The organism is Brevibacillus laterosporus DSM 25, from assembly GCF_002706795.1.
In the GTDB taxonomy this organism is placed as follows: Bacteria; Bacillota; Bacilli; order Brevibacillales; family Brevibacillaceae; genus Brevibacillus_B; species Brevibacillus_B laterosporus.
The window spans coordinates 1740001-1970686 of record NZ_CP017705.1 but is presented as its reverse complement, the minus strand read 5'-3'; the positions used below and the strand labels follow the sequence as shown (position 1 = coordinate 1970686).

201 protein-coding genes, 2 tRNA genes and 1 riboswitch (2 of these 204 running past the window's edge) are annotated in these 230686 nt (G+C 41.0%); of the genes, 179 read left to right on the top strand and 24 right to left on the bottom strand.

The features are described 5' to 3' along the window. Positions 1-1031: the 5' portion of an alanine/glycine:cation symporter family protein gene (locus BrL25_RS09390; RefSeq protein ID WP_018669646.1), read on the bottom strand. The gene continues 400 nt to the left of window position 1, outside the view; only the first 1031 of its 1431 coding nucleotides appear in the window; its start codon is at positions 1029-1031; its stop codon lies off the left edge, out of view. 240 nt (positions 1032-1271) lie between these two features. On the opposite strand from BrL25_RS09390, the gene BrL25_RS09385 reads away from it, so the two are divergent. Both BrL25_RS09385 and BrL25_RS09380 read left to right on the top strand, forming a co-directional pair. After that, positions 1272-2072 carry a TatD family hydrolase gene (locus BrL25_RS09385; RefSeq protein WP_018669647.1) on the top strand — a complete coding sequence of 267 codons (801 nt, stop codon included), beginning with the start codon at positions 1272-1274 and terminating at the stop codon, positions 2070-2072. 178 nt (positions 2073-2250) lie between these two features. Then, complete coding sequence (locus BrL25_RS09380) at positions 2251-3921, top strand: glutamine--tRNA ligase/YqeY domain fusion protein (RefSeq protein WP_018669648.1); 1671 nt, start codon at positions 2251-2253, stop codon at positions 3919-3921. An 85-nt stretch (positions 3922-4006) separates the two neighbouring features. On the opposite strand, the gene BrL25_RS09375 is transcribed toward BrL25_RS09380, so the two are convergent. The 4 genes from BrL25_RS09375 to BrL25_RS09355 form a co-directional block, all read right to left on the bottom strand. Further along, the gene (locus tag BrL25_RS09375; protein WP_018669649.1) at positions 4007-4786 is read right to left on the bottom strand and encodes a DUF2705 family protein; all 780 of its coding nucleotides are present in this window, start codon (positions 4784-4786) and stop codon (positions 4007-4009) included. A gap of 2 nt (positions 4787-4788) precedes the next feature. Further along, on the bottom strand, positions 4789-5703 hold the full coding sequence (locus BrL25_RS09370) for an ABC transporter ATP-binding protein (RefSeq protein WP_018669650.1): 915 nt from the start codon (positions 5701-5703) through the stop codon (positions 4789-4791). Between the two features lie 592 nt (positions 5704-6295). Further along, complete coding sequence (locus tag BrL25_RS09360) at positions 6296-6904, bottom strand: acetate uptake transporter (protein WP_018669652.1); 609 nt, start codon at positions 6902-6904, stop codon at positions 6296-6298. 185 nt (positions 6905-7089) lie between these two features. Further along, positions 7090-8019, bottom strand: coding sequence for an Ig-like domain-containing protein (locus tag BrL25_RS09355; RefSeq protein WP_081621564.1), 930 nt, complete (start codon positions 8017-8019; stop codon positions 7090-7092). 644 nt (positions 8020-8663) lie between these two features. Between BrL25_RS09355 and BrL25_RS09350 the strand changes: the two genes are divergently transcribed. From BrL25_RS09350 to BrL25_RS09310, 9 genes are all read left to right on the top strand, one after another. Then, positions 8664-9953: an exosporium glycoprotein BclB-related protein gene (locus BrL25_RS09350; protein ID WP_018669653.1), complete on the top strand. Its 1290-nt coding sequence runs from the start codon at positions 8664-8666 to the stop codon at positions 9951-9953. Between the two features lie 456 nt (positions 9954-10409). Next, the gene (locus BrL25_RS09345; protein ID WP_018669654.1) at positions 10410-11663 is read left to right on the top strand and encodes a cation:dicarboxylate symporter family transporter; all 1254 of its coding nucleotides are present in this window, start codon (positions 10410-10412) and stop codon (positions 11661-11663) included. A 182-nt stretch (positions 11664-11845) separates the two neighbouring features. Then, positions 11846-12523 (top strand): uracil-DNA glycosylase, encoded by a 678-nt coding sequence (locus tag BrL25_RS09340; RefSeq protein WP_018669655.1) that lies wholly within the window; start codon positions 11846-11848, stop codon positions 12521-12523. A gap of 129 nt (positions 12524-12652) precedes the next feature. Then, positions 12653-13018: a Na-translocating system protein MpsC family protein gene (locus BrL25_RS09335; RefSeq protein ID WP_003334154.1), complete on the top strand. Its 366-nt coding sequence runs from the start codon at positions 12653-12655 to the stop codon at positions 13016-13018. Positions 13019-13174: 156 nt separating this feature from the next. Next, the gene (gene fdhD, locus BrL25_RS09330) at positions 13175-13975 is read left to right on the top strand and encodes a formate dehydrogenase accessory sulfurtransferase FdhD (RefSeq protein ID WP_018669656.1); all 801 of its coding nucleotides are present in this window, start codon (positions 13175-13177) and stop codon (positions 13973-13975) included. A 92-nt stretch (positions 13976-14067) separates the two neighbouring features. Then, entirely contained in the window at positions 14068-15330 is a 1263-nt protein-coding gene (locus tag BrL25_RS09325; protein ID WP_018669657.1) for a molybdopterin molybdotransferase MoeA, read from the top strand. 18 nt (positions 15331-15348) lie between these two features. Continuing rightward, entirely contained in the window at positions 15349-16380 is a 1032-nt protein-coding gene (moaA, locus tag BrL25_RS09320; protein ID WP_026314973.1) for a GTP 3',8-cyclase MoaA, read from the top strand. A gap of 290 nt (positions 16381-16670) precedes the next feature. After that, positions 16671-18563 carry an OPT family oligopeptide transporter gene (locus BrL25_RS09315; RefSeq protein ID WP_018669660.1) on the top strand — a complete coding sequence of 631 codons (1893 nt, stop codon included), beginning with the start codon at positions 16671-16673 and terminating at the stop codon, positions 18561-18563. A 66-nt stretch (positions 18564-18629) separates the two neighbouring features. Further along, positions 18630-18989: a PqqD family protein gene (locus BrL25_RS09310; protein ID WP_018669661.1), complete on the top strand. Its 360-nt coding sequence runs from the start codon at positions 18630-18632 to the stop codon at positions 18987-18989. A gap of 52 nt (positions 18990-19041) precedes the next feature. On the opposite strand, the gene BrL25_RS09305 is transcribed toward BrL25_RS09310, so the two are convergent. Then, the gene (locus BrL25_RS09305) at positions 19042-20409 is read right to left on the bottom strand and encodes an aldehyde dehydrogenase (protein WP_018669662.1); all 1368 of its coding nucleotides are present in this window, start codon (positions 20407-20409) and stop codon (positions 19042-19044) included. 109 nt (positions 20410-20518) lie between these two features. Here BrL25_RS09305 and BrL25_RS09300 point away from each other — a divergent pair, with 109 nt between their 5' ends. From BrL25_RS09300 to BrL25_RS09280, 5 genes are all read left to right on the top strand, one after another. Further along, the gene (locus BrL25_RS09300; RefSeq protein WP_018669663.1) at positions 20519-22030 is read left to right on the top strand and encodes a DUF4153 domain-containing protein; all 1512 of its coding nucleotides are present in this window, start codon (positions 20519-20521) and stop codon (positions 22028-22030) included. Between the two features lie 334 nt (positions 22031-22364). Then, positions 22365-24116, top strand: coding sequence for an ABC transporter ATP-binding protein (locus BrL25_RS09295; protein WP_018669664.1), 1752 nt, complete (start codon positions 22365-22367; stop codon positions 24114-24116). 5 nt (positions 24117-24121) lie between these two features. Further along, positions 24122-26149: an ABC transporter ATP-binding protein gene (locus tag BrL25_RS09290; RefSeq protein WP_018669665.1), complete on the top strand. Its 2028-nt coding sequence runs from the start codon at positions 24122-24124 to the stop codon at positions 26147-26149. A 16-nt stretch (positions 26150-26165) separates the two neighbouring features. Then, a complete protein-coding gene (locus tag BrL25_RS09285) occupies positions 26166-27188 on the top strand; it encodes a DUF2804 domain-containing protein (protein WP_018669666.1) in 1023 nt (340 codons plus the stop codon). 53 nt (positions 27189-27241) lie between these two features. Then, a complete protein-coding gene (locus BrL25_RS09280; protein ID WP_099327241.1) occupies positions 27242-27862 on the top strand; it encodes a sterol desaturase family protein in 621 nt (206 codons plus the stop codon). Between the two features lie 58 nt (positions 27863-27920). On the opposite strand, the gene BrL25_RS09275 is transcribed toward BrL25_RS09280, so the two are convergent. Further along, a complete protein-coding gene (locus tag BrL25_RS09275; RefSeq protein WP_018669668.1) occupies positions 27921-29375 on the bottom strand; it encodes a catalase in 1455 nt (484 codons plus the stop codon). A gap of 309 nt (positions 29376-29684) precedes the next feature. Here BrL25_RS09275 and cls (BrL25_RS09270) point away from each other — a divergent pair, with 309 nt between their 5' ends. The 4 genes from cls (BrL25_RS09270) (at position 29685) to BrL25_RS09255 (ending at position 34227) form a co-directional block, all read left to right on the top strand. Further along, positions 29685-31202, top strand: a complete 1518-nt coding sequence (gene cls / locus BrL25_RS09270) for a cardiolipin synthase (RefSeq protein ID WP_018669669.1) — start codon at positions 29685-29687, stop codon at positions 31200-31202. A 276-nt stretch (positions 31203-31478) separates the two neighbouring features. Continuing rightward, positions 31479-32855, top strand: coding sequence for an aspartate kinase (locus tag BrL25_RS09265; RefSeq protein WP_018669670.1), 1377 nt, complete (start codon positions 31479-31481; stop codon positions 32853-32855). Between the two features lie 181 nt (positions 32856-33036). After that, positions 33037-33309, top strand: a complete 273-nt coding sequence (locus tag BrL25_RS09260) for a hypothetical protein (RefSeq protein WP_018669671.1) — start codon at positions 33037-33039, stop codon at positions 33307-33309. Positions 33310-33414: 105 nt separating this feature from the next. Further along, a complete protein-coding gene (locus BrL25_RS09255; protein WP_018669672.1) occupies positions 33415-34227 on the top strand; it encodes a class I SAM-dependent methyltransferase in 813 nt (270 codons plus the stop codon). Between the two features lie 112 nt (positions 34228-34339). Here the strand turns inward: BrL25_RS09255 and BrL25_RS09250 are convergent, their stop codons facing one another. The 7 genes from BrL25_RS09250 to BrL25_RS09220 all read right to left on the bottom strand — a co-directional run bounded on the left by BrL25_RS09250 (position 34340) and on the right by BrL25_RS09220 (position 41337). Next, the gene (locus BrL25_RS09250) at positions 34340-35389 is read right to left on the bottom strand and encodes a polyamine ABC transporter substrate-binding protein (protein WP_018669673.1); all 1050 of its coding nucleotides are present in this window, start codon (positions 35387-35389) and stop codon (positions 34340-34342) included. 30 nt (positions 35390-35419) lie between these two features. After that, positions 35420-36208, bottom strand: coding sequence for an ABC transporter permease (locus tag BrL25_RS09245; RefSeq protein WP_376786050.1), 789 nt, complete (start codon positions 36206-36208; stop codon positions 35420-35422). A 10-nt stretch (positions 36209-36218) separates the two neighbouring features. Further along, positions 36219-37067 (bottom strand): ABC transporter permease, encoded by an 849-nt coding sequence (locus BrL25_RS09240; protein ID WP_018669675.1) that lies wholly within the window; start codon positions 37065-37067, stop codon positions 36219-36221. Continuing rightward, complete coding sequence (locus tag BrL25_RS09235; protein ID WP_018669676.1) at positions 37064-38038, bottom strand: ABC transporter ATP-binding protein; 975 nt, start codon at positions 38036-38038, stop codon at positions 37064-37066. The genes BrL25_RS09240 and BrL25_RS09235 overlap by 4 nt, the downstream gene beginning before the upstream one ends. Positions 38039-38435: 397 nt before the next feature. Further along, positions 38436-39275: an ABC transporter ATP-binding protein gene (locus tag BrL25_RS09230; RefSeq protein WP_018669677.1), complete on the bottom strand. Its 840-nt coding sequence runs from the start codon at positions 39273-39275 to the stop codon at positions 38436-38438. 14 nt (positions 39276-39289) lie between these two features. Further along, a complete protein-coding gene (locus BrL25_RS09225) occupies positions 39290-40327 on the bottom strand; it encodes a FecCD family ABC transporter permease (protein ID WP_018669678.1) in 1038 nt (345 codons plus the stop codon). Beyond that, positions 40324-41337 (bottom strand): FecCD family ABC transporter permease, encoded by a 1014-nt coding sequence (locus BrL25_RS09220; protein WP_018669679.1) that lies wholly within the window; start codon positions 41335-41337, stop codon positions 40324-40326. Before BrL25_RS09220 ends, BrL25_RS09225 begins: the two co-directional genes overlap by 4 nt. A 186-nt stretch (positions 41338-41523) precedes the next feature. Between BrL25_RS09220 and BrL25_RS09215 the strand changes: the two genes are divergently transcribed. Then, positions 41524-42528: an ABC transporter substrate-binding protein gene (locus BrL25_RS09215; RefSeq protein WP_018669680.1), complete on the top strand. Its 1005-nt coding sequence runs from the start codon at positions 41524-41526 to the stop codon at positions 42526-42528. Positions 42529-42591: 63 nt separating this feature from the next. Here the strand turns inward: BrL25_RS09215 and mutM are convergent, their stop codons facing one another. Further along, the gene (gene mutM, locus BrL25_RS09210) at positions 42592-43404 is read right to left on the bottom strand and encodes a bifunctional DNA-formamidopyrimidine glycosylase/DNA-(apurinic or apyrimidinic site) lyase (RefSeq protein ID WP_018669681.1); all 813 of its coding nucleotides are present in this window, start codon (positions 43402-43404) and stop codon (positions 42592-42594) included. A gap of 227 nt (positions 43405-43631) precedes the next feature. Between mutM and BrL25_RS09205 the strand changes: the two genes are divergently transcribed. Both BrL25_RS09205 and BrL25_RS09200 read left to right on the top strand, forming a co-directional pair. Further along, positions 43632-44807 carry a THUMP domain-containing class I SAM-dependent RNA methyltransferase gene (locus BrL25_RS09205; protein WP_018669682.1) on the top strand — a complete coding sequence of 392 codons (1176 nt, stop codon included), beginning with the start codon at positions 43632-43634 and terminating at the stop codon, positions 44805-44807. Between the two features lie 66 nt (positions 44808-44873). Continuing rightward, positions 44874-47729, top strand: coding sequence for a DUF4855 domain-containing protein (locus tag BrL25_RS09200; RefSeq protein ID WP_018669683.1), 2856 nt, complete (start codon positions 44874-44876; stop codon positions 47727-47729). A 100-nt stretch (positions 47730-47829) separates the two neighbouring features. Here BrL25_RS09200 and BrL25_RS09195 read toward each other — a convergent pair whose 3' ends face one another. Next, positions 47830-49080, bottom strand: coding sequence for an MDR family MFS transporter (locus BrL25_RS09195; RefSeq protein ID WP_018669684.1), 1251 nt, complete (start codon positions 49078-49080; stop codon positions 47830-47832). Positions 49081-49483: 403 nt separating this feature from the next. Next, positions 49484-49966 carry a TspO/MBR family protein gene (locus tag BrL25_RS09190; protein ID WP_018669685.1) on the bottom strand — a complete coding sequence of 161 codons (483 nt, stop codon included), beginning with the start codon at positions 49964-49966 and terminating at the stop codon, positions 49484-49486. Between the two features lie 208 nt (positions 49967-50174). Here BrL25_RS09190 and BrL25_RS09185 point away from each other — a divergent pair, with 208 nt between their 5' ends. From BrL25_RS09185 to BrL25_RS09145, 9 genes are all read left to right on the top strand, one after another. Further along, complete coding sequence (locus BrL25_RS09185; RefSeq protein ID WP_018669686.1) at positions 50175-51287, top strand: aminopeptidase; 1113 nt, start codon at positions 50175-50177, stop codon at positions 51285-51287. A gap of 233 nt (positions 51288-51520) precedes the next feature. Continuing rightward, positions 51521-52459 (top strand): RluA family pseudouridine synthase, encoded by a 939-nt coding sequence (locus BrL25_RS09180; protein WP_018669687.1) that lies wholly within the window; start codon positions 51521-51523, stop codon positions 52457-52459. Between the two features lie 54 nt (positions 52460-52513). After that, on the top strand, positions 52514-53812 hold the full coding sequence (locus BrL25_RS09175; RefSeq protein ID WP_018669688.1) for an HD domain-containing protein: 1299 nt from the start codon (positions 52514-52516) through the stop codon (positions 53810-53812). Further along, the gene (locus BrL25_RS09170) at positions 53805-54314 is read left to right on the top strand and encodes a YwgA family protein (protein WP_018669689.1); all 510 of its coding nucleotides are present in this window, start codon (positions 53805-53807) and stop codon (positions 54312-54314) included. The genes BrL25_RS09175 and BrL25_RS09170 overlap by 8 nt, the downstream gene beginning before the upstream one ends. 133 nt (positions 54315-54447) lie before the next feature. Continuing rightward, on the top strand, positions 54448-55044 hold the full coding sequence (locus BrL25_RS09165) for a hypothetical protein (protein WP_018669690.1): 597 nt from the start codon (positions 54448-54450) through the stop codon (positions 55042-55044). Between the two features lie 18 nt (positions 55045-55062). Next, entirely contained in the window at positions 55063-56094 is a 1032-nt protein-coding gene (locus BrL25_RS09160) for an S-layer homology domain-containing protein (RefSeq protein ID WP_018669691.1), read from the top strand. Continuing rightward, positions 56091-60524: a hypothetical protein gene (locus BrL25_RS09155; RefSeq protein WP_018669692.1), complete on the top strand. Its 4434-nt coding sequence runs from the start codon at positions 56091-56093 to the stop codon at positions 60522-60524. Before BrL25_RS09160 ends, BrL25_RS09155 begins: the two co-directional genes overlap by 4 nt. 203 nt (positions 60525-60727) lie before the next feature. Beyond that, positions 60728-61243, top strand: a complete 516-nt coding sequence (locus BrL25_RS09150) for a YwhD family protein (RefSeq protein ID WP_018669693.1) — start codon at positions 60728-60730, stop codon at positions 61241-61243. Positions 61244-61502: 259 nt separating this feature from the next. Further along, positions 61503-61724: a hypothetical protein gene (locus tag BrL25_RS09145; protein WP_018669694.1), complete on the top strand. Its 222-nt coding sequence runs from the start codon at positions 61503-61505 to the stop codon at positions 61722-61724. A gap of 149 nt (positions 61725-61873) precedes the next feature. Here the strand turns inward: BrL25_RS09145 and BrL25_RS09140 are convergent, their stop codons facing one another. Next, positions 61874-63916 carry a transglycosylase domain-containing protein gene (locus BrL25_RS09140; protein ID WP_018669695.1) on the bottom strand — a complete coding sequence of 681 codons (2043 nt, stop codon included), beginning with the start codon at positions 63914-63916 and terminating at the stop codon, positions 61874-61876. 341 nt (positions 63917-64257) lie between these two features. Here BrL25_RS09140 and speE point away from each other — a divergent pair, with 341 nt between their 5' ends. The 80 genes from speE to BrL25_RS08740 all read left to right on the top strand — a co-directional run bounded on the left by speE (position 64258) and on the right by BrL25_RS08740 (position 146019). Continuing rightward, positions 64258-65091 carry a polyamine aminopropyltransferase gene (speE, locus tag BrL25_RS09135; protein ID WP_026314975.1) on the top strand — a complete coding sequence of 278 codons (834 nt, stop codon included), beginning with the start codon at positions 64258-64260 and terminating at the stop codon, positions 65089-65091. An 11-nt stretch (positions 65092-65102) separates the two neighbouring features. Continuing rightward, positions 65103-65972, top strand: coding sequence for an agmatinase (speB, locus tag BrL25_RS09130; RefSeq protein WP_018669697.1), 870 nt, complete (start codon positions 65103-65105; stop codon positions 65970-65972). 196 nt (positions 65973-66168) lie between these two features. Then, positions 66169-66585 (top strand): YwiB family protein, encoded by a 417-nt coding sequence (locus tag BrL25_RS09125; protein ID WP_018669698.1) that lies wholly within the window; start codon positions 66169-66171, stop codon positions 66583-66585. Positions 66586-66600: 15 nt separating this feature from the next. Further along, a complete protein-coding gene (locus BrL25_RS09120) occupies positions 66601-66990 on the top strand; it encodes a hypothetical protein (RefSeq protein ID WP_018669699.1) in 390 nt (129 codons plus the stop codon). 110 nt (positions 66991-67100) lie between these two features. Next, positions 67101-68516, top strand: coding sequence for a sigma-54 interaction domain-containing protein (locus tag BrL25_RS09115; RefSeq protein ID WP_035311781.1), 1416 nt, complete (start codon positions 67101-67103; stop codon positions 68514-68516). A 251-nt stretch (positions 68517-68767) separates the two neighbouring features. Next, a complete protein-coding gene (gene kamA / locus BrL25_RS09110) occupies positions 68768-70135 on the top strand; it encodes a lysine 2,3-aminomutase (protein ID WP_018669701.1) in 1368 nt (455 codons plus the stop codon). 339 nt (positions 70136-70474) lie between these two features. Then, the gene (locus tag BrL25_RS09105) at positions 70475-72559 is read left to right on the top strand and encodes a (Fe-S)-binding protein (protein ID WP_018669702.1); all 2085 of its coding nucleotides are present in this window, start codon (positions 70475-70477) and stop codon (positions 72557-72559) included. 158 nt (positions 72560-72717) lie between these two features. Further along, positions 72718-73905, top strand: a complete 1188-nt coding sequence (locus BrL25_RS09100; protein WP_018669703.1) for an acetyl-CoA C-acetyltransferase — start codon at positions 72718-72720, stop codon at positions 73903-73905. 87 nt (positions 73906-73992) lie between these two features. Continuing rightward, complete coding sequence (locus BrL25_RS09095) at positions 73993-74844, top strand: 3-hydroxybutyryl-CoA dehydrogenase (RefSeq protein WP_018669704.1); 852 nt, start codon at positions 73993-73995, stop codon at positions 74842-74844. Between the two features lie 69 nt (positions 74845-74913). After that, the gene (locus BrL25_RS09090; RefSeq protein ID WP_018669705.1) at positions 74914-76056 is read left to right on the top strand and encodes an acyl-CoA dehydrogenase; all 1143 of its coding nucleotides are present in this window, start codon (positions 74914-74916) and stop codon (positions 76054-76056) included. 29 nt (positions 76057-76085) lie between these two features. After that, the gene (locus tag BrL25_RS09085; protein WP_018669706.1) at positions 76086-77228 is read left to right on the top strand and encodes an acyl-CoA dehydrogenase; all 1143 of its coding nucleotides are present in this window, start codon (positions 76086-76088) and stop codon (positions 77226-77228) included. Positions 77229-77240: 12 nt separating this feature from the next. After that, positions 77241-78182, top strand: a complete 942-nt coding sequence (meaB, locus tag BrL25_RS09080; protein WP_018669707.1) for a methylmalonyl Co-A mutase-associated GTPase MeaB — start codon at positions 77241-77243, stop codon at positions 78180-78182. A 131-nt stretch (positions 78183-78313) separates the two neighbouring features. Then, positions 78314-78946 carry a TetR/AcrR family transcriptional regulator gene (locus tag BrL25_RS09075; RefSeq protein WP_003334210.1) on the top strand — a complete coding sequence of 211 codons (633 nt, stop codon included), beginning with the start codon at positions 78314-78316 and terminating at the stop codon, positions 78944-78946. 32 nt (positions 78947-78978) lie between these two features. Further along, complete coding sequence (gene icmF, locus BrL25_RS09070) at positions 78979-82224, top strand: fused isobutyryl-CoA mutase/GTPase IcmF (protein WP_018669708.1); 3246 nt, start codon at positions 78979-78981, stop codon at positions 82222-82224. 154 nt (positions 82225-82378) lie between these two features. Beyond that, positions 82379-83008 (top strand): DsbA family oxidoreductase, encoded by a 630-nt coding sequence (locus tag BrL25_RS09065; RefSeq protein ID WP_018669709.1) that lies wholly within the window; start codon positions 82379-82381, stop codon positions 83006-83008. A 153-nt stretch (positions 83009-83161) separates the two neighbouring features. Beyond that, positions 83162-83731: a DNA-directed RNA polymerase subunit delta gene (rpoE, locus tag BrL25_RS09060; protein ID WP_018669710.1), complete on the top strand. Its 570-nt coding sequence runs from the start codon at positions 83162-83164 to the stop codon at positions 83729-83731. Positions 83732-83966: 235 nt separating this feature from the next. Beyond that, positions 83967-85568 carry a CTP synthase gene (locus BrL25_RS09055; RefSeq protein WP_018669711.1) on the top strand — a complete coding sequence of 534 codons (1602 nt, stop codon included), beginning with the start codon at positions 83967-83969 and terminating at the stop codon, positions 85566-85568. A 279-nt stretch (positions 85569-85847) separates the two neighbouring features. Then, entirely contained in the window at positions 85848-86213 is a 366-nt protein-coding gene (locus BrL25_RS09050; RefSeq protein ID WP_018669712.1) for a response regulator, read from the top strand. 98 nt (positions 86214-86311) lie between these two features. Beyond that, complete coding sequence (fba, locus tag BrL25_RS09045; RefSeq protein WP_018669713.1) at positions 86312-87166, top strand: class II fructose-1,6-bisphosphate aldolase; 855 nt, start codon at positions 86312-86314, stop codon at positions 87164-87166. A 15-nt stretch (positions 87167-87181) separates the two neighbouring features. Continuing rightward, complete coding sequence (gene fsa, locus BrL25_RS09040) at positions 87182-87826, top strand: fructose-6-phosphate aldolase (RefSeq protein ID WP_018669714.1); 645 nt, start codon at positions 87182-87184, stop codon at positions 87824-87826. Positions 87827-88032: 206 nt separating this feature from the next. Further along, on the top strand, positions 88033-89304 hold the full coding sequence (locus BrL25_RS09035; protein WP_018669715.1) for a UDP-N-acetylglucosamine 1-carboxyvinyltransferase: 1272 nt from the start codon (positions 88033-88035) through the stop codon (positions 89302-89304). A gap of 14 nt (positions 89305-89318) precedes the next feature. Then, positions 89319-90281 carry a class II fructose-bisphosphatase gene (glpX, locus tag BrL25_RS09030; RefSeq protein WP_018669716.1) on the top strand — a complete coding sequence of 321 codons (963 nt, stop codon included), beginning with the start codon at positions 89319-89321 and terminating at the stop codon, positions 90279-90281. Between the two features lie 54 nt (positions 90282-90335). Then, the gene (gene rho / locus BrL25_RS09025; protein WP_018669717.1) at positions 90336-91628 is read left to right on the top strand and encodes a transcription termination factor Rho; all 1293 of its coding nucleotides are present in this window, start codon (positions 90336-90338) and stop codon (positions 91626-91628) included. 66 nt (positions 91629-91694) lie between these two features. After that, positions 91695-92597, top strand: a complete 903-nt coding sequence (locus tag BrL25_RS09020; protein ID WP_018669718.1) for a M23 family metallopeptidase — start codon at positions 91695-91697, stop codon at positions 92595-92597. A 70-nt stretch (positions 92598-92667) separates the two neighbouring features. Further along, positions 92668-93933, top strand: coding sequence for a radical SAM family protein (locus BrL25_RS09015; protein WP_018669719.1), 1266 nt, complete (start codon positions 92668-92670; stop codon positions 93931-93933). A 122-nt stretch (positions 93934-94055) separates the two neighbouring features. Then, complete coding sequence (rpmE, locus tag BrL25_RS09010) at positions 94056-94256, top strand: 50S ribosomal protein L31 (protein WP_018669720.1); 201 nt, start codon at positions 94056-94058, stop codon at positions 94254-94256. 190 nt (positions 94257-94446) lie between these two features. Next, positions 94447-95055 (top strand): thymidine kinase, encoded by a 609-nt coding sequence (locus BrL25_RS09005; RefSeq protein ID WP_026314978.1) that lies wholly within the window; start codon positions 94447-94449, stop codon positions 95053-95055. Between the two features lie 83 nt (positions 95056-95138). Further along, on the top strand, positions 95139-95594 hold the full coding sequence (locus BrL25_RS09000; RefSeq protein ID WP_018669722.1) for an ATP-binding cassette domain-containing protein: 456 nt from the start codon (positions 95139-95141) through the stop codon (positions 95592-95594). A gap of 177 nt (positions 95595-95771) precedes the next feature. Continuing rightward, positions 95772-96845 (top strand): peptide chain release factor 1, encoded by a 1074-nt coding sequence (prfA, locus tag BrL25_RS08995; RefSeq protein WP_018669723.1) that lies wholly within the window; start codon positions 95772-95774, stop codon positions 96843-96845. Continuing rightward, complete coding sequence (gene prmC / locus BrL25_RS08990) at positions 96832-97731, top strand: peptide chain release factor N(5)-glutamine methyltransferase (protein WP_018669724.1); 900 nt, start codon at positions 96832-96834, stop codon at positions 97729-97731. Before prfA ends, prmC begins: the two co-directional genes overlap by 14 nt. Positions 97732-97817: 86 nt before the next feature. Further along, positions 97818-98585 carry a stage II sporulation protein R gene (gene spoIIR / locus BrL25_RS08985; RefSeq protein ID WP_018669725.1) on the top strand — a complete coding sequence of 256 codons (768 nt, stop codon included), beginning with the start codon at positions 97818-97820 and terminating at the stop codon, positions 98583-98585. 197 nt (positions 98586-98782) lie between these two features. Then, positions 98783-99850, top strand: a complete 1068-nt coding sequence (locus tag BrL25_RS08980) for an L-threonylcarbamoyladenylate synthase (RefSeq protein ID WP_459553757.1) — start codon at positions 98783-98785, stop codon at positions 99848-99850. 81 nt (positions 99851-99931) lie between these two features. Then, positions 99932-100492 carry a manganese efflux pump MntP gene (locus BrL25_RS08975; protein WP_018669727.1) on the top strand — a complete coding sequence of 187 codons (561 nt, stop codon included), beginning with the start codon at positions 99932-99934 and terminating at the stop codon, positions 100490-100492. Positions 100493-100523: 31 nt separating this feature from the next. Beyond that, the gene (locus tag BrL25_RS08970) at positions 100524-101003 is read left to right on the top strand and encodes a low molecular weight protein arginine phosphatase (RefSeq protein WP_018669728.1); all 480 of its coding nucleotides are present in this window, start codon (positions 100524-100526) and stop codon (positions 101001-101003) included. A 183-nt stretch (positions 101004-101186) separates the two neighbouring features. Further along, on the top strand, positions 101187-101642 hold the full coding sequence (gene rpiB / locus BrL25_RS08965; protein WP_018669729.1) for a ribose 5-phosphate isomerase B: 456 nt from the start codon (positions 101187-101189) through the stop codon (positions 101640-101642). A gap of 1 nt (position 101643) precedes the next feature. After that, positions 101644-102210 (top strand): TIGR01440 family protein, encoded by a 567-nt coding sequence (locus BrL25_RS08960; protein WP_018669730.1) that lies wholly within the window; start codon positions 101644-101646, stop codon positions 102208-102210. 73 nt (positions 102211-102283) lie between these two features. After that, the gene (locus tag BrL25_RS08955; RefSeq protein WP_018669731.1) at positions 102284-103534 is read left to right on the top strand and encodes a serine hydroxymethyltransferase; all 1251 of its coding nucleotides are present in this window, start codon (positions 102284-102286) and stop codon (positions 103532-103534) included. 292 nt (positions 103535-103826) lie between these two features. Continuing rightward, complete coding sequence (gene upp, locus BrL25_RS08950) at positions 103827-104456, top strand: uracil phosphoribosyltransferase (protein WP_018669732.1); 630 nt, start codon at positions 103827-103829, stop codon at positions 104454-104456. A 15-nt stretch (positions 104457-104471) separates the two neighbouring features. Further along, positions 104472-105638: a non-hydrolyzing UDP-N-acetylglucosamine 2-epimerase gene (gene wecB / locus BrL25_RS08945; RefSeq protein ID WP_018669733.1), complete on the top strand. Its 1167-nt coding sequence runs from the start codon at positions 104472-104474 to the stop codon at positions 105636-105638. Positions 105639-105799: 161 nt separating this feature from the next. Next, positions 105800-108532 carry a phosphodiester glycosidase family protein gene (locus BrL25_RS08940; protein ID WP_018669734.1) on the top strand — a complete coding sequence of 911 codons (2733 nt, stop codon included), beginning with the start codon at positions 105800-105802 and terminating at the stop codon, positions 108530-108532. A 284-nt stretch (positions 108533-108816) separates the two neighbouring features. After that, positions 108817-110007: an acetyl-CoA C-acetyltransferase gene (locus tag BrL25_RS08935; protein ID WP_018669735.1), complete on the top strand. Its 1191-nt coding sequence runs from the start codon at positions 108817-108819 to the stop codon at positions 110005-110007. Positions 110008-110128: 121 nt separating this feature from the next. Beyond that, on the top strand, positions 110129-110341 hold the full coding sequence (locus BrL25_RS08930) for an AtpZ/AtpI family protein (RefSeq protein WP_018669736.1): 213 nt from the start codon (positions 110129-110131) through the stop codon (positions 110339-110341). Positions 110342-110352: 11 nt separating this feature from the next. After that, a complete protein-coding gene (locus BrL25_RS08925; protein ID WP_018669737.1) occupies positions 110353-110715 on the top strand; it encodes an ATP synthase subunit I in 363 nt (120 codons plus the stop codon). An 88-nt stretch (positions 110716-110803) separates the two neighbouring features. Continuing rightward, complete coding sequence (atpB, locus tag BrL25_RS08920) at positions 110804-111646, top strand: F0F1 ATP synthase subunit A (protein ID WP_018669738.1); 843 nt, start codon at positions 110804-110806, stop codon at positions 111644-111646. Between the two features lie 35 nt (positions 111647-111681). Beyond that, positions 111682-111903, top strand: a complete 222-nt coding sequence (gene atpE / locus BrL25_RS08915) for a F0F1 ATP synthase subunit C (protein WP_003334246.1) — start codon at positions 111682-111684, stop codon at positions 111901-111903. Positions 111904-112019: 116 nt separating this feature from the next. Next, entirely contained in the window at positions 112020-112523 is a 504-nt protein-coding gene (gene atpF / locus BrL25_RS08910; RefSeq protein WP_018669739.1) for a F0F1 ATP synthase subunit B, read from the top strand. Further along, positions 112520-113047 (top strand): F0F1 ATP synthase subunit delta, encoded by a 528-nt coding sequence (locus tag BrL25_RS08905; protein ID WP_018669740.1) that lies wholly within the window; start codon positions 112520-112522, stop codon positions 113045-113047. Before atpF ends, BrL25_RS08905 begins: the two co-directional genes overlap by 4 nt. 29 nt (positions 113048-113076) lie before the next feature. Then, complete coding sequence (gene atpA / locus BrL25_RS08900; protein WP_018669741.1) at positions 113077-114588, top strand: F0F1 ATP synthase subunit alpha; 1512 nt, start codon at positions 113077-113079, stop codon at positions 114586-114588. A gap of 76 nt (positions 114589-114664) precedes the next feature. After that, positions 114665-115531, top strand: coding sequence for an ATP synthase F1 subunit gamma (gene atpG / locus BrL25_RS08895; RefSeq protein WP_018669742.1), 867 nt, complete (start codon positions 114665-114667; stop codon positions 115529-115531). A 51-nt stretch (positions 115532-115582) separates the two neighbouring features. Continuing rightward, entirely contained in the window at positions 115583-116992 is a 1410-nt protein-coding gene (atpD, locus tag BrL25_RS08890) for a F0F1 ATP synthase subunit beta (protein WP_018669743.1), read from the top strand. Between the two features lie 25 nt (positions 116993-117017). Further along, the gene (locus tag BrL25_RS08885) at positions 117018-117422 is read left to right on the top strand and encodes a F0F1 ATP synthase subunit epsilon (RefSeq protein WP_018669744.1); all 405 of its coding nucleotides are present in this window, start codon (positions 117018-117020) and stop codon (positions 117420-117422) included. A gap of 150 nt (positions 117423-117572) precedes the next feature. Further along, complete coding sequence (locus BrL25_RS08880; protein WP_018669745.1) at positions 117573-118319, top strand: DUF6042 family protein; 747 nt, start codon at positions 117573-117575, stop codon at positions 118317-118319. Positions 118320-118542: 223 nt separating this feature from the next. Then, complete coding sequence (locus tag BrL25_RS08875) at positions 118543-121839, top strand: S8 family serine peptidase (RefSeq protein ID WP_018669746.1); 3297 nt, start codon at positions 118543-118545, stop codon at positions 121837-121839. Positions 121840-122102: 263 nt separating this feature from the next. Beyond that, positions 122103-122474, top strand: a complete 372-nt coding sequence (locus BrL25_RS08870) for an NADH-quinone oxidoreductase subunit A (RefSeq protein ID WP_018669747.1) — start codon at positions 122103-122105, stop codon at positions 122472-122474. Then, complete coding sequence (locus tag BrL25_RS08865) at positions 122465-122983, top strand: NuoB/complex I 20 kDa subunit family protein (protein ID WP_018669748.1); 519 nt, start codon at positions 122465-122467, stop codon at positions 122981-122983. Before BrL25_RS08870 ends, BrL25_RS08865 begins: the two co-directional genes overlap by 10 nt. Continuing rightward, entirely contained in the window at positions 122980-124116 is a 1137-nt protein-coding gene (locus BrL25_RS26300) for an NADH-quinone oxidoreductase subunit C (protein ID WP_018669749.1), read from the top strand. Before BrL25_RS08865 ends, BrL25_RS26300 begins: the two co-directional genes overlap by 4 nt. A gap of 14 nt (positions 124117-124130) precedes the next feature. Further along, the gene (locus BrL25_RS08855) at positions 124131-125240 is read left to right on the top strand and encodes an NADH-quinone oxidoreductase subunit D (protein ID WP_035311783.1); all 1110 of its coding nucleotides are present in this window, start codon (positions 124131-124133) and stop codon (positions 125238-125240) included. Continuing rightward, positions 125241-126248 carry an NADH-quinone oxidoreductase subunit NuoH gene (nuoH, locus tag BrL25_RS08850; RefSeq protein WP_018669751.1) on the top strand — a complete coding sequence of 336 codons (1008 nt, stop codon included), beginning with the start codon at positions 125241-125243 and terminating at the stop codon, positions 126246-126248. Between the two features lie 46 nt (positions 126249-126294). After that, positions 126295-126708, top strand: a complete 414-nt coding sequence (nuoI, locus tag BrL25_RS08845) for an NADH-quinone oxidoreductase subunit NuoI (RefSeq protein ID WP_003334261.1) — start codon at positions 126295-126297, stop codon at positions 126706-126708. 3 nt (positions 126709-126711) lie between these two features. Continuing rightward, on the top strand, positions 126712-127218 hold the full coding sequence (locus BrL25_RS08840; protein WP_026314984.1) for an NADH-quinone oxidoreductase subunit J: 507 nt from the start codon (positions 126712-126714) through the stop codon (positions 127216-127218). 5 nt (positions 127219-127223) lie between these two features. Then, positions 127224-127535 (top strand): NADH-quinone oxidoreductase subunit NuoK, encoded by a 312-nt coding sequence (gene nuoK, locus BrL25_RS08835; protein ID WP_003334264.1) that lies wholly within the window; start codon positions 127224-127226, stop codon positions 127533-127535. A 24-nt stretch (positions 127536-127559) separates the two neighbouring features. Next, on the top strand, positions 127560-129476 hold the full coding sequence (gene nuoL, locus BrL25_RS08830) for an NADH-quinone oxidoreductase subunit L (RefSeq protein ID WP_018669753.1): 1917 nt from the start codon (positions 127560-127562) through the stop codon (positions 129474-129476). Beyond that, positions 129466-131019 carry a complex I subunit 4 family protein gene (locus BrL25_RS08825; protein ID WP_018669754.1) on the top strand — a complete coding sequence of 518 codons (1554 nt, stop codon included), beginning with the start codon at positions 129466-129468 and terminating at the stop codon, positions 131017-131019. The genes nuoL and BrL25_RS08825 overlap by 11 nt, the downstream gene beginning before the upstream one ends. A gap of 3 nt (positions 131020-131022) precedes the next feature. Next, entirely contained in the window at positions 131023-132543 is a 1521-nt protein-coding gene (gene nuoN, locus BrL25_RS08820) for an NADH-quinone oxidoreductase subunit NuoN (protein ID WP_018669755.1), read from the top strand. 291 nt (positions 132544-132834) lie between these two features. Beyond that, the gene (locus tag BrL25_RS08815) at positions 132835-133074 is read left to right on the top strand and encodes a DUF1146 family protein (RefSeq protein ID WP_003342326.1); all 240 of its coding nucleotides are present in this window, start codon (positions 132835-132837) and stop codon (positions 133072-133074) included. A gap of 75 nt (positions 133075-133149) precedes the next feature. Further along, a complete protein-coding gene (locus tag BrL25_RS08810; protein WP_018669756.1) occupies positions 133150-133899 on the top strand; it encodes a YwmB family TATA-box binding protein in 750 nt (249 codons plus the stop codon). A 20-nt stretch (positions 133900-133919) separates the two neighbouring features. Then, a complete protein-coding gene (gene murA / locus BrL25_RS08805; protein ID WP_018669757.1) occupies positions 133920-135254 on the top strand; it encodes a UDP-N-acetylglucosamine 1-carboxyvinyltransferase in 1335 nt (444 codons plus the stop codon). 157 nt (positions 135255-135411) lie between these two features. Beyond that, positions 135412-135912, top strand: a complete 501-nt coding sequence (locus tag BrL25_RS08800) for an Lrp/AsnC family transcriptional regulator (RefSeq protein ID WP_026314985.1) — start codon at positions 135412-135414, stop codon at positions 135910-135912. Next, positions 135909-137084 (top strand): aminotransferase, encoded by a 1176-nt coding sequence (locus BrL25_RS08795; protein ID WP_018669759.1) that lies wholly within the window; start codon positions 135909-135911, stop codon positions 137082-137084. The genes BrL25_RS08800 and BrL25_RS08795 overlap by 4 nt, the downstream gene beginning before the upstream one ends. A 100-nt stretch (positions 137085-137184) precedes the next feature. After that, entirely contained in the window at positions 137185-138183 is a 999-nt protein-coding gene (gene spoIID, locus BrL25_RS08790) for a stage II sporulation protein D (RefSeq protein ID WP_018669760.1), read from the top strand. Positions 138184-138269: 86 nt separating this feature from the next. Next, positions 138270-138989, top strand: a complete 720-nt coding sequence (locus tag BrL25_RS08785; RefSeq protein WP_018669761.1) for a M23 family metallopeptidase — start codon at positions 138270-138272, stop codon at positions 138987-138989. 263 nt (positions 138990-139252) lie between these two features. Next, positions 139253-139537 (top strand): sporulation transcriptional regulator SpoIIID, encoded by a 285-nt coding sequence (gene spoIIID / locus BrL25_RS08780; RefSeq protein WP_003334276.1) that lies wholly within the window; start codon positions 139253-139255, stop codon positions 139535-139537. 95 nt (positions 139538-139632) lie between these two features. Further along, a complete protein-coding gene (gene mreB, locus BrL25_RS08775) occupies positions 139633-140640 on the top strand; it encodes a rod shape-determining protein (protein WP_018669762.1) in 1008 nt (335 codons plus the stop codon). Between the two features lie 12 nt (positions 140641-140652). Continuing rightward, positions 140653-141555 carry a flagellar hook-basal body protein gene (locus tag BrL25_RS08770; RefSeq protein WP_018669763.1) on the top strand — a complete coding sequence of 301 codons (903 nt, stop codon included), beginning with the start codon at positions 140653-140655 and terminating at the stop codon, positions 141553-141555. 19 nt (positions 141556-141574) lie between these two features. Next, the gene (locus BrL25_RS08765; protein WP_018669764.1) at positions 141575-142429 is read left to right on the top strand and encodes a flagellar hook-basal body protein; all 855 of its coding nucleotides are present in this window, start codon (positions 141575-141577) and stop codon (positions 142427-142429) included. A gap of 27 nt (positions 142430-142456) precedes the next feature. After that, positions 142457-142699, top strand: a complete 243-nt coding sequence (locus BrL25_RS08760) for a DNA-directed RNA polymerase subunit beta (protein ID WP_018669765.1) — start codon at positions 142457-142459, stop codon at positions 142697-142699. A 214-nt stretch (positions 142700-142913) separates the two neighbouring features. Continuing rightward, complete coding sequence (locus tag BrL25_RS08755; protein WP_018669766.1) at positions 142914-143441, top strand: CDP-alcohol phosphatidyltransferase family protein; 528 nt, start codon at positions 142914-142916, stop codon at positions 143439-143441. 145 nt (positions 143442-143586) lie between these two features. Continuing rightward, complete coding sequence (fabZ, locus tag BrL25_RS08750) at positions 143587-144015, top strand: 3-hydroxyacyl-ACP dehydratase FabZ (protein ID WP_026314986.1); 429 nt, start codon at positions 143587-143589, stop codon at positions 144013-144015. Between the two features lie 133 nt (positions 144016-144148). After that, entirely contained in the window at positions 144149-144889 is a 741-nt protein-coding gene (locus tag BrL25_RS08745) for a WecB/TagA/CpsF family glycosyltransferase (RefSeq protein WP_018669768.1), read from the top strand. Between the two features lie 14 nt (positions 144890-144903). Further along, positions 144904-146019 (top strand): glycosyltransferase family 4 protein, encoded by a 1116-nt coding sequence (locus tag BrL25_RS08740; protein ID WP_018669769.1) that lies wholly within the window; start codon positions 144904-144906, stop codon positions 146017-146019. Between the two features lie 476 nt (positions 146020-146495). On the opposite strand, the gene BrL25_RS08735 is transcribed toward BrL25_RS08740, so the two are convergent. Continuing rightward, positions 146496-147152 carry a YigZ family protein gene (locus BrL25_RS08735; protein ID WP_018669770.1) on the bottom strand — a complete coding sequence of 219 codons (657 nt, stop codon included), beginning with the start codon at positions 147150-147152 and terminating at the stop codon, positions 146496-146498. Positions 147153-147465: 313 nt separating this feature from the next. Here BrL25_RS08735 and BrL25_RS08730 point away from each other — a divergent pair, with 313 nt between their 5' ends. From BrL25_RS08730 to BrL25_RS08650, 17 genes are all read left to right on the top strand, one after another. Continuing rightward, positions 147466-148635, top strand: coding sequence for a TolC family protein (locus BrL25_RS08730; protein WP_018669771.1), 1170 nt, complete (start codon positions 147466-147468; stop codon positions 148633-148635). A gap of 520 nt (positions 148636-149155) precedes the next feature. Then, positions 149156-152296: an S-layer homology domain-containing protein gene (locus tag BrL25_RS08725; RefSeq protein ID WP_099327318.1), complete on the top strand. Its 3141-nt coding sequence runs from the start codon at positions 149156-149158 to the stop codon at positions 152294-152296. A gap of 133 nt (positions 152297-152429) precedes the next feature. Continuing rightward, positions 152430-155144, top strand: a complete 2715-nt coding sequence (locus tag BrL25_RS25585; RefSeq protein ID WP_018669773.1) for an immunoglobulin-like domain-containing protein — start codon at positions 152430-152432, stop codon at positions 155142-155144. 787 nt (positions 155145-155931) lie between these two features. After that, positions 155932-157302, top strand: coding sequence for an MATE family efflux transporter (locus BrL25_RS08715; RefSeq protein ID WP_018669774.1), 1371 nt, complete (start codon positions 155932-155934; stop codon positions 157300-157302). A gap of 270 nt (positions 157303-157572) precedes the next feature. Beyond that, complete coding sequence (locus tag BrL25_RS08710; RefSeq protein ID WP_018669775.1) at positions 157573-158169, top strand: TetR/AcrR family transcriptional regulator; 597 nt, start codon at positions 157573-157575, stop codon at positions 158167-158169. 174 nt (positions 158170-158343) lie between these two features. Continuing rightward, positions 158344-159309, top strand: coding sequence for an NAD-dependent epimerase/dehydratase family protein (locus BrL25_RS08705; RefSeq protein ID WP_018669776.1), 966 nt, complete (start codon positions 158344-158346; stop codon positions 159307-159309). Positions 159310-159407: 98 nt separating this feature from the next. Further along, positions 159408-160382, top strand: coding sequence for an accessory Sec system S-layer assembly protein (locus tag BrL25_RS08700; RefSeq protein WP_018669777.1), 975 nt, complete (start codon positions 159408-159410; stop codon positions 160380-160382). 105 nt (positions 160383-160487) lie between these two features. Beyond that, positions 160488-161420 carry an SLAP domain-containing protein gene (locus BrL25_RS08695; RefSeq protein WP_018669778.1) on the top strand — a complete coding sequence of 311 codons (933 nt, stop codon included), beginning with the start codon at positions 160488-160490 and terminating at the stop codon, positions 161418-161420. A gap of 64 nt (positions 161421-161484) precedes the next feature. Further along, positions 161485-162489, top strand: coding sequence for an SLAP domain-containing protein (locus BrL25_RS08690; protein WP_018669779.1), 1005 nt, complete (start codon positions 161485-161487; stop codon positions 162487-162489). A 188-nt stretch (positions 162490-162677) separates the two neighbouring features. Beyond that, complete coding sequence (locus tag BrL25_RS08685; protein WP_018669780.1) at positions 162678-165230, top strand: S8 family peptidase; 2553 nt, start codon at positions 162678-162680, stop codon at positions 165228-165230. Between the two features lie 73 nt (positions 165231-165303). Beyond that, a riboswitch (SAM riboswitch) is annotated at positions 165304-165424 on the top strand. Positions 165425-165553: 129 nt separating this feature from the next. Further along, positions 165554-166759 (top strand): methionine adenosyltransferase, encoded by a 1206-nt coding sequence (metK, locus tag BrL25_RS08680; RefSeq protein WP_018669781.1) that lies wholly within the window; start codon positions 165554-165556, stop codon positions 166757-166759. 161 nt (positions 166760-166920) lie between these two features. After that, positions 166921-167931 (top strand): polysaccharide deacetylase family protein, encoded by a 1011-nt coding sequence (locus BrL25_RS08675; protein ID WP_018669782.1) that lies wholly within the window; start codon positions 166921-166923, stop codon positions 167929-167931. Positions 167932-167942: 11 nt separating this feature from the next. Then, positions 167943-169121 carry a sensor histidine kinase gene (locus tag BrL25_RS08670; protein WP_018669783.1) on the top strand — a complete coding sequence of 393 codons (1179 nt, stop codon included), beginning with the start codon at positions 167943-167945 and terminating at the stop codon, positions 169119-169121. Between the two features lie 5 nt (positions 169122-169126). Continuing rightward, on the top strand, positions 169127-169834 hold the full coding sequence (locus BrL25_RS08665) for a response regulator (RefSeq protein ID WP_018669784.1): 708 nt from the start codon (positions 169127-169129) through the stop codon (positions 169832-169834). 92 nt (positions 169835-169926) lie between these two features. Beyond that, complete coding sequence (locus BrL25_RS08660) at positions 169927-170307, top strand: hypothetical protein (RefSeq protein WP_206765409.1); 381 nt, start codon at positions 169927-169929, stop codon at positions 170305-170307. 75 nt (positions 170308-170382) lie between these two features. Then, the gene (locus BrL25_RS08655) at positions 170383-172329 is read left to right on the top strand and encodes an ATP-dependent helicase ComFA (RefSeq protein WP_018669786.1); all 1947 of its coding nucleotides are present in this window, start codon (positions 170383-170385) and stop codon (positions 172327-172329) included. Between the two features lie 12 nt (positions 172330-172341). Next, on the top strand, positions 172342-173148 hold the full coding sequence (locus BrL25_RS08650) for a ComF family protein (protein WP_206765410.1): 807 nt from the start codon (positions 172342-172344) through the stop codon (positions 173146-173148). 88 nt (positions 173149-173236) lie between these two features. Here BrL25_RS08650 and map read toward each other — a convergent pair whose 3' ends face one another. Then, on the bottom strand, positions 173237-173986 hold the full coding sequence (gene map, locus BrL25_RS08645; protein WP_018669788.1) for a type I methionyl aminopeptidase: 750 nt from the start codon (positions 173984-173986) through the stop codon (positions 173237-173239). A gap of 158 nt (positions 173987-174144) precedes the next feature. On the opposite strand from map, the gene BrL25_RS08640 reads away from it, so the two are divergent. From BrL25_RS08640 to fliT, 14 genes are all read left to right on the top strand, one after another. Beyond that, the gene (locus tag BrL25_RS08640) at positions 174145-174558 is read left to right on the top strand and encodes a TIGR03826 family flagellar region protein (RefSeq protein ID WP_018669789.1); all 414 of its coding nucleotides are present in this window, start codon (positions 174145-174147) and stop codon (positions 174556-174558) included. Positions 174559-174748: 190 nt separating this feature from the next. Then, positions 174749-175027 carry a flagellar biosynthesis anti-sigma factor FlgM gene (flgM, locus tag BrL25_RS08635; protein ID WP_018669790.1) on the top strand — a complete coding sequence of 93 codons (279 nt, stop codon included), beginning with the start codon at positions 174749-174751 and terminating at the stop codon, positions 175025-175027. A gap of 18 nt (positions 175028-175045) precedes the next feature. Next, complete coding sequence (locus BrL25_RS08630) at positions 175046-175549, top strand: flagellar protein FlgN (RefSeq protein WP_018669791.1); 504 nt, start codon at positions 175046-175048, stop codon at positions 175547-175549. A 14-nt stretch (positions 175550-175563) separates the two neighbouring features. Continuing rightward, a complete protein-coding gene (gene flgK, locus BrL25_RS08625) occupies positions 175564-177045 on the top strand; it encodes a flagellar hook-associated protein FlgK (protein ID WP_018669792.1) in 1482 nt (493 codons plus the stop codon). A 143-nt stretch (positions 177046-177188) separates the two neighbouring features. Further along, positions 177189-178091 (top strand): flagellar hook-associated protein FlgL, encoded by a 903-nt coding sequence (flgL, locus tag BrL25_RS08620; RefSeq protein WP_018669793.1) that lies wholly within the window; start codon positions 177189-177191, stop codon positions 178089-178091. Positions 178092-178112: 21 nt separating this feature from the next. Next, positions 178113-178691 carry a DUF6470 family protein gene (locus BrL25_RS08615; protein ID WP_018669794.1) on the top strand — a complete coding sequence of 193 codons (579 nt, stop codon included), beginning with the start codon at positions 178113-178115 and terminating at the stop codon, positions 178689-178691. A gap of 13 nt (positions 178692-178704) precedes the next feature. After that, entirely contained in the window at positions 178705-179124 is a 420-nt protein-coding gene (locus BrL25_RS08610; RefSeq protein ID WP_018669795.1) for a flagellar assembly protein FliW, read from the top strand. Between the two features lie 9 nt (positions 179125-179133). After that, the gene (gene csrA, locus BrL25_RS08605) at positions 179134-179379 is read left to right on the top strand and encodes a carbon storage regulator CsrA (RefSeq protein WP_018669796.1); all 246 of its coding nucleotides are present in this window, start codon (positions 179134-179136) and stop codon (positions 179377-179379) included. Positions 179380-179567: 188 nt separating this feature from the next. Next, a complete protein-coding gene (locus tag BrL25_RS08600) occupies positions 179568-179939 on the top strand; it encodes a DUF8042 domain-containing protein (protein WP_018669797.1) in 372 nt (123 codons plus the stop codon). A gap of 52 nt (positions 179940-179991) precedes the next feature. After that, positions 179992-181236: a flagellin lysine-N-methylase gene (fliB, locus tag BrL25_RS08595; RefSeq protein WP_018669798.1), complete on the top strand. Its 1245-nt coding sequence runs from the start codon at positions 179992-179994 to the stop codon at positions 181234-181236. A 221-nt stretch (positions 181237-181457) separates the two neighbouring features. Further along, positions 181458-181814, top strand: coding sequence for a flagellar protein FlaG (flaG, locus tag BrL25_RS08590; protein WP_018669799.1), 357 nt, complete (start codon positions 181458-181460; stop codon positions 181812-181814). Between the two features lie 12 nt (positions 181815-181826). Next, a complete protein-coding gene (gene fliD, locus BrL25_RS08585) occupies positions 181827-183458 on the top strand; it encodes a flagellar filament capping protein FliD (protein ID WP_018669800.1) in 1632 nt (543 codons plus the stop codon). 28 nt (positions 183459-183486) lie between these two features. Next, positions 183487-183879 (top strand): flagellar export chaperone FliS, encoded by a 393-nt coding sequence (gene fliS / locus BrL25_RS08580; RefSeq protein WP_018669801.1) that lies wholly within the window; start codon positions 183487-183489, stop codon positions 183877-183879. Continuing rightward, positions 183879-184247, top strand: a complete 369-nt coding sequence (gene fliT / locus BrL25_RS08575; RefSeq protein ID WP_018669802.1) for a flagellar protein FliT — start codon at positions 183879-183881, stop codon at positions 184245-184247. Before fliS ends, fliT begins: the two co-directional genes overlap by 1 nt. A 92-nt stretch (positions 184248-184339) precedes the next feature. Here fliT and BrL25_RS08570 read toward each other — a convergent pair whose 3' ends face one another. Continuing rightward, positions 184340-184891 (bottom strand): acyltransferase, encoded by a 552-nt coding sequence (locus BrL25_RS08570; RefSeq protein ID WP_026314988.1) that lies wholly within the window; start codon positions 184889-184891, stop codon positions 184340-184342. A 137-nt stretch (positions 184892-185028) separates the two neighbouring features. On the opposite strand from BrL25_RS08570, the gene BrL25_RS08560 reads away from it, so the two are divergent. From BrL25_RS08560 to cls (BrL25_RS08530), 7 genes are all read left to right on the top strand, one after another. Beyond that, on the top strand, positions 185029-186147 hold the full coding sequence (locus BrL25_RS08560) for a DegT/DnrJ/EryC1/StrS family aminotransferase (RefSeq protein WP_026314989.1): 1119 nt from the start codon (positions 185029-185031) through the stop codon (positions 186145-186147). A 161-nt stretch (positions 186148-186308) separates the two neighbouring features. Continuing rightward, the gene (locus tag BrL25_RS08555) at positions 186309-187139 is read left to right on the top strand and encodes a motility protein A (RefSeq protein ID WP_018669805.1); all 831 of its coding nucleotides are present in this window, start codon (positions 186309-186311) and stop codon (positions 187137-187139) included. Next, positions 187129-187887, top strand: coding sequence for an OmpA/MotB family protein (locus BrL25_RS08550; protein WP_018669806.1), 759 nt, complete (start codon positions 187129-187131; stop codon positions 187885-187887). Before BrL25_RS08555 ends, BrL25_RS08550 begins: the two co-directional genes overlap by 11 nt. Positions 187888-188724: 837 nt before the next feature. Continuing rightward, positions 188725-188922, top strand: a complete 198-nt coding sequence (locus tag BrL25_RS08545; RefSeq protein ID WP_003334330.1) for a cold shock domain-containing protein — start codon at positions 188725-188727, stop codon at positions 188920-188922. Between the two features lie 267 nt (positions 188923-189189). After that, on the top strand, positions 189190-189741 hold the full coding sequence (hpf, locus tag BrL25_RS08540; RefSeq protein ID WP_018669807.1) for a ribosome hibernation-promoting factor, HPF/YfiA family: 552 nt from the start codon (positions 189190-189192) through the stop codon (positions 189739-189741). A gap of 153 nt (positions 189742-189894) precedes the next feature. After that, the gene (gene secA2, locus BrL25_RS08535; protein WP_018669808.1) at positions 189895-192369 is read left to right on the top strand and encodes an accessory Sec system translocase SecA2; all 2475 of its coding nucleotides are present in this window, start codon (positions 189895-189897) and stop codon (positions 192367-192369) included. An 87-nt stretch (positions 192370-192456) separates the two neighbouring features. Next, on the top strand, positions 192457-193911 hold the full coding sequence (gene cls / locus BrL25_RS08530) for a cardiolipin synthase (RefSeq protein WP_018669809.1): 1455 nt from the start codon (positions 192457-192459) through the stop codon (positions 193909-193911). A gap of 11 nt (positions 193912-193922) precedes the next feature. Here the strand turns inward: cls (BrL25_RS08530) and BrL25_RS08525 are convergent, their stop codons facing one another. Together BrL25_RS08525 and BrL25_RS08520 are read right to left on the bottom strand one after the other, a co-directional pair. Then, a complete protein-coding gene (locus BrL25_RS08525) occupies positions 193923-195341 on the bottom strand; it encodes a HAMP domain-containing sensor histidine kinase (protein WP_018669810.1) in 1419 nt (472 codons plus the stop codon). After that, positions 195331-196071: a response regulator transcription factor gene (locus tag BrL25_RS08520; RefSeq protein ID WP_018669811.1), complete on the bottom strand. Its 741-nt coding sequence runs from the start codon at positions 196069-196071 to the stop codon at positions 195331-195333. Before BrL25_RS08520 ends, BrL25_RS08525 begins: the two co-directional genes overlap by 11 nt. A gap of 195 nt (positions 196072-196266) precedes the next feature. Between BrL25_RS08520 and prfB the strand changes: the two genes are divergently transcribed. The 19 genes from prfB (at position 196267) to BrL25_RS08420 (ending at position 218205) form a co-directional block, all read left to right on the top strand. Beyond that, positions 196267-197368, top strand: a protein-coding gene (gene prfB / locus BrL25_RS08515) for a peptide chain release factor 2 (protein ID WP_236847642.1) whose coding sequence is annotated in 2 segments (ribosomal slippage) — positions 196267-196338 and positions 196340-197368 — 1101 coding nt in all. Because the reading frame shifts where the segments join, the coding sequence is not laid out codon by codon here. A gap of 148 nt (positions 197369-197516) precedes the next feature. Next, positions 197517-197599: transfer RNA gene (locus BrL25_RS08510), tRNA-Leu, on the top strand. 7 nt (positions 197600-197606) lie between these two features. Then, positions 197607-197693, top strand: a tRNA-Leu gene (locus tag BrL25_RS08505). A 323-nt stretch (positions 197694-198016) separates the two neighbouring features. Then, positions 198017-198370: a cytochrome c551 gene (cccB, locus tag BrL25_RS08500; protein WP_018669813.1), complete on the top strand. Its 354-nt coding sequence runs from the start codon at positions 198017-198019 to the stop codon at positions 198368-198370. A gap of 122 nt (positions 198371-198492) precedes the next feature. Next, positions 198493-199545, top strand: coding sequence for an N-acetyl-gamma-glutamyl-phosphate reductase (argC, locus tag BrL25_RS08495; protein WP_018669814.1), 1053 nt, complete (start codon positions 198493-198495; stop codon positions 199543-199545). Between the two features lie 72 nt (positions 199546-199617). Then, positions 199618-200451, top strand: a complete 834-nt coding sequence (gene argB, locus BrL25_RS08490; protein WP_018669815.1) for an acetylglutamate kinase — start codon at positions 199618-199620, stop codon at positions 200449-200451. A 21-nt stretch (positions 200452-200472) separates the two neighbouring features. Beyond that, positions 200473-201660 (top strand): aspartate aminotransferase family protein, encoded by a 1188-nt coding sequence (locus BrL25_RS08485; protein WP_018669816.1) that lies wholly within the window; start codon positions 200473-200475, stop codon positions 201658-201660. A gap of 161 nt (positions 201661-201821) precedes the next feature. Next, the gene (locus tag BrL25_RS08480) at positions 201822-202928 is read left to right on the top strand and encodes a carbamoyl phosphate synthase small subunit (RefSeq protein WP_018669817.1); all 1107 of its coding nucleotides are present in this window, start codon (positions 201822-201824) and stop codon (positions 202926-202928) included. Then, entirely contained in the window at positions 202921-206160 is a 3240-nt protein-coding gene (gene carB, locus BrL25_RS08475) for a carbamoyl-phosphate synthase (glutamine-hydrolyzing) large subunit (RefSeq protein ID WP_018669818.1), read from the top strand. The genes BrL25_RS08480 and carB overlap by 8 nt, the downstream gene beginning before the upstream one ends. Next, positions 206105-207076 carry an ornithine carbamoyltransferase gene (gene argF, locus BrL25_RS08470; protein ID WP_018669819.1) on the top strand — a complete coding sequence of 324 codons (972 nt, stop codon included), beginning with the start codon at positions 206105-206107 and terminating at the stop codon, positions 207074-207076. Before carB ends, argF begins: the two co-directional genes overlap by 56 nt. An 89-nt stretch (positions 207077-207165) precedes the next feature. After that, positions 207166-208443, top strand: a complete 1278-nt coding sequence (locus BrL25_RS08465) for an argininosuccinate synthase (protein ID WP_018669820.1) — start codon at positions 207166-207168, stop codon at positions 208441-208443. Beyond that, positions 208440-209888: an argininosuccinate lyase gene (gene argH, locus BrL25_RS08460; RefSeq protein ID WP_018669821.1), complete on the top strand. Its 1449-nt coding sequence runs from the start codon at positions 208440-208442 to the stop codon at positions 209886-209888. Before BrL25_RS08465 ends, argH begins: the two co-directional genes overlap by 4 nt. Before the next feature lie 393 nt (positions 209889-210281). Next, positions 210282-210968 carry a cell division ATP-binding protein FtsE gene (gene ftsE, locus BrL25_RS08450; protein WP_018669823.1) on the top strand — a complete coding sequence of 229 codons (687 nt, stop codon included), beginning with the start codon at positions 210282-210284 and terminating at the stop codon, positions 210966-210968. Further along, on the top strand, positions 210958-211851 hold the full coding sequence (ftsX, locus tag BrL25_RS08445) for a permease-like cell division protein FtsX (RefSeq protein WP_018669824.1): 894 nt from the start codon (positions 210958-210960) through the stop codon (positions 211849-211851). Before ftsE ends, ftsX begins: the two co-directional genes overlap by 11 nt. Before the next feature lie 44 nt (positions 211852-211895). Next, a complete protein-coding gene (locus BrL25_RS08440; RefSeq protein ID WP_018669825.1) occupies positions 211896-213083 on the top strand; it encodes a murein hydrolase activator EnvC family protein in 1188 nt (395 codons plus the stop codon). Between the two features lie 83 nt (positions 213084-213166). Continuing rightward, positions 213167-214648 (top strand): S41 family peptidase, encoded by a 1482-nt coding sequence (locus tag BrL25_RS08435; RefSeq protein WP_018669826.1) that lies wholly within the window; start codon positions 213167-213169, stop codon positions 214646-214648. A 191-nt stretch (positions 214649-214839) separates the two neighbouring features. Further along, a complete protein-coding gene (locus BrL25_RS08430) occupies positions 214840-216123 on the top strand; it encodes a PDZ domain-containing protein (protein WP_018669827.1) in 1284 nt (427 codons plus the stop codon). Between the two features lie 187 nt (positions 216124-216310). Beyond that, positions 216311-216712 carry a helix-turn-helix domain-containing protein gene (locus BrL25_RS08425; protein WP_018669828.1) on the top strand — a complete coding sequence of 134 codons (402 nt, stop codon included), beginning with the start codon at positions 216311-216313 and terminating at the stop codon, positions 216710-216712. 20 nt (positions 216713-216732) lie between these two features. After that, a complete protein-coding gene (locus BrL25_RS08420; RefSeq protein WP_018669829.1) occupies positions 216733-218205 on the top strand; it encodes a hypothetical protein in 1473 nt (490 codons plus the stop codon). 147 nt (positions 218206-218352) lie between these two features. Here BrL25_RS08420 and BrL25_RS08415 read toward each other — a convergent pair whose 3' ends face one another. Beyond that, the gene (locus BrL25_RS08415) at positions 218353-219195 is read right to left on the bottom strand and encodes a flagellar hook assembly protein FlgD (RefSeq protein WP_018669830.1); all 843 of its coding nucleotides are present in this window, start codon (positions 219193-219195) and stop codon (positions 218353-218355) included. Positions 219196-219369: 174 nt separating this feature from the next. On the opposite strand from BrL25_RS08415, the gene uvrB reads away from it, so the two are divergent. From uvrB to hisA, 10 genes are all read left to right on the top strand, one after another. Continuing rightward, positions 219370-221346 (top strand): excinuclease ABC subunit UvrB, encoded by a 1977-nt coding sequence (gene uvrB / locus BrL25_RS08410; RefSeq protein WP_018669831.1) that lies wholly within the window; start codon positions 219370-219372, stop codon positions 221344-221346. Between the two features lie 12 nt (positions 221347-221358). Beyond that, positions 221359-224247: an excinuclease ABC subunit UvrA gene (gene uvrA / locus BrL25_RS08405; RefSeq protein ID WP_018669832.1), complete on the top strand. Its 2889-nt coding sequence runs from the start codon at positions 221359-221361 to the stop codon at positions 224245-224247. Positions 224248-224433: 186 nt separating this feature from the next. Next, entirely contained in the window at positions 224434-225360 is a 927-nt protein-coding gene (hprK, locus tag BrL25_RS08400; protein ID WP_176452362.1) for an HPr(Ser) kinase/phosphatase, read from the top strand. 47 nt (positions 225361-225407) lie between these two features. After that, a complete protein-coding gene (locus BrL25_RS08395; RefSeq protein ID WP_018669834.1) occupies positions 225408-225890 on the top strand; it encodes an acyltransferase in 483 nt (160 codons plus the stop codon). A 281-nt stretch (positions 225891-226171) separates the two neighbouring features. Next, positions 226172-227344, top strand: a complete 1173-nt coding sequence (locus BrL25_RS08390) for an ATP phosphoribosyltransferase regulatory subunit (RefSeq protein WP_018669835.1) — start codon at positions 226172-226174, stop codon at positions 227342-227344. 35 nt (positions 227345-227379) lie between these two features. Beyond that, positions 227380-228018 carry an ATP phosphoribosyltransferase gene (gene hisG / locus BrL25_RS08385; protein WP_051088560.1) on the top strand — a complete coding sequence of 213 codons (639 nt, stop codon included), beginning with the start codon at positions 227380-227382 and terminating at the stop codon, positions 228016-228018. A gap of 5 nt (positions 228019-228023) precedes the next feature. Further along, positions 228024-229295, top strand: coding sequence for a histidinol dehydrogenase (gene hisD / locus BrL25_RS08380; protein WP_018669837.1), 1272 nt, complete (start codon positions 228024-228026; stop codon positions 229293-229295). A 52-nt stretch (positions 229296-229347) separates the two neighbouring features. Further along, entirely contained in the window at positions 229348-229947 is a 600-nt protein-coding gene (hisB, locus tag BrL25_RS08375; RefSeq protein WP_018669838.1) for an imidazoleglycerol-phosphate dehydratase HisB, read from the top strand. Between the two features lie 4 nt (positions 229948-229951). Beyond that, positions 229952-230572, top strand: coding sequence for an imidazole glycerol phosphate synthase subunit HisH (gene hisH / locus BrL25_RS08370; protein WP_018669839.1), 621 nt, complete (start codon positions 229952-229954; stop codon positions 230570-230572). Then, on the top strand, positions 230569-230686 hold the 5' portion of the coding sequence (gene hisA / locus BrL25_RS08365; protein WP_018669840.1) for a 1-(5-phosphoribosyl)-5-[(5-phosphoribosylamino)methylideneamino]imidazole-4-carboxamide isomerase. It continues 629 nt past the right edge of the window; the window shows 118 of its 747 coding nt (coding positions 1-118); the start codon lies at positions 230569-230571; its stop codon lies off the right edge, out of view. Before hisH ends, hisA begins: the two co-directional genes overlap by 4 nt.

Below are 230686 nucleotides of genomic sequence, written 5' to 3'. Positions count from 1 at the left end.
TAGCCGAGTTGAGAGCTTAGTGCTGCCTGTGTTAATTCAATTCCACCCATCCCACTATCTACATAAATGCCTGATGTAAGAATAATAAAAGCAGTCGCACTACATACTAACAGGGTATCTACATAAACTCCCAGCGTTTGTAACAAGCCCTGTTTAACAGGGTGCGTAATATCAGCTGTAGCTGCCGCATTAGGAGCACTACCCATCCCAGCCTCATTAGAGAATAGTCCACGCTTGATTCCCATGCTAAGAGCCATACCAATACCGCCACCAAATGCTTCTTGCAGGCCAAACGCATGACTTACTATGCTCATGAAGACAGCAGGAATGTGCTGATAATTCATAAACATAACAAATAAAGCAATTGCAATATAAAGAGTTGCCATAATCGGTACAATCCATTTAGAGATAGCCGCTACGCGTTTTACTCCACCAAATACAACAATAGCAGTGAGGATGCATAGAATGATACCCATTGTCACTTTATCTACCCCGAAGGCAGTTTGCATAGCTGCTGTAATGGTATTAGCTTGTACTGCATTAAAGACAAATCCGAAGCAAATAGTAATCAGAACAGCGAAGGTAATACCCATCCAGCGCTTATTTAAAGCTTTCTCCATGTAATAAGCAGGACCGCCTCTAAATCCATGCTTATCATGTACCTTATAAATCTGCGCGAGTGTGCATTCTACAAAGCTTGAAGCCGCCCCGATTGTAGCCAGCAACCACATCCAGAATACTGCTCCAGGCCCACCAACTGCGATAGCAATAGCTACCCCAGCTAAATTTCCCGTTCCCACACGGGAGGCTGCACTCATACAAAAGGCTTGGAAAGAGGAAACCCCTTTTTTCTCTTTTGGATTACGATTAACACCATCACCAAGCAGTCTAAACATTTCACCAACTAGGCGAATCTGCACAAATCTGGTTCGAATCGTAAAATAAATTCCGACTGCAATGAGAATGAAAATGAGAATGTAAGTCCATAGGAAATCATTGCTAACAGATAATACTCTTTCTAATGATGTCAAATGAAAGAGCCTCCTTTCTCCATAACCTTAGCTAACATATTTTATCTATTTTAACATACATACGCGTAAATAAAATTAGTAAAAGCTGATTATTTACTTTTGTGAAAAATTGTGAATTATATATAAAAACTTAGAATGCTGTTGTTACAAGGTTTTTGCTATGTTTTTTTGTTTTCGCAGTAAAGTGTAAATAATTGCTACAATAAAAAGATCAAGTAGTCGACAAAAGGAGGAATTCCCATGCCGAACGGTTCCTTTCCTATGATTGATGCCCATATACATTTAGATTTGTATAATCCTGCTCATGCCCAGCAGATCATGGAAGAATGTCAGTCATGTGGGATTAAAAAGGTGATTGCCGTTTCTATGAATTTGGCAGCATGTCTCGTTAATCAAGAATGGTTACAGCGGTATCCTGAACAAGTTAAAGTAGCATATGGTTTTCACCCTGAACAGAAATTGCCAACTGAAGAGGAAATACAGCAATTGTTTGACTGGATCGACCAACATCAAGCTGAGATGGTAGCGATTGGAGAGGTAGGTCTGCCTTACTATACACAATTAGAGGCAAAAAATAAGGGACAAGCTTTTTGCCAAGAGCCATATATTTACTTACTGGAACGTTTTATAAAGACAGCCGGTCGCTATGAGAAGCCGATTATTCTACACGCTGTTTATGAAGATGCCGAAATAGCTTGTGAGCTACTCGAAAAACATAATGTGACGAAAGCGCACTTTCATTGGTTTAAAGGCAGTAAGGCTACTACTTCAAGAATGAGTAGGAGTGGCTACTATATTTCTGTTACACCAGATGTTGTCTATGAGGACGAGATCCAGCAACTGATTCTACAATACCCCTTGGAACAAATTATGATAGAGACAGATGGCCCCTGGCCATTTGAGGGGCCGTTTACAGGACAAGTTACCCATCCTGTTATGATGAAAGATAGCTGTCGAGCTATTGCCAATGTAAAGGGGCTTTCAATCGAAGAGACAGCCTCCGTCCTTTATCAGAACACAAAGCGTTTCTACGGTATGTAAGATATTCTTGTTTCTGTCATATCATTTAGTCAGAAGCAGGTGTAGTTTTTTCCTTTTTACGGCTAAACTAAAAAAGATCGGCTTAAAAGCGAAGGTAGGTTGAACTAGAAAGTAGTAAACTGTATTATTTTACTTATAAAGAATGGTACAAGGTACACGTTAACTTGGTGGAGAAAGGTTGATTTTAGTGGAAAACACTTCGGCATCATCAAATTTCATTCGCAATATCATTATTGATGATCTTGAATCAAAAAAAGTAGATGAGGTCGTGACGAGGTTTCCTCCAGAACCAAACGGCTACTTGCATATAGGACATGCTAAATCTATTTGCCTAAACTTTGAATTGGCTAAAGAATTTAAAGGAAAAGCATTTTTACGTTTTGATGACACGAATCCTACAAAAGAGGATCAGGAATATGTAGAATCTATCAAGGAAGACGTAAAATGGCTCGGTTTTGAGTGGGATGAACTGTATTTTGCATCTAATTATTTCGAGGAAATGTACGAACGTGCTGTACTGCTTATTAAAAAGGGTAAAGCATTTGTTTGTGATCTGTCTGCGGAGCAAATGAGAGAATATCGCGGTACGTTAACGCAATCAGGCAAGGAAAGCCCGTATCGCAATCGTAGTATCGATGAGAACTTGGATTTGTTCGAGCGTATGCGCAAGGGTGAATTTGCAGATGGAGAAAAGGTACTACGTGCCAAGATTGATATGACTTCTCCGAACATGAACATGCGTGACCCGGTTCTTTACCGTATTTCTCACTCTACTCACCATAACACGGGTGATACTTGGTGCATTTACCCGATGTATGACTATGCTCATCCATTGGAAGATGCAATTGAAGGCGTTACGCACTCTATCTGTACTCTTGAGTTTGAAGACCATCGCCCTTTATATGACTGGGTGGTTGCTGAGACAGAGATGAAGCATGTACCGCACCAATACGAATTTGCACGTTTGAATCTAACGCAAACAGTAATGAGCAAGCGTAAATTAAAACAACTCGTTGATGAAAACATTGTGGATGGATGGGATGATCCACGAATGCCAACGATCTCAGGATTACGTCGCAGAGGATTTACACCAGAATCTATCCGTACCTTTGCTAGAGAGATCGGTGTTGCTCGTAGCTACAGCGTAGTCGATTCCAAGATGCTGGATCATTTTATTCGTGAGGATTTAAAGCTCAAGGCACCACGTACAATGGGAGTAGTAAAACCACTTAAAGTGGTAATCACCAACTATCCAGAGGGACAAGTGGAATGGCTCGAAGCTGAAATTAACCCGGAAAACCCAGAGATGGGCTTTCGTTTGATTCCGTTCACACGTGAAATTTATGTAGAGCAAGATGATTTTATGGAAAACCCTCCAAGTAAATATTTCCGTCTATTCCCGGGAAATGAAGTTCGACTTAAACATGCTTATTTCATTAAATGTAACGAGGTCATTAAGGATGAAAATGGTAATGTAGTAGAGCTTCACTGCACATATGACCCTGAAACAAAGAGTGGCTCTGGTTTTACAGGTCGCAAGGTGAAAGGTACACTTCACTGGGTAGATGCAACGCATGCTATTCCTGCTGAGTTCCGTCTCTATGAGCCATTGATTTTAGATGTAGAGGAAGAAGAGGGTAAAACCTTCCTTGATTATATGAATCCATCATCTTTAGAGATCCTGCAAGGATTTGTAGAGCCAAACATGGCAGAAGCAAAATCACAAGATAAATTCCAATTTTTCCGCCATGGGTACTTCAACGTTGATCCGAAGCATACAACCTCTGAGAAGCTGGTATTCAACTTGATTGTGTCATTGAAAAGTTCATTTGACCCAACGAAAAAATAAGTAGGTACAATTATTGTGATCATAAAAAAGCTGGTTCTTCCGTTCGAAGAGCCAGCTTTTTATATATCGTATTTTTTGTCCAGGTTTATTGCACGTCCCGTTTTTTGAAAATCAGGATCGATAGGAACACCATCAGTGCAATATAAATAGCGATTATCATCAAGGAGAACCAGATACCTAAATCGGGATAGGCAGGTGCAGATAAGCGAGAGATTAACGGATTGTCGGAATAAGCATTTAAGTCCAGATGATTAAAAATCACAAATTTACCCCATACATACTTCTTAGTAAACATACTAGCGATTGAACCAGAAAAATTTGCAATAATGGCTATACTAATCGCAAGTGCATTTGTTTTAAATATAGTTGCAGTGAAAAAAGATAGCGTAGATAAAAATAATAACGCTGGAATATTGTAGAAATACGCTTGCAGTAACGTTGTGAAATCTAAATCTGCCATTGATTTTGTTCCGAAAAAAATCAATCCAACGAGGCTACTAAATAGCATCAAAAATAAAGTGGCAGAAACTAACATGATAAGGACTGTCACATATTTAGAGAGTAAAATTGTTGTACGACTGCTAGGACGAATCAAGAGCTGCTTAATAGTGCCTTCTTTATATTCATCAGTCAGGATTTGAGAACCTGTAACAAGTCCAAATAAAGTAATTAAAAAGCCAAGACCTATTTGCATAAAGACGGAGAATCCAGCATAACCAATGCCAGATGTCATGTCTGTCGCATAAAATTTACCGATAAGTCCTGCTAATAAAACAAGAACTGCTAGTAAGGAGAAAAACAGAACGGTTTGTTTTTTCGCATTAAGCTTCATGATTTCATTTTGTATGAGGTGGATAAATTTCATCGCTATTTTCCTCCTTTTGTCAGAGCTAAGAAGCGATCTTCCAGCGACTTGGTTCTAATTTTAATTTGATAAATAGGGCAACTGTTCTCTACTAACCGTTGTACAATGACCGGGATATCCGATTTTTCGATCTGAAGGAGAAGGAGCTTGTCACTCATTACCTCAACTGTCCAATCAAGTAAAATATCTACTGCCTGCTGACTGCTTTCTACCTCGAATTCAACAGATAAACCCTTAACTTCTGTTGCTTGATTGTTAACAATCATCTCTTCAATAAATTGACCCTCTTGGATAACAAGGGCCCGGTCACACATAAGCTCCACTTCGGAGAGAAGGTGACTGGAGACTAGAACCGCGATATTTTCACGTTTTGCTAACTCCCGTAGATAGTCACGGAGCTGGCGAATTCCTGCTGGGTCCAGACCATTTGTTGGTTCATCTAGAATCAAAATGGATGGATTGTGTAGCAGAGCCTGAGCAATTCCTAAGCGTTGGCGCATCCCTAGTGAATAGGTTTTCACCTTTTGATTGATAGCGCCTGAAAGCTCTACAAGGTCAATAATTTGGTGAATTCGTTCCTTTGATACTGGTTGAACAGCCATACGGGCAAAGTGAATCATGTTTTGCATCCCGGTCATATAACCATATAGTTCAGGATTTTCAACAATTGCTCCGACATGAGCCATTGCTTTTGACCGATCTTTTTTTATATTGTAACCTTCTACATATATTTCGCCTTCCGTAATGGAAGAGAGGCCAACAATCATACGAATGGTGGTAGTTTTACCAGAACCATTGGGACCAAGAAAACCGTATACCTCTCCTCGTTGTACGGAGAACGTCAGGTCTCTAACAAGTGTTTTCCCCGCGACTCTCTTTGTCACGTTTTCTAATTTCACCACTGGTTGGTTAGACATTCATTTTCCTCCCACAATTTTTAATATTCTTGTATTGCCAATAGTAATAGAGTTGGAATACCCTTTTTTACTTTTACTAGGCTATTATAGATGAAAAACCTTTCATTGGACTTAACCTACTCTTAAACTTACCTTAAATAAGGGAGTGCTACTAATTTGAAAGGAGCCTTTATTATGTTGATTTTATCTGAAAAATACTAAAATTACATTAAATTTATATGCAAAATGAGAAAAGTAAGGAGGAGTGTAAATGACCATCAAGCGATATCCTCTGGATCAACAGGGGAGTAGTTATTTTGGTAAAGGAGAGATTACGGAACTTCGTGCTATTTCCTTTCCCGGGGAAAAAGGGCTGTAACACGTGTAGGGCCTCTCTTTTATTGGGCGTGGGCACATTGCAATGAAACATACCAAATCCTTGAGCATTCTCATAAGGGCTTTGAAATAGCAGCAAACAATGATGGACTGCGAATTGTAGTGGTCGAGGTGCCTAATCAAGTCCCCTATGCACTCTATGATAAAGATTGATTACATGTAAAAGCCGCCTACGCAAAGGGCGCAAGCGGCTATATAGAACTAGGTAACTTGTTCTTTATTTTTTAAAGATGCCCATTGGCTTACCGATTGGTAAGAATTCACGACCAAAATGTGCATTAAGTACACAAGCAGCAGAACCATAGAATGATGATAAAGAAATAAGTAACTCTGATACTCCAGCAAGAGTATGCATTGGATCTTTAGCGATTCCTAGACTACTGAAAGTAAGTCCAATAAATAGGAAATCAATGAAAACAAAGATGATGAAAAGGACTTTATTTGTTTCGGCGGCACCAATCGTCATGAATATGCTAAAGATTAGATATCCAAGGAAAGCAATCCCGAGATGTTTTCCATCTACTTTAGCAGCCATTTCCGCTCCAAAAACCCCCATCTGAATCATCCAGGAAAATGCCATAGCAAACCAGAAAAAAGCAAAAGCACCGAAAGCAGTAGTACCAAAAATATTATTGCGTTTAGAATCATTGATGCAAGCAAATAACTGTGCAAATGCTCCTAAGAAAATAGCCCATGGGACGACCATGGATAGGCCTTCAGTGAAGCCTAATTTTTGCATAGAAGCTACCAATGTTACCATAGCTAGACCAAACAAACCTAATGCTGATGGATCACAGTTGGTAATCTTCACGGATTGAGTGTTCATCCTAGTGTGTTTCCTCCCCATATATGTTGCTACGAAAAATACTTACTTATTCTAAAGCAAGGATAGGGGGATTTTCTATTGTAAATTCTAACAAATGTGTTACATCGTTATATTTGTTATATTCAAAAAACAGGAAAGCAGCCCTGTTGATTGTCAGGCCTGCTTTTTTTAGATAAAGAGACGGATTACTCCTCAGTGCATGTTGTACTACTGCTGGATTCAAAGCAACTGCTAGAATGACTGGAGTGACTAGAATGACTGGAGTGACTGGAGTGACTGGAGTGACTGGAGCAGCTGGAGGATGGTTCATAAGAATGAGAGTGTGAATGTGAGCAACTAGAAGAACTAGAAGAACTAAAAGAACTAGAAGAACTAGATTTGTGATGGTGATGGCAATTTTTCCTCACTAGAACAACGACTCGCACAATAGCTGTGAAATGGCAAATAGGATCTACTACCAAAACAGTAAAGATATCTTTTCCTGTAAAACCGCGATTTGGTTTATAGGCGTATCGACCATCGACTAAGAGTTTAATACAACCATGTTTTGGAGAAGACAGAAGTTTAAACAAGAGAGTATTTCGGTTTGGATTAGCGATTTTAATAAATGATTTAATTCCTTCGCCTTTGCAAACAATGATTCCATTATTTGTTGCTTGCAGTGGAATGCAGGCTCCCGGAAAAGGAATCGTTACTACATTCGAAAGGACAGAAATAGGAACTTGTCGATCTTTTGGGAAGGTCAGTGTGCCAGTTAATCTTGCTTGACTAATGATCTCTGCTGGGGATGGGACAGAGACTACCTGGAATTGATAAGTAACACTTACGAAATTTACTCTTACAGGAATGGTTCCAAGACTAATACCAGCTATGGGTGAAGCACCAGGTTGAGGGAATCCATTCACAGTGACGCTATTTGGTATAAACACAGTGCCTGTAGGGGCTTGATTAAACAAAAAGGCGTTAGTCAAAACCCCCTTTCTTTTTTTATTAAGTATTCGAACTGTGAATGTAATGATGCTCCCAATTGTAATAGTTGAGGTATTAGCTGAGAGTTTAACAATGACTTTATTGTCGGGATGATGATGGTCACAATCGTGTGATGAAATATTCACGGTAATTTGTTCACCTCCAGAATTATTAGAAAATGGGGTAGCCCAGTTGGGGCGACTAACGTAGAGTAATAAGTTGGGCTACTCACATGAAGTAACCTGGTATTCCTTTTACCTGGTTACCTATAGTGCTTTTTATCACCTTTTAACAAGAAAAAAGATGATATATACGGAGCGATAAAGCTAGGAATTACTCATAAGTATATTTGGTAATTCGTGCGGGTGTTACTTAACTTGTAGCTAATAGAGGTACATGGCAGGGGGCATAAAAACCAACACTTGCTTTCCCTACATTTTTCAATGAAAGAAAATATACTGTGTGGAGATCGCCTCTTTAGCAGATGAAGTTTTCCGTAGCCATAGCCAAGGGGAGAACATAGGAAGATGGTAGGAGGAGTGTAGAGAGAAAGGCAAATATGGTACCTCCTTTAACTAAGATAGTTATGTATATGTGTAGTTATGGTAGAAGGGTCACGGTCAAACTTGTTTTGGAGTAAAAATGGTCATATGTAATAGGGACACTAGTCTAGTTTATAAAGTAAAAGGAAGTTATTAAGCCTATTTTTGTAAGTACTTTGAAAAATAATGCTAACAGTCTCTAAGGTTTTTCCATACGATATCACATCTTATTAATGGAGGTGTGATTTTTGAGATACGATAGCCATGATGATCTACGAAGGATTAAAGATGAGTTGATTGAACCTGAATTATTGGACTTTATGAGTCGAAATCCAACAAACCATCACAAAATATATTCTCAACATTGTAAGTCTAGCTCGTCCACGTCTTCATGCACACATTTCACTACTTTTTGTCCCATAATAGGTCCAACAGGTCCAACAGGAGCAACGGGTCCAACAGGTCCAAGAGGTCCAAGAGGTCCAACAGGAGCAACGGGGGCGACAGGAGCAACGGGGGCGACAGGAGCAACGGGAGCAACGGGAGCCACAGGAGCAACGGGAGCCACAGGAGCAACGGGAGCCACAGGAGCAACGGGAGCCACAGGAGCCACAGGAGCCACAGGAGCCACAGGAGCCACAGGAGCCACAGGAGCCACAGGAGCCACAGGAGCCACAGGAGCCACAGGAGCCACAGGAGCAACGGGAGCCACAGGAGCCACGGGAGCAACGGGAGCCACGGGAGCCACAGGAGCAACGGGAGCAACGGGAGCCACAGGAGCCACGGGGGCAACAGGAGCAACGGGAGCCACAGGAGCCACGGGAGCCACAGGAGCCACGGGGGCAACAGGAGCCACGGGGGCAACAGGGGCAACAGGGGCAACGGGAGCCACAGGGGCAACGGGAGCCACAGGAGCCACGGGAGCAACGGGAGCGACAGGAGCGACAGGAGCAACGGGAGCCACAGGAGCGACCGGCCCAACCGGCCCAACAGGTCCAACCGGCCCAACCGGTGCAGGTTCAATCATTCCATTTGCATCTGGTGTTCCTCTTGCACTAAGTGCTCTTGTCAGTGGTCTTGCTGGAACTATTGGATTGGTTGGATTTGGAAACTCGGCACCAACAGTATTTGCCTTTGGAACCACTATCGATTTGACTGGAGCAGCAGGTACGCTTCTAAACTTTGCCTATTCTGTACCACGTGACGGTATTATTACGTCCATCTCGGCGTTCTTTAGTACGGCAGTAGAAGTGTTTATATCTATTGTAGGTTCAGCAACTATCACAGCTCAGCTCTACAGTTCGCCTACTCCTAATAACAACTTTACCCCAATTCCAGGAGCAATTGTGACCTTAACGCCTTTTCTTTCAGGAGGACTTGTCCCTATTGGTACGATAAGTAATGGCCTTACCACAGGTTTAGCTATACCAGTAACAGCAGAAACTCGTCTATTAATGGTGTATTCCATCACTACTACTGGTTTAACAGCAGTCACTATTGTCACAGGTTACGCAAGTGCAGGTGTGACTATTGTTTAATTCAATATGGATAAAATATCCCTCGAAAGTTGAGGGATATTTTTTTGTTTCATAATAGGCAATTTTTTGTTAAATGGATGTATCAAAAATGAATGGGGAATAAATAATCCAAAGGTAATATAGCCTTATAAATCGCTAATTATCGCTTGTATTTTACCGCATAGTGAACGATTCATTGTCAATTAAACTTGTTACATATTGGAACTGAATATGCGCTCAGTTGTGAAAATATATTGTCTACTTGCTAGAGGATTGATAAGATAAGTAAGCGATCACTTTCAACAAAATTAAATAACAAGTACATTTATATTTATACGAATAATGATATACCCCCTGTGTTATAACTTTTTCAGTTAGTGTAATCGAATTTTTTCCCCAATGATCGTAGGTTACTTTTTCTCAATCACCGTACATTTTTTTGTAAATATTTTAAGTTTTTGTTAGCGAGGTGCAGGAATGAAAAAATATGGTTTAGCAGTGCAAATCCTGATTGGTCTTGTATTAGGTATTACAGTTGGTGCAATTTTTTATAATAATCCTGTTATAGAAAGTTATCTAAAGCCCATTGGGGATATTTTTCTTCACTTGATTAAAATGATCGTAGTCCCAATTGTAATTGCTAGCTTAATTGTCGGCGTAGCAGGTGTAGGTGACATAAAGAAACTAGGGAAGATTGGTGGTAAGACAATCTTGTATTTCGAGATTATTACCACGATTGCCATCGTAGTTGGCTTACTTGCAGCTAACGTCTTCAAGCCAGGTGTTGGGGTTAACATGGCTGATTTAACTAAGACTGATATCAACAAATATGTACAGACAGCCGATCAAGCGACACATCACAGTTTTGTAGATACTTTTGTCAATATTGTACCCACAAATGTCTTTGAGTCTATTGCTAAAGGGGACATGCTGGCAATTATCTTTTTCTCTGTTTTGTTTGGATTAGGTGTGGCAGCGATTGGAGATAAGGGAAAGCCTGTATTACAATTCTTCCAAGGTGTGGCGGACGCCATGTTCTGGGTCACCAATCAGATTATGAAGTTTGCTCCGTTCGGTGTGTTTGCTTTAATTGGTATCACAGTTTCTAAGTTTGGTTTACAATCACTTGTTCCATTGGCCAAGCTCATGATTTTGGTATATGGAGCTATGTTCTTCTTTATTATCGTGGTGCTAGGTATTGTAGCTAGAATAAGCGGGATTCGCATCTTTACTATAATGAAAATCCTAAAAGATGAGATGCTACTAGCTTATACAACAGCTAGCTCAGAGACTGTATTACCTAAGATTATGGAAAAGATGGAGAAGTTCGGTTGTCCAAAGGCAATTACTTCTTTTGTGGTGCCGACTGGATACTCCTTTAATCTAGATGGCTCTACACTCTATCAAGCGATTGCAGCTGTTTTCATCGCACAAATGTATGGAATTGATCTATCTCTCTATCAACAAATTACATTAATGCTAGTTTTGATGGTAACGTCTAAAGGAATTGCAGGTGTACCGGGAGTCTCCTTCGTTGTATTGCTTGCTACGTTAGGAACGGTAGGAATTCCTCTAGAGGGCTTAGCATTTATCGCGGGTATTGACCGTTTGCTAGATATGGCACGGACAGTTGTTAACGTGATTGGTAATGCTCTAGCTGTTGTAGTTATTTCTAAATGGGAAAAAGAATATGACCCTGAAAAAGGAAAACAATACGTTGCTACTCTCTAAAGGGATGTATTGAATAAGTGTACGAAGGTTGCCGGCAGAAGTCGGCAACCTTTTGTGTATAAATCGATACGCATGGAAGAATGTAAGACGCTAGATGACCATACTCGGTAAAGGGTAGAGGCTTGGCGATTTTTTACTTTTAATTTATGCTTAAGAAGTAAAAAAGCGGGGAGGTAAGATACATGGCCATTTTAAAAAACGACTGGGCTCCGTTATTAGAGGATGAATTTCAGAAACCATATTACTTACGATTACGAGAGTTTTTACGAAACGAATACGCTACTAAAACTATATATCCAGATAAATATGATATTTTTAATGCCTTACATCATACGCCCTATCAAAAGACAAAGGTAGTTATTTTAGGACAAGACCCTTATCATGGTCCGAATCAAGCGCATGGATTAAGCTTTTCAGTTAATCCAGGTATTAAAACGCCACCTTCTCTCGTAAATATTTATAAAGAGTTGCGAGACGATCTAGGGTGCTTGATTCCTAATCATGGATATTTAGTGTCTTGGGCAAAGCAAGGCGTACTATTGTTAAACACGGTACTAACAGTTAGAGATGGGGAAGCCAATTCACATAAAGGGAGAGGCTGGGAGCTTTTCACGAATCGTGTAATTGAAGAGATAAACAAGCGAGATAAGCCAGTGGTCTTTATCTTATGGGGGAGAAATGCCCAAGATAAGAAAAGTATGATTGATACCAATAGACATTATATTTTGGAATCTGTTCATCCAAGCCCATTATCTGCAAGTAGAGGGTTTTTCGGGACAAAACCTTTTTCTAAAGCGAATCAATTTCTTTTAGAAATGGGAGAGGAACCGATTGATTGGCAAATTCCTCCGTTAAATTAGATTCGAAATGGTGAGATTGTATTTTACTTAGCTAGTAGTTTTTGTACAACTGATTACAATTGCCTAATCATATCGATACTGTTAGAATTTATGAAATAGGTATATATTTGAATAAGTGAGTTGGATAACATGACGAACTATGAAGCTGAATTTAGCAATTTGGTCAGGACATTTCGCAAACGTCATATGGGAAAAGGACCTAGTCAAATAAAAACCACATTTTGCAAGAACTGGGCGATCTGTGAAATGCAAGGCAATCTCTCTCCTGTAGAGAAATTTATTGCAACTGCAGATACAGGGAAGCAAATGCTTCGTTCAGCTAGGACTGAAATGGTCAAAGAGATGTACCAGAAAACTCGTCCTGTTGAGATGGAAGAGCTTCTTGGAGCAAAGTTTATAGACCTATTTGTAGATATTGATATTGAAAGTGACTTTGGGATGTCCATTTTTGTTTTCGATCAGGATATTGAACGAAAATTTGGATCGGATCGCTAATAATAAGCATAACTATATCTCATTAGAGCAGTTGGAACTTGGTAGCGTACCTGCTAAAGACTAACCGCCGCAAGTTGCCTCCTTGTTTCAAGGTAGGTCTAGCTTGTGGCATTTTTTATTTGGTAAAAAGGTCTGCTATATGGAAGGAAGAGGGCTATGAGCAAGGAAGTATCGACCGTACGTGGCATCATGAGATACGATGGAGAGGTTTTTCGAGTAATAGACGATGAGATTGCCTGTGAATATCCGTTAACCATCATGGTAAATGGAATGGAATTCGCAACAATGGTGTGTACACCTGAACATATGGAAGAGCTTCTTCTTGGTTTCCTTGCATCAGAGGGTGTTATTAGACTTCCAGATGATGTAGAGTCATTCTCCGTCAATCAAGGAACTGGATTCGCTTATGTGGAGCTAAAAAATAAATGCAAGCTATCACCTCAACATTCTAAGCGTTTTATTGGCTCCTGCTGTGGTAAAAGTCGACAATTTTATTTGCAAAATGATGTTCGAACTGCTAAAACGATCATGTCAAAGCAGCAAATTAGCGTACAAGATTGTCAGGCGATGATGAAACATATGCAAGAAACGTCTTCTTTTTTTAAGCAAACAGGCGGTGTCCATAATGCTGCCTTATGCAATAAAGAAGGGATTGTGGTGACAAGAACCGATATTGGAAGACACAATGCACTAGACAAGGTATATGGATTTTGCTTACAGAATCGGATTGGTTTATCGGATAAGGTTATTGCCTTTAGTGGAAGGATATCTTCAGAGGTCTTGTTAAAGGTAGCCAAAATTGGAGTAGGGATTGTCCTCTCTAAATCAGCACCTACCAATCTCGCGCTTGATCTTGCTGAAGAGTTGGGCATTACAACGGTAGGATTTATCCGAGGGAAAACGTTAAATGTATATACACACCCCGAACGAATAACAGAGACGCAGTCTATAAAATGATGAGAGCCCTCATGATGTATAATACTTTATAGGGACGTAAACATAATGCTGTATAATAAAGAACCTGTACACTAAAGGAAAGTGTGACATATATGAATAGAACTCACCGATTTCAACGAAAAGCCCTTCGAGTTGAAGAAGCACAAAAGCGCATTCTTTCCCGAATAACAACCATGAATACGGAAGAGATCGCATTAGTTGACAGTATAGGGAGACGATTAGCTGATCCTATATATGCCACCAATGATGTTCCAGCTTTCCCAAGGGCAGGTATGGATGGGTATGCTATTAGGTGTGAAGGAATTGAGAAGGCTACACCAGCTGAGCCACTTACCTATCGGATTGTGGGAGATATTGCAGCGGGGAGTGCTCCCGCTATGAAGCTGAATAAAGGGGAAGCCGTTCGAATTATGACCGGTGCCAGCGTTCCCGAAGGTGCTAATGCAGTGATTATGTTCGAACAGACACAGGAATACGAACAAAATGAACAAGCTTTTGTACAGGTCAAACATAATGTAGGACAGGGACAGAATATTGCACAGGTAGGAGAAGAGATCCAAGAGGGGCAGGCTATTATAGAACCTGGGAGAATCATTCAGCCGGGTCAAATGGCATTGCTTTCTACGTTTGGCTATCACCGTGTAAAGGTAGTTGTTCCACCTAAAGTAGGTATTTTTGCTACAGGAACGGAATTGCTACCAATTGAACAGCCCCTGCTTCCTGGTAAAATTCGTAATAGCAACAGCTATATGGTCCAAGCATTGGTGGAAGCCTCTGGTGCGATCCCTTGTCTATATGGAATTATCCCTGATGATAAGGAACGAGCAAAAGCTTTATTGATAGAGGCTCTTCAAGAGATGGATATTGTTATTACCACAGGTGGCGTGTCAGTTGGTGATTATGATATTATGGCAGAAATCTTCCGTGAACAGAGTGAAGATATGCTGTTTAACCGGGTATCCATGAGACCAGGTAGTCCTACCTCAGCTGCAGTAATTCATAACAAATTATTATTCGGTTTGTCGGGGAATCCAGGTGCATGTTTTGTTGGTTTTGAATTGTTTGTAAAGCCAGCTATTCGAGCTATGCTGGGTGCTAAAGAGGCACTTCCTACCGTAATGGAAGCTTTTTTAGATACTGATTATGATAAGGGCTCTCCTCATGTACGTTACGAACGGGGCAAATTGTGGATAGAAAAGGGAATAGTAAAGGTAAAGTCGATTGGTGTGACTAAATCAAGCCACATGCTTTCTATACAGGATGCCAATTGTCTCCTTAAGATTCCTTCTGGTAGTGCAGGAGCAGCTAAAGGAGATTTAATTCAGGTAATCCCACTTCAGTACGATGTCACCTAAAGAAGGGAGCTGTGGCTAGTGAACCAGAAGATCTCACATACAAAAGTAACTGACCATTTGCAACGTCCATTGCGAGATCTGCGCATTTCTGTTACAGATAAGTGCAATTTTAGGTGCCGTTATTGTATGCCGGAAGAAATATTCCACAAGGATTTTCAGTTTCTCCCCAAAGAGAAATTGCTCTCATTTGAGGAAATAGAACGGTTAACCCACATTTTTGTAAATATGGGTGTCGAAAAAATCCGATTAACCGGTGGAGAGCCTTTACTGCGTAAAGATGTAACGGTATTGATACAAAAAATCAGTCAGATCGAAGGCGTAAAGGATATTGCACTGACAACCAATGGTTCGCTGCTAGAAAAGTTTGCTCTCCCTCTAAAGGAAGCAGGTCTTGATCGGGTATCTGTAAGCTTGGACAGCCTTGATGATGATCGGTTTGGATATATGAATGGGCGAGGAGTTAAAGTCAGTACAGTATTAAAAGGTATTGAGGCCGCACAGAAAGCAGGTCTTGGAGTAAAGGTAAACATGGTAGTACAAAAAGGGGCAACAGATCAGGATATACTTCCTATGGCCCGCTATTTTAAAGAAGCTGGGATTACGTTGCGATTTATTGAGTTTATGGATGTTGGCAATGCAAACGGCTGGGAGCTCAGACAGGTGGTGCCTAGTCTAGATATTTTAGAAATGATCAATCAAGAAATGCCGGTAGAACCTGTAGAGGCTGATTATTTTGGTGAGGTTGCCAAACGTTACCGTTATCAAGGAACCGAGACAGAAATTGGATTTATCTCTTCCGTAACGCAAGCGTTCTGCTCCTCCTGTACTAGAGCTCGCCTGTCTGCCGAAGGTTTTATATACATGTGTCTATTTGCTACAGAGGGAATAGATTTGAGAAGCCGTCTTCGTGATGGGACTAATGATGAAGAATTGGCCTACTATATTCAACAGCTATGGTCACATCGTAAGGAGCGTTATTCAGAAGAACGTCTATCAGCTACTGAGGGGTTACCACGGAAAAAAGTGGAAATGTCTCATATAGGTGGATAAATGGATGTAGCCAATTTTAAAAATGAAAAAGAAAGAGGATATAAGAACTTCCGAGTTAAGGTTCTGTACCCTCTTTCTTTTTTTGCCTCAAGACGTGATAAAGAATGCATCATGTAAGCATAAGAAAAAGGTATTTTTGGAATAATAACACCAAGAAACACTTTACAGTTTGACCAATAAATGGTTTTGGTGTAAATAATAAGATGTATTATATTTTATAGCACTCGCATTGTTCTTAAAAGTCTAAAAATTAGGAACTGCGAATCCATTTAAAGTTAGGGGGACTTTATATGAATGGTGGAAAATCTAATTCTTCCTCATTCGTCCCGTATGTTCCTGCATCACGTTCTTTGCCAGAGCTTACTGTGGTTGCAGTCGTATTGGGATTAATTTTAGCTGTTGTTTTTGGAGCAGCTAATGCCTATTTAGGCCTTAAAATCGGTTTAACAGTCAGTGCATCTATCCCGGCGGCTGTTATTTCGATGGCGATTCTACGTGGTATTTTACGTCGTGAATCTATCTTAGAGAACAATATTGTACAAACCATGACAACTGCTGGTGAAGCGGTTGCGGCGGGCGCTATTTTTACGCTGCCGGCTTTATTTTTATGGAATGTTGTACCTAGTCAATTAACGATCAGTTTCGTCGTGTTGACTGGTGGTTTTTTAGGGGTCTTAATGATGATACCGTTACGTCGTTTATTGATTGTAAACGAGCATCAAACATTGCCGTACCCGGAAGGAACTGCATGCGCAGAAGTCTTGATTTCTGGTGAAAAAGGAGGCAACAGTGCCAAGCTGGTCTTTACTGGGTTTGGACTAGGGGCTTTAGTTAAAGCGTTGGGTGATGGGTTTAAGCTATTCAAGACGGAAGTAGAGACAGGCATTGCTAATTTTAAAAATGCATTGATTGGATTAGATACATTTCCAGCTCTGCTTGGTGTGGGATATATTATTGGACCCAAAGTATCTGGAGAGATGATGGCAGGTGGAATACTTGCTTGGGTAGTCATGATACCAATGATTAGCTTTTTTGGTACACATAGTTCCCAGGCAATTCCGCCAGCTTCTGGATTGATTGCTTCCATGGATGCATGGGCTATCTGGGGAGACTATATTCGTTATATTGGAGCAGGTGCGGTAGCAACCGGTGGTTTAATTAGCTTAATAAAAACGTTACCAATATTATATTATTCGTTGCGAGATACACTCACAGGCTTAGGGAAAGGTAATAATCAATCGCTGGTGGAACGTACTGACCGCGATATTTCAAAGACATGGCTCTTACTTGGTATAGTAGCAATCATATTATTAATTGCCTTTTCACCGCTTACTGAAGTGGGGATGATAGGGGCTGTAGCAATTGCCATATTTGGATTCCTATTCGTTACGGTAGCTTCTCGTATCGTGGGATTGATAGGTAGCTCGTCCTCGCCTGTTTCAGGAATGACTATTGCTACCTTGCTAATTGTTACAGTGGTGTTTAAGTCAATGGGTGTAACAGGTCAAACAGGAATGGTCACCGCTTTGATTGTGGGAGCGATCGTGTGCACTGCCCTTGCTGTTGCCGGTGATATCTCTCAAGACCTAAAGACAGGGTATTTAGTCGGGGCTACACCATGGAAACAACAGATGGCTATGATGCTAGGGGTGTTGATTTCTGGCCTGGTTATTGGTTATGTCCTTGTTATTCTGCATGAAACATATGGAATGGGAACGAAGGATTTAGCTGCACCGAAGGCCGTTTTGATGAAAATGGTTATTGAAGGACTCATGGAAAATAACTTGCCGTGGGATTTAATCTTTATTGGTGCGGCTACTGCCATTTGTGTTGAATTCTTAGGCCTTCATTCCTTGACTGTAGCAGTAGGAATTTATTTACCAATCCATACTAGTGCGCCGATTATGGTTGGTGGCTTAGTTCGTTGGATAGTGGAGTATTACTCGAAGGATAAAAACCGTAAAAAGCTACGTCTGGAAAGAGGAACCTTGTTTGCATCTGGTCTAATTGCCGGTGAGTCGCTGTTAGGGGTTGTGATTGCTATGCTCATTTCAGCCAAAATAACACTGCCAGAGAATGTCATGTTTCAAAGTGGCATGGTAAGCACGGTGATCTTTGCAGTAGTAGCGGCTATCCTTTTATGGGTGTCTATGCGTGCCAAAGATCAGGGTAGTAGTCATTAGTGACTGGATACGAGGGTGTCATTTACTATGAAACTTGCTTATTAATGGGGTGTAGGTGAGGACAGCGTGTGGATTTTTACAAAGAAAAAACATGGAAATTTATTGACGATGAGGCCTATGTTGGCGAAACGGATTATGCTAGAGAAGTCGGAAGATGGCATCTCTACCGTTATTATCCCTCGCGATAGTTGGTTGGAACGCTTGTCTGTACGCTATTTGAGACAGCCAGCCGCCTTCCGAATCAAGCTAGACGTGCTGGGAAGCTATGTAATTGCTAGATGTACGGGCACGTATACGGTAGCAGAAATTGCTGAGGAAATACGACAAGAATTTGGTGAACAAGCAGAGCCTGTACTGCCCCGACTAAGCCGATTCTTTCAAATGATTGAAACGAACCAATGGGTGACGTGGAGAGAGCGCGAATAGAACAAAGCCAATGACTGATCTAATGAGATCGATCATTGGCTCTTGTTATGATTTATTTAAAAAACCATTTTATCTTTTTTAAAGCTTGCTTGGTGGTATGATAGCGAACAGGAATGTCAAAGAGTGTAGTTTGCTTCAGCACACTTTTTTGATGAGAGAAAACATCAAAGCTTCCTTTTCCATGGTAGCTACCGATACCGCTATTACCAACCCCACCAAATGGTAAATAGGGAGTGGCAATATGAAAGATTGTGTCATTAATACAACCACCACCGAAGGAAAGATGGGATAAGAGTAGCTTCTCTGTCTCTTTACTTTCTGTGAAAAGATAGAGAGCCAGTGGCTTTGGTTGGGTACTTATTCTGGAAACAGCTTCAGCCAGCTCATCATAAGTCAGGATGGGGAGAATGGGTCCAAAAATCTCGTCCTGCATGACCGGGTCTTGCCATGTTACGTTATCCAAGAGAGTAGGCTCAATAGCTAGTGTACTAGGGGTTACATTTCCCCCATGGATGATTTTTTCCTGGTCCAGATACGAAAGCAACCGCTCAAAATGTCGTCTATTTACAATGTGAGTATAATCCGGATTGCTTAGAGCGTCAGGATAAAGCTCTTGAATAGAGGTTTTGAGCTGTCTAATTAGTTCCTGTTTCACTGATGAGTCCACAAGTAAATAATCTGGTGCCACACAGGTTTGACCAGCATTTAAAAATTTTCCCCAAACGATTCGCTTAGCGGCCAGACGCAGGTTAGCATCTCGATGTACAATGCATGGACTTTTTCCGCCTAATTCAAGCGTGAATGGAGTCAGATGCTTGGAAGCTGCTTCCATTACCACACGACCAACAGGGACACTACCTGTGAAAAAGATATAGTCGAATTTCTCCGCTAGCAATTGATTGCTAACCTCAATACCTCCCTCTACTACACTAATAAATTCAGCAGGGAAGGTCTGTTCAATTAACCGCCGAAGAAGGTCGGAGGTTCGGGGGGTAAGCTCTGATGGCTTGATAACAGCACAATTCCCGGCAGCAATAGAACCGATTAAAGGCAGTAGAGCGAGTTGAAACGGATAGTTCCATGGGGCGATAATTAGTGTAACACCATAGGGTTCAGAATAAATGTAACCCTTGGAACCGAAGTGAGTGAGAGCTGTTTTTACTCGTTTTGGTTTTGCCCAGCCCTGTAAATGTTTACAGATATATCGAATCTCCTCTAGCACGATTCCAATTTCAGTCGAGTAGGTTTCAAATTGTGATTTATGCAAATCTGCCAGTAGAGCTTGATAAATTTCTTGTTCGTGCAACATGATGGTACTTCGTAGTTTTTGGAGTGCTTCTATTCGGAAAGCAACGTTTTTCGTTTGTTGCGAGTGAAAGAATTGATGTTGCTTGGAAAGTAAATCTTGAATAGGATTCATAAGTGCCTCCTCTCATTTTACATTTACGTATGATGAGTTTATCATCGACAGAATACTTATCCAATATTATGCTTTTGAAGATACAGCAGAGCATAGGAGGGATCTTGCTATGATAGATGTTGAGTCCAAACGAGTTAGATGGGCCTTTATCTTCTCCATTCTATTGGGTATTCTATTTAAAATGTTATTTACAGAGTTTATGCTGGGAGTTTCATACCCATTATATTTGACAGCGATGTATTTGATTTTCCTCTACTTCTTTCAACCAGATGTAGCTTGGCAATCGAGCTTTGGGTGGTTTCTATCCATTCCGATGTTCTTACTTTCGCTTATGTTTGCTATTTATGAGCAGCCAGCATTCCGTTTAATTAATTTTCTGCTTATACCTTGTTTATGGATTCTTCATACCTTGCTAATCACAAATAGAAGGCTAGAGAAGACTGGATTATTAGACAACTTGTTCTTCATTATCGACTTACTCCTTCTTAGATATTTGTGCAGTATAGGTACCCCATTTAAATTATGCACAGCATGGTTGAAACAACAGGGGAATCCTCAAACTCTTGGGCAGCTTGGTAAAGTTGTTATTGGCTTACTTATATCGATTCCCATTTTCCTCATTGTGGTTCCGTTGCTGACTTCTGCTGATTCCCTGTTTCGGCAATTTATTATCACAATGCCTACGTGGAGTGGGCTTTTGTCCATTTCTGGTTGGTTTATTAATATAGTAGTGGTTCTAGTAAGCGGAATCGGTTTTTTTGTATACTTGGTTGCTTTAGCTACTCAGCAAAAGGAACAGCTTGTTGAACCGACTGCTCTGCCACAGGAATCAAGTCATGATCAGTCAAAAATAGGATATCTTGATTTTACGGTGGGTGTCACGATCTTATTGGTGTGTAATGTGTTGTATGTGGTATTTGTAGGCTTTCAAGTTTCTTATTTATTTATGGGAGCAAATGGATTACCTGATGGAGTAAGCTATGCGGAATACGCCCAGAATGGATTTTATGAACTAGTAAAGGTGTCATTTTTCAATTTATTACTCTTGTTACTCAGTCTACATTTTATAAAAGGAGACACCCTACTCAAGAAGAGAATTATTAATCTGTTACTGACTGTCCTTACTATAAGTACACTGTTTATGCTTTATTCGGCTCATGTTAGGCTCCAGTTATATGAAGAGGCATATGGTTTCACCTTTCAACGAATCATAGCTCGCTTGGCAATGGGATGCCTACTAATAGCCTGTGGAGTGACGTTATATCAGATATGGAAACGTACATTGCCGCTTATAAAGGTATTTATAATGATAGGATTATGTGCATATACGCTAATAAATGTGATAAATATAGATCATTGGATTGTAAAATTAAATATAGAACGATATCAAGCAATTAAGAAGATAGATATAGATTATTTAACTACTTTATCACTTGATGCGATCCCTACCTTAGCGGCTTATGCGGAGAGTGAACCAGAGTTACGTGAGAAAGTAAGCCGAATTTTAGCTAGTTATAGTGTAGATGATGAATCAAATAAACATACGTCTTGGAGTTCGTTTGTTTGGTCGCGCTATCGAGCGAATCAAATATTGCATGAATACGTAGAGAATGAACTATAAAATATTCTGAAAAATAGATTGACGCACTTGAGGTAGTGAGGTAGAATTTGTAAATACAAAAGTGAGCCCAAAAGGAAAAGGAGATGAGTAACATGAGAATGATGTTGTTTCCCAATGCAAAGCAAATACAATTTCATATCTCCTGTAAGCTATCTCTTATATCCAAGGCATCACTGTCTTGATTGAGTGTAGGTAAAAAATAAGAGCGTAGGTTACAGAATTTTGTACGTGCGCTTTTTATGACAGAATGGGTGTAAAGACATGTCGCACATAGTGACGTGTCTTTTTTGCTTCTGTCAGATGATAGGTTCATGCGAGAAGGGAGAGAGAATGCATGATAGCTGTGTTTCAAAAGTTAGGCTGGTTTTTCCGTGAAGAGTGGAAGAGATACTCCATTGCAGTCGTTTTTTTGGTGATCAATGGTGTGTTGGAAGTCTTACCACCGAAGCTAATGGGGACGTCGATTGACCAAATTTTTGCTGGCTCTATGACAACCACAAGATTGTTCCTCATGATTGGATTATTACTAGCAATCGCTTTAAGTAATTATGGCGTCACTTATATTTGGATGAAGAATCTGTTCGGAGGCTCTTTTTTGGTTAGTAGGAAATTACGTTCCAACTTAATGGGACAATTTTTAAAAATGACGCCAACCTTTTATGAAAAAAATCGGACGGGAGATCTGATGGCCCGGGCGACGAACGATATTCAAGCAGTATCACTAACAGCTGGGTTTGGCATTCTTACCTTAGTTGATGCGACTGTATATCTAGCGGTTATTTTGCTCACGATGACGGTTTTAATTAGCTGGAAGCTTACCTTAATTTGTATTTTACCAATGCCGTTGGCAGCCTACGTGTTGAGTAAGTATGGGGAGATGCTTCATAAAAGATTTATGGAAGCGCAGGATATTTTCGGAAAAATGAATGACCAGGTCCTGGAGAATATTTCAGGTGTCCGGGTGGTTCGAGCTTATGTACAAGAAGAGGCAAGTCGGAAGAGCTTTCGTGAAATATCTGAGGAAACGTATAAGAAAAATCTGTCCGTTGCCCGGATCGACTCACTATTTGAGCCTACGATGAAATTGTTAAATGGTATAAGTTTTCTACTAGGTATCGGGTTTGGTGCGTATTATGTTTATCATCAAGAAATTACGATAGGCGATATGATTTCATTTAACATTTATTTAGCCATGCTGTCTTGGCCGATGTACGCTATCGGGGAGTTAGTTAATATTATGCAACGGGGTAATGCTTCTCTGGATCGAGTGAACGAAACGCTTGCTTATGAACCAGATGTTCAGAACGAGCACAATCTAGTGGATGTGCCAATGCCTTCTACAATCTCTTTTCAGAATGTGACATTCCGTTATCCTTCATCTGAGGTAGATAACTTGAGAGATGTAACGTTTGAGCTGAACCGAGGGAAGACCTTAGGAATCGTTGGACGTACAGGCAGCGGTAAGACAACTCTGATGCGTCAGCTCCTGCGTGAGTACCCGTTAGGTAAAGGAGAAATCTTGATTTCAGGAACTCCCATGCAAAAAATTGCAGTAGAGCAAGCAGTTGGCTGGCTTGGATATGTTCCGCAAGGTCAAATCTTATTTTCTAAAACGATTCTACAAAACATTCGATTTGGTAAACCGACCAGCTCTATGGCTGATGTGGAGCATGCATTGGTTATGTCAGCTTTCCAAAAGGATATTACCTATTTACCAGAGGGCTTGGATACGATGGTTGGGGAAAAGGGCGTTTCCTTGTCAGGAGGTCAGAAGCAGCGTGTCTCCATAGCCCGTGCTCTAATAGCAGATCCAGAGATTCTTTTGCTAGATGATGCCCTCTCTGCGGTGGATGCTAAAACGGAGACTGAAATTATTACTCATATTCGTGCGGAGCGGACAGGTAAGACCACATGGATTACGACGCATCGCCTGTCAGCAGTTCAGCATGCCGACTTAATTCTAGTGATGGACGAGGGAACAATTGTTGAACGTGGGACTCATGATCAGCTTATGAAACAGAATGGCTGGTATAAACAACAATATGAACGACAGCAAATCGAGGCAACTTTAACAGATGGAGAGTGAGAAACATGGGTAGGCCTTCTAAAAGGTTATGGCAATATGCCTTGCATTTTAAGAAAACACTCATCTTGGCTTTAACCATGCTATCATTAGCGGTTGCAGCTGATCTGATGGGACCTATTTTGGTCAAACAGATGATTGATGTCCATATACGGGGTATTGAGTATAGTTGGTACCAGAGTGAACAGGGGAGCGAAGCTGTTGCTTACCGGGATCACTATATAAAACGAAGTGATCATTGGTTACCGGGTGAGCAAAAGGGTAAAGAAGTCCGCATTCTACAAGTCGGGCGAGACTATTACTTCATTGATCAACCAATAGCATTTGATGGAGAACGAACAATCGAAAATGGAAATCTCCTGATTCAAAATGGTGCGGACAGAGGAGTATACCCTGCTGAAAAATTAACGACAGCGGAAGTGTTTGCTCTATATAAACCGGAAGTACAGCCGCTCATTACCCTTTGTTTGATTTATTTTGGCTTATTAGCCCTGATTTCACTCTTGTTATATGTAAAAAAGTATTGGTTACAAATCTCAGCGAACCAAATCATTCAGAAGATGCGTGTAGACGTCTTTGATCATATTCAGCGGCTTCCAATTCAGTATTTTGACAATTTACCAGCAGGAAAAGTGGTTGCACGAGTGACGAATGATACGGAAGCAATCCGTGATCTATATCTGACTGTGCTTTCGAACTTTTTTACGGGGATCATCTATATCACTGGTATTCTGATTGCTATGTTCTTATTAGAACCTATGCTAGGTACCATTTGTCTTGTGATCATTCCGATTTTGATTGTGTGGATTTACGTCTATCGATATTTCGCTTCCCGTTTTAACCATGTCATTCGAGCAAGAATCAGTGATATTAATGGGATGATTAATGAATCGATTCAGGGGATGACTATCATTCAGGCTTTCCGTCGTCAAAAGGAGACAAGGGAAGAATTCGAGGAATTAAATTATGATCATTTTAAATACCAAAACAAATTACTGCTACTAAACTCACTTACTTCCCATAATCTAACCAACTTCTTGCGTATCATAGGGTTTGCCCTGCTGCTATGGTATTTTGGAGCACAGTCTTTAACGCTGGGCAATGTATTGTCGCTTGGAATGATGTATGCCTTTTTGGAATATATGGTTCGGATATTCAATCCGATTAGTGGGATTGTTAATCAATTACCCCAATTAGAACAAGCATTGGTGGCAGCCGAGCGCGTATTTGAATTAATGGATGAACCGGGTATTCCAGTAACAGATGGTAAAATGGATAGATATAGGGGGAATGTAAAATTTGAGAATGTATGGTTTGCTTACAAGGATGAGGAATATGTGCTGAAAAATATCTCCTTTGAAGCTAAGGAAGGTCAAACCATCGCATTGGTTGGTCATACAGGATCAGGTAAAAGCTCCATCATGAATGTTTTATTTCGATTTTACGAATTTACGAAAGGGAAAGTAACCATTGACGGCAAGGAGATTCAGGAATGGCCGAAACAATATGTACGTCAGCATATGGGAATCGTACTACAGGAACCATTCTTGTTCACTGGAACGATTGCTAACAATGTCAGCCTTGGCGACCCAACTATTTCTCGGGAAAGAATTGAGAAAGCCCTAGATGATGTAGGGGCCAGACAGTTGTTTGCCCATCTAAGCAAAGGCTACGATGAGCCTGTCGTGGAGAAGGGGAGTACGCTATCAGCGGGTCAACGTCAAATCGTGTCATTTGCTCGTGCCCTTGCTTTTGACCCAGCAATTTTAATTCTAGATGAGGCAACAGCTTCTATTGATACTGAGACGGAGACCATCATTCAACAGGCGTTAGATGTAGTAAAAAAAGGACGTACTACCTTTATTATCGCACATCGACTCTCTACTATTCGTCAGGCAGATTGCATCCTCGTGCTTGATAGAGGGGAAATTGTGGAACGAGGTAACCATGATGAATTAATGCTAGTAAAAGGCAAGTATTATCAAATGTATCAGCTGCAACAAGGTGAAAAGCAAGAAATAGGGGTAGAAGGCTAATTAGGGGGAGGACACTATGGCGTTTCCTGCTAATGTTGAAAGAGAAATTACAGAGCATACCGTTCTTTGTGACAGACGGGGAAAATTGCGACCAGAGGCCATTGGCTGGTCGCGTTACCCCTTGCATGATTGTCAGATATCAGGACATAGGGGACGAAAAAAGAAATGGAATTTTTGGTTTATTATAAATAATCAAGTTATTATTACGGTGGCAGTTTGTCATTTGGATTATATTGGGTTAGCGTTTTTTCATTTGATCGATCTTCAATCGGGCCAGAAGGTGGAACAAACGATAAAGGTCCCCTTGGCGAGAGGAATATATTTGCCTGATTCCGTTCATGGGGACGTTCATTTTGACCATAAGAAGCTCCAGATTTCTTTTACTCATAACCAGACGACTACAACGATCTTGGTTGATGGGGTGACAAGTCAAGGGATAGCTTATTCAGTAGATATGAGTATCTCAGAGACTGCCGAGGCCTTACATATGGTTATTCCCTGGGCTGATACCAGATTTCAATATACAGCAAAGCAACCGGGAAGAGCAGCGGCAGGTACAGTACGCGTAGGCAGTAAGCTTTACGACCTTACACAGGAAGTAACATCAGCAAGTCTAGATTTTGGTCGTGGTATTTGGCCTTATGTGACCCAATGGAATTGGATGACTTGTTGCTTTCGATGGAGGGGAAGCTGGTGTGGGTGCAATCTCGGAGCTGGTTGGACAGATGGAACGGGAATGACTGAAAATGGCTTATTGCTTCAACAGCGTGCCGAAAAAATAACAGAACCGATTCAATTCCTCTACGACCCAAGCTCACCCATGAAACCCTGGCGCATAACAACTACTAGTAGCGACCGAGTTCAACTCATCTTTACACCCATTCATTATCAGGAGAAACGTGAAAATTATTTGGTATTATCCTCTCATTTACAGCAATATATTGGAAAGTATAATGGAACCTTACAAACGGAGGCCAACGACCAAATTAGGATAGAGGATGCCTGGGGAATCTGTGAAGATCAGAAGGCACGATGGTAACCATGCAGGCAGGTACAATCATTTTAAAGAGATAGAAAAACAGGGGGTTTAATTTGTTGAGGGAGTATGTTAAACAATATTTTAGCCAATTCGATGTGTTAGTGATCAGCATTCTGTTTGTTTTTGGCTTTTTGTGGTTAATTCCCGATATGGAACGTATTCATATATGGATGGCATTGGCGATCGGGATGCTTTCCTACGCGATCAGCGAATACCTCATCCATCGATTTATCTTTCATATGAAACCACCAAACGTACGTTGGCTTCTGACAATGCTGAAACGATTGCACTACGATCACCATGTAACTCCTGATCAATTACATCTATTGTTCCTGCCAGTCTGGTATAGCTTGCCTTTGATCATCATAGCGGGGAGTGTGGCCTTTTTCATCACAAAGGATTTTTCTCTGATGGTTGCATTCGTAACAGGGATTATGGGTTACCTACTTTATTACGAATGGGCTCATTATATTGCACATCAGCCTGTGCAACCGATCACCCCATGGGGAAGATGGATGAAGAAAATGCACCTCTGGCATCACTATAAAAACGAAAACTATTGGTACGGGGTAACCAATCCTGCCCTTGATGTATTATTAGGTACCTATAAGAATGAGAAACAAGTGAAACGAAGCTCAACAGCGCGTAATTTAGAACAAAGCGATATGAAATAAAAGCAGGAAGCCCATCTCTTATACTGTAGAGATGGGCTTATTATGTTGTTGCTAGTTGTTATTTTACATAGGAGCTAATGTCTACATTCAGAGCACTTGCGAGGCGCATTCCGAATTCTCGATCTGCACGGAAGAAGTTACAAATGGCAAGCATTTTTGTACGCTCATGAACAGTAGCCAGATCGTTAGCAAGATTGGCAATCAAGTTGACTTTTTCTTCCGGACTATAGCTTCGATAACGTTCACCAGCTTGGGCAAAATCATTAGGTTTCTCAATTTTTTCACGACTAACATATCCAACAAGAGGTGTTTCAGACTCCTTATATGCAGGATCTTCTACCGGATTCTCCGCATGTCGGCTTGGTTCATAATTAACAGGAGAGCTTTGCTGCTGGAATTGCATTGCACCATCACGCTGCTGATTATGGACAGGGGCATACGGACAATTAATTGGGAGTTGCAAGTAGTTAGCTCCTAAACGATAGCGCTGTGTATCAGGATAGGAGAACAAACGTCCCTGCAAAAGCTTATCTTCTGATGGTTCGATACCTGGGACGGTTGCACTTGGGGAGAAGGCTATCTGCTCTACTTCCGCAAAAAAGTTTTGTGGGTTGCGATTCAGAGTCATCACGCCCACTTCCTGTAGTGGATAGCTTTGTTCATCCCAAATTTTTGTCGGGTCGAGTGGATCATAATCCAGAGAGTCCAATTCATTTACAGGCATGATTTGAACATAGAGTGTCCATTTTGGAAAGTCACCAGCTTCAATATGATCGTACAAATCACGGGTAGCATGGTTAAAATCTTTTGCCTGAATCTCTGAAGCCTCCTGGGCAGATAAATTTTTAACACCTTGGGCAGGTTTCCAGTGATATTTCACATATACGACTTGGCCTTCTGCATTTACCCATTTGAATGCATGGACACCAAAACCCTCCATTTGGCGATAGTTAGCAGGTGTACCATAGTCAGAGAACAACCAGGTGAGCATATTTGTTGATTCAGGAGTTAGAGTCATGAAATCCCAATAACGATCCGGTGTTTGGAGATTTGTATCAGGAGATGGCTTTAGGGAGTGAACCATGTCAGGAAATTTTAGAGCATCACGAATAAAAAACACAGGTAGATGATTACCGACTAGATCATAATTGCCTTCTTCTGTATAAAATTTGGTGGCAAAACCACGTGGATCACGTAGTGTCTCTGGGGAACCCTGACCGTGAATAACTGTGGAGAATCGTACAAAGACAGGCGTCTTTTGACCTGCTTTTTGCAGAAAGGCTGCTTTTGTAAATGAGCTCATATTTTTCGTTACTACGAAAATCCCATGTGCACCTGAACCTCTAGCATGCACCACACGCTCAGGGATTCTTTCTCGATCAAAATGAGCTAACTTTTCAATTAAATGATAATCCTCTAATGTCGTAGGCCCTCTTCTTCCAGCAGTACGAGAATTTTGATTATCTCCTACAGGGACACCTTGATTTGTAGTTAAACGTGGTTTCTTATCCATATATAAACATCTCCCTTAATTAAAATTATTATCAGAAGAAAAATATTTTAATTACTAATTTATAATTATTATAAAATGAAAATTATTTTTGTCAATGGAAAATGCTAAGTATGAAATGCAGGGACGTTTGCAACGATTTACATTGTAAAAATAGAAATAATCTCGTTCAGTTAAAGCCAGCAGGTACGATTCTGCTGGCTTTGTTTAATTCCCTGAGATTACTACTCATGATTTGGAAGGAAAGTAGGTAACCTACAAACAAATGAATTATTTTCCTACATTGATCGGACGAAAAGTGAGGGTGGTTTTATGCTTCATTTCTTTTGGATTTCAACAATCATCCATCTTAGTATTACGCTTATTTTTACAGGATTTATTATTACAGAAAAACGTATGCCAGAACGTACATTAGCATGGATTTTTGCTGTGTATAGCTTCCCGGTGCTTGGAATTTGTTTTTATTTTTTTGCAGGGAGACATTGGAGGAAAGAAGATAAGGATCGACAGCATGAAAAACATCAGGAGATTGTAACTCAAAACATCACCGAAACTCAGCAGATGTTAGCTAGAGGATGTACAAATGGAGCCACCCAATCAGAGGGTACTAGTAGTTTGGACTCGTCTATTACAAAGATGGTAAGACTCATTCAAGCGAATGCAGATGCTAAGCTCACACAGGGGAATCACGTGGAGTTATTTCATAAAGCGGCTCCTTTTTACACTGCTTTATGGGAGAAAATAGACAAAGCTATGTATCAGATTCATGTTTTGTTTTATACAATTGAAGGAGATTATGTGGGACGATCTCTGATTGATTTACTCAAGAAAAAGGCTGAGCAAGGCTGTGAGGTACGAGTTATTGTTGACGATATAGGAAGCAAAACCTTTCCTGAGGCTTGGGCCGATGAATTGTGCCAGGCTGGTGGACAGTTCTACAGATTCAGTTCACGTAAGCATTTACGGACTTTTATACGCCTTAATTATCGTAATCACCGCAAGATCGTCGTGATTGATAATGATATCGGATTCTTTGGAGGATGTAATATTGGAAAAGAATATGTAGGGGAAGACCCTAAGCTGGGGTTTTGGCGAGATACTCATATACAGGTAACTGGAGAAGCTACATGCGAGCTTCAAAAAATCTTTATTCAAGACTGGAAGATGGTATCTGGTCTTACCATAGATATGACCAATTCTGCTACAGAAAATAGTTATTCTGAGACGCAGAAGCAAGATGAAGAGGTGTACAAATCAATAGTTGAACCTACTTATGAGCACAAGAATAAGCATATGATTCAGGTGGTAGCGACCGACCCTAGAGAACGTTGGGAACCAATTCGCCAAGCATTCCTGCAAATGATCATGCGTGCAGAAAAATCGGTAAGAATTACTTCCCCCTACTTTATCCCCGATGAGGTATTGCTGGTAGCTTTGTGCACGATTGCGCAGGCAGGAGTAGAGGTAACGCTTGTCCTACCAGGCATTCCTGACAGTAAGCTGGTCTACTATGCTTCCCAAAGCTTCCTAGATGAGTTAAAAAAAGCAGGGGTTAGCATTTATCTGTACGACAAGGGTTTCTTACATGCAAAAGTGCTACTAGTCGATGATAATCTAGCATTAGTGGGAACGAGCAATTGGGATTTCCGGAGTTTTTATCTCAATTTTGAAGTTAACGCGCTTTGCTATGGAAGATCACTTTTGATTCAAGAGCTAACGAAACAATTTGAACAGGATATTAGTAATAGTAGGATAAGCAGAGAAGAACCTAAATTAATTGGGCGTAAATATGTAGAATCTGTAGCCCGGCTATTCTCCCCTCTTCTCTAATGATCACGCCATAAAAATTTTTGCACGAAATGTACACCTCACAAGGACAATAGTTTTCATGGAATGGATTATGTGGTAGAGTGTAAAAAGTAGAAGGTCGAATAAGGGGATGCTACCTGCCATATCAGGAATGGTAGCATCTCATTCTTCCTTATTTTGGGATGGAACTGTAAAAAATTATGAAATGTGAGCTTGTGTAATAGACATATGGAAAAGCAAGAGGTAGGATAGTGTACAACCCAAAGAGAAGCAATACAGAATGGTGGAGGGAACGACATGAAAGTGTGTAAATTTGGTGGTACTTCCTTGGCTAATGCCGAACAGATTCGAAAAGTATGTCAGATCATTCTGAATGATGAGACTCGTAGGCTTATCGTGGTCTCAGCTCCTGGAAAGCGTTATAAGGAAGATGTTAAGGTCACTGATTTACTGATTACATTTGGGACCAAACAGATTGAACACGGGCAGGCTCAGGAGGAATGGCAGGCGGTTGTAGATCGTTATCAAGAAATTTGCTCCGAATTACAATTATCACCAACATGCATAGGGGCAATCATTGCTGACCTTCAAAAATTATTACAATGGGATGGGACAGACTCAGAAGGCTTTATGGACGTTGTAAAAGCATCAGGAGAAGATAATTGTGCCAGAGTGGTTGCTGAATATCTAAGAACGCTAGGTGCTCCTGCTACGTACATTAATCCGAGAGATGCGGGTCTTCTAGTCAGTGGTGAATATGGCAATGCTCAAGTACTTCCAGAAGCTTATGAGAAATTAGCTTTATTAAAAGAGAAAGAAGGATTGCTAATATTTCCTGGTTTTTTTGGTTATACACAGGAAGGTAAGCTAACAACCTTTTCACGTGGAGGTTCTGATGTGACCGGCTCCATTTTAGCCGCTGCTGTTAGAGCAGAGCTGTATGAAAATTTTACTGATGTTGATTCGGTGTACGCGGTAAATCCACATTTAGTTCCTAATCCATGTAAAATAAAGGAGATAACGTATCGAGAAATGCGGGAATTATCATACGCTGGGTTTTCGGTTTTCCATGAGGAAGCGTTAATACCTGCTTTTCGAGCGGAAATTCCTGTTTGCATAAAGAATACCAATAATCCCACAGCACCAGGTACAAAAATTGTGACCAGACGGGATAATTCTTCACGGATTGTAGCCGGTATTGCTAGTGATGTGGGATTTTGTCGCATTTATGTGAGTAAATACTTGATGAATAAAGAGATCGGCTTTGGTAGAAGACTTTTGCAGATCCTTGAGGAAGAGCATTTGTCCTATGAACATAGTCCATCTGGCATTGATGATATTACGGTCATTCTTCGCCAGCATCAGCTCACTAAGGAGAAAGAGGCTCGAATTGTATCTCGCATAAAAAATGAGTTGCATGTGGACGATGTGCATGTACAATATAATATGGCTCTTGTTATGCTGGTAGGAGAGGGAATGCGGTCTTCTGTAGGTATTTCTGCTCGGGCAGCAACCGCGCTTGCCATCGCAGACATTAATATCGAAATGATTAACCAAGGATCATCTGAAGTGAATTTAATGTTTGGTGTAAGAGCAGGGGATGCAGATCATGCTGTCATAGCTTTGTACCAAGAGTTTTATAAAGAAGAAGAGCTTTCGCTAGGAATATGCTAAAATAGATAAGTGCAAGGTTGTCCGTTGTCTGGACATGATTTCCTACGTGTAACATCAGAGATACCCCTATTCAAGGTTGATAGATCGTACATGATTTGGATATCTTATAAAGGTAGAACAGACAACAAAACAGGCACGGATATTCAACATGTAAAAGAAAGGGTGAGGAAACATGTCGACAATGAGATGTATCACTGTATTTACAAACAATTACAGCGTATTTTCTGAAATTTATCAGGTTGTTCTTAAAACACCTTTAGCTGAGGATGAGGAAAAAGAAGTAGAAGGTGTTACCATCAGCGACGCAGGGGAAGTACCTGATGAATATATCGAAATGATGAAGCAAAAGCCAGAAGTTGCTGTTATGAAAATTAAAAAACAGAACATCACAATTCTGCAGCATGGAGAAGTTTTTGAAATTCTTATGCCGTTGAGCGAAGCAATTACTGCTTAAGTATTCACATTGGATTAAGTGGAATACGAGGTATCAGTAGAGCCACCCATTCATACATTAGGGAAAGAAGAACTTCTATCCAGTATGAAATGAGGTGGCTTTGTTTTGAATATTTATCTTGATTATCCTGTAGTTCCTCTGCCACGGCATGGATATGGAAAACCCCCGCATGCTAAATTACAACAGAAAATGGATACCGAACGTAGTACGTATAAGGAATATCTTGAGGAGACTATGAAGCATGTTGATGCATTAGCTACTATATCGTTAGATTATCCTCAGAGTGATAAAGAACCGTTTTATCGCAACAATTGGCTGCCTTTACTAGACGGTGTTGCCATATACACTTTCTTAGCAAAGCATAAGCCAGCTAGATATGTGGAGGTAGGATCAGGTAACTCTACAAAGTTTGCGCGTAAAGCTATTCGTGATCTCAATTTATCAACCAAGATTATTTCTATTGATCCACAACCGAGAGCAGAGATTGATTCTTTATGTGATGAGGTGATTCGCCAAACCTTAGAGACGATCCCCATAGAATTTTTCCAACAGCTAGAATCAGGGGATATCCTGTTCATTGACAGCTCACATCGTTCGTTTACTAATTCTGATGTAACGGTTGCCTTTTTAGAGATTCTACCAATAGTAAAGCCAGGTGTAATCGTTCAGGTTCACGATATTTTCTTGCCGTATGATTATCCACATGAATATATGCAGCTCTTCTATTCTGAGCAATATTTATTGGCATCTTATTTATTAGGTGGTTCCAAGTTGAAGCTGTTATTCCCTAATTTTTATGTAGCTGAGGATCGAGAATTATTTAGTATGTTAGAGCCACTATATATAAAGCTGGGTGTTCTTAGTACCAATCCGATTTGTGAGGGATGCTCTTGTTGGCTAGAAGTTCAACCTGATTAAAAATTTTTTATAAATAAAAACAAGTTTAGCCTAGACTAGCATGTACATAGTCAAATAAAAACCTGTCGCCTACGTTTTTTGTAGACAACAGGTTTTTTTGTTTCAGGTTATCTTAACGACCGCTTTTTAGTTCCGTCCATAGACGATCGTATACTTGCAAGGTTTCGCCGACATCTTTTAACCACTCGGTACGACTCATCTCTTCAGGAGTCAGGAAAATCATTTTATTGTTGCGATACTCTTCGTTATGCAGAGGATGTGCTTTTTCATTTGGATTGCTATAGCCGATTTTTTCATAGTTTTTCACAGATACGGCAGGGTCCATCATATAGTTGATGAATTCTTCAGCTAGTTTTTTGTGCTTAGCGCCTTTTGGAATGGCGAAGGTATCAGCAAAAATAGTTCCGCCTTCTTTTGGAACAACGTAGCCAATGTTGTTATTTTCCGGATAAATAAAGGCTGCATCACCAGACCAAACAGTACCAATCCAAGCTTCTTCCGCAATGAATTTTTGTTTGATAGTGTCTGTATCAAATGCTAATAGGTTTGGTAACAGTTTTTTCAAATCAGCATTCGCAATATCTAATTCTTTTTCACTGATTGTACTGTTAGAGAAGCCATTTTTTTTCAGGGACATGCCCAAAGCTTCACGGGAATCATTTAATACTACGACGCGACCTTTATATTTTGGATTCCATAGATCGCTCCAGCTTGTTGGTGGCTCTGTTACATACTTCTTGTTGTATGCAATTCCAGTTACACCCCATGTGTATACTACAGAGTACTTGTTGTCCGGATCATACGGAGGTGTTTTAAAGGTAGACACCAGGTTTTGCAGATTAGGGATCGCTGATTTATCCAGTTCTTCTAGCAGGTTTAATTTAATCATAGTATCAACCATGTAATCAGAAGGCTGAATAAGGTCAAATTGGGCACCACCAGCCTGAACCTTTGCTAGCATATCTTCATTGCTGGAGAAAATGGCATAATTGACTTTAGTATCGAATTTTTGTTCAAAATCCTTGATAACATCCATGTTAAAATTATCAGCCCAGCTGTAGATGTTTAGAACTCTTTCTTCTTTTCCACCATTAGATGAACATCCAGTCAGGGCAAGTACAGTAGTCATAACGATTGGCACAATGGCCTTAAGTAAACGCATAGCATATCCTCCTCCTGAGAGATAAAATTTTTATTCTTGAGTGGTTTTATTTCCGGTACCTTTAAAAGCAAGTGATTCTGCAAGGACAATTAATACCACAATCACAAGAATCATTATTGTGGATAGAGCATTTAACTCTGGAGAGACACCACGTTTGACCATACCATATATATATAATGGCAACGTAGTAGAATCCGGTCCTGCTACAAAGAAGCTGATTACGAAATCATCCAGCGACATCGTAAACGTCATTAAAGCAGCTGCAATCAGTCCTGGGGAAATAATTGGCAAAGTAACATAGCGGAACGTATTAAACGCGGAGGCACCCAAATCTTGGGCTGCTTCCTCCAGTTCCTGCCCCATACCAGCTAAACGAGCAGTAATGATGACCACCGCAAACGACAAGCTAAATGTGATATGAGCAATAATAATCGTTAGTTTACCCAGTGGCATATACAATTGGCTAAACATGACGAGTAAGGATAATCCCATTAGAATATCGGGAATTAAGATTGGTAAATAAATTAACCCATTGAATGCTTGTTTAAAGCGAAATTTGTAACGATGGAGGGCCAAAGACAGAAAAGCTGCCAGAATGGTAGTAACCACCGTTGTAATTACGGCAATAATCAAGCTGTTCATCAATGCATCTAGCACACGATCGTTTTCAAACAGCGACGTGTACCACTTTAAGGTGAATCCTGACCAAGTGGCATTGATCCTCGAATCATTAAAAGAATAGAGGATGAGTACGGCGATCGGTAAATATAAAAACGCGATAATCGCCAAGGAGTAGGCAAACAGGAGATTTTTACGCATTTTCATAGCCTCATCCTCTCCCTTCTTGTTTCTCTTGCATTTTGGTTGCGCGATAGTATAAATAAATCATAATGATCGAGAAGAGCACAATCACCATGGATAATGCCGAACCAAATGGCCAATCACGTGCAGACAAGAATTGGTTTTGAATAACATTACCAAATAGTGAAGACTTGGCCCCACCCATTACATCTGGAACGACGAACATACCCAAGGAAGAAACGAATACTAATATACAGCCGCTTACAACCCCCGGCATAGTTAGAGGCAGGGTAATGTGCCAAAATGTTTTGGCTGGTGTAGCTCCTAAATCATAGGCAGCCTCCAGCTTTTTACGATCTAGCTGTTCCAAAGAGACATAGATCGGCAAAATAATAAACGGCAACAACGCATAGACCATCCCGAGCAAAACAGCCCCTGGTGTATACAAGAGCGTGAGCGGTTGGTCGATAAGGCCAAGCGATTGTAAAACAGTATTTACCAGACCTTGTGTACGTAAGATGATGACCCAAGCATAAGAGCGAACCAGAAAATTAATCCAAAATGGAATCATCACTAATAAGAGCCACATGTTCTGCCACTTACGATCTAGTCGCGTAATCATATAGGCTAAGGGATAACCTAACAGTAGACAAATGAAGGTCGTTCCCAAGGATACTAGTAAGGTTTCGATAAAAATTTGTACATATAGCGATTCAAAGAATCTAGCATAGTTAGCTAGTGTAAATTCGTAGACGATTTGTCCGTATACTCCCCGCTTAAGAAAGGAGAGTATAACTACAAAAAGCATTGGAACTAAAAAGAAGATCGTTAACCAGAGGAATCCTGGGAGAGCGAGTAGCTTTCCTTTATTTTTCAACGCAGAATCACCTCATCTTCTTCCGCCCAGAATACACCAACTCTCTCGCCTTTGTACCAAGAGCCTTTTTCGTAAAGATGTGCAGTAATAACGATGTCGTCCTCGGCGCGGACAAACACTTTAAAGATATTACCTAAGAAAATAATATCTTCAATGATGCCTTGGCTCTTATGTTGAGCTACTTCTTCATGTTCTTTATATAAACGAATCTTTTCAGGACGAACGCCTAAAAGACCTGCTTTTGTATTCATGATATTGTTCTCACCAATAAAGGTTGCAACGAACAAACTGTTTGGCTTGTAATAAATCTCTTCTGGTGTACCCAATTGCTCAATTCGACCTTGGTTCACAACCGCGATTCGGTCTGACATAGACATAGCTTCATCTTGATCATGCGTCACATAGATAAAGGTAATGCCCAAATTGCGCTGGATATTTTTTAATTCAACCTGAAGGTTTTTACGTAGTTGGTAGTCTAGAGCACCAAGTGGCTCGTCCAATAATAATACCCTTGGATTATTAATGATCGCACGGGCAATTGCAACACGTTGCTGTTGTCCACCAGATAGCTGTTTTGGTTTACGTTTCTGATATTCGGTCAGTTGTGTAAAGTGCAACACTTCTTCCAAACGAGTCTTTTGTTCGGCTTGTGGCACATTTTTCATCTTTAAACCAAAAAGAATGTTTTCAGCAACGGTCATGTGTGGGAACAGAGCATAATGTTGAAATACCATGTTCATATCTCGTTGGTAAGGAGGAATTTTTGTTACATCCTTTCCATCAAGGTAGATATGTCCTGAGGTAGGCTCTTCAAACCCAGAAATCATGCGCATCAGCGTCGTTTTTCCGCATCCGCTGGGACCGAGCAAAGTGATGAATTCACCTTCCTGGATTGACAGTGAAAATGCGGGAATGACCACGTGATCATTAAAGCTTTTTTCCACTGAATCCAAGTGTATGATCGTTTTCATTTATCATTTCCCATCTCTATATAAATTTAGTAGTTCTCACCCATTTTTCTCTAAAAAAACGCTAAATATTAAGATATATCATTGAGCCAATAAATTCAATGAAATCACAAATAAAAAAGCAAGAAAAAATCTCCATCAACTAGCGACGGAGACATGTTCATCGTAAGCGTGCAAGTAGCCTCGTAACAGTTATAAGAGCAATATGTATTCTAGATAGATTGTCTGTCAGACACAATTCATTTATGAATGGCAAAAACTATCACACGAGGATTGTAACGTGAAAGACAATCGTTTGTCGAGTTCTAGAGCTAAATATCCACAAAATAATCTACATTTGAATGATGACTTTTATGGAGATGATTTATGCTTCAAATACATTACATGTGCTTACGTAGTTTTAGGTAGCGCGTCGTTGTGCTTGCAAAATCTCACCTTGTGTAGGCTGTAGTAACATGCGACCATTTCCCACAGGGATACACATTGGTGTACCGTACAGAGGATCGGAAATAATTTTTGATTGCATACGGAAAACATGTTCAACCATTCTTTCCGTCAGCACTGTTTCAGGACTACCTTGAGCATAAATTTGTTTATTTTGAACAGCAATTAAATGATGCGCATACCGACATGCTAAATTAAGATCATGTAGCACCATGACAATTGTAGATGCACGTGTCTGATTTAATTCAAATAAAATATCAAGCACTTCAATTTGGTGGGTCATGTCTAGATAGGTTGTGGGCTCATCAAGCAAAATAATATCTGTATCTTGAGCCAGTGTAAGAGCGATCCAAGCACGTTGGCGTTGTCCACCGGAAAGCGAATCAATTGGACGGTGAGCTAGCTCTGTTAATTGTGTTACTTCTAGAGCAAAGGCGACTTTTTCTTCGTCCTCAGCAGTCCATTGTTTGAGCCAGTTTTGGTGTGGGTAACGCCCTTGTTTAACTAATTGCAAGACAGTTAATCCTTCAGGGGCAATCGGACCCTGTGGAAGAATAGCCATTTGCTTGGCGATCTCTTTTGTTGTTTGTTCTGCAATAGCTTTGCCATTTAATAATATATGTCCTGTTGATGGTTTTAATAATCGAGCCAAGGAACGAAGAAGAGTGGACTTCCCACACCCGTTGCTTCCAATTAAAACAGTAATTTCACCCTTAGGAATACAGAGACCAAGATTTTCAATTATAATCGAATCCCCGTATTGCAGGGTTAGCCCTTTCGTTTCTAGAGCAGACATTGCATCTCATCTCCTTACTTATTACGATTTTTAACCAATAGAAATATGAAGAACGGCGCTCCAATGAGGGAGGTGAAAATTCCTACAGGTAGATCAAGTGGTGCAAAGACAGTGCGAGCCAAGAGATCAGAGACTAAGACGATTACGGCACCCAGCAGTGCCGATGTAGGCAATAAAGCTCCAAAAACGGGACCTACTACCTTTTTTGCAATATGAGGGGCTAATAGTCCAACAAAGCTGATTGCCCCACCGATGGCCACAGCAGCTCCGGCTAATGCTACGGAAAAGGACAATAGGATGAGACGATGTTTTTCAACAGCGGAACCAGCTCCTTGGGCCACATCATCCCCTAATTGTAGCAGGTTAACACTACGACCATATATGAAGGCGAGTAACATAAAGCAAGCAATCCAAGGAGCTAGCATGGATACGGTATCCCATGAGGTTCCATAGACACTGCCCGTTAACCAAATTTTAGCCTTTGGCGTTAAATAAAGTGGGCTAGCAACAGTTATTAAGGTGGTAAGAGCGGTTAAAATCTCTTTTACACCGACTCCTATCAAGACGAGTCGTACAGGGGTTACCCCTTTTTTCCAAGCTAATACATAGATTAGTAAGCCTGCAATACCGGCTCCTAGAATCGCAAACAGAGGAAGCCAGAAAATACTAGCTGTCTCAAACAAAACAATGAAGACGACTGCCGCAACACTAGCCCCACTGGTGATACCAATGATATCGGGGGAAGCGAGTGGATTGCGAATGATGCTTTGAAGGATTGCCCCTGATACACCAAGCCCCATTCCAACTAGCATTCCTGTCAAAAGACGGGGCATGCGAAATTTCATGACAATTAGATTTTCTTGGCCACTACCTAGTCCAAAAAAGACTTTTATAACATTCCATGGAGAAATGGGATATTCGCCCACTCCGACGCTACATACCATTGCCATAAACGTTAGGAACAGAATAGTAAGAACGATCCAAAGCACACGTCTTTCCATTAAATAGGAAATATTCGGTTTTTTAAGACGAAATACAAGTGATTTCCTCATGAACGAAGCATCCCCTTTCGAATGACATAGATGAAGAAGGGAGCTCCAAATAAGGCGGTCATTACACCGATTGGTAATTCCTGAGGCATCGCTATGGCTCTGGCTAATATATCAGAGATGACAAGTAAAATTCCTCCAAATAACCCGCTGTACAATATTGTCCACTTCATATCATTTCCAGTAAGATAACGTGCTAAATGGGGAGTAAACAGACCAACAAAGCCTATTGGTCCGGCCACAGCCACCGAACAGCCGGATAAAATAATCACGACTACACCCATTCCGATCTTTAACAAAAGCGTTTGTTGTCCCAAGCCTTTTGCTACATCTTCTCCCAACATGAACGTATTAATTGCTGGGGCTAACAATAGCGCTAAAACCCAAGCGGCGATCATGAAAGGTAACACTTCAATTAGATAGGAGAGCTTGCGATCAGCTACAGAGCCTGCTAACCAAAATAATACTTCCTCTAAGGCTTGTTCATTTGTCACTAAAATACCATTAGTGAAGGAAGAGAAAAGAGCGGTTAATGCGGCACCTGCCAGTGTCATTTTTAAGGGGGTCATTCCATCACGACCAATAGAGCCTAAGATATAAACGGAAATCCCACCTAGCAAGGCTCCTGTAAAACCAGCCCAGGTTAAGGCTTGCATAGAGTTCGCTCCTAAGAAACCAACAGAACAAACAATAGCAAATGAGGCGGCTCCATTAATCCCAAAGATGCCTACGTCCCCAATTGGATTACGTGTCAAGGCTTGCAGAATCGAACCTGCTATACCTAAATTAATCCCTATGGCTGCTGCAATAATACTACGAGGAACCCTTGTTTCCAGAATGACAATGTGCTCATTGCTTTCGTTAAAATTTGTATAAGCTTCTATCAGGGTGTGTATATCAGTATTAATAACACCATAAACAACACTGACCAGCATACAAGCTAGTAATACTAACAATCCGAGTAGCAGACCTGTTGATTTGGCAAAAGGTCGTTCTAAGATGCTCTTTCTCATTACAGTGTTCTCCTATTTTTTTGCATTCTGTCAGTATGATGTGACAGGTGATCAACATAATCTTTTTTGCGAAAGTTCAAATATGTTCTAAGGAAATGTTTTCCCTTGTTGACACATCGAAGTCTGGCATATACGATTATATCCGACATTGATAATCGTTATCAAGAGTTCTGGGGGGAACAACAAATGAAAATTTTAGAAATAGTGCACCAATCACGTTTCATGAAGATTGCTGCGCCAGTTTTGCTACTAATGATGCTTGTCGTAGGGTGCGGTCAACAACCAAACGCTACAACAGAAGCCAAGCCAAGTGAAGCAAAACAAGAGGGCACAGCTTATAAGGTGAAACATGCAATGGGAGAAACTAAATTAAATGGAACGCCTCAACGTGTGGTAGTTTTGACTCGTGAAGGGACAGAAGCTGTTCTGGAGCTAGGTGTTAAGCCAGTTGGCGCCGTGCAATCTTGGGATAAAAAGGACCAACCCTTCTACGATCATATCAAAGCAGATATGGAGGGTGTAAAAGAAGTTGGTGATGAGCTACAGCCCAATATCGAGGCAATCGCGGCTCTACAACCCGATCTCATTCTTGGCGTAAAAATGCGTCATGAAAAGATTTATGATCAACTAAGTGCCGTTGCTCCAACTGTCTTAGCAGAAACATTGCGCGGTGAATGGAAAAACAACTTTAAATTGTATGCGGAAGCTTTAAATAAGAAAGCAGAAGGCGATAAAGTAGTTGCCGATTTTGATAAAAAAGTAGCTGACTTACGTACAAAGGCTGGGGATAAATTAAAAACAGAAGTATCCTTGGTACGTTTTATGCCTGGTAAAACTCGCATTTACTATAGTCAAACCTTTGCAGGAATGTTACTGAATGAAGTAGGTTTTGCTCGACCAAAAGCACAGCAAAAAGATGATTTTGCAGCTGAAATTACCAAAGAGCGGATGCCTGAATTAGATGGCGACATCTTGTTCTACTATACGTACAATAAAGGTGTAAATGACGATAGTGGTAGCAAGCTAGAACAAGATTGGTTAAACGATCCATTATGGAAGAACCTCAGTGTATCCAAGAAAAACAAAGTGTTTAAAGTAGACGATGTCATCTGGAATATAGCAGGCGGTGTACGTGCAGCCAATCTGCTTTTAGATGAATTTGATAAGTATTTGGTAGAGGGAAAACAATAACGTATTGGTAAAAGATAGAGGACTGATCTAGTAGCCTTGAAGGGCTTATGATCAGTCCTTTTTTTAGAGTTGGCAGGTTGGGCAATAGAACACCTTACGGGAAGCCAACCGAGTCATGACGATAGGTGTCTGGCAACGTAAACAAGGCTCTTGGGGGCGGTCATAGACCAAGCAATGATGATTGTACCCTCCTGTAAGGCGATCATCCTTATAAAAACGTTGCTCCATATAACCCCCTAGCTGTAAAGCGCGTGTCAATACTTCATGAAATGCTTGAAATAATGCTTGGATATCTGCTGTCGATAATTCCTGACAATTTTTAAGAGGTAGCTGCCTTGCTTGAAAACATATTTCATCAGAGTAACAATTTCCAATGCCAGCAATGACATGTTGATCCGTGAGAGCTTTTTTTAACACGGTTCGTTTCTTTTGCAACAGCTTGGCTAGAGCATTGGCTGTAAATAATGGCATCAGTGGCTCTGGGCCAATTGGAGCAAGCTGCTGTGATATGTCCTCCTCGTCCGTGTATATATGTAAATAGCCAAGCCGTAACCCATGGAAAAACAGTTTGTTTTGATCAAAGGTGAGGGTAACTTGAGCTGTCCGATCCAATTTGTCGGAATCGGTACCCCAGTACATAAATCCAGATAACATGAGGTGGAGCAAAAGAACCTGATTGTTATTTAGATGAAATAATAGATGCTTGCCCCGACGCTGTACAGTTGTGATGGTTTGATTTAGCAGTGCTTGTTGAAAGGTAGTGACAGGGCAATTGATGGTTCTCTCTCTCGTTACCTCAACATGTCGAATCGGTTTATTTAGGATATAGCGATTTAACATGCTTCTATAATGCTCCATCTCTGGAAGTTCTGGCATAGAAGTATCCTCCTTTTACAAGAGTGGCAATACAAGGATTTGTAACTCTGTTTACCTTCTCCTTATCGTGAAGCCTTCATCAGTAATAGTCTGTTTCAATTTCATGAGAAAAATGAGGAAGAAGTGGAGAACCTTTCGTTTTTCGGGGGAAAATATACTATAATGAGACGAGTTGATTTCAAAAATATCGAGTTCGTGAATAGATGCATAAAGACAGGAGAATAAACATGAAACATCAAGTAGATTTAATCGCGACCGCTGCATTTGGCTTAGAAGCAGTAGTAGCAGAGGAAGTACGTGGGATGGGATATGAGAATGTGCAGGTAGAGAACGGAAAGGTAATGTTCCGTGCTGATATCTCAGATATTCCGCGTACAAATTTATGGCTACGTACGGCAGATCGCATTCGATTGAAAATTGGAGAATTTAAAGCAACCAGCTTTGATGAGTTATTTGAAAAGACAAAGGCGTTACCTTGGTCTGATTTTATTCCAGAGAACGGTCACTTTCCTGTTGAGGGAAAATCAGTAAAGTCGGAGCTGTTTAGTGTATCTGACTGTCAGGCAATCGTAAAGAAGGCAGTTGTGGAAAGCCTAAAGAGAACCTACAATACTAGTTGGTTTAACGAAGAAGGTCCTACTTTTAAAATTGAAGTGGCATTATTAAAGGATATTGCGACATTGACCATTGATACAAGTGGGGCAGGCTTGCATAAACGTGGCTATCGTGATTGGATCGGAACAGCCCCTATCAAGGAAACGATGGCTGCTTCGTTAATTATCCTTTCACGTTGGAAGCCAGACCGTATTCTGATTGATCCGTTCTGTGGTTCTGGTACGATTCCTATTGAAGCCGCTATGATTGGCAGAAATATCGCTCCTGGTATGAACAGAGAATTCGTATCGGAGAACTGGCCGATTATTCCGCGTACAGCATGGCGTGATGCGCGTGCGGAAACTCACGATTTGGCTCAATATGATCGACCGCTTGAAATTATCGGAACCGATTATGATGAAGAGGTTATTAAAATAGCGAGACGAAATGCAGAAGAAGCCGGGGTAGATGACACAATCCACTTCCAACGGATGGATATGAGAGATTTAAGCTCCAAAAAGAAATACGGATATCTGATTTGCAATCCGCCGTATGGAGAGCGTCTAAGTGACTATCGCACGGTAGAAAGATTGTATCGTGACATGGGGCAGGTATTTAGTAAATTAGATACATGGTCTTCTTACGTGATTACCTCTGATGAAAATTTTGAGTCATATTTTGGCAAGAAAGCTAGCAAAAAACGCAAATTATTTAATGGAAACATGCGTGTCGATTACTATCAATTCTTTGGACCGCGTCCACCGCGTCCACGGACTAATTCTGGGGATGTAACAGATCAAGAGAGATAAACGTCATATACAGGGTCGAATACCAAAGATTAGGATCGACTCAGGGAAGGAGAGAGGTTGTTTTTTATGTGGAAAAACGGTTTTACTCATAGGCTTATGAGTGTGGCTACAGCTACTGCATTGTTGTTTACCTCAGGTATCATGCCAACCCAAGCTTTTGCGGCAAAAGAGGGGGATGCTTCTATTCCGGTATCTTCTTCTGCTTATTTAGGAAATGGTGAGTTCGTAGATACGAAAGGTCACTATGCAGAAAAAGCAATTAAACATCTTGCCAGCATGCAAGTCATTAATGGAGTGACGGCTACTGAGTTTAGGCCAAATGCTCAAATATCTCGCCAAGATTTTATTGTGCTGTTATCTCGTGCATTAGGGCTGTTGCCAAGCGAGCATGCAGAAAGTACATTCTCTGATCTCTCAAAAGATAGTGTGTATCAAGCATATGCCTCTACATTAGCTGATAATGGCATTATTAAAGGTAAAGCTGATGGTAGTATGGGAGGGAAAGACCCTCTTACCCGTCAGGAGCTAGCCGTAATGTTAGAGAGAGTTAATCAGCATCTGTCATTTGGAACGACCGAGAAAAAAGCTGATCCTGCTACTTTTTTAGATGAACAAAAAATAGCTAGCTTTGCTCAAAAGGCTAGTTATGAAGCAGTACGTCAAGGCTGGCTAACAGCTTATAAAGGAGCATTTCAGCCTGATAAAATGTTAACGCGTGGCGATGCTGTTGTAGTAGTGGAGCGCCTAGTAGAGCTTCGGAAAAAACAAGCTGACGTAAAAGGCTTTACTGTTAATCAATCCAGCATCAAGATCATGACTGGTATGTCTGAACAGATCAGGGTCAAACCTGAGGGAGATCAGCCATTACCATTTACGCCAATCTTTGCTTTTGACGATAAAGCACTAGGTCATATTTCTGCGGACGGTACTTTTGTAGCGGGTGCAGTAGCAGGTAAAGGAGTTATAACAGTAACGGTTGGATATCAAAGTATCCAAATACCTGTAGAGGTAACAACTCATGGTGTAGTAGAGGATGAGAAAAAGGCGGAGGATCAAGCAAAAACAGATGAAGCCAAGACAAATGGTGCTGAGTCTAACGCTGATGAACCGAAGCAGGCTGAGAATAAGAAACAAACCGTTGATCAAAACTCAACAACTGATCAAAACTCTTCCGAACAAAAGCAGCCAAGTCAGTCTGTAGTATCTGCAACAGAAACTGCCAGTAGCAAAGCAACTAAGGAAGAAAAACAGGAATCAAAAGAGGAAGAGCTGGTAGAAGGTTGGATCAATTATGCTCGAAACGGCCATGTAACCGTAACATCACTCGATCCTGCTGATCCTTTGTTTAATGAGTCAGAGAAAAAATATCCTGGTCCCGCTGGTGGATTAACCGATCCAGCAGATGTATGGACTGGTTATCTTCGCCAAATGGGACGTGAAGTAACGCTTGATTTGAATAAGGTACATACGCTAGATATGGTAGAGCTTACCTTCAGACAAGAGAAAACAAGCGGAATAACACTGCCTTCCGAGCTGGAGGTTGAAGTATCAAGAGACGGTAAAATTTGGGGGTATGCTGGTAAAGCTACTCACGCTGTTTCCCCCGGTGAATTAAACAAGCTTGATCGAACCTTACGTATTAGCTTACCAGAATTGGATGCGCAATATGTTCGACTACGTTTCCCTGTAAAAGTGTTCACATTTGCTAAACAACTGAAGGTATATGGACACGAGGCAGAGCCCGAACAAGCCAAGCTAATCTCCTTTCCTTTAAGTAAAACCAGCACTCCTTTAGAAGATAATAAGGCAGATGACCGGGTAAAGGATATGCTACTGGTATACCATGGGGCATATGCAGATCGTGGTAGTTGGACGAAAGATGACTTTTTACCAATGGCAGGCTATATTGAGCCAGATGGTACGATCCCTGATCAAATGTTTGATACCATGTTGTTTCTTCCATTCCCGAACATGGCCGAAACAAAGGCAGCATGGGAGAATTATATGGACAATCTGTTTGAACCAGGTCGTCAATTGGATGCCTTAAATTCGGCTATGCTAGAAATAAATAAACGACGTAATTCTCTTGTATTAAATACTAAGAAGGAAAAGGTGGTACTAACGTTGCCTTATCCTTCTCCAAAAGTGAGCGATTGGGGTAAGCTAGAGGAAAATGGACCATCCTTATCCTTTGACCCTGCTAAGGTAGGGGAAGAGCAAGCCTATAAAAACCGTTTAGCAGCCGTTACATGGTACAAGGATAAGCTAATTAATCGTTGGTACCAATCAGAATATAAGTATTTAAAGCTAGAGGGAATCTACTGGTTCCAAGAGCTTGTAGATGATGCGGCACCGAAGGAACGCGAGCTGATTCGCAATACTGCCGATATGGTTCATTATCATGGATTCCGGTTCTATTGGATTCCCTATTATGGCGCTCCTGGTTTAGAGGAATGGAAAGATCTTGGATTCGATTACGCTTTCCTTCAACCTAACTATTATCAGGCAAATGAAGTGCCAATAGAACGGGTTCAGCTCACCTTAGATGTAGCTAATAAGTATGGAATGGGTGTAGAGATAGAGGGAGACGAAAAATTCTTACGCGATATGCGTCTCTATCGTACCTACTACAATCAACTAATTGCCGGTCATAAAATCGGAATTGATAAGGACAAAATCCATGCGTATTATTTTGGTTCAAAAAATCTATTGATGGCTTACCAAAGTAAAGAGCAACAAGCCAGAAAGATTTATGATGATACGTACAAGTGGATGAAGGGCAAGTTTGATATGAAAGAGTTCCTTGTCCCTGAGGTAGTGCCAACTCCAGCTACTAAGCCAGAGGATCAGAAAGCCGAAACAGAGAAACCAGTCGATGATAAAAAATCGGCAAATAACGAAAAGGTTGAAACGAAAGAATAACGACATGTGTTGAAATGTAGAACGATGACAGGCCCCTGCCGCTCACTAAGGATGAGAAGCAGGGGCCTAATTTTTTGATGTAGGTTCTATGACAAAGCTTTTAAGCTTGGACGGAATTTTTACGGGCCATGATGGTGAACATCTTTTGATAGCATAGGATACTTAGAACTGCTACACCAAAAATGATCCCGAAAATGATTAGTGGACCAAACCAATTAGATAAGGTAACGAGTAACGGTGCCAAGATGCGTCCAATTGTAAATTGAAGCGTGGAGGCACCCATATACTGCCCGCGTTGATGTTCAGGGGCTAGTTTACTAACGAAGCCTAGTGCAATTGGGGTGCGGATCAATTCTCCAATTGTAAGAACTGCCATACAGAAGAATAGGAACCAGATATTCTCACTAAAAGCCATCATGAAAAAGCCCATCCCACCTAGAAACGATGCAATCACAAATGCTTTTTGATCGCTCCATGCACTAATCCAGCGAGTCATCGCTGCTGTTAGAGTTACTACCATGAATCCATTCAAAGCCATCATCCAACCAAAAAAGGACGTTCCACCTAGAGAGAAGGTCCAATCTCCCCACCATAATAAAGGTTGATTCAATACATGTTCCTTTATATAGATAGCCATGTAAAGATCCATCTGAGAAAAAGCGATAAACACAAAAATACCAGCTAACAAGTAAAGAGAAAAAACCTTGTCACTAAAAATAACTTGAAAGGATTGTAATTCTTTTTTCCAACTGGGTGTTGGATCAACTAAATCTGAGTTAGTCTGAGGTGCCATTGGTCTAGTCTCTTTTAAAACGAAAAAGTAGACGGCAAATAGGATAGTAGTCACGAACATACAGGCTAGCATAAGTTCATCACGGTAATTTACAAAGAAAAAGGCACCAAGCAAAGGGCCGATAACAACCCCTAAATTCATGGCTGTGTAGAACATCGCAAACACAAAGTTTCGGTCCTCTTCGCTGGTCAAATCTGCGATCATAGCCTCACTAGCTGGTTGATACAGAGAGGCACTCAGATTCAATCCGACAAAAGCAAGGTACATCATCCAAGGTGAAGAGGATAGAAAAAATAGGAGGAACATGAGGGCCTCAAATGCTACAGAAATTAGCATGACGGGACGACGCCCCATTTTATCAGAAATACGACCACCAACTAAGCTTATGACAACACTAAGTAACGGGGGAATGATTAATAATACCCCAGCTGTACCCTTACCAAAAGTTTCACTAAAAAACAGAGCCATGAAGGGTAGGAACATCCATAAAAAGATAGAAAATAAGGTCTCTCCAATTAGACGAACCTTTAAGTTTAAATCCCAAGATAGCCAACTCATGAGTTGCACCTCCAACGTGTTTTCTGAGTTATATGTAAGTTGGCTTTCCTCTTTCCCGTTTGAAATACAAAGTGGTTTATGGGCCTGTTAGGGTGTTACTGCTTTAATAAAAAAAAGCGACTATATGCTGAAAAACTTGCTTAACATACAAGTTTATCGCATAAATGCCGCTTCTTTTGTAAGAAACGGGGCCGATAACCGTATAATCCAATCAGTAAAGAAGAAAGCCGATCTAAATAAGCATGCCAAAAAGAATTGATATCCTTTTGACTTTGCTACATGTAGATTAGATAGCTACAACTTCTTTACTGATGAATTTCATTGGTTACATGCCCCTTTATTTTTGGTATTTTTAGATAAATGAAATTCTATCAGGTTTTATATAGATGTGCAAGACAGTCTTTTAGAGATTTATTTGATAAATAACCCATGACATATATACCGTTAGACTGGACCAAAGGAGATACGGAATGAGTAACAGTGCTGCCCAGCGTGAGTATTTTCCTGTGTACAATAGCAATAGCAGGGTCGATATTGCGGTAGCCAGACAATCATAAAAGGCTAACGATAAGTCCTTTTGAATAGACAGGAAAAAGGTATAAGCTTGATTGAGCACGTAGTTAATCGCAAATAACAGATACCAAGAGTGGTTTAGGTTATCTAATCCAACGGTTTTTTGTAATACAACGACTGTGAGAGCAATCAGTGCGTATAATATAAACCATATGATATCAATCACTTTACTTGGGGGAGTCCACTCAGGCTCTGCAAGGGTGTTATACCAGATTTGGTCACTTGGAAAAAGAATACCTGACGACGAAAAAAGAGCTACTATTACTAGGAATAATACTATGGAGGATAATATGCTTGGTTTTTTCTGTGTCATGTATAACTACCTCCTTTTCTTATAAGCTAGTACTTAGTTTATTATTGATTCTGTCCTCCATGCTTATTATTTCTGATCCTCAGACGAATAGCATAGGTAAACAAGAATCTTTTGATAAAATATTTTTAATCAAGAGCACAAAGAGATAAGAAATCTATGCTACAATTTGTAATAAATCCCATTGAGAACGGAATGGAGGAGTTTCATCGTGCAAGATCCACGTTTTAAAAAATTGGCCTATAATTTGTTGCACTATTCTGTTGGTTTGAAGGAAAAGGAAGTTTTAAATATTGAAGTGCGCGGAAACGGGCATGAATTGGCTAGAGAGTTGGTAAAAGAGGCATATGCCATCGGAGCCTATCCTTATGTGGAGATAATTGACACACGAATTCAGCGGGAACTAATGATGAATGCTAGTGCCGAGCGAGCAGAATATCTAAAGAAATGGTCTGAAGGACGTATAAAAGATCAACATGCAAACATCATTATTAACGGGGTTGATAATGATAGTGAGATGTCTGATGTACCAAATGATAAGCGTCAGGAGCACTTTAAGGTACTAAAAGCACTCAGTGATTACATGATAGCTAACGTCCGATGGGTTCTACTCAATTATCCAACCGCTTCCATGGCCCAAAATGCGAGTATGTCGACTGAAGCATTCGAAGATTTCTTCTTTGATGTATGTATAACAGATTACCGGAAGATGCGAAATGCATTCTTGCCCCTACAACAACTGATGAATGAGACGGATACAGTAAGATTAGTGGGACCGGGAACCGATCTGACCTTCTCCATTAAAGGAATTCCAAACGTGATTTGTGCCGGAGAAAATAATATTCCAGATGGAGAGATCTTCACGGCACCTGTGCGTGATTCTGTGAACGGTGTACTTACTCACAATGCTACAACACAATACATGGGGACTAAATTCGAGAATATTAGCTTACGCTTTGAAAACGGAAAAATTGTGGAGGCAACCTCCAACAATACAGAGAAACTAAATGAGATTCTTGATACTGATGAAGGAGCCCGCTATATTGGAGAATTTGCCATTGGTGTAAATCCGTATGTGCTACATCCGATGAATGATATTTTATTCGACGAAAAAATCGCAGGTAGCTTCCACTTTACACCAGGCCAGGCTTATGAAGATGCTGATAATGGAAACCGAAGCATCGTGCACTGGGATATGGTAACAATTCAACGCCCAGAATATGGTGGTGGTGAAATTTGGTTTGATGATGTGTTGATCCGTAAAGATGGACTATTTGTGCTGGATACATTAAAAGGTCTTAATCCAGATGCTTTAAAATCCTAAACGCTATGTAGAATAAACAGATTGATATGGACAAAATGTCAAGGATAGAGCATGCAATAAAAAGTCTGGTGATTCCAGGCTTTTTTTATTGAGACGATTGCTTCCATAGCTCCATTAGGGTTCATAATAAATATTGCCTGATAAAATCAGCTCTACTCGTTTCTAAGTGGCATCCGCCCTCGCTTTTCGTTACAATGAAGCGTAGAAACTGTAGAACGGAGAAAATACTAGCTATGACAATGAAAAAATGGTTGGATCACATTGTAGTCGATCAGGAAAAAGGAATGACTGTTGAGGAGATCGTACGACAAAAAATGTCGGTCTCTGGACGCATGCTACAGCGTTTAACACGGAGTAAAGGAATACTGGTAAATCGTAAAGTCCCCTTTCTTAAAAGGCAGGTCAAGCCTGGGGATGTGATTTCTGTACGCATTTTTGATGATAAACGCGAGCAGGAAGCGCTAGTTATGTTACCGCCAGCACCATTTGAAATCCAGCTGGAAGTTTTGCATGAGGACGAGTATTTTATTGTCGTTAATAAACCAACAGGTATGACTACGCACCCCATTCGTGAGGATCAGCATGATACTTTATTGAACCAACTGGTACTATACTGGCATAAGCAAGGTAAGTCTATCATGCCCCACACAGTCCATCGTTTAGATCGCGAGACTTCTGGTACTATTTTGATCGCGAAGAGTAGCTATGCCCATCAGTTAGCAGATAAGCTTATAAGGGAGGGAAGTGTAGAGCGTAATTACATTGCCCTAGTAACCGGTCGTATGCAACATGAAGCAGGAACAATAGCCGAACCGATCAAGCGAGACCCCATGCATAAAGTAAAGCGTCAGGTACATCCAAAAGGTGAAGAAGCGGTTACTCACTATAAGGTTTTGGCTACAAATGATGAAGTTAGCTTAGTCGATATTACATTAGACACTGGACGAACGCACCAAATTCGCGTGCATTTTGAATACATGGGCCATCCTTTGGTTGGTGATACCTTATACCGGGGTGCTCGAATGGGCTTTTCCAATCAGGCGTTGCATGCCTATCAGCTTTGTTTTACGCATCCAGTGACAGAAGAGCTACTTCAAATCCAAGCACCTATGCCATCAAAGATGAAGCACTTTGTGGAAGACAAGTTTTCTCTCCCAAATTATATGCTATAAAAATAGATGCATGTGAAAAATAAATACTTATGGGGAAGGGTGGAGGTGTAGAGCATGGTAGTACAGAAGCTATTAGATGAGGAAAAGGTTTTTAAAGATCCCGTTCATCGATATGTACATGTCAGGGAGAAAGTGATTTGGGATCTAATTGATTCACCTGAATTTCAACGACTAAGGCGTATCAGACAGCTTGGAACGAGTTATTTTACCTTCCATGGTGGCGAACATAGCCGATTCAATCACTCGTTGGGCGTCTATGAAATTATGAGACGCATCCTAGAGACCTTCGAGGGTCGAGTTAAGCTTCCTTATGAAGAAAAGCTCCTGTGTCTTTGTGCGGCTTTGCTACATGATGTTGGACATGGTCCTTTTTCACACTCCTTTGAAAAAGTATTTCGCTTTGATCATGAGGAATGGACGAGAAAAATCATTATGGGCAGGACGGGCATTAATCAAATTTTACGTACGGTTAGCGATTCGTTTCCTAAAAAGGTTGCGGAGGTTATCGCGAAAACGTATGAGAATAAACTGATTGTTTCTCTTATTTCTAGCCAGATAGATGCAGATCGAATGGATTATTTATTGCGAGATGCTTACTATACCGGAGTCAATTACGGTAATTTTGACATAGAGCGTATTCTGCGTGTGATGAGGCCCTCTGAGGATGGAGTAGTGATTAAAGCGAGTGGGATGCACGCGGTAGAAGACTACATCATGTCACGCTATCAAATGTACTGGCAAGTGTATTTTCACCCGGTGACGCGGAGTGCAGAAGTTGTTCTACATAAAATTTTTAAGCGTGTGAAGGAATTGTTTCATCGTGATTACCGTTTTCAACTAGAACCGACACATTTCCTACCATTTTTCTGTGATCGTATCCAATTGAAGGACTATCTGATGTTGGATGAATCCATTGTTTATTTCTATATGCATCAGTGGAGAAATGAGCCAGATGCAATTTTATCTGATTTGTGTTCACGTTTTTTAGACAGGAATCTCTTGCAATACGTCGAATATAATCCTAGAAATTTCCGAACGGAGTATGAGATCAGGGAATTGTTTCAAGAAGCGGGAATTGATCCCGACTATTATGTAGAAGTTGATTCTACATCCGATTTGCCCTATGATTATTATCGCCCTGGAAAAGAACAAGAACGGATTTCTATCATGTTGGTCAAACCAAACGGTGAGCAAGCGGAATTATCAACGATGTCAGAGATTGTAGAAGCGGTTTGCGGGAAGCGGAGATTTGATTATAAGCTTTATTATCCTGCTGATCTGATAGAATCGCTGCCTGCTGAGCTTGCCCAAAAGATTAAAGAACGACTAGGAGTAGTGATGTCGGATGCATAGAGGGCACGCCAAAATAATGCGGCTAGTGGAGGTCCTTGGTGAAGTAACAGGAAGAAAGAAACTGCAAAAAATGGTGTATATCTCTAAAAAAATGCAGGTGGATTTTGAGGAAAGATTTGAGTTTCATATGTTCGGGCCTTATTCCGAAGAACTGACATTGCGCGTAGATGAATTGTGTAGCTTTGGTCTTTTGAACGAACAGCATGAAAGTAAGGGAGCGATTGAAGTATATCGTTATTCCTTGAACGAATTGGGAAAAGAATTTTTGCACTATCATGATGTAGACCTAGGGATGGGAGAGCGTCTCATTAAACGCCTAAATGAAGAAAATTCCCGGTTTCTTGAGTTGGTTTCCACCATTCTTTATTTTGAGCACTTATCCTATGAAGAAATGCTGGTAAAAGTCTTTACATTGAAAAGCAAACAGCGCTATACAGAAGAGGAAGTACAAAAGGGACTTACTTTTCTTGACGAATGCAGACAAATTAGCTTGCAACAATAGAAGGTACATTCTTGAACCTGCTGGCTTTAAAATCTCGTTTACGCCTATGTGTGAACGAGATTTTTTTTGTCCTACATTAGTAGTACATACTGTTTCATATGAATTATGGAAGAGAGAAGGGGGAGCAAAGAGAATGATTTTGATGAAGAAAAGCAAAAGCTTTTGGAAACGATACTTTGTCATTTTATGGATGATAATTACAGCCTTATTTTCTTTTATGGGTGGAGTTTTGGGGGCTGGGGCACAGGAATTTTGGCCTTTCAAGGAGCGTACAATTACAGCTTGGAAATGGGCAGTGAATGAGAAGATCATACCAGTAGATAAGCGGGGGTTAGCAGAGGCGAAAGCTACAATAAAACAGGGGGAGTTTTTACAAATGATCGTACAGGTAGCCAAGCTATCTGGTCAGGAGGGAGAAGTACCTATCGGAGCAGAAAATCATCCGGCTGCTCCGGCTTATGCAGCAGCTAAGGCACACGGAATCATCGATTGTTCTTGTCAAATTAAGCCCGATGGTGAACTGAGCAGGGATGAAGCAGCAAAATTTATCATGATGACCGTTAATGGAATTACGAATCAGAGTACATTGAGCCTAGAAAACGCAAAGAATTGGTTTTTCAGCAACTCTATGGCAAAAGCCAAACCAGAAAATGAACAAAGCATTAGTCTTGAACAAGCCGTGGATGCACTATACCAAATGAATCAACTTCTGTTATTGCAAGGTAGATGATGAGAGGGGGGGATAGGGATGAGTTTGAATCGAAAGTCGTTGATAATACTTGCAATAACACTAAATGCCGTACTGGGAGTGGGAGTGATTCAAACCGAGACATATGCTAAGGACAAATGTAAGGATAATCAGCAAATCGGAAATAATTTCACCCAGAAACAAGTCATCAGCAGTAAGCAGTCGATTGTAAAATCTTCCGATAGGCAAAAGGATTATGCAAAGCATTGGGCAGTAAAAGAAATTAACTTATCTCTCCAAAATAAATGGCTTGGGAATTACCAAGATGGGAATTTTCGACCTGATGAACCTATCACCCAGTCCCAATTCCTGTCTGCTTTAGTTTCATTACATCGACTGAAAGAGAAACAACCTCATGCCGAAACAGCCAACTCATGGGCCAAGGAAGCCTATGAAAAGGCAGCGAAAGCAGGCTGGATGACTCCAGATATTAAAATCCATCCTGATCAAGGTATTACCAGGTATGAGGCGGCTGCTTGGATAACGAATGCCTGGGGACATAAGCAAACTGATGTTTTTCAGTACACGTATTACAATAAACTCCTTCTTTCTAGTCATAAATTTGTTGATGGATTATATGAGCCTAATGGAAGGCTCGCATCGAAAAGCATGAGATTTATACAACAAACTGCTTTAATGACAGACTCATTCACGAGAGCTGAAGCAGCACATACATTTTATTTACTATCAAGTAGAATAAACAATCTGAACGAATGTAAGAGTTGGATGAATCAAATACAAAAATCATTGGTTATGAAGAATGGAAAATTGACCGGTAGGGCTCCCGTTTTACCTGATGTGATGTATATAAAACAAGCCTCATTAATACAGAATATTGATGGGGAAATAAAGGATCTGAAAGGGGGTTTTTCAATAGAGCCTAAGGGTAAATTAGTTTTTGGTGCTACTTACAATTCTAGCACCACCGTATTGTATGAATGGAGGCTACCAAACCTTACTCCTCAAAATGTGTTAGATCTTTCGTATAATGATTCGCAATATTTGGTGAGGAATTTGGATGCTGACATATGAAAAAAGCATTAAAAGTATTTGTAACGTTTGTGATAATGCTATTTTTATTAGCAGTTGATTTTCAAACAGTGGGCGCTGGTAATCTTCCAGCACCAAATTTTAAGGGAATGCCAGAAATTATAACGATAAATAATGATTATACCCCAGGAACTAAGGAAAACGGAAAGAGTCCAAAAACTCACGATTTAGTACAGGTGAAAAGAAAACATAGTAATGATCCAAGAGATCCATTACAGCTAAGCAATGAAGACTATAGGCTACATAGGATGTATGTCTATGTTGATGGAGATTTACGAGATAAAAAAAGCATATCAAAACAAGAAGTACTCTCTCTAGTTGAGGCTAATAAAGACTCTGATAATGGATATCCGATGATCAATCTTGAATACATGCAAGCCTGGATTGAGAAATTAGGAGGGAATTGGAGATATATCAGTAAGGAAATCAGTGTTTATCAAATTAAGGCTAACAATAATCCTTCGAATATGATGGACGTTGTCTCCCTCTCCCAATTAATCGAGCTATGTGGAGGCATGGGAGGAGGACGATTTGGATTCGAACCGTATAGGAATGGTTACGCCAAATACATTGGGTTTGCCAAATACACACAGACTAGGGTGCCCATCGGAAGCATAGGTTCTTTAAACCCAAGCTATAAAGTAAATGATACGGTAAGCATCACTGGTCAAGCTGAAGCTTTTTCCGCTTATAACAGGAAAATCCTGATCGATAAATTTACTGTATACAATAAAAGTACGGGAGGGAGCTACAAAGAAGTTGTGCCAGCGGGAACGAAGGGAGGCGCTTTTTGGCAAAGCAAGCCCTTCTTCTACAAAGTAACCGAACCGGGCTTGTACGAAGTTAACCTCTATGTAAAAGATTATCAGTGGCGAAACGCAGGCCACTATCCCTACACGAAGACTTTTGTAGTTGGGGACGTTTGTGATCCAATTACCTCGAAAACCACAGCAGAACTACATATTAATAATCAAAAAATAATTCTTCCCACCAATCAGACCTATCAGATGCCGAAGGGTACAGATAGCGTCACACTGAACTTCAACAAAGTAGGAATTATACGGATTAATAATTCGGTGTATCAGACAGGAAAAACCATTATGAATATTCCAATCACTGGTGTTAAACAAATTCGGTTTACTTCAACAGACGGTAGTGAATGCTGGACTCATGAGTTTATACCAGCTCAGGAAGATAAGCTCAACTGCAAATCAGACCAAGTATTTCGTGTTTTGCTAGACGGAACAAAATATGAGAAAGATCTACAAATGGCAAGTGGCGGTAGCTTTATTATTCTGGACCAAGCAGACACGCTACGAATAGAAGCTCCTATTCGAGGAACTTATTATGTAAACAACAGCCCATTAAGCCCTGACCCCTCAACATGGATGGAAATTAGTATCGCTCCCTACGCATCTTTTACCATTACATTCAAGAGCGATGATGGTTCTCTGTGTTGGCAAAAAGAATTTACCTGGAAATCTGACAAGATTAATTGTCCAATCTATTCGTATGATAAGCGAGGGAATGAGCAAATTGTATCCGGGAAAACAATTGAGGTTCCCTTACATGGTGAGCTAGAAATTTACGCTTCCCACCAGTTTGAGGATGACTTCCATACACCTGTTTATCTTTTATGGAAGATTAAAAAGCCGGATGGTAGTACTTACACATTAAATCGGTATTTGGATCATGATGACCGTGGGGGAAAAGATCGTTATGTGTGGAGGAATAGTCCGACCAATCATCTAAAGCTACCGACCATGCGAAAGTATGCTAACCAAGAACAAGTAACGTTTGATCAAATAGGAAAATATGAAATTTGGACGTACAATTCCGATGATGATTTCTCTGATTGTCCTAGTTGGAAAATTACCGTCGAAGTAAAAGCGCCCACATGTACAGACTTTACAGTTCATGTCGAGATAAATGAAAAGACGGTATTGTTGGATCATCGAACCCTGACCTTAAAGCCAGGCAAACAGTACGTTAGATTTAGTGGCTATTTGTTTGATAATGATAATTTCAGGGGAGATTGGGTTTTGACCCGAGATAGGGACAAAAAGGCAATTACCAAATGGACTGGAACTAGTTTCGACCACGAATTTATTGATCTGATAGACGAGAGTTATACATTGACTGCTATTTTTAAGAAAGACGGGTTAGAGTGTAAGAAGGAGTTCAAAATTTATGTAGGCGGGTTTACTTGTGACGATGTAACCATGGAAGCATATGTGAATGGAGATAAAGTAGATATAAAGAGAGTGGATGGTCAGAATCAAGTTAACATTGAAGTAGGAAGAATGAATAATATCCACATACAGAGCTTATCCGAGAACTCTGATAAGGATGTAGGAATGTCGTGGAAACTATCTCAATCTGGAAGTCTGGTGGCTGAGGCAACGGGAAAGCCTTTTCTTTATAGTTTTATGGATAACGTAGAAGTAACATATCTGTTAGAAATAAAAGCATTACAGAACGGAAGAGAGTGTCTGAAGACTATTAAAATTGTGGGTAAAGGCAAAGGATGCGATGATATTTACTTGCATTTTTATAACAAAGCAACCAATGAATACTACCATGATATGAATAAGAGAACCAAAAAGTTTCGCGTAGCTAGTTTGGAAGAATGGGCGATATTGATTACCGATAATAGTTCCCAAGCGGAACAAACCATTGGAACTTCAGTTATTCAGGCAGACTGGTCATCTGATCTCCCAAATATGGCACGTAACTTTAAAGATAGGTTTATCGGTAAGCAAACGGGAGTGGGCACCTACATTATCACTGCCAAAGTAAATGATCCAAGATACCCTCAGCTACAGGGGTGTAGCTTCACGTTTACATTGGTTATTGACCCTAATCAGACAGTAGATTGCTCTAGTTATTTTATTCATTTATTACAAGATGAGCCGATCAAGTTTACTTATAATGTGAACCAGCAAAAACTGACAATTGTTGAAGGAACCAAGTCAGTTTTATTGATTAATGATAATGCTGACGATTGGAAGGGGACTATTCAATATGTAAAATGGTCCATTTTCCCAGAAATATTTCAGCCTAGGGAAGAATTAGGCTTCCTCAAACTTCCTATGCTACAGCCAGGTGTTTATAACATTAAGGGAACGATCAACAGTAGATCGGCATTACTTGATAATTGCACGTATGAAATAACGATTGAAGTGATAAAAGCAGGTATTCCTGATTGTCCGAATTGCTATCCAGGTGGAGAAATAAGTGGTGGTGCCCTTCAGCTAGAATTGTATGATTCTGGTCATCGCTTCCTACAAGGAAAAAAGGACGGTGTTTGGGAAAAGGAACCGATGCGAATTGATGTGAAAATCGATCAAGTGGTTATCAATCAAGCATTTTTGAAGATTGATGGAGAAATTGACAAAGCTGTTCGGGAAAGGACAGCTCAAATCGAAAACATGTTAGGCACCAAAGGATACGAGGATATTACAGTACATGCAGTACCGAGTCCATTTCAAGCAAGAAATAGTCCTTCAACTGTATGGCCTTCTCTTATTGGATTGAAGGTAGTGGGACCAAGTCAGCAGGAAAGTTATCAGATTGATCCGCAAAAGGAAGTTCAATCATATCCTTATACAAAAGCGATAAATCCAACCCAAACTACTTGGGGAGATGTTTTACAAACAGTACAGTACATTGTAGATGCAGATGGTTTTCAAATTAAGGTTCCTTATTCAATCAAGCTAGACGTAAGCTATAAAATATGTGATGAACCTATAGAAAAAGAGGATGAAAGTGGTAATCCAATAGGAAAGAAGTGTACAGAGGAGCGAGATCAGTACGAGATTGCTAATCGGTATACGATAAGAGTAGAAGGCGCCCAGCAAGAGTTTCAAGTGTTTGAACCAAATGGAAAAGGGATAATTGAGCATACAGAAGAATGGAAGGAATATCATGCACGTGATCGATACCCAGCAAGTAAGCCAAATGATTTCTATGCAGGGGAACGAATTTTAACTAGAGTGATACTTGAAGAGAGACATAAACATCCTGTCAGCAAAAAGCTTCCTGTGATTGTTTCAGCCAATGCTTGGATTGCGGAACAAGGAAAGCAAAATGATTTATTACAAACTCAATTATCATTGCGACAGATTAGTCCTGCCTTATGGAAGGGAGGGGAACAGATCGTTGATAAGCTGGGAAAACGTGAAGTAGGCATAGATAATCCATTAATGGGCCATAAGCAAAGAGGCTTGGAAAAGGGAAAAAGCTATGGTGTGCAATTTCAGATAGAATTTACCTTTGGGGTAAAAAAGGGGTTTTCCTATCCTCAAAAAACGAAAAGCTTGGGACATTCTGTAGGGGATTATCGTGCTATTTTTACGATCATTGCCAATGCATGGGAGCGTCAAGGACTCCGTAATCACATTACAAAATAAATGCTAAATATTAATGTTAAAATGGTTAAAAAATCATACCTAGCCAATTTGCTACAGCAAACAGTCACAAGGATCAATTTTTTACTCCCTATAAATAGACTACATGGAATTCAACAAGCGCTATCCATGCACCCTAAAAATTGCACGAGTATAAGCTTTCAGGGTAGAATAGACAGAAGATCTTTTTAGGGGTTGGTGATAACATGAATTTATTTGATAATAAAAAAAATAACGGATTTACTATTGTGAGTAAAAAGACAGATGTTCATGGTGGATTCGGTCAAGGTGTGCTTGACTTAAGTCATGTTTCTGCTGTCATTATCGATGTAGAGGGAAATGATGCCTACATTGACATGGGAGCGATGCATGCCAAGAGTACTGTTGAACGAGGCATCAAATTTTCCACGAATAAGGAAGATGTTCCGAATGGAAAACCGTACTGGATCGTCTGGGTTACCATTGACCGCAAAGAAGAGGGACCTTACTATGCCGGTGTAACTGCTTGTTATATGGAGGTTGACCGTGAAGCACGTCGTGGATACAAACTATTGGTAGATCACGTTAACCGCATGGATGCTGCTATGAAGCGTAAACTCATGGTGAATGAGCTAGGGGAAACCGAAAAAGTAGCATTGCGGAAATTGTTGATGGAACACAATTCAGACATGTGGGCAAATTCGTCTGAAGAACTTAAGCAGAGCTTAGAGATACAGTCATAGTTTTCAAATGGGCACCAGTTGAAAATCTGGTTTTTATTAGGGAAAAATGAACGCTGTGTGAACAACGTGCAAAAGAATTGTACGAAGAAACAAAAAAAGGGTAAACTTAGATTTGTATATAAAAAGCACTAGGTCAGCAAACAGGGAGCGACAATAAGTCACTCCCTGTTTGTCTTAATTTGTAGGTTATGAATTAGCGGTAGGGATGCACACTAAGAAGGCATATCATTACTTTATCTTCTCAAAGGGGGAGAATGCCTTGGATAATCAAAATGATCATTTTGTCAAACATGGTGGAGTGCATTTTCGTAACAACGTACCACCGCAAGAAATTAATAATTTTATTCGTAAGCTACCAGCAGGAAAGCGAGAAAGTCTTTTTGAAGTGTTAGATAAATTGGAACAAAGTGGGCTTATTACTGTTTATAATGACCACATATTTACCGATGGAAATGGTGTTATTGGTGGCGGGGAACAATAAGATAACAAAGTAGAGAAATATCAAACCAAGGCATAGCTGTTAGCCAGAGGAAGAAACAACATAAATGCAAAAGCAAAAAGCTTTAGAACAAAGGGGTACCTAATCACATAGTGATCCATAGGTAGCCCCTTTTTCAAAAAGCTTACATATTATCTGCCCCACAATTTGTTCCACAATGATTTTTTTTCTTTTTCAGGTGGCTTTGGGTTAGGTAATTCTTGTTCAGGAATATGCTCAGAACAGTAATCCTGAGGTTCTGTACCTGCTTTAAAATACATGACCTGTGCATGCGGGCAGTTTTGGGTAGCCAATTTTTTGGTTACTGGGTCTATGTAAACCGATACGACACCGGTAGGAGCATTAAATTGGCTAGGAGGTTGATTATGCAGAGCTCTTTCCATGAAATCGGCCCAAAGTGGTGCCGCTAGACGTGCATCCTTGATCGGATCAATCTTCTTCCCTTCGTCATAGCCTGTCCATACACTGGTTACTAGCTGGGGTGTAAATCCACTTATCCAGGAGTCATAGTCAGTAGACCCTGTTTTCCCAGCGACTGGACGGTTAATTTGTGCGGCAACTCGATTAGCTGTACCACGTGTATCGCTAAAAACGGTCTGCATCATCTGATTTAATACATATGAACTACTTGGATCTGCCACAGGGACATGCGTAGAGGAATCCTCAGCTAAAATGGCACCTGTGTTATCCATAATTTTCAAAATAGCTATTGGTGTAATGTATGATCCATTATTTGCAATCGTACTGTACGCCGCTGTCAATTCCAAGGGAGAAATAGGCGATGTTCCTAAAGCAAGGGAAGGTACAGCCTGTAGGGGACTAGTTATCCCCAGTTTTCTAGCCTCGTCTACTGTTTTTTGTGGTGTTAATTGATTAATCGTTTTGACAGCATAAATATTATCTGATGTGGCGATGGCTTCTTGCATGGTAATAAAGGTATTCGTGAATTTATTGCCATAGTTACTGGGAACGTATTCTTGTCCATTTTCGTAAGTAAAGACAGTCGGCTCACTCTTCATCAATGTTAATGGAGTAAAACCATTATCTAAAGCGGATAAATACATGATTGGCTTAAAGGTAGAACCGGGTTGTCGTTTACTCAATACACGATTGAATTGGCTTTTTTTATAATCACGGCCACCTACCATTGCTTTAATGAACCCCGTTTTAGGATCAATGGCTATTAAAGCTACCTGTAATTCTTGATTATTTTTAGGCATGTTTTTTAAGATAGCTTCTTCCGCTTTCTTTTGGGTTGTAACATCTAAGGTGGTGTAAATTTTTAATCCGCCGTTCTGAACTGCTTCTTCACTGATGCCGTATTTATCCTTTGCTAAAGCAAGAATATAATCTCGAAAATAAGGAGCTATAGAAGTCTTCTGTGCTTCCTGGGGGGACCGGAACGTTAATTTCTGCTCGTAAGCCTCCCGCATTTGTTTTTCGGTAATATATCCATCACGGTGCATGGCAGACAAGATTAATTTTTGACGCTTTTTAGCATTATCAAAATTAGTAATAGGTGAATAATAGGTAGGACCTTTTGGAATTCCTGCTAACATAGAGCTCTCTGCGAGCGTCAATTCTTTCGCTTTTTTGCCAAAGTAGGTTCCAGCGGCGGCTTCTGCACCATAGGCAGAATGTCCGTAATAGATTTGATTCATGTACATTGCTAAAATTTCATCTTTTGAATAATTAAGCTCTAGTTGTAAAGTCAGTAAGGCTTCTTTTGCCTTACGTGTCCAGGTCTTCTCGTGACTCAAATATAGATTGCGAGCTAGCTGTTGTGTAATCGTGCTGGCACCTTGAGCTTTGTTCATTTCGGCAATGTTCACGTAAGCTGCTTTAGCAGTCCTTTTTAGATCAATGCCCATATGCTGGTAAAAATAACGATCCTCAATGGAAAGAGTAGCTTTCACTAAATAAGGAGAAATATTGTCTAATGTGACGACATAACGATTTTCTCCTCTGTGAATACTATCTATAACTTCTCCGTTACCTGCGTAGATGGTTGATGTTTGATGAATAACTGTGGCGGGCATTGGTTGAGAACGTAAATATAAGACCAGAAATAGGATGGATAATGCAGCCGCTAGCATGGTAAGACCTAGAATTTTTAAAAAAAGTTTGACCCGCCTAAGCCAACGAAGTAATGGATGCTCGCGGATGACTTCCATGAAAAGACACGTCCTTTCTGTACAGTTTGGTAATACTAGGAAAAATCTTAATAAATAGTATAGGTAATTCAGCATATTTTCATACTATATGAAGCCGGTATCGCCCGTTCTATAAAGGTTTTACAAAAAATGAGGAAATCTCTAGCAATCCTTTTTCAAAAAGCTATTTGTTCTGAAAAACCAGTGAAGTAAGAAAAATATCGGATGAAAAGACAAAAAATACTTGCTTTTTGGGGGGTACCCTCTATAATTCATTTTGTTGATGCATTATGTGATCTTCGTTACATCATTCATCAACATGAAATGATTCGGTTAAAAAGGAGGCTTCATTAATTATGAACATGGAACTATGGTACACTGAGAAGCAAACGGAAAATCACGGGATTACAACAAAAATCTCTGAGACACTATATAGTGAGAAAACTGATTTTCAACAGTTAGATATTATCAATACCAATCAATTTGGACGTATGCTTGTACTGGACGGTATGGTAATGACTACGGACGTTGATGAGTTTGTTTACCATGAAATGATTACTCACATTGCTCTTAATACCCACCCTAATCCTAAGAAAGTATTAGTTGTGGGCGGAGGAGACGGAGGAGCAATTCGTGAAATCGTTAAGCATGCTTCCGTAGAAAAAGCTGTACTGGCTGAAATTGACGGCGGAGTGATTGAAGCCTCCAAAAAATATTTCCCAGAGATTGCGAAAGATTTAATGGGAAACCCGCGTGTCGATGTGCAAGTTATCGATGGAATTAAACATATTCATGATCACAAAGGTGAATATGATGTAATCATGGTTGACTCTACAGAGCCAGTTGGTCCAGCCGTGGGCCTGTTTGAGAAAGGCTTTTATCAAGGAATCGCTGATGCCCTAAAACCAGACGGAATCATGGTTGCACAGACAGAATCACCTTGGTTTAACCGTGAATTAATCAAACGAGTATTCAAAGACTTATCTTCTATCTTCCCAGTGACTCGTTTGTATACAGCAAGCATTCCAACTTATCCATCAGGTCTGTGGAGCTTTACGATTGCTTCTAAGAAATATGATCCGTTGGCAGTAGATCCATCTACGATCAAAGATATGGATACCAAATACTATAACAAAGATATTCATAAAGCAGTGTTTCAGCTTCCTAACTTTGTAGCTGAACTGACTCGCGACTAGGGGGTAGAGAGATGCGTTTTGATGAAGCTTATTCTGGCAATGTGTTTATTCGCAGCCATCAAAACTATGAAGAGAGTCAAGCAGTCATTTATGGCATGCCTATGGATTGGACAGTAAGCTTCCGTCCAGGCTCTCGTTTCGGCCCTTCACGTATTCGCGAAGTCTCCATTGGCTTAGAAGAATACAGTCCTTATTTGGACAGGCTATTGGAAGAAGTGAAGTATTTTGACGCTGGAGATATTCCTCTACCTTTTGGAAATGTGGAAGGCAGTCTCCAAGCGATTCGAGAGTTCGTTGCGAAAGTATTAGCTGATAATAAAATCCCTGTTGGTATGGGCGGTGAACACTTGGTTACGTGGCCAGTGATTCAAGCCATGCATGACAAGTACGAGGATTTAGTTATCTTCCATTTTGATGCACACACCGATCTTAGAGATAACTATGAAGGCTATGAGTACTCCCATTCCACTCCAATTAAAAAGGCGTGCAATTTACTTGGAGGCAAAAACGTTTATTCGTTTGGAATCCGTAGTGGGATGAAAGAAGAGTTTGATTGGGCGAAGGAAAACATGCATTTATACAAGTACGATGTATTGGAGCCTGTTAAACAAGTCCTTCCTACCATTGGAAATCGCCCCATTTATTTAACGATTGATATTGACGTATTAGATCCTTCTGCTGCTCCTGGTACGGGTACAACAGAAGCTGGCGGTATCACGTCTCGTGAGTTGCTAGATACTATTCATTTTATGGCGAACAACGGAGCTAATGTGGTCGGATTTGATTTAGTGGAAGTAGCACCTGTGTATGATCATAGTGAGATGACACAGATTGTTGCCTCCAAAATTTTCCGTGAGATGATATTAAGCTTTGTAAAATAACCAGCTAGCATCATTTTGTCATACAGGCTATTACGGAAAAAGGCAAGAAAGCCGAGTGCTTTCTTGCCTTTTTCATTGTTATACATAACACTCTTGTTTGGTAAGAAAAAATGGAAGCGAGAAGGTAAACTATCCTATAATAAAGGGAAGGTAAACAAACAAATACTACAGTGATAAATAAAAGTGAGGTTTCGGAATGCAAGATGTTCAATTATCCTTATCTATCATACAAAAAGCAGAAGGGCAAACCGACAAAACAGATGTAAAAATGTCGGGTAAAGCTTCTCTACGTAATTCTTCCTGGTTCCTGCAATATAAAGAACAGGTTGAGGGAGTGGGAGAGGTATCCAATATTGTACGTATTAACGAAGATAGTACACAATTGCTACGCCAAGGTAGTTTGCAGATGAAGCAAATATTTGAAAAGGGGAAAGGCACAGATAGTTTGTATAGCAGTCCTTACGGAAATATGCAGATGCATACTCATACTCGAACATATAAAGTAACGTACCAAAGTGAAAAACCAACTCATGTGTTTATTGCCTATCAATTATGGTTGAGTGGACAGTATGTTGGTGAATTCGAATGGGACATGAAAATTGCATGGGATTAGAAAGGGGTAGTGTGTATGGTGTTCTCCCTTATTAACGGGCTATTTTCTGGTTTGTTATTATCAGCTTTTTTAGCGATTGGAGATGGATTGTTTCAAACAAGTACGTTTCAGGTTTTATTAGATGTTACTTATGTTCCAGGGATGGAAAATACACCTCCCTTACTAGCCTTTCTCATTCATTTGGTGATTTCGGTTGTCGTTGCCTTTGCGTTTATCTATTTTTATCCGAAAGGGAACGGGAAGAAGATTGTCATCTATGTAACCTTGTGGAATGTAGCCTTTCTTATTTTGTTCTTTCCATTTACGTATCTTAGCCAAGGTGTTTATTCAGCGAGTAATATCTTGATGTGGTTTTTTGGTCATTTGTTATATACGGTATTTTTAACGTATCAAATAGAGCGGTAGAGAACAGCGCTGTAGATGCGTAGTGCCGGTTTTTTAGCACAGTGACTAGTTTTTGGCAGTCTGTTAGGAGGGATGTTGTGAGTACATTACCAAAATCGGAAACAGTGGAGATGTTAAGCGCAATTTTAGGAGCAATTGATGAAGGCATCCATGTGGTTGACGCCCAAGGAATAACGATCATGTACAATCACATCGCTGCAAGATTGGATGGTTTAACACAAGAGGAGGTGCTGGGTAAACCGTTGTTGCAAGTGTTTCCTTCCTTAGATAGCGAGTCCAGCACCATGTTAAATGTCATTCAAACGGGCAAGCCCATGTATAATCGCACCCAACGCTATACCAACTGGCGAGGCGTACAGGTGGAGACAATCAATACTACGTTACCGGTCCGTGTAGACGATCGGCTAGTTGGGGCAGTTGAGGTAGCTAAAGATATGAAAAAACTAAGGGAGTTGTCGGAGCAGTTAGTTGATTTGCAGGTTCAAGTCCAAAGTGGACGAAAAAAGCAAGTGAAGCCACTTGTGTCAGATCAGGTATTTTATGAGTTCTCCGATATCTTAACAAATAACGCTGAGTTAAATCGTGTGAAACAGATAGCGCTAAAATCAGCGCGAACCAACTCTCCTGTACTGATTTATGGAGAAACAGGGACAGGTAAAGAGTTGCTGGTACAATCTATCCATCAAGCATCCCCACGAAAGAAACGTCCGTTTATTGCTCAAAATTGTGCTGCCTTGCCTGCTTCCTTATTAGAGGGAATTCTCTTTGGTACCACGAAGGGTAGCTTCACTGGGGCAGATGATCGTCCTGGGTTGTTTGAAGTAGCAAATGGAGGTACGTTATTCCTAGATGAAATAAACAGTATGCCATTGGAGCTGCAAGCCAAATTATTGCGTGTATTACAGGACGGTCAGATCAGAAGAATAGGCGGTACGGGATCAGTGCAGGTCGATGTGAGAGTCATTGCAGCTACTAATGAATTGCCAGAAAAAGTGGTGGAAAGTGGGGGATTGAGAGCTGATCTGTATTATCGCTTAAATGTTGTGTCCTTCTGGCTTCCACCGTTACACAAACGTCCAGAGGATATTCCCCTTTTAGTAGAGCATTTCGTACAGAAGTATAACAACATGTTTGAGCTACAGGTAAAAGGATTGGATCAAGAGGTATGGACTTTATTTAAGCGATGTATGTGGCCGGGTAACATTCGAGAGTTAGAGCATATGATTGAAGCTGCCATGAATGTTACTGAAGGCGAATGGATTACAGTCGAAGACCTTCCGTTATCCTTTTTGAAAAGAATGGATGAGATAGAGGAGGTACTACAAGAACAAGAAGACGGTGTAAGTAATGAAAAAATTATCACTATAGATGGAACCTTACGAGATGTACTAAGAAAAACAGAGAAGCGTTTAATTCAAATGGCACTGGAACAAACCCAAGGAAATATTCTGCAAGCCGCAAAACAATTAGGAATTCCTCGACAAACTCTACAGTATAAATTGGCGCAACAGAAAGATAAAAAGTAATGCAGGTTTGGTTTAAAAGCAATCCAACAATCGGACATTGCCGAAAAGCTGGCACAATAAACAATCCCCAAAAAAGTACCATAAAGTAAAACATGCGTGTTCAGAACGCAGAAAAGCTAGCAAATACACTGTACATCTCATTTAATTCTGAAAATAATAAATATTCCATCGAACTTGGCATCCTCCTTGCATTATGTAAATGATGAAGCTTCAAGATGTTCTGTTATTTAATAAGTAGGGGGGATTATAACATGGCATTAGCAGTTCGTAAATTGCGTAATTGGCGGGACGTGGAATTATGGAAAGACGTTACGGATGAACAATGGAACGATTGGATGTGGCAGTTGACCCACACCATTAAAAATGTAGATGACTTAAAAAAGGTAATTCATTTAACCCCTGAGGAAGAAGAGGGAGTGCGGATTTCCAACCAGACCATTCCGTTAAATATCACACCTTACTATGCATTGCTAATGGATGAGAACGATCCAAAGGATCCAGTTCGTTTACAATCTGTCCCGTTATCACATGAAATGGTCCGCACTCAGTACGATATGGAGGACCCGTTACATGAGGATGAGGATTCACCTGTTCCTGGTCTGACTCATCGCTATCCAGATCGCGTTCTATTTTTAGTAACTAATCAATGTTCTATGTATTGTCGTTACTGTACGCGCCGGCGTTTTTCAGGTCAGATCGGTATGGGAGTACCTAAAAAACAATTGGATGCCTGTTTAGATTATATTCGTAACACCCCAGAGGTACGCGATGTACTTTTATCCGGTGGGGATGCTCTACTTATTAATGACCGTGTACTTGAATACGTTATAAAAAGTCTGAGAGAGATTCCGCATGTGGAGATCATTCGGATTGGAACACGAGCACCTGTCGTTTTCCCACAACGCATCACGGAGAATTTGTGCGAGATTTTGAAGAAATATCATCCTGTTTGGCTCAATACGCATTTCAATCATCCCAAAGAAATTACCGAAGAAGCAAAAAAAGCTTGTGAAATGCTTTCGTATGCTGGCGTTCCGCTAGGTAATCAGTCCGTTATTCTTGCCGGAGTCAACGATGATCCGTACACGATGAAGCAATTGATGCAAGACCTGGTTAAAATCCGCGTGCGTCCTTATTATATCTATCAATGTGATCTATCAGAAGGCATCGGTCACTTCCGAGCACCAATTTCTAAAGGATTAGAGATCATGGAATACTTACGCGGTCATACCTCAGGCTATGCAGTACCTACTTTTGTTGTAGACGCTCCGCATGGTGGTGGTAAGATTCCAGTAATGCCCAACTATATCATTTCTCAATCGGCTGATAAAGTAATCCTACGTAATTTTGAAGGGGTTATCACTGCTTACCCTGAACCACAGAATTACAAGGCACCAGATCTATCACAAAATGAATACTATCAGGCTGAGAGGGGAAAAGCAGTAGGTATTGCAGCATTAATGGAAGATTTAGCAGACAATTTGGAGCCAACAGGTCTACAGCGTAATAAACGGATTGAGGCCACCAAGGTCAAGTCGCTTGCCGATGTGCGTAAAGAACAGAGTGAGCAGAAGAAGCAGAAAGAGCAACGTGCTAGAATAAGTGAAAAAGAGGCATAGGAACGTGTAAACAGGTCCTTTCCCTTCTCTATGATTAAGTAGAACTTCAAGTATGGAGGTGTTACTTATGATGGAGAGAGAAAGGACTCTTTTTTGTTCGTGTAACCAACCGATTACTCAATCTTTACGGTAGCCAAATGAGTATGATATGATCAAAAAAGAAAGTGAACGACCGCTCAGGGAAGCTGTGCGGTCGTTTTATTAAAAAAATTTGGGTGGAAATGTAAAATTTGAATGAATAGTCATTCATTTTTTCTGGTACTTCTGATAAGATAAAACAAAAGAAAAATTTACAATCCAATATAACTACATTATGTAAGAGAAAGGGAGCTGGAAGATATGGAAATCCTACCACTATTAAATTTAATTGCCTTCTTCCTTGTGCTGGCTTATGGGCTATATCTTGTAGCGCATCTGTTGTACAGCCGGTATCTGTTTATCAAGTTGGGTAAAAAGCCAGATATAAAGGATGACTTTAAGACCCGCTTCAATTTGATCATTCAGAACGTTTTTTTGCAAAAGAAGCTCTTAAAGGATAAGAAGAGCGGTATTATGCACGTTGTCATTTTTTACGGTTTTATTATTTTGCAATTTGGTGCCATTGAACTTATTTTAAAGGGACTTATTATTGGGTATGAATTACCATTTGGTAGCGCCCACAAGTACTTTAGCTTAATGCAGGAAATAACCGCCATGCTGATTATTATAGCTATCGGTTATGCGTATTATCGACGTTATGTTGAAAAGTTAAATCGCTTAAAGCGAGGATTAAAGTCAGGTTTAGTCATTATCTTTATCAGTTCATTGATGGTGACAGTTCTCGGTTCACTCGCTTTCGAGCAGCTATGGTTAGGGCACGAGGGCTCTATCTTTGCTCCTTTCTCCACAGCTATCGCATTTGTGTTTTCAGGAATCGGTGAAACGGCGGCAGCTGCTTTGTTCTTTTTCTTCTGGTGGGCGCATCTGCTTATTTTGTTAAGCTTTGCTGTTTATGTGCCGCAGTCCAAGCATGCCCACTTGATTTTTGCTCCCTTTAATGTCTGGTATAAAAAGCTGGACCCACCAGGTAAGCTCTCTACCATTAACTTTGAAGATGAGACTCAGGAAGTTTTCGGAAATGGAAAGATTGAAGATTTTACCCAAACACAACTAATTGATTTATATGCCTGTGTAGAGTGTGGACGCTGTACCAATATGTGTCCGGCCGCTGGAACTGGCAAGATGCTCTCTCCTATGGATATTATCGTGAAAATGCGTGATCATCTCACTGAAAAAGGGGCAAGCGTTACTTCGCGTACACCTTGGATGCCTACTTTTGCATTTCCTAATACAAAAGCTAACCAGATCGCCCTGCAAGCTGGAGAAGTAGCAGCTACCGCTGAAGGTGCCGCTGCTGTAGAAAATGTATATGATAAAGCATTGATAGGTGACGTGATTACCGAGCAAGAGCTGTGGGCGTGTACAACCTGTCGTAACTGTGAAGATCAATGTCCAGTGATGAATGAGCACGTCGATAAGATCATCGACATGCGCCGCTATCTAGTGATGACAGAAGGTAGTATGCCACAAGAAGCTCAACGTGCATTAAACAATATTGAACGTCAGGGTAACCCGTGGGGGATCAATCGTAAAGACCGCATGAAATGGATGGAGGGTCTAGATGAAGCGTATACAGTACCTACTGTAAAAACGGCAGAGGAGTTTGAGTACCTATTTTGGGTAGGGGCTATGGGTTCCTTTGATAACCGCAGTATGAAAATTACGCATGCATTTGTTAAGCTGATGCATGAAGCAGGTATTAAGTTCGCCATCCTTGGGAATGAAGAAAAAAACTCAGGCGACACAGCTCGCCGTATCGGTAATGAGTTTCTGTTTCAACAATTAGCCCAAGAAAATATCGCTTTATTTGAAGGATACGATGTTAAAAAGATTGTGACCTGTGACCCGCATGCTTTTAATACCTTTAAGAATGAGTATCCTGAGTTTGGTTTGCAAGCAGAGGTATATCATCATTCTGAGCTGTTAATTCAATGGATGAAAGAAGGGCGCCTTACACCAAAGAAAGAAGTGAAGGAACGTATTACGTATCATGATTCATGCTATTTAGGGCGTTATAACAATATTTATGATATGCCTCGCCAGATTCTACAAGAAATTCCGGGTGTGGAGATCGTAGAGATGAAGCGAAGCCAATGTGATAGCATGTGCTGTGGCGCTGGTGGTGGATTGATGTGGATGGAAGAACATGAAGGGACTCGTGTCAATGTAGCGCGTACAGAGCAGGCCTTAGAAGTTAACCCGACGGCAATCGCGAGTGCTTGTCCATACTGCTTAACCATGATGGATGATGGGTTAAAAATGAAAGAGGCTGAAGAACAAGTGAAAGCGAGAGATATTGCTGAAATTTTAGCCGATGCTCTGTAAGGAGTAACAGGAAAAGCGGTGGTCAAAAGACTGCCGCTTATTGTCATAATAAATTGACTAATGCGAATAGAATGTGCAAAATAAAGATATAAAATGAGCGACCGCTCGATCAGGTTTTCGTTGACTGATCGGGTACATAAGAAGAAGGAGGAATTGCATTGAATACTGTCATAGTTGGAACGGCTCGAACACCTTTTGGGAAGTTTAATGGTGCATTAAAAGAAGTGTCTGCTGTAGAGCTAGGAGCATTGGCAATTAGGGAAGCACTGAGTAGAGCTAAGGTCGACCCCTTGTCAGTTGATAAGGTCATCATGGGGATGGTCGTGCAAGCAGGTGCTGGACAAATTCCATCAAGGCAGGCTGCCAGAAAAGCAGGTCTTCCATGGGAAGTAACAAGTGAGACAATCAATAAGGTGTGTGCTTCTGGCATGCGTTCCGTTGCCATGGCGGATCAGATCATTCGTTGTCAGGATGCGGAGATTATTGTAGCTGGCGGAATGGAGAGCATGAGTAATGCCCCTTATGCAATGCCACAAGCAAGGAATGGCTTTCGCATGGGCGATAATCTTGTGAAGGATTTAGTGTTATATGATGGGCTAACTTGTCCATTCGATCAGGTGCCTATGGCTGTGCATGGGAGTAATGTAGCGGAAGAATACAACATTACAAGAGCAGAGCAGGATGCTTGGGCCTATCGTAGTCAGCAACGTGCCACGAAGGCGCGCGAAGCAGGATATTTCGCAGAGGAAATTGTTCCAGTTCAAATTCCTCAACGAAAAGGAGAGCCACTGCTCGTAACGGAGGATGAGGCGATACGATCGGAAACCACATTGGAGGGCTTGGCTAAATTAGCACCGGTATACAAAAAGGACGGGACCATTACAGCCGGGAATGCGCCTGGACTCAATGATGGCGCGGGAGCTCTTGTGCTCATGTCAGAGCGAAAAGCTGAGGAACTTGGGGTGAAACCTCTAGCTACGATTCTTGGGCATGTGGAGGTTGCGGCAGAGGCTCCTTATATCGCCACTACACCTGGGCTCGCTATTCAAAAATTGTTGCAAAAGACAGGAAAAAAACTTGAGGAAATAGATTTATTTGAAGTAAATGAGGCATTCGCCGCGGTTACATTGACAAGTGGAAAAATCGTCGGATGGGACGAGGAGAAGGTTAACGTAAATGGCGGTGCGATTGCGCTGGGGCATCCGATCGGAGCAAGTGGTGCAAGGATTATCATGACGCTTATTCATGAATTACAACGACGCGGTGGAGGATTAGGGATAGCTGCTATTTGCAGTGGAGCCGCTCAGGGAGATGCTATTTTAATACGCGTTGAGTCAGGAAGGTAAGTAACTAACTACTTCGTTTTGATAGGTGGTTTTTTGTACATCTTAAACGAATTTGCATCATTTTTGAAAAGAGAAGGAGCAGGGTAAATGAGCATTCAAACGATTATGGTCATAGGCGCAGGGCAGATGGGGAGCGGTATTGCTCAGGTGGCGGCACATGCCGGATTTCAGGTGATTTTACATGATCAATCTACCTCTTTCCTTGAACGTGGTTTAGGCAATATTGGTAAGAATTTAAATAGGCAAGTGGAAAAAGGCAAGCTGACAGAAGAAACAAAGGGAAAAATTCTTTCCCGTATTATCACCTCAACAGAGCTTACAAGTGCTAAGGACGCGGATGTGGTTATAGAAGCAGTGGTCGAGAATATGCAGATAAAAACCGAAATTTTTAAAAAATTGGATGAAATTTGTCAACCACATACCATCCTAGCTAGCAACACCTCCTCCCTGCCTATTACAGAAATTGCAGCGGCTACAAAACGTCCAGAGCAGGTGATTGGCATGCATTTTATGAATCCTGTACCTGTGATGAAGCTAGTGGAAATGATCCGTGGCTTACAAACATCAGATGAGGTCTATCAAGCGATCGAAGGATTGGCAAAACGACTGGATAAGATACCAGTTAGCTGTAAAGACTTCCCTGGGTTTATCTCAAATCGCGTATTAATGCCAATGATTAATGAAGCGATCTACTGTGTATACGAAGGGGTAGCCACTCCAGAAGCGGTCGATGACATTATGAAGCTAGGTATGAATCATCCGATGGGACCTATTACCTTAGCTGATTTTATTGGACTGGATACTTGTCTCTACATTATGGAAGTACTCTATGAAGGATTTGGGGATTCCAAATATCGCCCTTGTCCGTTATTACGCCAATATGTGAAAGCCGGCTGGTTAGGTCGCAAGTCAGGAAGAGGATTTTATGTGTATTCCTAATCTGATGGTACATGGAGCGCCATATAAGTAGGGACAACGAGAAATTTGCTAAAAGGAAGGGTTTTGTTTATGGAGCTTCATTTTACAGAGGAACAGCAAATGATGCGAAAGATGGTAAGTGATTTTGCAAAAAAAGAAATTACTCCATTTGTTGCTCATATGGAAGAAACAGAAGAATTCCCGCGTCCATTGCTTACTAAAATGGCAAAGCTGGGCTTAATGGGAATCCCAATCCCTGAAGAATGGGGAGGATCTGATTCTGATTTTATTTCTTATGTAATTGCGATCAATGAAATTTCTAAGATAAGTGCCACTATAGGGGTAATTCTATCGGTTCATACTTCTGTGGGTACAACACCCATTTTGTACTATGGAAATGAAGAGCAAAAGCACAAATATGTCCCAAAGTTGGCAAGTGGAGAATATTTGGGAGCATTTGCTTTGACAGAGCCTCAAGCAGGATCTGATGCCGCACGCATTCGTACTTGTGCTATACGCAAAGGTGACCATTATGTATTAAATGGTAGCAAAATTTTTATAACCAACGGTGGTGAAGCTGATACGTACGTAACATTTGCAGTGACAGATGCTACGCAAGGAACCCACGGGATTTCTGCCTTTATCGTGGAAAAAAGTACACCAGGCCTTACGGTGGGAAAAAAGGAAAAAAAGATGGGACTTCATGGCTCTAATACTACGGAGCTCATTTTTGAGAATGCAACTGTTCCGGTAAAAAATCTTCTAGGTGAGGAAGGAAGAGGCTTTGCTATTGCCCTGTCTAATTTGGATGTGGGTCGGATCGGTATTGCGGCTCAATCCTTGGGTATTGCTGAAGCCGCTCTAGAGTATTCAATTCAATACGCGAAAGAGCGTAAGCAATTTGGTTCTTCAATTGGTAATCAGCAAGCAGTGGCTTTTAAGCTGGCAGATATGGCTACGCAAGTGGAGGCGGCTCGATTACTTGTATATCGTGCAGCCTTCTTGCGGCAGGAAGGTCTACCATGTGGGCTTGAAGCATCCATCGCAAAAAAGTTTGCCTCGGATGTTGCTATGAAATCAGCGATAGAGGCTGTGCAGATTTTTGGAGGATATGGCTACACAAGAGAATATCCTGTAGAGCGTTTGTTTAGAGACGCTAAAATTACGCAAATTTATGAAGGAACATCAGAAATTCAACAACTAGTCATTTCTAAGCATTTGCTTACTAAATAGAACAACAACAAGCAGGGAGTGTGGAAAAGATGGACTTTCGTCTAAACGAAGAACAGGAAATGCTACGTAAAATGATTAGAGAATTCGCTGAGGATCAAGTAGCACCAACTGCTGCTGAACGCGATGAAGAAGAGCGATTTGATCGTTCTATATTTGAACAGATGGCACAATTAGGTCTTACAGGAATCCCGTGGGATGAGAAATATGGTGGAGCTGGAGCTGACTATCTTAGCTATGTACTTGCTGTTGAAGAGTTGTCAAGAGTAGATGCATCCATTGGCGTAACTCTGTCTGCACATGTTTCCTTAGCAAGCTGGCCGATCTATAAATTTGGTACAGAAGAGCAAAAGCAAACATTTCTACGATCACTTGCAGAGGGTAAGAAAATGGGGGCATACTGTCTGACTGAGGCAGGGTCCGGCTCTGATTCAGCAGGGATGCGTACAACTGCTGTTCGAGATGGTGATCATTATGTGCTCAATGGTAACAAAATTTTTATTACGAATGCTGGCGAAGCTGAAATTTATATCGTTTTTGCAGTAACGAATCCTGAATTAAAACATAAGGGTGTAACAGCCTTCATTCTAGAAAAAGATATGCCAGGATTCTCTATGGGTAAAAAGGAGAAAAAGCTAGGAATTCGTTCTTCGCTCACACTAGAAGTGATTATGGAGGATGTACGTGTACCGGTGGCTAATCGTTTGGGCGAGGAAGGGCAAGGATTCAAAATTGCGATGATGACACTAGACGGTGGACGAAACGGTATTGCAGCTCAAGCTCTTGGAATTGCGCAAGGTGCGTTTGAACATGCCGTAAGCTACGCGAAGGAACGTATTCAATTTGGCAAACCGATTGCTGCGTTGCAAGCCATTCAGTTCAAATTAGCAGATATGGCTACTCAGATAGAGGCGGCAAGATTACTAACGTATCAAGCCGCTTGGTTAGAAGATAAAGGCTTGCCGTATGGAAAAGCGTCAGCTATGTCCAAGGTGTTTGCCGGTGACATTGCGATGCAAGTAACGACAGAAGCGGTGCAAGTGTTTGGAGGATATGGCTATACGCGCGAATATCCAGTAGAAAGATTTATGCGTGACGCTAAAATTACGCAGATATATGAAGGAACAAATGAAATACAGCGTGTGGTTATCAGTAACCTGCTGTTAAAAGAGTAGGAGCTGACCTACGTGCATCCGATAACCAAGCGAATACTGGCAGGAGATGTTCGCGCGGCTGCCAGAGCAATTACCTGGATTGAAGATGGCTTTCCTGAAAAGGGGCAGGTGTTACAGGAAATTTTCCCCCATACTGGCAAAGCACGATTAATTGGGTTAACGGGTTCCCCAGGAGCAGGTAAGAGTTCGTTAGTAGATGCATTGATTACTTATTTGCGTTCGCAACAGATTTCGGTCGGGGTCATTGCGGTTGATCCTACTAGCCCATTTACTGGTGGTGCTTTGTTAGGGGATCGTATTCGGATGCAGCATCATGCTCCTGACCGAGGCGTCTTTATAAGAAGTATGGGGACCAGGGGAAATTTAGGTGGTCTATCACGCAATACGAAAGAGGCAGTACGTGTTCTGGATGCTTATGGCTGTGAAGTTATTATTGTTGAGACAGTAGGGGTTGGGCAGTCTGAGTTAGACATTATGAAAATTGTTGATACAGTCGCTGTTGTACTAAATCCGGGAAGCGGGGATACTGTTCAGGCATTTAAGGCTGGAATTATGGAGATTGCTGATCTATTTGTCATTAACAAAGCTGATTTGCCTGGTCTGGATAAATTACTGACAGAGATTGAACAAATGATAGAGATCGTAAAGCATGATGCAAGCTGGCAACCTCCTCTTATACGTACAATTGCAACAGACCGAGTTGGGATAACTGATTTGTGGCAAGCTATCCATACACATGAGAGGTTCCTAACTGAATCGGGTGAAGGGGAAAAGCGTAGATCGTATCACTTACACGAAGAGGTAATGGAGTTAGTGAACCAGAATCTTTATCGTGTCATGCTACAAGGAATTGAACAAGGTGCATTTGCTAACGAGTTATATGAAGTAGCGAATCGACAGGTAGATCCTTATCATGCAGCAGAAAAAATGGTACGTATTTTTTTACAACGTTAACTTATGGGGTCGCTTTTGTTACAAGTCTGGCACGATTAGCCGCAAAAAGAGGATTGTAGCATAAATTGTGGATTAGTATAATGGGGAGAAACCAGAGACGTTAGTCAAATTGGTGAAAGGTGGCTTATTCGGTGCAAGAACGTAAGAAAGTAATCCCTTCCTTGGTGAAGGACCCAAAACTAATCGAAAAACGGCGTGAACAAATTATAGAGGCGGCCGTTGACCTATTTATACACAAAGGATTCCACAAAACAACTACGCGGGAAATTGCTCGTGCTTCTGGCTTTAGCATTGGAACGCTATATGAGTACATTGAATCCAAAGAAGATATCTTATATTTGGTTTGTGACTCTATTCATAATGAAATGGAAGAAAGACTGCGTGAAGCGATTACCTACAATGGTTCTGGTCTCAAAAGCCTCAAGCTCGCGTTGAAAAGCCTAATACGTGTTATGGATCAGGTAAATGATCGTGTGCTATTAATCTATCAAGAAACCAAGTCGTTACCACATGAAGCGATGACGTATGTGTTACGTCGAGAAGAGTCTATCACAGGCATTTTTGAAGAGATTTTGCATAAGGGGATGGAAGATGGTTCCATTCGGACTGATGAGCGCTATGTGAAGCTAATGGCTAACAACATCATGGTACTAGCTGAAATGTGGGTGTTCCGACGTTGGACACTTGGCAAGAGCTATACCCTGGACGAATACATCGAGAAACAGACCGAATTGCTTCTGCGGGATATCAGCGGACACGAATAGAGCCATCCCATAGATAAGGGGAGGCTGTCAAGGTGATAACAGAGGTCTATCGTCCAACTAATAAGATACGTTTTGTAACAGCAGCGAGTCTCTATGACGGACATGATGCTTCCATAAATATTATGCGTCGAATATTGCAATCCTCTGGAGCGGAAGTGATTCATTTGGGTCACAACCGCTCTGTCATGGAGATTGTTGATGCTGCTATTCAGGAGGATGTGCAAGGAATTGCCATCAGCTCCTACCAAGGTGGGCATGTCGAATTTTTTAAATATATGGTTGATTTACTACGAGAACGTGGGGCCGGTCATATTCGCGTGTATGGCGGAGGTGGTGGCGTAATCGTTCCTCGAGAAATTCGTGAATTAGAGGAATATGGTGTAGCTAAGCTGTTCTCACCAGATGATGGCAGGGAACTAGGGCTTCAAGGTATGATTAACATGATGATTCGTGAATGTGACTATCCGACAATGGCTTCCCTGCAAGCGGAAGTGGATTTGTTACAGGAAAAGAATATCCAGGCGGTTGCTCGCTTAATTACGTTGGCGGAGTATGATGTTGTCGATCATAAATGGTTCAATCAGGTTAGAGATACACTAGCTAGTCTAACTAGTGATGTGCCTGTCGTGGGTATTACAGGCACAGGTGGAGCAGGTAAAAGCTCGTTAACAGATGAATTAGTTCGGCGTTTTTTATATACGTATCCCGAAAAGACAATTGCCATTCTGTCGATAGATCCATCTAAACAAAAAACAGGTGGTGCACTTTTAGGTGACCGAATTCGAATGAACGCAAATAACACGCCACGTGTTTATATGCGTAGTTTAGCGACTAGACAATCGGGATCAGAATTGTCTCTTGCACTGCAAGATGCGATCCAGGTAGCTAAGGCTGCTTGCTTTGATTTAGTCATCGTGGAAACAAGCGGGATTGGACAAGGGGATGCTCGCATCAGCGAGCTTTGTGATTTGTCACTATATGTAATGACAAGTGAATACGGTGCTCCTTCTCAGTTAGAAAAAATTGATATGCTTGATTTTGCCGATTTGGTGTCCATTAACAAATTTGAGCGAAAAGGCTCAGAGGACGCTTTACGTGAAGTAAGAAAGCAGTATCGTCGTAATCATCAATTATTTGAAGTGGAAGATGAAAAGCTACCGATCTATGGCACGATTGCAAGTCAGTTTAACGATCCAGGCACCAATGCTCTTTTTGCGGCCTTGATGCGAGCGGTCGTTCAGAAAAAGCAGCTTGATTGGGATGTAGAGCATCTGGACCCAATGCCGATCTTAGCTCATAAACCACCACTCATTCCATCTGAAAAAATTACGTATCTTCAGGACATAGCTAATACAGTACGGAATTATCACAAGTTTAGTGAAGAGCAGGCAGGCTATGCGCGTAAACTGTATCAACTTAATGGAGCTTACAAAGTTTTAGCAGAGCAGGGCGCAGACGAAGCAGTGCTTGCTCAAGTAGCTTCTCAAATTACATTATTTGAAGAGAAATTGCATCCCGAATCAAAAAAGTGGCTGGAAAACTGGCCAAAACAAAAAGAATTGTATAAACAGGATCAGTTTGTCACAAAAATTCGCGATAAGGAAATAGTGACAAAGTTATTTTCTACATCACTTTCTGGATCACGGATTCCCAAGATTAGCACACCCATCATCCATGAGTGGGGGGATTTACTATCTTGGTCTATGAAAGAGAATGTCCCAGGGGAATTTCCATTTACCGCAGGTGTTTTTCCTTTTAAAAGAGAAGGAGAAGATCCACGTAGGCAATTTGCAGGAGAAGGGTCGCCAGAGCGTACTAATAAACGATTCCATTTCCTATCTAAAAATGATGATGCAAAACGATTGAGCACAGCATTTGATAGTGTGACGCTATATGGCCAAGATCCTCATGAGAGGCCTGACATTTATGGAAAGATCGGAACCAGCGGAGTAAGCATATGTACATTGGATGATATGAAAAAGCTGTATGCGGGCTTTGATCTTTGTGCCCCTTCCACTTCTGTTTCCATGACGATTAATGGGCCTGCGCCAATGATTTTAGCTATGTTTTTAAATACAGCTATTGAACAGCAGATAGAGAAATTCGTAGAGAGAGAAGGACGTCAACCTTCTGGAGAAGAGCTTTCGCAAGTTAAAGCCTATACTCTCTCGAACGTACGGGGAACAGTGCAAGCAGATATTTTAAAAGAAGATCAGGGACAAAATACTTGCATTTTCTCTACGGAGTTTGCCCTTCGTATGATGGGAGATATACAAGCATACTTTATAGAAAATAAAGTACGTAATTACTATTCTGTTTCTATCTCAGGCTATCATATAGCTGAAGCAGGGGCTAATCCCATTACACAATTAGCTTTTACACTTGCAAATGGCTTTACCTATGTGGAGTATTATTTAAGCCGTGGTATGAAAATTGACGAATTTGCTCATAATCTATCTTTCTTCTTCTCTAACGGACTTGATCCTGAATATACCGTAATTGGAAGGGTAGCTCGTAGGATTTGGGCAATCACTATGAAGAAGCGTTATGGTGCTAATGAGCGTAGCCAAAAATTAAAGTATCACATCCAAACATCTGGACGCTCCTTACATGCCCAAGAAATGGACTTTAATGATATTCGCACTACGCTACAAGCGCTTATAGCAATTTATGATAACTGCAATTCTTTGCACACTAATGCCTACGATGAAGCGATCACGACACCTACCGAAAATTCGGTACGTAGGGCAATGGCAATTCAAATGATTATTAATAAAGAATTGGGATTGGCAAAAAATGAGAATCCGTTGCAGGGTGCTTTTATCATTGAAGAGCTGACTGATTTAGTAGAGGAAGCTGTATTACAAGAATTTGAACGGTTAAGTATGCGTGGTGGAGTATTAGGGGCCATGGAAACACAATATCAACGAGGGAAGATTCAAGATGAGTCAATGTATTACGAAATGAGGAAACATTCAGGTGATTTACCGATCATTGGAGTTAACACTTTCCTAAATCCAAATGCTTCTGAAGATGACTATGAAATTGAGTTGGCAAGGGCTACAGATACGGAAAAGCAACAACAAATTGATAATATGCGTGCTTTTCAGCAAAGACATGCACAACAAATTCCTGGAGCTTTAAAGAAGCTACAAGAGGCTGCGTTAACAGGCGGGAATGTATTTGCTGAATTAATGGAGACGGTAAAAGTGGCTTCTCTTGGTCAAATTACGGGAGCCTTGTATGAAGTAGGCGGACAATATCGACGTAATATGTAAGACGGATTATGCCCCAGTAGTTACTATTCTTCTGGGGTATTTCTGTTGCTTTCATCGATTTAGTATTTTTCGACAATATCAGTCTGGAAGGGCGTCGTCGAATTAAATTAGGAAGGAATTAGAGCTTTACAGTCGAGAAAGGGGAAGTTTCCGCGTGCACATACATATTTTTCAGGACATTGTTTGCCCTTGGTGCCGCATAGGTATTGCTTCTTTGCTGGGTACTCTCCAAGAGTGGCAAGCAGAGGAAGTAACCCTTCACTATCATGCCTTTACTATTGATCCTTATTTACCAAATGAAGGGGTACCCTTTCGAGTAAATATGGAACGTCTGCTAGGGGGGAAAGAGCAAGTAGGTAAAGCCTTAGAATACGTAACAGCTATGGGACAGGAAATCGGCTTGCATTTTTGCTTTGACCAAATAAAGATACGCGCTCATCCTGACCTAGCTCATTCTCTCTTAAAACTGACCCCACTTGCTCAACAAACAAGTATGCTACAGACCCTACAGCGGGCATATTTTGAAGAAGGTTTAGATATTGGAAACATAGAAGTTATATTACAAATTGCTGACATCTTTGGGTTAGATAAACACGAGGTTGAGGAAAAATTACAGAGTGGTAGGATGGCAATCTATCTACAATCAGACTATGAATTAGCAGAACATTATGAAGTAAAGGCCGTTCCATTTTTTGTGATAAATCACAGTCTAATCGTGACCGGAGCCCAAACGATTCCAACCTTTTTGCAGGCTCTTAAGAAGGTAACGTGTGATGAATCGTAGTGCGAAACATTTTATCAGGAATACGTACGTAAATGTAGAGATATGTAGATGAAAAAAGCTTTTCTTTTTGTAGGGTTTGAATCACTTGCATTTTCGGATAAAATAGGGAATACTGTATGATAGCCAAGTTTTGTTTGAAAGGACGTGCCTTGCTTGAGTAAATTACTTCAGCAATATAATGAAGAGAAGTTGCAAGAGATGGCGATGGTTGATATCGCTTATGAAATCCTAAGAGAAACAAACCGCCCTAATAATTTCCGTGAACTAATGAACGAAATTGCTATCTTGCGTAAACTGACAGAAGAGCAATTGATGGCTGTCATTGCTCAAGTGTATACAGAAGTAAATATCGATGGTCGTTTTGTATGTATCGGTGAGAATACATGGGGATTAAAACGCTGGTACGCAACGGAAGCAGTTGAAGAAAGCCAAGAAGGCGGAGTTAAAAAGAAAAAAGCTGCTGTTGTTGACGACTTTGAAGACTTCGATATGGAAGATGATGATGTTGCTGAAGTCTTTGAAGAGGAAGATGATATCTCCCTGTTTGAAGAGGAAGAAGAGGAAGACGAAGACGAAGACTTTGTTGATGAAGAAGAGGTTGATTCTGATGATGAGATCGAAGACATCGATGAAGAAGATGAAGATCTAGAGGACGAGGATCTTTTTGAAGAAGACGAAGAAACCGTGGGAGAAGAGGAAGAAGATCAGGAGTCTGATAAGTAAGCAACTATCGACTTTCACGACTTTATCCTTGACTTTCATTTCTGCCCATTATAAAATACTTTTTGGGCTTCACATGAAGATTTGTCATATATGAAAGAATAACAAACAAAAGCGCCCCTATTCAGCAGAGATGTTGAGATAGGACCCCGCTTTTGTTTTTTCTTTTTGTAGCACCCTACTTAATAACTGTTCATCAAAAATGTTGAAATAAGGGAAAAGAGGGGACGTAGGCGATATGGCGAAGTATATATTTGTTACAGGTGGGGTCGTTTCCTCGCTAGGTAAAGGGATTACAGCTGCTTCACTAGGACGGTTGCTTAAAAACAGAGGATGCAAGGTTACTATTCAAAAATTTGATCCATATATAAATGTTGACCCAGGAACAATGAGTCCATTTCAACATGGTGAGGTATTTGTAACTGATGATGGTGCAGAAACCGATTTGGATCTTGGCCACTATGAGCGTTTTATTGATATTAACCTGAGTGCTAATTCTAATGTAACAACCGGTAAGATTTATTCTAGTGTTATTAGTAAAGAACGTCGTGGGGATTACTTGGGTGGTACTGTACAAGTTATTCCACATATCACCAATGAAATTAAAGAGCGTGTATTCCGTGCTGGTCGTGAAACGAATGCCGATGTTGTTATCACTGAAATTGGTGGTACAGTAGGGGACATTGAGAGCTTACCTTTCCTTGAAGCGATTCGTCAAATCAAGAGCGATGTAGGTGTCTCCAACGTCATGTATATCCACGTAACACTGATTCCGTACATTCGTGCAGCCGGTGAAATGAAGACAAAGCCAACGCAGCATAGTGTAAAAGAATTGCGTAGCTTGGGAATTCAGCCAAATGTGATCGTAACGAGAACAGAACAGCCGCTCTCTCAAGATATGAAGGACAAGCTTGCTCTATTCTGCGATATTGATAAAAATGCCGTAATTGAATGTCGTGATGCAGATACGTTGTATGAAGTACCACTAATGCTACAAGAGCAAGGTTTGGATGATTATGTATGCAAACACTTTGGTTTGTCTTGCCCTCAGGCTGATATGACCGAGTGGAGTGCACTTGTGGAACAAGTAAAAAGCTTACATCATAATACTCGCATTGCGATTGTGGGTAAATATGTTGAGCTACATGATGCGTATCTGTCAGTAGCTGAAGCACTTTATCACGCTGGATTTGCTAATGATACCGATATTGAAATTAAATGGGTTAATTCTGAAGAGGTTACAGATGAAAATGTAGCTGAAGTTTTGGGAGACGTTCATGGTATTTTAGTTCCAGGTGGTTTTGGAGATCGTGGAATTGAAGGAAAGATCACTGCAACTCGCTTCGCCCGTGAGAATAAGATACCATTCTTTGGGATTTGCCTAGGGATGCAAGTAGCAGTTATTGAATATGCTCGTCATATGCTACATCTAACTGGTGCGAACAGCTCAGAAATTGATCCTTCCACTAGCTATCCTGTTATTGATCTATTGCCAGAACAGAAGGATATTGAAGATAAAGGTGGTACAATGCGTCTTGGCCTTGGACCAACAAAAGCAAAAGAAGGTACAATGGCAGCGCAAGCTTATGGTAGCACGTTGATTTATGAACGTCACCGCCATCGTTATGAAGTAAATAATGAATACCGTGATCAACTGGAAAAAGCAGGTTTGGTTATTTCCGGTACAACGCCAGACGGTAAATTAGTAGAGATGGTTGAGCTGAAGGAGCATCCATGGTTCTTAGCTGCTCAGTTCCATCCGGAATTTACTTCTCGTCCGAACCGTCCTCAACCATTATTCCGTGAGTTTGTGAAAGCTGCCTTACTTTCTCATCAGTAATAAAACATAAGTATAGCAGTATCTTATAAATAGCCACAGGCTGTCGAATTTCTCGACAGCCTGTTTTTGTTACGAGCCGTGAAGCTTGTTGTAACAAGGAAAGAGATTTCATTAATCAAAGCCGTGAGCAAATGTTAAAAGTAACGAAATTATAGGAAAATTATGTAATTCAGAGGCTTGCTACAATCTACTGGAAAAATAAAGATGGAATGTGGCAGGATTTCCGACCGTCAAGGCGTATTTTAGTAATTAGAAGCAAAGGAACGAGGGGGAAGCAATATGCAGGACAAGAAGGTACTAGTCGTGGATGACCAGTACGGCATCCGCATCCTACTATATGAGGTATTGGGTAAGGAAGGATACTGCACTTTCCAGGCGGCTAACGGCAAACAGGCACTCGAAATCGTCGAAAATGAGTCTCCAGATCTCGTCATTTTAGATATGAAGATTCCCCGAATGGACGGCATAGAAATTTTAAAACACATTAAAAAGATAAACAAAGATATTAAAGTAATTATGATGACTGCGTATGGTGAACTAGATATGATTAAGGAAGCAACGCAACTGGGAGCGCTTACTCATTTTACCAAACCTTTTGATATTGATGAATTACGCTGTGTAGTCAATCAACAATTAGTCAGTTAGTCACAAGTTCTCTGTTAATAAAGGCGTCGTTGTGGTATAATAACCCCGTATTGTAAGTAGTGAAATACAGAGAGTTAGGATTAGGAGGACATACCGAAATGCAATTAGTACCTATGACCGCCTTTATTGAGGACGCAAAGAAAAATAAGTATGCTGTTGGACAATTCAATTTGAACAACCTAGAATTTACGCAAGCGATTACCGAAGCAGCTATGGAGGAGAAATCCCCTGTAATCTTTGGAGTTTCCGAAGGTGCTATGCGTTATATGGGTATTGAGTATACAGTAGCAATGGCTAAAGCCGCTGCTAAAACTGCTGGTGTACCAATTGCGCTACACTTGGATCATGGTAGCAACTTTGATGTTGTTATGAAATGTATCCAAGCTGGATTCTCTTCTGTTATGTTCGATGGTTCTCACCATTCCTTCGAAGATAACATCCGTTTGACTAAACAAGTTGTAGAAGCTGCCCATGCTGTAGGAGTATCTGTTGAGGGTGAGCTAGGTACAATTGGCGGAGTAGAAGACGATCTACAAGTAGCTGAAGAAGATGCTAGCTTAGCAAAACCAGAAGAAGCTATTCGTTTCTGGGAAGAGACTAAAGTTGACTACCTAGCTATTGCTGTAGGTACTGCTCATGGTATGTACAAAGGTGAACCAAAAATCCATTTCGATATTATCGAAAAAGTAGTGAAAAACATCGGCGCTCCAATCGTATTGCACGGTGGATCTGGTGTACCAGACGAAGCGATCCGTCAAGCTATCTTGCACGGTGCTGGTAAAATCAACGTAAACACTGAAAACCAAGTTGCTTGCACAGCTGCAATCCGTAAAGTACTAGCTGAAAAACCTAACGAAATCGATCCTCGTAAATACATGGGTCCTGCTCGTGAGGCAATCAAGCAAACTGTTATCGAGAAAATTCGTTTGTTTGGAAGTAATAACCGCGTCTAATTCAGGAGGGTACCCATGCGTTTCTTCATAGACACAGCGAATGTTGATGAAATTCGGGAGATTCATGAGTGGGGAGTCGTTTCTGGCGTAACCACCAATCCATCTCTAGTAGCCAAGGAAGGCCGCGATTTCATCGAAACATTAAAAGAGATTCTTGATATTGTAGATGGTCCTATCAGTGCAGAAGTTATTAGCATTGATGCAAAAGGTATGATCGAAGAAGGAGAAAAACTGGCTAGTCTATCGAAAAACATCGTCATTAAGGTGCCGATGACAGAAGAAGGGCTAAAAGCTGTAAAGATTTTCTCAAAACGCAAAATTAAAACCAATGTAACATTAGTTTTTAACGCGAACCAAGCATTGATGGCTGCAAGAGCAGGGGCTACTTATGTATCTCCGTTCCTTGGCAGACTGGATGATATTGGCTACGACGGCATGCAACTCATCGCAGACATCACAGAAATCTTTGCTGTCCATGACATAGAAACGGAAATTATTGCAGCAAGTATTCGTCATCCTTTACATGTGACGGAGGCTGCAAAGCTTGGGGCGGATATTGCCACCATTCCTCATAAAGTATTTAAACAACTCTTGCAGCATCCTTTAACTAGCAGTGGGATTGAGAAATTCCTTGCCGATTGGGAAAATATGCAAAAGTAATTTAAACCGAAGAGCACCTTTTCCAGTGGAGAAGGTGCTTCTTTACCTTAATGACCTCTTCTATCCTCGTTTTCTCTTTTTGCCCATTAAACATGTAATGATAATAAGGTTGATTTACAGCCTGCAAAACATGAAGGACTAGACTATCTGCAATAGAGGGTATATTCTGAATAGGTGCAAGAACATCATTTAGGGAGATTAAATGTATGGATAAATTGCTAATACAGGGTGGAATCCCATTGTGTGGAAAAGTAGGGATTAGCGGTGCAAAGAATAGTGCTGTTGCGTTAATTCCCGCTGCGATTCTCGCTGACGGACCTGTTGTCATTGAGAATTTGCCACATATTGAGGATGTGGAAGTATATGTAGAGCTCCTTCGGGAGATGGGGGCAGATGTTTTGTTTGAGGATGATTGGATAGAAGTTGATGGACGTCCTATCTCAGAAACATTTATGCCGAATGGTAAGGTAAAAAAATTACGTGCTTCTTATTATTTATGGGGTGCACTGCTTGGCAAGTTTAAAGAAGCTCAAATTGGATTGCCAGGTGGCTGTGATTTAGGACCAAGACCGGTTGATTTGCATATAAAAGGTTTTGAAGCCCTTGGTGCAGTTGTTGAAAATCGAAAAGGTGTTATGATTATTCGTGCGGAGCGTTTGAAGGGCGCACGTATTTATATGGATTTGGTTAGTGTAGGCGCTACTATTAACATCATGTTGGCTGCGGTCTATGCGGAAGGAATCACAACAATTGAAAACGCTGCACATGAACCAGAGATTGTAGACGTAGCAACATTATTAAACAATATGGGTGCTAAGATATCTGGTGCGGGAACAGATGTAATTCGTATTCAAGGTGTAGACAAATTGCGCGGTTGCCGACATACTATAATACCAGACCGTATCGAAGCCGGAACGTATATGATTGCTGCTGCTGCAACCGGTGGAGATGTGACGTTAGAAAATGTTATTTCGAAGCACATGGAACCCGTTTCGGCTAAACTTCGTGAAATAGGTGTGGAAATAATCGAAGGTGACGATACAATCCGAGTCATCGGACATAAAAATTATCGTGCAGTCGACATTAAAACAAGTCCATATCCTGGATTTCCTACTGACTTACAACAACCTATGACCACATTATTAACACAATCAAAAGGAACAAGTATTGTCACTGATAATATATATAGTGCTAGGTTCCGGCATGCAGACGAATTGAGGCGCATGGGAGCAACACTAAAAATTGAAGGGCGATCCGCTGTGTTGGAGGGACCCTCTAAATTGATGGGCGCAAAGGTAGTAGCTTCTGATTTACGAGCGGGAGCAGCTTTAGTAATAGCAGGCTTACTTGCACAAGGAACTACAGAAGTTGAGGGACTTGGACATATCGACAGAGGTTATGAAAATTTGGTACAGAAACTTCAAAATCTTGGTGCCAGAGTTACGCGAGAAAAGCTGCATGAAGCCGAACAAAAATGAGGAGGACAATCGAGATGGAGCGCAGTCTCACACTTGAATTGGTTCGTGTAACGGAAGCGGCCGCTTTGGCTTCCGCAAGATGGATGGGTACGGGTAAAAAGGATGAAGCAGATGGGGCAGCAACGCAAGCGATGCGATCTGAATTTGAAAATATACCCATGGATGGTGTTGTAGTAATAGGGGAAGGCGAAATGGATGAAGCGCCTATGCTCTACATTGGGGAAAGATTAGGTCAGGGAGTGCCACCTTTCGTAGATGTTGCAGTTGATCCACTTGAGGGTACTAACATAGTAGCCAAAGGTACATGGAATGCTATCTCTGTCATTGCGATTGCTGATAGAGGCAATTTATTGCATGCACCTGACATGTACATGGAAAAAATTGCGGTAGGCCCCAATGCAGTAGGGAAAGTAGACATTGATGCTCCAATACGTGATAATTTAAAAGCAGTCGCTTTAGCTAATGGAAAAGATATGAGCGATCTGGTTGCCTGTGTGCTAGATAGGGATCGGCACAGTCGCATTATTGAAGAGATTCGTGCAGCTGGAGCGCGTATAAAATTAATTCCTGATGGAGATGTAGCGGCAGCGATTAATACTGCCTTTCCTGATACAGGTGTGGATATTCTTTTTGGATCAGGTGGAGCTCCTGAAGGGGTTTTAGCAGCGGTAGCTCTAAAATGTTTAGGTGGAGAAATTCAGGGCAAGTTATTGCCTCAGAATGATGAAGAATTGCAACGATGTTTGAAGATGGGCCTAACTAACCCGCACCAGGTTTTGCATATGGATCAGTTGGTTAAAGGAGACGATGCCATTTTTGCAGCTACGGGTGTTACGGATGGAGAATTGCTACGAGGTGTTCGTTTTCAGGGAATGAGAGCGACAACACATTCTGTGGTAATGAGGGCCAAGACTGGAACGATTCGTTTCATTGAAGGTAACCACCGCTTAGAAAAGAAACCTGGCTTAGTATTATAGGTAATTTTTAGGAAATAATAATAGTAGAAAGTGCAAAGAGTGGTGGAATAATACGTGCTTTTATCAGAATTAGAAGAAAAGAAATTAACCGATTTGTATAAGTTGGCAAAAGACTTTCAAATTCCTTATTACTCACAACTTAAAAAGAAAGAATTAATCTTTGCCATATTACGAGCTCAGGCTGAGCGAGATGGGCTTATGTTTATGGAAGGTGTGTTGGAAATCTTACCGGAAGGGTTTGGTTTCCTTCGCCCTATCAATTATTTACCTAGCCCCGAAGATATTTATATTTCCCAGTCCCAAATTCGACGTTTTGATTTAAGGAATGGAGATTTAGTATCAGGAAAAGCAAGAGCGCCGAAAGAAACAGAACGTTACTTCGGATTATTGCAAGTAGAAGCTGTTAACGGTCAAGACCCTGAGATGGCATCCGAAAGACTGCATTTCCCCGCCTTAACACCGCTGTATCCTCAAGAAAAACTTGCGTTGGAAACGTCACCTACTAAGCTTTCTGTTCGGTTGATGGATATGATAGCACCTGTTGGTCTGGGACAGCGCGGATTGATTGTAGCGCCACCTAAGGCTGGTAAGACGATGTTGCTAAAGGAAATTGCTAATAGCATTTCTGCTAATAACCCAGATATTCATCTATTTGTTTTGCTTATTGATGAGCGTCCAGAGGAAGTAACAGATATGCAACGCTCTGTTAAAGGTGAGGTTATTGCTTCTACCTTTGACGAGGTACCGGAGAACCACATTAAAGTTGCAGAACTGGTTTTGGAACGAGCAAAACGCTTAGTAGAGCATAAGAAGGATGTTGTCATTCTCTTAGATTCCATTACCCGTTTGGCCCGTGCCTATAACTTGGTAATTCCTCCAAGTGGCCGTACGCTGTCTGGTGGTATTGATCCTGCAGCCTTCCATCGCCCGAAAAGATTCTTCGGTTCGGCTCGTAATGTTGAAGAGGGTGGTAGCTTAACAATTTTGGCTACTGCTTTGGTGGAAACTGGGTCACGTATGGACGACGTTATTTATGAAGAGTTTAAAGGGACAGGCAATATGGAATTGCATTTGGATCGTAAATTGGCAGAGCGCCGAATATTCCCAGCTATCGATATTAGACGATCTGGTACACGTCGGGAAGAAATGCTTTTGTCCAAAGAAGAATTGGATAAGCTGTGGTTAATTCGTAAGAACATGAGCGAAAGTCATGATTTTGTGGAAACTTTCTTGAAAAAATTAGGCGATTCTAAAACGAACGAGGAATTTTTACAAGGCCTTGATAGCATCAACCCTTCAAAGACATCAAAAGGTAAAACATATACAACATCAACGACGGCGGGTTAATCCCCCGTCATTTTTTTTAGATTGGCGCATAAAATAGTCATATGCACATGAGGGGAGGTTACCCGGATGGATGCCAATCACCCAACGCTTATTACTGAGTGGAAAAGTAGTGGGGAAGCAAAACAAGCCGTCGTGGAACAAACTCTGTTTGAGGTGTTTAATCCGTACTCGTCTATTGAGGTCAATAAGGCTAAAAGCAAGCGTGCCATCACTTCGTACACCGTTCAAAAAGGGGACACGCTCTCTCGTATATCGGAACAATATGGAATTACGCTACAGCAGTTGATTCAGGATAATAAACTAAGGAATCCTAATATGGTTGGAATTGGGATGAAGCTAGTGATCGGTAAAAAGGAGATGACCCACACAGTAGAAGCTGGTGAATCGTTAGAACGTATTGCTAACAGATATCAAGTATCCAAAGACGAGATTATAAATCGCAATCCTTTGCTCAAGGCGATCCCAGATTGTCTTTATCAGGGACAGCGTTTAACGATACCAGTAGAAGCTAGTGAATCTGCATTAGCAGGAACGGTTGAAATGCGAAGACAAATGGCACAGGTAGCTAGTAGAAGCATAAATCTAAATCGTGTGATGGAGTGGCCGATTCCAGCACCGACTGTAACAAGTGATTTTGGATCACGATGGGGTAAAATGCATAAAGGCGTAGATCTATGGAATGAACGGCGAGGTAATACGCCTATTATGGCAGCAAAAGAGGGATTTGTAGTAGAGGCTGGGGCAATTCGTAGTGGATATGGACGAATGGTAGTGTTGGATCATGGTAATGGATTACAAACCTTTTATGCGCACATGCGCAAAATTAATGTTGTAGCTGGGCAATATGTGCATCAAGGAGATGTGCTTGGCTTTATGGGGAAAACGGGGGATTCTACTGACTACCACCTTCATTTTGAAGTAAGGCAGGATGACATTCCTCTAAATCCTATGCGCTATTTACGGAAGTAGTCTCCACGTTTACAATGCTCTCTGTATACGCTACAATTGTCACCAGCAGAAAGAGAGGCGGATGTAATTCATGTATTTGGTGTATGCAGATAAAAAAGGCCAGGTGTATGACCATCATGCTGTTCTGGCGATTGCCAGAAACGGCGACATCCTAACGGAGATACTAGAGGAAGAATTGATTCCTCTACCAGAGGGTTCTACATTGGTTAGTTTGCCTGATACGGTTCCGGTCGGAATGGATGAGAACACCGGTAAAATGACTAAGCTAGATGGTTATACTGCGGTAGGAGCGTTGATCCCGCAAGGTTTTACACGCTTATTACTTCCTGGTTACATCAAAACAAACAAAGAAAGTAAATTTCCTCTATTTGGTTACACAGCAGTCGTTTGGAAAGACGATGCTTTTTGGGTGGCTGCTCGAAAAAGTGATGAACCACATAATTGGAATCCAGATAATTTTCCAATGGAAGAGTTGCGTGGCAAGGTAGATGATACTCTCAAGCAATTTCCAGAAAATAGAATTTTGCAGCATTTGTCTCACTGTGCGTTAGAATATGAGTGTTTAACCGCATCCAACAACTTTTTCCACCGTTGGGAAGGTAGCTTACCAGTATCTAAAACCTGTAATGCTGGTTGCTATGGCTGTATCTCGGAGCAACCAGATGATAGTGGCTTCCCTTCTCCTCAAACCCGTATGAACTTTAAACCGACGGAGGACGAGCTGGTAGAGGTAATGTTGCATCACCTACAAACCCCAGAAAGCATTATTAGTTTTGGACAAGGGTGTGAAGGTGAGCCATCTACTATGGCGTCGATTATTATTCCTGCAATGCGACGCGTTCGTGAACGTACGAACATGGGCTACATCAATATTAATACAAATGCTGGATTAACTGATCATATTAGAGGAATTGTTGATGCAGGTCTTGATCTCATGCGAATTAGTACAATCAGCGCAATTGAGGAGCATTACAATGCTTATTATCGTCCGCGAGGCTATACGCTAGAAAATGTGGCTCGCTCTGCTGAGTATGCTACGAGTCAGGGTGTCTACACATCCATTAACTATCTGTGCTTCCCAGGTGTATTTGATCGGGAAGAGGAGATGGAAGCAATGATTGAATTTATCAAGCGGACAGGTATTAAGTTAATTCAATTGCGCAATCTAAATATTGATCCAGAAAGCTATTTAGACATGATTCCAAAAGCCCAAGGAGAAATATTTGGCATGAAGCAGGCGATTGAAATCTATCAACAGGAATTACCTGATGTGGTGATTGGATCGTTTACACATGTGCCTCCTGAGTACCAACGCAGGCAGAAAAATAGCAATTAGACTTTTGTTTCCAATCAAGTCAGTATGGTTGCAATAGACACATAGACGTGATACTATTCATTTATGTGTTTTATATAACTCTGATTCGGCAAACGATTCAGGGCGGAAAGAGGTGCATAGAGATGAAACAAGGTATTCATCCAAACTACAAAACGGTTAAAGTAACTTGCGCATGTGGCAATGAGTTCGAATCCGGCTCTGTAAAAGATGTCCTTCGCGTAGAGGTTTGCTCCGCTTGCCATCCGTTTTACACTGGTAAACAAAAGTTTATCGATGCTGGCGGCCGTGTAGATCGTTTCAAACGCAAATACAATCTTTCCTAATTATAGGAAAAAAACAAAGCTCAGGTGGAAGTCATTCTACCTGGGCTTGTTGTTATGATAGAGCTTTTTTGTTCGTAAGAGGTGCTTTGACTATATCTCTCCATTGGCGATCCTCCCATAAAGTGATATGATGTTACAGTTGCTTGGAACGGAAACGAAGAAAAGAATGGCGACAGAGGGAGAATGCGGAGTGGCTCAATTGTATTTTCGATATGGTGCAATGAACGCATCCAAGTCTATTCAATTGCTAACAGTAGCACATAACTATGAACAATCCGGTAAGAAGGTAATGGTATTCACACCGGAAATTGATGACCGTTATGGTGTAGGGATGGTAGCGTCCAGAGTCGGGATTTCACGAGAGGCATTTCCGATTCAGAATACCACTGATCTGTATCGGGTTGTAAAAGAAGAGCAAGAGAAACCTCATTGTGTATTAGTAGATGAGGGGCAGTTTTTATCGGAAGAACATGTAAGGCAATTGGCGAGAATTGTAGATGAATTAAATATCCCTGTTATCGTATACGGACTTTTAAAAGACTTTAAAAATCAATTATTTCCTGGCAGTCAAGCTTTGCTCTGTGAAGCTGATAAGATTGAGGAAATTAAAACAGTATGTGTTTTCTGTAATAAAAAAGCGACACATATTCTAAAATTCCAGCAAGGTAAACCGGTTTACACAGGGGAAACGATTCAAATAGGTGGAGAAGAAACCTATAGTAGTGTTTGTCGTAGACACTACTATCAGCCGCCTGGGCTTCCAAAAACCTTGCCTGTTGATTTCGACAATTGTAAGTAACAACGTAATAGAGAGAGCTATCTCTTTTTTTGCATGGGTGTGGGAGTGCTTGCACACACTAGGCAAAGCGGGAGGTGGCTTTTTTGATAAAAGAAAGCAAAAATGGTACAAGCCTATTCTTAAGTAAAAGCTTGATTGTGAGTTGTGTTGTTCTAGGGGTGGTGATAGGTGGGTGTGCTTCATCTTCTCAGCCTAAAGTACAACAGCAGGAAAAAAAGCAGCCTATTAACCAATCGATGCGACAACAACAGAAGCTACAGCAGGTTCCAAAAGAGCAAAAGCCATATAAGACTATGGGTGAAAAAAAAACAGCCTCCCAATTGCTTCAGGAAATGGAACAAGAGGCGAAGAGGGTTCAAGGTGTAGAAAATGCGCGTATCACGATCCGAGAAAAAGATGTGTATGTCACACTTGATCTCAAGCGGAACGTGACGGCTGCAGAAGCTCGTAAGATTGAGCATCATGTCATAGATGCCTTGCATAAAAAGAGTGGGCGCTACGATTTTCATGTAACTTCCTACGATGGATATCATTCATAGTGAAGGTGTAAAAAACTCGGTAAGTAAGCCGAGTTTTTCTTTCTGTGATGTATAGAGCTGATAGGCAAATCCTTTGACTTTCAAAGCGAAATCTACTATAATTTTGATGTTATGCATTGATTTATAGCTTGTATATAAAAAGCTTACAGGAAATTGGGAAAAATGGGGTGAGAAGCTATGTTTAAACGCCTATCTGCTGTTGAAGAGCGTTACGAAGAAGTTACAAACCTTTTGTGTGACCCCGACGTAATTAGTGATACAAAAAAGCTACGTGAGCTCTCCAAAGAACAATCTTCTTTGGAAGATATGGTCACCGCGTACCGTGAATATAAATCTGTTCTTACTCAACTTGATGATTCTAAGGCTATGTTTGAAGAAAAATTGGACGATGAGATGCGTGAGATGGTTAAGATGGAGATCGCTGAACTGTCCAAAAGTAAGGAAGAGCTGGAAAATCGTCTGAAAATCTTACTATTGCCGAAAGACCCGAACGATGATAAAAACGTTATTGTTGAAATTCGTGGTGCAGCAGGTGGAGATGAGGCGGCTTTATTTGCTTCAAGCTTATATCGAATGTACACTCGTTTTGCAGAGCGTCATGGGTTCAAAATCGACGTAATGGAAGCGAATGAAACAGATATTGGTGGATTTAAAGAGGTCGTGTTTGCTGTGAATGGCAGAGGTGCTTATAGCAAACTTAAATTTGAGAGCGGTGCACATCGTGTACAGCGCATTCCGTCTACAGAGTCTGGCGGTCGTATTCATACGTCCACAGCTACAGTTCTTGTATTACCTGAGGTTGAAGAAGTGGACGTTGAAATTAGTGATAAAGATATTCGTATTGACACGTTCTGTTCCAGTGGTGCGGGTGGACAGTCTGTTAATACTACGAAATCAGCGGTGCGTGTTACTCACCTACCGACTGGTATCATGGTATCTTGTCAGGATGAGAAGTCTCAGCATTCCAATAAGGATAAAGCATTAAAAATTCTGCGTGCTCGTTTGTCTGATTTCTATCGCCAACAAGCGAATGCTGAAATTGATGCGAACCGTAAATCCTTAGTGGGTACTGGTGACCGTAGTGAACGTATTCGTACCTATAACTTCCCACAAAGCCGCGTAACTGATCACCGCATTGGTTTAACGCTACATCGTCTGGAAAATATTCTAGATGGAGATATGGATGAAATCATTGATAATCTCATTATGCACGAGCAAACGGAGCTAATGAAAAACGATGCCAGCGCATAAGATGAATTCAATGAATAATGTGAGAGAAGCCCTGCTCTGGGCTTCTTCCTTTTTAGGAGAAGCCGGTACGAAAGATCCACGGTTTGAAGCTGAATTAATTATTCGTCATGTACTCAGAATGAATCGGGCGAGTTTCTTAGCATCTATGCCTGACCCGATTAATGCTGATGAGATAGCTTCTATTCGAGTGTTACTTGAACGAAGAGCTGCTCATGAACCTATTCAGTACATCTTGGGTGAACAAAACTTTTATGGGCGTGATTTTATTGTAGCACCAGGTGTACTGATTCCACGTCCAGAAACAGAGTTATTAATTGAACAGGTCCTCTTGCATTCCCAACGATTTTGGAGTCCAGAGCAGCCTTTATCTGTTGTGGATTTTGGAACGGGCAGTGGGGCAATCACGCTAACGCTGGCAGCGGAAAAACCGAATTGGCAACTAGCGACTGTAGATATTTCTTTGGACGCTATAGCGATTGCCAAGAAAAATGCTGAGCGATTAGATGTAGCAGAAAGAGTTCGTTTTATACAAGGTGATTTAGTTGAGCCAATCCTCGACACGGGCGAGCGTGTAGACATCTTAGTGTCTAACCCACCCTATATTCCAAGTACTGATGTGGACGAATTGGACAAGGAAGTTCTTGGCTATGAACCACGTTTAGCTCTTGATGGAGGAACAGACGGCTATATTTTCTATCGTAGAATTTGTGAAGCATTACCACGATTGTTGGCACCGACTGCACTGGTGGCTTTTGAAGTAGGAATCTATCAGGCAGAGGCAGTAGCTCAACTTATGAAGGAATCAGGCGCCATTGATGAAGTATTCATTTATCCTGATTTGGCGGGAATAGATCGGATTATTGTTGGCTATCGACTACACAATTAAAAATAGTATAAAGAACCGGGTTTATCACGAGCTCTTTTTGCCCATACTGTTTGCTAGAGAGACAGTATATGAGGGGAGAGTTGGTTATGATGAAACGGTTCTTTTTTGTCTTATTTGGTTTAGCGGTCGCGTTAATGAGTTGGGAAGGGCAAATAGCATCGGCAAATATACATAGCAATGGTCCGATTCCACAAGAATCTATTCGCCTGCGTATTTTAGCAAACAGTGATTCCATGGAGGATCAATGGCTGAAACGTGAAGTGCGTGATGCGATTATTGCAGAAATGAACAAATGGATAAAAGAGATTCATAGTTATGACCAAGCTCGTCTACTTGTAGCTGATCATATGAATGAAATAAAAAAAATTGTGGATAAAACAATCGCTGAACGAGGCTATTCCTATCCGGCAGAGGTATATTTCGGACGAGTTGAATTTCCTACCAAGCAATACGGTTCATACATTTATCCAGCGGGTGATTATGAAGCCCTGCGTGTACGCATTGGTAAAGCAGAAGGACAAAATTGGTGGTGTGTATTATTTCCCCCATTATGTTTTATTGATTTGTCTAATGGGGACGGGATTGCCAAAAGGGATGACGCTGTGGATAACTTGTCGGGTACTGTGGAGGAAGAGATACAAGTGGTAGAATCTGCACAAAGTACTATGGGAAATAGAGATTTGCAACCGCAATTAAACAGAGAAAATTCTGATAATTATAACGAAAAAGAAACAGGTATTGTACGGGAAGAGATGGCAGAGAATATTGATACAGCAGCTATTGTACCTAATGACCAAGCTTCTAAAGTGGAAGTACGCTCCTTTATATGGGACAAACTTCGCTCCTGGTTTTAAGCTGGGAAATAATATTGCTCCCCCTCCAGCCTGTCCCATTTGGATAGGCTTTTTTTAATAGAAAAGTCACAAAAATCAATAGTTTTATCCACAGGTTACCCACAGCCTGTTGAAAACTTTTTTGGAAAAACATATACTATGGAAGCAAAGCGAGCACGAATAACGAAAAAGAAAGGGTTTATCGGATGGAACAGAATATACTGACAAAGGTTTGGGTTGTGGATAAGAATGTGGAAGACCAAAAAAGTTGTGCACATCTTGTGGATGCAGCAAAACTTGTCGAATCAGGAGAGCTTGTTGCGTTTCCTACCGAAACGGTTTATGGGTTAGGAGCGAACGCTTTATCTGATGAGGCTGTGGAAAAAATCTTCGTTGCTAAGGGTAGGCCGAGTGATAATCCACTGATCGTCCATATTGGTGAAAAATCACAACTAGACGCTGTGGCCACTGACATCCCTGTGAAAGCAAGACAGCTGATGGAGGCATTTTGGCCAGGTCCACTTACTATGTTTTTACCCAAGAGAGCAGGAATTGCCTCCAAAGTAACGGCAGGATTATCTACAGTTGGAGTACGCATGCCAGATCACCCTGTTGCTCTAGAATTAATTAAACAGGCGCATGTTCCAATAGCAGCACCAAGCGCAAACCGTTCTGGTCGTCCCAGTCCTACTACAGCTCAGCATGTCCTGGAGGATTTAGAGGGAAGAATTACAGGGATTGTGGACGGAGGGAGTACAGGTGTAGGCGTGGAATCTACGACAATAGACATGACAGTGGAACCTCCGATGATTCATCGTCCAGGTGGTATTACAGTAGAGCAGATTCGGCGTGTAATCGGAGAGGTAGAAATTGATCCGGCATTCCTAACAGAAGAAAAGGAACAACCAATTTCGCCCGGAATGAAATATAAGCATTATGCTCCAAAAGGAGATTTATGGTTAGTGTCAGGTCAAGAGGACAAAGTGAGAGCGAAAATGCTGGAGCTTTTAATAGAAGCGAAAGAACAAGGATTAACAACAGGAGTTATGGTACCCAGAGAACATCTGGATGGCTGGGACAATCATGCTCTCGTGGACTTAACACTTCAATGTGGTTCGTTGGCATCATTGGAGGAAGTAGCTCAGGAGCTGTATGCAGACCTACGTCGATTTGATGAGGAACAGATTCAGTTTATTTTGGCGGAAACATATCCACGTGAGGGTCTGGGGCTAGCTGTGATGAATCGTTTAGAAAAAGCAGCTTCCCATCGAATTATAAAGGCTTAAACATCTAGAGGTACAACCTGTAGAGAAAAAGAATTTTTATCCCCCTGTCCGCATAAGGTGAAAAAGACAGGGGGGGAGAGTGTGGAAGCTACAGTATTTCTTTGGGGACAATTTCTAACATTACTGCTAATTGCGATCGCGTTGGGAATGGATGCGTTCTCACTGAGTATTGGGCTTGGTATGGTGGGTCTTCGATTGCGTAAAATTGTGAACATCAGCATTATGATTGGATGTTTTCATGTTGCAATGCCTCTGTTAGGTATTGCGATCGGTACCTATCTCTCTGATATAGTAGGAGATATCGCTATTTTCATTGGGGGCGGTATCTTGATTCTCCTTGGCGTACATATGTTATGGAGCGTCTTTTTTGGAGAAAATGAGGGGAGTATAATTAAAACATCAGGGCTTGGACTGATTCTGTTTGCCTTTAGTGTCAGTCTGGATGCCTTATCAGTAGGCTTTTCGCTTGGTTTAATGGCAGTAAACAAATGGCTGGCAGTTAGCTTGTTTGGTATCATTGGAGGTATGATGGCTTGTGCTGGTCTGCTGCTAGGAAGAAGCGTCGGAGGCTGGCTGGGTGAATATAGTGAAATTATTGGCGGTGTCATACTGCTGATTTTTGGTTTAAAATTTATTTTGTAAATCGTGTGATCAAAAAAGGGGGCACCATAACATGCGAATTTTATTTGTCTGTACGGGCAATACTTGCAGGAGTCCTATGGCAGAAGTTCTTTTCCGTGAACAAGTAAAGGATTTACAAATGGAAATTGCCTCAGCAGGAGTTGCTGTATTTGAGGGACACCCTGCTTCCTTGCATGCCCAACAGGTGTTAGAGGAAAAAGGACTAGCACATGAGCATTTTTCTAAACAGATTACGAATGACCAAATAAATCAGGCTGACCTAATCATTACAATGACGCAAGGACATAAAATAGCGATTTTGAGTCATTTTCCTGAAGCAACAGAAAAGGTATACTCACTAAAAGAGTATGCGTATGGTCAACAAGGCGATATAACAGATCCTTACGGTGGAACCTTAGAGATGTATCGTGCTACAGCGAAGGAATTAGAAGAGGATTTACAGGCTGTACGAGAAAAACTACAGAAGAATGTAAATGAGAAGAATAAAGAGTATCGTCAGGATATGGAATGAGTTAAAAAGGTGCTGGAACGTTCCCAGGACCTTATTTATTTAAAATCCGAACGATTATCTTTTATTTATAATTAATGTTTGTGTTTTGTTGGTAAAACGAGCTTTTGGTTGTTTCTATACTGTATTTCGTTAGGATAATCATGTATAATACATCATATGACGACAAAAGTGAGGGATTGCACAATGAAAGTAGCATTAGCAGCCGATCATGGCGGATTACATCTAAAAGAAGAGATCAAAAAGCTTTTAACATCAATGCAGATTACGTTCGAAGATTTTGGTTGTAATTGTGAGACCTCTGTTGATTACCCAGACTATGCCTTACCTGTTGCGGAAAAAGTAGCTTCTGGAGAGTTTGACAGAGGTATTTTAGTATGTGGGACAGGTATTGGTATGTCCATTGCGGCTAATAAGGTACGTGGAATTCGTTGTGCATTAGTTCATGATACGTTCTCTGCAAAAGCAACTCGCGAGCATAATGATACGAATATGCTAGCTATGGGAGAGCGAGTCATTGGACCTGGCCTAGCTCTTGATATTGTGAAAATTTGGCTGGGAACTGATTTTGAAGGTGGCCGCCATGAGAATCGCGTTAAGAAAGTGATGGATATTGAGGCTAAATATTCGGGAGTGAAGTAAGGTGGAAATTGCTCGTCTTCGGCAAGAGATCAAGGATTGTGTGCTGGAATTAGTCAAAGTAGCAAAGCTGCAAGCTGACCAGCTTCTGGTGATCGGTTGCAGTACGAGCGAAGTGATTGGTCAGCATATTGGTAAATCCGGTAGCGAGCAAGTGGCTAGTGCTATCTGGATGGGGATTGCAGAAGCTCAGCAGGAAGTAGGCTTTCAGCTTGCTTTTCAATGTTGTGAGCATTTGAATCGTGCACTTGTTGTAGAACGTTCTACTATAAGCCAATATGGACTTGAAGAAGTAAGTGTTATTCCAGTACCACGCGCAGGAGGTTCTATGGCAGCCTATGCCTATCAGCAAATGAAGATGCCAGCTGTTGTAGAACATATCAAAGCAGATGCTGGCCTTGATATTGGCGATACCTTCATTGGTATGCATCTTAAACATGTGGTAGTTCCGGTTAGACTTAGTCGCAAACAAGTAGGGGAGGCTCATCTAACAGCAGCCTATACACGACCAAAGATGATTGGTGGAGCACGAGCGGTTTATGAACGTATTGATCAATTGACTTGTACCTAGAGAAAAACAACTTGGGTTGACATTCAATGGTGAATTGAAATAGAAGTGTAGATAACCAGGGAGGGATAAAATTATGTTCGATATTTTAAAAGAAAAAGATCCACAAATTACAGAAGCTATTCGTTTGGAATTAGGTCGCCAGCGTGACAAGATTGAGCTAATTGCATCAGAAAACTTTGTGAGTCGTGCCGTGATGGAGGCGATGGGGACTGTACTTACTAACAAGTATGCAGAAGGTTACCCAGGTCGCCGTTATTATGGCGGGTGTGAATATGTTGATATTGCAGAAAACATCGCACGTGATCGAGTAAAGGAAATTTTCGGTGCAGAACATGCCAACGTACAGCCGCATTCTGGCGCTCAAGCTAACATGGCTGTTTATTTTACCATTTTACAACCAGGAGATACTGTCTTGGGCATGAACTTGTCCCATGGTGGACATTTAACACATGGTAGCAGCGTTAACTTCTCAGGCGCTCTCTATAACTTTGTTGAATATGGTGTAGATGAAAAGACACATCTCATTAACTATGAGATCGTTCGAGCAAAGGCATTAGAACATAAACCAAAAATGATCGTAGCTGGTGCAAGTGCATATCCGCGTGAGATTGATTTTGCTAAATTCCGTGAAATTGCTGATGAAGTTGGAGCATACCTCATGGTTGATATGGCGCATATCGCTGGTCTTGTTGCAGCAGGCTTACATCAAAATCCAGTGCCTCATGCTCATTTTGTTACATCTACTACCCATAAAACATTGCGCGGTCCACGCGGTGGTTTGATTCTTTGCAAAGAGGAGTTTGCCAAAGCAATCGACAAATCTGTATTCCCAGGGGTACAGGGCGGTCCATTGATGCATATCATTGCAGCGAAAGCCGTATCATTCGGTGAAGCACTGCAACCTGAATTCAAAGAATACTCTCAACGTGTTGTAAACAATGCTCGTGCTTTTGCTGCGGCATTACAGGCAGAAGGTTTACAGCTGGTGTCTGATGGTACGGATAATCATCTTGTATTAGTAGACGTACGAAATCTAGAGCTTACAGGTAAAGTAGCCGAGCATCTTCTTGATGAAGTAGGTATTACGACAAATAAAAATACAATTCCATTTGATCCAGCTAGCCCGTTTGTAACAAGCGGTGTGCGTATGGGTACGCCAGCGGTCACTAGTCGTGGGTTCGATGAAGAGGCAATGAAAGAAGTAGCGAGCATCATTGCTTTGACTCTGAAGAATCCAGAGGACGAAGCTAAGCATGCAGAGGCTCGTGAACGTGTTGCCGCACTGAGCAAGAAGTTCCCGCTGTATGAAGGCTTGTCTATCTAAGTCTTTACGTAAACAATTCTCGTAAAGGGTCATAAATAACAAACAGGTCCACCTACCTTATGAGGAGAGGGCCTGTTTTTCTGTGTGTTTCTTCCTATTTATATTTCAATATAGGCGGGGGAAAACTAGCGAAGGGAAGTAAACGCACGACATTCATATAAGATATAAGTCAATATTTTCAGGCAAATTGACGTTATAGCTTTGCTCCTTTATGATAAGAAAAGCTTATTTCAAGGAGCCATGGGCTTCGTGTACATAATGTGTTTGCTAATAATGAAACGGAGGTACTAGCATGAGCCGTGTATATGTATTTGACCATCCTTTGATTCAGCATAAGTTGACGTTTATTCGTGATAAAAATACAGGAACAAAAGAATTCCGTGAGTTAGTAGATGAAGTAGCAACTCTCATGGCATATGAAATTACCAGAGATATGCCTTTGGAAGAAGTAGAAATCCAAACACCAGTAGCAACTTGTAAATCCAACGTAATTGCAGGTAAAAAAGTAGGGCTAGTACCAATTTTGCGTGCTGGATTAGGTATGGTTGATGGCGTACTGAAATTAATTCCTGCCGCAAAAGTAGGACATGTAGGGCTGTATCGTGATCCCGAAACGCTGCAACCAGTAGAATACTATGTAAAATTACCAACCGATGTTGCTGAGCGCGAATTGATTGTCATTGATCCTATGCTAGCAACAGGCGGTTCTGCTGTGGCTGCTATTGAAGCTCTGAAAAAACGCGGTGCTAAGAACCTCAAATTAATGTGTTTGATCGCTGCTCCAGAAGGAATTAAGGTAATCCAAGACGAACATCCAGACGTAGATATCTTCGTAGCGAAAGTAGATGAATATCTGGACGATCACGGCTATATTATTCCTGGATTAGGAGATGCCGGTGACCGTTTATACGGAACGAAATAGGGGGTGTCTTGTTTGATGAAAAAGATAAAAGTAATGACGGTATTCGGGACAAGACCGGAAGCGATTAAGATGGCTCCACTTGTTCATGAGTTAAAAAAACATAACGAGCAAATTGAATCTATCGTATGCGTTACAGCTCAACATCGACAAATGTTGGACCAAGTTCTGGAGATTTTCCAGATCACGCCTGACATGGATTTAAATATTATGAAGGATCGTCAAACTTTGATCGACATCACAACCCGCGCATTAGAAAGCTTAGATAAAGCGATCAAAGAAGCACAACCAGATATCGTACTCGTACATGGCGACACCTCTACAACCTTCGTTGCAAGTCTGGCTTCCTTTTATAACCAGGTAGCGATTGGACATGTTGAAGCTGGACTTCGCACGTGGGACAAGTATTCTCCATTCCCGGAAGAGATGAATCGCCAATTGACAGGAGTTATGGCTGATCTTCATTTTGCACCAACAGAAGGTTCGGCTGATAATTTACGTCGTGAGAATAAGCAAGAGCAATCAATCTATGTTACAGGGAATACAGCGATTGATGCACTACAGACAACCGTGAAGTCTGACTATCAGCATCCTGTGCTAGATAAGGTAGTAGGCAAAAAGATGGTATTGATGACAGCCCATCGTCGTGAAAATCTAGGTGACCCAATGCGCCGTATCTTCCGGGCGGTTCGCAAATTGGTAGATGAGCATGAAGAGATTGCCGTGGTTTATCCTGTGCATCTAAACCCAGCGGTGCAGGAAGTGGCTCAGGAGTTCTTGGGTAATCATGATCGTATTCACCTAATGGATCCATTAGATGCGTTTGATTTCCACAATTTTGCTCGTCACGCTCACTTAATTTTGACTGACTCGGGTGGAGTACAAGAAGAAGCTCCTTCTCTTGGAGTACCAGTACTTGTCTTGCGCGATACCACAGAACGTCCAGAAGGCATCGTGGCTGGTACGTTGAAATTGGCAGGCACAGATGAGCAACAGGTATATGATATGGCGAATGAATTGTTAACCAATCCAGTAGCTTATGAACAAATGGCTCAGGCAGCTAATCCATATGGAGATGGAAAGGCGTCAGAAAGAATTGTGAAAGCAATCTTGTACCATTTCGGATACACTTCTGATCGCCCAATCTCTTTTCAACCAAGTCAAGAGAAGTTATTATCTAAATAAAGCATAGAAAAAAGAGGCGTTTTTCAGGAACGTCTCTTTTCCTTTTGCAGTAAATAAAAAACGCTAAAAAACTGCAACTTGTGAGCGATTTGCTACGTCTAAACATTGTAATGGATAGGAAAAAAGAGAAAGTTTAGCCAATGGAGAGGGGTTTCAACAAAATGAATAAGAAGCCAGCTCGGTTTCTGGCGTTAATGCTGGCTACAACTGTGGCATACGGGGCAATTTTTCCTGTCGTGCTACCTGCCTATGTAGTAGAAGCTGCGACAGTGGGACCGTTAACAATGGTTTGGCAAACGCCAATTGGGGAAGGTACAACCTTAACGCATTATGAAAAGGCTTATGGTGACCAAAAGAGCAAAATCTACATAACGAAAGTGGATCTGAATAATGAATACGTAGAAGTGAAGCCCATTTATGGAACAAATGGGCATGTAACAGAAAAACAATCTATCACTAAAATGACGAATGAAGCAGGAGCAATCGCTGGTGTCAATGCTGACTTCTTCAATATGTCTCTACGTGGCGCACCATTCGGAATTGTTGTAAAAGATGGAGAAACAATTTCCTCAATGGGGCATTTACCGTATTACTACAGCCTAGGGATTACTGCTGATAAGATAGCGTCCATTGAACGATTTGGGTTCACGGGACTCGTCACCTCTCAAAATGGTAAAAATATGAACCTGCGTGGAATTAATAAGGAGGAATATTCTTCTACAGCAGGAAAAAGCCATGAGAATCAGCTTAATATGTATACACCTGCTTTTGGGAAGACTAGCTTAGGTACAATTAAAGGCTATAAAGGTGTGGTAGAGGTAGTTTTTCGAAATGGCATAGCTACTGAGGTCCGTGTGGATCAACCTGGGGCAGCGATTCCTGCTGATGGCTTTGTTTTATGGGGACACGGAACTGCTGCCCAACTTCTACAACAAGAGTTTCCAGTCGGCTCTTCAGTGACTGTAAATTCACAAACTACTCCCAATTCCAAAGAGTGGGTCCAGGCAGTAGGTGGTCATGCTTTGCTAGTCAATCAGGGGAAAGTCGCTAGCATTTCCGCCGATAGTGCAGTTATGGGTAAAACAGCTCGAACTGGTGTTGGAGTCTCTAAGGACGGTAAGACACTATACATTGTAAGTGTGGAACAAGGTAGCGCCAGCCGTGGGGTAACACTGGTAGAGTTTGCCCAGATAATGGTTGAAGCAGGTTCTTATATGGCAGCTAACTTTGATGGTGGTGGTTCACAAACATTAGCAGTCCGCATGCTGGGGGAGACAGAAGCTAAACTAGCTAATCGCCCTATGCAGGGTGTAGAGCGTCGAGTTCCAACGGGATTGGGTGTATTTAATACAGCACCTGCTGGAGATTTAGCCGGTTTCCAATTAACGGGACCTACGGAAACACTAATTGGACAAGCTATTCAGTTTGGAACCAAAGCATACGATAACCACTATTTACCTTATAAAATTGATGCCAATCAGATTTCTTGGGGTGTAGAAGGGGATTCTGGATCATTTGAAGGAACCTCATTTATTGCACGTCAATCAGGCACTTCTGTTGTTACAGCTAGTGTAAATGGAATTCAAACAAAGAAAAATATTCATGTCGTTAGTGGTGCTGAGGTAGAGCAGGTGATGGTCTCACCATCTCCGCTTACAGTAATGCCAGGCCAAACATTGCCACTTGATATAAAAATCAAAACGAAAAAAGGACAGTTGGTCACAGCAACACCATTATCTGTAAAAACGTCTGTTAGCAATGAACTTGTACACATTAATGAACAAATGCAATTGGTTGCAGGAGAACAAACCGGACAAGCTACCTTGACTGTATCTTACGACGGTAAAACCACTTCGGTACCAATTACAGTAGGGGCTACTGAGCAGCAATGGATCAATTTTGATAATATTGCCGGTATTTCATTTGCAGGCAATCCAGAGGTTCTGACTTCGAAAGGTTACTTCTTGCTCCAAAGTGAACAAGTACATGGTTCTGGTAAATCTGCTAAATTAACATATGATTTCAGTGGGGCATCATCTGCCAATACCCGCTTTGCTTATGGAAAAATGGGTGCCGCACCTATAGCGATTCCTGGACAACCAATAGGTATGGGATTATGGGTCTATGGAGATAACAGTAATCACTGGCTTCGTGCTGAAGTAATTGATAGCAAGGGTAAAACACATTATGTGGATCTTGCCAAGGAAATAGACTGGACCGGTTGGAAACAGCTTAGAGGCTATTTCCCATCAAATGCAGCTTATCCTTTGCAACTGAAAAGTATATATCTAGCTAATTTGCCTGAAGGTACTGAATCGCGTCCAGAAAAAGGAAGCATCTACATGGACGATGCAACATTGTTGGTGCCATACGGTCAACAGTTTAGCGATATTGTCAATCATCCGTATAAAAAAGAGATTCTATATATGGCTGAGCAGGATTTTGTGAAAGGACTTTCTGCTAATAAATTTGGTCCAGACGTCGCTTTAACACGTGCTCAATATGTTTCGCTATTAGCTAGGGTGTTTAATTGGGAGCTACCGACTCAACCTAAATTGAGCTTCAAGGATAAGGTTCCTTCGTATGCTCAGGGTGCGGTACAAGTAGCGGTATCCATGGAATTGGTGAAAGGATATAAGGACAATACCTTCCGTCCAGATCAGCCTGTTACACGAGCGGAAGCGGCCATCATTCTGGATCGGATTCTACAGCAATCAGCTACGCCTAAGGTGCAGCTGAAGGATCAAAAGCAAATTCCTTCGTGGGCATCAACTCCTGTTGCTAATATAGTAGGTTTAGGGTTAATTGATCCAATTCAAGGAAATTTCAAACCTGATAGCCCAACCACACGCGCTGTTTGTGTTGCAGCCTTATACCGTTTAATTCAACGATAAAGCAAGGGTTTAGCCGTCTTTTGCTATCTGCAAAGGCGGCTTTTTTTATCAAACTGTAGGATGCAATCTAATTCTAAAAATTACCTGTTTACTTTTTATTTATTTCTACTATAGTAATAATGGGAAACTTATAAATAGTATAATTAAAGGGATATCTGTCTCCTTAAAAATATGGTAATATAAAGCTTAGTTACTAATTATTGTTAGTAATAGACTGAAGATTCACAAGTGGTCAAATTAACTAACTAAAGCTTACGATCTGATGTTTTTAAGGAGTGGATATGATGAAAGGTAGCGATGTAGTCATTGTCAGTGCTGTACGTACTGCCATCGGTAGTTTTCAAGGTAGGTTATCTTCTGTAAGCGCAACCAGATTAGGAGCAGTAGTGATTGAAGCGGCACTTGCCAAAGCCGGTGTTGATAAACGGCACGTAGACGAGGTTGTGATGGGGAACGTGCTACAAGCGGGACTTGGGCAAAACCCAACGCGTCAGGCCGCTATGCTAGCAGGCATCGGGGAAGAGAAACCATCAATGACCATTAATAAAGTTTGCGGGTCAGGATTAAAAGCTGTACATCTAGCTTATCAAGCTATCGTTTCTGGAGAAGCAGATGTGGTAGTTGCTGGCGGAATGGAAAATATGAGTCAGGCTTCTTACCTATTAGAAGGTGCCAGAGATGGATATCGTATGGGTGATCAAAAGGTCGTAGACTCCATGATCCGCGACGGGCTCTGGTGTGCTTTTAATGACTACCATATGGGTATTACAGCTGAAAATCTTTGCGAACGTTACCAGATCAGCCGAGAAGAACAAGATGAGTTTGCAGCTTGGAGCCAACAAAAGGCGAACAAAGCTATTCAAGAAGGACGCTTTCAGGGTGAGATCGTCCCTGTGACTATCCCACAAAAAAAGGGAGAGGCAATTTTGTTTGAGCACGACGAGTTCCCTCGAGCAAGTGCCACAGTGGACGTGTTGGCTAAACTTCGACCTGCTTTTAAAAAGGACGGGAGCGTCACGGCAGGAAATGCTTCTGGAATTAATGATGGGGCTGCAGCACTAGTTTTAATGTCTTATGCAAAGGCAGAAGAGCTGGGGATTAAGCCTTTAGCTACAATAGTTGCCAATGCAAGCGCTGGAGTTAATCCGCAGGTAATGGGACTTGGCCCAGTACCGGCTACAGAAAAGGCTCTAAAAAAGGCTGGTCTATCTTTAGATCAAATAGACCTAATTGAAGCGAATGAGGCCTTTGCGGCACAATCAATAGCAATTGGCAAAGAACTAGGTCTTGATCGAGAGAAGTTAAATGTGAACGGAGGAGCGATTGCCCTTGGTCATCCAATTGGGGCAAGCGGGGCTCGTGTTCTTGTTAGTCTGATCCATGAAATGTTGAAACGAAGCGATTCTCGCTATGGTTTAGCTACCTTATGTATAGGTGGAGGTCAAGGAATTTCAACAATAATCAAAATAATATAGACAAATTTGTGAAAGATTTGTGTCCTACAGTTCGACAAGTTGACAATGCGGATAAATCTTCGTTAATATGTTAAGGTGTCAACCAAGCTCTTCCATTTCTGGTTTGAAGGGAGAAGCGAACTTGTCAAAAAAGGTAAATAACCCATGGAAAGCTATCGGATTAGTAAGCATGATTGGAGCAGATCTAGCAATATGTATCATAGCCGGAGTCTTATTTGGAAAATATTTAGATGAATGGTTACATACAGCTCCTTGGCTCATGATTACCGGGCTATTTCTAGGGTTGGGCGTAGGTATTGTAAGCGTATACCGAATGATACGTCCTTATCTGTAGGGAGATGTAGCATGCAAACATTCTATACTGCCGTACGTAATATTATCCGCTGTGTTTTATGGTCTATTGCCCTTATCGGGGTTTTATGGTTTCTCCTACCTGATTATAGATTGTTTTTTCAGTCATTATTGCTGGGAAGCTTTGCAAGTCTTATCAATGGACTTCTCCTCTATCTGAAGGTATGGAAAATTACTGGTAATATAGGAAAAACCAAGGGAATAGGAATGGTGCAGAGGTTTGCTGTTACAATTATAGCAGTTTTTGTAGCCCTAAGATTTCCAGAATTGTTTCAAATTATAGGAGTTATTATTGGACTTCTAGTATTTCAAGTGTTTTCGATTATTTTTGTGTATTACAATCTTAAAAATAGATGATTAGTTCAATATTTGTTAACTGTTTTTCAACAAATTAAGAGGTAGAATAAAGAGTAAGCTCTTAAAAGGTTGACTAAGGAAGTATTTTTTGAGGGAAAGGGGTGAACAAATTTTGGATCATTGGTCATTAAAATTTAAGCTCGGTGGACTCGTATTCGATATTCCGACCATGCTTATGATTACGTTGACAGCTATTTTGGTTTTTGTCCTACTGGTTGTTTTATCGCGTCAATTAACGACAGGTGTTCCGGATGGAAGGCAAAACCTTCTTGAGTGGGTTGTTGATTTCATCAATAACTTAGCGAGATCGGTTATGGATGCAAAAACGGCTGCAAGGTTTATTACACTTGCTGTGACAGTTTTTCTCTATATTATTCTAGGAAACTGGTTAGGGCTTGGTCTTAACGTAACCACATTGCATCACAACGACCCTGCTGAAAATAAGGTGGTTAGCGAACAGGTTGTTGAGATGTTAACGATCTCTGGGACTCCTGAGGCTCAGGCTAAGAAAATCGAAAAAGTGGAACATGCACTTGAACCAGGTGGCCATGGTATACACATAGCGTGGTGGAAATCTCCAACGGCTGCTGCAAGTGTGACCTTCTCTCTGGCGCTTACTATCCTTCTTTACTCTCAATACGTGGATATTCGTCGTCATGGGTTAGGTACGTACCTGAAGCATTTTCTTAACCCACTCCATATCCTTGAAGAACTGGTCATTAAGCCTTTAACACTTCCACTCCGTCTATTTGGTAACATTTTTGCTGGGGAAGTTTTGATTGCCTTCTTAATGAGCACCGGCGTCTTTATTGGTAGTATCCCGTTATTAGCGTGGCTTGGTTATTCCGTCTTCGTAGGGGCAGTTCAAGCTTATATCTTCACGACCCTTACAATCATATATATTTCGCAGAAAACGAATGATGGTCACTAATTTTTAATCAACAGAAATTGAGGAGGATTATTTTAATGAATACTTTGGCTTTAGCAATCGGTATTATCTTTGGTTTAGCTGCATTAGGTGGAGCTATCGGTAACTCTCTAGTTATCTCTCGTACAATTGAAGGTGTTGCACGTCAACCAGAAGCTCGTGGTAGCTTAATGGGTCTTATGCTTCTAGGGGTAGGTCTAGTAGAAGCAGTACCTATCATCGCGGTTGCGGTTGGTTTCATTCTTTACTCCCAAATGTAATTTTACAGGGCGAAGGCTAGCAGGCTAGGCCTTCGCCTTGTTTATGCAACAGTAAAAGATCATTGCTTGTTTATTTTTACTAAAATACTCTTCTGAACCAGGAAGGAGTGAATAGCATGCTAGAGTTTGGAGCGGTAACCCTTGAAGGGGGCACGATGCTCTTTCAAGTACTCGCATTCCTGATACTTCTTTTAGTTGTTAGGAAATATGCAGTTGGCCCTATAACACAAATCATGGAAAAACGTCGTCAATACGTTGCATCAGAAATTGAAGCAGCAGAACGTAACCGTAAAGAAGCGGAAGGACTACTAGCTGAACAACGCCGCTTGTTAGATGAAGCTCGTCAAGAAACAAAAGCTCTAATTGAGCGTGCAACTCGTCAAGCACAAGAAGAAGAAGCGCGTATTAAAAAAGAAGCAGAAGAAACAGCGGCTCGTCTAAAAGCGGAAGCAAGTGCAGAAATTGCCCGTGAGACTGAGAAAGCTAAAGAAGAACTACGTACACAAATGGCAAGTCTATCTGTTTTGTTGGCTTCTAAAATTATTGAAAAAGAATTGGACGAAGCTACGCAAAAATCCACGATTGATCAGTTCCTGAAACAAGTAGGGGATCGCTTATGAGTGGAGCATTAGCAAAACGTTACGCACGTGCCCTGTTTGAGATAGCAGAAGAGCGTGGACTCATTGATCAAATTGAAGGTGAGTTAAAAGACATTGCTGAAGCATTACAACAGGTACCTGACTTCCAAAAATTATTTACACATCCTCGTATTGCCGTTGCTTCTAAAAAAGAGTTGCTAGAGGAGCTTTTCAAAGGAAAAGCTTCGCAGGAAGTAATCAACTTTCTTTTTGCATTAGTAGATAACAAACGTGAGAATGAATTCGAAGAAATAACAAAAGCATACGTAGAAATGGCTAACGATAAACGTGGCTATGCGGATGCTGTTGTTACTACAGCGAAACCATTGAGTCAGGAAGAATTAGAAGAGCTAGCTGCTCAATTTGGTCAAATGCTGACTAAAAAGCTACGCTTCGAAAGCGTAGTAGACCCTACTATTATTGGTGGAGTCGTTGTAAAGATTGGCGATCGTTTATATGACGGTAGCCTGAAAACGAAATTAGAGCATTTTGCGCATCAAATATAAGACGCTGGGTTGAATGGGGTGAATCGTAAGTGAGTGCAATCAGACCTGAAGAAATTAGCTCGCTCATCAAAGAGCGCATCGCTAATTATAAAGCTGAGATCGAAATCGCTGACGTAGGTACGGTTATCACTGTTGGTGACGGTATTGCGCGCGTACATGGTTTGGAAAAAGCAATGGCCGGTGAGCTTCTTGAGTTCCAAAACGGCGTTATGGGTATGGTACTCAACTTGGAAAGCGATAACGTAGGGGTAATTATCCTTGGAGCTTTCCGTGACATTAAAGAAGGTGACACGGTTAAACGTACTGGCCGTGTAATGGAAGTACCAGTAGGAGAAGCGCTATTAGGTCGCGTAGTTAACCCACTTGGTCAACCAATTGACGGTTTAGGTCCAATTGCGACTACGGAATTCCGTCCTATCGAGAACAACGCTCCAGGTGTAATGGCACGTAAATCAGTTCATGAGCCATTGCAAACTGGTATTAAAGCGATTGACTCTATGGTACCTATCGGTCGTGGTCAGCGTGAGTTGATCATCGGTGACCGTCAAACAGGTAAAACATCCGTAGCTTTGGATACCATCATCAATCAAAAGGGTAACGGAATGATTTGTATCTACGTTGCCATTGGTCAAAAGCAATCAACAGTTGCTGGCGTAGTTGAAACACTACGTAAGCATGGTGCTCTTGATTATACAATCGTTGTTTCCGCTACAGCTTCTGATCCAGCTCCATTGCTGTATCTAGCTCCTTATGCGGGTGTAACAATGGGTGAGTACTTCATGTACAAGGGCGGACATGTCCTATGTATTTATGATGACTTATCTAAACAAGCGGCAGCTTATCGAGAGTTGTCCCTATTGCTTCGCCGTCCTCCAGGTCGTGAGGCATATCCTGGTGACGTATTCTACTTGCATTCCCGCTTGTTAGAGCGTGCAGCAAAACTATCTGATGAACTAGGAGCTGGTTCTCTAACCGCACTTCCTTTCATCGAGACTCAAGGTTCTGACGTATCTGCATACATTCCAACGAACGTTATCTCCATCACAGATGGACAGATCTTCTTGGAAACTGATTTGTTTAACGCAGGTCAACGTCCAGCGGTTAACGCAGGTATCTCTGTATCCCGCGTAGGTGGTGCCGCACAGATTAAAGCAATGAAAAAAGTAGCTGGTCCACTTCGTTTGGACTTGGCACAATATCGTGAGTTGGCTGCATTTGCGCAGTTCGGTTCCGATTTGGATAAAGCAACACAAGCTCGTTTGACTCGTGGTGAGCGCGTTGTTGAAATCCTAAAACAACCTTCATACCAACCAATGCCTGTTGAAAAGCAAGTTATCTCTATCTTCGCTGCGACAAAAGGCTTCCTAGACGAAATTGCTGTGGAAGACGTTCGTCGTTTCGAAAAAGAACTGCTTGCATTCATCGACTCCAATAAACCACAGTTGTTCGAACATATTCGTACAACAAACGAATTACCGGATGAAAAGGAATTAGGAGCGGCGATCGAAGAGTTTACAAAAGGCTTTGCTTCAAGCCGTTAATCTTCGGCATCGATAGATTTTGTGCATGCTGGATTCAAGAGAATTCAGCATGCATTTCCCAAGGTGGTGAAAATGAGTGGCTCAAGGTATTCGTGAAGTAAAACGACGTATAAAAAGCGTTAAAAACACGCGTCAGATCACGAAAGCGATGAAGATGGTGTCTACTGCAAAACTTCGACGTGCCCAAGACCAAGCGCAAGCGGCTCGCCCGTATGCTCAAAAGGTTCAGGATGTAGTAGCAAGTATTGCATCAGGAAGCACCAGCTTTAAACATCCGATGCTTCAGACCCGTCCGGTGAAGAAGACAGGATATATCGTTATTACTTCTGACCGTGGACTCGCAGGAGGATATAACGGGAATATCATCCGTAAGGTTCTTCAGGCGGCTAACGAAAAGCATAAATCTAAAGATGAGTATGCGATCTTTGCTATCGGACGCAAAGGCCGTGATTTCTTTGTGAAACGTGACTATCCTGTCATTGAAGAGGTAGTTGGAATGCCGGAAAACCCTAGTTTTGCTGACATTAAGCAAATTGCGTACACAGCAGTCAAATTATATGCGGACGAAAAGATCGACGAACTCTATCTCTGCTATAACGAATTTGAATCTGCTATCTCGCAAATTCCACAGGTGAAACGCCTGTTGCCACTTCAATCAATTGAATCTGATTCACAGGCCTCTACAGTTAACTATGATTATGAGCCTTCTGCAGAAGAGGTTCTCGAAGTGCTTTTGCCAAAATATGCAGAAACGCTAATCTATAGTGCTGTATTGGATGCGAAAGCTTCAGAGCACGGAGCACGTATGACATCGATGGGTAATGCGACTGATAATGCATCTGATATTATCGATCGTTTAACACTCTTCTATAACCGTGCTCGTCAGGCAGCCATCACGCAGGAAATCTCCGAGATTGTTGCGGGTGCAAACTCACAAGTATAACAAAGACAGTTATAAAGGCTTCCAATTAGCTTTTAGGAGGGAAGATTTAAGATGGCGAAAGGGCACGTAGTTCAGGTAATGGGACCGGTTGTTGACATTGAGTTCGACCATGGTCATTTGCCTGCTATCTATAATGCGATCAACATTTCTTATAAAGCACAAAGCTCCGGAGAACGCGACATTGATCTAGTATGTGAAGTTGCGCTTCATCTGGGAGATAACTTAGTTCGTACAGTTGCGATGTCTTCTACAGACGGTTTAATCCGTGGCATCGAAGCAATTGACACAGGTGCACCTATTTCTGTACCTGTAGGTGAAGTTACATTGGGTCGCGTATTTAACGTATTAGGCGAACCAATTGACCAAGTGGAAATGAACGAGGTTCCTCGTCGTGATCCAATTCACCGTGCAGCACCTGCTTATGAAGACCAAGCAACTTCTACTGAAATCCTAGAAACAGGTATTAAGGTTGTTGACTTACTAGCACCATACGTAAAAGGTGGTAAAATTGGTCTGTTTGGTGGTGCGGGTGTAGGTAAAACCGTACTAATTCAGGAATTAATCAACAACATCGCGCAAGAGCACGGCGGTATCTCTGTATTCGCTGGTGTTGGTGAGCGTACTCGTGAAGGTAATGACCTTTACCATGAGATGAGAGATTCCGGTGTTATCGCTAAAACAGCGATGGTATTTGGACAAATGAACGAACCACCAGGTGCACGTCTACGTATCGCACTGACTGGTCTTACAATGGCAGAGTTCTTCCGTGATGAAGAAGGTCGTGACGTACTTCTGTTCATCGATAACATCTTCCGTTTCACGCAAGCTGGTTCTGAGGTATCCGCTCTACTTGGACGTATGCCATCTGCGGTAGGTTACCAACCAACACTTGCTTCTGAAATGGGTAGCTTGCAAGAGCGTATCACTTCCACGAAAAAAGGTTCTGTTACTTCTATTCAGGCGATCTACGTACCAGCGGATGACTATACTGACCCAGCACCTGCTACAACGTTTGCTCACTTGGATGCAACAACTAACCTGGATCGTGGTATTTCCGAGTTGGGTATCTACCCTGCGGTTGATCCACTAGCTTCTACTTCTCGTGCTCTTGCACCTGACATTGTAGGTCAAGAACACTATGAGGTAGCTCGTGGCGTACAGACAATCCTACAACGTTATAAGGAATTGCAAGATATCATTGCTATCCTAGGGATGGATGAGTTGAGCGATGAGGACAAACAAACTGTATCACGCGCACGTCGTGTACAACGTTTCTTGTCCCAGCCTTTCCACGTTGCTGAACAATTTACTGGATTCCCTGGTAAATATGTACCGGTTAAAGAGACTGTACGTAGCTTTAAAGAAATTCTTGATGGTAAACATGATGATCTGCCAGAATCAGCTTTCCTATTCGTAGGTACGATTGATGAAGCAGTTGAAAAAGCAAAGAACATGAAGTAAGACAACCCTGAAAGGGGAGACGGTAATGAGCAAAATGATAATAGAGATCGTTACTCCTGAACGGGTTGTCTATAGCGGAGAAGCCACAATGGTAATTGCACGAGGCGTTGAGGGTGAGTTGGGTATTCTCCCTAACCATACGCCGCTAGTGACTCCGTTAAAAATTGCTCCTGTTCGGATTAAGCAAGAAGGCGACAAAGAGACCATAATCGCAGTTAGCGGCGGCTTCATGGAAGTTCGCGGCCAAACGGTAACGATTTTAGCAGAAGCTGCAGAGCAATCAGACGACATTGATTCAGCTCGTGCGGAATTAGCAAAACAACGTGCCGAAAAACGTCTCAATGAGAAGATTCCAGATCTTGACGTTCAACGCGCTGAGTATGCCCTACAACGTGCTATCGTACGTTTAGATGCGGCGCGCCACAAGTAAGCGAGAATCCCCAGGCATTTTTATATGCTTGGGGATTTTTCTTTGGAAATTGGAAATATGCCGCTTGTTATGTGTATAATAAACCTAATGTACTCTAGGATTACTAGGAAGTACTCTGTGAAACGCAGTTGTGGATAAGGAGAGTGTAATATGCAAACGATACAAGATCTTCGCACAAAAGGTAGCGATGATATTATTATTCCGAAAGGATATGATATGCATGGCTGGAGCACCGTGTTCTCTCATGAGATGAACGTATTGTTTAAAGCCGTTTGCTATGCGGTGAGCAAGCTAAACACAAAAGAAGAAATGTTAGAGTCCATCTTTTCTACGAAAGCGTTGGATGGTACCTTCGATACGTTGGATAAAAATAAATTCAATGACGAAGAAAACTATGAAAACTACGTGGCTCTATTGGAGAAATACGGTAACTTTTTGAAACGCTCTAACTATGAGTATCCAGCAACAGCTCAGGAAGCGTTAGATATGTTTATTAAGTGGGGTCTAGTAATTGATAAGGGAACAAGCCTAGACGTACCAGTAGATCCTTTCCCAGAAGTAGTAGATACATTCGAACTTCGTGATGATGAAATGTTTGCTTTGTATCATATCCGTTTGGAGTCGTTGATTCATCCAGTGTTTAGCCAGTTGGTTATGTATCTACATGAAAAAGAAGAGAATGAATTCTCACTTTCAAAAAATGAAATCAAGGAAATTCTGGGAGGCATTAACGATAATATGCTAACAGAAGTCTTGATTAAACTAACGCCATACTTGGAAGAGCCGATTGATCGTTTCCAAGAGATTCCAGACAATGAAAAAATGGGATTCAAAGTGGTATGGGAGCGCATTTACGAAGATTTCTTGGGTACAGAAAATCCACAAGCTCTTCAATAAACGTTATATCATATACAGATTTTACCAATAAAATTAAAAATGACTGTCCTTAAAGTATAGACATTTATACGGAAGGACAGTTTTTTTTAATTTTGTAAAAATATGACTTTAGACCTAAAGGAATAAAGAAAAATATAGAGAAATTAATATGTACTGATTTTTTAGAAAAATCAGATGATATTATAAATTTTTCTTAATTCTATTAATTTAGGAGGGATCTTAGTTGTTACGAAAACCTAAAAAGATCACATCAATAGCACTAGCTACTAGCTTGTTGCTAGGAGTTATCCCATATAATGTTATGGCGGCGACTCCAAAGGAAGGCTTAGAATTGGATGCGCTCTTAGATGTTAATGCGTTAACAAAGGCAAAGGTATCGGGAGAAACTGATGAGGAGGTTTCTACTGGCCCTGCGTACATATCCCCTGCTTTGGATACCAAGTCTTCTAAAATGGTGACTGTTATTGTCCAGTTAAAAGCTGATCCAGTTGTTGTGACGAAAGGAAAGTCAAAAAGTTCTGAAAGAGAAGCACGTTCACTAGTATCTGATGATCAAGATGATTTTGAAGGACTTGTAGAAGATAAGGGTATTGATTTGGATATCGAGAAGAAATTTGAAGAAGTATTTAATGGAATGGTAGTGACTCTGCCTGCCAATGAAATCCCTAAGTTAGCTGAACTACCTAATGTAAAAGCTGTTTATAACAACATTAACTACTACTCCCAGCCAGACGTAGAGGTTGTATCTGAGACAGCTGAGCTACCACCGGGAAATTATGATGTGAATCCTTTAAAAGCAATGAAAATACCTGAAATGTGGAAGCTAGGCTACACTGGTAAAGGCTTAAAAGTGGGTGTTATTGATACAGGTGTAGACTATTTGCATCCTGACTTAAAGGATGCCTATAAAGGTGGCTATGACTCCTACGATGATGACGATGACCCATATGAGCAAAAACCAATCCCTGTTGATGAAGATCCAGAGGGAAAAGGTTATAAGGGCTCACATCACGGTACCCATGTAGCTGGCACAATTGTTGGGCGAGCTTCCAATAAAACATCCGACGTTCATGTTCGTGGAATTGCCTATGAGGCTGACCTTTATTCATACCGTGTGTTAGGTCGACATGGAGGAAGCTCGGCTCAAGTAATTGATGGAATTGAACGTGCTGTTAAAGATGGCATGGATGTTCTTAATTTGTCGTTAGGATCTGATTTGGAAAAAAACTCTGATTCACCTGATGCTATCGCGTTAAATAATGCAGTATTAGCTGGGGTTATTCCAGTGGTAGCTAACGGAAATGCTGCTAATAATAATCCAAATCAATATTATTACACAGCCGGATCTCCAGCTGGTGCAAAATTAGTTATTTCTGTGGGAGCAACTACACCACCTGTAGAGTTGTATACCAGTACAGCTACTACCTCCTTCGGTAAAAACTATGAATTTAAAGTAGCAAGTTATGAAACAGGTCTATCTGATTTTGCTAAGATAGTGGGTTCAGAAACTCTCCCTCTTGTATTTGCTAACCTGGGATTGATTTCTGATTTTGATAAGGTAGATGTAAAGGGCAAAGTGGTTTTAGTTTCACGTGGCGGAGTGGCCTTTGTTGATAAGATTTCTAACGCGAAAAAGGCAGGAGCAAAAGCTATTATTATTTATAATGGCAATGATGCTAATGGAGATGGCATCGCAGATCCAGATCCAGTAGGTCGTGATGATTACTTTAATTCCTATCTTGGTGATCAGATGGATGCAATTCCTACCTTTGACATGAAAGGGAAAGAAGGCCGTGAATTGGTGAAGCAAATTCAAGCTGATCCAAGCAAAGCTACCATCACGTTTAGTAGTGAATATCCTAAGACAGAAGAAAAAGGCGATCAGATGGCTGACTTCAGTTCACGTGGACCAGCTATGGATGATGAGTACTCTATCAAGCCAGATGTATCGGCTCCTGGGGTAAGCATCTTATCAGCAAAGCCAACATGGAAAAAAGATTTCCCAGATGCGAATTACGATCATGCCTACCAACGACTAAACGGTACAAGTATGGCGACTCCGCATGTAGCTGGTCTGGTTCTGCTCTTGAAACAGGCCCATCCTGATTGGACGCCATTTGATGTAAAGGCGGCTATGGCTAATACTGCTGTTGAGATTAAAGATGGAAATGGTGTCTTATACGATGTTTATTCCCAAGGCTCTGGTCGTGTAGATGGTTTGGCGGCCCTAAAAACACCAGCCTTGCTACAAACAGTTGAAAAGACCAAAATCTTAGATAAAAACATGAACGAAAAATTTGTCACCAACTATGGAACAAATATTAGCTTTGGTTTAGTTTCCAAAGACATGAAAAAACCGTTAGTTAGAACACTTCAATTAAAAAATACTTCTGATGAAGAGGTTGAATACGAAGCAGAAGTTATTATGCACGAAAAGGTTACGTCCGTACCTGGAAAACCAGCGACAACTACCGATGTAGACAACCTGAAAGTGAAGCTGTCAGACGATGACTTTACTGTAAAACCTGGTAAATCTGTACAATTTAATTTACAGGTAGAGGCTAAGAAAAAATTAAAGGATGGCGTATACGAAGGTGAAGTTCGTCTGAAGAGCGAAGATGGACACCCTGACTTGCACCTGCCGTTTGTTATCCATGTAGGTGATGAAAGGGAAGAAAATAAATTCGGCTTTGATAGCTTTAAGCTTTCCAGCACTCAAGTTAATCCGGATACACTTACTTTCTCTGCATCTGCTGACTTGCAAGCAAAGGATATTAATCTTATTGAACTACAGCTTTGGGATCTAAATGACGAAAAGCTAGGCACAATGGCTGTAGAGAAAAAGACGGATAAAAAAGGAAATCTTCAATTGTTGAAACCAGGAAAGCTCTCCTTTAAAAACCTAACTGGGGAATATGTGAGTGCAAAAACTGGTAAGCTGACAACACCAGAAAACGGGAAATATAAAGTAAGAATCTTTGGATATCAGTATGATCCAGAGAATCCAGTTGAAAAAGAAGACGATTTAAAAATTAAATATGAAGCTTGGAATGCTATTTCGATTCAAGGTCCAGTAGATGGAGAAGACCGTGAAGATATCAGGGAATTAGTTAACGAAGCAGCTGAGGATTTCTCAGCAAAGGTTGTTAATGTTAGTGAATTGAATAAACAAGTGTTAAAGCTACCGAATGAAACAGATGAAATTACTTATAAAGTGGTAGAAAGCTCTAACACTGATTTGATTGACAATGATGGCTTCCTAGTAAAATTACCAAAGAAAAAACAGAAAAAACCAGTATATCTTACTGTTTATGTTTCTTCCGTGAAGGTTCCTTCCATTAAAAAGGTTGTAGTTGTAGATGTATTATTGCAACCGAATAAAGGTAAGGGAAAAGGAAAAGGGCGACTTCCTGCTCCAATCGAGGTGGAAGAACAAATTGAACAAACAACAGAGCAACAAACCGAACAACAAACCGAACAACAAACGGAGCAGCAAGTAGCTGAACAAGCTGCTCAGTAGGCTAGTAACATGTTTATTTAGGAACAAACACCAAGTAACAAAGGGTCCTACCTGCACATCTCTGTTGCAGGTAGAACCCTTTTATTTTATTAATGTAATATTTTTTCATAAAATAAACAAAAATCTGATAAAATAAGTATATAAATGTACGTAGGCTAATAAAAGTCTTAGTGTTTGTAAGGGCTTTCGTTGTACAGAAATGTACTGATTTGCTATAATTATGAAGAAATTCGAAGACCTACAGCACAATGGAGGGAAATAAGATGGATGCTATTTATGCAAACAATTATGTCATTGTTGCCATCTTTCTGCTTCTTGGTGTTCTGCTTCCAGTTGCTACGGTAAGTATCATTGGGCCTTTATTACGTCCCAATAAACCGAATGCTGAAAAGCAAACGACATACGAGAGCGGAAATATCCCGATTGGAGACAGTTGGGTTCGTTTTAACGTAAAGTATTATATCTTTGCTCTTCTGTTCGTTATTTTTGATGTAGAAACCTTATTTTTGTATCCGTGGGCAGTAGCTTTTAATGAATTAGGATTATTTGCTCTCGTGGAAATGTGCATTTTCATCGCTCTTCTGATGATTGGCCTGTTGTACGCATGGAGAAAGAAGGTGCTTGAATGGAATTAGATTTGAAGAGCATCGAACCAGATTTACAGGATGAATTAAATCGGAATGTTCTGTTTACGAGTTTAGAGACCTTAAAAGGATGGGTAAGAAGCAACTCGCTATGGCCACTTACGTTTGGATTAGCCTGTTGCGGGATTGAAATGATGGGGACAGGCGGTTCACACTATGACCTTGATCGATTTGGAGTCATTTTTCGCCCTTCTCCTAGACAGTCAGATGTGATGATAGTAGCTGGAACAGTAACGAAAAAAATGGCGCCATTATTAAGACGATTGTATGATCAGATGCCTGAACCAAAATGGGTCATTGCCATGGGTTCCTGTGCTACGGCGGGTGGTCCCTATATTAAATCGTATAGTGTGGTAAAGGGTGTTGACCAAATATGCCCTGTGGATGTTTATATTCCAGGTTGCCCGCCAAGTCCAGTTGCGCTGATCTATGGTATTAATAAATTACAAGAAAAAATCCGCTATGAAGCAAAGACCGGAAAGCGGGTGGATCAGCAATGAGTGAAGAAAAAAGAAAACCTACACCTGAGGAGAAGGCAGCAGCAGTGGCTGAAGCGAAGGCAAAAGCGGCAGCAGCTGTAAAGGCTAAATTGGCACAGCAAGCACAAGCGAATGTAGCCGATGAAGAACCAAACCAATCGACAACAAAAGGAATGGCACAAGGTGATTCTTCTGCTAGTTCTTCCGTACCTGATGAAAAATCGATAGCGAAAGCAAAGGCAGCAGCAGCCGCGAAGGCGAAGGCAGCTGCGGCGGCAAAAGCAAAGCTTGAAAAAAGTACCGCCACTGAAGTGAGTGCGGAGCTGGTTGTTCAAGAGAAGGAGACAAAAGCAAGTGAAGAAGTGATCGCTGGATCAGCTACAGAGATTGACACAGATGCCAAAGCGAAAGCAACTGCAAAAGCAAAGGCAGCCGCGGCGGCAAAAGCAAAGCTTGAAAGTGGCACGATTATAGGAAGCGCTGAGCAGTCTATTCAAGAAAAAAATACAAAAGCAAGTGAAGAAGTGACCACAGGACTAGATACAGATGCCAAGGCTAAAGCAGCCGAAAAAGCGAAAGCAGTAGCAGCTGCAAAAGCAAAAGCGGCAGCAGCCGCGGCGGCAAAGGCGAAAGCGAAAGCAAACGAAGAAACTGTAGCAGCAGAAGTTCCCCCCTCAAAGAATCAACCCTACCTAGATCGTTTTGTACAAATCATAGCAGAGAGATTTGGCAAAGAAAGCATTGAAGAATCCTACATTAACACGTTATCAAAAGAAGTTCCCACCATGACGATAAAAAATCAGATTTGGCATGACATTGCACTCTTTTTAAAGCAGGAACCCGGCTTACAATTTGATTACCTTTCCAACCTACATGGAGTCGATTATGAAGATCGAATGGAAGTCTACTATCATTTGTACTCGTATGCACATCATCAAAGCTTGGCCATTAAGGTGAAAACTACGCGTGAAGCATCGTCTGTTGCTTCTGTTGTAGATGTGTGGCCAGGGGCTGACTGGAACGAGCGAGAAACATACGATTTGTTAGGAATCCACTTTGTAGGACACCCCAATCTGGTTCGAATTATGATGCCAGATGAGTGGGTTGGACATCCGTTGCGTAAAGATTATGAGCCTTTTGATGAGGGGGTATAACCTTGAGTACTCCAATGACGACTAGTATTCGCACAGAAGAAATGATTCTGAATGTTGGACCTCAGCATCCAAGTACCCATGGAGTATTTCGTTTAATTGTAAAGATTGACGGTGAAACCATTAAAGAATCCATTCCTGTAATGGGCTATTTGCATCGTGGCACAGAAAAGCTAGCTGAGAATCTTACTTACACTCAAATCATTCCCTATACAGATCGGCTAGATTATCTCTCTTCCATGACCAATAATTATGTATTGTGTCATGCGGTCGAAACGATGATGGGATTAGAAATCCCTGAAAAAGCTGAGTATTTGCGTGTAATTGTAATGGAGCTAAATCGTGTCGCTAGCCATTTGGTTTGGTGGGGCACCTATCTTTTGGACATCGGAGCAATAGGTCCCTTTCTGTATGCGTTCCGTGATCGAGAAACAATTATTAATTTGTTCAATGAGATTTCGGGGGCACGATTGACGTACAATTATATGAGAATTGGTGGAGTAAAATGGGATGCTCCTCCTGGATGGATTGATAAAGCAAAGGAATTTGTTCAGTATCTTAAAAAGGAATTAGCTAATTACCACCTTCTGGTGAGCGGGAATGAAATTTTTATTAGTCGCTTAACTGGCATTGGTACCTATGATCGTCAAATGGCTCTTGATTATTCTTTGTCTGGTGTTATGCTGCGGTGCACAGGAGAGAATTGGGATATTCGTAAAAATGAGCCATATTCCATTTACGATCGGTTTGATTTTGATGTTCCTGTATCTACAGATGGGGATTGTATGGCTCGCTATCATTTACGTCTCCAAGAAATTGAGCAATCGCTACGTATTTTAGAGCAAGCCCTAGATCAATTTCCCTCGGAAGGAGAGGTTATTGGAAAAGTCCCTAGGGTGATTCGACCACCAGCAGGAGAAGCGTACGTGCGCATTGAAGCACCACGTGGGGAATTGGGTGTGTATATAGCTAGTCAAGGCAAGGATAGACCGTGGAGAATGAAGCTAAGAAGACCGTCCTTTGTGAATTTGCAGATTTTACCTACCTTATTGAAAGGTGTTAATATGTCCAATATGGTGGCGATTTTGGGTAGCATTGATATTGTGGTAGGGGAGGTAGATGCATAAATGACTAGTTGGCTTCAACAAACCCCATCATTTACCAATGTTTTACTGTTCTCCATGGCCGCAATAGTGTTACTGTTAGTGGTACTTGCTTTTGTTACATATGCTATCTATTTTGAGCGAAAAGTAATTGGCTGGATGCAATTACGCTATGGCCCTAATCGTGTAGGTCCCCTGGGGCTTCTGCAAACGGTATCCGATGTTGTCAAATTGCTTATTAAAGAAGATACTCGTCCCAAAAATGCAGACCGTGCTCTATTTACACTAGCCCCAATATTGGCTTATGCTCCCGCTTTTGCGGTACTGGCTGTCATGCCATTTACCGATAAGCTACAATTTGCCGATTTAGGGATTGGAGTATTGTATTATATCGCCTTGTCCGGCATTACTGTCATGGGTGTCATTACGGCTGGATGGGCTTCTAATAATAAGTATTCTTTACTTGGTGGCATGCGTTCGGCAGCACAGATGATTAGTTACGAGGTGCCGCTGGTTATGTCGGTTGTGGGTGTTGTCCTAATGACTGGCAGTCTTAACCTAAAAGATATCGTCTATGCACAACAGGACATGTGGAACATTATTCCGCAAATATTAGGATTTGGTGTATTCTTAATTGCAGCACAGGCTGAATTAAATCGTTCTCCGTTTGATTTGCCAGAAGCTGAGTCGGAGCTTGTCGCTGGCTATCATGTGGAATACTCAGGATTCCGTTTCGCAATGTTTATGTTATCAGAGTATGTGTACATGTTTGGCATGGGAACTTTGATTACCATTCTATTTTTAGGAGGATGGCTACCGATTCATCCGAGCCTCAGCTTTATTCCGCCGGTTATTTGGTTTATCCTTAAATTTATGTGTTATGTATTTTTGCAGTTCTGGATTAGGGCAACGATGCCTCGATTCCGTGCGGATCAACTAATGGCCTTTGCTTGGAAAGGGCTTTTACCAATTGCTCTTTTGAACATATTGCTTACGGCTGTAGTCATCTCATTTCAAAAAGGTTTTATTTAGATTTTCAGCTATAAGCCATCTATTTTGATAATGGGGAGGAATTTACATGCTAGGGTTTGCCAAAGGCCTAGGTTACACGCTCAAAAAGCTGTCTGAGAAGAAGCTAACGACGATGTATCCAGATGTGCCCTTCCAAATGCCGCCTCGATTTCGAGGAATCCAGCATTTCTCACCGGAAAAATGTATCGTGTGCAATCAGTGCGCTCGCGTCTGTCCGACTGAGTGTATTCAACTGACTGGGAAGCCGCATCCTGATCCCGAGAAAAAAGGTAAAATCATTGATACGTATGATATCAACTTTGAAATCTGTATTTTATGCGATCTATGTACGGAGGTTTGTCCAACAAATGCAATCGTCATGACTAATAATTTTGAGCTGGCTGTGTATAGTCGAGATGAATTGTACAAGGATTTAAAATGGTTGGATGATAACAATACCAATGTGAGGGAGGAGAACTAATTGATAAGCGGGTCATATGCCGTGTTCTTTATATTGGGCCTTCTGACCATTGGTGGGGCAATTTTTATGATTAACTTTAATCGAGTGGTTCACATGGTGATCTCTATTGGGGTAACGTTTATAAGTATTGCGGGTTTGTTTGTGCTACTAGGAGCTGAATTCGTTGCCGTTTCTCAAATATTGGTCTATTCAGGAGCTATCTCGATTCTGATGCTATTTGGAATCATGCTGACAAAGCATAATGCGACAGAAGAAGGGAAAAAACGTGGGGCACGGTTTTGGTTTAGCTTGGCGGGAGTTGTTACTTTGTTTGTAACTATTTTTACAGCCATTCAATACACAAATTGGTCCTCTGTGCCAGCGAGAACCCCCAATCCATCTGTTAGTAACGTCAAGGAAATTGGAATTGACGTATTTACAAAGTTCGTTATTCCATTTGAATTGCTATCCGTTTTGTTACTAGTAGCTTTGGTAGGCGCAATAGTGTTGGCTAAGAAAGAGGAGGAGTAACGCAGATGGATATTCATATCTCTTCTTATTTGCTTGTTGCCCTCATTTTATTTTGTGTTGGGCTGTTCGGAGCATTGACCAAACGAAATGCCATTATCGTCTTGCTCTCCATTGAACTTATGCTGAATGCTGTAAATATTAATTTAGTAGCATTCTCTAAATATGGTTTGCATGCGGCTGTTACTGGTCAAATCTTCACTCTGTTTACCATGACGGTAGCTGCGGCAGAGGTAGCTGTTGGGATTGCAGTATTGATCGCTCTTTATCGTAATCGTGATACGGTGAACGTTGATGAGATGGATAAATTAAAAGATTAACCAGGAAAAAGGATAGGTGAAAATATGGATACAAGTATGCAGTACGCTTGGCTCGTACCGCTTTTTCCTCTGATCGCTTTTGCCATCATCCTCTCGTTCGGACGGCAATTAAAAGAGGGAGCGGGATACATAAGCATTTTATTGACGGCGGCATCTCTGGTGTTGGCTTGTATCACGTTCATGGCTCGTTTTCAAGAAGGGGCACAGGATTACGTACTCAGCATTAAATGGCTCCAAGTAGGTGATTATGTCATTCCTGTAGGCTTTGAAGTAAATCAATTAAACGCCATGATGCTGGTGATCGTTTCAATCGTGAGTTTGTTAGTACAGATTTATTCGCGTGGATATATGCAAGGAGACCAGCGCTTCCCCGTGTTTTATCAATATTTAGCGCTATTTACCTTCTCGATGCTTGGCTTGGTTATCTCACCAAACCTCTTACAATTATACATTTTTTGGGAATTGGTGGGTGTCTGTTCCTTCTTATTGGTGGGGTACTATTACTTTAAACCAGAGGCTAAGGCAGCGGCGAAAAAAGCTTTTATTGTTACACGAATTGGTGATGTTGGATTATTCATTGCCATTTGCCTGCTGTTTTGGCAGACGGGACGCTTTGAATTTGATGATATATTTACCGCTATTCAGGGTGGTAAAGTAGAACCGTTTATCATTACCTTAGCTGCTATTCTTATTTTTGTAGGAGCAGCAGGGAAATCAGGTCAATTTCCGTTACATACTTGGTTACCTGATGCAATGGAAGGGCCAACGCCTGTGTCTGCTTTGATTCACGCAGCAACAATGGTAGCCGCTGGGGTGTATCTGGTTGCGACGACATTTCCGTTATTTATTGAGTCGCCTATCGCTTTAGACGTAGTGGCATATGTTGGTGGATTTACAGCTATTTTTGCTGCTTCTATCGGTCTAACGCAACGTGATATTAAACGTGTTCTTGCCTACTCTACAGTCAGTCAGCTTGGTTTTATGATGATGGCATTGGGAGTAGCGGGGGCTGCGGGTTATGTGGCAGGAACCTTTCATTTGATGACGCATGCTTTTTTTAAAGCGTTATTATTCCTTGCCGCAGGTAGCGTGATACATGCGGCACATACCCAAGATGTGTTTAAAATGGGTGGTTTATCGAAACGCATGCCAGTTACATCGGTTGTTTTTCTGATCGGGTGTCTCGCTATAGCTGGAATACCGCCATTCTCCGGGTTCTGGTCAAAGGAAGAGATTCTCGGTGCGGTATATGCAGCCGGACGATATGACTTATTAGTAATTGCGATTGTAGCTGCATTTTTTACCGCCTTTTATATGTTCCGTCTGTATTTCCTTACGTTTAGAGGAACACCTGCTTCTGAAGGAGCTAAAAAAGCATATGAATCACCAAGCGTCATGACGATTCCTATGCTCTTATTGGCATTGTTAGCAATTGGTGCTGGTTTTATTAATCTTCCGAATGCTCCTGTGCTAGGAGAATGGTTGATGAGTGGCTCTGTTGGTCAGTTTATTATCGATAAATATGGAGAAGAAGCTGGGCATGGTGCTTTATGGCTACAGATTGTAGCTGTAATTATTTCGTTGTTTGGAATAGGACTCGCTTATCTGATATATGGCAAAAAAAATCTGCCAAACGATATTATATCCGAACAACTGCCGTGGCTGTATCAGCTTTCGTACCGTAAATTTTACATGGATGAGATCTATACATTTGTATTTATTCGTCCGCTCAAAGGCATTGGCCTTGCTTTTAACTGGCTGGATTACTACATCATTGATGGCCTGGTTAGAAGTATTGGTGGATTGACCAACATGGTTGGAAGGTTATTAAGCCGCTTACAGTCTGGTCAGATGCAGACCTACGGCTTTGTAGTCTTGCTGGGGCTCGTTGTTCTAATGGTCAGTCTTACGGCGTTAGGGGGTGTTCCTTTTGTTAAATAGCTATCTGTTATCGCTCCTGACGTTCTCGCCTCTTCTGGCTCTCTTGATCTTATTGTTCGTTCCGAAGCAACAGGTTAGCACTGTCAAGCAAATTGGAGTACTAGGAACGTTGGTGCCGTTGATTCTAGCATTAATGATGTTTGGCGCCTTTGACTATCAACAGAGGGGCAATCAATTTGAGGAACATGCGACATGGATTCAAATACCTGCTTCCATAACAGCAGATCAACAGCTGTATAATTTGCATATTGATTATGAAATGGGCGTAGATGGTATTTCCATGCCTTTGATCCTGATGACAGCTATCATTGGGACACTAGCGGCTGTAGCATCGTGGGGGATTAAAAAGAGAGCGAAAGAGTACTTTGTGTTCTTTCATCTATTATTGATTGGAATGTTTGGGGTTTTTGCTGCTCAGAACTTGCTCTTGTTCTTCTTGTTCTTTGAGATAACTCTGGTAGCTATGTACTTCCTAATTGGGATTTGGGGTTATACAGATCGAGAAAAAGCGGCAAATCGTTTTCTCTTATATAACGGAATTGGCTCGGCACTAATGTTGGTCGGATTTATCACGTTGTTTTTTGTGAGTGCAATTGTGACACAAGAACCAACTATGAGTATACCCGTGCTGACAGAGGCACTAACTTCACCAAACAATGCATTTATTGAACATGTCCCAGAGACATTCCGTTGGGGACTGTTCCTGGTACTATTTATAGCTTTTGGAATTAAGCTTCCGATCTTCCCTTTCCATACTTGGATGTTAAGAGTCCATGTTCAAGCTCCACCGGCTATCGTCATGATTCACTCTGGTATCCTCTTAAAAATGGGAGCCTACGGGTTGTTACGCATGGGGATTGGATTTTTTCCCGAAACGGTTCAATATTTTGCTACAGGAATGGCAATTCTCGGTTTAGTTAATATTTTGTACGGAGCAGCGCTTGCCTTTGTTCAAAAAGATCTCAAAATGGTTTTAGCCTACTCCAGTATTAGCCATATGGGTGTTATCTTGTTAGGCTTTGCTTCTATGAATCAGTTTGGTTTTCAAGGAGCTTTATTCCAAGTGATATCACATGGCTTTATTTCAGCGCTAATGTTCTTCTTAGTGGGAATCATTTGGGATCGCACAGGTACTTCTCAACTAGATCAGCTAGGTGGATTAGCTAAATCAATGCCTTTTGTAAGTGGTGTCTTCCTAGCTGCGGGAATGGCTTCCTTGGGATTGCCGGGGATGTCAGGCTTTATCAGCGAGTTTTTTGCCTTCCTTGGCTTATTTGCGAGTCAACCAGTGTTAGCGGCGATTGGTACCTTAGGTATTATATTTACTGCGGTCTATGTGTTGCGTGCCGTGATGGCCATAACGTATGGTCCAACAAAAGAAAAGCATCTGGATTTGGCCGATGCACAGCCGATGGAGGTAATTCCGATTGTTGTATTGCTAGGATTTATCATCTTGATTGGTGTTTATCCAGCGATGTTAAGCAATCCCTTACAAGAAACGCTTAAAAACATTGTCATCCATGTGACGGGAATAGGAGGGTAAACGATGGACGTAAAAGATATTTTTTCTTATAACTGGAGTTATCTCCTGCCGGAGTTTACGATTCTTGGTTTTGCCACTGTCCTGTCCCTTGTTGACTTGATTGCAGGTAAGCGTTTGAATCGGACTATCATGGGTTGGCTATCACTACTAGGCGTTCTTATAGCTGGCTACTTCATTGTATCTAATGTGACTTCGCTACAAGAACCTGTCGTTTATATGGCAGATATGATGCGGGTAGATCATTTTGGCAGTGCGTTTAAACTGATATTGTTAGCTGGGGTCGCGTTTGCTTTACTAATGTCGATCAGCTATATAAAGAAAACAGATGAGGTTGTTCATTTTGGAGAGTTCTACTATTTAATGCTAATGGGACTAGTTGGCTGTATGGTGATGGCTTCTTCAGCTGATTTAATCACGTTATTCGTAGGACTAGAGCTACTTTCTTTGGCTTCGTATATCATGGTGGGTATGCGGAAGAAACGGATGGATAGCAACGAATCTGCCTTTAAGTACGTAGTGGCAGGGGGAATTTCTACCGCTGTTACGCTGTTTGGAATGTCTTATCTATACGGATTTAGCGGTACAACGAATCTGTACGAAATGACCCAACGTTTGTCAGAAGCGTACCAAAGTGGATTCGGTCCGATGATTTTGATCGGCTTTGTCTTTCTCGTGGCAGGTCTGACGTTTAAAATCTCAGCGGTACCTAATCATATGTGGGCACCTGACGTGTATCAGGGAGCCGCTACCCCAGTTACTGCTTTTTTGGCAGTTGTTTCTAAGGGAGCTGGTTTTGCGCTCCTCATCCGCGTGATGATTTTAAGTTTTGCTGGGTTATTTAATCAAGAAACCAATCAAAGTGTCTTTAGTGGGATGCTATGGGTTTTATCAATTGTAGCTGGTTTGTCTATGATTGTCGGAAATACGCTGGCGCTACGACAAAAAAATGTGAAGCGCCTCATGGCTTACTCCGGTATCGCCCAAGCAGGTTACTTACTAGTACCACTGGTTATTTTGCATCAGACCTTCTTTTTTGAACAAATCATCTTCTATCTAGTTGCTTACCTGCTGATGGCATTTGGTGCTTTTGCACTGATTATGGTGGTGACAGAGGATAGAAAGACACAGGATATCAAGGCGTTTGCAGGGTTGTACCATCGTTCTCCACTGGCGGCATTAGCTATGACGCTCTTCTTGCTTTCGTTAGCAGGCATTCCTATCTCCGCTGGCTTCTTTGGTAAGTTTTATATTTTCCTAAGCGCGATTGGAAGCGGTAGCTTCTGGCTGGCAGGAATCATGCTCGCTACCAGTGTCGTTTCTTATTATTACTACTTTGGAATCATTCGACAGATGTATATGAGAGCCGGAGAGACGGAGGCGGCGTTGCGATTGCCAATAGGAGTAACAATCATTGTAGTGCTGGCGGCGCTCGGAACCTTTGTCTTCGGACTTGTACCAGAGGTTCTCATCCAGTATATCCATACCCACTTTAATCCAATGTTTAATTTGGGTGATATGCTGTAAGCAAGCAATACAGGACCCTACGGTAAAGATAAGAAATAGAAAAAACAAAGAGGATGGCCAACGGCTGTCCTCTTTTTAGTAGGAGAAGCGTATATGTGTCTATATACTTCTAATCGATTAGAGTCTTAGCAATCGTTAACTTTTTTAATACCTGTAAAGTTTCTAACATCTCTATGATATCTAGCGCCTTTTCCTTTCAATGCCAACAGGTCTATGGTAAAGTAGTAAAAGAATTCACGCAGGGAAACGTTACAAAAATGGAAAATGAGTTTATAGAAAGAAGTGAGAGTTTTGTTGCTCGGTTCAAATGGACTTTACTCCTTGATGATGATTCTTATTTCTGTCATCTGTATAGGCATTAGCTGGTGGGCTATACAAGCTTTTCGCTTTGATCTATTTGTAAAACGTGCAGATAGTGCCCAAACCAAGCTATTACAAATCTTGCTTTCCATTGTTATCGGACATGGAGTGGCACGTTTTTTCATGGACTATTTAGGTTATTCTCTGTTACTGAATCAATTGTTTCAGTAGATTGGTATAACCCTCCAATTTTACGTACACAATGACTATTAAGATATAGAAAAAGTGTACGGGGAGAGGGAAAGAATGAAAAAGCACATATTTATGGCCTATGTTGTCATGTCGCTTATTGGTCTACTTGTTGTAAGTGGATTCTCTTATTGGTCACAATCAACCAAAGCATCTGTGGCAATGCAGTTAATAGAAGCTGCGGAAGCCACTGAGGCTTCAATAACCGACATTGAGCATCGGACCAGTTTACGGCTTGCATCTCTTAGCAATGCTAAAGAGTTTCTTTCTCTCGGTCATGAATGGAGCGGTATTCTGGGGATACCTTCTGCACGAGCAGTAACCGCAGAAGGAAAACAGCTCATCTATCAAACCGAAGGAAAAGTGGGACAAACCAAGCTTCAAATTCGCTTGATAGGAGTACCTGAGCCCCATAACATCAGCATATATTTGGTGATCTCGTTGGAAGGGAAGCGGATTCATGCGCAAGATATTGAGAGAGCGTATGAAAAAGTTGTGGATAAGACCAATAGTAGGGGTCTGATTCCGCAATTTAGCACTTGTATTCGCGGAATATACAATGATACACTGAGTGATGGTTGGCAGGAGGCTAGAATTAATAAGGTTTTTGCCCTCCTCCAAGCACAAGAAGTTGAGCGATTACAGGATGAATCTGTGACTAGTATTTCGGGCTATACCACACAATGGAAGCCGTATATAATAACCAACGATCAAAAAATGAATGTGCAAGTAGCGACACATGTAGATTCGTTGAACCAATTGACTAGGATCACGTTAGGGACACCTATCATCACAGCGGAATACTAAGCACGCGGAGGGGTATAACATTGGAAAAAATTATTGTCCGCGGTGGTAAGGCATTAGCAGGAAACGTAAAGGTTTCTGGTGCGAAGAATGCGGTTCTACCGATTATTGCTGCATCTATTTTGGCAGAAGAAGGAATATCTATCATTCATGACGTTCCTGGATTGGATGATGTCCATACAATTTGTGAATTGCTTAAAACCCTGCAAATTGACATTACATATCAAAATGAAATGTTAACCATTAATGCGACTGATTTAAAGGGTGTGGAAGCACCTTATGAATTGGTACGCAAAATGAGAGCATCATTCCTTGTAATGGGTCCTTTACTTGCCCGTAAAGGAAAAGCTCGTATTGCGTTGCCTGGTGGATGTGCGATTGGTACGCGTCCAATTGATCAGCACCTTAAAGGGTTTGAAGCGATGGGTGCTAAAATTGAGATTGGCCAAGGATTTATTGAAGCGAATGTTAATGGTCGCCTGCAAGGAGCAAAAATCTATCTGGATGTTGCGAGTGTAGGGGCTACTGAAAATATTATGATGGCTGCATGTTTGGCTGAAGGAACAACGATTATTGAAAATGCAGCGGAAGAGCCAGAGATTGTTGATTTGGCTAACTTCTTGAATAGCATGGGCGCTAAAATTCGTGGAGCTGGTACAGGTTCCATTCGGATTGAGGGCGTGGAGAGCATGAAGGGTTGCACCCATTGTGTAATTCCTGACCGCATTGAAGCAGGAACCTTCATGGTGGCAGCGGCTATTACAGGTGGAGACGTGTTTATTGAAGGGATTATTTCCGATCATGTCAAATCCGTAACTGCTAAGCTTCGTGAAATGGGCGTTACTGTAGATGAACAAGAAAACGGCATTCGAGTTACTCGCAAGGGTCCATTGAAAGCAGTAGACTTGAAAACATTACCGCATCCAGGGTTCCCAACTGATATGCAGTCACAAATGATGGCGTTACAGCTTGCTTCGGAAGGGACAAGCATTATTACGGAAACGGTATTTGAAAATCGTTTCATGCATGTCGAGGAATTTAGACGCATGAGTGCTAATATCAAAATTGAAGGTCGTAGTGCAATTGTCGAAGGTAATGTTGCACTCACTGGTGCTAAAGTGAGTGCAACTGATCTGCGTGCCGGTGCTGCGCTCATTTTGGCTGGACTTATTGCTGAAGGTGAGACAGAAGTAGGCGGATTGCACCATCTTGACCGGGGTTATGTGAACTTCACTGAAAAACTGCAACTGCTAGGTGCAAATGTAAAGCGTGTGAAAGTAGAAGAGCAAGTAGCACCAAGCTCTGAAAAAGTAACAGCTAAAGCTTTGAAAGTAAATTTATCTCCTAATTTTGCGTAACTAGTAAATTAGGCTGGATGACTAGTAGAAAATCCCTTGCCTTTTGGTGAGGGATTTTCTACATTTGCACTGGGATGAGTGCGAAACCCGTGGTAAGATGATGGATAAGAAAAAAACTGATAATAAATCAGCACATAATGGATGGGAGAAGAAGATCATGGAGACTGTGAAAAGCAAAAAACTGCTAATGCTCCTGGAAGAAAATTGCCGACTGAGCAATAAACAACTTGCGCTCTTATTGGATAGTACAGAAGCAGAGATTGAAGCAGAGATTAAACGTCTACAATCAGAGAAAATTATTGTGAAATATCCAGCGCTGATCAATTGGGATCGTGTAGAGGATAATCATAATGTAACAGCCATGATTGATGTTAAAGTAACGCCGATCCGCGAGGTTGGCTTTGAAAAGGTAGCGGAGCGCATCTCACGTTTTCCTGAAGTAAAGGCCGTGTACCTTATGTCGGGAGCGGGATATGATATTTCAGTAGTATTAGAAGGTAAAACAATGCATGAGGTTGCTAACTTTGTTACAAAAAAATTAGCTGTTTTAGATAACGTCGTATCGACAGCGACTCACTTTATTTTGAAACGTTACAAGCACGATGGTACCATTTTAGAAGATTATGATGATGATCGCAGAATGGTGGTAACGCCATGAGTAAGGTGTCCAATAAAAGCCGTTTGTCAGCCATCGTAGATGAACTCAAACCTTCTGGCATTCGCCGCTTTTTTGATTTGGCAGCTTCTATGGAAGGTGTTATTTCGCTAGGGGTGGGAGAGCCTGACTTCGTGACGCCTTGGCGCATTCGTGAAGCGTCTATCTCTTCTTTGGAATGCGGTTATACAGCTTATACCTCCAATGCAGGACTCATGGATTTGCGAAAAGAGATTCAGCGTTACACAGAGGAGCTAATCGGTGTCTCCTACGAACCTGCCAAAGAAATCATGGTGACGGTGGGAGCGAGTGAAGCGATTGATATTGCGCTACGAGCTATCATTAATCCAGGTGATGAGGTGCTAATTGTTGAGCCATGCTATGTTTCCTATGAACCTGTGATTCGTTTAGCTGGTGGAGTACCAGTCTTTTTACACACGTATGCAGAAAACCAATTTAAACTCACACCACAGGAACTAGAAGCCAAAATCACCGAGAAAACTCGCGCGATTATTTTTTGTTATCCGAACAATCCGACTGGTAGCATTATGAGCTTGGAAGAATGGAAGGAATTAGAGCCAATTTTAACCAAGCATGACTTACTTGTACTCTCTGATGAAATCTATGCCGAGCTAACCTTTGACCAAAAGCATGAGAGTATTGTGAGCTTGCCTGGCATGAAGGAACGGACGATTTTAATTTCTGGATTCTCTAAATCTTTTGCTATGACAGGCTGGCGCCTAGGATATGTATGTGCACCGGAAGATTTGTTGCAGGGTATGCTAAAAATCCATCAATACACGATGCTTTGCGCACCGATTACTGGACAGATGGGGGCCCTAGAAGCATTGCGTGGTGGGCGTGACGATGTAGATCGTATGGTGGAGAGCTATTCTCAACGCCGTAATTTTGTTGTGCAAAGCTTCTCTGAAATGGGACTTTCATGCCATAGACCAGCTGGAGCTTTTTATGCCTTCCCATCTATCGCTTCTACTGGATTAGCATCCGCTGAATTTGCAGAGCGTTTGCTTATGGAAGAGAAAGTAGCAGTTGTACCAGGTGACGTATTTGGTTCAAGTGGAGAGGGATATATCCGTTGCTCATACGCTACATCCTTTGAACAATTACAGAAAGCACTAGAACGTATGAGTCGTTTCGTAGAGCGTCTCTCTTAACTTGTTTATCTAATCTTGTAAATCGTTCTATCCTCTTGCCTTCATTCATAGACTAGTACAGCAGCAGGTTGTCTAGTTGAAAAGGCAGGGGGATTTTTTTATGAGACGTTACTTTCTTTTTCTGGTCTTCACCCTACCAACTCTCCTTGTTTTTGTACCAGCAGCTCTAGTCATGTATTACACGCCTGATCCGGTAGTTACCCCTGTTGTGATGGTCGAACAGCAGGGCGAACCTTATTCGGACAACCAGCCTCAGATTAATGTCTTTCGTAGCAAATTAAATCAGATAGAAAAAATGCCGCTAGAGACGTATATCGAAGGTGTGGTTGCGGCGGAAATGCCAGCTGAATTTGAGCTAGAAGCATTGAAAGCCCAGGCAATGGCGGCTCGAACCTATATTGTTCGAAGATTGGCGGAGGGTGAGTTTAAAGACGTACCTAAGGGGGCACATGTACTTGATACTGTTAAGCACCAGGCCTTTTTGGGAGAAGCTGAGCGAAAGAAAATATGGGGAAAGCAGTATGAGTGGAAGCAGAATCGTATTCATCAAGCTGTGAAAGGTACTCTTGGCAAAGTATTAACCTATGAGGGTAAGCCAATTGAAGCTACCTTTTTTTCAACCAGCAACGGGTTTACTGAGAATGCAGAGGATTACTGGTCATCCCGCATCCCCTATTTGCGGAGTGTAGCTAGTCCTTGGGATATTGATTCTCCTAGGTATGAACAAAACGTACAGATTCCAATTGAACAATTCCAACAAAAGCTAGGTGTGATGATTGTGGCAACGGCTTCTGATGGCAATTGGTATTCCGTTGAGGAGCGAACAGTCGGTAACCGTATTGGACGTATTAAAGTGGGAGAAAAAGAGTTTAGTGGTAAAGAGATAAGAGAAAAACTACGTTTATCCTCTAGTTCATTTTCTATGAAAATAAAACAAGGAAATGTGGTGATCACCACAAAAGGCTACGGTCATGGAGTAGGCATGAGTCAATGGGGGGCACACGGTATGGCTAAAGCTGGTAAATCAGCAGAGCAGATCGTTAAATATTACTACAAAGGAATCGCCTTGCAGGATTATCAGAATGTTGTGAAAGTGTAAGGTGTGAGAAAATTTTTTTAGTTTTCCCTTGTTTCTCAGGTTTATACGTCAAAAAACTGGCGATACTGAGGGATGAGGTGATCAAAATGGAAGATAAAAGAAATCAAAAACAACCTGTTTCTATGAAAAAGTCAACATGGAGAAGTGTTTTAGGAAAAAAATGGGCATTCCCAGCTATCTACATCGGGACAGCAGCAATCATCCTAGCATTCGTGATGTGGTATCAAGGAAGCTTACTTAATCAAGCAACCAAGACTCCACAACAAACTGACAACGTGACAGTAGTAAATGGTGAAAACAAGCCAGCTACTGTTCATGAGAAAGAGGAAGCTGTTGCGGTAAACAACACGACTCCAACTCTTGCGTGGCCTGTAGCAAAAGAGGTAATGTATGAGATTGGCATGGGCTTCTTTAATGAAGAAGCAAACGCTGATGAACAAGCTAATTCATTAGTCAAATTTAACGATTCTTTCGTACCGCATACAGGGATTGATTTAATCTCTACGAATGGTAAGGCATTTGATGTAGCAGCTGCTGGTGACGGGAAAGTTGTGAAAGTTTACAATGATCAATTGGTAGGCAATTTAGTGGAAATCGAGCATGCCAATAAGCTGGTAAGTGTATATCAGAGCTTGGAGAAAGTTACCGTGAAGGAAAATGATGAAGTCAAGCAAGGTCAGATCATCGGTGTAGCAGGGCGTAACGTATTCGAGAAGGATGCGAAAGCACATCTACACTTTGAAGTCCGGATGGATGGAAGCTCTGTTGATCCACACAAGTTTTTAAAAGAAGCACAACCGCAATAAAAGGATTAATGATAAGTGACAACCATCGCATAACCTCAGGAAAAAAGGGTTGGGAGAAATCTCAGCTCTTTTTTTATAGATGTGTCTCCTGCTGTGTAAAAGAAGCCAAACCCTAGGTGTGGCGCGGATAAAAGCCTAGTGAGTGTACAACCCTCCAAAAAAAGATGGGTACTTGTTAGCTTGTCATATGAGGATATGTAGAATATGTGTCCCCCTCAACCCATATATTGTATCAGACAATTTGATGCTGGGAGGCGAGGGGCGTGCACGATTACATCAAAGAGCGAACCATTAAAATAGGTAGATATATTGTGGAAACGCGCAATACGGTTCGCATGATCGCCAAGGAGTTTGGAGTGTCCAAAAGTACGGTACACAAGGATTTGACAGAAAGGCTGCCAGAGATCAATCCCGAACTGGCTAACCAGGTAAAAGAGATTTTAGAATATCATAAAGCGATTCGTCATTTACGTGGCGGAGAGGCTACTAAAATCAAGTATAAGCGTAAGAATAAAAAGGCTCGCAGGGAGCAGGAAGAGAGCGTGTAAGAAATATTTCATCTAATGAAGGTTTTCCTTGTACATTTCCAAAATAATTCCTATAGTATTAGGTAGCAGGTTAGTAAGTACAGGGAGGCCCTTTCATGTTGAGTAAAGATATTGGAATCGACTTAGGAACTGCCAATGTGTTAATTTATGTAAAAGGCAGAGGTATTGTTTTAGATGAACCGTCCGTAGTAGCAATAGATGATCATACAAAAAAAGTGTTAGCTGTAGGGAATGAAGCACATCGTATGGTGGGCCGTACACCGGGAAACATTATTGCGATTCGTCCTTTGCGTGATGGGGTTATAGCTGATTTCGAGATTACAGAAGCGATGTTAAAACACTTTATGGCTAAAATCGGAGCAAAAAGCTTTTTCGCGCGTCCTCGTATTCTTATCTGTTGCCCAACCAATATTACATCTGTTGAGCAAAAAGCAATCCGTGAGGCTGCTGAGCGAAGTGGAGGGGCACGTGAAGTGTTCATTGAAGAAGAGCCAAAGGTTGCAGCTATCGGAGCTGGAATGGATATTTACCAACCATCGGGTAATATGGTAGTTGATATAGGCGGTGGAACCACGGATGTTGCGGTTCTATCCATGGGAGATATCGTCACCGCCTCATCGATCAAAGTAGCTGGTGATAAATTCGATCTAGCCATTATGAGGTACATAAAGAGTAAATATAAAATGTTAATCGGAGAACGGACGGCTGAAGATATCAAAGTACAGATCGGAACAGTCTATGGTTCACGCCAGGATGAAATGGACATCCGCGGACGTGATATGGTAAGTGGCTTGCCGCAAACCATCACGATTCGTTCGCAGGAGGTACAGACTTCCCTGGCTGAATCAGTCAGTCAGATTGTACAAGCTTCAAAAAATGTTTTAGAACGAACACCTCCAGAGCTTTCTGCCGATATTATTGATAAGGGAGTTTTCTTGACCGGTGGAGGCGCACTCCTGCACGGTCTAGATCAAATGTTGATGGACGAGCTGAAAGTACCTGTATTGGTAGCAGAAGAACCAATGAACTGCGTAGCCAAAGGAACAGGCTTGATGCTTGATTACCTTGATAAGCTTCCTAGTCGTAAAAAGTTTTTTGGATAAGGAGGAGTTCTCTTGATTAGAGGGCTATACACGGCCGGCTCCGGCATGGTGGCATTGCAGAACCGTCAAGAGGCGTTGGCTAACAATCTGGCCAACATTAATACACCGGGTTACAAACAGAATGAGGGCGTGCTACGCGCGTTTCCTGAAGAGCTATTGATGCGTATGAATGATGAGGAAGGCCCTGACGTAAAAGGCTATCCGAAAATCGACAAGCATGCGGTACAAATCGGTAGATTGCATCAAGGTGTCTATATGTCAGAATCGATTTCTAACTTCATTCAAGGGGATATCGCTGAAAGTAATAATCCATATGATGTTGCTTTGACCGATAACCTGCCAATCCCGGAAAATGCCCCCCTCTTTAATAAAAAACCAGTTCAGCCTAAGCTATTTGTTAGTGTAGCTAAATTGGAAAACGCAAACGGGGCGGCAACAGCGGAACAGATTCGCTATGGACGCAATGGGAATTGGAATGTCAATCCCCAAGGATATCTGGTGAATACCGATGGCTACTATCTGTTAGGAAATGATAATCGTCCTATCCAGATTAGTGATGACACGGGTCTTTTAGATGGTAAAATCACCATTGATGCTGATGGACTGATTCACCTGTCAGACGGTACGACACGTCAATTAGGACTTGTAAAAGCAAACAATCCTTATCAAATGGTGCGCGAGGGAAACAATGTGTTTCGTGCACAAAACCCTGAGGATGTACAAGCTCTTGAGGGCCCTGACGCTGGACGCTATGCTATCCGACAAGGATGGGTTGAGCGTGCCAATGTTGATGCAACCCGTACAATGACTGACATGATGACGGTAATGAGAGCGTATGAAGCTAATCAGCGCGTCATTACCACATTAGATGGTACGATGGATAAGGCCGTCAATGAAGTAGGACGTGTAACCTAATAGAAAAGGGGGAGCCTGCGTGCAATCATTAAATATTTCTACATCTGCTCTGCGTGCTGTCCAACAGGTAATTGACGTTACATCGAATAACATTGCTAATGTGAACACTGTAGGTTTTAAGGGGAGTAGCGCAGATTTTTCTGAGTTGTTGTCAGACACCATGGGTAAACAACCAGTTAAGGATCAAGAAAATCGTAATACACCAGAGGGTATCTCTATTGGTAGCGGTGTGAAGATGGGCATGACTCGTACCAATCTAAAACAAGGTGGAGTGCTAACGACAGACGTTCCCACTGACTTAATGATTGAAGGCGACGGCATGTTTATTGTTCGCAAGCAAGCGATGGATGAAAACGGACAAGTCATTTTCCGTAATGGACGCCCTGTGGAAGAGTATTATGCAACGCGGAATGGTAATTTCCATTTGCAAAAGAATGAGAATGAGCGGTATAATCTGCTAACGGCTACTGGTGAAACGCTTGTCGATGCTTCAGGTATTGAAATTGACATTGATGACCCGGAAGGTGGGCAAATTACTGTCAACGACCAAGGTGAGATCCTTGTTAACGGAAAATCAGTATCTATCAGTGCAATCCCTTTATTTAAGATTACAAACCAAGATCGATATGAGCGGGTAGGTCAAAATAATCTACGTATTACGAATAACGTCGATGATCTGGCAGGTATGACGCAAATTGATTATGCTGAGGGTGAAGGTAAACTACGCCAAGGCATGCTGGAAACGTCAAATGTAGAGTTGAATCAGGAAATGACCCAGTTGATGTTAGCTCAACGTGCTTACCAATTTAATGCGCGTGCACTATCCATTAGCGATCAGATGATGAGTACGGCAAATATGTTACGTAGCCGATAGGCAAATTAGTAAGGAGGACCCCAAGCAGTGAACCAGGTAAAAGGACGTAAAACACAACGTGAAGAGTTGGATGCAAAAGAGGTAAAATCAAAAAAAGGTAGGAGCTTTCCAAGAGTGCTTGTTAAAGTAACCATGGTGCCTATCCTGTTATTTATCTCTCTTGCGATAGGCCTTGCTATCGGGTTTTCTGTCGTGGGAAAAATGCCTCTATCTCAAGCATTCCAGTTTGAAACGTACAAGCATATCTATGATTTGATGTTTTCAAGCTAATAAAGTATACAAGTTTGACAAGGTAGAAGTCCTTTTCTGTAGGAGAAGAGGACTTCTTTTTTGATATCATATTCCGCTCGTACTCCTAGTTGCTGTTTGTTCTGTGAAAAGGGTATAATGAGAATTGCTTGTGTGAACATAAGGTGAACCATTTTCTCTGGAAAATACTCTTCTCGCTCTTGTTATAGAGCCGGAATAAACGGAGGTATGCTCGGTGAATGTCCCTAATGCGTTAACTCTTTTGCGCATCGCATTGGTCCCGATCTACCTATTTGTGTTCTTTTCCGACCATATTATTTGGGCCTATTTCATTCTTATCTTCGCAGGCCTTACGGATGTGGTGGATGGATATATAGCACGTACTTATAAAATGACTACTGCTACAGGTGAAATGCTGGATCCACTTGCTGATAAATTGATGATGTTAGCCGTTATCTTTTCGTTTTTGCTGTCTGATCGTATTAGCATGTGGGCTGCATCCGTATTCTTTTTGCGAGATTTGGCAATGATTATTCTTTCTGCACTCTTCCATTTTCGCGGTAAGAAGCTCGTATCAGCTAATATTTACGGGAAAGTAACCACCGTGTTATTTTATATCGTGTTTACTTCCATCATGTTTCAATACACATATGGTGAATTATTATTATGGATCGTTATTTTGTTCTCCATTTTGACCAGTGCCATTTATTTGATGAAGGTATTGTTGTTAAACAAAGATATAGGAGAAAAGAGCACTCCGTAATCGAAGTGCCCTCTATAGGAAACCCTCGTCCTGATTGGGACAAGACAAGGGAGTACTTATATTGTAAGTAGATTAAACAACTCACATACATAGCTTAGCTAGTGAAAAAATGGAAGTGGAGGAAAGACGCGTGGAATACCCAACAATCTTAGATGCTGTACAAATTCAGGAAATCATCCCTCATCGTTATCCATTTCTTTTGGTGGATCGAATTGTCGAAATAGAATATGGAAAACGTTCTGTTGGATTGAAAAATGTAACGATTAACGAACCATTTTTTCAGGGGCATTTTCCCGGCTATCCTGTTATGCCAGGCGTTTTAATTGTAGAGGCACTTGCTCAAGTTGGTGCAGTAGCAATTTTGGGTAAAGAAGAGAATAAAGGGAAATTAGCTTTCTTTGCAGGTATTGACAATTTCCGCTTTAAAGAACAAGTAACGCCAGGTGATACATTGGTGTTAGAAGTAGAAATGACAAGGGTTCGCGGCACTGTCGGTAAAGGAAATGCAGTGGCACGAGTTGGCGAAAAAGTAGTGGCGGAAGGCGAAATTATGTTTGCAATCGCCAATAAATAAGTAAATTAGACAAAGAAGAACATGGGCACATTCTGGAATTGATCTTGAATGTGCCTTTCTTTTAGAGTAAAATTGGCTACGTGCAACCTGTCTCTTTAAGGCCTACATAATAGAATTAGTGGGGGCATATATTATGAAAGTCGCGCGAATCCTGGGGGTTCCGTTTTCTACTAAAGGTTTGCAGGATACGGTGCAGCATTTGACCGATCTTGTCAAACTCGGGGAGCGTACACACGTCGTTACCGCCAATCCAGAAATCGTGATGCTATCTCAAGGAAACAAAAACATGGCACGCTTGATGGAACAAGCCTATATCGTGCCAGATGGTATTGGAATTATTTATGCAGCTCGGTGGTTAAACGCCCCGATCCGCGAACGTGTTACAGGTGTCGAATTACTAGAACACCTCATGATACAAGCAAATGAAAACCATTGGGGGGTTTATTTGTTAGGGGCTTCGCCGGAGGTAAATAAGAAAGCGGCTGAAGTTCTACAGGAACGTTTTCCTCAAGCCAAGATTGTTGGTCGTCAAGATGGATACTTTAAGCCTGAAGAAGAGGCGAGAATTGTCGCAGATATACAAGAAAAGAAACCAAATTTACTATTTGTAGCCATGGGTGCACCGAAACAAGATGAATGGATAGCAAAACACTGGAATGCACTGCCTGTTTCACTTGCTATGGGAGTTGGAGGATGCTTAGACGTCATTTCTGGTAAAGTAAAGCGTGCGCCGAAGATGTGGCAACAGCTACACTTGGAATGGCTTTATCGATTAGTAAAGGATCCATCGAGATGGAGAAGACAGCTGGCAATACCACACTTTGTCGCCACAGTGCTGTGGAGCCGTTTGAAAAAACGTTCCGAGTCTCAGTAGAGAGGGGAAACATCATGTCTGGTTATGTCTTCGGACTGTTGACTGCGATGGTTGTGGCTTTTATCGCTACACCATATGTAAAAAAACTAGCAATAAAAATTGGAGCAGTCGATGCTCCCAACGATAGAAAAGTACACACCAAAATTATGCCGCGTATGGGCGGACTTGCGATTTTTATCGGATTTGTAGTTGCGCTATTTATCTTCCTAAAGCCTTTAACCAATGAAATGCTGGGAATCTTTATTGGTGGAACGATTGTATTAATCACAGGAATTCTTGATGATAAGTATCAATTGTCCCCTAAGTGGAAGCTGCTCGGACAAATAGTCGGAACAGCTGTTGTCGTGCTGGGGTTTGGCTTGAAGATTGGGGTAGTGAATCTTCCATTCGGGGATGTTGGTCTAGACTTCTCCACAGGTTGGTTAGCTTTACTAGCCGTTCCGATTACGATGGTGTGGATTATTGGAGTCACTAATGCCATTAACCTGATTGATGGATTAGATGGATTGTCTGCTGGTGTATCTGGTATCGCCACAGCTACCATGGGTGTTATGGCCATTATCATGAAGGATACTGGTGTTGCGATGTATTGCTTCATTTTGCTTGGAGCGATCATTGGTTTCCTTTATTTTAACTTTCATCCAGCCAAAATTTTTATGGGTGATACAGGAGCACTATTCTTAGGATTTAATTTAGCGGCTCTATCCATTATGGGCTTTAAAGAGGCTGTATTTGTTTCCTTTATTATTCCGATTGTGGTTTTGGGGGTTCCGTTGTGGGATACGTTCTTCGCAATTGTACGTCGTATTCTGAATAACAAACCAATTTCTAGTGCGGATAAAGGGCACTTGCATCACTGCTTATTGAATATGGGACTTTCCCATCGAGCAACAGTTATCACGATCTATGGAATGAGTGCGTTTTTTGGCGGAGCAGCCATCTTGCTTACGAAAGTAACCAACGCACAGCATACGATTTGGATGACGCTCATTATTCTGGCTGTTTTAGGCTTTGTCATTCACATGGTGACTGAAATTGTTGGTCTGGTCGGCCGTAAGCACCGCCCAATCCTCAATGCTTATGAACGCTTAAAATTAAAAGTAAGTAACTCGATGCGTCGAGGTCAATAAAAGCAAGAGCCGCTGATTTAGAGCGGCTCTTTTTTATTAGAACCGCCGAGATAAATGACGTGAGCGTGTAAGCACGATGCGTAAGATTTATGATGTAGGAACAAGAAATTGATGAATCATCTATCATCTCCTAGACATTAGGAGAGAAAAGTGTGTAGACAGAGGATCGATCTACACGTTTTTTTGTTGAAAAATAAGGGGAAAATGAACAGTTTTACGTTTATTTACGAACGAAATAAATCTTTACCTGTAAATTTTCCTTCATTAATATAGATGCAAAGTTAGAAGTAAAAAACACCTGCCGTAATTTGGCAAGTGCTTGTTTATACGAGTAAGGTCTAGTAATTCACAAATAATCCTTATATAGTTGTATAGGAAACCATTTCTTTGATAGGAAGTTGCAACCTTCAAATGGTTCCATGCGTATAGTAAGTAGATACTGGTTTTGTTTCGTCTTTCAATATGTCATACCTTTTTTATTCCGTATCTTCCTGAATGGCTTCGACAGGTAGCTCTACATATTCTTTAGTACCCAGAGTCAATGTAGCCTTACCATTTGTAAGATCTGTGATTCGTTCAATAAAAGCTGTTTCTTCTCCCTGTGGCAACTGCACCCGAACGGTTACGGTATCGGCATAATCAATACTTGCTACGCGGTGGTTTCCCAGTCGCAACTCGTTTTCCACCTTCCCCCACCAATGATAGTCTAAAGAAATGATTACTTCTTGGTGAAGAATGTGGGCAACGATGCCTGCTGCTTTCAATGCAGTGACCGTACCAGCTGTATAAGCACGTACCAATCCACCTGCTCCTAATTTGATACCACCAAAATAGCGCGTTACGACAACAACAGTATCTTTTACCCCATTTTTCTTGATGCATTCTAATATGGGTTTACCAGCTGTACCACTTGGTTCACCATCGTCACTAGAACGCTGGATTTGGTCATTCTCTCCCATGATGAATGCAGAGCAATTATGGGTTGCATCCCAATGCTTTTTCTTGATCATAGCGATGAAAGCAGTCGCTTCTTCTTCTGTAGTCACACGCTGTGCGTATCCAATGAAGCGGGATCGTTCAATAACGATCTCATCTTCTCCGTAGCCGGCCACGGTTTTATAATGTTGTAGCATTTGCATCACCTCATGCTACCAGCATATCGAGAAACAGAGATCGTTGCAAATGATGTGTAATTTTTTGCGCCTAGTAGACGTATTGTAAATGAGTGCAAGAAAAAATTCACTTGCAATACAAGTAATCTGCATCAGACAACGTGGATATGCATACAAAGCTGAGGATGCGTCGCCAACCAAGGTCTAAGCAAATCTGTAACAAAATACGAATGATTTGCCAGAGACCAATTTACGCCAGATATGGTATGGTACTAATGTAGATAGACGAGAGAGTTTAATAAATCGAATGGTAATTGAGAAGGAGTGTACAGATATGAATTTTCCTTATTCAAAAAAATGGATTGCCTTAACAGTAGCAGCGATGGTGATGACCTCAGGTAGTGGACTCGCTATGGCAGCCACTTCAGCAGCACCAGAGAAAGCAACGACTCAACAAGTGAATGTAAAGAAAGAACAAGAAGTAGGAGCAAACGATCTTACTGTAGAAAAAGCAGTAGAGCTTACATTAGAAAATAATCTTGATTATAAAAAAGCAAAGATCAATGTAGATAATGCGATGATTGGTGCAAACGCCGCCGCATTCGCTAGTGTTAGAATCAAGGAAGATATGATTGAAAATACTGGCACTGCGAGTAGTAAATATGTAGGAACGGTTAAAGCGGAGGGGCAGGAGAAGCTTGGAAAGCTTGCCTTGAAACGTTCAGAGGGAAGCTTTAAGCTAGGTGCAGAGAAGTTATACTTCGATTTATTAAATGCCGAGGATGATTTAGCGTTAAAAAAACAAAGCTTGGAACGTTCTGAATCTCAGCTAAAAATTGCTAATGCAGCATTTGGTGTAGGTACACGAGCAAAAACTGATGTATTACAAGCAGAAGCAGGGGTAGCCCAAGCTAAGGCTGCAGTCGCTCAAGCTGAGTCTGCAAAAGACATCGCCAGATTAGAACTCAACAAATTTATGGGTATGGACCTGAATAAAAAATGGAACCTACTGACAAAACAAACAAATGAAAATGTAGAAGTAATGGATGTTGAAAAAGCAATTGCCAAAGCATTAAAAGAACATGTGGACATCCTAACTGCTGAACAAGAAATTACAAACACAGAAAAAGAACTGGAAGTTATTGAGAAATACTCGATCCTCTCCGGGTTTGAAGGACAAATGACTAAGAATAGATATGAAACAAATAAATTAGCTTTAACACAAACTCAAAATCAAGTTAAAATGGATCTCATGCAGTCCTACTACAACCTAAATTCAATTAAAACTGCGTTGGAAGCACTTAAAAAGGGAACAGAAGCTGCATCAGAGAACTATCGTTTGACCAAACTACGCTTCGAGAACGGCTTGGCAACAGCAATTGAGGTAGTTGGTGCTGAGGAAGAGCTGTCTAAGGCGGAAAACAGCTATCAAAAGAATTTGCATCAGTTAAACCTAGCTGTGATGGCATACGAAAATGCAGTTTTGCAATCAACTAAGGGATAATAAAGCAAAATAGGGGTAGTTATCATCTGTATGTAGGCAAATAAAAGGACGAACCAAAGAGGGGATAGATCATTCTATCCCCTCTTTTTTTGGTATCAGATAGTAAAAATGGAAGAAGATTGTAGGTGACAGGTGCAAAACCGATTATTATAATTACCTTTGTGAGTCAATTCGTCCAGAATTATCAACTTACAAAAAGTTTTTTTAAAAAATGTATGCAACAACCGCAACTTTTTAAAATCCTATGCGTTTAATAGTATGTCGAAGTAATTACGGTTAGATTCCTAAAAAAGGATTCACGAAGTCTAGCAACTATGATACACTAATGACTGTTGCACTTTTATGACATGATTCGCTAGTTTTGCGTAAATTATGAAGGATTTTGTTCTTTCTAATATGCGATCCTGCGAAAGGGGGTGAAACGCGCTTGCAGGATTCGGGCTGGAAAAAGAAAGAGACAACTAGTAATAAGATATCCCAAAATCAATTGTTATATACTAGAGGAGGAGAACCTAAGGTTATGAAAAAGGTTGTTAATAGCTTATTGGCAAGTGCACTAGCACTATCCGTAGTTCCTGTTGTTGCAGGAGCAGAAGAAGCAGCAAAAACTACAGAAGAAACAAATACTACTGCACCACAATTAGATCCAAGCATGGAGAAAGTTATCAATCGTTTGAAAGCTCTAGGTTTGGCTGCAGGGGATGATAAGGGTAACCTTAACCTTGACCAAACAATCAAACGTTCTGAGTTCGCTACTTTGATGGTACGTGCTCGTGGACTAGAGCAAGCAGCAAACACTGCAACTTTCAATCCATTCTTTAAAGACGTTACTGCTACTGACTGGTTCAAAGGTTGGGTTAGCATCGCAGTTAGTGAAGACCTAGCAAAAGGTTATCCTGACAAAACTTTCCGTCCAAACAACACAGTAACATATGCTGAAGCAGCTACTATGTTAGTACGTGCACTAGGTTATGAGCCATTGGCACTTCAAAAAGGTACTTGGCCAAATAACTTCATCGCACAAGCGTCTGCATTGGGAATTTCCAATGGCGTAACTATCGATCCTAACAAACCAGCTGTTCGTGGTGACGTATTGAAGATGTTAGACAACTCTCTTCGCGTTGACCTAATGAAACAAACAGTTGTTGGATCTAACAACAATCACGAAGTTCTTGTTGGTAAGAACCTTCTAAACGAATACCTAAAAGTACAAGTTTACGATACAAAATGGACTATGACTGATCGTAACAAACCTGAAGATCTTCCTTCAGTTTCTAACGTACCAGTAATCGGTCTTGGTTCTTTGAAATACAACGAAGTAGAATTGACTTCTGAAAGCCGTTCTTTCTTCAACAAAGTGAAGTACAAAGTTGCTGACACCATCAATGCTAACGACTATGCTGGTCAACGCGTACAAGTATGGATCAAAGACAAAGATAACACTGTAGTATGGATGGAAGGTTCCGAAGACGAAACAGTTGTTTTCGATAAATACAAAGCTATCCATAACAATAATAAAAAATTGTCTCCTACTAAAGACAAAGACCAAATCAAAAAAGATAAGTTCAACAAACTTACTCTTGAGCTTGATAGCGATAAAAAATACGATTTCGCTGACGATGTAACTGTAACGTTCAACTTTGAGCGTGCTACAAAAGCATCTGATGTACAAGAAATGCTACAAAAATTGCTAGAAGCTGACGATGCTTATTCTGTTAAGCTAGTTCTTAACACAAAGAATGAAATTCGTTACCTAAGCATCGTTGACGATCGCAGTGGCGACCAAAACTGGGTAAACAACCACTTCGGTTCTGAGCTAATCAAAAAAGTATCTGACAAGAAGGTCACTACTTTGGTAGGTAAAGATCTATCTCTTGATGGTAAAACAGAAGGTATTGATTACCTAGTATTCTTAGATGGTAAACCAGCTAAATTGGCTGACCTTAAAGAAATGGACGTTTACCATGCATACCGTGCAGACGGTAACAAAGACAAAATCTTAATCTTCGCTAACCGTTCGGTTGTAGAAGGTAAAGTTGAAAAAGTTCGTACGAAGTCTGAAAGCGACTACCGTATCAGCATCGACGGCAAAGAATACCGTTTCAGAAACGCTTCTTTCGCGAAAGACAAAGACAAGGAAATCGAAGACACTATCTCTCCTGATGATGTTAAGAACCTTGAAGGTACAAAAGTTAAGATCTATCTTGACGCTGTAGGCCGTATTCGTCACATCGAAGGATACGAAGCTAACGATCGCAAACAATTGGCTGTTATTTCTACTTCCGGTGTTTGGGATAACACAAATGATAGATATGTCTTCAAAGTGTTTACTGAAAAAGGTAAAACTACTTCTGTTAAACTAGAAGGCAAATATATCAAAAACGAAAAAGGCGACAAGTTCAGCGACTTGAAGAAAAAAGAAGATGAACTTGCTAAAGATTACCTAACTTTGTCTAACAACAAAAAATTCATCCTTGCAGAAATCGAGATGAATGCAAACGGTGATATTGAAAAAGTTTCAATGAAAGATCCTGACAAAGTAAAATCTATGTCTAAATCTGAATGGAGCAAAAACTCCAAGAAGAGCGATGAGACAGTTAAAATCAACGGTAAAACATATGAATACACTAGCAGCACTGTATTGATTGATGGAACTAAGGATCTTACAGGTAGCAAACCTGAACTTAAGAGCCCTAAGATCTTGAAATGGAAAGATGTTGCTGAGAAAGACGCTGAAGTTTACTACACTGTAGACGGTAGTGATCTAGAATCAGTATTCGTATTGGATTCCAAAGGTCTTGCATCTGGTTCTGAGTTTGGTGTGGTTACTGAAGCTTACACTAAAGGAAGCACAGACTACCTAAAAATCAAACACCGTGATGATGACAACAAATGGGTTGAAGACGAGTTCAAATATGATGGTGACAATGGCGATAAGCTTGAGAAAACCTTCATTCGTTACAGCGTAGATAGCGACAAGCTTATCGAAGAAGATGATGTTAAAATCATCGTTGACGCTCGTGGTGACGAGTATGAATACAAAGCTATCAAGACTTCTGAATTTGAAGATGCAGGTGTTGAAGCTGTAATTCCTGCACTTGTAACAAAAACAGAATCTAAAAAGATCTACTTCAACACTGCTGATGAGAAGAAAGAAAGCATCAGACTTAACAAAGATGTTGTTTACTTCGACAAAGACGGTAAAGACCTTGGCGGAGTTGACACAGATGACTATGTAGTACTAGTTGATACTGATGATGAATCTGACGATATCGATTATGTATTGTATGTTATCAGCACTGACGATGCAAAAACTGAGGGTTACCTGAAGAAAGATGAAAACAAAGAAACCCTAATGGATCAATTCATGAAGCAAAAATGGAATGGTGAAAAACCAGATCCAAATGAAGATGGTGATCTAGACATCACTACACAACAAGCTACTGAAGTACTTGCAGGTGTTTATGGTTATGAGATCTCTGGTAAATTAACTGGTGATTTGAAAGATGAAGAAGAAGTAACAATCGTTCTTGGCGATAAAGAATTCACTGTAGAAGTTAAAGATGGTAAATTCGAATTCACTAAGAGCTACAAAAAAGTTGACGAAGCTTATGTAAAAGTAGGCAAAGAGAAATTTGATCTAAAAATCAAATTCAAATAAGTTAACCTCGTCAATATATAAAGCAAATGTATGGATAGATTAGAGACCTAGGTCTCTAATCTATCTAATACATAAATGTTATGTAAACAAGCAAATTAGATACTTCAATATACGATATTTGGAGGGGTAGTAAGTGAATAAAAAAGTAATCCTATCAGTGCTATCTACAGCACTAGTAACTAGCATGGCTACTTCTGCTTTCGCAGCATCTGGCGGAATTTATATTGGTGGAAAAGTGGACAGATTCTATTCTGACGATGCATTCATTAAACAAAATGCAATGCTAATCGCAGATTTATATGATTCCGGTCTAGAGAATGTTGAAAACAGCGTTCTTTATGTAAACTGGGATGGTAAAGTAGCTACTTTGCAAGAATTGATTGATGCTAAACTAGCTGGTAAAGAAGCTGAATACAAAACAGTAACTAGCGAAGACTTCGAAAAAATCGGTGGCGAAGAAGGTTTCTACGCTGTAAGTGATAAAGGTGAAGTTTCTACTGAAAAAGAAATGCAACCTGAGCAAAAACCAGTTGCTCCTGGCGATTTGGTAGTTGATAGCGTAGGTGCTACTAACAGCAAAACTGTTGTAGTTAAATTGCATAACGCAATTGAATCTGTAGATCGTGATGTATTTACAGTAGTAGCTAAAGATAGTGGAACAAAGCAATACATCCAAGCAGCTACTCTTTCTGCAGATAAAAAAGAAGTAACATTAAACTTCTACGATCCTTTGAAATCTAAGTCAACTTATACAATCTCCTATAAATCTGGGGATAAAGTTCTAACAAAAGATTTTGATTTTGTTGTAGGTGAAGTTGCAAAAATTGAAGCTTCAAATATGACTATTCCTGTTAAGGCTCCAACTCTACTTGATTACAAAGTACTTGATGCAGCTGGTCTAGATATTACTGCTGATACTAAAGTAGAATTTGAGTCTTCAATCCCTGGTGCAATTGATCGGGATAATAAAACAATTAAGTTAGACACTCCTCAAGTTGCCTTTGTGGTTGTTACTTACACAAAAGCAGATGGAACTGTTGTCAAGAGTAACCGAATTACTGTAGAAGGAACTGCAAATGTTGCAACTAAGCTTAATGACTTTACAATTGCAGATGCTAAATTAGCTGAAGATGATTGGAAAGCAACTGATTTTAAACCTGTTCATATTGTTAAAATTAAACAAGATAAAGTTATTTCTATCAATGCACAAGATCAATTTGGCAAATATAGTGATAATCCTGCAGAATTTGAGTCTTTAAATAAGGATGTTTTACTTGTTGATAGAGCATCTGGTAAATTAACTCCGATTAAAGCAGGAAGCGCTGATGTTCGCATCAAAGCTGGTAAAATTAATGAAATCGTAACTATTCAAGTTGGAGAAGAAGCAAAACTAGGTTCAATCAGCTTAGATAAGAACCAACTTGATGTATCTGATAAAGTAACTACTGCTCAAACTGTAAAAGTTTCTCTAAAAGACCAATTCAATGACGCTTTTACAGGAGCACAAGTTATTAATGCTTCTGTGAAACCTGGTGGAGAAGATGTGATTTCCATCGATGCGTCTGCAAATGCATCTAATGGTGAAGCTACATTCTCTATCAAACCTAAGAAAGCCGGTACAGCAGTTGTTGAGTTCAGCGCAGCTAATACTGACAAAAAAGTAACTTTAACAGTAAATGTTAAAGAAGCTGGAGTAATCAACGACTATGTTGTTGAAGGATTCAAAGCTGAGCTTGATAAACACGTTGCTGAAAACTCTAAGTTTAAACTATCTGTTTATGGTGTAGATGCAAATGGAACAGCTACAGGTGATCCTATTGAAACTGGTGTAACATACACTATTTTTGATAAAGATGGAAAAGAAGTAACTGATTACAAAGATGTAGCTATTTCAAAAGAAGTTAATGCTGCTGATTTTAATGCTGGTGAAACTTATACAGTGAAAGTTAAAGTTGGTAATTTGGAAATTTACTCCAAGTCTTTGGATGTAAAAGATTCTGAACCAAAACCTGCTGTTACTCAAATTGGTCAAGCATTAGATGTTACTGCTGGTGACAATATTCTTGATAAATTAAAAAATAACTACTTCGAAGTTACCTTTGAAGGTAAAGTTAACAAGACTGCAGAAATTACAGGAATTAAATTCTTTTCCGATGCAACTGATGTAGTTGATTCTTCTGCTGCTTTTACTAATACAATTAACGCTAAAGCTGAAGGAAAAGCTAGCTTAGTGGTAACTGATCTTAAAGTAAAAATCGGAAGTAAAGAATATGAAGTAAAAACTAACGCTATCATTGATGTGAAAGTAGCAGGACTTTCTGATGCTCAAGTAGTTGATAACGCTCTAGCTGGTTTAACACTCTCATTCGCTGGTAGTGAAACAATTGATGCTGTTGAAAGTGATTTTGATTTAACTACTCAACTAAATGGAACAAGCATTACTTGGGCTTCCAAAAATGCAACTGTTATCAAGGTAGAGAATGGTAACAAAGCAAAAGTAACCCGCCAAGCAGCAGATACAGATGTCGAATTAACTGCAACAATTGCAAAAGGTACTGTTACTAAAGACAAAACATTTACTGTAAAAGTAAAAGCTGCTCAGACATCGGTAAAAACAGATGCTGAAAAAGTAGCAGATGCAAAAGGTACAATTCAGGGATTAAACCTTGAATGGGATACTGATGTAAATACCACAGTAACCAAAGCAAACCAAGCAATCAGTGGTGCTACATTACCAGCAGGCGTAACAGCAGTAGCTGCAGAAGGAACAAATGGAAATGCTGGTAAAGTAGTTATTACAATTACTAGTGGCTCTGAAAAAGACACTTCTATCGTTCTTCAATCTTAATAACTACGAAGTGCTGTTTATAAACTCAATTGAGTAATTAAAGAGGACCCCCTTAGATAAGGTATAAATGCCATTCTAAGGGGGTCTCTAATTACATTAATTTTTGTAATTCTAATTGATGAAAACACAACTTTCATCTTATATATCAAGGCCTTCTGAAGGAAAAGCCACTTCTACAACCTCGCTAACAATGTCTCTATCTTCCTCTCATACCCATACCTTTAAAAAACTTAATTAATACTATCTCGAAAATATACCGTTGACCCTTTATTTTTATTTCCGGTATCATTTGATCTAGTATTTTAGTCATATGTACAAATGTTGTGACAACAATTCCAGCTGCCGTATAACGAGGAACCTTTTCTGATTCGTAAGCCTGGCAAAATGATATCCACCAATATCAGTCCTTATCTCGATCTAAAGCTCTAAAATAAACAATTATACCTCTATAGGGAACGTAATTTCTATAACTACTTGATCATCCAAAACTGTAGCGGTTACTAGACAAATGTAAACTTTTCATTGTTTTTTAAAACAACTACTTTATACTTAAAGTTATCTACACCAGTTAGATAGTTATTAAGCTCATCAGAAGTACAAATTTTTTCCGATTAAGAAAAACTGTAGAAATTTTATAGACAAAATTGAAATAAACTAAGTAAAATGTAATTTTTTATCCTATTTATTAGTTCAAAAGGTTTTTATCCTCACATAAACTACCAATTAAAAACCCAAACTATGTTATAATTAGACTTTGTAATTATCCAAAAAAATACAGGGGTCAATTATGAATCAAACCTACAACTTATCTCAAAAATCGAAACATTTTTTACTCATTCTTTTGCCGATCATGGTTACACAAGTGGCTCTGTTTGCGATGTCCTTCTTTGATACGATTATGTCAGGACATGCTGGGGCGAATGATTTAGCGGGCGTAGCAATTGCAACCAGTATATGGGCGCCTGTTTTCACCGGGTTGAACGGCATTCTATTAGCGGTCACTCCAATCGTTGCTCAAATGATTGGGGCACAGAAGAAGGAGAAGGTTCCTTATACTGTTTTTCAAGGAATTTATCTAGGCGTGGCAATTTCCCTCTCTGTAATACTAATTGGTATATTTGCCATTCCTTCTATCCTTACGGGAATGAAGCTGGAGCCAGAGGTACACCGGATAGCTCAGAGTTTTTTATTAGCACTTGCTTTTGGTATTATTCCTCTCTTTGTCTACACCGTTTTACGTTGTTTCATCGATGCTTTGGGCGAGACTAGAGTTACCATGTTTATCTCCCTAATCTCTTTACCGATTAATGTTGTATTAAATTACTTGTTAATCTTCGGTAAATTTGGCTTTCCACGATTAGGTGGGGTTGGGGCAGGGATAGCGACGGCTGTTACCTATTGGATCATTTTGATCATTACTTGTTTTGTTATTTTACGTGTTGGAAATTTTAAGGAGTATGGATTGTTTAGTAGGCTTTATAAGCTCTCCTTTAAGACCTGGGGAGAAATTTTAAAATTAGGCTTGCCGATTGGATTCTCTATTTTCTTTGAGACGAGTATTTTTGCGGCTGTTACCCTGCTGATGAGCCGATTCGATACCATTACGATTGCGGCGCATCAGGTGGCAATGAATTTTGCTTCCTTCCTATATATGATACCGATGAGTATCGCCATGGCATTAACGATTGTGGTTGGTCATGAGGTAGGAGCAAAACGACTTAAGGATGCGCGTCAGTACAGTTATTTAGGAATCGGAATTGCCGTAACACTGGGGTTATTATTTTCAGGAGCTTTGGTTATCTTCAATAAAGAAGTGGCATCCCTTTACACGAATGACATTGAGGTATTTGAGCTGGCTCAGCACTTCTTATTGTACGCCATCTTTTTCCAGTTGTCTGATGCGATTGCTGCACCAATTCAAGGGGCACTACGCGGCTATAAAGACGTGAACATTACTTTTATTGTCGCTTTGATTTCCTATTGGGTGATTGGTCTACCACTTGGATTTTTATTAGTACAAATTACGGATTTAGGTGCATTCGGTTATTGGATTGGGTTAATTGCCGGTCTTGCCGTTGGAGCTGTTTTCCTCATGTGGCGATTGTTGCATTTGCAGAAGAAAACCGCGAGAAGTACTGGCGAGGGTACTATGGAGTAAGAATTAGAGGATGATAAACGACAAATGAGACGAGCGAGCTATACGCTCGTTTTTTTGTATATAGACACAGAGGATTAAAGCTGAAAATACCCTGCGTAAAGAAGGCATATAATAAGGAAGCAATTTGATTTGATTATGTATTCTTTCTGATGTCGTGAGAAAATAACGGCTATTTATCCTTTGACAAGTAATGAATATAAGGATATACTCGAAGTATTAATTGACCACTGGTTAAATAAATTGAAGTGAGTTCATAAGGAGTGAAGCACGATGGCGGCAAGAAAGGCGGTAGCTAAGGAACTGAGCCGTGAACAGATTGTAAAAGTAGCTCGGGAACTATTTGCAACACAAGGCTATCGAGCGGTTTCTATGCGAAGTATTGCACAAAAACTAGGCTATAGCCACGGGTCACTTTATTATCATTTCAAAGAAAAAGCTGAGCTATTTAATGCTATTGTGCAAGAGGACTACCGTACGTTACAGGAACAAATGAAAAAATCAATTGACCAAACAGATACAGAGAGGCAGCCTCAACATAAATTAGAATCTCTGATGGAGACCTTCATCCATTTTGGTCTTAGCCATCCACATCATTATGAAATGATGTTTTGTTCGAACGAACCAGAGACTCAGCAGTACGCTCGGCCAGAACAGGACAGTTGCTATGAAACCTTTGCAAGCCTAGTAAGGGAAGCAGCGGGAGATACGCTACAAAAGATAGGAAACATGTACACAATACCATGGGTTATATTCCTCTCTTTACATGGATTTGTCGTTCATTATATTCAAACGAAGCAAACGTATGAAGATGTGGAGGCACTTGTAAAGGTGCATGTACGATACCTAGCTAGCCAATTGATTGGCTAGCGTGAGGCTTGAATGAAGCGAATTGAGTAAATAAGCAACGTCATGAACAATAGCGAAAGAAAGCTAAAAAATAAACAATAGATGAAACAAGAAACCATCGAAAAAATAACTCGGCAGTAGTCGAGTTTTTTCTTAAATATTAATTGACCATTGGTTAAAAAAGGAGAGAATAGCATGAACAAAGCATTGGTATTCGGAGCTACAGGTAGTATTGGAACAGAATTAGTTTTAGAATTACTTCGCAATGGTATTCATACGGTAGCTTTTGCACGTTCTGATAAAAAGCTGACGAAATTACAAGCAGAATGGGAATTGGAAGCAAAAGAATTAGACTACTCTCCAACTCTGTCCTTATATACGGGAGATGCCTACTGCCTAGAAGATTTACTACAAGCTGCTACAGGTGTGGATGTGATTTTTCATTGTGTCAGTGTTCCTTATCCGGAATGGAAAACAGGTCATCCTGTTTTAATGCACAATGTCTTAACTGCCGCCAAGCATCATGGGGCGAAAGTAGTTGTGATCGACAACATCTATGCATATGGCAGGGCCAAAGCACCACTGGTAAATGAACAGCACTCTAAAGAACCACATACGACCAAGGGCAAGATTCGCTTACAGATGGAACAGCTTGTGTGGAAAGCACATGAGTCAGGTACTCCATGTATGCTCGTTCATTTACCTGACTTTTATGGTCCGCACGCTACTAATACCTTTTTACATGTTACGTTGGAGTCTATGGCGAAAGGGAAGCCCAGTATTTTTATTGGTGATACTACTATCAAGCGTGAATACATCTATACACCTGATGCAGCACAAGCGATTGTCCAATTGGCTAAACGCCCGAATACGTATGGAACGACTTGGAATATTCCAGGCGCTGGGACGATCTCAGCACAACAAATCAGGGAGATAGCGCGTCTATATAATGGAAGAAACAATTTCATCCTTCCTATCGTGCGCAAATTAATGACAGTGCTAGGCTGGTTCCAGCCCTTTATGCGAGAAATGGTGGAGATGATGTATGTTACAGAATCTACCATCCAACTGGATGGTAGTAAATATGAACGCGAGCTTGGGCGTATTGTACATACCCCATATGAACAAGGTATAATGGAATGCCTGAAACGATTGAGTTAAGGAAAATATGGGCTTTTGTGTTTTGAAGGTTACTTATGATAATATGAAAAGATAAGAATATAGGTAGACAATACTATACACGTGGGAGCGGAAAAATCATGTTTTCCTTTTTGAAAAATATATTGTCAGGTGATGAAAAAGACACTGCTACTTTGCCTAAAAGTAAGGAACAGTCGGTGTTGCCTGTTACAAACACGGATATACAAGCTTCGGATAAAAACAATGGGAAAGCCAAGAAGACCACTAAACAACAAAAAGCAACTGGCGTCGCTAAACACGTGACGGAGCTTTCCCTGCACCCGTTATGGGAACGTGAGCTAGATAATATGCAGAAATATTCTATGTCCTTCATGGCTAATCAATTAGAGCCTTTGGAAGAGGGCAATATTGCTATCTCCGGTTTTAATATGGTGCCGCATGAGGACGGAATTGAAATAGCGGCTTTTGTACGAAATGCAAGCGATAAGCCTGTTTTGTTGGGAAAAATGACTTTGCTTATCATGTTCGAAGGCGATCAACTATTTACTCGACAAGAATTTGATCTAAGTGAGCTTGGAGAAATTCCGGCGTTCCATGCTAGACCGTGGAATTTTGTGTTTACGAGAGAGCACTTTATCACGACAAATATTCTCTTGCAAAACTGGAGCCTTTCCTTTGAATTGGCTCAAAAGAAAATGGTCCTGCCGAAAAATTTGGAGCTGGAAGAGTCTTGGGTAAAGTCGTTAACTGACGATCAAAAGAAATACTTTATTGAACTGGCAAAAAGGCTTCCTGAGTTAAAAGAAGGTGAAGTAAATGTTCAGAGCGTTCAGGCGAAGCAAAACGATGAGGGCATGATTCGGGCAATTCTCTTAATTCGTAATGGATCGACGCAGAATCTCTCTTTTGAACAATTGCCACTGGCTCTCTATGATGCCACAGGTGATAAGGTAGCAGAGGGTGTATTCCAGTTAAAAGATTTTGTTGTAAATGCACAAACGAGCAAACCATGGATGTTTATTTTTCCAAAAGAGAGCATCCTAAAGGAAAACGTTGATTTATCTCAATGGAAAGTGCAGCTTGCTCAGAATTAACCTTTTGTTAGGCAGATAGCTCTTGATCACTGAATGGAGATATTACCTCGCTAAAACGGGATTGATCATATAGGAATTTTGTATCACAGCAAAGAGGGGGATCTTATGTTTAACTTTTTAAAGAATTGGTTTACTAACGATAATGAGATGCGGAGTCCTGAGGATCTGAAGAAAGACCTTTCTCAGACTACGCATAATCGGATTGAAGAAACGAAGGAAAAAATGTTAAAATCAAGCGATCTGGATGTTTCTTTTAATACAGCATGGAATGAAATGCTGGATCAAGAGAAAAAGTATACCTTGCGCTTCTTAAATGATAGCTTGCCGGATATCCCTGAGGGAACGTTAGGACTCACAGGATTTAGCTTGATTCCTCGTGAAGGTTTCGTTACAGTAGCTTTATTTATTCGTAATGCCTCATCAATACCGGTAGAAATGGGTACATTAGACCTAGCGATTGCTGTTGAAGGTCATTTATTTGCTAAAGGCGAATTTGACCTGAGTCCGGTTGGAACGATTCCACCAATGAGTAGTCGTCCTTGGGAAATTACTTTCCCAGAAGATCTAGTGACGAACGAAAAATCCATGGACGTTAGACAATGGAAACTGATTATTGGATTGCCACAACGTGAGTTCGTCTGGCCAAAAAATTTAGAGATTGATCCAGCTATGGAAAAGCGATTGACCGTAACTCAAAAGGATCGTTTGGAAAATATGATATATAATCTTCCTTTCTTGGCTCCGGGTACAGTTAGTTTCACTGGTTTTGATATTGGTTTAAAAGAGGATGGACGTTTAGTTGTGGCTATGCTAATCCGTAGCGCTTTGGAAGACACATTTCAACCAAAGGCTTTGCGTGTAGTAGTGCGCGAGCGAAACAGTGAGAAAGTAGTAGCTGAAGGAATTGTGGACGGAAGTAAGATCAGTCTGAAGAGTGGTTCTAGCAAACCTTGGATATTAGCGTTCCCTCCAAAAGTTGTTACTATGAATAAAACATTGAATAAATCCAATTGGGAATTGGATGTAGAAGTTCTATAGAGAAAAGCGTGCAAGGTGACTGCTTATAGCATGTCGCCTTGCCTTATGCACAGGAGGTTATAGGATGAGTTGGCAATTAGCAAATTGGTTTGGTTCTAAACAGGGATTAGAGCAGGCCCGTGAGGATATTCATGAATTTCTACAAAAAGAATTTTACCTAGGTGTGTCTGGGATTGAGCAGCCTGAACAATCGTCTAACCGCATCCCTTCCAAGGAATTGTTTCTAAACTTGAATAGTTTAGGTTCCAAGAATTTGGAAGAGATGGACGTTGAGTTGTTGCAATTTATTCACGATGAGTTGCCACCGGTTGTCCGTGATGAGGTAGGGATTTTTCCGTTCTTTACTAATGTATTAAATACAGGTTTCTTAGTAATGACATTTGTTCGTAATGCTACACATCAGGATATTATGCTAAATAAATTACCACTGGCTTTGGTTACTTCTGATGGTAAAGTAGTAGCACGTAAATCCTTTGAGATGTTAACAATGGGTGGTTTACAAGATATGTCTGCAAGCCCATGCGAATTCCTTTTCACATGGGATGATTTCTTGTTCATGCCTGAAGATGATACGCAATTATTTATGGTCTATGATAAAGAAAGATTAGATCAATATAAGATGGAAGAAAAGCTAGTGGAGAAACACAATGGCTTAACGGATGAAGAAGAAGAGTCATATATACAAAAGGTAAAAGACCTTTTCCCGATCCGAGACGGTCAAGTAGAGTTGACAGCTATTGATTTAGTTCAGGTTCAGGATGGTGGCTTAAAAGTCATTGTAGCCTTTATGAATGGTTTGGATAAACGTGTAGAATTCACAGAGGTACCTGTATATATCCGTGATGAGATTGGAAGAGACATTGCACGTATGCATTTTGGTTTGCATAGTCTCTATATTAAGCCTAAAACTCAACGTGTATGGGGATTCTATATTCCAGCAAGTTCATTAGAAGGCAAAGAGCTAGACTTGTCTAAATGCAAAGCATATGTACCAGATGCAAGACAGGATAAAGATGTAAAAGCTCAGAAGCTAGAATTACATGAAAATAACAAGGGATTCATTCAGTAATCCTTTCCATGACCCCTTTCGTGAAGAGAGGGGTCTTTGTCTATAATGATTTGGAAATATTTAGGCGCAGGAAATAGTTGTCTCTTGAGCAAGCCTATACTATGCTATATAAAAGAACAATCGAAAGATTAAGAACGCTAATCCTTCCTGATTTACTTCTTTACAGGAGAAGGAGGAAAGGGCACCATATGCTATATTCACAGTTGACAAAAAGAATGATAATTCCAGCGGTTATGGCCGTAATTACTTTTACAATTGGTGAGGCACCTGCGCGGGCATCTACCAGTCCGAACGATCCTTATTTTTCAAAACAGCTTCATCTACCGCAGATTAAAGCGGTTGAGGCTTGGGGGATCGTCAACAGCAATACAACCATTAAGATTGCAGTACTTGATTCTGGGGTGGACTCTTCTCATCCAGATTTAAAGGACAATCTGTTACCTACTATTAATTTGGTACAAGGGGAAAGTGCATCGGATCTAAACGGGCATGGAACCAATGTGATCGGGGTATTAGGAGCTAAAGGAAACAATGCTCTAGGGGTAACAGGGGTATTGTGGAATGCTAAGATTCTGCCGATCAAAGTCTTGGATAAAAAAGGATTTTCGTCATCTGACCGTTTAGCAGCGGGAATAAAACGAGCGGTCACTGAGGGAGCTAAAGTTGTTCTTATGTCAGCCAGCACACTGTATTATTCGAAAGCGCTGGAAGATGCAATAGATTTTGCGGAGGGCCGAGGAGTTGTTGTTGTAGCGGCTTCTGGAAATGAAGGTAGTCGTGTTAACTATCCTGCTGCTTTTCCGACGGTAATCGCAGTTGGCGCTGTTACTAACTCTAATGCCATCCATAGTCGTTCTAATTTTGGACCAGAAATTAATCTGGTGGCTCCAGGTGTGAATGTGTACACGACAGCAAGAGGTGGCGGGTATGATTCTATGAAGGGTACCTCTGCAGCAGCTCCTCAGGTAGCCGGTGCAGCGGCGCTAATTCTTGCGAGAAACCCAAAGATGAAACCGTTAGAAGTACGACAGCTTTTGTACCACTCAGCAACCAAATTACATGGAGCTAGATGGGATAAACGAACAGGTTATGGGCTTTTAAATGTTCAGAAGGCAGTAATGAGTAGACTACCTGATGATATAAATGAACCCAACAATACACAGAGTACAGCGGCCGCATTCCCAATGGAAAGCCAAATCCGCGGTTCTCTGAGCGATAAAGATAAGAGCGATTGGTTTTACACCGATATTCCATATGAGGGAACCTTAGAATTAAAAGCAGACGTATCGGTGGATACCCCTGCTCCATTGGCCGCTAGCGTTTATCAGGATGGAAAGCCTCAAGATACGTACTATTTTGGAAATAAGACAACTGCAACAATTGCGGTTAAGCCAGGGAAGGTTCACATTCATTTCCAACGATCTGCGATATCTGGCACGGTTCACTACACGATTACGAACCGTTTTTCCATTGCGCCTGATCGATATGAGCCAAATAATAGTATTGATCAAGTCCGACCCTTGCCTCCTGGTAATAATATTGAGATCAAGGGAAATTTTCATACAGCACAGGATGTTGATTGGTATTCCTATTTTGTACGTGATCCAGGTAAGCTTTATCTGCGCGTGGATACAGATACACTACGATTAGACCCACAAATTAGGGTACGTAAAGAACGTGATAAGACATCTGGCGGAATATTTCTTGATAGTAGCTCAGCAACCGATCCGTTAGAAAGCTTAGAGATGAATGTTACACCAGGTCGCTATTTGTTCCAAATTCAGAACAGCTATCCTGCTGCTGTGAGCGGGGAGTACTTTTTTCAGCTAAATTATATGCCGGAACGAAAAGACCCAAACGAACCAAACGACACGTATCGTTTAGCTACAAAACTAGGGGATAACAGTTTGATTACGGGAACAATTTCTTCGGAAGCAGATAACGATTGGTTTACATTTTCGATACCAAAAGAAACGTACGTTACTATTCGAGCACCTTATGTACCGCCACAGGTTAAGATCATGATGAGTATTTATGATAGTCGCGATATGAAATATGCGATTCGAGCGGAAAAGGTTTCTGGACAAGATAATAGCATCGTCTTTGAACGGAAATTAGCTGCAGGCACATACTATCTGAAGCTAACCAGCACCACACCATTTCGTTATGATGCATATCGATTTACGTTAACTCGTCAGGAAATGTATGGAGGTTTTCGAGACATACATGGGCATTGGGCTAGAAATGATATAGGGCGCTTAACTCAACGTGGGGTTATTACGGTACCTAATACGTATAGTTTCCGTCCAGATGCAAATATGACACGAGCTGAGTTTGCAGATATGCTTCTACGTTCGATGAAGGCCAAAAAGATACCTGTTGGTCGAGTGGGTACTAATACCTATAAGGATTTAAACAAAAAGCATTGGGCGTATGAGAGTCTATTACAGGCGTCACAATTGGGGATTATGAACGGCTTCAACGGAAAAATTGAACCGGATCGATCTGTTAATCGAGCAGAGATGGCTTTGATGATTGCGCGTGCTAAGAAACTAAACGTATCAAAATCGTCTAGTATTTCTTATCGGGATGTGCCTAATTCACATTGGGCGGTGGCTGCAATAGAGACCCTTTCACGCTATGGTTGGTTACATGGTTATCAGGATGGAACCTTTAAGCCGGAGCGTCCGGTAAAGCGAGGAGAAATGGTTACCGTTTTAGCTAAATCATTCCAATTGTAAAATATCGGATTATTTTACTGAAGTACATTGACACCCTTCTAAAAAAAGATTATTCTATAAATCATGGATATTACTCTTATCCAGAGTAGGCGGAGGGACTGGCCCCATGAAGCCCGGCAACCGTTTTGAGCGGTGCTAACCAGCAGAGAAAGGATAACTATTTAAATAGTTAGACTCACTCTGGCCGATAAGAGGGTTAAGGAACGCACTAGAAAAGCAACCTTTTCCTCAACGAAGGGAAAGGTTTTTCTTTTTGTCGTGATGGAAACCTGGCTCGGCAAACATATTATATATCATGTTTCCAGTTGAAGGAGGTTTTTAGTATGGAATTGCAAAAAGGGCGTCGCTTGTTTACATCTGAGTCCGTTACTGAAGGACATCCAGATAAGATTTGTGACCAAGTCTCTGATTCTATTCTTGATGCGATCTTATCGAAAGATCCAAATGCTCGTGTAGCATGCGAGACATCTGTTACCACTGGTTTAGTACTTGTGGCAGGTGAAATCACAACTTCTACGTATGTAGATATCCAAAAGCTAGTAAGAGATACGATTCGTGAAATTGGTTACGATCGTGCAAAATATGGTTTTGATGCAGATACATGCGGTGTCATTACTGCAATCGGCGAGCAATCAGCAGATATCGCACTAGGTGTTGATCAGGCGTTGGAAGCTCGTGAAGGTAGTATGACTGATGCAGAAATCGAAGCGATCGGTGCAGGTGACCAAGGTCTAATGTTTGGTTATGCTTGCAACGAAACTCCAGAATTGATGCCTCTACCAATCAGTATGGCTCACCAATTGGCTCGTCGTCTGACAGAAGTGCGCAAAAATGGTTCGCTTCAATACCTTCGTCCAGATGGTAAAACTCAAGTAACAGTTGAATACGATGGCGATAAGCCAGTTCGCATCGACACAATTGTTATTTCTACTCAACATGCTCCAGAAGTAGAACTAGATCAGATTAAAAAGGATCTAATGGAGCAAGTAATTAAACCGATCGTTCCTGCAAATCTGTTAGACGATCAAACGAAATACTTTATTAACCCAACTGGTCGTTTCGTAATCGGTGGTCCTCAAGGGGATGCTGGTTTAACTGGCCGTAAAATCATCGTAGATACGTATGGCGGTTACGCTCGTCATGGCGGTGGTGCATTCTCCGGTAAAGATCCTACAAAAGTAGACCGTTCTGGTGCTTATGCAGCTCGCTATGTAGCGAAAAACATTGTAGCAGCAGGTCTTGCTGAACATTGTGAAGTACAGGTAGCTTATGCAATCGGGGTAGCTCAACCGGTATCTATCGCTGTAAATACATTTGGAACAGGAAAAATTGCGGAATCTGATTTGGTAGCATTGGTTCGTAAACACTTTGATCTACGTCCAGCAGGTATCATTAAGCAATTAGACCTACGTCGTCCGATCTATAAACAAACCGCAGCATATGGTCATTTTGGTCGTAATGATCTTAATGTACCATGGGAGCGTACAGATAAAGCAGAAGATCTGAAAAAAGACGCTGCTAACCTGTAAAAAATACAAAGAAGCCTGGGATTTTCCTAGGCTTCTTTTTTCTTACAAAAATTGCGAAAAAGGCTAGGCAAGTACAACTTCAATGGGTTAGACTACGTAGAGGATTCTGTAAATCTTTGTCGAAAAGCACTATAATAAGATCGAAAGGAATATGGCGCATCATGAGGAAAAAGCCTTTCTTTCTCGTCTTTTTCTTTCTTCTCCTCCTGTTTTCTACCCTTGTGTATTGGCTTAGACCAGAGAGTGTTGGAGTAGAAAATACGGATTATGTGCAACAAAAGACGGGGGATCATACGTCTCATTTATTAGAACATAAAGAGTTAGATCTAGAGCAAACATCTTCTAGAAATAGTAAACCAAAGGAAAAGCTATCAAACGAGAGATGGTATAAAGACAAGGTTGTAGTCTTGAATTATCATCACATTACCCGTGACAGTAATAAGCCTTTTGTAATGACACCAGAGCAGTTTGGTGAGCACTTACAGTTTATAAAGGAACATAACCTTCAGCCTATCAGCCTAAGTGAGTTTTTTACTTTTATGCAAACAGGCGTAACTGCCAAAGAGAATGCAGTTTTACTTACGTTTGATGACGGCTATGAAAGTTATTACACAGAAGCATATCCGTTGCTTTCTAAATATGGGTATCCGTCTGCAGCTTTTGTCATTGCAGGCAGATTGCGGGATACTTTAGATCGAAAGCGAGAAAATATGACCGTTCCTTTAACTTATCAACAAATTGACGAAATGCTGGCTTCCGGCTTAGTTGATATTGGCTCGCACACATTCAGTTTACATGAACATAAAGAGCTGGATGAGTGGGGAGTTCAGAAAGCGGGGACGGAGCCTGTATACCTAGAAGAATTTCAACGTGCAGAGAATGAGGAAGAGTACCGAAGTCGTTTATTTGTTGATTTTAAGATGTCAAAGGTGGGCTTAGAACAACTTGTGAAAAAGCCTATACCCTCTCTCTCTTTACCCCAAGGCTATACAAGCAACATTGTGATTGACTCGGTAAAGGAAGCTGGATATCAATATGTCTTTACATCTAGGAGAGACGTTGTGAAGCCAAATGAAAATCCATATTCCATCCCGAGATTCGATGCAGGAATACGCAAGGTAGGTGCACCCCAGCTCCTCGAACTATTTACCAAAGTAAAAATGGAACAATAAGGGGGAAACCCATGGATAAAGGCATTGATATCAGCCTTCTAGATGGGGTCATTAAAAAAACGATTCGAACGGTTGAAATGAGCAAAGAGCAAATATTTCAAATTGCAGAAGGGGCTCGTTCGGAGAGTAATGCAATCAAAAAAGAGATTGTTGAAATACGGCAAGTATTAACAGAAGTGATCCAGAATGTTGATAATCTAGAGTTACAGTCCCGCCGATCAAGGTCGAGATTGGTGCAGGTAAGCCGTAATTTTCAAAGCTTTACGGAAACAGATATTCGTGCAGCTTATGAAGAAGCTCATAATGTTCAGATAGAGCTATCCTTAATGCGTGAGCGAGAAAATAATCTCAAGAAACGCCGTGATGAGCTAGAGTTTCGTCTGCGGAATATCTTAGAGACAATTACTAGAGCAGAAGGGCTTTTAAGTCAGATCAGCGTGGTTCACAGCTTTTTAGCAGGGGACTTGTCCAAAGTGGAGGAAGCATTGGAGTCTGCCAAGCAACATCAGCTTATGGGACTGAAAATTATTCAGGCTCAGGAAGAGGAGCGTAAGCGGGTAGCCCGAGAGATCCATGATGGACCTGCACAATCCATGGCCAATGTGGTATTGCGTACAGAAATTGTAGAAAAAATGTTGAAAAACGACGCAATACAGGATGCTCAACAGGAGTTAGGTAGCTTAAAGGAAATTGTAAGAATGAGCTTAGCAGATGTTAGAAAAATTATTTTTGACTTGAGACCAATGGCTTTAGATGACTTAGGACTCATTCCAACTTTGCAAAAGTATATACAAACCTTTGAGGATCGTAGTAAATTACATATTGATCTAATTGTTTTTGGTAAAGAACATACGCTGGAAAGTTCATTTAAGGCAGCAGCTTTTCGCTTAGTTCAGGAATGCCTAAACAATGTGTACAAGCATGCGAAAGCTAATTTTGTCCAAATAAAGGTTGAGTTTCAGCTGGAAAACATGTTTATTGTCGTAAAAGATGATGGAATTGGATTTAATGTGAGTGAGGTTAGCAAAAAAGGACAATCGTTCGGAATAATGGGAATGAAGGAACGTTGCCAATTACTGAATGGTAGAATCGGCATTACGTCCAATAACAAGGAAGGGACTAGAGTGGTGTTTCAAATACCGCTTCAGCCCGCGTCAGTATTCAAAAGTACCGGCAAACAGGGGGGTTAATTACGGTGGAAAAATTGTTGGATGAAATTAAAATCGTGTTAGTAGACGATCATCAATTGTTTCGTGAAGGCGTAAAGAGAATACTTGATATGGAATCTGGTTTCAAAGTGGTGGGTGAGGGCTCAGATGGGATGGAAGCTCCCAAGCTAGTAGCTGAATATAGACCAGATGTGTTATTGATGGATATTAATATGCCGAACGTAAACGGTGTTGCGGCTGCAGAAGAAGTCGTAAAAATTAGTCCAGAAACAAAAGTGATTATTTTATCCATTCATGATGATGAAGGATATGTCTATCGCACACTTCGTTCAGGGGCATCTGGATATTTATTAAAAGATATGGGTACTTCTGAATTGGTAGAAGCGGTACGTGTGGTGGCCCAAGGTGGGGCGTATATCCACCCGAAAGTGACCGGAAAGTTAATCGATGAATTCCGTCGTTTAAGCGAGCAGGAAGAGTCAATGGATCGTAGTATTACGTTCGAAGAGTCACCAGTGATGGACCCGCGCATTATAGAATCCTTGACGCGTCGTGAGCGTGAAGTATTGCAATTAATGGCAGAAGGAAAAAGCAACCGAATGATCGGTGAATATTTATTTATTAGTGAAAAGACGGTTAAAAACCATGTAAGTAGTATTTTGCAAAAGCTAAATGTACAGGATCGGACTCAAGCTGTAGTTATATCAATAAAGAATGGCTGGGTAAAGCTGTAAGGTTTTTAAACGGATCATACAAAACTTATGAAAAATGAGCGTAGAGAAAGCAACCAAGTCAAGCAGTACGGCATACCTTATTAAAGGAGGGGATGACCGTGTTAGCTGATTTTATGATCTGGTTGTTTGCAGCATACGGCTGCTCCGCTCTTTTGCTGAAAATGTTCTACATCTGGATGGAGTCAGGTAGGGCCACTGCTATTATGGAACCTTTGACCTTGACACATTATCAACTACTTTTGCATAATTCAGAGCATCGAGTTGAAGAGGCTGTACGCACCCTGATGTTTCAGTCCGGTTTATATGGACAGCCAATTAGTATTAGTTTTGTGGATGAAGGCTCTTCTGACGATACGCCACGGATGACGGAGATATTATACCGAGTCCATCCAGATACCATAAGAGAACAACAAGCAGGAAGAGAACCAGTCGTTGTCATCGATTTGAGAACAGATGGAAAAGAGGCTAGCTAAGTTACAGGCTGGTCTCTTTTTTCTTGCGCGATCCCATTGTCTTTTTTAACAATAAGGACAAGGGGGATAGATATTATGCATGAATATGTTCTTTATATCAAAGAAGATGGACAATCTGTCTTAGCATATATTACTCCGTGTTTCCAGGTAGACAAGCAATTTTGGAAAGAGCAGAACGGGCAGAGATTGCACATTATTGGAAAAAGTAAATCACTCGCCTTACTTTTTGCGATAAGGGATAGAGTGAACCAAAAAATTACACGACAAGTAGCCGATGGTAGGGTTGTTCCTCATACACTCAAGCAGGCACGTCTGTTGGCTCAAGGCTACACGAAAGAGGTAAATCGCCTATCTGTAAAGGAGGTAGGTGAAAATTATTCCTACGGGCGATCCTACGCCTTCAGCTTTGAAGAAATAGAGGATGAAGGAAAGACTTGTGAATCTAATATGCTTGAAAAACAAAAATTGCTAGAATTCCTTGCTAGAAACAAGCAACAGACGCATCAGCTTCTTTTTAAACTACAAGGTAGAGCGTTATTATTGGACGAGGTAAAGAGGCTGAATCTTCAAGAATCCCCCTATGTAAACCAAAATAATCCAGACTACCTTATGATGTCACTGCAATGGTTAATTTTACAGGGAAAAGCAGAGTGGCGTCCCAGTATTAGTCTTGAACTAAATCATTCATGGTGGGAGCATCAACTGTCGTATCATTGTGAGCGGTGCAACAGTGTCACGGAGATTGAACGAACCATCTGCTATAGCTGTCAACAGCCCTGCTCATACTGTTACAACTGTCTCTCTATGGGAAGATGCAAGAGCTGTGTACCCCTTATATGTGTGCCTGCCGAACTGTTAAGTCAATCAGATTCTACTGTGGGACGTCGTACTATTTCTGCAACTGTCCTGCAATGGAATGGACAATTCTCTAAAAGACAAGCAATCGTAGCCAAAAAGGTGAAGGAATTCATTTTTTCAAAAGAACGGAGATTTCTCATCTGGGCGGTGTGTGGAGCAGGGAAAACGGAGCTCGTGTTTCCGGCAGTTGATGCAGAGTTGACTCGTGGAGGAACCGTTTGTATCGCTACACCCCGTAAAGACGTCGTTTTAGAATTAGCACCACGTCTACAAAAAGTATTTCCTTCTATTTCAGTCGTAGCTATCCATGGGAGCAGTCAGCAAAAATGGGAGCAAAGCCAACTAATTATTTCGACTACACACCAGATGCTACGTTGTTACCAGCGTTTTTCTTTGATAGTAATTGACGAAGTAGATGCTTTTCCTTACCATAAAAATGAAACACTGTATCATGCTATAAAACGAGCGTTAGTACCCCATGGCAAGATTTTATATCTGAGCGCCACACCTCCACACTATCTACAGAAAGAGCTAGTAACAAAACGAGTGGACAATCAACTGTTCCCTTATCATAAAAGGCTGTCGCTTACTTCCTCTACCCATGCTATTTTGCCAGCTAGATTCCATGGACACCCACTCCCTATTCCAACAAAGCTTATCAAAAGTCACTTAAATCGAAGCATTCATTTATTGCAGCCCATTACTTCTCTATTATTTTTTTTACGCAATAGTTTACAGGCACAAAGACAGGTTTTTATATTTGTCTCGCGAATTGAGGAAATTCCCTTTGTGTTAGCTTATGTTCAGCACTTCTTTCCAGATATGAGAGATAAAGTAGAAGGAGTACATGCATCCGATCCTGCACGGGAACATAAGGTGCGTGCTTTTCGAGAAAGGGTGTACATGATCATAGTAACTACTACGATCCTAGAACGCGGCGTAACCATTCCACGTAGCGATTGCATTGTGTTGGAGGCAGATGCTGCTATCTTTGATGAAGCTTCGCTAGTCCAGATAGCAGGGAGAGTAGGACGCTCCAGTGACTATCCAGAGGGACAGATTCTCTATCTAATGAATAAGAAAGCCCCAGGCCCTACTCAAGCTATCAGACATATTAAACGAATGAATCGCTTGGCGGAAGAGACTGCAACAATGGTAGAATGAGAGGAGTGAATCATGATGCAGTGTCTGGTCTGTAAAAATATGATTCAAATTGCTAAAAAAACAAGACAATTAATTCATCATCTATCAAAAAGTGTGCCTGCTTTCTTTTATCCAAGATGCTTTTATCAGCTAATGAAATTGCTTTTATGTGAGGAATGTGTTTTAGAGGCTATACTTCTGATGAAGAATGTTTGTAAAATGTGTGGTAAAGCATGTAAAGGAAACTTTGAGATATGCCGAGATTGTAGTCGATATAGGCAAGAATTGAATGGAAATCGAAGTGTAATCCAGTATAATGAGTGGGCAAAAGAATTAATGAAACAGTGGAAGTATCAGGGGGATGAGAGACTGTATTTAGTCTGTGCAACTTTCATATTAGTAGGTTATCAGTTTCATTACGGTCTGGGGAGAAAGGTGGATCTCATTAGTTACGTTCCAATGCATAGGAATCGGATGCAAGAACGGGGATTTAATCAAGCGCAGAAGCTAGCCGAATATGTGGGCTATCATCAGCGAATCCCTTGTGTTCCGCTATGGGAGCGTCCAAAGGAAACAGAAAAGCAGAGTAAGCAAAAAGGACGAACAGCACGGTTTGTAAGTATGCAGGATGCATTTATTATTCATCCTAGCCTGCAAACCACATCTCTAAGTTCTCACCCATTTTCTTTTTGTCGGAAAAAAACATGTTGGCGAATACTGATAGTAGATGATATTTTTACAACGGGGGCAACAATTGAAGCATGTGCTAGGGTACTTTCGTACTATGCAAAAAAACAAAATCTTCAGTTATCCATCTTCAGTCTGACATTGGCTCGCTAAATGCTGGGAAAAAGAAAAACGGCAAATCTGTTACCGCAAATTTGCCGATGAAAATAATAAGTAATCATGATTTTCTGGTACAGAAGACTTATAATTGAGTTAGGATTTGTGGCCCATCTGCCGTAATGGCAAGAGTGTGTTCGTACTGAGCTGATAATTTACCGTCGCGTGTACGTGCTGTCCACCCATCTTCTTCATCAACGACTGCATGATAAGTTCCTACATTTAGCATGGGCTCAATGGTGAGAACCATGCCTTCCTTTAAGCGAACTCCTTTACCAGCAGGCCCGTAGTGTGGAACATATGGATCTTCATGCATTTTTTTGCCAATTCCATGGCCGGTAAAATCACGGACGACAGAGAATCCGCGCTCTTCGGCGAATTTTTGAATGGCATGGGAGATATCGCCGATACGATTGCCAACAACTGCTTGCTCAATACCTAGATACAGAGATTCCTTGGTGGTGGTTAACAGACGATCAGCTTCTTCAGAGATTTGTCCTACCCCATATGACCAAGCCGAGTCGGCCAACCATCCATTAAGATTAACAACCATGTCGATCGTCACGATATCACCATCTTTTAATTCCTTTTTAGTAGGGAATCCGTGGCAAATGACATCGTTAACGGATGCACATGTGGCATAGGGATAGCCATGATAACCTTTTTGCTCCGGCGTGGCACCATGTTCTTTCAGATAGCGTTCTACGAATTGATCGATTTCCCAAGTCGTAATGCCTGGTTGAATCATGGTAGCAATTTTTTGGTGAATACTGGCTAAAATGATGCCAGCTTGACGCATGAGTTCAATTTCTTCCTTGGTTTTAATGACGATCATGGTAAAGACCTCCATGTACTTGATATATGCCTATAGTTTATTCAGTCGACTAGAAAAACTGCACACGGCACTGAATTCAAGCAATAAACATAAGTATAAGTAATGATAACATATATTTTTCATGCCAAAAACAAAGTGAATCAGGGAGGAAGAAAATTATGGGATTAGGGCATTTAGCAAACTGTCCGATATGTGACGTGCTTTTTGTGAAAGGAATAAGAGATGTATGTCCATCGTGTTATAAAGAACAAGAGAAGCAATATGAACTATGTGTTAGTTTCCTAAGGAAAAGGGAAAATCGCGGTGCTACCATGTATCAATTGAGCGAAGGGACGGGTGTCGACGTGAAAGAGATTACCCGATTTATTCGTGAAGGGCGGATTTCGGTTCAAAGCAACCCGAACCTTGGATACCCATGTGAAAGCTGTGGGGAAATTATTCAATCAGGGGCTTTGTGTACAAATTGCTCGGGTAAGTTACAACGTGAAATTACACAACAAATGGACGTTGATCGTCGTCTTACGGATGATGAGCGAAAGAGAAATCAGGTCTATAAGTTTAGAAAAGAATAGGACTATCCAACCAAACGATTTTGGGTGATCAGAAACATTAATCGTTTTCATTAGAAAAGCCGATGTTACTACTAGAGCAAGCAAACGGTGATTTCCCATCCTGTAGCTAAGAAACAGTACGGTCAACTTCTTAATATGGGGGTAGCCGTAAGTTCTTTCTAGCGCAAGTCTCAATGATCGAGGTGAAAATATGCGTATTAATGAAACGAATCGCACAGGAATGATACAAGCCTATAATAAGGCTAATAAAGTGCAGCAGAATAGCCAATTAAAGCATAAATGGGGAAAAGATGAAGTTTCGATCTCTACTGAGGGAAGGGAGCTTCTGAAGCTAGGGGAAGAACAAGAAATGGATTCAGCCCGTCTCGCTAAAATTTCTGAACTAAAAAGCAAGGTTGAAAACGGTACATATCAAGTACCAAGCGATCAAATCGCTGAGAAATTCATTGCTTTTTGGAAAAAATCGTAGGGGAGCGACAGGGAGCTCATGACGCATGTAAACGAACTCTTTGCCGTGTTGGATAATTTGACGAATCTTCACCAAGCACTATATACATTGGCATTGGAGAAGCGAGAAGTTTTAATAAAAAACGATATGCAACTACTAACTGAACATGTCAAAAAAGAACAACAGTTGTTAAAAGCTGTTCAGCAAACCGAGCTATTACGTAAAGAAATGACCAACACGATCTTTAATGAAAAAGGGGTAGCTGTTACGAATGGAACCCTGCAAGATGTCATTAGATTGTGTACGGACGTAGAAACGAAAAATCGGTTGACTCAGTATCGGGAAGAATTACTCAGAGTCATTGGACAATTGAAGGAAGAGAATGAGCAGAATCAGCAATTATTGCAGCACTCCCTTGACTTTGTCAACATGAGCCTCGACCTGTTCACAGATCGACCAGAAGAGGACTTTATTTATAAAAATCCAGTGAATCAACAGTTACACTCGTCAATGAATCGTTCTATTTTTAACCACAAGGCTTAGAAAGGGGTGTCCATATGAGATCAACCTTCCATCTTATCGAAGTAAGTAAGAGAGCGTTGTTTGCACAACAAGCTGCTTTAAACGTAACAGGACACAACGTTGCAAATACTAATACAGTTGGCTATACTCGTCAACGCGTAAATATGGCTGCTACAACTCCGATACCTGGACCTGGGATGAATGCAGACCGTGCACCGGGTTTACTTGGTACAGGTGTGTATGCAACAGATATTCAACGCATTCGAGAAGATTACATAGATGGTCAGTATCGAGCTGCCGCTAAAAATACAGGGTATTGGAATGACAAGGTTAAAACGATTTCTAACATAGAAGATATCATGAATGAACCGTCTGATAGTAGTCTACAGAAGGTCATGGATCAAATGTGGAAAGGGTGGGAGGATTTATCCGGCGACCCAAGGAACCAATCAGTGCGTTCTGTTTTACGTGAACGTGCGGTAGCAGTAGCTGACACATTTAATCATATGTACAACCGTCTTACCCAACTACAAGCTGATTTAAATAATGAGGTAGCTGTACAATCTGAATCCATTGATTCTATTGCCAAGCAAATCGCATCCATTAATAAACAAATCGGTGATGTTGTACCACATGGTTATCAGCCTAATGATTTATATGACCAACGTGATGTTTTAATTGATAAGCTTTCCTCGATGGTTGATGTCAAGGTTACGCCAACAGAAGGTGGTATGGTTAATATTACAATAGGTGGACAACCGCTTGTTAACAATGCAACATCTGTTGAAATGAAAGCCACAAAAAACGCAGAAACAGGAAAGTTTGATATTACCTTAGGTGGAGCAGAGTTTAAACCACTTACGGCCTCGGGAACATTGTCAGCAGCGATTGAAGGAAGAGATGAAACCACAACCAATATGATACAAAAGATTAATGCTCTTGCTGTCAATTTAGCCCGTGAGATTAACGAAGTTCATAGAACGGGGTACAACCTGGATGATATTAAAAATGGCACTCAGGAAGGCCTTAATTTCTTTGTGATTGACGGTGGAAAAGATAATCCGACAAGTGCAGCAAATATTAAAGTAAATCCTGAGATATTAAATAGCCTAGATAAGATCGCAGCAGCTAGAGCTGATGGAACAGGGCAAGTTAATGACGGAAACAACCAAAATGCATTGGAGATCACCAAAATTAAAAATAAACTAATTCCTGCGGGAACAGGCGGCAATCCAACTGATTTTCCGCAATCTACAACCATTGACGATTTTTATCGCCACACAATCGCTCAATTGGGTGTAGATGGTCAAGAAGCTTACCGTAATTATAAAAATGCAGATACGACTTCAGACATGATTTTAATGAACCGTGAATCTGTATCAGGAGTTGATACAGATGAAGAAATGACGAACGTTATCAAGTTTCAGAAGGCATATAGCGCAGCGGCTCGTGTCATGACCAGTATGGATGAGATCTTAGACAAAATCATTAATGGTATGGGGCGTGTAGGCTTGTAGGTTACTAGGGAAAAGCGTCGTAGGTAGCGACGCTTTTTTTAAAACGGTAAGAGATGAAGTCTAAGTTCCTGTTCATCTATAAACGTAAAGCAGTAAGGGATGAAATAAAATTTAGCTGGACACTGTACAAGGAGGCTAACCAAATGGCAATACGTATTACACAGAATATGATGAGTAACACCATGGTACGCAATATTAATAACTCCATGAGCCAGATGAGTAAATCTTATCAACAACTTTCTACAGGGAAATTAGTGTCCCGTCCGTCCGATGATCCAGTAATTGCTTCTAGAGGAATGTATTATCGAACATCACTAGTGGAAAATGAGCAGTTTCTACGCAATGCTGGACAAGCCCAAACGTGGATGGATTCTTATGATACATCTATGGATGAAGTTGGGAAGGTATTTCACCGGGTTCGTGAACTATTAAATGGCTCAGGTAATGGTACTTATTCAAAAGAAGAAGAAAAAAGTATTGCTGCTGAGATTGATGAATTAAAAAAACATTTGGGGGATTTGGCTAACCAAACGGTGAATGGGAAATATATTTACGGAGGCGACAATAATAATAAGCCACCGTTTGAAATTAAAAATCAAGGTGGTAAAGATGAGTTCATCTTTACATCCAACGAAGGCAAAGTGGAAATGGAAATGAGTCAAGGAGTCTTTTTCCAAGTGAACATCAGTGGAAAAAACATTTTTGATTCGCCAGCAGGTGAAAATATTTTTAAAACATTAGAAGACATTGTAGGAGATCTAAACGCAGGAAAATCTGCAGCAGACTATTTAGATAGAATGGACAATCACATTAATAACTTACTTTTAGAGCGAGCCGCTTTAGGTGCGCGTTCTAATCGCTTAGAATTAATGAGCGATCGACTTGATACTGATAGTGTAAGCATTACTTCCATGATGTCTAAAAATGAAGATGCAGATGAAGCAGAGGTTATTACAAACTTAAAAATGCAAGAAAATGTACATCGAGCTGCTTTAGGTGCAGGTGCACGAATCATTCAACCATCGTTACTCGATTTTTTAAGATAAAAGTGAAAGGGGAGTAGTAAGATGCAACTAGCTTCTTTATCTATGAGATCTACTCCTCTCTTGCTAAACTGGCGTAGTGAGCGTGGAAAGCAAGAGATTGAGCAACCAATGGCAAGCATGGAAATAAAACAAGAAGTAGCTATTCTTGAGATTAGCCAGCCTCTGGGTGAATTGCAGATTGATTCCAATGAAGCGCGTGAAAATATCGATATGAGAGGCCCGTTACGACGGACTAGTGATAATGCTGAGTATGGCTACAACAAAGTAATGGAAGCGATTGAGCAAGCTGGAGTTGAAGGGGATCAACTGCGTTCTTTTGAAAGCGGAGGAAATGCCATAGCTGATATCGCCTTTGAAAAAAGCATCATGTTTTCAGGTGAAGGAGTCGTAGCTGCGGGTTCTCTCATTGGAGATGGTATTGAAATACGTTATGAAGCCAAGCCGGTAGAGATCAAATTTACGCCAAGAGGGACAAAAATTGAGACAACCATCCACCCACCTGTTCACAAATATACGCCTTCTAAGGTAGAAGCGTACGTAAAACAGTGGAATCGGCTGGATATCGAAGTCGTTGGTTTAAATGTGAACGTAGCTAGATAAGAGGTGTTGTCTGATGATGTATCAACAGGAAAAAATGGGAAAACTTTATATTGTAGAGGGTATGATTGGTTTTTCACATTTACATGAGTATCAATTAGTGCAAGAGAATCCGGAAATGCCTTTTTTCTCTCTTCAGTCATTGGAAGAGCAGGGAACTAGTTTTTGGGTGGTAGATCCGTTTCTATTCTTTACGGATTATGAATTTGATCTACCCCGTTCAGTGAAAGAAGTCTTGGAGATTACGGAAGAATCTCAGGTAGTGATTTTGTCTGTCATGACAATACGAGGAAAAGACCAAATCACAGTTAATTTGAAATCACCTCTTGTCATTAATGTGAAAAACAGAAAAGCTACACAATTTATTCTGCAAGGGGACCATTATAATTTACGGCAGCCCCTCCTTTTACAAAAAGAGAAGCCAGTGACAAAGTAGGTGATAAATATGTTGGTATTAGCGCGTAAAAAAGATGAGTCCATCATGATTGGCGATCAGATAGAGATAAAAGTGATTGCAGTTGAGAAAGACTTTGTCCGTATCGGCATATCGGCTCCACGCGATATTAACGTTCATCGAAAAGAAGTATACGTAGCCATTCAAGAAGAGAATCAATTAGCTGTACAAACAAAAGTAGATTGGGCTCAACTAGCTCAATGGTTAGAAACTGAAGAAAAACTTGAAGATGAATAAGCTTCAAGTTTTTTTTGTTGTCTTTACTTGTAAGAAAATGGTTTCGTTAAAAATGCTATGCAACGTATAATAAAATACCGATATATGTAGTATGAGAGGTTAGCAAACTATTGTTGACGCGTGATCAGGAATCGCTAGGTTAAAGCTAGCTATGATCTATTTGTTTTGGAAAGGAAATATTTTTTATCATGGAAAAATACTGGGATGTTATGCGAGGGATGATTGGACTGTCAATAACTTGTGGAGAGGCGATCGAATTACTATATGAGCGCCTGCATCAGAGTCAGATCCATGAAATGGCATATTTGATGGCAGATATCACTGATGCATGTAATCAATTAGAACAGTCAGTAGGGGTGGTTTCGCCATTTCTATTAAGTGATAACCGTTTAGAAGAGTTAACAAAAGTCAGAGCTGAAATACTAGAGAAGTTGGTAGTTGCTTTTGAACGAAAGGATCAGGTACTAGCAATTCAAGTATTATCTTCCCAAATGATCCCACTACAAAACCAGTGGCAAGAGGAAATGACACGTAATGTAGTTCCTCACGTACTCTCATAGTATATCTTTTAAAAATTTTAATAAATAGTAAGGAATTTGGGGGAATCTGCAAATGTCGACAACAACTAAGAAAACACTTGTGCCAGAGTATATGCTAGAATTCCAATGTATAGGTTCAGAGTGTGAGGATACTTGCTGTGCTGGATGGAAGGTCACAGTTGATCAGGATACGTATAAGAAATATAAACGTTTGAAAGATGAGGAATTATCACCAATTATAGACGAGAACATAAAACGAGTTCGCTCCAAGGCTTCTCCGAGTAATTATGCCAGAATTAAGATGGATACAGAAGGTAGCTGTGTGTTTCTTAATGAACAAAAACTATGTAGTATCCAACTAAAAAAAGGGGAAGATTACCTCTGTCACACTTGTAAAACCTATCCTCGTATTTGGAATAATGTGAATGATGTTGTCGAGCGTGCAGCAACCATATCTTGTCCAGAAATAGCAAGATTGGCACTTCTTAACCCAGAAGGAATAGGATTTCAAGAGCAAATAGAGAGTGTTGAGATAGGTTTACAATTTTCTAACCATATTAACACCAGTAAGCAAGTAAAAGGTAAAAAACTCCAAAAGTATTTCTGGGAACTTCGAATTTTTACGATCCAAGTCTTGCAATACCGACAATATAAGTTAGAGGATCGTCTACTATTTTTAGGGTTATTCTATCAAAAAGTACAAGAATACATGAACAATTCAGAAGAAGATCAAGTCTTACAGCTTATAGGTTCCTATACCAATATGCTGCAAAGTGGTACCATTGATAAAATGTTTGCTGATGTGCCTGTTAATCATACCATTCAAATGAAGATTATTAAAAAATTAACTGATCGACGTTTTTTTCAAGGTGGAGTCAATCAGCGCTATACAGAGTGCTATACGGAATGTTTAATGGGATTGGAACATTTTGAAGGTATGGAAGAGGAAGATACTCTTACTAGATATATAGATGCTAATGAAAACTATTACCAACCATTCATGAAAAATCACGAATATATCTTAGAAAATTATCTGGTAAATCATGTGTTTTCTAAAGTCTTCCCTGTTACCCTTGATAAGAATATTTTTGAAGAATATGTCATGCTCATTATTCGTTATGCCTTGATTAAATTGCAGTTAATCGGCATGTCTAAATACCATAAAACGGCGTTTTCTACCGATCATGTTGTGAAGCTTATTCAATCATTTGGACGAGCTGTCGAACATAATCAAGCTTATTTAACAAATACGAAAAGCCTGATGGAGGAAAATGGTTTCACTACAATGGGATATATGTCTATTTTGATCAAAAATTAATCGAAGCTGTTATAGTAATGATTATCCAAATGGTAGGAAACACCTAAAAGACTAGATTACTATTTGTTATTTTGAATTACCTTTTCTAATAAACCAAAGGAGACCTCCATTTTATGAGGTCTCTTTTTTATTTTTAACGAGGAAAAGAGCGCTACTACTCAATTTCTCCCAGCAATATGCCGATACTTTAGATAGAAGATGAAGATGACGGAGGGATTACTGTGGAAATTCGTCAAAATGGAAATGCAGGTTCAAATCCTCAAGAGCTAACCAAGCCACCATTAGATGCTACTATAAAACCGAAGCCTTCAACAGAAAAAGATGTGGCTCAAGCTATTGAGCATAAGGACGCTTTTCAAAAAGAATTACAGGATGAAGTATCAGCTTTAAATAAATTCATGCAAGCAAAAGAAACACACTTGAAATTTAATCTCCATGAAAAATTAGGTGAGTATTATGTACAGGTGATTGACAATAAGACTGATGAAGTGGTCAGAGAGATCCCATCTAAAAAGATGATGGATACAGTTGCTCAAATGTACGAACTAATTGGTATTATGGTTGATCAAAAAATTTAGGAGGGATTTCAAATGGCAAGTCCAATAAGATTATCTGGTTTAGCTTCAGGTATTGATACCGAGACAATGATTAATAAATTAATGAAAGTGGAAAGATCTCCAATGGAGAAATTACTTCGTAAGCGTCAAAAAGAAGAGTGGGTACGCGACAGCTATCGTGAGCAAAATGCATTGTTATTAGAGTTAAATGGAAAGATAGATAAGTTGCGCTTGACTTCAGCCTTTACAAAGCAAAAGCTATCTTCTTCCGATGACGCTAAAGTAACAGCAAGTATTACAAAGAAAAATTCTACCACCCAATATGATGTAACGAATGTTGAGCTAGCAAAACCAGGCACTGGTGTTTCCGTGAAATTTAAGGTCAGCGATGATATCAAGGATAGTAGTACAGAAATAAATAGTGCCTTTGATTTCACAATTCAGGGTAATGATGGCTCAGGAGAGATTAACATTGCAGTAGGGGAAAAAGACACCATTGATACGATTTTAAATAAAATCAATAGTGAATCAAGTAATACTGGTGTTAAAGCTTTTTATTCTAGTACAGACAAATCAATCGTTTTTACATCACAAGTACCTCCAACCGAAGGAAATGAATCACAAGTATCAGCAATTAAAATCACTACTAGCGGCGGAGATAATAAACTTAATATTGTTGATGGAGAGATTAAACAAAATTTTGTTTCAGGATCTACTACTCCAGGAAAACCTAATTCAAATTATACGAAGACAGGTTTTACAGGTAAAGATGTACAAGATTTTCAAGGCATCGTAAAACAAGCCGGAAAAGCAACAGTAAATGGTGTTGACTTTGCTTTAGACGATAAAAATACGCTTGATTTTGATGGTATCAGTTTTACTTTTAAAGATAATATTAGCGCAGGTGATAAAAAGGTAGTCATATCTACAGCAAAAGATACGGAATCAGTTATGACTGCTATCAAAGAATTCGTTGATACCTACAACAAGGTAATCGATAAATTTAATGGTAAGTTGACCGAAAAGGTGTACCGTGATTTCCAACCACTTCTTGATGAAGAAAGAGAAGAAATGAAAGAAAAACAAATTGAGAATTGGGAAGAGAAAGCGAAGAGTGGTCTGTTAAAAAGTGACAGTATCTTATCTGATGTGCTCAATCAGATGCGTAGTTCGTTCTATTCTCCTGTAGATGGAGTAGAACCACCAAAAAATACACTCGCAAGCATTGGAATCGGTACAAAGAAATCCGACGGTATGGGCAGTAAGTTTGATTATATGGAAAACGGTAAGATTCATATTGACGAAGATAAGCTTAGAGATGCATTGTTGAATGATCAGGATAAAGTGATTGCTCTCTTTACAAATGGAAGTGGGATTAGCACAGGCTCCGATTCGTTCAAATCCCAAGGTCTTGCTCAACGTATCTATAGTCAGACGAATGCTGCTATGAAAAAAATTGGAGAAAAAGCGGGTAAGACAGGTACAACAGGTGATAACAGTCTGATTGGAAAGGATATCCGAGATATCAACACTCGCATTAAAGATTGGGAGAAGAAACTAAAAGATAAAGAGACAAATCTTTGGAAGAAATACTCCGCTATGGAGCAAGCGATTAATAAGCTTAATTCTCAAGGCTCCAATCTATTATCTAACTTCGGTGGGTAATGGTTTTGAGGAATAAGGAGGGGAATGCATGAATCAGACGGCTGCACAGATCTATCAACAGAACCAAGTGAAGACTGCCTCGCCGGGCGAGCTTACGTTAATGCTGTACAATGGAGGCATCCGTTATAGTAAAGAGGCAAAGATGGCCTTGGAGAAACAGGACGTTCAAAAAGCTCATCTCAGCATTATTAAGATACAGGATATCATCCGAGAATTAATGGTTACGTTAGATCAAAATGTACCAATTTCTGAGCAGTTTATGCTGATGTATGACTATATGTTTAATCGTACAATGGAAGCGAATTTGAAAAAGGACGGTGCCATTATCACGGAAGTAGAAGAGTTTTTTGTGCAATTCCGGGATACATGGAAACAGGCAATGCTGATCGTGAAAAGGCAACCGGAAGGAACTCAGGCATAATGACGAATGTTTCTGTGATGGATGTAGCGAGCAATATCCTTATCCTTACTGAAAAATTAATGGAGATCTTGAAACGTGATGAAGAGCCTAATCCCGACGAGTGGAACTCCGTCCTTGAACAGAGAGAAGAACAAATTACGCAACTTGGCAAACTGCAAACACAAGGCATAGAATTACATGTACAGGAGAAGGAATTATTGAAAAAGAGCTATCAGCTTGATCAAGAAATCCTTCCGCTGATGAAGCAACAACAAGCTAAAATTGAAGAACAGCTACAACAGGTAAACAAGGCGAAAACAGCAAGCAAACAGTACGCTGGTGAAACCACTCAGGTTGCCTATGGAGCTTTTTTTGATAAGAAAAAGTAAGGTTATGCTAGTTTTCACACGAAAAAATGGTCGAGTAATCGACCATTTTATTTCTTACTGAAGCTTCTGTAGAGCCAATAGAATCTATGGAATCAATCTACTGGGATACTTTGCCCACAAGCCTGACAAGGCCTGTGGTATTCGATCCTCTCACCGCAGTAACAAACAAGGCCAATCATACGAGCGGGGTTTCCTACTACGAGCTGATGAGCTCCTACGTCCCGGATGACTACAGAGCCCGCTCCTACCATAGAATAGGCACCGATGGTTGTTCCGCATACGATGGTGGCGTGTGCTCCTATGGAAGCTCCTATCTCTACTTTGGTCGGTACCACTTTCCATGCATTATTACATGCACGAGGAAACAAATCATTTGTAAATGTCATATGGGGGCCGAGGAACACATTATCTTCAATCTCGACCCCTTGATATACAGAAACACCATTCTGAATTTTGACATTATTTCCAATTTTTACCCCTTGATCGACGTAAACATCCTTACTAAGGATACAATGGCTACCGATTTTACTTTTCTCGCGGACCTGTGCATTGTTCCAGATTTTTGTTCCAGCTCCAATAATGGCTTGCTTAGACACTTCGGCTGTTGGATGAATAAAGACATTTTCATGTGTCTGGTGAGACATAGCTTGCCCCCTCGTAGTTCGTTCCCTTTTTGGTAAAGGATCATTTTTTTCCTTCCACAAATTACTCAGATGTTGCACGATGCTCCTCTTCTTAACGTATTACTAATAGAGGAATTTAATGACGGATACGAGGGGGAATGAACGTGAGGATACCCATCATTGATTTGACGGACGAGGTAGAATTACTTTGGGATGAGATCAACAGTGCTGTCCAGGAAGTGCTACGTTCGGGCCATTTCGTACTTGGTACCGAGGGAAAAGCGTTTGAGAAGGAAGTAGCCGACTATTTGGGATGCAAACATGCGATTGCGTTAAATTCAGGCACGGATGCTTTATTTATCGCTTTAAGGGCATTGGGAATTGGAGCAGGAGATGAAGTGATTGTTCCCTCCTTTACTTTTTATGCTACGGCGGAAGCTGTGGAGCTAGTCGGAGCGAAGCCGGTGTTTGCCGAGATTAATCCAGATACATTCAATGTAGAGCCAGCTGATATAGAATCCAAAATTACCGATCGGACCAGAGCGATTATCCCTGTTCATCTATATGGACATGCGGCTAAAATGGAGCCGATGATTACGATCGCTCAACAATACGGACTAGGGCTTATTGAAGACACGGCACAGGCATTTGGTGGAGAGTACTGTGGCAAGAAGCTCGGGACCTTTGGACATTTTGGTTGTTTTTCCTTTTATCCAACCAAGAATCTGGGAGCATACGGTGATGCAGGTATGTTAACCACTGATAACGACGAACTGGCAGAGCTAGCTCGCAAATTACGTACCCACGGCTCCTTGATTCCTTATCAGAATGAACTTACAGGTTACAATTCTCGTTTAGATGAGTTGCAAGCCTGTATTTTACGTGTAAAGCTACCTTATATTAATCAATGGAACGAAGCCAGAAGAGAGGCTGCCCAGCATTACAATCAGATGTTAAAAGACGTACCAGGAATTGTTACGCCAAAGGTAGCAGGATATGCCAAACATGTGTATCATCAATACACGATTCGGGTGGAACAAGGCTTACGAGACGAATTGCACCGTTATCTACAGCAAGAAGGAATTGGTGCGATGCTATATTACCCAACTCCTGTACATCAGCTGCCAGTATATCAGACAACACAACAGCCCACGTTAGCTATTACGGAACAAATGGCAACTGAGGCGTTAAGTCTGCCGATGTGGCCACGTATTACTTTAGAGATACAACAAAAGGTAGTACATGCGATACAGGGCTTCATGGCTAAAGTGGTATAGGGCAAAGGGGCGAAACTTGCTGGTGAAAGCAGGGATTCGCTTTTTTCTTTGCTGTTTTTTAGGAGTAGAAATATTTTTTACTTTTTCATCTAACTCTGGATTTTCATTTGCTATAATGAATTCGTTCAGAAATACATGCTTGGGCAAGTGAGGTTACTAACATGAATGTAAAAACATTTTTTGCAGGAAGAAATCGTTCGTTGTTACTCGTTCTACTAGTTATGTTTATTTTAATACATACCATTTATTTAAATGGAAGTGTAAGTCAGTTGCTACATCCAGCGGCAATTGAATTAGTGGGATTATCTGTCATTATCTCGTATGCCATTAAGCGTAAACACATTAAAATCAAACATTTATTCCGGTTATTGGTTCATGGTAGAGAAAATAACATGGAAGAGACCATCAAGCGTTTTTATCAATACTCGCTTGTTTTAAAAGAGAAAGGCTATCTTCCCTTGGAAAAAGAGTTGATGGACGAGCCTGATTCATTTGTTCAGCGAGGAGCGTTGCTAGCGATCGAGGGTGTATCAGAGCAAGAACTTCGTATGATTTTAGAGAATGAGTGTAAGGGTGAACAGCATTGCTATCAGCAGATGGGAGGAATGTTTCGACTGATTGCCTTACTGGCACCTGGAATGGGGCTTGTTGGGACATTAATGGGGATGACAGGCGTATTACAAACCTTGTCTGATTTTACGCAGACAGGGCAGAGCCTGAGCACCGCAGTGGTAGCTACCTTGTATGGGGCCTTGTTAGCCAATATGTTTGCGCTGCCATGTTACTACCGATTGATGGATATTCATGATCAGGAAATGTTTGAAAAACGGCTTTACATTGAAGGATGCATAGGGTTACAACGCGTGGAAACTCCTCGAATTTTGTTTGAAAAACTAAATTCCTTTTTACCTGCTGATCAAAAGCTAGTGCTCTTAAAAATGCCAGGTAGTATGAAAGGAATTATTGAAAGGCAGAGCGAGTATGCAGGATGATCGTCTGTATGATGAGAAGGAGCTGGAGAAGAGCTGGCTATTAAGCTATAGCGATTTGATTACCTTGTTGTTTATAATCGTCATAATCATTGCAGCAATGTACTCGGCTCAGGTCAAGCAACAACAACAAGAGCTTCAGCAGAAGGCATCTCAAACTACTCAAAAAGCAGAGATAGCAAAAGCTGAGCAAGCTGTAGCTGAAATGAAAAAGAAAGCATTGGAAGCAGAAATTCGCGAGCTGTCTGCAAAGCGTGATGTAATGGCTATCGGTGCAGGTCAACAACCAGAGGAAGATGTAGATCGAAATATGCAGGTAGTGAAGGAAAAAGTAGGGGAAGCCTTGCAAGAATTCCATATTCCCTTTGAAGAAGAAAGCGATGGAGTGATGATACGGTTACCGGAAAATTTGTTATTTGCTAGTGGATCAGCAGAGTTAGCTCCAGATGGTCAAAAGATCGTAGACAGGCTAGCTGACGTATTACAAAAATTCCCCCACCAAGTGCGAATTGAGGGACACACAGATGACACTCCCATTACAAAAAGTCAGTATGTTGCTAATTGGGATCTGTCTCTTGCGCGTGCAAAGGCAGTAATGCAGGAATTTGTACAAGAACGGGGATTATCTCCATCACGCTTCATTGTCGCCGGTTTTGGAGAAACAAAGCCTCTTGTAGCGAATACAACAGAAAAGAATCGCATCCAAAATCGCCGTGTGGAAATCACCGTATTAAGTGAACAGACAGAATGAAGGATTCACTATAGGTATATTCATAATTGAATGTTTTTTAAAGACCTCCTTTTTGAATCAAAATTAGGAGGTCTTTTTTATTTATGAGAACAGACAACAAGCTGATGTGAACAAGATGGAAGCGCTTATTCTAAGTTATGCACAAAAACAGTGGTCTTGTGCACAACTTCTTGTGGATAATGTGGACAACTTTGTGGAAATGCGCAATTATAGGTTAAGTTACCCACAGATAATAAAATAAGAGAATAAATTATAAAATAATGAGGTAGACAGATGGCCATACGACGAGTAGTGGACCTAGCTTACTATTGTAAGCTGTGGATAAAGAAATAAATAAGCTAAAAAATCTTATGTGTCCAATGTGTGGCATCATTTTCATATAGAATTGAAGAAATTTTTCGAGCTAGAATACAATTAATCGACAATATCTGTAGGTGGAAGTAGCTCGTTTGATAGAGATAAATAAATTTCACATTTAGAACTGGTAATTATCTCTAAAAATGTATCGTAATTCCCTTATGTATAGGGCTGAGGCCAATTTTTAATGGTAGATTACTTCATTTTTAGCACTATTTTTTTTGCTGAAATCGAATTTATGAAAAAAAATCTAATCAAAAAAATGGGAGCGCTTTCCTGCTTTTACTACGGCAGTAGTGGCTTATTTGCTAGTAAGAGTAAGCCTTTCTGAGGCTGACGCTAGATGTTTAACAAAAAAATATCGTCTACGTTGAAATTTGTCGATAATCCAGCATTTGACTTTACCATAGGCAAGGTGTATAGTCAGATCATGGATTAACAAATAGTCCACAGTTTTCTTATGAAAGGAATGTTTAATACATGCAAGGAAAAGTAAAATGGTTTAATGCAGAAAAAGGTTTTGGTTTCATCGAACGCGATGGAGGCGACGATGTATTCGTACATTTCTCCGCTATCCAATCCGAAGGTTTCAAAAGCTTGGATGAAGGTCAAACTGTAGAGTTTGATATCGTTGAAGGCGACCGTGGTCCTCAAGCGGCAAACGTAACTAAAATCTAATTGATTTTATAATCAATACCCCCTAGGTTAACTTAGGGGGTTTTTGGTGTTTATTTCCTTAAAATTCTCTGTTTCAAAAAAATCAAAATAGGTTTAAAATGGAGACAAGCCTTACTTGCTATGTTGACGAAAGATTAAAATCAAGTGAAAATTTTTAAACATTTTGTCTGTTTTTCACGATTTTTGTTAAAACAAAAAGAGGCAACAGCAGGTTTTATTTACGTCTATGCAGAATACAAATAGCATAGACGGAAGGAGGTTGTGTCCATGAACTACAATATTCGTGGCGAAAACATTCAAGTTACAGAAGCTCTTCGGGAGTATGTAGAGAAAAAGATAAGCCGTCTCGAACGCTATTTTGACAACCTAAGTCATGTAGAGGTACATGTAACGATGCGCGTGCTTCGTGGAGAAGGAACCATTGAGGTAACCATTCCGATGACCGGAGTTATTCTCCGAGCAGAGGAGACCCACGATGATATGTATGCAGCAATTGATTTAGTTGTCGAAAAATTAGAGCGTCAAATGCGTAAGTACAAAACAAAAATCAACCGTAAACAGCGTCATGAAACAGGGAATAAAGCTATGCCAACTATGGAAGCTTCCTCTGTAGCTGTAGCGGATGAAGAGGATGATGTACAGTTTGATATCGTAAGAACCAAGCGATTCAACTTAAAACCGATGGATTCAGAAGAGGCCGTTATGCAAATGGAACTTCTGGGCCACAACTTCTTCGTCTTTGAAAACAGTGAAAGTAATGATGTAAATGTAGTCTATCGTCGAAATGATGGACGATACGGGTTAATAGAACCAAAGTAAACGTATACAATCATTTAAAAATTTAAAAATATATACAAAAAGTGGTAAAGGGGTTGTCGATTGGCAACTCCTTTACTTGTGTTTACTGATATAGATTTGGTAAAATAGGTTGTTAGAAAGTACCCTTAGGGGAACGGTGGAAGGGGTGTCCCTATGTTAGGGCTTGTGAAAAAGCTTTTTGGCGATACAAATGAGCGTGAATTAAAGAAATTAGTTAAGCGTGTAGAAAAAATTAATGCGTTAGAACCCCAAGTAACATTACTTAGTGATGACCAATTAAAGGAAAAAACGGCGGAATTCCGTGCGCGTTTGGAAAAGGGAGAAACGCTGAATGATATATTAAACGAAGCTTTTGCTGTTGTGCGTGAAGCTTCCAAACGTGTATTGGGGATGCGTCACTTTGATGTACAGCTAATTGGTGGTATGGTCCTGCAAGAAGGACGTATCGCTGAAATGAAGACCGGTGAAGGTAAAACCCTTGTAGCGACCTTAGCTACGTACTTGAATGCCTTGGCTGGGAAAGGTGTTCACATTGTAACGGTAAACGAATACTTGGCTGAACGTGACTCCAGGATTATGGGTGAGCTTTATCAATTTCTTGGAATGACTGTAGGCTTGAACATAAACGGTATGAGTGCTGAACAAAAGCGTGAGGCTTACTACTGTGATATCACGTATGGTACAAACAACGAGTTTGGATTTGACTACCTACGTGACAACATGGTGCTTTATAAAGAGCAAATGACGCAACGCCCTTTGCACTATGCAATCATTGATGAAGTGGATAGTATCTTAGTCGACGAAGCACGTACTCCACTGATCATCTCTGGATCAGCTAATAAATCTACTGAACTTTATTATATTTGTTCCCATTTTGTAAAAAGACTAGAGCCTGAAACGGATTTTAGCATCGATGAAAAACTAAAAATCGCTACTCTAACCGATGAAGGTGTGAGCAAGGTTGAAAAAGCGTTTAACGTGGATAATTTGTATGACACCAACCATGTTACGCTTAACCACCATGTTACATCCGCTCTGAAGGCCCAGGTTCTGTTTAAACGTGATGTTGATTATGTTGTGCAGGATGGCGAGGTTGTGATCGTAGACGAGTTCACAGGGCGTCTGATGGTGGGGCGTCGTTACAGTGATGGTCTGCATCAAGCGATTGAAGCGAAGGAAGGCCTAAAAGTACAAAGTGAAAGCATGACCTTGGCAACAATTACACTACAAAACTACTTCCGTATGTATCAAAAATTGAGCGGTATGACCGGTACAGCTAAGACAGAGGAAGAGGAATTCAAAAAAATCTATGGATTGGATGTAGTCGTTATTCCTACGAACCGCCCAATCCAACGTATAGATATGGCGGATGCGATATATAAATCTGAGGATGCCAAATATCGTGCGGTAGTAAAAGAGATCGTGGAGCGCCATAAAAAAGGACAACCTGTCCTGGTTGGTACAATCTCTATCGAAAACTCAGAAAAATTGTCTCATCTATTGCGCCAAAAAGGTGTACCACATAACGTACTAAATGCTAAGCAGCATGAACGCGAAGCAGAGATTGTTGCACGTGCAGGTCAATTCGGTGCAGTAACCATTGCTACAAACATGGCTGGTCGTGGTACAGACATTCAATTGGGTGAAGGAGTACCTGAAGTAGGTGGCTTGCATATTATCGGTACAGAGCGCCATGAGAGCCGCCGTATTGATAACCAGCTACGTGGTCGTGCAGGTCGTCAAGGGGACCCAGGTTCCTCTCAGTTCTTCTTGTCCCTACAGGATGAGCTAATGCGACGTTTCGGAGCTGATAACATCATGAATATGATGGATAAGCTAGGAATGGAAGAAGATATGCCAATCGAAAGCCGTCTTGTATCTCGTGCGGTTGAATCTGCTCAAAAACGAGTAGAGGGTAGCAACTTCGATGCTCGTAAAGTTGTCTTGCAATATGATGACGTAATGAATAAACAGCGTGAAGTTATCTATAAGCAGCGTAAAGAGATTCTTGAACGCGATAACCTACATGATATTGTTGAGGGCATGGTAAATAGCGTGATTGAGCGTGTAGTTCAAGCTTATTGCCCGAAAGAACAGATTCCAGAGGAATGGGATCTAGAGGGTCTACTTGAAACATGCCAAAGTACATTCTTGTTCGAAGATGCGATTACGCTTTCTAATCTGAAAGGAAAAGAAGCAGAAGAGATTGAGGAGATGTTGAAAGAGATTGCTGTTAAGCAATTGGAACAACGTCAGGAAGAAATCGGCGATATGATGGCTGAATTCGAAAAAGTGGTCGTTCTACGTGCTGTTGATAGTAAGTGGATGGATCACATCGATGCAATGGAACAGTTGCGTCAAGGTATCCACCTACGTGCCTATGCTCAAACAGATCCATTGCGTGAGTACCAATTTGAAGGATATGAGATGTTCCAAGGCATGATTGCAAGCATTGAGGAAGAAGTATCCTTGTATATCATGAAATCGGAAGTAGGACAAAACCTAGAGCGTCAGGAAGTAATTGATGCTGAGAAGTTAAAAACATCCGGACCATCTGATGAGGCTGGAACATCTGAGCCTGAGCAAAAAAACAGAGCACAACGCCGTGCTGATAAAAAGAAAAAATAAACAGGCCTGAGAAGAAAGCTGCTGTTCAGTTGAATGGCAGCTTTTTTCGCATATAATAAGAGCAATAAGTTAGAAATGGGGGAGACAATGGAAACAGCAGAGATAACCTCGTGGCTCGTAAAAATTTTATTCTTATTAAACTTTTTGTTTGCCATTGTGGTTGTTTTTTTAGAAAGGCGTACCCCTGTTTCTACATGGGCCTGGTTAATGATTCTATGGTTTATTCCTGTTCTTGGATTTGTTTTATATCTTATGCTGGGTCAAAATTTAAGCCGAAAGAAAATTTTTAAATGGGATAAACATGTCTATGCTTATATCAAGAGAGAGGTAGTTAAACAGATGGAGCAGCTAAAAGCCAAGAAGCTCCATTTTCATGATCCTGTTGGCAAAGAGTATCAAGATCTAGTGTATTTGCATCTAAACAATGATGAAGCACTACTGACCCAAGATAATCAAGTAGAGATTATTACGGATGGCTTATATAAATTTGAACGTTTGTTTGAAGATATACGCCGGGCCAGCAAACATGTCCATTTGCTATATTACATTATAAAAAGTGACGAGCTTGGCAATCGATTAGCTGATTTATTATGCGAAAAATCACGTGAGGGGATAGAGGTTCGCGTCCTATTTGATGAGAGTGGATCACGCTGGCTGTCTAAGGGATTTGTACGTCGAATTAGGCAAGCAGGTGGACAGATTGAGCCTTTCTTTCCTGCCAAGATTCCACTATTAAATTTGCGTGCTAATAACCGTAATCACCGAAAGATTGTTGTGATTGATGGAGAGATTGGCTATATTGGGGGCTTTAACATTGGGGATGAGTATTTGGGCAAAAATCCTGCCTTCGGTTATTGGAGAGATACACATCTAAGAATAGAAGGCTCTGCTGTTGATGATTTGCAATCACGCTTTATGCTAGATTGGAAGCAAGCATCTGGGCGAGATATGGCCTTTCGAAATTATTATCAAATTCCCTCTGATCCCCGTGGAGACATTCCGCTACAAATTGTTTCAAGCGGTCCTGATTCACGATGGGAGCAAATTAAGAATGGATACATGAAATTAATCCTAACAGCAAAGGAATATGTGTATATTCAGACCCCGTATTTAATTCCTGATGATAGTATTCTGGATGCTTTGCGTATTGCAGCTTTATCTGGTGTCGATGTCAAAATTATGATCCCTAATAAACCGGATCACCCCTTTGTTTATTGGGCTACTTATTCAAATGCAGGTGAGTTATTACGAGCTGGGGCAAAGGTATATACCTATGAGAATGGCTTTATGCACGCTAAAACAATTGTCGTAGACGATAAGCTTTCCACAGTAGGAACTGCTAATATCGACGTGAGGAGTTTCCGCTTAAATTTTGAAGTGAATGCTTTTGTCTACCATTCCCATACAGCTAAACAACTGGCTAATCATTTCTTAGCTGATGTAGAGCTATCATCTGAATTAACACTGGAAAAGTATAAACAACGTCCATTATCCATTCGATTAAAAGAATCTGTCTCGCGGTTACTGTCAGCAATTTTATAGGAGCCCATTTGTTACTCGGGGCTCCTTTTTTGTTTGGTAAGAGTAATACGAAAAACCGTTTTTTCTAAAGGGCTTTCATCCAATTCAAGCAGACCGCCATGTAATTGGACAATCTTATGAGCGATTGACAGGCCTAAGCCAGTTCCCCCATCGGTTTGTCGCGAGTGATCTCCTCTGACGAAAGGGTCAAAAATATGGCGTTGTACATGAGCTGGAATGCCGGTACCATTGTCAGCAATTTCAATGATGATAGAATCGTTTTGTTCCTGAACAGCGATGCGGACGTTTGTTCCTATTGGGTTATATTTAATTGTATTGGAGATCAGATTACTAATTACCCTACTCATATGACGATAATCAAAATCGTACAAAATTTCGTATTCGGGAACTTGAATATGTAATTTAAATTGTTTTTCTTCCATGTCATCTAAGAAATCAACCGTAATCTCTCTAATGAACTCACATAAATCATAGGTACGAATGGAAAGGGGGTACTGACCATCATCTAGTGTTAGGAAGTCAAATAAAGAATTAATCAAAGCATTTACACTCTGTGACTTATTATAAATGAGCTGCAAATAACGCCTTTTTTTCTCTTCATCCACAACCATATCATCCTGTAGGGCTGAAGCGTATCCCTGAATACTTGTGATAGGTGTTTTAAGATCATGTGATATATCCATGAGCATACGCTGCTTGCTTTCTTCCAATTTTTCCTTCTCGGCGCGGGTAGCTTCTAGTTTATCTGCCAAAAAGTTAAATGCATCGCGGATTTTTCCAAATTCACTTTCAGCCTTTAAATGAATACGAGCTTGATAATCCCCGTCAATCATCTTTTTAATGGCAATGGTGATAGTATGAAGAGGTACACTGATTTTTCTAGCTGTCCACCGACTATATAACAATATGATAATAATAATCGGTATAAATAGAAGCAAACATGATTTTAGGATAATCTTGCTGACTTGAGATACTGTGTGGTCAAAATTTTTAAAGTATTGAATGTCAATATTAATACTATCTCGTGGAATTTTAACCAAACAAATGTATTTCTTATTACTTTCGGTAGTAAATGGTGAAATAGAGTAATAGTAGAGTTGCTCCTCTGTATTGTCTAAATACTGATATAGCTCCTCTTCCGTATAATGATAGATCGAATCCATTTTCACCCCGATAACATGGATGATCTGTCGGTCAGAATTGAGGATTTCTACCCAACCTTCGTTTTCCAAGATGGCATTTGCCCTAATATTTTCGTAGTCATCTGATACGATGTCCTTCGCTCGATAAATAGGAGATAAGCCTTGTTCAACGCTTGAGTTTATTTGATAGACTAGATAACCGAGCGCTATAGTTAAAATGGAGCTAATAATAAATATAAAGATGCTATAATTCCATAATAAAGTAGAGTGGATTTTTTTATGTTTCATTGTTAGCTGACCTTCTTTGTTCGGATGAAAAATGAACCAGCTTATAGCCTAGACCTCGAACTGTTTTTACATAAAGTGGTTTTTTGGGGTCCGGCTCTATTTTATCACGCAATTTGCTAATATGAACCATGATGGTGTTATCGTCACTGTAAAAGGGATCGCCCCATACTTTTTCAAAAATCTGGCGTTTGGTAAATACACGATTGGGCTGTTCCATAAACATCTGAAGCATTTTATACTCGGTTGATGTTAGAGGAATTTCCACCTGATTTCTACATAAGATGCATTGGTTTTTATGTAAGGTTAAATCTCCTACAGTAAGAATTGACAAAGCCTGTGTTACTTCCTCGTTCCATGGATTCAGATGATAGGAACGACGCAGCTGTGCTTTGATTCGGGCTACGACCTCTAAGGGATTAAAAGGCTTGGTAATATAATCATCTGCCCCCATACCTAATCCTAAAATAATGTCGTGATCTTGACTGCGAGCTGACAAGAAGATGACGGGGAGCGTGTAGTCCTGACGTATTTGTGTAAGTAAATGCAAGCCGTTAAGCTTAGGCATCATAATATCAATTAAAACTAGGTCTATTGAGTGATTCTGAATATAGAGAAGGGCTTCTTCTCCATCTGAGGCTTCAACGACTCGCAAGTTTTCTTTTTCTAAATATAATCGTAGTAATTCGACTATCTCTTGCTCATCATCGGCAACCAGGATTGTCCGATTCATTCTCTTTCCCCCCGCTAAATCTATAAGTAAAACACTACTCACTATTCTACACGTTTTGGAAAAACGTGGTGATATTTTTAGGAAATAGATAAAAATTCATCTTCAACAAAACCTAGGAAGTTTGCACCTGTCTTAATTTCAGATACAATAAACAATAAGAAAATCAGTTTTAAAGGAGTAGATAGAATGGCATTGATCGACGTGGCTGATGTAAAGCAAGAAATGGCTAGTCTGTCCAAACGACTGGCGGATATTAGGGGGTCTCTTTGACCTCCCAGAAAAGCTAGAGCGTATAGGTGAATTGGAAGAGCGGATGTTAGCTCCAGATTTTTGGGATGATAATGATGCTGCACAAAAAACCATCGGAGAGCTTAATGGGATCAAAAGTCTGACAGATACGATGGGTCGCCTAGACACCTCCTATGACGATTTACAGATGATGCTAGAGCTGGTGATTGAAGAAGGCGATAGCTCCCTTATTTCCGATCTGTATGAGAGTACACAGGAGTTAAAAAAGACCTTTGAGGACTTTGAACTAGAATTGTTGTTGAGCGATCAATATGATAAAAATAACGCCATTCTGGAATTGCATCCAGGAGCTGGTGGAACGGAGTCACAGGATTGGGGTTCTATGCTATTGCGTATGTATACACGCTGGGCTGAACGCAAGGGCTTCAAAGTAGAGACGTTGGATTATCTACCAGGTGATGAAGCAGGGATTAAAAGTGTTACGCTGTTAATTAAAGGACACAATGCGTACGGATATTTAAAGGCGGAAAAAGGAGTACACCGATTAGTACGTATCTCGCCGTTTGACTCTTCAGGGCGTCGTCATACCTCTTTTGTATCGTGCAACGTATTACCGGAGATTGGGAACGATAAAGAAGTAGATATTCGCACCGAGGATTTAAAGATTGATACCTACCGTGCCAGTGGTGCAGGGGGACAGCATATCAACACGACGGATTCTGCGGTCCGCATTACTCATCTGCCGACTGGTATAGTTGTGACGTGTCAAGCGGAGCGTTCTCAGATTAAAAACCGTGATCGAGCTATGAAGATGCTATTAGGCAAGTTGTTCGAGCTGCAAAAGCAAGAGCAAGAGAAAACACTAGCTTCGATTCAGGGAGAACAGAAGGACATTGCTTGGGGCAGTCAAATTCGTTCGTATGTATTCCATCCCTACAGCATGGTGAAGGATCATCGTACCAATATGGAGATAGGCAATGTGCAAGCAGTGATGGATGGAGAGCTTGATCCGTTTATTGATGCTTATCTACGCTTTCAATTACAATAAAGAACAATTACTTTTCTTTAAAAGAAGAGGCTGAAGAATGCTAGATTTTTTCAGTCTCTTTTTTGCTAGATAATAATTTAGAAATAAAAAATAGAAAAAGTATTGCATTTCACAGATTGCTATGTTAGACTATAGAAGTCAACACGATGCGGGTGTGGCGGAATTGGCAGACGCACCAGATTTAGGTTCTGGCGGGCGACCGTGGGGGTTCAAGTCCCTCCACCCGCACCATTTGTTTGCCGGAGTGGCGGAATAGGCAGACGCAACAGACTTAAAATCTGTCGGGAGTATTCCCGTACCGGTTCAAGTCCGGTCTTCGGCACCATATAAGAACAGTGAGCGCTTTTGCAAATATGCAAAAGCGCTTTTTCATGTTTTTTGTGTTTTTTATTTGACAGTTTTGATATATTGCTCTTTTCTAAAATGTTTTACAATCTTATGAACACTGATACAGAAACTAAGAAAACGCATACTACTATGATATACTACATTTAGCAAATTACACCAATTTGGATGTAGCTTAGCTAATGGTAAAAACAGAGAAGTAAGTGAAGTAAAGGTAACACAGGTACAAACGGTAATGGCTATATAGTCTACTGCTCGTTTGTACCTATTTTTAGTTGCAAAGAAAGGGAGGCAATCAAAAAAATGAAACGTTTAGCAACTGTATTGATGGTAGGAGCTCTTGCTGTGGGATTAACAGCCTGTGGTGGACAACAATCACAACCAGCACCTGAAGAAAAGCCGGCAGCAGAGAAGGCAAGTGGAGATACAGCGACTGCATCAGCAGGAGAAGAAAAATTTAAACAAAGTAGCTGTATTGGCTGCCATGGTGTGGACTTGAAGGGAGCAACAGGCCCTTCCTTGGAAACAATAGGTAGTAAATACAATAAAGATGAAATTTTAGAGATCATTAAAAATGGAAAAGGTAGCATGCCAGCCAATATGTCTAAAGGGGAAGATGCAGAAACGATTGCAGCTTGGCTAGCAGAAAAGAAATAAAAATAAAATGGGATGAGGTCCTGAGGGTCTCATCCTTTTTAAACAAAAATAATAATTGTAATCAATCCGAATTTTTATTATTATTAATGTATATTTATGCATAAAATCTAGGAGTGAGAGCGATGAAACGTATTGGGATTATTGGAGCCACTGGATATAGCGGTATTGAACTCATTCGTATCTTATTGCAGCATCCTGAGATAAACATACATAGTCTTTATTCTAGCTCAGCAGAAGGCAGATCATTGACTGAATATTTCCCTCATTTGCAGAGTGCAGATCTACCTGTTTTACAAGGCATTCAGTCAGAGAAGATTGCGCAGGAGAATGATGTAGTATTCTTAGCGACACCTGCTGGGGTTAGTGCTGAAATAACACCTGCTTTAATTAAGGGAGGAGTGAAAGTTATCGATCTATCTGGTGATCTCAGGCTACAATCTCCTGAGGTTTATCAGGAATGGTATAAAAAATCACCAGCAACGAAAGGTGTTTTGCAACAGGCTGTCTATGGTTTGCCGGAATGGAACAAAACCAAACTGAAAGAAGCCTCTGTAGTTGCTAATCCAGGCTGCTATCCAACCGCTACCCTACTTGCACTGCTACCAGTTCTTCAAACAGACTGGATTAAACCTGAAAGTATTATTGTTGATGCTAAATCAGGAGTCTCAGGTGCTGGGCGTGGAGCGTCTCTTGGTGTGCATTATAGCGAATTAAATGATAGCTTTCACGCTTATAAGGTAGGACAGCATCAGCATACACCAGAGATCGAGCAGGGAATTTTACAAATGACGGAGAAAGACATAACCATTCAGTTCACGCCTCATTTGGTGCCAATGACTAGAGGGATTTTGACTACTAGTTATATTAGTATAGATAAAAGTAAGGATGTAGCTTTTACTGTAGAAAGCTTACAAAAGCTATATGAACATGCCTATCAGGACGCCCCTTTTGTTCGTGTAAGACCATTTGGGTCCTATCCGCGCACGAAAGAGGTACTTGGGACAAATTACTGCGATATAGCTCTTCATTTTGATGAAAGAACGGGGCGTATTATCGTTTTATCTGTCATTGATAACATGGTGAAAGGTGCCGCGGGTCAGGCGATCCAAAATATGAATTTGTTGTTTGGATTTGAAGAGACGCTGGGTTTACCTATACATGCCCTTTATCCGTAGTGGTAAAGCACAGAACTTGAATGAAGTGTAAGGTATTCTAGGTCAACTACTTATGAATAGGAGACTTTTAAGATGCTACACGAGGTTATGGTAATCAAATGCGGTGGAAGTATGCTGGAACAATTGCCTGAATCTTTCTACAACAAGCTTGCTACCCTACAAGCGGAAGGAAGATCTATTGTAATTGTACATGGAGGCGGACCAGCGATAAATCAAATGCTAGAGCAATTGAAGATCGAACCTACCTTTTCTAACGGATTGCGAGTCACGGATGAACCTACCATGCAAGCTGTGGAAATGGTATTAAGTGGTCCAATCAATAAATTGGTTGTTCGAAAGCTATTACATGCAGGTGGAAAAGCATGGGGATTAAGTGGAGTAGATGGTTCCTTGTTGCAAGCGGTAGAGAAAACGCAAGGATTAGGATTGGTAGGAAACATTACTGTGGTAGATCAAGCTCCTCTTCAATTGTTGCTTTCAAATGGCTATATTCCAGTCGTGTCACCTATTGCCGTATCAGAGGATGGTAGAACACGATATAACTGCAATGCAGATACAGTAGCAGGGGCGATTGCATCTGCTCTAGGGGCGAAGCAATTGCTGATGTTAACAGATGTACCAGGGATTTGGGCAGAGAATGAGCTAGGAGAAAAACAATTGCTACCAACTGTTACGACTGAAGACATCCAATTGATGATGAAGAACCAAATCATTACGGGTGGAATGATTCCGAAAGTTCAAGCTGCTTTAGATGCACTTGCCCAGGGAGTTCAGGAGGTTGTTATTTGTAAGGGAGAGGCAGAAACGCTTGATGGTGTAGTAAAGGGAATGGCTGTAGGTACTTCTATTTCAGCGGAGATGTCACGAGGACAAGATTCACAAGCTTTCATTTCTAACAAAGTTTAGTAGGGAAAAGGAGAGGGAATCATGACTGTTTATACAGAAAAAATGCATGTGATGAATACTTATGCACGTTGGGATGTTACGATTGTCAAAGGTAGCGGCACTACGGTCTGGGATCACACAGGTAAAGCGTATGTAGACTGCACATCAGGCATCGGTGTCACATCGCTGGGACATTGTCCTCCCGCCGTATCAGCTAAACTACATCAACAACTAGATACCTTATGGCATAGCTCCAATTTAACGCAACATCCACTGCAAGAGGAATTAGGAAAAAAACTGACTGAGCTGTCTGGATTGGATCAAGTGTTCTTTTGCAACAGCGGCGCGGAAGCGAATGAAGCGGCGATTAAAATAGCTCGACGTTATGCTCAAAAAAGTAAGGATGAGAATCGGTTCGAAATCATTACGTTTGAGCAGTCCTTCCATGGTAGAACGTTAGCTACGTTAACAGCTACAGGTCAGCAAAAGGTAAAAGAGGGCTTCAATCCGTTACCTGCTGGATTTATTACTGTACCATATGGGGATGTAGAAGCAGTGAAGAAAGTAACTACAAACCAAACGTGTGCAGTATTGCTAGAGCTTGTACAAGGAGAAGGTGGCGTGCATCCAGCATCAGTGGATTTCGTGACTGGACTATACGAGTGGTGCAAACAAAATGATATCTTATTTATGATAGATGAGGTGCAGACAGGTATTGGGCGAACAGGAGAATGGTTCAGCTACCAGCACTATGGAATCGTTCCCGATGTGGTTACACTGGCTAAAGGATTAGGTAGTGGTTTTCCGATAGGAGCAATGATAGCGACCGAAGCGGTAGCCACGGCCTTTTCTCCAGGATCACATGGAACCACCTTTGGGGGGAACCAATTAGCTACAACAGCTGGAATGGCAACCCTTTTGGAAATGGAGAAACAGAACATTTTATCCCATGTAAAAGAAATGAGCGAGTACTTGCTTGATGCCCTAAAAGAAGTAGCAAAACAATATCCCGATCAAATAAAAGGAGTACGTGGGCTAGGATTAATGATTGGTTTAGAAATGACTGGTGAGGCTAGCGTGTATCTAAAAGCGGCTCAGCAAAAAGGCGTATTATTGCTACAAGCAGGTCCAAATGTTATCCGTCTATTACCGGCGCTTATTATCCAAAGGTCAGAAATCGACCAATTAATTCTAGTGCTAAAAGAGATTTTGGAGTCAAAAAAGAAGTAGTACAACCACATATCAGAAGCAATCATTGCAATGATTTTTGAATTAATTCAGAAAAATCATTGCATTTTTTTTGGAGTGAATGTATTATTATACAAAAATAACGAATATATATTCATTAAGAGGGATTGTTGGGAATTTTCTTAGGATAGGAGCTGGCTGGGGTGGATAAGTATTTACAAAGCAAAAATATAGGGTTTCTTACGTTAGAGAGCGGAGAAGTATATACAGGTAAGCTTTACGGAGCTCCACTTGCTTCATACGGCGAGGTGGTTTTTCATACAGGAATGACTGGATATCAGGAGGTGATGAGCGATCCTTCCTTTTATGGTCAGATCGTCACCTTCACCTATCCATTGATTGGTAATTATGGTGTTAATGAAACCGATTATGAGTCTACTCAGCCTGCTATATCTGGCATGGTTGTCAGTCAGCTTTGTCAAAAACCTAGCCATTTTCGTTCCCAGATATCTTTAGATACTGCTGCAAAGCAGTTTGGCTTCCCTATATTAGCCGGAGTAGACACGCGGTCTATTACACAAAAGGTACGGCAGGGTGGTCTGCTTTATGGTGTGCTAGCTGATCAGCCTATGACAGCAGAGGAGATCGCTTTGCACAAGCTTCGTCATGAGGAACGAATCTTTGTAGAGCATGTTTCCAGAACCCGCTCAATCACCTATCGAGGAGAAGGCGAGCATATTGTTGTTATTGATTTGGGCATGAAGCACTCGATTTTGCAATCTCTATTAAAGCTTGGATGCAAGGTAACGGTCGTACCTTATCAGACGCGCATGGAAGAGATTAGAGCTATGCAGCCAGATGGCATCGTCTTCTCCAATGGGCCTGGCAACCCTGAGCAATTACGAAAATATTGTCCGCAATGGCGTACATTGGCGGAAGCATTTCCGACATTAGGAATTTGCTTGGGGCATCAAGTGCTGTCGTTGATGTTTGGGGGACAGACAGAGCGGCTTCCCTTTGGGCATCGTGGAAGCAATCATCCTGTAAAAGAGCTAGTCACTGGAAAAGTATATATGACTTCTCAGAATCATAGCTATGTGGTGAAGGAAGAGGGATTAGATAAACAAAACGTAGTGGTCACCTACCGAAATGTAAATGATGGCAGTGTGGAAGGTATCCGACATACTTGTTTGCCGATTATGAGCGTTCAATTCCATCCAGAAGCACATCCGGGACCGGATGATACCTCACATATTATTGTGACCTTCTTGGAGTCCGTACAAATGATAGGAGCGAAGCATTATGCCTAAACAACAACACATTCATAAAGTGCTGGTAATCGGTTCGGGTCCGATTGTGATTGGGCAGGCAGCGGAGTTTGATTACTCTGGGGCACAAGCTTGTCTTTCACTAAAAGAGGAAGGCGTAGAAGTTGTGTTGGTAAATAACAATCCAGCTACTATCATGACCGACGCACAGGTCGCAGATAAGGTGTATCTGGAACCGTTAACTGTGGCTTCTATAACAAAAATTATTCAAAAGGAACAACCAGATGGATTGCTACCAACACTAGGCGGTCAGACAGGACTCAATTTGGCAGTGGAATTAGCTGAGTCAGGTGTATTAGAGCGTTATGGGGTAGCTTTGCTTGGGACTCCCTTGACTGCTATACAGAATGGTGAAGACCGCGAGTTATTTAAACGGATGATGAATCACATTAATGAACCTGTTCCTGAAAGCATAACAGTAAGTACTGTACAGGAGGCTCTACAATTTGCTAATCAGATTGGTTATCCCGTGATTGTTCGTCCAGCATATACACTCGGAGGAGCTGGGGGAGGAATTGCTCCTGATCAACAGGCTCTCGAACAGATCGCTGAACAAGGACTAGCGGCAAGTCCGATTCAGCAGGTGTTAGTGGAACGGAGCGTAAAAGGCTGGAAAGAGATTGAATATGAGGTCATGCGAGATGCAAACGATACCTGCATTATCGTTTGTAATATGGAAAATATGGACCCTGTTGGTGTTCATACGGGAGATAGTATCGTTGTAGCACCTTCTCAAACATTAACAGATCGTCAATATCAAATGCTGCGTAGTGTTTCTACTAAGGTAATTCGGGCGTTAGGTGTAGTGGGTGGTTGTAATATTCAATTTGCATTAGATCCATATTCAGATCGTTATTATCTAATTGAAGTAAATCCGCGGGTCAGTCGTTCCTCTGCCTTAGCTTCAAAAGCCACAGGCTATCCGATCGCAAGGATTGCCGCAAAATTAGCATTGGGTTATCACCTGGACGAGGTACTCAATCCTATCACCGGTTATACCTATGCTAGCTTTGAACCAGCACTGGATTATGTAGTGGTCAAAATTCCACGTTGGCCCTTTGATAAATTTCCATTAGCTGATCGCAAGCTAGGAACACAAATGAAAGCAACCGGCGAGGTGATGGCTATCGCTCGAACTTTTGAAGCGGCTTTGTTAAAAGCTCTCCGCTCTTTAGAGATTGGTTGTCATTATCTCTACCGAAAGGATATAGCGTCTCTATCCACAGAGGAATTGGAGAAAGTGTTAGATATTGCTACTGATATTCGTCTATTTGCTGTAGCAGAAGCGCTACGACGTGGTATGAGTTTACAAAAGCTTCACGAGAAAACAGAAATTGACCCTTTCTACTTAAATCATATCGAGTCCATTATCCAGTGGGAGAAAAGGTTGGAAACATCATGCTTAGACACATTAAGCATGGAAGAGCTGAGTATGTGTAAGGAAATTGGATTTACGGATCAGACAATCGCTTGGATCATGAAGGTCCCCGTAAGTGAAATCTGGAAAAAACGACAGCAATGGGGTCTCATGCCGGTCTATAACATGGTCGATACGTGTGCGGGAGAGTTTGATGCAAAGACAGCCTATTATTATTCCACATGGCAAGGCAAGAATGAGGTAGTATCGTTATCCGCGAAAAAAATATTGGTACTAGGCTCAGGCCCCATTCGTATTGGGCAGGGGATTGAATTTGATTATTGTTCCGTCCATGCAGCTAAAGCTTTGCAAAAACAGAAGCTGAAAGCCATCGTGGTTAACAATAACCCAGAGACAGTGAGTACCGATTACGAGACGGCTGACCATCTTTATTTTGAGCCTTTGCATATAGAAGATGTGTTACATGTAGCTAAGCAAGAAGAAGTAGCTGGAGTACTCGTCCAATTCGGTGGGCAGACCGCGATTAATTTGGCAAGTGCTATAGAAGAAGCGGGACTGACAGTCTTAGGAACAGCTTTAGAGCAAATGAAGCGAGTTGAGGATCGAGAGCTTTTTTATCAGTTGCTCCAAAAGCTAAATATTCCCCACATACCAGGAAGGGGAGTCTATTCCACAGAAGAGGCGATTCATGTTGCTACTAGCATCGGCTATCCTGTACTGCTACGTCCATCCTACGTCATTGGAGGCCAGGGAATGACGGTCGTGCATGATGAGAGCGAGCTACGTACAGCCATGCAAGACTGGATTGATGAACAAGTTGATACCAGTTGCTTCCCTTTGTTGATCGATCAATTTATAGCGGGTATGGAAGTGGAACTAGATGCGATATCCGATGGCTATGATGTATTAATTCCCGGAATTTTTGAACATGTTGAGAAAGCAGGGATACATTCAGGAGATAGTATTGCATTGTTTCCTGCCCAGAATCTCACAGATCAACAGAAGCGGCTGATAGTTCACTATACCAAGAAGATCGCGAAGGAAATGCAAGCGATCGGTTTCATTAATATTCAATTCGTACTAAAAGATTCAAATGTCTATGTATTAGAAGTAAATCCGCGTGCTTCACGAACAGTGCCGATTACGAGTAAAGTGACCAATATTCCGATGGTGGAATTGGCTGTGCGAGCCTCTCTGGGGGAACGCTTGGCGGAGATGGGCTATGGGCTTGGACTTTCACAAGACATTGATTTTTTTGTTGTAAAAGCTCCTGTGTTTTCCTCAACTAAGCTAGTGGGAGTTGATCCTTTACTTGGACCTGAAATGAAATCCACAGGTGAAATTCTGGGTCTTGGTAGAACAGTAAAGGAAGCATTAAGTAAGGCCTTTACCTACAAGCAACATACGAATAAACGACTAGCTAGTGGAGATGGTCTATTTCTTTCGCTAAACGATGCTGACAAAGCAAGCGTACTACCTTATCTCCAGGAACAAAACGAATTGGGTATTCGCCTGTATGCAACAGAAGGGACGGCTCATTTTTTGATTCAGAATGGCATTGAAATTGCACAAATATGTAGGGGATTACCTGATTATATGGCATTGGTGAAAGCAGGAGCAATTCAAACCTCCTTAATAACCGCTACAAAAGGAAATCAGGCAGAACGTAAAGGATTTCAATTGCGTAGCTTATCTGTTCAACATGGCATTACGTTGTTCACTGTTGTCGAGACGTTTGCGGCCTACCTACAAATCAACCAAGAAAAGGAGAGCGAAAGTAATGAAGCCTGTGAAGACCTTGGATCTCTATGCAGACATTCAACCCTCTCGCTATAGAGGAAAAAGTACGCTACAGATTGATGAGTGGAATAAGGAAGAGGTACTCGGACTACTGCATTATGCTAGTCAAATAAAATCGATGCAAAAAAGCGGTAAGGCCTATCAGCCATTAGCTGGGAAAACGTTAGCGATGATTTTTACTAAATCCTCCACCCGTACTCGTGTTTCTTTTGAGGTTGGTATGTATCAATTAGGGGGAAGTAGTCTGTTTTTGACTGATAAAGATCTACAGCTAGGTCGTGGTGAAACAATTTCAGATACAGCTAAAATTTTGTCTAGTTATGTAGATGGAATTATGATTCGGACTCATGCACACGAAGATGTGGTAGAACTAGCAAAGCACGCTAGTGTACCTGTTATTAATGGGCTAACTGATTTATATCATCCTTGTCAGGCTTTAGCTGACCTTTTAACTATACAAGAACACAAGGGTAAATTGCAGGGAATTAAGCTAGCCTTCATTGGAGACGGCAATAATGTGGCGAATTCACTTGTCTTAGGGGCGGTTATCCTCGGATTAGATGTACGTGTCGCTACACCTCCAGGATATGAGATGCAGAAAGCTATTGTTGAAAAGGTAGAGGAATATGCTACGCAATATGGTGGGAAATTTATGATGACCCATGATGTGTATGAAGCTGTTGATCAAGCAGACGTTATTTACACGGATGTATGGACCAGCATGGGCTTTGAAGAAGAGAATGAGCAACGTTTAAAAGATTTTGCTTCCTATCAAGTAAATAAAAAACTGGTGGCAAGAGCTGACTCATCTTATATCTTTATGCATTGTCTGCCTGTGCACCGTGGTGAAGAGGTGACAGCAGAGATTATTGATGGACCTCATTCTGTGGTGTTTGAGGAAGCAGAAAATCGTCTCCATGCACAAAAAGCATTGCTAGCTTCTGTAATGTAAATTCCTTGTGAACGATATGGAAATAATGTAATTTTATAGTACAATATGTATAATTACCCAGAAAAACACTACGAAATGGAGAGACAACAATGGCAAAAGATAAAATTGTTTTAGCGTATTCTGGTGGTTTAGATACTTCTGTAGCAATAAAATGGTTGCAAGATACTTATAGCTATGACGTAATCGCGGTAGCCCTTGATGTGGGGGAAGGAAAGGATTTGGAGTTTGTCCAAAAAAAAGCGATGCAAGTTGGTGCATATAAATCCATCGTAGTAGACGCGAAGGAAGCCTTTGCGAATGAATATGTTTTACCAGCTTTACAAGCTAATGCCATGTACGAAGGAAAATATCCTTTGGTATCAGCGCTGTCTCGTTACTTGATTTCTAAAATTTTGATTGAGATCGCGAATCAGGAGGGAGCAGTAGCTGTTGCTCATGGATGCACTGGTAAAGGAAACGATCAGGTGCGCTTTGATATTTCATTTACCGCCCTACATCCAAATATTCAAATTGTTGCGCCAGTTCGTGAGTGGGGTTGGACACGTGATGAAGAGATCGAGTATGCCAAGAAAAATAATATTCCCATCCCGATCAATCTAGATAACCCATATTCAATCGACCAGAATCTTTGGGGAAGAAGCTGCGAGTGCGGCGTTCTAGAAGACCCGTGGGCTGCACCACCTGAAGGAGCTTATGAATTAACTGCCTCGATTGACGATGCTCCAGATCAAGCGGAAGAGATTGAGATCAGTTTTACAAAAGGTGTTCCGACTGCTTTAAATGGGGAAGCAATGACGTTAGCTGAGCTAATTCTGGCTTTAAATAAGATTGCAGGCAAGCATGGAGTCGGTCGGATTGACCATGTGGAAAATCGCTTAGTAGGTATAAAATCTCGTGAAGTATATGAGACGCCAGCTGCTACTACACTCATTCTAGCACATCGGGAGCTGGAGTTTCTGACACAACCTCGTGAAGTCGCTCAATTTAAACCAATCGTGGAACAAAAAATGGCTCAAGTGATTTACGAGGGTCTCTGGTATTCTCCAATTCGTCCTGCCCTACAGGCCTTCATTAAAGAGACTCAGGCAAATGTAACAGGTATTGTTCGTGTCAAGCTCCATAAGGGTCAGGCTATTGTCGTCGGACGTAAATCAGATGCGTCATTGTATAGTCATGAATTGGCTACCTATAATTCTGGGGATCAATTTGATCATAAAGCAGCACTTGGCTTTATCAAATTGTGGGGATTGCCTACAAAGGTATATTCGCAGATTAATGATGAAAACAATGCCGAGCTTGAAAATAACTTTGCTACAGATGCTTCTCCTTCTACAAGTAAAACAGCAAAGGAAGCGATCATGCCATGAAACTTTGGGGAGGACGTTTTACTAAACCAACCAATCAACTCGTAGATGAATATACAGCTTCTATTTCGTTTGACCAGAGACTATGGCGTCAGGATATTGTGGGTAGCTCGGCGCATGTAGCCATGCTCGGAAAATGCGGCATTCTGTCTATGGATGAGGTACGTCAAATCATTGCTGGCTTGAAAAAGGTAAAAGAAAAGATCGAGCAGAAGCAGGTTCAATTTGACATAGCGCATGAAGATATTCATATGAATATTGAAAAACTATTAATTGAAGAAATAGGAGCCTTAGGTGGTAAACTCCACACAGGTAGAAGCCGGAATGATCAGGTGGCGCTAGATATGCATTTATATCTACGTGAAAAACTGATGGAAATTATTGAATTAAGCATGTACCTACAACAGGCATTATTAGATCAGGCCCAAAATCATTTGGAGACCGTTATGCCTGGGTATACTCATTTACAACGGGCGCAGCCAGTGCTTTTTGGCTATCATTTGATGGCATACGTATCTATGCTACAACGAGATTTGGAACGGATGCAGGATTCATTTAAAAGGGTAAATACATTACCTCTCGGAGCGGGAGCACTTGCTGGGACTACTTTTCCGATTGATCGACAGTTCGTTGCCTCTATGCTTCAGTTTGACGGGATTTATCAAAATAGCATGGATGCAGTGAGCGATCGAGATTTTATTATCGAGTTTTTATCCAATGCTTCCTTATTAATGACCCATCTCTCCCGCTTGTGCGAAGAACTAGTTATTTGGAGCAGTCAGGAATTTTCCTTTATTGAATTAGACGACGCGTTTTGCACTGGTTCTAGCATCATGCCACAAAAGAAGAACCCTGATGTAGCAGAGCTTGTCCGTGGAAAGACTGGACGTGTCTACGGGAATCTAATCGGAATGCTAACGGTACTAAAAGGACTACCGCTCGCCTATAACAAAGACATGCAAGAGGATAAAGAGGGCATGTTCGATACAGTGGAGACGTTACATGGAGCACTGGCTTTGTTAACGCCTATGATTTCTACTATGCAGGTAAAAACGGAGCAGATGCGAAAAGCAGTCACACAGGATTTCTCTAATGCGACGGACTTGGCAGATTATCTAGTAACGAAACAAATTCCGTTCAGACAGGCACATGAAATCGTGGGAAAAGCGGTTCTGTACTGCATTGAACGTCAAAAATATTTGCTAGATCTTACCTTAGAAGAATTCCATGGGTTTTCCCCGCTTATCGATCAGGATGTGTACCAGGCACTAGATATTAATGCGGTCGTGAATGCACGTAATGTACTAGGTGGAACGGCCAAACAACAGGTTGAACAGCAGATTCAATTTTACCAGCAGCAAGGAAAAGGAAACAAAGCGTGGGTGGCAACACATAGTCAAAAGGTTATGGTGGAGGCCTTGGTGGATATTAAGTCGCCTGTTGTATAGGTGAAAATAGACTGTAATGCTGTAGCGACAAAGGGGATCAGCTGGTTCAAAGCTGGTCCCCTTTGCTGTGAACATTCTCTAGTCAACAAAAAATATTCTATGAGATGGGGAAAATACCTGAAGATCATTTCGTTAAAAAACGGGCTAGAAACTAGGTTTTACTTGGATAAGAACTTATGTCAAAAAAGTAAGAAAATAGTTGTCAATATAAAAAAGTGGGTATAAGATCACAATTTTATGTTGTTTTTTTCCATTTTGCCGACAAGAAATGCGATAATTAGGGGATAACAACACAGAAACTCAGTGGTATAATAGAAAAAGTGATCAGATGCTAGTATTTTTTGTCTTTTTCTGATGCTTCAAGAACATAAGCGATAGTAGGGTGTGATTCTTTTGATCGAGATGTATGATGTCTGGAAAACATATCCCAATGGCACTAATGCGCTAAAGGGGATTAATGTAAAGATTGATAAGGGTGAATTTGTCTATGTTGTAGGTCCGAGTGGTGCAGGTAAATCAACCTTTATTAAATTAATGTATCGTGAAGAGAGACCAACCAAAGGACAAATCTTTTTAAACAGTTTTAATGTTAGTCGTATTAAGGAAAGACAAATACCGAATGTACGCCGAAGTATCGGAGTTGTGTTTCAGGATTTTAAACTATTGCCAACTTTAACGGTATTTGAAAATGTTGCATTTGCAATGGAAGTCATCGAGGCGAATCAGAAAAGCATAAAGCCTCGTGTTCTGGATGTGCTTAATCTTGTTAAATTAAAGCATAAAGCAAAAATGCTGCCAGGAGAGTTATCGGGTGGAGAGCAACAACGTGTCGCATTGGCGCGGGCTATCGTTAACAATCCAAGTATCATTATTGCGGACGAGCCTACAGGTAACCTTGATCCCGAAACTTCATGGGATATTATGCGCTTGTTTGAAGAAATCAATCAGCGTGGAACGACCGTTGTAATGGCAACACATAACCGTGAGATTGTTAATACGATTCGCCGTCGTGTCATCGCGATTGAAGCTGGTGAAATTGCCCGCGATGAACAGAGAGGGGAATACGGTTATGAAGATTAGTACATACGGACGCCATGTGCGAGAAGGTGTAAAGAATTTGGGACGGAATGGCTGGATGACTTTTGCTTCAGTCAGTGCCGTAACCATTACATTATTGATTTTAGGTGTATTCTTACTACTCGCATTAAACGTAAATCACATGGCAAAATTGGTTGAAAATCAGGTTGAAATTCGTGTTTTTATGGATGTTACCTCCGATAAAGCAGTAGCAGAGAATTTACAAAAACAAGTGAAAGCATTACCTGCTGTAGAAACCGTTACCTATGTTCCGAAAGCTCAGGGATTAAAGGATTTGCGAGAGCAGCTAGGTGAAAACGGAAAGCTTTTGGACGGCTTGGAGAAAGAGAATCCTCTACCAGATGCATTGGTAGTTAAGACTAAAGAACCAGAAGATGTAGATTTTGTCGCTAAGCAGGTCAAAGAGATGGAACATATTGAAGATGTCGACTATGGGGCGGAAACGGTGAACAATTTGTTTACCGCAACCAATATTATGCGTAATGTAGGCATTTTCTTCATTATTGGATTAGCTTTTACGGCGATGTTCCTGATTGCTAATACCATTAAACTAACAATTGTTGCACGCCGTCGTGAAATTGAAATTATGAAATTAGTAGGAGCAACCAACTGGTTTATTCGTTGGCCTTTCTTTATTGAAGGTCTGTTTATGGGTGTAATGGGAGCGATTATTCCTATTACTATCCTTACAGTAGGCTACTACTATTTATTGCAACAAATACACGCTAGCATGTATAGCTCAATGCTTCCTTTATTGCCAATGGATCCGTTTGCCTATCAAGTAGGGTTATTATTGATAGGAATTGGTGCTTTTATTGGTATTTGGGGAAGTATGCTTTCCGTTCGCAAATTCTTGAAGGTGTAATGATAGAGCAATTGATAGAATAAGGCTATGGGAGGGCACGTGAAATGAAAAAGAATAACCTCATTCTTTCTGTTTTAGCGACCAGTATGCTGGCATGGGGATTAGCGCCTGCTCCTGCGGGGTATGCCAGTAAGAAATCATTACAGACGATTAATCGTGAGCTAGAACAAATCAGATCACAGAAAAAGAAGCAACAACTTCAGGTCAGTAATATTAAAAGTCAAATTAATACAGTGAGAAGCGAGCAGAAAAATTTAGATCATGAGCTATTCGCCATTGATCTAAAGCGAGAAGAAACACAGCAGAAGCTGGACAAGCTGGATAAGGATATCAACGCAACAGCTAAAAAAGCCGTGGTTGCACAGGAAGATTTAGATTCCGCTGTAGATCGGGTGGCTAAGCGTGATGAGCTATTAAAGACACGTGTCAAAGCAATGTATAAACGCGGTAAGGTTTCTTACCTAGATGTATTGATGGGCTCCTCTGATTTTGGCGATTTGTTAACACGCATGCACGGCATGAAACTAATTGTCGAACAGGATAATCGAATTTTGGAAGAGAACAAAAAGGATAAACAAACCATTGAAAAACGGAAGAAAGACGTGGATAATTTACTTGCTTCCTATAAAACGATGTTCTCAAAAAGCGAAGATTTAAAAGAGGAGCTGGATCGACAATATAATCGCAGTGTCGTTGTGAAAGCGGAGCTTAAGAAGAAGGAAAACGATCTCGTAGAAATCGAAGCAGAAGCACAGGAAGCCATGAGAGCGATGATTCAGGCAGAATCTGCTAAGCTGTTAGAAAAGCAAAATTTAAGTAGTGTTAGCAATTACAAAGGTGGAAAATTAGGCGTTCCACTTGATTCGTTTGTTCTTACCTCTTCGTTTGGATATCGAGCTGATCCGTTTACAGGAAAGTCAGCTGGTCATGATGGGCTTGATATGGCTGCTCCTAAAGGAACAACGATTAAGGCGGCTGAAGATGGTGTTGTTATTTTTGCTAGTACGATGCGTGGATATGGTAATGCAGTCGTTATTCAGCATAATAACGAAATTAGCACGCTGTACGGACATATTCGTGAGGGCGGAATTAAGGTTCGGGTTGGACAAGCTGTAAAACGTGGTGAAAAGATTGCAGAGGTAGGTTCCACTGGACGCTCAACTGGTAACCATTTGCATTTCACCGTGTATAAAAACAATCGACCGGTTGATCCAGCACCTTATATCCGCTAGCAGTCTCGCAAATATTGTAGCTCCACTTTGCATACACTAGTTGCATAGCTTTTCCATGGCTGACAAAAAGGATGGTGTATAGTATGAACTGGAACGGACGCAAGGTGCTCGCCCTTGTGCTAGCTGGTATGTTGACCAGTAGTCTCTTAACTGTGATTGCTGTGAAGACAGCTCCGTTAAGCTCTGCAACCAATGCAGTAGTGGCTGGCGGAAGCAACGGTCTTTTCTCTCTTGGTAGTGGACAAGATTCGCTCAAAGACTTTGCTAAGCTACAGGAAGTATATAAAATAATCAAATCGCGTTACGTGCATGAGGTAGCTGATGACAAACTCATGGAGGGTGCCATCAATGGCATGATCTCTGCGTTGGATGATCCGTATTCAGACTATATGGATCCTCAGGCAGCAGCAGAATTTAATGCATCTCTTAATTCTTCATTTGAAGGAATTGGTGCAGAAGTAACAATGAAGGATGGTAAGCTTACCATTGTTTCACCGATAAAAACCTCCCCAGCAGAAAAGGCGGGGCTTCGTCCGAACGATCAGGTGCTTAGCGTTAATGGCGAATCTTTGGAAGGCTTAGATTTGCATAAAGCGGTAGGCAAAATCCGTGGACCTAAAGGAACCAAGGCTACTCTTAAAATCTTGCGTGCAGGACAGCCTGAACCGATTACTGTTGTAATAGTTCGAGATGATATTCCAATTGAGACGGTCTATAGCTCTATCCTAGAGAGTAACGGTAAAAAGATCGGTAAATTGGAGATGACTTCTTTCGCAAGTGCCACGGCTGACGATTTTAATAGAGAATTGGCTGAACTAGAGAAAAAAGGAATTCAAGGATTAATCATTGATGTTCGTGGTAACCCAGGCGGTTATCTAAAGGCGACAACTAGTATTAGTGAAGGCTTGGTCCCTAACAAAGCCAAAATCGTTGAAATCTCGTATGGAAATAATAACGAACAAGTAGAGACGTTTTATTCCAAAGTGGATAAGGGAAAGCCGTATCCAATCACTGTACTTATTGATGGAGGGTCTGCTAGTGCTTCTGAAATTTTAGCAGGTGCCCTTTCTGAGAGTGCAGGTGCAAAATTGGTTGGTGAAAAAACGTTTGGTAAGGGTACCGTTCAGAACACGATGGAAATGAAGGATAAGAGCCAGTTGAAGCTGACAATTGCCAAATGGTTAACACCAAAAGGGGATTGGATTCATAAAAAAGGTATCCAACCTAATGAAGTTGTCAATCAGCCAGACTACTTCAAAGCAACTCAGCTCCCACATGATAAGGTATTATCACGTGATATGAATGGGTTGGACGTTAAGAACCTCCAATTAATTCTTAAAGGATTGCAATTGAAGCCAGATCGTATGGATGGCTATTATGATGCTTCAACTGAAGCGGCAGTGAAAAAATTCCAACAGGCGCACAAGCTTGAAGCTACGGGAAAAGTTGATCAAAAAACGGGTCTAGAGATGCAAACCGCTTTAATTAAAGTAATGAAAGATCCGAATAATGATCGCCAATTGCAACGTGCATTGGAAATCACCGCACAGTCTAAGGTAAAATAATCCAAAGAAAAAAAGCAGGGAAACCTTTCTATTCTGTAGAAAGTAAGAACCACGAACAAAACGGTCGTGGTTCTTTTTTTGCATGAAGATAGATTGTTAACAATGATAGAATAAGTGCAATAAGTTTTGCCGGCACTAGAGGCTTGGCAGCTGCCAAGTTCTCTTTTATATTTTTTGAGGGGGAGAGAATTTTGAGTGTGCTCTGGAACCTTATAAGCAACTATTTGTACGCATTGGTACATTTTCTGTTAAATCCGCTCTTATATGCGTTTCTCATATTTATTTACTTGCATTATCGCAAACAAATGTTATGGGAGCGTCAACTGTTTTCTGTACGAATACATTCGCCATTGACACAGACTCTCCGTTCCGTTGGTCTGGGGATGGTAGGTGGTTTGTTTGTTAGTCTGGTAGCTGGTTTACTAGGTATTTTCATTCAGGTATCTGACATGTGGATCGCCTGGGCAATTGCTCTATTACTCGCCTTTGTAAGGTTTCGATTTCTATGTTTAGCCTATGGGACAGCTATTTTTACCGGCTTACACGGAATTGCTAAACTATTTCCCATAGTAGGAGAGATATCTGGTTTCGACAAAGTCTGGGGTTGGTTTGCTCATGCTAATCCAGCACCATTATTAGCTTTAGTAGCTCTTTTACATATCGTAGAAGCGTGGTTTATTAGAAGTCATGGAGGCAGACATGCATCTCCGTTGTTTGTAGAAGGTAAACGTGGAAGAGTTGTAGGTGCTTACCAACTTCATTCCTTTTGGTTAACACCTGTTATTGTATTAACACCTGTTACGGGAGAAGCATTTCATGTGCCTGCTTTATTTCAAGGTTGGCCATTGTTTTCTCCTGATTGGGCGATGGCTACACTTGGAATGCTACTATTACCAGCTATTACGGGTTTTTCTGCTATTACCAAAACGAAAACACCTCAGGCAAAGGCGAACTCGTTATCCAAGCATTTATTTATCTACTCATTCCTTTTGCTTGGAATAAGCTATGCAGCAGTAATCATTCCGTCTCTTGTATATGTGGCTGCCCTCTTTGCATTTTTTGGACACGAATGGTTGGGCTGGCTAAGCTCACGTCAAGAAGAGAAACTGCCTCCCTACTATGTTCCTGCTGAAAAGGGCTTGAAAGTGATGGCTGTTCTGCCAGGGACACCTGCCGATGTAATGGGAATTAGGATCGGTGAGGTGATCGTTAAGGTAAATGGGCACCCGATCTCTGTAAAAGAAGATTTATATCAAGCGTTACAAGTTAATCCAGCATTCTGTAAAATGGAAGTTTTAACATTGGATAATGAAATAAAATTTACGCAGAGTGCTATCTATGCGGGACAACATCATCAGCTTGGAATTATTGTGGTACCAGACGAGCGAACAACGCATTTTGTTTCCATGCAGGAGATTGGTTTACATGGAGTAAAGAAGCATAAGTCTAAAGGAGAGCACGAGCTTGGAATTTAGAAGATAGAAGGTAGAACATAGAACATCATGTATTACCCGAGTAAAGGACAAGTATGGCAGTCCCTTACTCGTTTTTTTTGTACTATCGAAAACTATAAAAATGAAAAGAAAATCAAAGGATTATGGGCGTGGATGTATAAATCATAAGTATATGAGTATATACGATCTATAGATAAGGAGGTGAATAATGGTACTGCTTATCATTCTTACCATAGGACTTTCGTTTTTATTAAATTGGTTAGTTCCATTAATTGGATTTGAAAGTGACCCTTTTACAGTTTGGTTGGTTTCTTATCTCATTTGTTTTCTTGCAATTATTCCGTGGCAATTAAAAAGGGAGGAGCAAAGATATGAGGGGTTCATGGAAAGAGAGCCTTTTTGGAATACGGAATCCACTATGATTCTACAAATTCTAGCAATAGCTGAAAAAAGAAAAGGTTATATCACACCATCTGATATAGCGGCCCAAACTGAATTAACTATTAAACAGGCAATAGAAGCGTTACAGAAACTACAAAAGCAAGGATATGCAGAACTAAGTGTGGCTCAGACAGGAGATATTATTTATTATTTTCCTGGGTTTAAATAATAAAGAGGTGAATGAGATCATTGGCGATCTATACAAGAGACGTAGAATCAGAAAGAACGAAGCAACGGAGAGAGGATTTCTTTGAACTTGTTTATATATTTTTATATCTTTCTACCATACTAGCAATTGTCTATACGTTTAGAAAAATCCAAGAAAATGCTATTTTTATCGCCGTCCTTATCGGTATAATAACCATAGTTTTCCTAGCTTTCTCTATTCGAAAAAAACGTTTACTTAAAAGAGAATATCGATCTAGTTGTGAAGCATTAGCCTTGTCTATTGCAGGTAGGCATAATGGGAGATTATCTGTCCCATTATTTTCTTTAGAATCTTCGTTACGTCTAGATGAATGTGACAGAATAGTAAGGGATTTAGAAGAAAAGGGAGTATTTAAGAGTATTATTAATACTGGGAGTGGAACTATATATCATTTAGACCCTTACATATTACAATCGTTGGAGCGATCTAATCAGGATAGTGATCAGGAGAATGATGATGAATGTGACAGTGAATGGGATGAAGAAGATGAAGACGAAGACGATGATTGGGATGATGACGATGACTGGAACGAAAATCAGAAGCAGATGACTAAGAAGAATCATGCTCAACTGTTAAACGTCATAGTACCTGAATCTATACGTGAAAACAAAGTGGTTCGTTTTTTTACAGCAGGAAATATTCTTGTTAAGGTATTACTTGTGCTGCTCATTGTACTATTTGATCTTGTAGATAAACATTATATCCTTGAACATGCAAAAATATATATTGTAGCTACGTCTGTTTCCCTTAGCTTTTTTATTCTACTGGGCATTTCTAGCTATGTTCAGAGTAACAAGACCATGAAGCGAATGAGAGAGATAGATATCATGGATTACATTTTTGAAAAAGAAGGATATCTTTATCAAAAAGAGATTGCAGCCTATACATACGAATCAATTGACTCTGTACAACCTACTATTCAAAATTGGTTCAAAAATAGATATGCATCTATTCATACGTTAGATGATGGCTCTATACTATATTATTTTCCAGAGATAACAGATCAATCGGTTATTAATCAGAATCGTTCTTTTTTCTCACCTATGGAACACAGTAATAAACTGATCATTCAATTTATGCAATACGCCATGCTAGCCTGTCTACTAAGTGGGATGGGAGGTTATGTTGCTGATAGGTATGGTATGTGGATGTTTGGAATTGCATGGGGGATCATTTTCTTACTTGCTCTTGGCACGATCGCTTCTCGAGTATCGACCGAGTCAGAACGAATGGAGAGAATGGGCTTTCAGGTAGCAGAGCAAAAGGGCGGAGCGTTGACCATACATGAATTTGCTTACGGGGCAGGAATTAGAATGGAAGAGGCTGCGCAGATATTAAGAAAATGGGAGCAGGAAGAGTTAGCCAGAAGCATGGAACACCCAGATCAGATTCCTTATTACAAAATTAATGGTGTTCTTAGTATGGAGCAGCGACTAACCTCAGAATATGTATAGAAGACCATTGAGACAGATAAGACTTCATTTAAGCAAGCATGGAAAACCAAAGATGACCTCAAGCTACTTTTTGAGGTCATCTTTGTCTTTTGAAAAGCAGTTTTTTGTTGTTCTTATCAATTCTTAGGTAGTGGGTTTTTCTTGTTCTTAAGGAGTTTCAGAACCATCAGGATTTTGGAAGCCATCTGTTTCACCAGTACCATCTGTATCCCCTGGCTCAGAAGGTGGTTCTACTTCTTCCTCTGGTTCCGGTTCTGGCTCTGGCTCTAGTTCTGGTTTTACTACTTCAAGCCCAACGATATCCGTAGATTTAATCTTTTTACCGTTCTCTAGAACAAATTCAACTAAACCATTTTTCATGCTGACTGCTTGAATGATGCCTGTTTCTTCAGTTGAGGTTGGTTTACCATCCGCGTCTTTCCCTTGTTCCGTATACGTAACTTGATAACCAATCATATTAGCGTATTTTAGCGTTTGGTCAACGCCAGTTTGGGACGTAAGCGATTCTAAGCCATGGATTTGCTGTTGGGAGATAATATCGTCACCCACTAAAAACCAAATTTTACCCTCGACCATTTTTACACCGTTAACGGTACCAGAAGCTGTTGTTACATATATTTGTCCGGACTCATCTTTACGAGCCACCTCATAGGTAGCTTTTTTACCGATGATTTCCTCGTACTCTTTTACGTTTAACAGACTGCTATTTGACTCCTTCATGAGAAGTTCAATATTCGACACTTTTTCTACCATTGTCATCATAGCAGTTTGCATCATAAATTGAGAGTTGTCCATTGGTGACATCGGGTCTTGATTCGCAAGTTGGGCAATCATTAGCTTCATAAAAGACTCGCTATCCAACCCAGTTGAATATTCTTTTTTATTGGCATAGTTATATTCTGGTAGTACGGAAGACTTTGTTTTCGGTATTGTGCTTTGTGCTGCGGTCTTAGCCGCCGCCATCGACTTTTGTATGTTGTTGGTCGGCATTCATTTTCCTCCCAAATGGGTAAAAATTATCAGACAGATAGACTTGCTATCTTTCATTATTATCGGTAAAATCACTTATAACGAATAGACAAACAAACGTTCGAGTTTTTGCTTAGATTTTAAATGATTGTGCTATAATGAAGGATAGGATATATAAAGGAGGATGAGGGGACCGTGGATCGTTTTGAGTTAGTTTCGGAGTATACGCCTTCAGGTGATCAGCCTACTGCGATTGCAGAGTTAGTGGAAGGAATAAAGGCTGGTAAACGTCATCAAACTCTGCTGGGTGCTACCGGAACAGGTAAAACTTTTACAGCTGCTCATATGATAGCTCAGGTGAACAAACCTACACTAGTCATGGCGCATAACAAAACCTTAGCTGCACAGTTGGCAGCAGAATTTCGTGAATTTTTCCCAAATAACGCGGTAGAGTACTTCGTTAGTTACTACGATTACTATCAACCGGAAGCCTACATTCCTCATTCGGATACTTATATTGAAAAGGATTCAAGCGTTAATGATGAGATTGATAAATTACGTCACTCAGCAACTAGCTCGTTATTAGAGAGACGGGATGTAATCATTGTAGCTTCTGTTTCTTGCATATACGGTTTGGGTTCCCCGATTGAATATAGAGAAATGGTACTTTCTTTGCGTACGGGCATGGAAAAAAGCAGAGATGAGGTTTTGCATCGGCTAGTAGATATTCAATATGATCGCAATGATATTAACTTTACTCGTGGGACGTTTCGTGTTCGAGGAGACGTGCTGGAAATATTCCCGGCGTCGCGCAGTGAACAGGCAATACGAGTAGAGTTTTTTGGTGATGAGATTGAGCGCATTACAGAGATTGATGTATTAACCGGGGAGATTATGGGAAGCCGAGACCACGTAGCGATTTTCCCTGCATCTCACTTTGTTACCCGTGAAGAAAAAATGAAGAAGGCTGTTGAGAATATTGAACAGGAGCTTGAACTAAGGTTGCTAGAATTGCAAGCAGCAGGCAAACTACTGGAGGCTCAACGTCTAGAACAGCGTACGAGATATGATATTGAGATGATGTTAGAAATGGGCTTTTGCTCGGGAATTGAGAACTATTCCCGTCATTTGACTGGTTTACCGGAGGGACATCCTCCGTACACGTTACTTGATTACTTCCCAGATGATTTTTTGATGGTGATAGACGAGTCTCATATGACCCTGCCACAAATCCGCGGGATGTACAATGGCGATAGAGCGCGTAAAGATGTACTGGTGGAGCATGGTTTCCGCTTACCGTCCGCACGCGATAACCGACCACTCAGGTTTGAGGAATTTGAAAAGAAAGTAAAGCAAGCAGTCTATATTTCAGCTACACCAGGAGTATATGAACTTGAGCACACGCCTAAGATGGCAGAGCAGGTCATTCGTCCAACAGGTTTAGTTGATCCAACTATCACAGTTCGTCCAATAAAAGGCCAAATTGATGATTTAATCGGCGAAATTCAGGCAACCATTGCTAAAGACGAGCGTGTTTTAGTAACGACGCTTACGAAGAAAATGTCAGAAGATCTAACCGATTACTTGAAGGAGATTGGCATTAAAGTCCGTTACCTGCATTCCGATATCAAGACGATTGAGCGCATGCAGATCTTACGCGCCTTGCGATTGGGTGAATTTGATGTTTTGGTGGGGATTAACTTGTTGCGGGAAGGATTGGATTTGCCGGAAGTATCTTTAGTTACGATTTTAGACGCTGATAAAGAAGGCTTCTTGCGCAATGAACGGTCATTAATTCAAACCATTGGGCGTGCTGCGCGGAATGCAGAGGGTCGTGTAATTATGTATGCTGACAAAATGACTGATTCAATGACGAAAGCAATACAAGAAACAGAACGCCGGCGTAGAATCCAGCTTGCTTACAATGAAAAGCACGGCATTACGCCACAAACGATTCAAAAAGCTGTTCGTGGAGTTATTGAAGCAACAAGAGTGGCGGAGGAGAAAGCTGATTATCTACCACACTTAGATGTAAAGAAGATGCCGAAAAAAGATCGTATTGTAGTTATCGAGCGAATGGAAGAGGAAATGAAGGAAGCCGCACGCAATCTCATGTTCGAACGTGCAGCAGAGCTTCGTGATTTGATATTGGAGTTGAAAGCAGACCTGTAGGGAGTGAAATACATGCCATTAGATCGAATCGTGGTGAAGGGTGCACGCGCTCATAATTTAAAAAACATAGATGTCGTCATCCCACGAGATAAATTTGTTGTTTTAACGGGATTATCTGGTTCAGGAAAATCGTCTCTTGCTTTTGATACGATCTATGCGGAAGGACAGCGTCGTTATGTAGAGTCGCTATCTGCTTATGCTCGTCAATTTCTTGGACAAATGGATAAGCCTGACGTAGATTCTATTGATGGTCTATCTCCAGCTATTTCGATTGATCAGAAGACCACTAGTCGCAATCCACGTTCTACTGTAGGAACAGTGACAGAGATCTATGATTATTTGCGTCTGTTGTATGCGCGTATTGGTAAGGCTGTTTGTCCTACTCATGGAATAGAAATTAGTTCACAAACGATCGAACAAATGGTAGATCGTATTATGGAATTCCCGGAACGGACCCGTATGCAAATTCTTGCTCCTTTAGTTCAGGGACGTAAAGGAGAGCACGTAAAGCTATTGGAAGATATCCGTAAACAAGGTTATGTACGGGTTCGTGTTGATGGAGAAGTGCGGGATTTATCTGAAGAGATTCTTTTGGAAAAAAACAAAAAGCATAGCATTGAAGTTGTAATTGATCGGATCGTTGTCAAACCTGATTCTCAGACACGTATTGCTGATTCCTTAGAAACAGCTTTGCGTTTAGCAGACGGTAAGGTGATTGTCGATGTTATCGATCAGGAAGAACTACTATTTAGCGAGAAGCATGCTTGTCCACTCTGTGGCTTCTCGATTGGTGAGTTAGAACCGCGAATCTTCTCATTTAATAGTCCGTATGGAGCCTGCTCAGAATGCGATGGATTGGGAGTGCGGATGGAAGTGGACCCTGATCTGGTTGTTCCGGATTCTGCAAAAACATTGTCAGAGGGTGCTGTAGCAGCTTGGGAACCAAAGTCTTCTACCTACTACCCACAATTGTTAGAATCAGCGTGCCGTCATTTTAGCATTCCTACAGATGTACCGGTGGAAGAGCTAGAAGATGAGCAATTACAAATCGTTTTATATGGTAGTAAAGGTGAAAAAATTCAATTCCGTTATGAGAATGAATTTGGTCAAGTACGTGAGGCTACAGTGGCATTTGAAGGGGTAATCCCTAACCTACAAAGACGTCACCTAGAAACCAGTTCTGATTATATACGGGAACAAATTGAAGGCTTCATGGGTCAAAAAGCTTGCCCGGTTTGTAAGGGTCAGCGATTGCGCCAAGAGAGCCTAGCTGTTTTGATCGGCAAACGTAATATTTCGGAGTTAACCAGTCTATCTATTGTAGATGCACACCAATTTTTTGATCAAGTCGAGTTAAGTGAGAAAGATATTAAGATCGCTCAGATGATCTTAAAAGAGATCAAAGCCAGACTGAATTTCCTCATTGATGTGGGGCTTGATTACCTTACATTAAGTCGAGCGGCAGGAACCTTATCAGGTGGAGAAGCCCAACGTATACGATTAGCTACACAGATTGGCTCTAGTCTAATGGGAGTCTTGTATATTTTGGACGAGCCAAGTATTGGTCTACATCAGCGCGATAATGCTCGTTTGATTAAGACGCTTGAGCATATGACAAGCTTAGGAAATACACTTATCGTAGTAGAGCATGACGAGGATACGATGCTAGCCTGCGATTACATTATCGATATTGGTCCTGGAGCAGGGATTCATGGTGGACAGATAGTAGCGGAAGGAACCCCACAAGAAGTGATGAAGAATCCTGACTCTCTAACAGGAGCTTATTTAAGTGGGCGTAAATTCATCCCTGTTCCTCTTGAAAGACGTAAGCCTGCACAAAATGGAGAAGCTTGCGATAAATGGGTGATTATTGAAGGGGCAAAAGAAAACAACCTGAAAAATGTAAACGTCAAGATTCCATTAGGTGTGTTCGTTGCTGTTACGGGTGTCTCTGGTTCAGGAAAAAGTACCCTAATCAACGAGATTCTACACAAAGCTTTGGCACGTGAATTAAATCGTGCAAAAGCCAAGCCTGGAGAATTTAAACGGATTAATGGCTTGGAGCATTTGGACAAGGTAGTTGATATTGACCAGTCACCAATTGGTCGTACACCTCGCTCGAACCCAGCTACGTATACAGGTGTGTTTGATGATATTCGTGACCTGTTTGCCTCCACTAATGAAGCAAAAGTGCGTGGATACAAAAAAGGGCGATTTAGCTTTAACGTAAAGGGCGGGCGTTGTGAAGCTTGCACAGGGGACGGTATTATTAAGATTGAAATGCATTTTCTACCGGATGTATACGTACCTTGCGAGATTTGTAATGGTAAACGATACAATCGTGAGACCTTAGAGGTTAAATATAGAGGCAAAAGCATTTCTGATATTTTGGAAACAACAGTGGAAGATGCAGTTGAGTTTTTCAAAAATGTACCGAAAATCCAACGGAAGGTTCAAACCTTGCTTGATGTTGGTTTAGGCTACATGAAGCTAGGACAACCGGCAACTACTTTATCAGGTGGAGAAGCCCAACGCGTTAAATTAGCTTCTGAATTACATCGCCGAAGTACGGGGCGCACCATATACATTCTAGATGAACCAACAACAGGATTGCATACCTACGACATTGATCGATTGCTAAAAGTCTTGCAACGATTAGTAGAGAATGGGGATACTGTTTTGGTTATTGAGCATAATCTGGATGTTATTAAGACAGCAGACCATATAATCGACCTTGGACCAGAAGGTGGAACACGTGGAGGTAGTATTGTAGCTACAGGAACTCCTGAAGAGGTAGCCAAGGTTAAGGGATCGTATACAGGTGAATTTTTGGGACCTATTCTTGAACGTGATCGCAAGCGTACCCAAGAACGGATTCAAGAGCTAGTTAATCATACCTAGGGTAAAAGCTTTACATTACAACATGGGAAAGGCATCCTTTTTAACAGGGTGCCTTTTCATTTACACGATATGAAAGATAAAGTCAATTCGCGAAGAGAGTTGTTTGCACAAGGTGCGTTCGTTACAATAGGGGTAAGAAATAACGGAAAACAGCAATCTTGGCTGGGAAAGTGGTGTTTGATACAAATGGTAAATGTCAGTCATCTTGTCGAACATTTTCAACTGAAAATAGTAAGTGGCGAAAAAGGGTTAAGTCGCCCGATCAGCGTTACTGATTTAAGTCGACCTGGATTACAGCTAGCGGGATATAAATCCCATTATCCTGGAGAACGCATCCAAATTCTCGGAATGACTGAAATGGAATTTTTACATACATTACCTAAAGAGACCATAGTTGATAGACTCAGCTTTTTAATGAGTGAGGAGACACCTTGCTTATGTGTAGCGCGTAATTTGGAATTGCCACAAGAAGTGCTGGATGTGTCTAATAGTAGAGGAGTACCTGTCATTCAATCTCCTTTACCTACAACCAGTCTGGTTAGTAAGCTTACAAATTATTTAGAAGATCGTCTTGCTCCAACCGCTACCATTCATGGGGTTCTTACGGATGTATACGGAGTGGGCGTCTTTATTCTTGGTGCTAGTGGAATAGGGAAAAGTGAGACAGCTCTGGAACTGGTTAAGCGTGGTCATCGTCTCGTAGCAGATGATGCTGTAGAGATTCGTCAAACACAAGAAGGCCACTTAACGGGGATGGCACCTGATTTAATTCAACATTTATTAGAAATCCGCGGAGTAGGTATTATCAATGTAATGACGATGTTTGGTGCAGGAGCTGTGCGTAATACGAAAAACATTGATATGGTCGTGAAGCTAGAACTGTGGGATCAGCATAAGCACTACGAACGTTTGGGACTAGACGAAGAAAAAATGAAAGTAATGGATACAGATGTGCCGGTCATTACCGTCCCTGTGCGTCCAGGTCGAAATTTAGCAGTTATTATCGAGGTAGCAGCTATGAACTATCGCTTGAAACGCATGGGCTACAATGCTGCTGTGCATTTCTCTAAGCGTTTGACAGATACAATTGAAGATCATGATTCATTTATCTAAGATGATGCGATCCCTATAGGAAGAGGTAAAGGAGCAATCTGACGCTTATGCGTAACACCAAACGATATCCCGTAGCGGGAGGAGTAAATCCGCTTTGGCATATGTATAAAACCGTGAGTTTTTGGAAGGTTTGCAGAAACTTTGTTGTTATCCAACTGGCGCGTTATTGTCCGTTTGTGTTTGTGAAGAATTGGATGTATCGTACCTTTCTTGGAATCAAAGTAGGCGATCAATCTGCTGTAGCATTGATGGTCATGATGGATATTATGTATCCTGAACTAATTACGATTGGACGAAATTGCGTAATTGGCTACAATACTACAATTTTAGCCCATGAATATTTAGTGGACGAGTATCGACTAGGGGAAGTTATTATTGGTGACCGTGTATTAATTGGCGCCAATTCCACGATTTTGCCAGGGGTAGTCATTGGTGATAGTGCAGTAATTGCAGCAGGGAGTGTTGTTCACCGTGATGTACCAGCAGGAGCATTTGTGGGTGGAAATCCGTTACAAATCATTCGACAGTGAAGTAGAGGACCTTTGTCTCGTCAGGAGACGAAGGTTTTTTTATTGTAAATAAAGCGTTTATAGAAGTGCAATAGGGAAAAGTGTAATAAAGCCTCTGTTTGTGGTCGAGGCTAAAAAATATATTTTTGACTACTAAGTACGTAGGCAAAGATATAACACAAAGACATGCTGTCATAAAAAAATGTTGACCTCTTTGATAATTAGTAGTATATTTTCTACTAATTCACACGCTTTAGTTTATTAGCAGAGTAAAGTGTCTATAGGAGCAGGAGGGAATGAGGATGGCTACACCTTTGGTTTTTGAAAAGCCATTGGGCATGCGGGATGTATTGCCTGAGCTGTTACAAAAACAACGTGTAATTGAACGAATTTTGCGTCAATGTATATCGAGGTGGGGTTATGATGAAATTGCTACGCCTGCGCTGGAGTACTTTGAAACGGTGGGGGTAGCAAGTGCGACCTTGACCGACCATATGTTTAAGCTGTTGGATAAACAGGGACATACTGTCATTTTACGTCCTGAGGTGACGGCACCTATAGCACGTGTTGTCTCCTCCTTGTATAAGCACGTACCTTATCCTATCCGGTTATTTTATCAAGCGAATGTATTTCGTGCGCAAGAAAAAGAAGCTGGACGTCCTGCTGAATTTTATCAAACAGGAGTGGAGCTTATCGGGGATGCTAGTGTAGATGCTGATGCTGAGGTGATCGCCTTAGCAATTTCATGTTTACAAGAAGCAGGTGTAGCTGCCTTTAAAATAACGATTGGTCATGTGGATGTGGTAACAGGCTTGTTAGAAGAAATCGTGGTGGATAAACACGAGAGGTTGAGCTTGGTGAAATGCCTACAGCATAGAGATTATGCAGGATATCGACAGGTTGTGAGTACATTATCTGTCACGGAGGAAGAGAAAGTGAAATTGCTTTCCTTACTTCAATTACGTGGTGGTAGAGAGAGCATTGAGGAGGGTATGCAGCTCTTACGTAATCCGAAATCGGTAGAAGCTATGCAAACCATTTCATCATTATGGGATGCGTTGGCGGCTTATGGTGTGGAAGAGCATATCTTATTGGACTTAACACTTATTGGTCGTTTTGATTACTATACAGGAATTGTTTTTGAAGGGTATGCAGCAGATATAGGTTCATCTTTGTTAAGTGGCGGACGATATGATCGGTTGTTAGAGCAATTTGGTCGTTCAGCAGCAGCTACAGGGTTTGCACTGGAAATTGATTGTTTATTACAGGTAGCAAATATAGTAGCCCCTTTTAATCAAAAACGTTATGTCATTCTATATGAGCAACATCAACGGGAAGAGGCTCTTCGCTATGCACAGCAAAAACGTGATGAACAAAATATCGTTATTACAGCGAGGTGGTCAGCAGAGGTAGAGCATGCTTTTGTAAATTGCGAGCAAAATCATGTTGTTATCTGGGGAGGAGAGGTACCGTGAGAAAAACAGAATCGTTGCAAAAATTAACGATAGCGATGCCAAAGGGTAGAATCTTTGAAGAATCATTAATCTTTTTACAGGAATCAGGAATCGTGCTTGAGGAAAATTTCAAAGATTCCCGCAAATTAATTATTCCTGTTCCTCATTTTCAGATGGAATTTATTTTGGCAAAACCAGCTGATGTACCGACTTATGTGGAGTATGGGGTAGCAGATGTTGGTGTAGTAGGCAAAGATGTTTTATTGGAAGAAGACAGAGACGTCTATGAATTACTTGATCTTGAAATTGGGAGATGTCGCATGGTAGTTGCTGGTTTAGCTCAGTATCAGCCAGCGGTTCAGCCTAGAGTAGCTACTAAGTATCCTACAATCGCATCACGTTATTTTCGAGAGCAAGGTCAACAGGTCGAGGTCATTAAGCTAAATGGTTCCGTAGAATTAGCTCCTTTGATCGGACTTGCTGAACGAATTGTTGATATTGTCTCTACGGGACAGACATTACGAGAGAATGGTCTGGTGGAGATTGAACATATTTGTGATATTACTACAAGATTAATTGCTAACCGCTCAAGTTATCGAATGAAAAGTGAAGCAGTAGAGGACATTGCCCAAAAATTTCTCCAGGTCATTCCAAAAGCAGAGGTACTCAGAGATGAGAAGGATAGGAGGTACTAGACAGCATGCTACGGATTATAAATGCACGCGAGCTAAGTATCACACGTAGTATTGACCGAGGCACCAAAGAACAGCAAAGTGCGGTACGGGAGATTTTACAAGCGGTTAAAGAGTATGGCGATGAAGCAATTCGTACATTTACACAAAAATATGATGGAGTAACAGTAGGTGAGATTCGAGTAACGGAAGCAGAGTATCTAGCTGCCAAGACATTCGTTTCCAACGAGGTGCAAAAAGCGTTGCAAGAAGCTGCCGACAATATTCGCGCATACCATCAACATCAGGCACGTACATCCTGGTTTACGACAAGAGAGTCTGGAACTATGCTAGGCCAAATGATTCGGCCTCTACATAGCGTGGGGCTTTATGTTCCTGGCGGTTCCGCTTCCTATCCCTCCTCTGTTCTCATGAATGCCATTCCAGCACAAGTCGCAGGGGTGGAGAAAATTGTAATGGTCACACCACCGGATCGAGAAGGTAAGGTTGCCCCAGCCGTTTTAGTTGCTGCCGAGATCGCTGGTGTGACGGAGATTTATAAAGTTGGTGGGGCTCAAGCAATTGGAGCACTTACGTATGGAACCAAGACTATTCCTGCTGTAGATAAGATTGTAGGGCCGGGCAATATCTATGTAGCGCTAGCCAAACGTGAGGTGTTTGGAGTGGTAAGCATTGATATGATAGCCGGTCCTAGTGAAATCGTAGTGTTAGCAGATGAAACAGCCTCGCCCCGTTATATTGCTGCTGATCTCCTGTCACAAGCGGAGCACGATTCAATGGCATCAGCTATCTTGATTACGACCTCACAAAAAGTAGCTGAGGAAGTAGCTTTTGAAATAAAGCAGCAAATAGTGAGCTTACCAAGAAAAGAGATCGCTGAAGCTTCCTTACACTCTCATGGAGCTATCTGTGTTGTGGCTGATTTGGAAGAAGGCTTTGCAGTGGTTAATCGATTAGCTCCTGAGCACCTAGAGTTACATGTGGAAGATGCCTTTAGTCATTTAGGGAAAGTAAAAAATGCCGGAGCTGTTTTTTTAGGTCCCTACAGCTCCGAACCTGTAGGAGATTACTTTGCAGGAACGAATCATGTTTTACCAACAAATGGAACAGCCCGTTTTTCTTCTCCTTTATCAGTGGATGATTTTATTAAAAAAATGAGTGTTATTTCTTATAGTAAGGCTGATCTCGTAGAACATGGAGAAAAGATTGTGAGATTGGCGGAGGCAGAAGGGTTAACAGCTCATGCCAAAGCTATTCAAGTTAGGATAGCAGAGTGTTAATGATAAAGGCTGATAACAGAGTGTTGTCAACTTAGCTGAAAGGAAGAAAGCGATGGAACAGGCTATGAGTCGAACAGCAACTATAAAGCGAAAAACCAACGAGACAAATGTAGCTTTACAATTTGCAGTAGACGGAAATGGAGAGAGCAGACTAAACACAGGTGTTCCCTTTTTGTCGCATATGCTTGATTTATTTACGCGTCATGGCCATTTTCAATTACAGGTAGAAGCAGAAGGCGACATCGAGATTGACTATCATCATACGGTTGAGGATATCGGAATTTGTCTAGGTCAGGCCGTACGTGAGGCGTTGGGTGATAAAACGGGGATCAAACGCTATGGGAATGCATTTGTTCCTATGGATGATGCGTTGGCCCAAGTGGTGATTGATATAAGTAATCGGCCTCATTTGGAATACCGTGCTACTTATCCTTCTTGGCAGGTTGGACAATTTCCTACTGAGCTAGTGCAGGAATTTTTGTGGAAATTTGCTTTAGAATCACGGATGAACGTTCATGTTATTTTGCATTATGGCCAGAATACCCACCACATGATTGAAGGGATATTCAAAGCCTTAGGCCGTGCGTTGGATGAAGCAACGCAGATCGATCCACGAGTAAAAGGAGTCCCCTCTACGAAAGGAATGCTGTAGAAACATGATTGGAATTATCGACTATGGGATGGGTAATTTGTTTAGTTTACGCAAAGCGCTGGAACGTTTAGAGGTAGCACATGAGATCGTTAGTCAACCAGAACACTTAAATAACTATAGTGGATTATTACTACCAGGTGTAGGTGCCTTTGGGGACGCCATGAGATATATACGAGCAATCAGCTTAGATCAAGCGATCCGAGAATATGTACGGACAGATCGTCCAATATTGGGAATATGTTTAGGAATGCAACTATTGTTTAGCGAAAGTGAAGAGCATGGGGAGCATAAAGGCTTAGACCTGCTCCCAGGGAGAGTTGTACGCTTTCAGGGAGATTTTAAAATTCCTCATATGGGATGGAATCAACTTTCTCTAAGGAATCGTCAGCATCCTTTAGTAAAGGGAGTACTAGAAGGAGAATATGCGTATTTTGTGCATTCCTATTATGTACAGGTACATGATCCGACTCATTTGCTTGCAACCACGGACTATCATCATGATGTAGCAGCGATTGTTTCGTCTGGAAAAGTTACAGGTATGCAGTTTCATCCAGAGAAGAGCGGGTCAACAGGCATTCGTTTATTAGCTAATTTTGTACAGCAATGCAAGGAGGGTCTGTCATGACATTCACTATCTATCCTGCTATCGATATACGTGGAGGGAAGTGTGTTCGTTTATTCCAAGGGGATTTCAATCAAGAGACAGTATATGGGGAGTCTCCTCATGATATTGCTCGAA

Bases quoted from the DNA above. Each gene is read 5' to 3' on its own strand.
- BrL25_RS08905 (WP_018669740.1), top strand. From the start codon at position 112,520: ATGAGTGGAGCATTAGCAAAACGTTACGCACGTGCCCTGTTTGAGATA.
- prmC (WP_018669724.1), top strand. From the start codon at position 96,832: ATGCCAGCGCATAAGATGAATTCAATGAATAATGTGAGAGAAGCCCTG.
- ftsX (WP_018669824.1), top strand. From the start codon at position 210,958: ATGAAGATTAGTACATACGGACGCCATGTGCGAGAAGGTGTAAAGAAT.
- BrL25_RS09290 (WP_018669665.1), top strand. From the start codon at position 24,122: ATGGGTAGGCCTTCTAAAAGGTTATGGCAATATGCCTTGCATTTTAAG.
- BrL25_RS09345 (WP_018669654.1), top strand. From the start codon at position 10,410: ATGAAAAAATATGGTTTAGCAGTGCAAATCCTGATTGGTCTTGTATTA.
- BrL25_RS08465 (WP_018669820.1), top strand. From the start codon at position 207,166: ATGGCAAAAGATAAAATTGTTTTAGCGTATTCTGGTGGTTTAGATACT.
- BrL25_RS09360 (WP_018669652.1), bottom strand. From the start codon at position 6,904: ATGAACACTCAATCCGTGAAGATTACCAACTGTGATCCATCAGCATTA.
- argH (WP_018669821.1), top strand. From the start codon at position 208,440: ATGAAACTTTGGGGAGGACGTTTTACTAAACCAACCAATCAACTCGTA.
- BrL25_RS09260 (WP_018669671.1), top strand. From the start codon at position 33,037: ATGAGATGTATCACTGTATTTACAAACAATTACAGCGTATTTTCTGAA.
- kamA (WP_018669701.1), top strand. From the start codon at position 68,768: ATGGCATTAGCAGTTCGTAAATTGCGTAATTGGCGGGACGTGGAATTA.
- BrL25_RS09155 (WP_018669692.1), top strand. From the start codon at position 56,091: ATGAAAAAAGCATTAAAAGTATTTGTAACGTTTGTGATAATGCTATTT.
- BrL25_RS09305 (WP_018669662.1), bottom strand. From the start codon at position 20,409: ATGAATCCTATTCAAGATTTACTTTCCAAGCAACATCAATTCTTTCAC.
- spoIID (WP_018669760.1), top strand. From the start codon at position 137,185: ATGAGACGTTACTTTCTTTTTCTGGTCTTCACCCTACCAACTCTCCTT.
- BrL25_RS08800 (WP_026314985.1), top strand. From the start codon at position 135,412: ATGGAGACTGTGAAAAGCAAAAAACTGCTAATGCTCCTGGAAGAAAAT.
- BrL25_RS09285 (WP_018669666.1), top strand. From the start codon at position 26,166: ATGGCGTTTCCTGCTAATGTTGAAAGAGAAATTACAGAGCATACCGTT.
- BrL25_RS08570 (WP_026314988.1), bottom strand. From the start codon at position 184,891: ATGTCTCACCAGACACATGAAAATGTCTTTATTCATCCAACAGCCGAA.
- speE (WP_026314975.1), top strand. From the start codon at position 64,258: ATGGAACTATGGTACACTGAGAAGCAAACGGAAAATCACGGGATTACA.
- BrL25_RS09295 (WP_018669664.1), top strand. From the start codon at position 22,365: ATGATAGCTGTGTTTCAAAAGTTAGGCTGGTTTTTCCGTGAAGAGTGG.
- BrL25_RS08520 (WP_018669811.1), bottom strand. From the start codon at position 196,071: ATGAATCGGACAATCCTGGTTGCCGATGATGAGCAAGAGATAGTCGAA.
- BrL25_RS09235 (WP_018669676.1), bottom strand. From the start codon at position 38,038: ATGAAAACGATCATACACTTGGATTCAGTGGAAAAAAGCTTTAATGAT.
- BrL25_RS08675 (WP_018669782.1), top strand. From the start codon at position 166,921: ATGAGGAAAAAGCCTTTCTTTCTCGTCTTTTTCTTTCTTCTCCTCCTG.
- BrL25_RS09090 (WP_018669705.1), top strand. From the start codon at position 74,914: ATGGAGCTTCATTTTACAGAGGAACAGCAAATGATGCGAAAGATGGTA.
- hisD (WP_018669837.1), top strand. From the start codon at position 228,024: ATGCTACGGATTATAAATGCACGCGAGCTAAGTATCACACGTAGTATT.
- BrL25_RS08650 (WP_206765410.1), top strand. From the start codon at position 172,342: ATGATGCAGTGTCTGGTCTGTAAAAATATGATTCAAATTGCTAAAAAA.
- prfA (WP_018669723.1), top strand. From the start codon at position 95,772: ATGTTTAAACGCCTATCTGCTGTTGAAGAGCGTTACGAAGAAGTTACA.
- BrL25_RS08730 (WP_018669771.1), top strand. From the start codon at position 147,466: ATGAATTTTCCTTATTCAAAAAAATGGATTGCCTTAACAGTAGCAGCG.
- hisG (WP_051088560.1), top strand. From the start codon at position 227,380: ATGCCAAAGGGTAGAATCTTTGAAGAATCATTAATCTTTTTACAGGAA.
- BrL25_RS09385 (WP_018669647.1), top strand. From the start codon at position 1,272: ATGCCGAACGGTTCCTTTCCTATGATTGATGCCCATATACATTTAGAT.
- map (WP_018669788.1), bottom strand. From the start codon at position 173,986: ATGATCGTCATTAAAACCAAGGAAGAAATTGAACTCATGCGTCAAGCT.
- atpD (WP_018669743.1), top strand. From the start codon at position 115,583: ATGGCGAAAGGGCACGTAGTTCAGGTAATGGGACCGGTTGTTGACATT.
- BrL25_RS09140 (WP_018669695.1), bottom strand. From the start codon at position 63,916: ATGGAAGTCATCCGCGAGCATCCATTACTTCGTTGGCTTAGGCGGGTC.
- flgM (WP_018669790.1), top strand. From the start codon at position 174,749: ATGCGTATTAATGAAACGAATCGCACAGGAATGATACAAGCCTATAAT.
- cccB (WP_018669813.1), top strand. From the start codon at position 198,017: ATGAAACGTTTAGCAACTGTATTGATGGTAGGAGCTCTTGCTGTGGGA.
- atpF (WP_018669739.1), top strand. From the start codon at position 112,020: ATGCTAGAGTTTGGAGCGGTAACCCTTGAAGGGGGCACGATGCTCTTT.
- BrL25_RS08870 (WP_018669747.1), top strand. From the start codon at position 122,103: ATGGATGCTATTTATGCAAACAATTATGTCATTGTTGCCATCTTTCTG.
- argC (WP_018669814.1), top strand. From the start codon at position 198,493: ATGAAACGTATTGGGATTATTGGAGCCACTGGATATAGCGGTATTGAA.
- BrL25_RS09120 (WP_018669699.1), top strand. From the start codon at position 66,601: ATGGTGTTCTCCCTTATTAACGGGCTATTTTCTGGTTTGTTATTATCA.
- fsa (WP_018669714.1), top strand. From the start codon at position 87,182: ATGCGTTTCTTCATAGACACAGCGAATGTTGATGAAATTCGGGAGATT.
- BrL25_RS08555 (WP_018669805.1), top strand. From the start codon at position 186,309: ATGAATGTAAAAACATTTTTTGCAGGAAGAAATCGTTCGTTGTTACTC.
- hisB (WP_018669838.1), top strand. From the start codon at position 229,348: ATGGAACAGGCTATGAGTCGAACAGCAACTATAAAGCGAAAAACCAAC.
- BrL25_RS08925 (WP_018669737.1), top strand. From the start codon at position 110,353: ATGCAAACATTCTATACTGCCGTACGTAATATTATCCGCTGTGTTTTA.
- BrL25_RS09250 (WP_018669673.1), bottom strand. From the start codon at position 35,389: ATGCGTTTACTTAAGGCCATTGTGCCAATCGTTATGACTACTGTACTT.
- BrL25_RS08865 (WP_018669748.1), top strand. From the start codon at position 122,465: ATGGAATTAGATTTGAAGAGCATCGAACCAGATTTACAGGATGAATTA.
- BrL25_RS08440 (WP_018669825.1), top strand. From the start codon at position 211,896: ATGAAAAAGAATAACCTCATTCTTTCTGTTTTAGCGACCAGTATGCTG.
- BrL25_RS09105 (WP_018669702.1), top strand. From the start codon at position 70,475: ATGGAAATCCTACCACTATTAAATTTAATTGCCTTCTTCCTTGTGCTG.
- BrL25_RS09050 (WP_018669712.1), top strand. From the start codon at position 85,848: ATGCAGGACAAGAAGGTACTAGTCGTGGATGACCAGTACGGCATCCGC.
- BrL25_RS08610 (WP_018669795.1), top strand. From the start codon at position 178,705: ATGATGTATCAACAGGAAAAAATGGGAAAACTTTATATTGTAGAGGGT.
- BrL25_RS08390 (WP_018669835.1), top strand. From the start codon at position 226,172: ATGGCTACACCTTTGGTTTTTGAAAAGCCATTGGGCATGCGGGATGTA.
- BrL25_RS08935 (WP_018669735.1), top strand. From the start codon at position 108,817: ATGAAAGGTAGCGATGTAGTCATTGTCAGTGCTGTACGTACTGCCATC.
- BrL25_RS08660 (WP_206765409.1), top strand. From the start codon at position 169,927: ATGACCGTGTTAGCTGATTTTATGATCTGGTTGTTTGCAGCATACGGC.
- flgK (WP_018669792.1), top strand. From the start codon at position 175,564: ATGAGATCAACCTTCCATCTTATCGAAGTAAGTAAGAGAGCGTTGTTT.
- fba (WP_018669713.1), top strand. From the start codon at position 86,312: ATGCAATTAGTACCTATGACCGCCTTTATTGAGGACGCAAAGAAAAAT.
- BrL25_RS09215 (WP_018669680.1), top strand. From the start codon at position 41,524: ATGAAAATTTTAGAAATAGTGCACCAATCACGTTTCATGAAGATTGCT.
- BrL25_RS08615 (WP_018669794.1), top strand. From the start codon at position 178,113: ATGCAACTAGCTTCTTTATCTATGAGATCTACTCCTCTCTTGCTAAAC.
- secA2 (WP_018669808.1), top strand. From the start codon at position 189,895: ATGTTAGGGCTTGTGAAAAAGCTTTTTGGCGATACAAATGAGCGTGAA.
- BrL25_RS09370 (WP_018669650.1), bottom strand. From the start codon at position 5,703: ATGTCTAACCAACCAGTGGTGAAATTAGAAAACGTGACAAAGAGAGTC.
- BrL25_RS08415 (WP_018669830.1), bottom strand. From the start codon at position 219,195: ATGCCGACCAACAACATACAAAAGTCGATGGCGGCGGCTAAGACCGCA.
- BrL25_RS08545 (WP_003334330.1), top strand. From the start codon at position 188,725: ATGCAAGGAAAAGTAAAATGGTTTAATGCAGAAAAAGGTTTTGGTTTC.
- BrL25_RS08725 (WP_099327318.1), top strand. From the start codon at position 149,156: ATGAAAAAGGTTGTTAATAGCTTATTGGCAAGTGCACTAGCACTATCC.
- argB (WP_018669815.1), top strand. From the start codon at position 199,618: ATGCTACACGAGGTTATGGTAATCAAATGCGGTGGAAGTATGCTGGAA.
- BrL25_RS09055 (WP_018669711.1), top strand. From the start codon at position 83,967: ATGGCGAAGTATATATTTGTTACAGGTGGGGTCGTTTCCTCGCTAGGT.
- BrL25_RS09225 (WP_018669678.1), bottom strand. From the start codon at position 40,327: ATGAGGAAATCACTTGTATTTCGTCTTAAAAAACCGAATATTTCCTAT.
- hpf (WP_018669807.1), top strand. From the start codon at position 189,190: ATGAACTACAATATTCGTGGCGAAAACATTCAAGTTACAGAAGCTCTT.
- BrL25_RS09300 (WP_018669663.1), top strand. From the start codon at position 20,519: ATGATAGATGTTGAGTCCAAACGAGTTAGATGGGCCTTTATCTTCTCC.
- BrL25_RS09315 (WP_018669660.1), top strand. From the start codon at position 16,671: ATGAATGGTGGAAAATCTAATTCTTCCTCATTCGTCCCGTATGTTCCT.
- BrL25_RS09020 (WP_018669718.1), top strand. From the start codon at position 91,695: ATGGATGCCAATCACCCAACGCTTATTACTGAGTGGAAAAGTAGTGGG.
- BrL25_RS09150 (WP_018669693.1), top strand. From the start codon at position 60,728: ATGAATTTATTTGATAATAAAAAAAATAACGGATTTACTATTGTGAGT.
- BrL25_RS09180 (WP_018669687.1), top strand. From the start codon at position 51,521: ATGACAATGAAAAAATGGTTGGATCACATTGTAGTCGATCAGGAAAAA.
- BrL25_RS09165 (WP_018669690.1), top strand. From the start codon at position 54,448: ATGATTTTGATGAAGAAAAGCAAAAGCTTTTGGAAACGATACTTTGTC.
- BrL25_RS08970 (WP_018669728.1), top strand. From the start codon at position 100,524: ATGCGAATTTTATTTGTCTGTACGGGCAATACTTGCAGGAGTCCTATG.
- BrL25_RS09220 (WP_018669679.1), bottom strand. From the start codon at position 41,337: ATGAGAAAGAGCATCTTAGAACGACCTTTTGCCAAATCAACAGGTCTG.
- BrL25_RS08745 (WP_018669768.1), top strand. From the start codon at position 144,149: ATGAAAGTCGCGCGAATCCTGGGGGTTCCGTTTTCTACTAAAGGTTTG.
- BrL25_RS08710 (WP_018669775.1), top strand. From the start codon at position 157,573: ATGGCGGCAAGAAAGGCGGTAGCTAAGGAACTGAGCCGTGAACAGATT.
- BrL25_RS08690 (WP_018669779.1), top strand. From the start codon at position 161,485: ATGAGTTGGCAATTAGCAAATTGGTTTGGTTCTAAACAGGGATTAGAG.
- wecB (WP_018669733.1), top strand. From the start codon at position 104,472: ATGAAAAAGATAAAAGTAATGACGGTATTCGGGACAAGACCGGAAGCG.
- BrL25_RS08795 (WP_018669759.1), top strand. From the start codon at position 135,909: ATGAGTAAGGTGTCCAATAAAAGCCGTTTGTCAGCCATCGTAGATGAA.
- fliB (WP_018669798.1), top strand. From the start codon at position 179,992: ATGTCGACAACAACTAAGAAAACACTTGTGCCAGAGTATATGCTAGAA.
- BrL25_RS08855 (WP_035311783.1), top strand. From the start codon at position 124,131: ATGACGACTAGTATTCGCACAGAAGAAATGATTCTGAATGTTGGACCT.
- upp (WP_018669732.1), top strand. From the start codon at position 103,827: ATGAGCCGTGTATATGTATTTGACCATCCTTTGATTCAGCATAAGTTG.
- BrL25_RS08425 (WP_018669828.1), top strand. From the start codon at position 216,311: ATGGTACTGCTTATCATTCTTACCATAGGACTTTCGTTTTTATTAAAT.
- BrL25_RS08940 (WP_018669734.1), top strand. From the start codon at position 105,800: ATGAATAAGAAGCCAGCTCGGTTTCTGGCGTTAATGCTGGCTACAACT.
- metK (WP_018669781.1), top strand. From the start codon at position 165,554: ATGGAATTGCAAAAAGGGCGTCGCTTGTTTACATCTGAGTCCGTTACT.
- BrL25_RS08955 (WP_018669731.1), top strand. From the start codon at position 102,284: ATGTTCGATATTTTAAAAGAAAAAGATCCACAAATTACAGAAGCTATT.
- BrL25_RS08395 (WP_018669834.1), top strand. From the start codon at position 225,408: ATGCGTAACACCAAACGATATCCCGTAGCGGGAGGAGTAAATCCGCTT.
- fdhD (WP_018669656.1), top strand. From the start codon at position 13,175: ATGAGCAAGGAAGTATCGACCGTACGTGGCATCATGAGATACGATGGA.
- BrL25_RS09275 (WP_018669668.1), bottom strand. From the start codon at position 29,375: ATGGATAAGAAACCACGTTTAACTACAAATCAAGGTGTCCCTGTAGGA.
- BrL25_RS08485 (WP_018669816.1), top strand. From the start codon at position 200,473: ATGACTGTTTATACAGAAAAAATGCATGTGATGAATACTTATGCACGT.
- BrL25_RS09245 (WP_376786050.1), bottom strand. From the start codon at position 36,208: ATGCGTAAAAATCTCCTGTTTGCCTACTCCTTGGCGATTATCGCGTTT.
- fliS (WP_018669801.1), top strand. From the start codon at position 183,487: ATGAATCAGACGGCTGCACAGATCTATCAACAGAACCAAGTGAAGACT.
- BrL25_RS08810 (WP_018669756.1), top strand. From the start codon at position 133,150: ATGAAAAAGCACATATTTATGGCCTATGTTGTCATGTCGCTTATTGGT.
- hprK (WP_176452362.1), top strand. From the start codon at position 224,434: ATGGTAAATGTCAGTCATCTTGTCGAACATTTTCAACTGAAAATAGTA.
- mutM (WP_018669681.1), bottom strand. From the start codon at position 43,404: ATGCCAGAACTTCCAGAGATGGAGCATTATAGAAGCATGTTAAATCGC.
- mreB (WP_018669762.1), top strand. From the start codon at position 139,633: ATGTTGAGTAAAGATATTGGAATCGACTTAGGAACTGCCAATGTGTTA.
- BrL25_RS09160 (WP_018669691.1), top strand. From the start codon at position 55,063: ATGAGTTTGAATCGAAAGTCGTTGATAATACTTGCAATAACACTAAAT.
- BrL25_RS09095 (WP_018669704.1), top strand. From the start codon at position 73,993: ATGAGCATTCAAACGATTATGGTCATAGGCGCAGGGCAGATGGGGAGC.
- nuoK (WP_003334264.1), top strand. From the start codon at position 127,224: ATGGATATTCATATCTCTTCTTATTTGCTTGTTGCCCTCATTTTATTT.
- BrL25_RS08885 (WP_018669744.1), top strand. From the start codon at position 117,018: ATGAGCAAAATGATAATAGAGATCGTTACTCCTGAACGGGTTGTCTAT.
- BrL25_RS09200 (WP_018669683.1), top strand. From the start codon at position 44,874: ATGTGGAAAAACGGTTTTACTCATAGGCTTATGAGTGTGGCTACAGCT.
- glpX (WP_018669716.1), top strand. From the start codon at position 89,319: ATGGAGCGCAGTCTCACACTTGAATTGGTTCGTGTAACGGAAGCGGCC.
- BrL25_RS09115 (WP_035311781.1), top strand. From the start codon at position 67,101: ATGTTAAGCGCAATTTTAGGAGCAATTGATGAAGGCATCCATGTGGTT.
- atpE (WP_003334246.1), top strand. From the start codon at position 111,682: ATGAATACTTTGGCTTTAGCAATCGGTATTATCTTTGGTTTAGCTGCA.
- BrL25_RS09175 (WP_018669688.1), top strand. From the start codon at position 52,514: ATGGTAGTACAGAAGCTATTAGATGAGGAAAAGGTTTTTAAAGATCCC.
- carB (WP_018669818.1), top strand. From the start codon at position 202,921: ATGCCTAAACAACAACACATTCATAAAGTGCTGGTAATCGGTTCGGGT.
- BrL25_RS08695 (WP_018669778.1), top strand. From the start codon at position 160,488: ATGTTTAACTTTTTAAAGAATTGGTTTACTAACGATAATGAGATGCGG.
- BrL25_RS08655 (WP_018669786.1), top strand. From the start codon at position 170,383: ATGCATGAATATGTTCTTTATATCAAAGAAGATGGACAATCTGTCTTA.
- spoIIR (WP_018669725.1), top strand. From the start codon at position 97,818: ATGATGAAACGGTTCTTTTTTGTCTTATTTGGTTTAGCGGTCGCGTTA.
- BrL25_RS08600 (WP_018669797.1), top strand. From the start codon at position 179,568: ATGGAAAAATACTGGGATGTTATGCGAGGGATGATTGGACTGTCAATA.
- hisH (WP_018669839.1), top strand. From the start codon at position 229,952: ATGATTGGAATTATCGACTATGGGATGGGTAATTTGTTTAGTTTACGC.
- BrL25_RS09170 (WP_018669689.1), top strand. From the start codon at position 53,805: ATGCATAGAGGGCACGCCAAAATAATGCGGCTAGTGGAGGTCCTTGGT.
- BrL25_RS09375 (WP_018669649.1), bottom strand. From the start codon at position 4,786: ATGAAATTTATCCACCTCATACAAAATGAAATCATGAAGCTTAATGCG.
- BrL25_RS09325 (WP_018669657.1), top strand. From the start codon at position 14,068: ATGAATAGAACTCACCGATTTCAACGAAAAGCCCTTCGAGTTGAAGAA.
- BrL25_RS26300 (WP_018669749.1), top strand. From the start codon at position 122,980: ATGAGTGAAGAAAAAAGAAAACCTACACCTGAGGAGAAGGCAGCAGCA.
- cls (WP_018669809.1), top strand. From the start codon at position 192,457: ATGGAAACAGCAGAGATAACCTCGTGGCTCGTAAAAATTTTATTCTTA.
- BrL25_RS08685 (WP_018669780.1), top strand. From the start codon at position 162,678: ATGCTATATTCACAGTTGACAAAAAGAATGATAATTCCAGCGGTTATG.
- cls (WP_018669669.1), top strand. From the start codon at position 29,685: ATGCTTCATTTCTTTTGGATTTCAACAATCATCCATCTTAGTATTACG.
- nuoH (WP_018669751.1), top strand. From the start codon at position 125,241: ATGACTAGTTGGCTTCAACAAACCCCATCATTTACCAATGTTTTACTG.
- BrL25_RS09125 (WP_018669698.1), top strand. From the start codon at position 66,169: ATGCAAGATGTTCAATTATCCTTATCTATCATACAAAAAGCAGAAGGG.
- BrL25_RS08670 (WP_018669783.1), top strand. From the start codon at position 167,943: ATGGATAAAGGCATTGATATCAGCCTTCTAGATGGGGTCATTAAAAAA.
- speB (WP_018669697.1), top strand. From the start codon at position 65,103: ATGCGTTTTGATGAAGCTTATTCTGGCAATGTGTTTATTCGCAGCCAT.
- BrL25_RS08560 (WP_026314989.1), top strand. From the start codon at position 185,029: ATGAACGTGAGGATACCCATCATTGATTTGACGGACGAGGTAGAATTA.
- BrL25_RS09205 (WP_018669682.1), top strand. From the start codon at position 43,632: ATGAAACATCAAGTAGATTTAATCGCGACCGCTGCATTTGGCTTAGAA.
- BrL25_RS08740 (WP_018669769.1), top strand. From the start codon at position 144,904: ATGTCTGGTTATGTCTTCGGACTGTTGACTGCGATGGTTGTGGCTTTT.
- BrL25_RS09195 (WP_018669684.1), bottom strand. From the start codon at position 49,080: ATGAGTTGGCTATCTTGGGATTTAAACTTAAAGGTTCGTCTAATTGGA.
- BrL25_RS09190 (WP_018669685.1), bottom strand. From the start codon at position 49,966: ATGACACAGAAAAAACCAAGCATATTATCCTCCATAGTATTATTCCTA.
- BrL25_RS09230 (WP_018669677.1), bottom strand. From the start codon at position 39,275: ATGTCTGCTCTAGAAACGAAAGGGCTAACCCTGCAATACGGGGATTCG.
- BrL25_RS08715 (WP_018669774.1), top strand. From the start codon at position 155,932: ATGAATCAAACCTACAACTTATCTCAAAAATCGAAACATTTTTTACTC.
- nuoL (WP_018669753.1), top strand. From the start codon at position 127,560: ATGGATACAAGTATGCAGTACGCTTGGCTCGTACCGCTTTTTCCTCTG.
- BrL25_RS09340 (WP_018669655.1), top strand. From the start codon at position 11,846: ATGGCCATTTTAAAAAACGACTGGGCTCCGTTATTAGAGGATGAATTT.
- BrL25_RS09015 (WP_018669719.1), top strand. From the start codon at position 92,668: ATGTATTTGGTGTATGCAGATAAAAAAGGCCAGGTGTATGACCATCAT.
- fliD (WP_018669800.1), top strand. From the start codon at position 181,827: ATGGCAAGTCCAATAAGATTATCTGGTTTAGCTTCAGGTATTGATACC.
- BrL25_RS08630 (WP_018669791.1), top strand. From the start codon at position 175,046: ATGACGCATGTAAACGAACTCTTTGCCGTGTTGGATAATTTGACGAAT.
- BrL25_RS08640 (WP_018669789.1), top strand. From the start codon at position 174,145: ATGGGATTAGGGCATTTAGCAAACTGTCCGATATGTGACGTGCTTTTT.
- flgL (WP_018669793.1), top strand. From the start codon at position 177,189: ATGGCAATACGTATTACACAGAATATGATGAGTAACACCATGGTACGC.
- BrL25_RS09035 (WP_018669715.1), top strand. From the start codon at position 88,033: ATGGATAAATTGCTAATACAGGGTGGAATCCCATTGTGTGGAAAAGTA.
- argF (WP_018669819.1), top strand. From the start codon at position 206,105: ATGAAGCCTGTGAAGACCTTGGATCTCTATGCAGACATTCAACCCTCT.
- BrL25_RS08525 (WP_018669810.1), bottom strand. From the start codon at position 195,341: ATGAAACATAAAAAAATCCACTCTACTTTATTATGGAATTATAGCATC.
- rpmE (WP_018669720.1), top strand. From the start codon at position 94,056: ATGAAACAAGGTATTCATCCAAACTACAAAACGGTTAAAGTAACTTGC.
- csrA (WP_018669796.1), top strand. From the start codon at position 179,134: ATGTTGGTATTAGCGCGTAAAAAAGATGAGTCCATCATGATTGGCGAT.
- BrL25_RS09085 (WP_018669706.1), top strand. From the start codon at position 76,086: ATGGACTTTCGTCTAAACGAAGAACAGGAAATGCTACGTAAAATGATT.
- BrL25_RS08435 (WP_018669826.1), top strand. From the start codon at position 213,167: ATGAACTGGAACGGACGCAAGGTGCTCGCCCTTGTGCTAGCTGGTATG.
- BrL25_RS09265 (WP_018669670.1), top strand. From the start codon at position 31,479: ATGAAAGTGTGTAAATTTGGTGGTACTTCCTTGGCTAATGCCGAACAG.
- nuoI (WP_003334261.1), top strand. From the start codon at position 126,295: ATGCTAGGGTTTGCCAAAGGCCTAGGTTACACGCTCAAAAAGCTGTCT.
- BrL25_RS08700 (WP_018669777.1), top strand. From the start codon at position 159,408: ATGTTTTCCTTTTTGAAAAATATATTGTCAGGTGATGAAAAAGACACT.
- rpiB (WP_018669729.1), top strand. From the start codon at position 101,187: ATGAAAGTAGCATTAGCAGCCGATCATGGCGGATTACATCTAAAAGAA.
- fliT (WP_018669802.1), top strand. From the start codon at position 183,879: ATGACGAATGTTTCTGTGATGGATGTAGCGAGCAATATCCTTATCCTT.
- BrL25_RS09335 (WP_003334154.1), top strand. From the start codon at position 12,653: ATGACGAACTATGAAGCTGAATTTAGCAATTTGGTCAGGACATTTCGC.
- BrL25_RS08550 (WP_018669806.1), top strand. From the start codon at position 187,129: ATGCAGGATGATCGTCTGTATGATGAGAAGGAGCTGGAGAAGAGCTGG.
- BrL25_RS08785 (WP_018669761.1), top strand. From the start codon at position 138,270: ATGGAAGATAAAAGAAATCAAAAACAACCTGTTTCTATGAAAAAGTCA.
- nuoN (WP_018669755.1), top strand. From the start codon at position 131,023: ATGGACGTAAAAGATATTTTTTCTTATAACTGGAGTTATCTCCTGCCG.
- BrL25_RS08705 (WP_018669776.1), top strand. From the start codon at position 158,344: ATGAACAAAGCATTGGTATTCGGAGCTACAGGTAGTATTGGAACAGAA.
- BrL25_RS08735 (WP_018669770.1), bottom strand. From the start codon at position 147,152: ATGCTACAACATTATAAAACCGTGGCCGGCTACGGAGAAGATGAGATC.
- uvrA (WP_018669832.1), top strand. From the start codon at position 221,359: ATGCCATTAGATCGAATCGTGGTGAAGGGTGCACGCGCTCATAATTTA.
- BrL25_RS08880 (WP_018669745.1), top strand. From the start codon at position 117,573: ATGCAAACGATACAAGATCTTCGCACAAAAGGTAGCGATGATATTATT.